The organism is Streptococcus sp. Marseille-Q5855 (assembly GCF_946901985.1).
Classification (GTDB): Bacteria; Bacillota; Bacilli; order Lactobacillales; family Streptococcaceae; genus Streptococcus.
The window spans coordinates 57,672-266,610 of the sequence record NZ_CAMPPR010000004.1; the positions used below are offsets into that span (position 1 = coordinate 57,672).

205 protein-coding genes, 3 tRNA genes, 1 other RNA gene, 4 pseudogenes and 3 riboswitches are annotated in these 208,939 nt (G+C 39.7%); of the genes and pseudogenes, 32 read left to right on the forward strand and 181 right to left on the reverse strand.

Annotated features, from left to right (window positions below):
• Positions 1-268: 268 nt before the first annotated feature.
• Both ssrA and cozE read right to left on the reverse strand, forming a co-directional pair.
• Positions 269-616: a transfer-messenger RNA gene (gene ssrA / locus OC529_RS05450) on the reverse strand.
• Positions 617-1,157: 541 nt separating this feature from the next.
• Positions 1,158-2,267, reverse strand: a complete 1,110-nt coding sequence (gene cozE, locus OC529_RS05455) for a cell elongation protein CozE (protein WP_175880055.1) — start codon at positions 2,265-2,267, stop codon at positions 1,158-1,160.
• A 102-nt stretch (positions 2,268-2,369) separates the two neighbouring features.
• Here cozE and pbp3 point away from each other — a divergent pair, with 102 nt between their 5' ends.
• Positions 2,370-3,611 carry a D-alanyl-D-alanine carboxypeptidase PBP3 gene (gene pbp3, locus OC529_RS05460; protein WP_262081677.1) on the forward strand — a complete coding sequence of 414 codons (1,242 nt, stop codon included), beginning with the start codon at positions 2,370-2,372 and terminating at the stop codon, positions 3,609-3,611.
• Positions 3,612-3,799: 188 nt separating this feature from the next.
• Here the strand turns inward: pbp3 and sufB are convergent, their stop codons facing one another.
• The 21 genes from sufB to parE form a co-directional block, all read right to left on the reverse strand.
• Positions 3,800-5,212: a Fe-S cluster assembly protein SufB gene (sufB, locus tag OC529_RS05465; protein ID WP_000797047.1), complete on the reverse strand. Its 1,413-nt coding sequence runs from the start codon at positions 5,210-5,212 to the stop codon at positions 3,800-3,802.
• Between the two features lie 57 nt (positions 5,213-5,269).
• Positions 5,270-5,710 carry a Fe-S cluster assembly sulfur transfer protein SufU gene (gene sufU / locus OC529_RS05470; protein ID WP_023936697.1) on the reverse strand — a complete coding sequence of 147 codons (441 nt, stop codon included), beginning with the start codon at positions 5,708-5,710 and terminating at the stop codon, positions 5,270-5,272.
• Complete coding sequence (locus OC529_RS05475) at positions 5,697-6,923, reverse strand: cysteine desulfurase (protein WP_262081678.1); 1,227 nt, start codon at positions 6,921-6,923, stop codon at positions 5,697-5,699. Before OC529_RS05475 ends, sufU begins: the two co-directional genes overlap by 14 nt.
• A 10-nt stretch (positions 6,924-6,933) precedes the next feature.
• Positions 6,934-8,196 (reverse strand): Fe-S cluster assembly protein SufD, encoded by a 1,263-nt coding sequence (gene sufD / locus OC529_RS05480; protein WP_262081679.1) that lies wholly within the window; start codon positions 8,194-8,196, stop codon positions 6,934-6,936.
• Positions 8,197-8,223: 27 nt separating this feature from the next.
• Positions 8,224-8,994: a Fe-S cluster assembly ATPase SufC gene (gene sufC / locus OC529_RS05485; protein WP_000114489.1), complete on the reverse strand. Its 771-nt coding sequence runs from the start codon at positions 8,992-8,994 to the stop codon at positions 8,224-8,226.
• A gap of 264 nt (positions 8,995-9,258) precedes the next feature.
• Entirely contained in the window at positions 9,259-9,453 is a 195-nt protein-coding gene (locus OC529_RS05490; protein WP_119943155.1) for a DUF3272 domain-containing protein, read from the reverse strand.
• Between the two features lie 27 nt (positions 9,454-9,480).
• Positions 9,481-11,136, reverse strand: coding sequence for a DNA polymerase III subunit gamma/tau (gene dnaX, locus OC529_RS05495; RefSeq protein WP_262081680.1), 1,656 nt, complete (start codon positions 11,134-11,136; stop codon positions 9,481-9,483).
• The gene (locus tag OC529_RS05500) at positions 11,136-11,633 is read right to left on the reverse strand and encodes a GAF domain-containing protein (RefSeq protein ID WP_138705529.1); all 498 of its coding nucleotides are present in this window, start codon (positions 11,631-11,633) and stop codon (positions 11,136-11,138) included. The genes dnaX and OC529_RS05500 overlap by 1 nt, the downstream gene beginning before the upstream one ends.
• Before the next feature lie 86 nt (positions 11,634-11,719).
• Positions 11,720-12,922, reverse strand: a complete 1,203-nt coding sequence (gene rpsA / locus OC529_RS05505; RefSeq protein WP_262081681.1) for a 30S ribosomal protein S1 — start codon at positions 12,920-12,922, stop codon at positions 11,720-11,722.
• 162 nt (positions 12,923-13,084) lie between these two features.
• Positions 13,085-13,156: transfer RNA gene (locus tag OC529_RS05510), tRNA-Gln, on the reverse strand.
• Positions 13,157-13,165: 9 nt separating this feature from the next.
• A tRNA-Tyr gene (locus OC529_RS05515) sits at positions 13,166-13,246 on the reverse strand.
• Between the two features lie 49 nt (positions 13,247-13,295).
• Entirely contained in the window at positions 13,296-13,526 is a 231-nt protein-coding gene (locus OC529_RS05520) for a DUF2969 domain-containing protein (RefSeq protein ID WP_000037111.1), read from the reverse strand.
• 167 nt (positions 13,527-13,693) lie between these two features.
• Positions 13,694-14,338, reverse strand: a complete 645-nt coding sequence (pcp, locus tag OC529_RS05525; RefSeq protein WP_119948104.1) for a pyroglutamyl-peptidase I — start codon at positions 14,336-14,338, stop codon at positions 13,694-13,696.
• A 14-nt stretch (positions 14,339-14,352) separates the two neighbouring features.
• Positions 14,353-15,276, reverse strand: coding sequence for a DUF979 domain-containing protein (locus OC529_RS05530; RefSeq protein ID WP_000137263.1), 924 nt, complete (start codon positions 15,274-15,276; stop codon positions 14,353-14,355).
• Positions 15,273-15,962: a DUF969 domain-containing protein gene (locus OC529_RS05535; RefSeq protein ID WP_000454773.1), complete on the reverse strand. Its 690-nt coding sequence runs from the start codon at positions 15,960-15,962 to the stop codon at positions 15,273-15,275. Before OC529_RS05535 ends, OC529_RS05530 begins: the two co-directional genes overlap by 4 nt.
• A 64-nt stretch (positions 15,963-16,026) precedes the next feature.
• The gene (locus OC529_RS05540) at positions 16,027-17,994 is read right to left on the reverse strand and encodes a peptide ABC transporter substrate-binding protein (RefSeq protein ID WP_262081682.1); all 1,968 of its coding nucleotides are present in this window, start codon (positions 17,992-17,994) and stop codon (positions 16,027-16,029) included.
• Positions 17,995-18,016: 22 nt separating this feature from the next.
• Positions 18,017-19,039 (reverse strand): branched-chain amino acid aminotransferase, encoded by a 1,023-nt coding sequence (locus OC529_RS05545; RefSeq protein WP_262081683.1) that lies wholly within the window; start codon positions 19,037-19,039, stop codon positions 18,017-18,019.
• Between the two features lie 134 nt (positions 19,040-19,173).
• Positions 19,174-21,645, reverse strand: coding sequence for a DNA topoisomerase IV subunit A (gene parC / locus OC529_RS05550; protein ID WP_262081684.1), 2,472 nt, complete (start codon positions 21,643-21,645; stop codon positions 19,174-19,176).
• 376 nt (positions 21,646-22,021) lie between these two features.
• Complete coding sequence (locus OC529_RS05555) at positions 22,022-22,582, reverse strand: GTP pyrophosphokinase (protein WP_125420451.1); 561 nt, start codon at positions 22,580-22,582, stop codon at positions 22,022-22,024.
• Positions 22,579-23,439 (reverse strand): aminoglycoside 6-adenylyltransferase, encoded by an 861-nt coding sequence (locus OC529_RS05560; RefSeq protein WP_262081685.1) that lies wholly within the window; start codon positions 23,437-23,439, stop codon positions 22,579-22,581. The genes OC529_RS05555 and OC529_RS05560 overlap by 4 nt, the downstream gene beginning before the upstream one ends.
• A gap of 27 nt (positions 23,440-23,466) precedes the next feature.
• Entirely contained in the window at positions 23,467-25,410 is a 1,944-nt protein-coding gene (gene parE, locus OC529_RS05565) for a DNA topoisomerase IV subunit B (protein WP_262081686.1), read from the reverse strand.
• A 135-nt stretch (positions 25,411-25,545) separates the two neighbouring features.
• On the opposite strand from parE, the gene plsY reads away from it, so the two are divergent.
• Positions 25,546-26,187 (forward strand): glycerol-3-phosphate 1-O-acyltransferase PlsY, encoded by a 642-nt coding sequence (gene plsY, locus OC529_RS05570; protein ID WP_173306677.1) that lies wholly within the window; start codon positions 25,546-25,548, stop codon positions 26,185-26,187.
• A gap of 37 nt (positions 26,188-26,224) precedes the next feature.
• On the opposite strand, the gene OC529_RS05575 is transcribed toward plsY, so the two are convergent.
• From OC529_RS05575 to OC529_RS05615, 9 genes are all read right to left on the reverse strand, one after another.
• Positions 26,225-27,181, reverse strand: a complete 957-nt coding sequence (locus tag OC529_RS05575) for an ABC transporter permease (RefSeq protein WP_120007870.1) — start codon at positions 27,179-27,181, stop codon at positions 26,225-26,227.
• A gap of 2 nt (positions 27,182-27,183) precedes the next feature.
• Positions 27,184-28,242, reverse strand: coding sequence for an ABC transporter permease (locus OC529_RS05580; RefSeq protein WP_000038669.1), 1,059 nt, complete (start codon positions 28,240-28,242; stop codon positions 27,184-27,186).
• The gene (locus OC529_RS05585) at positions 28,235-29,770 is read right to left on the reverse strand and encodes an ABC transporter ATP-binding protein (protein ID WP_000929812.1); all 1,536 of its coding nucleotides are present in this window, start codon (positions 29,768-29,770) and stop codon (positions 28,235-28,237) included. The genes OC529_RS05580 and OC529_RS05585 overlap by 8 nt, the downstream gene beginning before the upstream one ends.
• Positions 29,771-29,912: 142 nt before the next feature.
• Complete coding sequence (locus OC529_RS05590) at positions 29,913-30,965, reverse strand: BMP family protein (RefSeq protein ID WP_049543026.1); 1,053 nt, start codon at positions 30,963-30,965, stop codon at positions 29,913-29,915.
• An 89-nt stretch (positions 30,966-31,054) separates the two neighbouring features.
• A complete protein-coding gene (locus OC529_RS05595) occupies positions 31,055-31,444 on the reverse strand; it encodes a cytidine deaminase (RefSeq protein WP_000246089.1) in 390 nt (129 codons plus the stop codon).
• Complete coding sequence (gene deoC, locus OC529_RS05600; protein ID WP_262081687.1) at positions 31,431-32,093, reverse strand: deoxyribose-phosphate aldolase; 663 nt, start codon at positions 32,091-32,093, stop codon at positions 31,431-31,433. The genes OC529_RS05595 and deoC overlap by 14 nt, the downstream gene beginning before the upstream one ends.
• Positions 32,094-32,112: 19 nt before the next feature.
• Entirely contained in the window at positions 32,113-33,390 is a 1,278-nt protein-coding gene (locus tag OC529_RS05605; protein ID WP_262081688.1) for a pyrimidine-nucleoside phosphorylase, read from the reverse strand.
• Positions 33,387-33,977, reverse strand: coding sequence for a class I SAM-dependent methyltransferase (locus OC529_RS05610; protein ID WP_301352481.1), 591 nt, complete (start codon positions 33,975-33,977; stop codon positions 33,387-33,389). Before OC529_RS05610 ends, OC529_RS05605 begins: the two co-directional genes overlap by 4 nt.
• A gap of 204 nt (positions 33,978-34,181) precedes the next feature.
• Complete coding sequence (locus tag OC529_RS05615) at positions 34,182-34,586, reverse strand: hypothetical protein (RefSeq protein ID WP_262081689.1); 405 nt, start codon at positions 34,584-34,586, stop codon at positions 34,182-34,184.
• Positions 34,587-34,786: 200 nt separating this feature from the next.
• Here OC529_RS05615 and coaA point away from each other — a divergent pair, with 200 nt between their 5' ends.
• The 3 genes from coaA (at position 34,787) to OC529_RS05630 (ending at position 36,575) form a co-directional block, all read left to right on the forward strand.
• On the forward strand, positions 34,787-35,707 hold the full coding sequence (gene coaA / locus OC529_RS05620; protein WP_262081690.1) for a type I pantothenate kinase: 921 nt from the start codon (positions 34,787-34,789) through the stop codon (positions 35,705-35,707).
• A gap of 67 nt (positions 35,708-35,774) precedes the next feature.
• The gene (gene rpsT / locus OC529_RS05625; protein ID WP_001274000.1) at positions 35,775-36,011 is read left to right on the forward strand and encodes a 30S ribosomal protein S20; all 237 of its coding nucleotides are present in this window, start codon (positions 35,775-35,777) and stop codon (positions 36,009-36,011) included.
• A 51-nt stretch (positions 36,012-36,062) separates the two neighbouring features.
• Positions 36,063-36,575: a DNA topology modulation protein gene (locus tag OC529_RS05630; RefSeq protein WP_173213664.1), complete on the forward strand. Its 513-nt coding sequence runs from the start codon at positions 36,063-36,065 to the stop codon at positions 36,573-36,575.
• A 230-nt stretch (positions 36,576-36,805) separates the two neighbouring features.
• Here OC529_RS05630 and OC529_RS05635 read toward each other — a convergent pair whose 3' ends face one another.
• The 15 genes and pseudogenes from OC529_RS05635 to OC529_RS05715 all read right to left on the reverse strand — a co-directional run bounded on the left by OC529_RS05635 (position 36,806) and on the right by OC529_RS05715 (position 51,716).
• Positions 36,806-37,537: an NAD-dependent protein deacylase gene (locus OC529_RS05635; RefSeq protein WP_173213666.1), complete on the reverse strand. Its 732-nt coding sequence runs from the start codon at positions 37,535-37,537 to the stop codon at positions 36,806-36,808.
• Between the two features lie 228 nt (positions 37,538-37,765).
• Positions 37,766-38,476 (reverse strand): purine-nucleoside phosphorylase, encoded by a 711-nt coding sequence (gene deoD, locus OC529_RS05640; RefSeq protein WP_173213898.1) that lies wholly within the window; start codon positions 38,474-38,476, stop codon positions 37,766-37,768.
• A gap of 348 nt (positions 38,477-38,824) precedes the next feature.
• A complete protein-coding gene (locus OC529_RS05645) occupies positions 38,825-40,108 on the reverse strand; it encodes a chloride channel protein (protein ID WP_173213668.1) in 1,284 nt (427 codons plus the stop codon).
• Positions 40,102-40,346: pseudogene (locus OC529_RS05650) on the reverse strand (purine-nucleoside phosphorylase); the annotation flags it as partial. The pseudogene OC529_RS05650 and the gene OC529_RS05645, both read right to left, overlap by 7 nt.
• Before the next feature lie 328 nt (positions 40,347-40,674).
• Positions 40,675-43,422, reverse strand: coding sequence for a thiol-activated cytolysin C-terminal domain-containing protein (locus OC529_RS11750; protein WP_173213670.1), 2,748 nt, complete (start codon positions 43,420-43,422; stop codon positions 40,675-40,677).
• Between the two features lie 43 nt (positions 43,423-43,465).
• Positions 43,466-43,675: a hypothetical protein gene (locus OC529_RS05670; protein WP_240148104.1), complete on the reverse strand. Its 210-nt coding sequence runs from the start codon at positions 43,673-43,675 to the stop codon at positions 43,466-43,468.
• Positions 43,676-43,876: 201 nt separating this feature from the next.
• Positions 43,877-44,686 carry a purine-nucleoside phosphorylase gene (locus tag OC529_RS05675; protein WP_138702284.1) on the reverse strand — a complete coding sequence of 270 codons (810 nt, stop codon included), beginning with the start codon at positions 44,684-44,686 and terminating at the stop codon, positions 43,877-43,879.
• A complete protein-coding gene (locus OC529_RS05680; RefSeq protein WP_173213672.1) occupies positions 44,683-45,243 on the reverse strand; it encodes a DUF1697 domain-containing protein in 561 nt (186 codons plus the stop codon). Before OC529_RS05680 ends, OC529_RS05675 begins: the two co-directional genes overlap by 4 nt.
• A gap of 1 nt (position 45,244) precedes the next feature.
• Positions 45,245-46,456 (reverse strand): phosphopentomutase, encoded by a 1,212-nt coding sequence (locus OC529_RS05685; RefSeq protein WP_173228683.1) that lies wholly within the window; start codon positions 46,454-46,456, stop codon positions 45,245-45,247.
• A gap of 13 nt (positions 46,457-46,469) precedes the next feature.
• Positions 46,470-47,153 carry a ribose-5-phosphate isomerase RpiA gene (gene rpiA, locus OC529_RS05690; protein ID WP_173213674.1) on the reverse strand — a complete coding sequence of 228 codons (684 nt, stop codon included), beginning with the start codon at positions 47,151-47,153 and terminating at the stop codon, positions 46,470-46,472.
• 297 nt (positions 47,154-47,450) lie between these two features.
• Positions 47,451-48,290 carry an NAD(P)H-hydrate dehydratase gene (locus OC529_RS05695; RefSeq protein ID WP_173213676.1) on the reverse strand — a complete coding sequence of 280 codons (840 nt, stop codon included), beginning with the start codon at positions 48,288-48,290 and terminating at the stop codon, positions 47,451-47,453.
• 14 nt (positions 48,291-48,304) lie between these two features.
• The gene (locus OC529_RS05700; RefSeq protein ID WP_173213679.1) at positions 48,305-49,126 is read right to left on the reverse strand and encodes a phosphate ABC transporter ATPase; all 822 of its coding nucleotides are present in this window, start codon (positions 49,124-49,126) and stop codon (positions 48,305-48,307) included.
• A 136-nt stretch (positions 49,127-49,262) separates the two neighbouring features.
• Positions 49,263-50,120: a bifunctional methylenetetrahydrofolate dehydrogenase/methenyltetrahydrofolate cyclohydrolase gene (locus OC529_RS05705; protein ID WP_050142755.1), complete on the reverse strand. Its 858-nt coding sequence runs from the start codon at positions 50,118-50,120 to the stop codon at positions 49,263-49,265.
• A gap of 178 nt (positions 50,121-50,298) precedes the next feature.
• On the reverse strand, positions 50,299-51,033 hold the full coding sequence (locus OC529_RS05710; RefSeq protein WP_000140955.1) for an amino acid ABC transporter ATP-binding protein: 735 nt from the start codon (positions 51,031-51,033) through the stop codon (positions 50,299-50,301).
• Entirely contained in the window at positions 51,033-51,716 is a 684-nt protein-coding gene (locus tag OC529_RS05715; protein ID WP_001011642.1) for an amino acid ABC transporter permease, read from the reverse strand. The genes OC529_RS05710 and OC529_RS05715 overlap by 1 nt, the downstream gene beginning before the upstream one ends.
• Positions 51,717-51,905: 189 nt before the next feature.
• Between OC529_RS05715 and OC529_RS05720 the strand changes: the two genes are divergently transcribed.
• From OC529_RS05720 to OC529_RS05735, 4 genes are all read left to right on the forward strand, one after another.
• A complete protein-coding gene (locus OC529_RS05720) occupies positions 51,906-52,136 on the forward strand; it encodes a DUF1797 family protein (protein ID WP_000443574.1) in 231 nt (76 codons plus the stop codon).
• Positions 52,137-52,366: 230 nt separating this feature from the next.
• Positions 52,367-54,625: an ATP-dependent Clp protease ATP-binding subunit gene (locus tag OC529_RS05725; protein WP_262081691.1), complete on the forward strand. Its 2,259-nt coding sequence runs from the start codon at positions 52,367-52,369 to the stop codon at positions 54,623-54,625.
• A 130-nt stretch (positions 54,626-54,755) separates the two neighbouring features.
• Complete coding sequence (locus tag OC529_RS05730; protein WP_000013084.1) at positions 54,756-55,208, forward strand: NUDIX hydrolase; 453 nt, start codon at positions 54,756-54,758, stop codon at positions 55,206-55,208.
• 211 nt (positions 55,209-55,419) lie between these two features.
• Complete coding sequence (locus OC529_RS05735; protein ID WP_000767194.1) at positions 55,420-55,719, forward strand: DUF1827 family protein; 300 nt, start codon at positions 55,420-55,422, stop codon at positions 55,717-55,719.
• Positions 55,720-55,904: 185 nt separating this feature from the next.
• Here the strand turns inward: OC529_RS05735 and ezrA are convergent, their stop codons facing one another.
• From ezrA to OC529_RS05770, 7 genes are all read right to left on the reverse strand, one after another.
• Entirely contained in the window at positions 55,905-57,632 is a 1,728-nt protein-coding gene (ezrA, locus tag OC529_RS05740; RefSeq protein ID WP_173213685.1) for a septation ring formation regulator EzrA, read from the reverse strand.
• An 81-nt stretch (positions 57,633-57,713) separates the two neighbouring features.
• Positions 57,714-59,660 (reverse strand): DNA topoisomerase (ATP-hydrolyzing) subunit B, encoded by a 1,947-nt coding sequence (gene gyrB, locus OC529_RS05745; RefSeq protein WP_173213687.1) that lies wholly within the window; start codon positions 59,658-59,660, stop codon positions 57,714-57,716.
• A gap of 14 nt (positions 59,661-59,674) precedes the next feature.
• Positions 59,675-60,238, reverse strand: a complete 564-nt coding sequence (locus OC529_RS05750; RefSeq protein WP_173213689.1) for an HAD family hydrolase — start codon at positions 60,236-60,238, stop codon at positions 59,675-59,677.
• Positions 60,239-60,322: 84 nt separating this feature from the next.
• Positions 60,323-60,877, reverse strand: a complete 555-nt coding sequence (locus tag OC529_RS05755) for a DJ-1 family glyoxalase III (RefSeq protein ID WP_173213691.1) — start codon at positions 60,875-60,877, stop codon at positions 60,323-60,325.
• Positions 60,878-60,887: 10 nt separating this feature from the next.
• Positions 60,888-62,111, reverse strand: coding sequence for an FtsW/RodA/SpoVE family cell cycle protein (locus OC529_RS05760; RefSeq protein WP_173213694.1), 1,224 nt, complete (start codon positions 62,109-62,111; stop codon positions 60,888-60,890).
• Positions 62,112-62,147: 36 nt separating this feature from the next.
• A complete protein-coding gene (locus OC529_RS05765; RefSeq protein ID WP_173213696.1) occupies positions 62,148-64,598 on the reverse strand; it encodes a bifunctional DnaQ family exonuclease/ATP-dependent helicase in 2,451 nt (816 codons plus the stop codon).
• A 199-nt stretch (positions 64,599-64,797) separates the two neighbouring features.
• The gene (locus OC529_RS05770; protein ID WP_101785251.1) at positions 64,798-65,727 is read right to left on the reverse strand and encodes a peptidase U32 family protein; all 930 of its coding nucleotides are present in this window, start codon (positions 65,725-65,727) and stop codon (positions 64,798-64,800) included.
• A 139-nt stretch (positions 65,728-65,866) separates the two neighbouring features.
• Here OC529_RS05770 and OC529_RS05775 point away from each other — a divergent pair, with 139 nt between their 5' ends.
• Positions 65,867-66,154 carry a DUF3270 domain-containing protein gene (locus OC529_RS05775; protein ID WP_050390168.1) on the forward strand — a complete coding sequence of 96 codons (288 nt, stop codon included), beginning with the start codon at positions 65,867-65,869 and terminating at the stop codon, positions 66,152-66,154.
• A gap of 28 nt (positions 66,155-66,182) precedes the next feature.
• Here OC529_RS05775 and ciaH read toward each other — a convergent pair whose 3' ends face one another.
• The 17 genes from ciaH to OC529_RS05860 form a co-directional block, all read right to left on the reverse strand.
• Positions 66,183-67,517 carry a two-component system sensor histidine kinase CiaH gene (ciaH, locus tag OC529_RS05780; protein ID WP_173213699.1) on the reverse strand — a complete coding sequence of 445 codons (1,335 nt, stop codon included), beginning with the start codon at positions 67,515-67,517 and terminating at the stop codon, positions 66,183-66,185.
• Positions 67,507-68,181, reverse strand: coding sequence for a two-component system response regulator CiaR (gene ciaR, locus OC529_RS05785; RefSeq protein WP_000590639.1), 675 nt, complete (start codon positions 68,179-68,181; stop codon positions 67,507-67,509). Before ciaR ends, ciaH begins: the two co-directional genes overlap by 11 nt.
• A 108-nt stretch (positions 68,182-68,289) precedes the next feature.
• Positions 68,290-70,836, reverse strand: coding sequence for a M1 family metallopeptidase (locus tag OC529_RS05790; RefSeq protein ID WP_173213701.1), 2,547 nt, complete (start codon positions 70,834-70,836; stop codon positions 68,290-68,292).
• Between the two features lie 122 nt (positions 70,837-70,958).
• Complete coding sequence (locus OC529_RS05795; RefSeq protein ID WP_173213704.1) at positions 70,959-71,399, reverse strand: ASCH domain-containing protein; 441 nt, start codon at positions 71,397-71,399, stop codon at positions 70,959-70,961.
• A complete protein-coding gene (locus OC529_RS05800; RefSeq protein WP_262081692.1) occupies positions 71,396-72,244 on the reverse strand; it encodes a putative PEP-binding protein in 849 nt (282 codons plus the stop codon). Before OC529_RS05800 ends, OC529_RS05795 begins: the two co-directional genes overlap by 4 nt.
• A 41-nt stretch (positions 72,245-72,285) precedes the next feature.
• The gene (locus OC529_RS05805; RefSeq protein ID WP_262081693.1) at positions 72,286-73,014 is read right to left on the reverse strand and encodes a GNAT family N-acetyltransferase; all 729 of its coding nucleotides are present in this window, start codon (positions 73,012-73,014) and stop codon (positions 72,286-72,288) included.
• A 55-nt stretch (positions 73,015-73,069) separates the two neighbouring features.
• A complete protein-coding gene (locus tag OC529_RS05810) occupies positions 73,070-73,501 on the reverse strand; it encodes an NUDIX hydrolase (RefSeq protein ID WP_262081694.1) in 432 nt (143 codons plus the stop codon).
• A 9-nt stretch (positions 73,502-73,510) separates the two neighbouring features.
• A complete protein-coding gene (locus OC529_RS05815; RefSeq protein WP_262081695.1) occupies positions 73,511-74,209 on the reverse strand; it encodes a 3-oxoacyl-ACP reductase in 699 nt (232 codons plus the stop codon).
• Positions 74,202-74,438 (reverse strand): DUF2829 domain-containing protein, encoded by a 237-nt coding sequence (locus tag OC529_RS05820; RefSeq protein WP_000141913.1) that lies wholly within the window; start codon positions 74,436-74,438, stop codon positions 74,202-74,204. The genes OC529_RS05815 and OC529_RS05820 overlap by 8 nt, the downstream gene beginning before the upstream one ends.
• 99 nt (positions 74,439-74,537) lie before the next feature.
• Positions 74,538-75,464: an aldo/keto reductase family oxidoreductase gene (locus tag OC529_RS05825; protein WP_262081696.1), complete on the reverse strand. Its 927-nt coding sequence runs from the start codon at positions 75,462-75,464 to the stop codon at positions 74,538-74,540.
• Between the two features lie 74 nt (positions 75,465-75,538).
• Positions 75,539-76,354, reverse strand: coding sequence for a hypothetical protein (locus OC529_RS05830; protein WP_049511751.1), 816 nt, complete (start codon positions 76,352-76,354; stop codon positions 75,539-75,541).
• A gap of 3 nt (positions 76,355-76,357) precedes the next feature.
• Complete coding sequence (locus tag OC529_RS05835; RefSeq protein ID WP_049511752.1) at positions 76,358-76,678, reverse strand: PadR family transcriptional regulator; 321 nt, start codon at positions 76,676-76,678, stop codon at positions 76,358-76,360.
• A 235-nt stretch (positions 76,679-76,913) separates the two neighbouring features.
• Positions 76,914-77,378, reverse strand: coding sequence for an IS200/IS605 family transposase (gene tnpA / locus OC529_RS05840; RefSeq protein ID WP_262081697.1), 465 nt, complete (start codon positions 77,376-77,378; stop codon positions 76,914-76,916).
• Between the two features lie 188 nt (positions 77,379-77,566).
• The gene (gene metG, locus OC529_RS05845) at positions 77,567-79,564 is read right to left on the reverse strand and encodes a methionine--tRNA ligase (RefSeq protein ID WP_262081698.1); all 1,998 of its coding nucleotides are present in this window, start codon (positions 79,562-79,564) and stop codon (positions 77,567-77,569) included.
• Between the two features lie 123 nt (positions 79,565-79,687).
• Positions 79,688-80,947 (reverse strand): ABC transporter permease, encoded by a 1,260-nt coding sequence (locus tag OC529_RS05850; RefSeq protein WP_001180418.1) that lies wholly within the window; start codon positions 80,945-80,947, stop codon positions 79,688-79,690.
• A 1-nt stretch (position 80,948) separates the two neighbouring features.
• A complete protein-coding gene (locus OC529_RS05855; RefSeq protein ID WP_000811474.1) occupies positions 80,949-81,650 on the reverse strand; it encodes an ABC transporter ATP-binding protein in 702 nt (233 codons plus the stop codon).
• Entirely contained in the window at positions 81,634-82,839 is a 1,206-nt protein-coding gene (locus OC529_RS05860; protein WP_050142765.1) for an efflux RND transporter periplasmic adaptor subunit, read from the reverse strand. The genes OC529_RS05855 and OC529_RS05860 overlap by 17 nt, the downstream gene beginning before the upstream one ends.
• Before the next feature lie 284 nt (positions 82,840-83,123).
• On the opposite strand from OC529_RS05860, the gene gor reads away from it, so the two are divergent.
• Entirely contained in the window at positions 83,124-84,470 is a 1,347-nt protein-coding gene (gene gor, locus OC529_RS05865; RefSeq protein ID WP_262081699.1) for a glutathione-disulfide reductase, read from the forward strand.
• 165 nt (positions 84,471-84,635) lie between these two features.
• Here gor and OC529_RS05870 read toward each other — a convergent pair whose 3' ends face one another.
• The 4 genes from OC529_RS05870 to OC529_RS05885 form a co-directional block, all read right to left on the reverse strand.
• Entirely contained in the window at positions 84,636-85,136 is a 501-nt protein-coding gene (locus OC529_RS05870) for a hypothetical protein (RefSeq protein WP_224218295.1), read from the reverse strand.
• On the reverse strand, positions 85,133-85,756 hold the full coding sequence (locus tag OC529_RS05875; RefSeq protein WP_262081700.1) for an ATP-binding cassette domain-containing protein: 624 nt from the start codon (positions 85,754-85,756) through the stop codon (positions 85,133-85,135). Before OC529_RS05875 ends, OC529_RS05870 begins: the two co-directional genes overlap by 4 nt.
• Positions 85,753-87,735, reverse strand: coding sequence for an ABC transporter permease (locus tag OC529_RS05880; protein ID WP_262081701.1), 1,983 nt, complete (start codon positions 87,733-87,735; stop codon positions 85,753-85,755). Before OC529_RS05880 ends, OC529_RS05875 begins: the two co-directional genes overlap by 4 nt.
• A 65-nt stretch (positions 87,736-87,800) precedes the next feature.
• Complete coding sequence (locus OC529_RS05885) at positions 87,801-88,139, reverse strand: hypothetical protein (RefSeq protein WP_000746107.1); 339 nt, start codon at positions 88,137-88,139, stop codon at positions 87,801-87,803.
• A gap of 426 nt (positions 88,140-88,565) precedes the next feature.
• Between OC529_RS05885 and OC529_RS05890 the strand changes: the two genes are divergently transcribed.
• Positions 88,566-89,102 carry a biotin transporter BioY gene (locus tag OC529_RS05890; protein ID WP_262081702.1) on the forward strand — a complete coding sequence of 179 codons (537 nt, stop codon included), beginning with the start codon at positions 88,566-88,568 and terminating at the stop codon, positions 89,100-89,102.
• Positions 89,103-89,155: 53 nt separating this feature from the next.
• Here the strand turns inward: OC529_RS05890 and OC529_RS05895 are convergent, their stop codons facing one another.
• Positions 89,156-89,371, reverse strand: coding sequence for a YdbC family protein (locus OC529_RS05895; protein WP_262081703.1), 216 nt, complete (start codon positions 89,369-89,371; stop codon positions 89,156-89,158).
• A 98-nt stretch (positions 89,372-89,469) separates the two neighbouring features.
• On the opposite strand from OC529_RS05895, the gene OC529_RS05900 reads away from it, so the two are divergent.
• Positions 89,470-89,790, forward strand: coding sequence for a hypothetical protein (locus tag OC529_RS05900; RefSeq protein WP_262081704.1), 321 nt, complete (start codon positions 89,470-89,472; stop codon positions 89,788-89,790).
• A gap of 30 nt (positions 89,791-89,820) precedes the next feature.
• Here the strand turns inward: OC529_RS05900 and OC529_RS05905 are convergent, their stop codons facing one another.
• The 7 genes from OC529_RS05905 to rpsP all read right to left on the reverse strand — a co-directional run bounded on the left by OC529_RS05905 (position 89,821) and on the right by rpsP (position 93,223).
• On the reverse strand, positions 89,821-90,159 hold the full coding sequence (locus tag OC529_RS05905) for an ATP cone domain-containing protein (protein WP_001196048.1): 339 nt from the start codon (positions 90,157-90,159) through the stop codon (positions 89,821-89,823).
• Positions 90,160-90,170: 11 nt separating this feature from the next.
• Positions 90,171-90,890, reverse strand: coding sequence for a tRNA (guanosine(37)-N1)-methyltransferase TrmD (gene trmD, locus OC529_RS05910; RefSeq protein ID WP_262081705.1), 720 nt, complete (start codon positions 90,888-90,890; stop codon positions 90,171-90,173).
• Positions 90,880-91,398, reverse strand: coding sequence for a ribosome maturation factor RimM (gene rimM / locus OC529_RS05915; protein ID WP_262081706.1), 519 nt, complete (start codon positions 91,396-91,398; stop codon positions 90,880-90,882). Before rimM ends, trmD begins: the two co-directional genes overlap by 11 nt.
• A 30-nt stretch (positions 91,399-91,428) precedes the next feature.
• Positions 91,429-92,217: an alpha/beta fold hydrolase gene (locus OC529_RS05920; protein WP_262081762.1), complete on the reverse strand. Its 789-nt coding sequence runs from the start codon at positions 92,215-92,217 to the stop codon at positions 91,429-91,431.
• A 97-nt stretch (positions 92,218-92,314) separates the two neighbouring features.
• Positions 92,315-92,647, reverse strand: coding sequence for a MazG nucleotide pyrophosphohydrolase domain-containing protein (locus OC529_RS05925; protein ID WP_173229585.1), 333 nt, complete (start codon positions 92,645-92,647; stop codon positions 92,315-92,317).
• 44 nt (positions 92,648-92,691) lie between these two features.
• Entirely contained in the window at positions 92,692-92,931 is a 240-nt protein-coding gene (kphA, locus tag OC529_RS05930) for an RNA-binding protein KphA (RefSeq protein WP_000379620.1), read from the reverse strand.
• A gap of 19 nt (positions 92,932-92,950) precedes the next feature.
• On the reverse strand, positions 92,951-93,223 hold the full coding sequence (gene rpsP / locus OC529_RS05935) for a 30S ribosomal protein S16 (protein ID WP_000268760.1): 273 nt from the start codon (positions 93,221-93,223) through the stop codon (positions 92,951-92,953).
• A gap of 177 nt (positions 93,224-93,400) precedes the next feature.
• Between rpsP and OC529_RS05940 the strand changes: the two genes are divergently transcribed.
• From OC529_RS05940 to OC529_RS05960, 5 genes are all read left to right on the forward strand, one after another.
• On the forward strand, positions 93,401-93,544 hold the full coding sequence (locus tag OC529_RS05940) for a hypothetical protein (RefSeq protein WP_262081707.1): 144 nt from the start codon (positions 93,401-93,403) through the stop codon (positions 93,542-93,544).
• A gap of 380 nt (positions 93,545-93,924) precedes the next feature.
• Entirely contained in the window at positions 93,925-94,521 is a 597-nt protein-coding gene (locus OC529_RS05945; RefSeq protein ID WP_262081708.1) for a DUF3796 domain-containing protein, read from the forward strand.
• A gap of 2 nt (positions 94,522-94,523) precedes the next feature.
• On the forward strand, positions 94,524-94,748 hold the full coding sequence (locus OC529_RS05950) for a helix-turn-helix transcriptional regulator (protein ID WP_054392993.1): 225 nt from the start codon (positions 94,524-94,526) through the stop codon (positions 94,746-94,748).
• Between the two features lie 277 nt (positions 94,749-95,025).
• Complete coding sequence (locus OC529_RS05955) at positions 95,026-95,151, forward strand: hypothetical protein (protein ID WP_262081709.1); 126 nt, start codon at positions 95,026-95,028, stop codon at positions 95,149-95,151.
• Positions 95,152-95,329: 178 nt separating this feature from the next.
• A complete protein-coding gene (locus tag OC529_RS05960) occupies positions 95,330-96,133 on the forward strand; it encodes a peptidylprolyl isomerase (protein WP_262081710.1) in 804 nt (267 codons plus the stop codon).
• Between the two features lie 159 nt (positions 96,134-96,292).
• Here the strand turns inward: OC529_RS05960 and OC529_RS05965 are convergent, their stop codons facing one another.
• The 26 genes from OC529_RS05965 to OC529_RS06090 all read right to left on the reverse strand — a co-directional run bounded on the left by OC529_RS05965 (position 96,293) and on the right by OC529_RS06090 (position 121,666).
• The gene (locus OC529_RS05965) at positions 96,293-97,834 is read right to left on the reverse strand and encodes an ABC-F family ATP-binding cassette domain-containing protein (RefSeq protein ID WP_262081711.1); all 1,542 of its coding nucleotides are present in this window, start codon (positions 97,832-97,834) and stop codon (positions 96,293-96,295) included.
• A gap of 1 nt (position 97,835) precedes the next feature.
• Entirely contained in the window at positions 97,836-98,318 is a 483-nt protein-coding gene (locus OC529_RS05970; RefSeq protein ID WP_262081712.1) for a VanZ family protein, read from the reverse strand.
• Complete coding sequence (gene rlmN, locus OC529_RS05975; RefSeq protein ID WP_000804760.1) at positions 98,318-99,403, reverse strand: 23S rRNA (adenine(2503)-C(2))-methyltransferase RlmN; 1,086 nt, start codon at positions 99,401-99,403, stop codon at positions 98,318-98,320. The genes OC529_RS05970 and rlmN overlap by 1 nt, the downstream gene beginning before the upstream one ends.
• Positions 99,404-99,423: 20 nt before the next feature.
• A complete protein-coding gene (locus tag OC529_RS05980; RefSeq protein WP_173253319.1) occupies positions 99,424-99,954 on the reverse strand; it encodes a YutD family protein in 531 nt (176 codons plus the stop codon).
• A 156-nt stretch (positions 99,955-100,110) separates the two neighbouring features.
• Positions 100,111-100,716 carry a superoxide dismutase SodA gene (gene sodA / locus OC529_RS05985; protein WP_000974733.1) on the reverse strand — a complete coding sequence of 202 codons (606 nt, stop codon included), beginning with the start codon at positions 100,714-100,716 and terminating at the stop codon, positions 100,111-100,113.
• 213 nt (positions 100,717-100,929) lie between these two features.
• Positions 100,930-101,235: a hypothetical protein gene (locus tag OC529_RS05990; protein ID WP_262081713.1), complete on the reverse strand. Its 306-nt coding sequence runs from the start codon at positions 101,233-101,235 to the stop codon at positions 100,930-100,932.
• 76 nt (positions 101,236-101,311) lie between these two features.
• Positions 101,312-102,349 carry a DNA polymerase III subunit delta gene (holA, locus tag OC529_RS05995; RefSeq protein WP_262081714.1) on the reverse strand — a complete coding sequence of 346 codons (1,038 nt, stop codon included), beginning with the start codon at positions 102,347-102,349 and terminating at the stop codon, positions 101,312-101,314.
• 33 nt (positions 102,350-102,382) lie between these two features.
• Positions 102,383-103,318, reverse strand: coding sequence for a dihydroorotate oxidase (locus OC529_RS06000; protein WP_164226917.1), 936 nt, complete (start codon positions 103,316-103,318; stop codon positions 102,383-102,385).
• Positions 103,319-103,768: 450 nt separating this feature from the next.
• Entirely contained in the window at positions 103,769-104,959 is a 1,191-nt protein-coding gene (gene metK / locus OC529_RS06005) for a methionine adenosyltransferase (protein WP_023940470.1), read from the reverse strand.
• Between the two features lie 376 nt (positions 104,960-105,335).
• Entirely contained in the window at positions 105,336-106,679 is a 1,344-nt protein-coding gene (locus tag OC529_RS06010) for a DEAD/DEAH box helicase (RefSeq protein WP_262081715.1), read from the reverse strand.
• A gap of 140 nt (positions 106,680-106,819) precedes the next feature.
• Complete coding sequence (locus OC529_RS06015) at positions 106,820-107,635, reverse strand: endonuclease/exonuclease/phosphatase family protein (protein ID WP_218764496.1); 816 nt, start codon at positions 107,633-107,635, stop codon at positions 106,820-106,822.
• Positions 107,636-107,686: 51 nt separating this feature from the next.
• On the reverse strand, positions 107,687-109,867 hold the full coding sequence (locus OC529_RS06020; RefSeq protein WP_262081716.1) for a PTS transporter subunit IIBC: 2,181 nt from the start codon (positions 109,865-109,867) through the stop codon (positions 107,687-107,689).
• A gap of 418 nt (positions 109,868-110,285) precedes the next feature.
• Positions 110,286-111,212 carry a permease-like cell division protein FtsX gene (gene ftsX, locus OC529_RS06025; protein WP_000625541.1) on the reverse strand — a complete coding sequence of 309 codons (927 nt, stop codon included), beginning with the start codon at positions 111,210-111,212 and terminating at the stop codon, positions 110,286-110,288.
• Complete coding sequence (gene ftsE / locus OC529_RS06030; RefSeq protein ID WP_000022265.1) at positions 111,205-111,897, reverse strand: cell division ATP-binding protein FtsE; 693 nt, start codon at positions 111,895-111,897, stop codon at positions 111,205-111,207. The genes ftsX and ftsE overlap by 8 nt, the downstream gene beginning before the upstream one ends.
• A 17-nt stretch (positions 111,898-111,914) precedes the next feature.
• Positions 111,915-113,010 (reverse strand): peptide chain release factor 2 gene (gene prfB, locus OC529_RS06035; protein WP_100127798.1). Its coding sequence is split into 2 segments (ribosomal slippage): positions 111,915-112,937 and positions 112,939-113,010, totalling 1,095 coding nucleotides; the frame shifts between segments, so codons are not numbered across the junction.
• A 106-nt stretch (positions 113,011-113,116) separates the two neighbouring features.
• A complete protein-coding gene (locus OC529_RS06040; RefSeq protein ID WP_000268665.1) occupies positions 113,117-113,773 on the reverse strand; it encodes a CBS domain-containing protein in 657 nt (218 codons plus the stop codon).
• 359 nt (positions 113,774-114,132) lie between these two features.
• Positions 114,133-114,843, reverse strand: coding sequence for an ABC transporter ATP-binding protein (locus OC529_RS06045; RefSeq protein WP_000062200.1), 711 nt, complete (start codon positions 114,841-114,843; stop codon positions 114,133-114,135).
• Positions 114,843-115,607, reverse strand: a complete 765-nt coding sequence (locus OC529_RS06050) for an ABC transporter ATP-binding protein (protein WP_001185995.1) — start codon at positions 115,605-115,607, stop codon at positions 114,843-114,845. Before OC529_RS06050 ends, OC529_RS06045 begins: the two co-directional genes overlap by 1 nt.
• Positions 115,607-116,563, reverse strand: a complete 957-nt coding sequence (locus OC529_RS06055; protein ID WP_262081717.1) for a branched-chain amino acid ABC transporter permease — start codon at positions 116,561-116,563, stop codon at positions 115,607-115,609. Before OC529_RS06055 ends, OC529_RS06050 begins: the two co-directional genes overlap by 1 nt.
• A 3-nt stretch (positions 116,564-116,566) precedes the next feature.
• Positions 116,567-117,436, reverse strand: coding sequence for a branched-chain amino acid ABC transporter permease (locus tag OC529_RS06060; protein WP_000941427.1), 870 nt, complete (start codon positions 117,434-117,436; stop codon positions 116,567-116,569).
• A 115-nt stretch (positions 117,437-117,551) separates the two neighbouring features.
• Positions 117,552-118,712 (reverse strand): ABC transporter substrate-binding protein, encoded by a 1,161-nt coding sequence (locus OC529_RS06065; RefSeq protein WP_138700164.1) that lies wholly within the window; start codon positions 118,710-118,712, stop codon positions 117,552-117,554.
• Between the two features lie 84 nt (positions 118,713-118,796).
• Positions 118,797-119,063 carry a YlbG family protein gene (locus tag OC529_RS06070; protein ID WP_050223575.1) on the reverse strand — a complete coding sequence of 89 codons (267 nt, stop codon included), beginning with the start codon at positions 119,061-119,063 and terminating at the stop codon, positions 118,797-118,799.
• Positions 119,064-119,141: 78 nt separating this feature from the next.
• Complete coding sequence (gene clpP, locus OC529_RS06075; RefSeq protein ID WP_000613475.1) at positions 119,142-119,732, reverse strand: ATP-dependent Clp protease proteolytic subunit ClpP; 591 nt, start codon at positions 119,730-119,732, stop codon at positions 119,142-119,144.
• Between the two features lie 172 nt (positions 119,733-119,904).
• A complete protein-coding gene (gene upp / locus OC529_RS06080; RefSeq protein ID WP_000515974.1) occupies positions 119,905-120,534 on the reverse strand; it encodes a uracil phosphoribosyltransferase in 630 nt (209 codons plus the stop codon).
• An 88-nt stretch (positions 120,535-120,622) separates the two neighbouring features.
• Positions 120,623-121,090 carry a deoxycytidylate deaminase gene (locus OC529_RS06085; protein WP_000136976.1) on the reverse strand — a complete coding sequence of 156 codons (468 nt, stop codon included), beginning with the start codon at positions 121,088-121,090 and terminating at the stop codon, positions 120,623-120,625.
• Positions 121,091-121,108: 18 nt separating this feature from the next.
• Complete coding sequence (locus tag OC529_RS06090; RefSeq protein WP_173249954.1) at positions 121,109-121,666, reverse strand: TetR/AcrR family transcriptional regulator; 558 nt, start codon at positions 121,664-121,666, stop codon at positions 121,109-121,111.
• A gap of 124 nt (positions 121,667-121,790) precedes the next feature.
• On the opposite strand from OC529_RS06090, the gene OC529_RS06095 reads away from it, so the two are divergent.
• From OC529_RS06095 to OC529_RS06105, 3 genes are read left to right on the forward strand one after another with little or no spacing between them, the layout of a single operon-like run.
• Positions 121,791-122,636, forward strand: coding sequence for a DegV family protein (locus OC529_RS06095; protein ID WP_262081718.1), 846 nt, complete (start codon positions 121,791-121,793; stop codon positions 122,634-122,636).
• 57 nt (positions 122,637-122,693) lie between these two features.
• Positions 122,694-123,866, forward strand: a complete 1,173-nt coding sequence (locus tag OC529_RS06100; protein ID WP_262081719.1) for an NAD(P)/FAD-dependent oxidoreductase — start codon at positions 122,694-122,696, stop codon at positions 123,864-123,866.
• A 48-nt stretch (positions 123,867-123,914) separates the two neighbouring features.
• Entirely contained in the window at positions 123,915-124,436 is a 522-nt protein-coding gene (locus OC529_RS06105; protein WP_173306776.1) for a DUF1697 domain-containing protein, read from the forward strand.
• 41 nt (positions 124,437-124,477) lie between these two features.
• On the opposite strand, the pseudogene OC529_RS06110 reads toward OC529_RS06105, so the two are convergent.
• A pseudogene (locus OC529_RS06110) lies at positions 124,478-125,218 on the reverse strand (MerR family transcriptional regulator).
• Positions 125,219-125,452: 234 nt separating this feature from the next.
• Between OC529_RS06110 and OC529_RS06115 the strand changes: the two are divergent.
• Complete coding sequence (locus OC529_RS06115) at positions 125,453-126,793, forward strand: sodium-dependent transporter (RefSeq protein ID WP_173306780.1); 1,341 nt, start codon at positions 125,453-125,455, stop codon at positions 126,791-126,793.
• Positions 126,794-126,834: 41 nt separating this feature from the next.
• Here the strand turns inward: OC529_RS06115 and manA are convergent, their stop codons facing one another.
• The 11 genes from manA to OC529_RS06170 form a co-directional block, all read right to left on the reverse strand.
• Positions 126,835-127,779 carry a mannose-6-phosphate isomerase, class I gene (gene manA, locus OC529_RS06120; RefSeq protein WP_262081720.1) on the reverse strand — a complete coding sequence of 315 codons (945 nt, stop codon included), beginning with the start codon at positions 127,777-127,779 and terminating at the stop codon, positions 126,835-126,837.
• A 258-nt stretch (positions 127,780-128,037) separates the two neighbouring features.
• The gene (locus tag OC529_RS06125; RefSeq protein ID WP_262081721.1) at positions 128,038-128,298 is read right to left on the reverse strand and encodes an SWEET family sugar transporter; all 261 of its coding nucleotides are present in this window, start codon (positions 128,296-128,298) and stop codon (positions 128,038-128,040) included.
• Between the two features lie 140 nt (positions 128,299-128,438).
• The gene (locus OC529_RS06130; RefSeq protein WP_000850052.1) at positions 128,439-128,630 is read right to left on the reverse strand and encodes a hypothetical protein; all 192 of its coding nucleotides are present in this window, start codon (positions 128,628-128,630) and stop codon (positions 128,439-128,441) included.
• Positions 128,627-129,262 (reverse strand): putative bacteriocin export ABC transporter, encoded by a 636-nt coding sequence (locus tag OC529_RS06135; protein WP_262081722.1) that lies wholly within the window; start codon positions 129,260-129,262, stop codon positions 128,627-128,629. The genes OC529_RS06130 and OC529_RS06135 overlap by 4 nt, the downstream gene beginning before the upstream one ends.
• A gap of 1 nt (position 129,263) precedes the next feature.
• Entirely contained in the window at positions 129,264-129,692 is a 429-nt protein-coding gene (locus OC529_RS06140) for a DUF1430 domain-containing protein (RefSeq protein ID WP_262081723.1), read from the reverse strand.
• A complete protein-coding gene (locus tag OC529_RS06145) occupies positions 129,692-131,260 on the reverse strand; it encodes a hypothetical protein (protein ID WP_262081724.1) in 1,569 nt (522 codons plus the stop codon). Before OC529_RS06145 ends, OC529_RS06140 begins: the two co-directional genes overlap by 1 nt.
• A gap of 307 nt (positions 131,261-131,567) precedes the next feature.
• Positions 131,568-131,915, reverse strand: coding sequence for a VOC family protein (locus OC529_RS06150; RefSeq protein ID WP_262081725.1), 348 nt, complete (start codon positions 131,913-131,915; stop codon positions 131,568-131,570).
• Positions 131,916-132,169: 254 nt separating this feature from the next.
• Positions 132,170-133,945 carry a pyruvate oxidase gene (gene spxB / locus OC529_RS06155; protein ID WP_112443465.1) on the reverse strand — a complete coding sequence of 592 codons (1,776 nt, stop codon included), beginning with the start codon at positions 133,943-133,945 and terminating at the stop codon, positions 132,170-132,172.
• Between the two features lie 206 nt (positions 133,946-134,151).
• Positions 134,152-136,395, reverse strand: a complete 2,244-nt coding sequence (locus OC529_RS06160) for a heavy metal translocating P-type ATPase (RefSeq protein WP_262081726.1) — start codon at positions 136,393-136,395, stop codon at positions 134,152-134,154.
• 9 nt (positions 136,396-136,404) lie between these two features.
• On the reverse strand, positions 136,405-136,776 hold the full coding sequence (locus OC529_RS06165) for a cupredoxin domain-containing protein (protein ID WP_000935055.1): 372 nt from the start codon (positions 136,774-136,776) through the stop codon (positions 136,405-136,407).
• Between the two features lie 10 nt (positions 136,777-136,786).
• Positions 136,787-137,182, reverse strand: coding sequence for a CopY/TcrY family copper transport repressor (locus tag OC529_RS06170; protein WP_262081727.1), 396 nt, complete (start codon positions 137,180-137,182; stop codon positions 136,787-136,789).
• A 183-nt stretch (positions 137,183-137,365) separates the two neighbouring features.
• Positions 137,366-137,463, forward strand: a riboswitch (TPP riboswitch).
• An 83-nt stretch (positions 137,464-137,546) separates the two neighbouring features.
• On the opposite strand from OC529_RS06170, the gene thiD reads away from it, so the two are divergent.
• Complete coding sequence (gene thiD / locus OC529_RS06175; RefSeq protein WP_173213774.1) at positions 137,547-138,338, forward strand: bifunctional hydroxymethylpyrimidine kinase/phosphomethylpyrimidine kinase; 792 nt, start codon at positions 137,547-137,549, stop codon at positions 138,336-138,338.
• Positions 138,339-138,413: 75 nt separating this feature from the next.
• Here thiD and OC529_RS06180 read toward each other — a convergent pair whose 3' ends face one another.
• The 24 genes from OC529_RS06180 to typA all read right to left on the reverse strand — a co-directional run bounded on the left by OC529_RS06180 (position 138,414) and on the right by typA (position 161,572).
• A complete protein-coding gene (locus OC529_RS06180) occupies positions 138,414-138,536 on the reverse strand; it encodes a hypothetical protein (RefSeq protein WP_262081728.1) in 123 nt (40 codons plus the stop codon).
• Positions 138,537-138,546: 10 nt separating this feature from the next.
• Positions 138,547-139,179 carry a thiamine phosphate synthase gene (gene thiE, locus OC529_RS06185; protein WP_173213776.1) on the reverse strand — a complete coding sequence of 211 codons (633 nt, stop codon included), beginning with the start codon at positions 139,177-139,179 and terminating at the stop codon, positions 138,547-138,549.
• The gene (locus OC529_RS06190) at positions 139,172-139,975 is read right to left on the reverse strand and encodes a hydroxyethylthiazole kinase (protein ID WP_173213778.1); all 804 of its coding nucleotides are present in this window, start codon (positions 139,973-139,975) and stop codon (positions 139,172-139,174) included. The genes thiE (OC529_RS06185) and OC529_RS06190 overlap by 8 nt, the downstream gene beginning before the upstream one ends.
• Positions 139,975-140,499 carry an energy coupling factor transporter S component ThiW gene (thiW, locus tag OC529_RS06195; RefSeq protein WP_125409352.1) on the reverse strand — a complete coding sequence of 175 codons (525 nt, stop codon included), beginning with the start codon at positions 140,497-140,499 and terminating at the stop codon, positions 139,975-139,977. Before thiW ends, OC529_RS06190 begins: the two co-directional genes overlap by 1 nt.
• Positions 140,500-140,503: 4 nt before the next feature.
• On the reverse strand, positions 140,504-141,196 hold the full coding sequence (gene tenA, locus OC529_RS06200; RefSeq protein ID WP_173213780.1) for a thiaminase II: 693 nt from the start codon (positions 141,194-141,196) through the stop codon (positions 140,504-140,506).
• A 10-nt stretch (positions 141,197-141,206) separates the two neighbouring features.
• Positions 141,207-141,857: an energy-coupling factor transporter transmembrane component T gene (locus OC529_RS06205; protein WP_173213782.1), complete on the reverse strand. Its 651-nt coding sequence runs from the start codon at positions 141,855-141,857 to the stop codon at positions 141,207-141,209.
• Position 141,858: 1 nt separating this feature from the next.
• Positions 141,859-143,244, reverse strand: coding sequence for an ATP-binding cassette domain-containing protein (locus OC529_RS06210; protein WP_262081729.1), 1,386 nt, complete (start codon positions 143,242-143,244; stop codon positions 141,859-141,861).
• On the reverse strand, positions 143,245-143,805 hold the full coding sequence (locus tag OC529_RS06215; protein ID WP_125450744.1) for an ECF transporter S component: 561 nt from the start codon (positions 143,803-143,805) through the stop codon (positions 143,245-143,247).
• Positions 143,806-143,960: 155 nt separating this feature from the next.
• Positions 143,961-144,049, reverse strand: a riboswitch (TPP riboswitch).
• Between the two features lie 209 nt (positions 144,050-144,258).
• Complete coding sequence (thiE, locus tag OC529_RS06220) at positions 144,259-144,888, reverse strand: thiamine phosphate synthase (RefSeq protein WP_173213786.1); 630 nt, start codon at positions 144,886-144,888, stop codon at positions 144,259-144,261.
• A 1-nt stretch (position 144,889) separates the two neighbouring features.
• The gene (gene thiM, locus OC529_RS06225) at positions 144,890-145,672 is read right to left on the reverse strand and encodes a hydroxyethylthiazole kinase (protein ID WP_050262178.1); all 783 of its coding nucleotides are present in this window, start codon (positions 145,670-145,672) and stop codon (positions 144,890-144,892) included.
• 129 nt (positions 145,673-145,801) lie between these two features.
• Complete coding sequence (locus OC529_RS06230) at positions 145,802-146,470, reverse strand: TenA family protein (protein ID WP_173213788.1); 669 nt, start codon at positions 146,468-146,470, stop codon at positions 145,802-145,804.
• Between the two features lie 206 nt (positions 146,471-146,676).
• A riboswitch (TPP riboswitch) is annotated at positions 146,677-146,765 on the reverse strand.
• A gap of 148 nt (positions 146,766-146,913) precedes the next feature.
• Positions 146,914-148,050, reverse strand: coding sequence for an L-lactate oxidase (gene lctO, locus OC529_RS06235; protein ID WP_088791092.1), 1,137 nt, complete (start codon positions 148,048-148,050; stop codon positions 146,914-146,916).
• Between the two features lie 620 nt (positions 148,051-148,670).
• Entirely contained in the window at positions 148,671-150,161 is a 1,491-nt protein-coding gene (gene lysS / locus OC529_RS06240) for a lysine--tRNA ligase (protein WP_173213792.1), read from the reverse strand.
• A 373-nt stretch (positions 150,162-150,534) separates the two neighbouring features.
• The gene (gene pyrE, locus OC529_RS06245; protein WP_262081730.1) at positions 150,535-151,167 is read right to left on the reverse strand and encodes an orotate phosphoribosyltransferase; all 633 of its coding nucleotides are present in this window, start codon (positions 151,165-151,167) and stop codon (positions 150,535-150,537) included.
• A 32-nt stretch (positions 151,168-151,199) separates the two neighbouring features.
• Positions 151,200-151,901 carry an orotidine-5'-phosphate decarboxylase gene (pyrF, locus tag OC529_RS06250; RefSeq protein WP_173217695.1) on the reverse strand — a complete coding sequence of 234 codons (702 nt, stop codon included), beginning with the start codon at positions 151,899-151,901 and terminating at the stop codon, positions 151,200-151,202.
• A 232-nt stretch (positions 151,902-152,133) separates the two neighbouring features.
• A complete protein-coding gene (locus OC529_RS06255; RefSeq protein WP_173217697.1) occupies positions 152,134-153,354 on the reverse strand; it encodes a cell division protein FtsQ/DivIB in 1,221 nt (406 codons plus the stop codon).
• A 9-nt stretch (positions 153,355-153,363) separates the two neighbouring features.
• Complete coding sequence (locus OC529_RS06260) at positions 153,364-154,422, reverse strand: UDP-N-acetylglucosamine--N-acetylmuramyl-(pentapeptide) pyrophosphoryl-undecaprenol N-acetylglucosamine transferase (protein ID WP_262081731.1); 1,059 nt, start codon at positions 154,420-154,422, stop codon at positions 153,364-153,366.
• Position 154,423: 1 nt separating this feature from the next.
• Positions 154,424-155,776: a UDP-N-acetylmuramoyl-L-alanine--D-glutamate ligase gene (murD, locus tag OC529_RS06265; protein WP_262081732.1), complete on the reverse strand. Its 1,353-nt coding sequence runs from the start codon at positions 155,774-155,776 to the stop codon at positions 154,424-154,426.
• 25 nt (positions 155,777-155,801) lie between these two features.
• Complete coding sequence (locus OC529_RS06270) at positions 155,802-156,011, reverse strand: hypothetical protein (RefSeq protein ID WP_240146927.1); 210 nt, start codon at positions 156,009-156,011, stop codon at positions 155,802-155,804.
• A gap of 20 nt (positions 156,012-156,031) precedes the next feature.
• The gene (locus tag OC529_RS06275) at positions 156,032-156,673 is read right to left on the reverse strand and encodes an ABC transporter ATP-binding protein (RefSeq protein WP_000571283.1); all 642 of its coding nucleotides are present in this window, start codon (positions 156,671-156,673) and stop codon (positions 156,032-156,034) included.
• A gap of 1 nt (position 156,674) precedes the next feature.
• Complete coding sequence (locus tag OC529_RS06280) at positions 156,675-158,696, reverse strand: bacteriocin-associated integral membrane family protein (RefSeq protein ID WP_262081733.1); 2,022 nt, start codon at positions 158,694-158,696, stop codon at positions 156,675-156,677.
• 70 nt (positions 158,697-158,766) lie between these two features.
• A complete protein-coding gene (locus OC529_RS06285; protein WP_262081734.1) occupies positions 158,767-159,066 on the reverse strand; it encodes a lactococcin 972 family bacteriocin in 300 nt (99 codons plus the stop codon).
• Between the two features lie 390 nt (positions 159,067-159,456).
• Positions 159,457-159,711, reverse strand: a complete 255-nt coding sequence (locus OC529_RS06290; RefSeq protein WP_050253188.1) for a DUF3165 family protein — start codon at positions 159,709-159,711, stop codon at positions 159,457-159,459.
• Between the two features lie 19 nt (positions 159,712-159,730).
• Positions 159,731-161,572: a translational GTPase TypA gene (gene typA / locus OC529_RS06295; RefSeq protein WP_000164111.1), complete on the reverse strand. Its 1,842-nt coding sequence runs from the start codon at positions 161,570-161,572 to the stop codon at positions 159,731-159,733.
• Between the two features lie 161 nt (positions 161,573-161,733).
• On the opposite strand from typA, the gene OC529_RS06300 reads away from it, so the two are divergent.
• Entirely contained in the window at positions 161,734-162,459 is a 726-nt protein-coding gene (locus OC529_RS06300; protein ID WP_173217703.1) for a pseudouridine synthase, read from the forward strand.
• Positions 162,460-162,498: 39 nt separating this feature from the next.
• On the opposite strand, the gene OC529_RS06305 is transcribed toward OC529_RS06300, so the two are convergent.
• The 3 genes from OC529_RS06305 to OC529_RS06315 all read right to left on the reverse strand — a co-directional run bounded on the left by OC529_RS06305 (position 162,499) and on the right by OC529_RS06315 (position 163,447).
• Positions 162,499-162,726, reverse strand: a complete 228-nt coding sequence (locus OC529_RS06305; protein WP_262081735.1) for a hypothetical protein — start codon at positions 162,724-162,726, stop codon at positions 162,499-162,501.
• A gap of 71 nt (positions 162,727-162,797) precedes the next feature.
• A complete protein-coding gene (locus tag OC529_RS06310; RefSeq protein WP_000259256.1) occupies positions 162,798-163,178 on the reverse strand; it encodes a rhodanese-like domain-containing protein in 381 nt (126 codons plus the stop codon).
• A complete protein-coding gene (locus tag OC529_RS06315) occupies positions 163,178-163,447 on the reverse strand; it encodes a YqgQ family protein (protein WP_000051787.1) in 270 nt (89 codons plus the stop codon). Before OC529_RS06315 ends, OC529_RS06310 begins: the two co-directional genes overlap by 1 nt.
• A 63-nt stretch (positions 163,448-163,510) precedes the next feature.
• On the opposite strand from OC529_RS06315, the gene OC529_RS06320 reads away from it, so the two are divergent.
• Positions 163,511-164,419, forward strand: a complete 909-nt coding sequence (locus tag OC529_RS06320) for a LysR family transcriptional regulator (protein WP_001222592.1) — start codon at positions 163,511-163,513, stop codon at positions 164,417-164,419.
• Between the two features lie 53 nt (positions 164,420-164,472).
• Here OC529_RS06320 and OC529_RS06325 read toward each other — a convergent pair whose 3' ends face one another.
• The 5 genes from OC529_RS06325 to miaA are packed head-to-tail and all read right to left on the reverse strand — an operon-like array spanning position 164,473 to position 168,924.
• On the reverse strand, positions 164,473-165,228 hold the full coding sequence (locus OC529_RS06325; protein WP_262081736.1) for an SDR family NAD(P)-dependent oxidoreductase: 756 nt from the start codon (positions 165,226-165,228) through the stop codon (positions 164,473-164,475).
• A 20-nt stretch (positions 165,229-165,248) separates the two neighbouring features.
• Positions 165,249-166,178 carry a ribonuclease Z gene (rnz, locus tag OC529_RS06330; RefSeq protein WP_262081737.1) on the reverse strand — a complete coding sequence of 310 codons (930 nt, stop codon included), beginning with the start codon at positions 166,176-166,178 and terminating at the stop codon, positions 165,249-165,251.
• Between the two features lie 14 nt (positions 166,179-166,192).
• Entirely contained in the window at positions 166,193-166,816 is a 624-nt protein-coding gene (locus OC529_RS06335) for a cystathionine beta-lyase (protein WP_262081738.1), read from the reverse strand.
• On the reverse strand, positions 166,809-168,047 hold the full coding sequence (gene hflX / locus OC529_RS06340) for a GTPase HflX (protein ID WP_262081739.1): 1,239 nt from the start codon (positions 168,045-168,047) through the stop codon (positions 166,809-166,811). The genes OC529_RS06335 and hflX overlap by 8 nt, the downstream gene beginning before the upstream one ends.
• Entirely contained in the window at positions 168,040-168,924 is an 885-nt protein-coding gene (miaA, locus tag OC529_RS06345) for a tRNA (adenosine(37)-N6)-dimethylallyltransferase MiaA (protein WP_262081740.1), read from the reverse strand. Before miaA ends, hflX begins: the two co-directional genes overlap by 8 nt.
• A gap of 120 nt (positions 168,925-169,044) precedes the next feature.
• On the opposite strand from miaA, the gene OC529_RS06350 reads away from it, so the two are divergent.
• Both OC529_RS06350 and OC529_RS06355 read left to right on the forward strand, forming a co-directional pair.
• The gene (locus OC529_RS06350) at positions 169,045-169,215 is read left to right on the forward strand and encodes a DUF3042 family protein (RefSeq protein WP_001051780.1); all 171 of its coding nucleotides are present in this window, start codon (positions 169,045-169,047) and stop codon (positions 169,213-169,215) included.
• 23 nt (positions 169,216-169,238) lie between these two features.
• Positions 169,239-169,409, forward strand: coding sequence for a hypothetical protein (locus tag OC529_RS06355; RefSeq protein WP_262081741.1), 171 nt, complete (start codon positions 169,239-169,241; stop codon positions 169,407-169,409).
• Between the two features lie 5 nt (positions 169,410-169,414).
• On the opposite strand, the gene OC529_RS06360 is transcribed toward OC529_RS06355, so the two are convergent.
• From OC529_RS06360 to OC529_RS06440, 17 genes and pseudogenes are all read right to left on the reverse strand, one after another.
• On the reverse strand, positions 169,415-170,254 hold the full coding sequence (locus tag OC529_RS06360) for a thymidylate synthase (protein WP_262081742.1): 840 nt from the start codon (positions 170,252-170,254) through the stop codon (positions 169,415-169,417).
• Between the two features lie 96 nt (positions 170,255-170,350).
• Positions 170,351-171,310 carry an ROK family glucokinase gene (locus OC529_RS06365; RefSeq protein ID WP_262081743.1) on the reverse strand — a complete coding sequence of 320 codons (960 nt, stop codon included), beginning with the start codon at positions 171,308-171,310 and terminating at the stop codon, positions 170,351-170,353.
• A gap of 117 nt (positions 171,311-171,427) precedes the next feature.
• A pseudogene (locus OC529_RS06370) lies at positions 171,428-172,114 on the reverse strand (excalibur calcium-binding domain-containing protein); the annotation flags it as partial.
• Positions 172,115-172,172: 58 nt separating this feature from the next.
• Positions 172,173-172,271: pseudogene (locus OC529_RS06375) on the reverse strand (alpha/beta hydrolase); the annotation flags it as partial.
• Complete coding sequence (pabB, locus tag OC529_RS06380) at positions 172,272-173,993, reverse strand: aminodeoxychorismate synthase component I (protein ID WP_262081745.1); 1,722 nt, start codon at positions 173,991-173,993, stop codon at positions 172,272-172,274.
• 69 nt (positions 173,994-174,062) lie between these two features.
• On the reverse strand, positions 174,063-180,740 hold the full coding sequence (locus tag OC529_RS06385; RefSeq protein WP_262081746.1) for a ZmpA/ZmpB/ZmpC family metallo-endopeptidase: 6,678 nt from the start codon (positions 180,738-180,740) through the stop codon (positions 174,063-174,065).
• A gap of 21 nt (positions 180,741-180,761) precedes the next feature.
• Positions 180,762-181,325, reverse strand: a complete 564-nt coding sequence (locus OC529_RS06390; RefSeq protein ID WP_173253336.1) for a TIGR01440 family protein — start codon at positions 181,323-181,325, stop codon at positions 180,762-180,764.
• A gap of 114 nt (positions 181,326-181,439) precedes the next feature.
• Entirely contained in the window at positions 181,440-183,131 is a 1,692-nt protein-coding gene (locus OC529_RS06395) for a sensor histidine kinase (protein ID WP_173262276.1), read from the reverse strand.
• Complete coding sequence (locus OC529_RS06400; protein ID WP_262081747.1) at positions 183,128-183,865, reverse strand: response regulator transcription factor; 738 nt, start codon at positions 183,863-183,865, stop codon at positions 183,128-183,130. Before OC529_RS06400 ends, OC529_RS06395 begins: the two co-directional genes overlap by 4 nt.
• A 70-nt stretch (positions 183,866-183,935) precedes the next feature.
• Positions 183,936-185,048: a peptide-methionine (R)-S-oxide reductase MsrB gene (msrB, locus tag OC529_RS06405; protein ID WP_262081748.1), complete on the reverse strand. Its 1,113-nt coding sequence runs from the start codon at positions 185,046-185,048 to the stop codon at positions 183,936-183,938.
• A 10-nt stretch (positions 185,049-185,058) separates the two neighbouring features.
• On the reverse strand, positions 185,059-185,625 hold the full coding sequence (locus OC529_RS06410; RefSeq protein ID WP_262081749.1) for a TlpA family protein disulfide reductase: 567 nt from the start codon (positions 185,623-185,625) through the stop codon (positions 185,059-185,061).
• Between the two features lie 20 nt (positions 185,626-185,645).
• A complete protein-coding gene (ccdA2, locus tag OC529_RS06415) occupies positions 185,646-186,356 on the reverse strand; it encodes a thiol-disulfide oxidoreductase-associated membrane protein CcdA2 (RefSeq protein WP_262081750.1) in 711 nt (236 codons plus the stop codon).
• 210 nt (positions 186,357-186,566) lie between these two features.
• Positions 186,567-187,427 (reverse strand): YihY/virulence factor BrkB family protein, encoded by an 861-nt coding sequence (locus OC529_RS06420; RefSeq protein WP_262081751.1) that lies wholly within the window; start codon positions 187,425-187,427, stop codon positions 186,567-186,569.
• Between the two features lie 224 nt (positions 187,428-187,651).
• Positions 187,652-189,706 carry a cation:proton antiporter gene (locus OC529_RS06425; RefSeq protein WP_173233643.1) on the reverse strand — a complete coding sequence of 685 codons (2,055 nt, stop codon included), beginning with the start codon at positions 189,704-189,706 and terminating at the stop codon, positions 187,652-187,654.
• An 11-nt stretch (positions 189,707-189,717) separates the two neighbouring features.
• A complete protein-coding gene (locus OC529_RS06430) occupies positions 189,718-189,972 on the reverse strand; it encodes a hypothetical protein (protein ID WP_000361085.1) in 255 nt (84 codons plus the stop codon).
• Entirely contained in the window at positions 189,965-190,522 is a 558-nt protein-coding gene (locus OC529_RS06435; RefSeq protein ID WP_262081752.1) for a tRNA (mnm(5)s(2)U34)-methyltransferase, read from the reverse strand. The genes OC529_RS06430 and OC529_RS06435 overlap by 8 nt, the downstream gene beginning before the upstream one ends.
• Positions 190,506-191,462, reverse strand: coding sequence for a TIGR01212 family radical SAM protein (locus OC529_RS06440; RefSeq protein WP_262081763.1), 957 nt, complete (start codon positions 191,460-191,462; stop codon positions 190,506-190,508). The genes OC529_RS06435 and OC529_RS06440 overlap by 17 nt, the downstream gene beginning before the upstream one ends.
• A 91-nt stretch (positions 191,463-191,553) precedes the next feature.
• On the opposite strand from OC529_RS06440, the gene OC529_RS06445 reads away from it, so the two are divergent.
• Complete coding sequence (locus OC529_RS06445) at positions 191,554-191,913, forward strand: DUF3397 family protein (RefSeq protein ID WP_033676723.1); 360 nt, start codon at positions 191,554-191,556, stop codon at positions 191,911-191,913.
• A gap of 81 nt (positions 191,914-191,994) precedes the next feature.
• Here OC529_RS06445 and OC529_RS06450 read toward each other — a convergent pair whose 3' ends face one another.
• Together OC529_RS06450 and OC529_RS06455 are read right to left on the reverse strand one after the other, a co-directional pair.
• A complete protein-coding gene (locus OC529_RS06450) occupies positions 191,995-192,255 on the reverse strand; it encodes a hypothetical protein (protein WP_262081753.1) in 261 nt (86 codons plus the stop codon).
• A gap of 525 nt (positions 192,256-192,780) precedes the next feature.
• Positions 192,781-199,446 (reverse strand): S8 family serine peptidase, encoded by a 6,666-nt coding sequence (locus OC529_RS06455; RefSeq protein ID WP_262081754.1) that lies wholly within the window; start codon positions 199,444-199,446, stop codon positions 192,781-192,783.
• 481 nt (positions 199,447-199,927) lie between these two features.
• Between OC529_RS06455 and OC529_RS06460 the strand changes: the two genes are divergently transcribed.
• Complete coding sequence (locus OC529_RS06460) at positions 199,928-200,068, forward strand: hypothetical protein (protein WP_240149437.1); 141 nt, start codon at positions 199,928-199,930, stop codon at positions 200,066-200,068.
• A gap of 189 nt (positions 200,069-200,257) precedes the next feature.
• Here OC529_RS06460 and OC529_RS06465 read toward each other — a convergent pair.
• From OC529_RS06465 to OC529_RS06480, 4 genes are all read right to left on the reverse strand, one after another.
• Positions 200,258-200,330: transfer RNA gene (locus OC529_RS06465), tRNA-Thr, on the reverse strand.
• Between the two features lie 100 nt (positions 200,331-200,430).
• On the reverse strand, positions 200,431-201,216 hold the full coding sequence (locus OC529_RS06470; RefSeq protein WP_173213854.1) for an ABC transporter permease: 786 nt from the start codon (positions 201,214-201,216) through the stop codon (positions 200,431-200,433).
• 1 nt (position 201,217) lies between these two features.
• Positions 201,218-202,036: an ABC transporter permease gene (locus tag OC529_RS06475; RefSeq protein WP_049542823.1), complete on the reverse strand. Its 819-nt coding sequence runs from the start codon at positions 202,034-202,036 to the stop codon at positions 201,218-201,220.
• Position 202,037: 1 nt separating this feature from the next.
• Positions 202,038-203,030 carry an ATP-binding cassette domain-containing protein gene (locus OC529_RS06480; RefSeq protein WP_001240792.1) on the reverse strand — a complete coding sequence of 331 codons (993 nt, stop codon included), beginning with the start codon at positions 203,028-203,030 and terminating at the stop codon, positions 202,038-202,040.
• A 326-nt stretch (positions 203,031-203,356) separates the two neighbouring features.
• On the opposite strand from OC529_RS06480, the gene OC529_RS06485 reads away from it, so the two are divergent.
• The 3 genes from OC529_RS06485 (at position 203,357) to OC529_RS06495 (ending at position 205,377) form a co-directional block, all read left to right on the forward strand.
• Complete coding sequence (locus OC529_RS06485; RefSeq protein ID WP_262081755.1) at positions 203,357-203,644, forward strand: type II toxin-antitoxin system RelB/DinJ family antitoxin; 288 nt, start codon at positions 203,357-203,359, stop codon at positions 203,642-203,644.
• Entirely contained in the window at positions 203,634-204,008 is a 375-nt protein-coding gene (locus OC529_RS06490) for a type II toxin-antitoxin system RelE/ParE family toxin (protein WP_262081756.1), read from the forward strand. Before OC529_RS06485 ends, OC529_RS06490 begins: the two co-directional genes overlap by 11 nt.
• Positions 204,009-204,105: 97 nt before the next feature.
• Positions 204,106-205,377: an ISL3 family transposase gene (locus OC529_RS06495; RefSeq protein ID WP_262081757.1), complete on the forward strand. Its 1,272-nt coding sequence runs from the start codon at positions 204,106-204,108 to the stop codon at positions 205,375-205,377.
• Between the two features lie 34 nt (positions 205,378-205,411).
• Here the strand turns inward: OC529_RS06495 and tnpC are convergent, their stop codons facing one another.
• The 5 genes from tnpC to OC529_RS06520 all read right to left on the reverse strand — a co-directional run.
• The gene (gene tnpC / locus OC529_RS06500; protein ID WP_262081758.1) at positions 205,412-206,737 is read right to left on the reverse strand and encodes an IS66 family transposase; all 1,326 of its coding nucleotides are present in this window, start codon (positions 206,735-206,737) and stop codon (positions 205,412-205,414) included.
• On the reverse strand, positions 206,712-206,918 hold the full coding sequence (locus OC529_RS06505) for a transposase (RefSeq protein ID WP_050208322.1): 207 nt from the start codon (positions 206,916-206,918) through the stop codon (positions 206,712-206,714). The genes tnpC and OC529_RS06505 overlap by 26 nt, the downstream gene beginning before the upstream one ends.
• Positions 206,919-206,971: 53 nt before the next feature.
• Positions 206,972-207,322, reverse strand: a complete 351-nt coding sequence (gene tnpB / locus OC529_RS06510) for an IS66 family insertion sequence element accessory protein TnpB (RefSeq protein ID WP_023941878.1) — start codon at positions 207,320-207,322, stop codon at positions 206,972-206,974.
• Positions 207,303-207,488 (reverse strand): hypothetical protein, encoded by a 186-nt coding sequence (locus OC529_RS06515; protein WP_001136123.1) that lies wholly within the window; start codon positions 207,486-207,488, stop codon positions 207,303-207,305. The genes tnpB and OC529_RS06515 overlap by 20 nt, the downstream gene beginning before the upstream one ends.
• A 376-nt stretch (positions 207,489-207,864) precedes the next feature.
• The coding region (locus tag OC529_RS06520) for a DUF1542 domain-containing protein (RefSeq protein ID WP_262081759.1) at positions 207,865-208,939 on the reverse strand (1,075 nt) is incomplete at its 5' end.

Sequence of the window (208,939 nt, forward strand, 5' to 3'; positions counted from 1 at the left end):
TTTTCTATTAGAGAAAAATAAGATTGACTTTAAACTATTAAAACAATGAAAACTATATGAAAAACATTTAGTTTTTTCATTATTTTTCTTAAGGCACCTTAATTATAACAGAAAATATGATAAAAACTTAAGAAAATTCAGGACTTGATTTAATATTTAGGATACAACAAAATGTTGTATTCTTTTTTGCAAAAGAATACCAAAGACAAAAACAAAAAACGTTGATTTAACAACGTTTTACCAAGGAATGCAAAAGAATGCAAAGGAATAATGGAGCCGGTGGGAGTCGAACCCACGTCCAAACACCTGCCAACATATTTGTCTACAACCATAGGTTATGTATTAGTTTAACAGTCCCTCGACACATAACTCAAGCCTAGAAACTGCGAGTCTATCAATCTCTTATCAAGCCGCTAGACAAGACTCAATCGTATCTCGCTAATAATAAGACCTGTCATTGAACACGAGCAATCCAAATCGGGTCACGCCTGCTGGTTTTTAGGCAGCTAGAGCGTAAGAAGTGTTATTTTTTGCAGTTATATTTAACTGAGCGTTTACGTCGCCACACGAGTCGCAAAATATGCCTCATAATGCCTGTCGAATCCGTAACGACCCCAAAAGACAGTAAAACCATTATACCTTATCTAACACAAAAATGCAAAAAGGAAATCAACTAACTACAAAAGATACTATTCGAGAAATTTAGCAAACTGGGAGACTAACTACAACTTTCTCAGTGCATAACTTTACAATTGTGAATAGAGCTTACGAAATCCAATCAACACATACTTAAGATAAAGCTATCTGTTTTGAAGAAATTCACGAAGAAAATTATTCTAAAATACTTTCAGATGAGAATTTTCCTACTCTCTTTGTTTCAATTCATTTGAGTTTAAAAACTATAAAATAAATCCTTATATTATCCGGACTACTTTTTACTTGTTTCACTAAAATAAATAGGTTTCATTCAAACTTTAATAGACTATGAAAACCAGTGGAACTTACCCTGACACGGAATTCCACTGGTTTTTTCGATTTTTATCAGATTAACTTCTACTATTTTTAGCTGTGAAAATTAGTTTAGGACTTTAACTTATTTTCAATCTTCTAATCTAAAGGCCACTTCCAGTAAAGAAAAATCAGGGTTCTCCTGACTTTTACTTAGCTAATTCTCTTTCTCGTTCTTTCATTATTTTATGATTTTCATACAAACGGGATAAGAACTTAGAAATTTCTTTTAAGATAGAATAGGTTGGCACTGCGACAATCATTCCAATGACACCATAGATATTGCTTGACAACAAAAGTAAAACCAAAATCGTGATTGGATGAACCTTCATAACACTTCCTACGATTCGAGGATATAAGATATTGCCATCTACCTGCTGAACAACAAGCATATAAATCACTGCAATCAGCAGTCTATGGGGATCAGTGAATATATTTGCGATGATCATAGGAATCAAACCAATACTTGGCCCCACATAAGGAATTAAATTGGCTACACCAGAAAAAATAGCAAAAACTAAAGCATATTTTAAACCAATAATACTATAGCCAATATAAGCCAAACAACCTATAATGATTGCGTCAATCGAAACTCCACTAATATAGCGAGCAATCGTCGCATTTAAATTCTTTAAGAGACCTGCAATATGCAAGCGATCCCTCTTTAGAATCGTTCTTTCAAGCATGGGCAAGAATTTATGTCCATCTAATAAGAAATAAACCAAAAAAACTGGAGTCATAATCAAAATCAAAACAGTACTGATAAGAGCTGACAAGACGCTCCCCACACTATTTGATACGCTATTTAGGATATTTTGAAGAATATCAACATAGGATAAGTTTAGTTGCTGAATTGTAGCTTCTACATCCAAATTCTGGAGCGCAGGGTAATTAGATAAATCTATGATTAAGTCTTGTACTCGACTATAAATAGTTTGACTAGATATAATCAAACTAGATAACTGATTAATCAAAATAGGTAAGAGATAGACAACACCTATGACCATTCCCCAGACCAAAGCACACAAGGTAATTAAAATACCAAGTAAACGATTGAGTTTACAGACTTTATTTAAGAAAGTAACAATAGGGTTTGTCAAATAATAAAGAAAGCCACCTAATAAAAATGGAATCATAATTGTATTAAGCACGCTAACAAAAGGGTTAATCAAAGACCCCATCTGTCTCCATAGGTAAAAGATGATGGTTAAGAGTAAAATTTCTGTGGTCCAAAAAAATAATTTATTTCTACGAAACATGAGTTACCTCCCTCACTCTATTTTACCATATTTTCAAAAAGCTTAACGGATGAATTATTAAAGCAAGAATATTTTTTTTCTTTATGATAGAATAAGACTACTATGAAAAAAATATTTTTAACTTTATTAACTGTCTCCCTTTTAGGAGGCGCTTCTACTGTTGCTGCTCAAGATTTTAATATTGCTGCAAAACATGCCATTGCTGTTGAGGCAAATACTGGTAAAATTCTCTATGAGAAGGATGCAACGCAACCTGTCGAAATTGCTTCCATAACAAAATTGATTACTGTTTATCTGGTCTATGAAGCTCTGGAAAAGGGAAGTATTACCCTCTCCACTCCTGTAGATATTTCTGATTATCCTTATCAATTGACGACAAATTCTGAAGCCAGTAATGTTCCTATGGAGGCTCGTAATTATACTGTCGAAGAGTTACTTGAAGCAACTCTAGTATCTAGTGCCAACAGCGCCGCTATTGCCCTAGCTGAGAAAATTGCTGGCTCTGAAAAAAACTTTGTTGATATGATGCGGGACAAACTCCTGGAATGGGGAATCAAAGATGCCACGGTTGTCAATACAACTGGTCTGAACAACGAGACTCTAGGAGATAATATTTACCCAGGATCTAATAAAGATGATGAAAATAAGCTCAGTGCTTATGATGTTGCCATCGTTGCCCGCAACCTCATCAAAAAATACCCACAAGTCTTAGAAATCACCAAAAAACCTTCTTCTACTTTTGCTGGGATGACAATCACTTCAACCAACTACATGTTAGAAGGTATGCCTGCTTACCGTGGTGGTTTTGATGGGCTAAAAACAGGAACAACAGACAAAGCTGGAGAATCTTTTGTTGGTACTACTGTCGAAAAAGGGATGAGGGTTATCACAGTTGTTTTAAATGCAGACCATCAAGACAATAATCCCTACGCTCGGTTTACAACTACATCGTCCCTAATGGATTATATTTCTTCTACATTTACACTTCGCAAAATCGTTCAGCAAGGCGATGCCTATCAAGATAGCAAAGCACCTGTACAAGATGGAAAAGAAGATACGGTCACTGCAGTGGCTCCAGAGGATATCTATCTAATTGAACGTGTTGGGAATCAATCTTCCCAATCTGTTCAATTCACACCTGATTCCAAAGCAATCCCAGCACCACTTGAAGCTGGAACAGTGGTTGGCCATTTGACTTATGAAGACAAGGACTTGATTGGTCAAGGTTACATCACCACAGAGCGCCCTAGTTTCGAAATGGTTGCAGACAAGAAAATTGAAAAAGCCTTCTTCTTAAAAGTTTGGTGGAATCAGTTTATCCGATTTGTTAATGAGAAATTATAAAAAAATCGCGGTTTAAAATCGCGATTTTTTCTTACAAGTTCATCTTCAAAGTCCTTGATTTTGGGTAAATCTAATACTCAATGAAAATCAAAAAGCAAACTAGGAAGCTAGCCGCAGACAGTACTTGAGTACGGCAAGGCGAAGCTGACGTGGTTTGAAGAGATTTTCGAAGAGTATAAAATCAAATTTTACCCAACTGATCCTTCCATCTCATAGCTAATCAAACGGTTCAGCTCAACGGCGTATTCCATTGGAAGTTCTTTTGTAAAGGGTTCTACAAATCCCATGACAATCATCTCAGTTGCCTCAGATTCTGACAATCCACGGCTCATGAGATAATAGAGTTGTTCTTCAGAAATCTTAGATACCTTAGCTTCGTGTTCCAAAGCTACTTGCGAGTTGTGAATTTCATTAAACGGAATGGTATCTGATGCTGACAAGTCATCCATGATAATGGTATCACACTCGATGTGAGAAACAGACTTCTTAGAGTTTTTGTTAAAGGTTACCTGTCCACGGTAGTCAACCTTTCCTCCGCCTTTAGCGATGGATTTAGACACAATAGACGAGCTAGTATGTGGAGCATTGTGGATCATCTTAGCACCCGTATCTTGGTGTTGCCCAGCATTGGCAAAGGCAATCGAAAGCATGGTACCACGCGCCCCTTCTCCATCAAGGTAAACAGATGGATATTTCATGGTTGTTTTAGCACCCAAGTTACCATCAATCCACTCAACAGTAGCATCCTTTTGAGCTTTAGCACGTTTGGTTACCAAGTTATAGACGTTATCAGACCAGTTTTGGATGGTTGTATAACGCATATAAGCACCATCCAAGGCAAAAATTTCTACGATGGCAGCATGCAAGCTGTTGCTTGAATAAGTTGGCGCTGTACAGCCCTCTACGTAGTGGACACTTGCTCCCTCATCAACGATAATCAGAGTACGTTCAAACTGACCAGTATTTTCATTGTTGATACGGAAGTAGGTTTGAAGTGGAATATCTACCTTGACACCTTTTGGTACGTAGATAAAGGTTCCACCTGACCATACTGCTGAGTTAAGGGCAGCCAACTTGTTATCTGTCGGCGGTACCAACTTAGCGAAGTATTGTTTAAACAAGTCTGGGTATTCCTTGAGGGCAGAATCCGTATCTGTAAAGATGATACCTAACTTCTCAAATTCTTCCTTCATGTTGTGGTAAACCACTTCTGACTCGTACTGGGCAGAGGCACCAGCTAGATAAGCACGCTCAGCTTCTGGAATCCCAATACGTTCAAAGGTTTCTTTAATTTTTTCAGGCACATCATCCCAAGAACGAGCTGGTTTATCAGATGGTTTTTGGTAATAAATCAAGTCATCAAAATCAATCTCTGATAAGTCTGCTCCCCAAGTTTGCATGGGCATTTTTTTGAAGGTTTCATAAGACTTCAAACGGAATTCTAACATCCACTCAGGTTCTCCCTTGGCAGCTGATAGTTCACGAATGACATCTTCGTTCAATCCTTTTCCTGTCGATAGGACAGGCTCTACATCATCATGGAAACCAAATTTATATTCACCAAGATCAATTGGTTTTGGTTCTACTCTTTCTTCAGCCATAATATCCTTTCTTTCATTCTTCATTTCTACTAATTCATAAGACAAAAGAAACTTGTCTTATTGATTTTCTTGATTTTCAATTGTTTTCTTGAGGGCGTTCCAAGCTAAGGTTGCACACTTGATTCGTTGAGGGAATTTGGCAACACCTGACAAGAAAGCAGCATCACCAAGACTATCTTGTCTGTCATCTTTTTGCCCTTGAACCATTTCAGAAAAAATAGTCGCCAGTTCTAAGATTTCTTGTTTGGTTTTTCCTAAAACTGCATCTGTCATCATGCTTGCAGAGGCAGTTGAAATCGTACATCCTGAGTTTAGAAAAGCAATATCTTCCAAACGATCATCTGCATCAAACTTGACAGAGAGGTTGATAACATCCCCACAGGTCGGATTGTTGAGACTGATTTGCTCAGCATCTTCCAACTTCCCTTGGTGATGTGGATTTTTCGAATGGTCCGCTACCACTGCCATATAGAGGCTATCTAGTTTAGAAAGTGCCATTGAAAAACTCCTTTGTCTTTTGTAAGGCATCCACTAATTTGTCGCAGTCAGCCTTGGTATTGTAGATATAAAAACTTACACGAGCTGTTGCTGGGACTTCCAAATACTGGAGCAAGGGTTGCGCACAATGGTGACCAGCACGAACAGCCACTCCTTCATAATCCAGAGCCGTCGCAAGGTCGTGCGGATGAAGGTCACCTAGGTTAAAGGCAATGACACCTGAACGTTGAGCCAAGTCCTGTGAACCATAAATGGTCAGTCCTTCAATCGCCTGCAGTTTTGGATAGACGTATGCGATCAATTCCTGTTCATGGGCTTCAATGGCATCCATACCAATCTTTTCCAGATAATCAACTGCAGCAGCAAGTCCGATTGCACCAGCCATATTTGGAGTTCCTGCCTCGAATTTCCAAGGCAACTCCTTCCAGCTAGCAGATTGCTCATAGACGAAATCAATCATCTCACCACCAAATTCAACTGGTGACATTTGTTCCAGATACTTTTCTTTGCCGTAAAGAACACCGATACCAGTCGGACCAGCCATCTTGTGACCTGAAAAGGCAAAGAAGTCCACATCCAAGTCCTGGACATCAATCTTCATATGAGGAGTAGACTGAGCACCATCCACCACCATGATGGCTCCAACTTGGTGGGCCAATTGAGTGATTTCTTTGATTGGATTGACCACACCAAGAACATTTGAGGCGTGAGCAAGGGAGACAAACTTGACTCTATCAGTCAATTTAGCTCGCAAATCATCCATATCCAGAGCTCCATCCTTGAGATAGACATAAACAAGCTCTGCTCCAGTCTTGCGACAGGCTTCTTGCCAAGGAATGATGTTGGAATGGTGTTCCATGACGGAAATCAAAACTTGATCTCCCTCAGTCAGAATTTCCTCAGCAAAGCGTGCTACCCAGTTAAGACTGGTTGTCGTTCCTCTGGTAAAGAGAACTTCCTTTGTAGAGCCTGCATTGATAAACTTACGAATGGATTCACGAGCGGCTTCATAGGAAGCTGTCGCACGCTCTGCCAAGGTATGAACACCACGGTGAACATTGGCATTGTCGTTCTCATAGTAGCGGTTAATCGTTTCAAGAACTGCTAGTGGTTTTTGTGTCGTCGCAGCATTGTCCAAATAAACCAACGGTTCATCGTTGACAATCTGGTCTAAAATTGGAAAATCCTTGCGAATCGCTTCTACATCTAACATAGGCTACCCCTTAGCGTTTTGACAATTTCTCTTCGATCGTTGCAATCATTTCATCACGAACTTCCTTGACTGGAATCTCAACGATAACGGAGCCAAGAAAACCACGGACAACCAAGCGTTCTGCAGTTGCCTTGTCCAAACCACGACTCATGAGGTAATACATATCTTCTGGATCTACCTGACCGATAGAAGCCGCGTGTCCTGCAGTTACGTCATTTTCATCAATCAAAAGAATTGGGTTAGCATCTGAACGAGCCTGGTCTGAAAGCATGAGAACACGACTTTCTTGTTGCGCATCTGCTCCCTTGGCCCCCTTGATAATGTGGCCAATACCATTGAAGGTCAAGGTTGCTTTTTCAAGAATAACCCCATGTTGTAGAATGTTTCCGATTGAGTTGCAACCATAGTTAGTTACTCGAGTATCAATCCCTTGTACCTGACGACCGCTTGAAAGAGCTACAACTTTCAGGTCAGCATGGCTACCGTTACCAATCAAATCGCTATCAAAGTCAGCAACAACATTTCCTTCGTTCATAACACCAATCGCCCAGTCAATACTTGCATCGTTGCCTAATTTACCACGACGGCTAATGTAAGCAGTGACGTTTTCACCTAGACGATCAATCGCAGCAAACTTCACTTGAGCACCAGAATGTGCAATTACTTCTACTGTGATATTGGCAGTTGCTTTTACACTACCTCCACCTCGTGACTCTAAACGTTCTAGATAACTAATCTTAGAGTTTTTACCAGCGATAATCATAATATGCTTGTTAAACGGCACATCACTATCGCTGTCTTGGTAGAAAACACCTTCGATTGGCTCAGCAATCTCAACATTATCGGGAATGTAGAGAACAGCACCACTGTTAAAGTAAGCTGTATGGTAGGCTGCCAACTTATCATCATCATATTTAACTGATGACATGAAGAATTCCTCAATAAGCTCTGGAATTTCTTCTAAAGCTGAGTGAAAGTCTGTAAAGACAACACCCTGTTCAGCTAATTCAACTGGAGTTTGCTCAAAAACAGTTTGAGTTCCTACTTGCACCAACTTCAAGTGATTATCTAGTGCAGTGAAATCTGGAACATTTGCTGATGGCTCACTTTCTGTAATCGTTCCATCACCCAGATTCCAACGGTGAAATTTGACACGCTCAATAACTGGTAATTCCAAACTCTCAATCTTATCAAAAGCTTTTTGACGGAGGTCAGCCAACCAGCTTGGTTCAGCGTGCATTTCTGAAAAAAGTTTAATATTTTCTTTAGTCATTTACTTCTCCTAAAAGATACGAGGGAATTACAATTCTTCCTTATAGTCGTAGCCAAGTTCTTCAGCTAGTTTTGCGTATCCTTCACGTTCCAAACGCGCAGCCAATTCTGGACCACCAGAAAGGACAACACGACCTTCCATCATGACGTGTACCACATCAGGTGTGATGTAGTTCAAAAGACGTTGGTAGTGAGTAATAATCATAGCACCAAAGCCTTCACCACGCATGGCATTGACACCTTTAGAAACAACTTTAAGAGCGTCAATATCAAGACCAGAGTCAATCTCATCCAAAAGGGCAAAAGTTGGTTCCAACATCAAGAGTTGAAGAATTTCATTACGTTTTTTCTCACCACCAGAGAAACCTTCGTTGAGGTAACGCTCTGCCATTTCTTCTTTCATGTTGAGCAATTCCATTTTTTCATCTAGCTTAGTGATGAACTCGCGAACTGAAATTTTTTCATCATCTTCTTTACCAGCATTCATAGCTGCACGAAGAAACTCAGCATTGGTAATTCCAGGAATTTCTGATGGGTATTGCATAGCAAGGAAAAGTCCCATACGCGCACGCTCGTCCACTTCCAACTCAAGAATGTTTACGCCATCAAACAAGACTTCACCTTTGGTAACTTCATAGTTTGGATTTCCCATGATAGCAGCAGAAAGAGTCGATTTACCAGTACCATTTGGTCCCATGATAGCGGCGATTTCTCCTGTTTTCAGGGTCAGGTTAACCCCTTTTAAAATTTCTTTTCCTTCAATCTCAACGTGAAGATCTTTGATCTCTAATACTGACATGATAGTTCCTTTCTTTTTCAAGACCTTTACAGTGCTTACTAGAAACATACTAGTTGTCTCTAGAAAATACGGTAATACTCAATGAAAATCAAAGAGCAAACTAGGAAGCTAGCCGCAGGTTGCTCAAAGTACCGCTTTGAGGTTGCAGATAAAGCTGACGTGGTTTGAAGAGATTTTCGAAGAGTATAAAAGGTCAATAAATATACTTTTATAGTATAACAAAAAAAAGCCTAAAAGGCTTTGATTTTGTCTGGAAGCTGAGGGCTAGTCTTTCCTATTAAAATGCTGATCGATGACATCAACGATTTTGCCCATCACATAACTGACTCGGAAATTTCTAAAGAGTAAAATGGCCCAAAAGGCTGCCATAATATAACGACCAGTCATCCAAGCTTCATTGAAAAAATAGGTCTCAGCAGCTGTAAACAGCGCGATGATAATAAATTGTTGTCTATTCATAAACTTATTGTATCATGAAATCTTTCTTTAGTCTTCCTCTACCTTCACTTTATCAGCCAAAAATTCAAATCCTTCTGGAATCAGACTTTCTTCTGCTTCTTTTTCAGTTTGAGAAGATTTGGCTTTTGCTGAAAAGGCTGCGCGAACTTCTTTCCATTCCTCCATGGAAATAGCTAAAATCTCAGGTGAAAAACCTGCTGCCTGACTGAGGATGTTGCCAAACATAGTGTTGAGATTGTCCCGTTTCATGGTTTGACCAGCATTAAAGTTAGACTCAAAAGCAAGAATTGCATGGTGTTCATTGGCCGCAACCGGTTGAGAACCAACCAGCAAAGCCTTATCCGGCCCACCTAAACTTTCAATTACCTCTCCCCAAGCATTCTGCAAACGAATCAGGTTTTGACGTGCTAAATCAGGATTTTCGACAGCCTCTTGTAAGATAGATTGAACTTTATTGCGATCCACACGATAGACTGTCTTGCCTGTTGCTGGGCGACTAGGAGCTGGATTTGTTGGCTTGGGCACAGTTCCCACATTTGCGAGTTCTTGTTTGAGACGTATCACTTCCTGTCTCAGCGTAGCAATTTCATGTTCAACTGCCCCAGAAAGAGCTGGTTCAGGCTTAATCTCCGCCAAACGGATGGTCATCATCTCAGCATAAATCTTGGGCTGCAAACTAGACTTAATATCTGCTAAACTCACTGTTGCTAAGCGAATCATTTCAAACAGATTTTTTTGAGGAAGTGCCAAATTTTCTACAAAGACTGAACTATGATGAGTATTTTCTCCCCCTGTTTGAACAATTAACAAGTCTCTTAAATAGTGCAAAAGATCGGTCACAAAACGAGTCATGCTCTTACCATTGTCAAAAAGAAGATTCAAATAAGACAAAGCTTTGGGAACATCCTGTTGAGACAAGGCCGCCACATAATCATCCAAGGCTGATAGGCTAATGGTGCCAGTAATTTCTTCAGAGATAGCAGTCGTCAGCTCATTTCCCTGTGTCAAACTCAGGGCTTGATCCAAAATAGACAAGGCGTCCCGCATTCCACCTTCCGCCCGTCTGGCAATGATTTCCACAGCCTCTGGTTCAGAACTGATATTTTCTTTTTCTAAGATATAGTGAATATGTTCCTTAATATCCTGTGTCTTAATTGATTTAAACTCAAAACGTTGCACACGGGATAGAATAGTCGCAGGAATCTTGTGCAATTCAGTAGTGGCCAAAATAAAGACTACATTCTGTGTTGGTTCTTCCAGCGTCTTTAGGAGGGCATTAAAAGCCCCTGTAGACAGCATGTGAACCTCATCTATGATATAAACCTTATAACGAGCAAGGCTAGGCGCATAGGTAGATTTATCACGAATTTCGCGAATTTCATCTACCCCATTATTAGAAGCTGCATCCATTTCGATGACATCTTCTAAACTACCGTCCGTCACTGCCTGACAAATATAGCAGTTATTACAAGGTTCACCACCCACTTGATTTGGGCAGTTCATAGCCTTGGCAAAGATCTTAGCTACACTGGTTTTTCCTGTTCCACGTGGACCAGAAAAAAGATAAGCGTGACTTATTTTCTCTTGTTCTACTGCTTGTTTAAGAGTCTTAGCCACAACTTCTTGACCAACCAACTGGGAGAAGTTTTGACTTCTATATTTTCGATAAAGTGCTTGATACATTAAGATTTTTCCCCAAACATTGTAAAGTCCCATTCCGTCTTTTCAAGCAAAATAGCAACAAATTGTTCCAAATAATCTCGATCCATAGCATCGTAATCCTCAATCTCTGAAGAATCCAGATCCAGAACTCCAAGTAACTGACCATTCTTCATCATCGGCACCACAATTTCACTTTTAGCTAGACTATCACAAGAAATATAGTTGGGATAGGTCCTTACATCACCAACCAGAACTGTTTCCTGAAAGTGAGCCGCCTCACCACAAACACCCTTGCCTAGTGCAATACGGATGCAGGAAACACCTCCTTGGAAGGGACCTAAAACCAATTCCTTTCCATCGAACAGATAAAAGCCTGCAAATACGGTATTAGGAAAACGTGATTTTATGAGAGCACTGGCGTTGGAAAGATTAGCCAAAACATTGGTTTCGCCTTCCAATAGGAAGGACAATTCTTCATTTAACATTTGATAACGTGATTGTTTTTCTGATTTTAACATAGAACTATTATATCAAAAAAGGAGCAGAGACAAAAGAAAAAATCCCTTGTTTAGTAAACAAAGGATTTTGTGAATTTTCAATTTGATTAAAGTTCGATATCACCAAACAAATCAGCCATTGAAAATCCTGTTTGTGTTTCTGGAAGTTCGAAATCACGCTTCTCTTGACGTCTTGGACGACGTGGACGAGTAGCACGTTTTTCTTCTTTTTGTCCTTCTTCTTGAGCTGGACGTTCTTCAAGAGCTTTAATAGAAAGTGATACACGCTCTGCATCTGCGTTAACTTCAAGAACTTTAACTTGAACTTCTTGACCAACTTTAAGAGCTTCTTTTGGATTTTCAATACGTTTGTGTGAAATTTGTGATACGTGAACAAGTCCATCGATACCTGGCAATACTTCAACAAATGCACCGAAGTCAGTCAAACGTTTAACTGTTCCTTCTACTACATCACCTTTAGCCAATTTTTGCTCAACACCATCCCATGGTCCTGGCACTGTTGCTTTAAGTGAAAGTGATACACGTCCTTCTTCTTCGTTAAGATCAAGGATTTTCACTTCAATTTCTTCACCAACAGTTACAACTGATTTTGGTGAAACGTTACGTTCATGTGACAATTCAGTCAAGTGAACCAATCCGTCAACACCACCAAGGTCGATGAAAGCACCGAAACTTGTGATACGAGCAACTTTACCAGTTACAACATCACCAACAGCAAATTTACCAAATACTTCAGCGCGAGCTGCTGCTGTAGCTGCTTCAACAACTTCACGACGTGAAAGGATGAAGCGGTTTTCTTTAGCATCAACTTCTTTGATTTTAGCGTCAAATTCTTGACCTACAAAACGCTCAGTGTTACGTACGAAACGAGTATCCAACATTGAAGCTGGGATAAATCCACGAACACCTTCAAATTCTACTGAAAGTCCACCTTTAACGGCACGAGTTCCTTTAACAGTAACAACTTCTTCTTCGCGACCAACAAGTTTGTCCCATGCTTTGCGAGCTTCAAGGCGTTTTTTAGATACAAGGTATGTAACTGTATCAGTATCTTTACCAACTACTTGACGAAGTACAAGAACATCCAATACTTCTCCTACTTTAACAAAGTCATTGATATCTGCATCGCGATCGTTTGTCAATTCGCGAAGAGTCAAGACACCTTCAACACCAGTTCCAGAGATTGCAACGTTAGCTTGAGTCGCATCAACTGTCAATACTTCAGCACTAACAACATCACCAGTCTCAACTTGGCTAACGCTATTTAGCAAATCTTCAAATTCGTTCATCTAAAAAATCCTCCAACAATCAAGTTTTTTCTTAAACTTGACATACTTATAATTTTTTTCCTAAGCACTCGCAAGGACATGTTCATATCGTTCACGTCTTTCAATTATAAAAATAAAATACCCTAAGATATTTTGCTTTTTATCTTGATTATTACCTAAGAACTGGGGTAGCTGGATTCGAACCAACGCATGAGGGAGTCAAAGTCCCTTGCCTTACCGCTTGGCTATACCCCATTGATGAAATGGAGAGAGAGGGATTCGAACCCCCGAACCCGAAGGAGCGGATTTACAGTCCGCCGCGTTTAGCCTCTTCGCTATCTCTCCTACAATCAACATGGACTATTATATCATGAAAATTTCAAAAAAACAAGACTTATTTTGCTAAATTATAATTTTCAATCAAAATTTCCACAGCTTTTTCCAATTTTTTATAAAAACTATCGACATTCCCATTCTTTATGATGGCAAATTGTCCCTCTAATTCGGCAATTTCTCCGATAACTTTTTTACCAATGATCAAGGTATAGCCTTCAAAACTGTCTTTTCCTACATTAACTTTGGCATCTGCTACTTGAATTTCGATTTTTTTATCTTTCTTACTCATTTCATACCTCTCTTCACTTTTTCTATTGTACAAGAAAATCCTAAAACTAGCAAGAAAAAACTCTATATCAGGCTTGTCTGATATAGAGTTTTATGTAAACAACCTCAATCGATTTAGCATAGCTAATAGTTAGTAAACAAGCATAATTGACTATCCTTTTTAGGTTATCAGTGAGTCTCACCACCTACTAACTGCAAATCCTTATCTTTGTAGTCTACAATAGCTTCAATAGCTACCTCTATGCCTCTTACAATATCGCATAGACTCATTCCTGCAGTATTCGGCTTATTTACTACTTGTTCCATCATATATGGAATATGCATGAAACCTGCTCTCATATTAGGGAATTTTTTATCCACTAAATAAAGAGCTTGGTACATCAAATGATTGCAAACAAAGGTTCCTGCACTATTGGACACAACTGCTGGAAGTCCCTGTTTTTTAATAGCTTGTACCATCGCTTTGATAGGTAAACTACTAAAATAGGCCGATGCTCCATCAATACGAATCGGTGTATCAATTGGTTGATTGCCTTCGTTATCAGGTATGCGAGCATCATCTTGATTAATAGCCACTCGTTCAGGTGTTAAGCCGGTCCTGCCGCCTGCTTGTCCAATACAAAGTACAGCATCTGGTTGATATCGTAATATTTCTGCCTCTAAAACTTCTGACGACTTATAAAAAACCGTTGGAATTTCTACCCAGCGAACTTCGGCCCCATTAATCTCAGTTGGTAATAATTTTACAGCCTCCAAAGCTGGATTAATCTTTTCACCTCCAAAAGGATTAAAACCTGTAACCAATATTTTCATTTTATTTTCCTTTACTAAAATGCGAGAAAGTACATTAAGAATATGTGAATAACAATCATTACTAGAGCAACACCTGCTTGAGCCTTTATAACGCCATTCTGATCTTTCATATCCATCAATGCTGCTGGTAGAGCGTTAAAATTAGCAGCCATTGGGGTCAATAAGGTCCCACAATAACCTGCTGTCATGGCAAGAGCACCAGCCACAATTGGATTAGCTCCCAGAGCAAATACAAATGGAACTCCAACACCTGCTGTAATAACGGTGAATGCTGCAAAAGCATTTCCCATAATCATTGTGAATAGAACCATTCCAAGAACATAGGCCAAAACTCCTATAAAGCGACTATCTGAAGGAACAATACCGCTAATCAGATGAGAGATAACATCACCAACACCTGCTACAGTAAAAATAGCCCCCAAAGCCCCTAATAATTGGGGAACAATCCCACTTGTTGAAACTTGCTGAGTCATTCGATTGTTTTCTGATAACAGACTCTTAGGGTGACTATTGGTAATCACAAGAACAGAAATTGTAGCAAACAAGGCGGCAAGGCTAATCGAAATCTTGCTAAATTCTGGAATCATTTGCGCTAAGACCAACGCAAGTATTGCCATCAGCATAACTGGAATAAAAATTTTATTTTTCAATCTGTTAGATTCAATATTGGCTTTCATTTCATCTAAGGATGGCAAGGTTCCGATACGGACTTGCTTAAACAATGTTAGCAGCGATAATAGGATTACAATAATACCAATACTCATATTTGGCATATAGGAACCACCTATAAACGTAATAGCCAATAGAGTCCAAAATGCAGATGTTCCAAATCGAACTGGGTTTGTTTTATCTTTATAACTACAATAGGCTGTATGGAGAAATTGACAACCAATCACAATATAGGTCAACTCTAATAGTTGCTTTGCCAACTCTGTCATTTTTGTTCTCCTCCCCTAGTCTTTTCTGATGTCAATTTTTTATCAAATAAATAATTATAAATCCCCACTACAATAAGTGTTATAACAGCAACAATAATAGATGCAGAAGCAATCCCTGCATAATTGCTTTCATAGCCTAACTGATCTAATGTTCCCCCTATCAAGAGGACTCCACCAGCGCCTACAAACGTATTTTGAGCAAAGAAATTTCCAAAATTTTCATTCGCAGCCGCACGCGCTTTTATTGTCTCATCTTCAACCTCTGTTAACTTTCTACCTAATTGAGACTCTGCTGCTGCTTCTCCCATAGGTTGAACCAAAGGTCTGACAAACTGAGGGTGTCCTCCTAGACGAATTGAAAAGAAACCAGCTAACTCTCGAATAAAGAAATAAACTGTATAGAAGTTTCCAACTGTCAGACCTTTAATCTTTCGAATCAAATCAATTGATCGTTGCTTGAGTCCAAAGGTTTCTGACAGCCCCACAAGAGGCAAGGTAACCATAAAAATCGTGAGTACTCGCTGATTGCTAAATTCTTTTCCCAAAATCTCCAAAAATTCAACAAGAGAAACACCTGAAACTAAAGCTGTAACCAAACCAGCTAAGACTACTGTTGCAATTGTATCAAACTTTAAAATAAAACCCACAACAATGATTGCTATTCCTATTAGCTTAATCCACTCCATATCAAACTCCTTTATATCCAAAATGACAGTATTTTTAAAATTTTATCAAGAGCAATACCATTCCTTATTTAATGTGTTTTTCTAGTTCTTTTTGGTACTTACCATTTGATTCCAATTTTTCTTTTTGCCATTTTTTCAGTGCTTCTTCATATTCTTTTGTTGTAACGATATCTTTTTGCAATTTCATCCCTTTAAAGATATATGGGTCACCCTTAATACCAACTTGTGAGTATGGTTTTGAGAATGGCACTACATTACTTACAACTGGAGAACCACCAGATGAAGCAGTTGGCATCAATAATGAACTATCTGTCAACCAAGCTTGAGCCTTGGCATATTTTTCATAGCGTTCTTCAAGATTTGTAGTTTCTGAATCTGCATCATCCAATAATTTCTTATATTGGTCCAAACCAAGTTTCGCTACAACATCCTTATCTTTCCCTTTAGTAATACCAAGGTGTTTCATAGCAGAACCTGATTTAGGATCCATGATATTCAAGTAAGATGCTGGATCTTGATAGCTTGGAGCCCATCCTGTACTGTTCAAATCATAGTCTTTTTGAGAAGGAACACGCGCTTGTGATGTAATCGTTTCTTTTTCATTATCTGTCATTTGAAGTACATCGATGACAACATTTTCAGCACCAAGAGTTGATTCAATAGACTGTTTGAAAGAGTTGCTTTGTTGAACGGCGATAGTATCTGTTTGTTCAACCGGGACATCCAAGTGAATTGGGAAGGTTACCCCTTTAGATTCCAAGTCTTTCTTAGCTTTTTCGAAAGCAGCTTTAGCCTTGTCAGGGTTGTAGATAGAATCCTTACCGTCAACTAGCTCAACACCTTTCCATTGGTCACCATAGTTCACCAACTCTGCTTGGGCGATTTGACCAAAGTTCTTACCACCTGCTTGTACGAAGTTATCTGGAACAAGGCTGTTACGAATAATCTTGTCCGCACCATCTTCACCGTTTAGCTGGGCAGCATACGAATGACGGTTGAAGGCAAAGTTGATAGCCTGACGGAAGTCCTTATTGAGCATCGCTTCTTTTGTAGAAGTCTTTTGCTCTTCGCTTGTTTTCGCAGTTTTATTGTATGACTGACGATTTACGTTAAAGGTGAAGTAATAACTGCTTGAGTCCTGTGGGCTATAAGTGATTTTATCTCCGTATTCTTCCAAAGTTGAAGCAAAGTTTGAGCTGCTTGGGAAGAGACGGGCTGTCGTATAAGCACCAGAGGAGAAGCTACGGATCAAAGACTCCTGATCTGAACCATCGTAGTAGGTCAATTTAATCTTCTCAATTTTAACATTTTCTTTATCCCAGTAATTTGGATTTTTTTCATATTCAATCAACGATTTAGAAGTCAATGTTTTTAAGAAATAAGGACCATTGTAGAGAATACCTGCTGGGCTAACCTCTCCGTAATTCTTTCCTGATGCCTTTAAAAACTCTTCATTTACAGGCAACATCGTTGCTGTAGTCACTTTTGAATTCCAGAAACTTTCTGGCGCATTCAATGTATACTCAACTGTATAGTCATCCAAAGCTTTAACACCAACTGTAGAGAAATCATTGGTTTCACCAGTCATATAGGCGTCCAAGCCTTTGATTGAATTTTGGATGAGAGAGACACCGTCTGACTTACCATCAGCGACGTGTTTTAGTCCTGTCACAAAGTCATGGGCTGTTACTTCTGCGTATTCTTCGCCTTCTGATGTGTACCATTTCACTCCTTTACGAAGTTTATAGGTATAAGTCAATCCATCTTTTGAGACAGACCAATCCTCAGCCAAAGAAGGAATAACATTACCATATTTATCATTTTCCATCAAACCATCAACGACATTCCCGATAATATCTGTTGTGGATGTACGCGTTGCTATACTGTAGTCCAAGGATGCTGGATCCACTGCATATACATAAGAAAATGTTGTCGGAGCATCTGCTTCTTTATCAGCTTTTCCACAGGCTGCTAAAAGAGCTGTTGTGCTTAGGATAAGTCCTGTTGTTAAAATCCACTTTTTTGATTTCATAAAAATCTCCTTTAATATATTTTTAATCTACTTTTACAATCCAACCTTCTGGCGCTGGAATATCACCAAACTGAATTCCTGTCAATTCATCATAGAGTTTACGAGTCACAGGTCCTACTTTTGTTTCACTATAAAATACATGGAAATCATCACCGTGCTGAATACCTCCAATTGGAGAAATAACCGCTGCTGTACCACAGGCACCAGCCTCTACAAAACGGTCAAGGTTATCAATTGGGACATCCCCCTCAATAGGAGTCAAGCCCAAGCGGTGTTCTGCTAAATAAAGTAAGGAATACTTGGTAATAGATGGCAAGATAGATGGACTCAATGGTGTTACAAATTCATTATCAGCTGTAATTCCAAAGAAGTTAGCTGAACCGACTTCTTCAATCTTTGTATGAGTTGAAGGGTCTAGGTAGATAACATCTGAGAAATGACGTGATTTAGCCAATTTCCCTGGCAAGAGACTGGCAGCATAGTTTCCACCAACCTTTGCCGCACCTGTACCATTTGGAGCAGCACGGTCGTATTCATCCTGAATCAAGAAGTTGGTAGGGACCAAACCACCCTTAAAGTAATTTCCAACTGGCATAGCAAAGATAGTAAAAATATACTCCTCTGCTGGTTTTACCCCGATAATATCTCCGACACCAATCAAAAGAGGACGAAGATAGAGGGTCCCACCTGTTCCGTATGGTGGTACGTATTCTTCATTCGCACGGACAACTGCTTTACAAGCTTCTACAAACATGTCTGTCGGAACTTGTGGCATCAAGAGACGGTCACATGTACGTTGCAGGCGTTTGGCATTTTCATCAGGACGGAACAGTTGAACACTGCCATCCTTAGTACGATAAGCTTTCAAACCTTCAAATGCTTGTTGTCCATAGTGGAGACTTGGAGAAGACTCTGAAATATGCAAAGTTGCATCCTCTGTAAGCTCTCCTTGATTCCATTGTCCATTTTTAAAATGAGCAATATAGCGATAAGGTAATTTCATATAGGAGAAACCAAGGTTTTCCCAATCAATCGTTACTGTCATATTCCACTCCTTATTCTAAAAACCTATTTCTTATATTCTACACTATTTTTCTAAAATAGCAAGTATATTTTGTAATTTTCAGAAAATTTCTTCAATAAAAAGAACCAGCTCTTAGAACTGATTCTTCATTTCACTTATTTAGCTTCAGTAAATACTTCTTTAAGATAAGCGTCAAAAACTTCTTCATCTGAAATCGTGTCAGAGATGAAGCTACCGTTACTTGTGCGTTCTGACAAATTCAAGTCTTGCAATCGACTTTCATAGGTCGTTCCTTTATTAGATTGGATAAGCAAAGTTTGATCGTTCCCGTCCACTTCCGTACTGAAGAGATCACCAACAAATCCTTGTTCTGCAACTGCTCCTGCCAAGAAGACACGGTGCGGTTTGTTTTTCAACTCACGCAAGACTTGTAGTCCTCGTTTAGCACGGCTGGTTGCTGGAATTTCCTCTGTTGAAACACGTTTCAAACTTCCACGCTGAGTCAAGAGGTAGAAAGATGATGTGTTACAGATAAAGGCGGATTGGAGAACATCATCTTCTTTCAAATTCATAGCCTTGACACCTGCAGCCTTGGCACCGACAACAGGAACCTCTTCGATATTGAAGCGCAGAGCATAACCGTTTTGGCTAATCAAGAGAACATCATCCAGTTTAATCTGAGCTACTGCTACAATCTGGTCTGTCTCGTCTTTGAGCTTAGCATACTTAACAGACTTAGACTTATAGGTCCGCCATGGGGTGAATTCTTTGCGTTCTACACGCTTGATTTGACCGAGACGGGTCGCTGCAAAGTAGGTTGTCGCATCATCAAACTGATCCACAACTTCAACATAAAGTACTTCTTCATTGGTTTCAAAGTTGGTAATGGTCTGGCTCAGATGCTCACCGATGTCCTTCCAACGAATATCTGCCAATTCATGGATTGGTCGATAAATGACATTTCCAAGCGTTGTGAACATCAAGAGGTGCTGGGTGGTCTTGGCAGATTGAACAAAAATCAAACGATCGTCATCACGCTTGCCAATTTCTTCCAAAGTGGAAGCTGCGAAGGAACGTGGGCTGGTACGCTTGATGTAACCTGCCTTGGTCACGCTGACGTAGGTATCTTCCTCGGCGATCAGACTAGCTGTATCAATCTCGATTGCTTTCGCAGTGTCTTCTAAAGTACTCAAACGTGGAGTCGCAAATTTCTTCTTGACCTCACGAAGTTCTTTCTTCATGAGATTGTACATGGTCCGTTCATCACCGATAATCGCCGCAAGCATAGCAATCTTTTCACGAAGTTCTGCTTCTTCTTCCTGCAAGACAACTACGTCTGTATTGGTCAAACGGTACAGTTGCAAGGTTACGATAGCCTCAGCCTGTTCTTCTGTAAAATCATAGCTAACTTTGAGGTTTTCCTTGGCGTCCGCCTTATTCTCAGATGCACGGATAAGGGCAATAACTTCGTCCAAAATCGAAATCACGCGAATCAAACCTTCGACGATATGGAGACGTTTCTCAGCCTTTTCCTTGTCAAAGCGAGAACGTGCCAAAATCACTTCACGACGGTGAGCGATGTAGCTAGACAGGATTGGAACGATCCCAACCTGACGAGGTGTAAAATTATCAATCGCCACCATGTTGAAGTTGTAGTTGATTTGTAGGTCAGTGTACTTAAAAAGATAATTGAGAACAAGCTCCGTATTGGCGTCTTTCTTGAGCTCAATCGCGATACGAAGACCGTCACGGTCAGACTCATCACGAACCTCAGCAATACCAGCCACCTTATTATTGACACGAACATCATCAATCTTCTTGACTAGATTGGCCTTGTTGATTTCATAAGGAATCTCAGTGATAACGATTTGTTCCTTACCACCTTTTAACTTTTCAATCTCAGTCTTGGAACGAACAACCACGCGCCCTTTCCCAGTTTCATAGGCCTTCTTGATTTCATCACGCCCCTGGATAATCCCTCCAGTCGGGAAGTCTGGTCCAGGCAAGAATTCCATGAGTTTATCCACCTTGGCAGTTGGGTGGTCAATCATATAAACCGCCGCATCGATGACCTCAGCCAAATTATGGGGAGGAATGTCTGTGGCATAACCAGCCGAAATACCAGTAGAACCATTAACCAAAAGGTTGGGAAAGGCTGCTGGCAAGACTGTCGGCTCTTTCTCCGTATCGTCAAAGTTCCAAGCAAAAGGAACGGTCTTTTTATCGATATCCTGAAGAAGATAGCCTGCAATCTCAGACAAACGCGCCTCAGTATAACGCATTGCGGCAGGCGGATCACCGTCCATAGAACCGTTATTACCGTGCATTTCGACTAGAATTTCACGATTTTTCCAGTCCTGTGACATACGAACCATGGCATCATAGATAGAACTGTCACCGTGTGGGTGGAAATTCCCCATGATGTTACCGACAGACTTGGCTGACTTACGGTAGCTCTTGTCAAAAGTATTTCCATCCTTATTCATCGAATAAAGAATGCGTCGCTGAACCGGCTTCAAGCCATCCCGAATATCTGGCAAGGCCCGGTCTTGAATAATGTACTTGGAGTAGCGACCAAAGCGCTCTCCCATAATGTCCTCCAGGGACATATTTTGAATGTTAGACATATATGATACAGAGCCCGTAAAATACCAAGTGTAAAGATAAATTCTTGAAGTAAGCTCTCAAGAGAATTTATTTTTTTACACAGTATCTAGAGCATGTTCAACTCCTTTCAAAGAATATAGAGTAGGTTTTATACAGTAAAAGATATTTTACGGGAATTAGTCCCGTGTTCAGTTACTACAAATAACCAAACGATCCTTTCTGTAGTTTAATGTGTTTAAAATTTATTGCTTCAGTGAGTAATAAGGAGTTTTCACACAGTATTTAGGGCGTGTTCAACTCCTTTCGAAGAATGGAGAGTAAATACTATGGAAAAAGAAAAAATAGAGAGTAAGTGAATTTCATCCAATTCCTGTATCTCATTTCCACTTGAAGTGTCTACTTCACAAATCCTCGTTTATACTTGATATGACTGGCGATATTGCTATCTACATCTTTCTTATCCCAAAGTTGGAGTTCCCATGGATAATAAAAATTACTTTTATTTTTAAAATAGATATGAATACCGACATAGCCATCTTTATCACGTAAATACCAGTTTTTTAGTCCGTAATTCTCTTGCCAATCATCTAATTTCTCCATGACTTGAGCTATCTCTTTGGAACTCAAAATCATACGAGCACCAAAAATATCATTAAGAATTGAATTCACAGGATAGCCCTCTTGACGCTCTGAAAAACGTGTAATTTTATCTAAAATAGACTCAGAAGTTTTGACACGATAAACATAGGCAATATCTTGGACATCCGCTTTCATCAGATAATCATTAATTGACTCATGTAAATTCAGACGGTAGGCCAAAATCGCTTTAGTCGGAACTTTTGAAAAGGTATGCTTGAGATTGATTTTTTCCACCTTACCCGTTTCAAAATAATCTTTAGAATATTCTCGATGAATACGATTAATCTCTGTAATGAGGCGTTCCACTTTTTCAATCATGAGTCTTCTCCTCTCGCTTTTTCATTTTTCCAGTTATTCCCAAACTTCTTCACTCTTTCCTTAGCATACTCAATCATCTTCTCAGCCACTTCTTTATCGTAGTCAAATCCCATTTTTTGAGCAAGAAATTGAGCTTCTTGGTGGAAAAGTTGCATCGTAGCCAATAAAGACTGAGTAATTTTATCTATACTTGAAAAATCAAGCAAATCTGAGAATTCCTTTTCTTTATCAGTGGGTAAATAGTTAAAAAGATACTTATAATTCTTGCCGACGTCTACTGTTCTCTTATAACTTGCGACCTGCCAAGCCAAGATTTTCAAGAGTTCTTGTTGGCAAATACCATAGAGATGGTCAGTAGCATAGAATACCTGCTTGCGACAAATCCCTTTGACAACGTAGGCTGACACCCACCAAAATTCATTGCAGGATTTTACAAAATTCGTTTCAGTAGCTGGGCTTGTCCAGTAACGCTCTAGATTTTGAGAATAGGGTTCAAATAAATGTTCTGGATCTTCTAAAACAGTGAATCCTGCCTCACTATCCACCCACTCTTGGATGTGGTTTTTGGGGCAGAGAGTCAAATCAATACGATTACCATCTTCAAAGAGCATGAGATAAAGACGACGATGGTCAAGAACAACCTCTTGCTCTATAATTCGTTCTCCGAAATAGGCCAACCAAGAAAGGTCACTCGTCAGATTATCCAAATCATCCACAATATAGACCACGTCATAGTCTTGAAATTCATCTTTTGAGGCTTTTCTATCAGTCCGTGAACCAGACATGGCGACAGCTTTAACTTTCAAGTTTTTAGCTATCTTAATAATTATATCTAGCATTTCTGCTTCAGCTCTCATGTTGATACCCATTCATTAAAAACTGACTTAAAACACTGTCGCTTCTTCTAGCGTAAACTTGACATTATCTTCAATCCACTTACGTCGTGGTTCGACCTTGTCTCCCATGAGGACATTGACACGACGTTCTGCGCGTGCTAGGTCTTCGATCGTGACACGGATAAGAGTACGCGTTTCTGGGTTCATGGTTGTTTCCCAAAGCTGGTCCGCATTCATCTCACCAAGACCTTTATAGCGTTGGAGGGTAGCACCTTTACCAAATTGTTTGCGGAGTTCTTCTAATTCACCGTCCGTCCAAGCGTAAGCCACTTCTTCTTTCTTGCCTTTGCCTTTGGACATCTTGTAAAGAGGTGGAAGGGCGATATAAACGTGTCCTGCCTCAACTAGGGGACGCATGTAACGATAAAAGAATGTTAAAAGAAGTGTTTGAATGTGGGCACCGTCTGTATCCGCATCGGTCATGATAATGATCTTGTCATAGTTGGCATCTTCAAGAGAGAAGTCTGCTCCCACATCTGCACCAATAGTATAAATCATGGTGTTGATTTCTTCATTTTTGAGAATATCCGCCATCTTGGCCTTGGCTGTATTAATAACCTTACCACGAAGGGACAAGATTGCCTGGAACTTGCGGTCACGGCCTTGCTTGGCAGAGCCACCGGCAGAGTCCCCCTCGACTAGATAGAGTTCATTCTTAGCTGGATTCTTAGACTGGGCTGGGGTCAATTTTCCAGACAACAAGCCCTTATCTTTCTTATTTTTCTTCCCATTTCGGCTCTCATCACGCGCCTTACGTGCTGCTTCACGAGCATCACGGGCCTTAATAGCCTTGCGGATGAGATTAGAAGCCAATTCTCCATTTTCCATAAGGAAGAAGGTCAACTTATCAGCTACAATTCCATCCACAACGGGACGAGCAAGAGGGCTTCCTAGCTTGTCCTTGGTCTGACCTTCAAACTGGAGGTGTTCTTCAGGAACAAGGATAGAAAGAACAGCCGCTAGTCCCTCACGATAGTCGGAACCTTCAAGATTTTTATCTTTTTCCTTGAGAAGCCCCGTCTTACGCGCATAGTCGTTCATAACCTTGGTAATGGCAGACTTAAGTCCAGTCTCATGTGTTCCACCGTCCTTGGTGCGAACGTTATTGACAAAGGACAAGATGTTATCTGAAAATCCGTCATTGTACTGGAGAGCCACTTCAACTTGGAAACCGTTGTCTTCCCCTTCAAAGTAAAGAACCGGCGTCAAGGTCTCCCTGTCTTCGTTCAGATAAGAAACAAAGTCCTGCACCCCATTTTCATAATGAAACTCAATCGCTTCATCTGTACGCTTATCCGTCAAAGACAAGGTCACATTTTTCAAGAGAAAGGCTGACTCATTGAGGCGTTCTGAGATGGTATTGTACTTGAAATCTGTCGTAGAGAAGATGGTCGCATCAGGCATAAACGTAACCTTGGTACCTGTTTTAGACTTGGGCGCTGTACCGATTTTCTTCAAGGTCGTAACAGGTTTCCCACCATTTTCAAAACGTTGCTTATAGATTGCACCATCACGGGTGATTTCAACTTCCAGCCAACTTGAAAGAGCGTTAACAACGGAAGAACCAACCCCGTGGAGACCACCAGATGTCTTGTAGCCCCCCTGACCGAATTTCCCTCCGGCATGAAGAATGGTAAAGATAACCTCAACAGTTGGAATTCCCATAGCGTGCATACCAGTCGGCATCCCACGTCCATGGTCTTGAACCGTTAAACTGCCATCTTTATTGATGGTCACATCAATACGGTCACCAAATCCAGACAAGGCCTCATCGACAGCATTGTCGACGATTTCCCAGACGAGGTGGTGGAGACCTGCCCCATCAGTCGATCCGATATACATCCCTGGACGTTTACGGACCGCATCCAACCCTTCTAGCACCTGAATGGCATCATCATTATAATTGTTAATATTGATTTCCTTTTTTGACACAAGGAACCTCCTATTCGTTCATCTTTACTATTCTACAAGTTTTCCAAGGATTTTGCAAAATTTTTCTTTCTCCGATGTGACAATTTCAGAAGAGATTCTATGCCTTTCTTCTCCATTTCATGATATAATAGGAGTATGATTACAATAGTTTTATTAATCCTAGCCTATCTGCTGGGTTCGATTCCGTCTGGTCTATGGATTGGACAAGTATTCTTTCAAATCAATCTGCGCGAGCATGGTTCTGGTAACACTGGAACGACCAATACTTTCCGCATTTTAGGCAAGAAAGCTGGTATGGCAACCTTTGTGATTGACTTTTTCAAAGGAACTCTAGCAACGCTTCTTCCAATTATTTTTCATTTACAAGGCGTTTCGCCTCTCGTCTTTGGACTTTTAGCTGTCATTGGACATACCTTCCCTATCTTTGCAGGATTTAAGGGTGGTAAGGCTGTCGCAACCAGTGCTGGAGTGATTTTCGGATTTGCGCCTGTCTTCTGTCTCTACCTTGCAGTTGTTTTCTTTGGAACCCTCTATCTTGGTAGTATGATTTCACTATCTAGTGTCACAGCATCTATCGCGGCTGTCATCGGAGTTCTACTCTTTCCACTTTTTGGTTTTATCCTGAGTCACTATGATCCTCTCTTCATCGCTATTATCCTAGCACTTGCTAGCTTGATTATCATTCGGCATAAGGATAATATCACACGTATCAAAAATAAAACTGAAAATCTTGTCCCTTGGGGACTGAACTTAACCCATCAAAATCCTAAAAAATAAAACGCCAGTTTGAACAGAACTGACGTTTTTTGTATGCTTATTTCGATTTGATATAGTTGATACCATCTGCTTTTGGTGCAACTGCTTTTCCAAAGAAGGCTGCCAAGACAAGAATTGTCAAAACATAAGGTGCGATTTGAAGATAAACCGCAGGCACTCCTTGTAGGAATGGCAATTGAGATCCGATAACAGCCAAACTTTGTGAAAGTCCAAAGAAAAGACTAGAAAGCATGGCTCCGATTGGATTCCATTTTCCAAAAATCATCGCAGCAAGGGCGATAAATCCAGGTCCAACAATAGTTGTTACTGAAAAGTTAACTGAGATGGATTGAGCATAAATCGCTCCACCAATTCCACCTAGGAAACCTGAAATAATAACCCCTAAATATCTCATCTTGTAGACATTGATTCCCAAAGTGTCCGCTGCTTGAGGGTGTTCACCGACAGAGCGAAGACGAAGACCAAAGCGAGTCTTGAAGAGGATAAACCAAGCAAGGAACGAGAAGGCAATCGCCAGATAACCAAGAAGGCTAGTTGACTTGAAGAAAATATCACCGATAACTGGAATATTTGCCAAGACTGGGAAATCAAAGCGTCCAAAAGTCTGACTTAGGTTGTCAGTTTGTCCTTTGTTATAAAGAACTTTCACCAAGAAAACAGCCAAGGCTGGCGCCATCAAGTTCAATACCGTACCGCTGACAACATGGTCTGCACGGAAATGAACCGTTGCTGCTGCGTGGATGATAGAGAAGACACCACCAACCAATCCTGCAACTATCAAAGATAGCCATGGAGTTGCTGCTCCAAATTGTTCTGCAAATTCAAGGTTGAAGACAACTCCAGAAAAGGCACCCATAACCATAATTCCTTCAAGCCCGACGTTTACGACACCACCACGTTCAGAGAAAACGCCACCGATACTTGTAAAGATGAGGGGAGCTGAGTAAATCAGCATAGAAGACACCAAGAGGGTGAGCAAGGTTGTAATAGACATCTTTACTTACCTCCTTTAACTTGTTTTTTCGATTTGACAAAGCGTTCGATAAGATAATGAACACTGACAAAGAAGATAATAGAAGCTGTTACAATGCTGACAAGTTCAGACGGTACCTGCGCCGCATTCATACCAGGGGCTCCAACTTGGAGAACACCAAACAGGAAGGCTGCAAAGAGAATACCAATTGGTGAGTTGGCCGCAAGCAGACTAACCGCCATACCATTAAATCCGACAGCTAAAGATGCCCCTTGAACATAGACGTTCTGGAAGGTTCCAAGTCCTTCAACAGCACCACCAAGACCTGCCAAGGCACCTGAAATAATCATTGATAGGATAATTGTTCGTTTGGCAGAAATACCAGCGTATTCCGATGCGTGTGGATTAAGACCAACCGCACGGATTTCAAAACCAAGAGTTGTTTTCTTGAGCATGAACCAAATAACTGCAACGGCAATGAGAGCAAAGAAAATACCAATATTCATCCGTGAGTTACCAGTCAACTCAGCTAACCAAGGTGTCTGGTAGGTTGCATTAGCTCCGACACGAATCGTCGAATCTGTACTTTGCATGAAGTCTTTAGGAAAGGCATGGATAAAAGCATTTCCTACATACAAGACAATGTAGTTCATCATGATGGTTACAATAACCTCTGATGTCCCTAGATAAGCCCTAAGAATACCCGGAATCGCTCCGACAATCCCACCAGCAATCAAGGCAATCACGATAGTCGCTAGAATCATCAAGGGACGTGGCATATCTGGATGCGACAAGGCAAACCAACCACTGAGAATCCAACCAGCCAAAGCCTGACCAGGAAGCCCGACGTTAAAGAAACCAGCTCGACTGGCAACGGCAAAACCAAGACCAATCAAGACCAGAGGCCCCATAGCACGGAAGATTTCTCCAATCCCACGCAGGCTACCAAAGGCTGTGTAGAACAATTCTTCGTAGCCCCAAATAGCATCATAACCGAAGATCCACATGACAATGGCTCCGAGTAAAATTCCTAGAAAGACAGAAATCAAGGGAACCGAAATTTGTTGTAATTTTTTAGACATCACTCTTCTCCTTTCCCAAGTTTCCACCAGCCATCAAGACACCAAGTTCTTGTTTATTGGTTGTTTCTGGTGATACAATACCTTGAATCTTACCATCGTGGATAACGGCAATACGGTCTGAGACGTTTAAAATCTCATCCAATTCAAAGCTGACAACAAGGACAGCCTTCCCATTATCACGCTCTTCAATCAAGCGTTTGTGGATATATTCAATGGCACCGACATCCAAACCACGAGTTGGCTGGCTGACGATAAGGAGATCAGGATCTCGATCAATTTCACGAGCAATAATTGCTTTTTGTTGATTTCCTCCTGAGAGTGCAGCTGCAGGAACAAATTCACTGGCAGCACGAACATCAAACTCTTCCATTAACTTTTTAGCATAAGAAGTAATATTTGAATAGTTCAAAATTCCATTTTTACTATGTGGTTCTTTATAGTAGGTTTGAAGGGCAATATTTTCAGAAATCATCATTTCTAAAATCAAACCATCACGGTGACGGTCTTCTGGAACGTGCCCAACACTCAACTCTGTAATCTGACGTGGGTGCAAGCCTACAATTGAATCTCCTTTTAGCTCAATGCTACCAGATTCAACCTTGCGAAGACCTGTAATGGCTTGAATCAATTCAGACTGACCATTTCCATCAATCCCTGCAATACCAACAATCTCTCCAGCACGAACATCCAAGGATAGATTTTTAACAGCTGGGACACCGCGGTTTTCATTGACCACCAAGTCTTTAATAGACAAGACCACTTCTTTGGGTTGTGAGGCTTGTTTCTCTGTTTTAAAGGAAACAGAACGTCCCACCATCATTTCTGCCAAATCAGCATTGGTAGCTCCTGCAATTTCGACGGTTTCAATTGATTTCCCACGACGGATAACTGTAACGCGGTCAGAAACTGCGCGAATCTCGTCCAACTTGTGGGTAATCAAGATAATTGATTTTCCTTCTTTGACAAGATTTTTCATAATAGCCATCAACTCCTCAATTTCTGATGGAGTCAAAACAGCCGTTGGTTCGTCAAAAATAAGAATATCAGCTCCCCGATAAAGGGTTTTTAAAATTTCTACACGTTGTTGGGCTCCAACTGAGATGTCTGCCACCTTGGCAGAAGGGTCCACAGCTAAGCCATAACGTTCAGAAAGAGCCTTGATTTCTTTGCTAGCTCCAGCGATATCTAGCACACCATTTTTAGTCAATTCACTTCCTAAAATAATGTTTTCAGCCACCGTGAAAGCCTCTACCAACATAAAGTGCTGGTGAACCATTCCGATTCCCAAGCCAGCTGCTTTAGATGGGGAGTCGAGGTTGACAACTTGACCGTTGACCGCGATTTCACCACTAGTTGGTTCAAGAAGGCCTGCTAACATGTTCATGAGCGTGGACTTACCAGCCCCATTTTCTCCTAAAAGTGCATGAATTTCACCTTTTCGTAGGTGCAGGTTGATTTTGTCGTTGGCAACAAATTCACCAAACACCTTGGTAATATCACGCATCTCAATGACATTTTCGTGTGCCATGTGCTCTTCCTTTCAGAGTCTTATTTTATTTCAATAAAACTTGCTAGTTTGTCTAGTAGCAAGCTTTACTGAGACAAAATGACTTTGTCTCAACTCTTAAAAAGCGACCGATGGCCGCTTCCTAAGAAATAACTTCCATCCATTATTTTGCAGGAACTTTTACGCTTCCATCAAGGATTTTAGCTTTAGCATCTTCGACAGCTTTTTTACCTTCTTCTGAAAGGTTAGTTGTTACCAAGTCAACCCCTTTATCTTTCAATGAGTAAACGATCACTTGACCGCCAGGGAATTCACCTTTTTCTGCCTTGTTAGAAATATCTTTTACAGTTGTACCAACTTGTTTCAAAGTAGATGCAAGAACAAAGTTTGATTCTTTGCCATCTTTAGAAGTGTATTTACCTTCTGCTTCTTGGTCACGGTCAACACCGATAACCCAAACTTTTTCATTTTCAGGACGGCTTTCGTTGAGTGATTTTGCTTCTGCAAAGACACCAGCACCTGTACCACCAGCTACTTGGTAAACAATATCTGCACCAGCTGCGTATTGTGCTGCTGCAATTGTTTTACCTTTAGCGGCATCACCAAATGAACCAGCGTAGTCAACTTGGACTTTGATAGATGGGTCTACTGACGCAACACCAGCCTTGAATCCTGCTTCAAAACGAGAGATAACTTCTGACTCCTGCCCACCTACAAAACCAACTTGTTTTGTCTTAGTTGTTTTTGCTGCAGCTACACCTGCAAGGTAACCTGACTCATTATCAGCGAAAGTTACGCTCGCAACATTCTTTTGATCTTTAATCACATCATCAATCAAGACATAGTTCAAATCAGTGTGCTCTGCTGCTGCATCTTTAACTGCATTGTGAAGGGCAAAACCAACACCGAAGATTAGGTTGTAACTTCCAGCCGCTTGTTGCAAGTTGTTAGCGTAGTCAGCTTCACTTGTTGATTGGAAGTAAGTGAAACCGTTATCTTTTGAAAGATTGTGTTCTTTACCCCAAGCCTGCAAACCTTCCCAAGCTGATTGGTTGAATGATTTGTCATCAACACCACCAGTATCAGTGACGATTGCTGCTTTTGTCTTCACATCAGAAGATGAATCTGCCTTACGAGAAGAGCGGTTACCACATGCAGCAAGTCCAACTGCTGCCACTGCAACTAGACCAAGGCCTAGCCATTGTTTCTTGTTCATTACTGAACCTCCTAAATAAGATGTGCAACGATGTTGCAAGTATGGATTGATTGGTCACAAGGACCGTGCCACTCAAAGAGCGACTCAGACTAGTTTAAGTCTGTAAAAGAATATGGAAGTAATTCCCCGACCGTCATCTCGACCGTCGATTTATCTTTTGCGACTAAGGTCACTTTTAGATCTTGTTCAAAAAATTCGACCATTACTTGGCGACAAGCACCACATGGTGAAATCGGTTTTTCAGTTTGACCATAAACAATCAGCTCTGAAAACTCTCTTTGGCCTTCAGAAACTGCTTTAAAAATCGCTGTACGTTCTCCACAGTTGGTCAAAGGATAGCTAGCATTTTCGATATTCACTCCCGTGTAAACACTTCCGTCTTTTGCCACTAAAACTGCTCCGATAGGAAAGTGAGAATAGGGGACGTAGGCATGTTTGCTGGTTTCAATTGCCAGTTCAATCAACTCAGTAGTCGCCATCAGCCAATTCTCCTTTTAAAATGGCTACCCCAGCTGACGTTCCGATACGGGTCGCCCCTGCTTCCACAAATGCAAGAGCATCTGCATAAGAACGAGCTCCACCAGCAGCCTTGACACCCATATCAGGCCCAACTGTTTCACGCATCAATTGAACATCTGCTATCGTAGCGCCACCAGTTGAAAAGCCAGTAGATGTTTTAACAAAATCAGCTCCTGCTTTTTGGGCTAATTGACAAGCCACAACTTTTTCTTGATCTGTCAGAAGGCAAGCTTCAATAATGACTTTCACTAACTTGTCACCACTTGCTTCTACAACAGCACGGATGTCCGATTCAACCAAGGCTAAATTACCTGATTTGAGAGCCCCAACATTGATCACCATATCAATCTCATCTGCACCATTTTGGATAGCTTCTTTTGTCTCAAAAGCTTTCACAGTTGAAGTTGTTGCCCCCAAAGGGAAACCTACTACTGTGCAGACCTTGACATCTGTGCCTTCAAGCCCTTTTTTGGCATGTTCAACCCAGGTCGGATTAACGCAAACACTGGCAAAATCATACTCTCTAGCCTCAGACAACAAACTATCAATTTGATTTTCTGTTGCATCTTGCTTTAAAAGCGTATGATCGATATATTTATTTAATTTCATATTCGGATTCTCCTGCGGTTTATGAGATAATTTCTATAATTTCTCGTAAACTTTGCACCCTATCATTTATTTTAACATATTTTTGAAAATCTGTAACTAGCTGAGGAGAAATTTTTCCATTTGTGTATACTTTTGCAACAATTTCTCCCGTTTGAACGGAATCTCCAACTTTCTTTTCAAAAACAATTCCTGTTTCATAGTCCAAGGCATCAGACTTGACTGCACGGCCTGCCCCCAGTCTCATAGCATAAAGCCCAAATTCCATTGCTGGAAGGGCTGAAATGACACCCGTTTCCTGAGCAGGTATTTCCACCACATGGGCAACATTGACAGGACGGTAGAGGTCTTCCAAGTCCCCACCTTGGGCTTGGACCATCTCCTCAAACTTAGCCAGCGCTTGGCCATTTTCAAGATGTTGTCGAACTTCTTCAACTGTTTTATTTATATTTGCCAGGCCAAGCATAATTTGAGCCAATTCACAGATAAAGTGGGTAATATCCTGACGTCCTTGACCTTGTAAAATTTCCAATGCTTCAAGGATCTCCAGACGATTTCCAATAGCACGCCCTAAAGGCTGGCTCATATCCGTAATCACTGCTACCGTTTTTCTACCAACTGCCTTACCAAGTTCCACCATAGTTTGAGCCAATTCGCGCGCTTCATCAACCGTCTTCATAAAGGCACCCTCTCCGACAGTTACGTCTAGCAAAATAGCATCCGCCCCTGCCGCGATTTTCTTGCTCATCACCGAACTCGCAATCAAAGGAATCGTGTCGACAGTTGCGGTTACATCACGGAGGGCGTAGAGAAGCTTATCTGCTTTGACAAGCTGGTCTGATTGCCCAATGACAGATACTCCAATGTCCTGAACCTGACGAATAAAATCCTCTTGACTGCGCTCGACTTGATAGCCCTTAATGGACTCCAATTTATCAATTGTTCCACCAGTATGGCCGAGACCACGACCACTCATTTTTGCTACAGGCACACCGAAGCTAGCAACAAGAGGAGCTAAAATCAAGGTTACCTTATCGCCGACACCACCAGTAGAATGCTTGTCAACTTTCACACCATCAATGGCAGACAAGTCAAACTCTTGCCCAGTCTTAACCATATTCATGGTCAAATCAGAAATTTCACGAGTCGTCATTCCTTTAAAATAAACAGCCATAGCAAAGGCAGACATCTGATAATCAGGGACAGTTCCTGACACATAGCCTTCTACCAGCCATTCAATTTCACTCGAAGTCAATTCTTGCCCGCCTCGTTTTTTTTGGATTAAATCAACTGCTCTCATTCTTTCACACTTCTAAGGATATAGTATCCCTTGTCTTTTTTAAGGATTTCACAATTGCCAAACACGTCTTCCATCTTAGACTTGGCACTTGGAGCCCCTTGCTTTTTCTGGATGACGATTGTTAAATCTCCACCAGTTTCCAAGAAATCTTTACTTTTCTCGATGATTTCGTGAACCACTTGCTTGCCTGCACGGATAGGAGGATTTGAAATAACATGGTCAAATGTACCTTCAACTTGTTCATAGATGTTGGACTGGAAAATCGTCGCTTTTACATTATTTTTTTCAGCATTTCTCTTAGCCAAATCCAAGGCACGATTATTGATATCGACCATGGTCGCCTGAACGCCGTAAGCCTTGACTAAGGACAAACCTAATGGACCATAACCACAGCCGACATCTAGGACTGTCTCTCCTTGGTTGACCTCAAGACACTTGAGCAAGAGTTGACTTCCGAAGTCAACCATCTTCTTGCTAAAAACACCTGCATCCGTCAGAAAGGTCATTTTTTCTCCCAACAAGTCCACTCTCAACTCATGAATGTCGTGAGCAGCGTCAGGATTCTCTGCATAATACATTTTACTCATGAAACTATTTTACCATAATTTGACTTAAATTGTAAATCGTTTACATATCCAGAATGAGACAAAAAGATTGAAGGAAGTTGCTTTACAATAGCTCCCCTTCAATCTCTTTCAACTTTTATAAGCAACTTGTATTTCATCTAGGACTACAGCTATCATTGCCATGATAAAACAATTTATTGTCTATCATCAGACGCATTGTCAGTGCTATTTCTTTACTTTTAAATATTTCACTATCAATAGGATTCCCAACAAAATGTTTAAATAAAAGCCCAACTGATAAGTTTGTGTCAGGATTTCCAAACTTGTCCAAAGTCGTATCAAATCTTCTAGTGACATGCGGAAGAAATAACCCTCTGTCGCAATCCATAGGACTAAAAAGCAATAACTACCAGCAGCAAGCCATTTCGTCCACCGTTTTTTTAGGAAGACAGCAATCAAGAGCGAACAGATAAAGACAGCTGTTATAATAGCATGTTCCATCAAAAAAGTAAAACCGTAATAGGTTTCCACAAAACGTCTACCATTATCCGCATTAGCTCCTTTTATAAAAGGTAAGGCAAAACTTAAAATAAAACAGAGTTCCAATAGGTAACGTTTCAAGATTTTCATAGTACACCTCCTATAAGTTGTGAACTAAAAATTTCCCTTTATTAGCTTATAAATCAGTAGAGTCTATCTCCTATTTCATCAATAAATTGATAAGTCTTTATCTATCTCTATTATATAATATTGATGTACCAGTGTCAAGAAACCGCTTTATTTTTTTAACTTTTTATGGTATGATAGACAAAATATCTAGGGGAAAACAAATGACCAACGAATTTTTACATTTTGAAAAAATCAGCCGCCAGACTTGGCAATCGTTACATCGAAAGACAACACCTCCTTTGACAGAAGAAGAATTGGAATCTATCAAGAGTTTTAATGACCAAATCAGTCTTCAAGACGTTACAGATATCTATCTCCCCTTGGCTCATCTGATTCAGATTTACAAGCGAACTAAGGAAGATTTAGCCTTTTCAAAAGGAATTTTCCTCCAACGTGAAAGTAAATCTCAGCCTTTTATTATTGGGATTTCTGGGAGTGTTGCCGTTGGAAAATCAACAACCAGCCGACTATTGCAAACCCTGCTTTCCAGAACTGTAACTGATGCTAGTGTTGAGTTGGTTACAACTGATGGCTTTCTCTATCCCAACCAGACCTTGATTGAGCAGGGGATTTTAAATCGCAAGGGATTTCCCGAAAGCTATGATATGGAAGCTCTTCTCAACTTCTTGGACCGCATCAAAAATGGACAAGATGTGGATATTCCTGTCTATTCTCATGAAGTCTACGACATCGTACCTGAGGAAAAGCAAAGTGTCAAAGCTGCTGATTTTGTAATTGTTGAAGGAATCAATGTCTTTCAAAATCCACAAAACGATCGTCTCTATATCACTGACTTCTTTGACTTTTCCATCTATGTAGATGCTGGAGTGGATGATATTGAGAGTTGGTATCTGGACCGTTTCTTGAAGATGCTGAGCCTAGCCCAAAACGACCCTGATAGCTACTATTATCGTTTTACTCAAATGCCGATTGGGGAAGTGGAGTCCTTTGCCCATCAGGTCTGGACCAGTATCAATCTCACAAATCTACAAAATTATATTGAACCAACTAGAAATCGTGCGGAAGTGATTCTACATAAAAGTAAGAACCATGAAATCGATGAAATTTACTTAAAAAAGTAATTTTCCCTTGTCAAAACGTAAGTTTTCAGATATAATGGTATAGTTAGTAAATATGGAGGTAAGAACATTGGCAAACATTAAATCAGCTATCAAACGCGCTGAATTGAACGTTAAACAAAACGAAAAGAACTCAGCTCAAAAATCAGCTATGCGTACTGCTATCAAAGCTTTCGAAGCAAACCCATCTGAAGAACTTTTCCGTGCTGCTAGCTCAGCTATCGATAAAGCAGAAACTAAAGGTTTGATTCACAAAAACAAAGCAAGCCGCGATAAAGCTCGTCTTTCAGCTAAACTTGCTAAATAAGAAACAGTCCATAGAGGCTGTTTTTTTGTCCTCAAATAGGAAAGGTAGAAAATGAAAATCGCAATTATCGGATATTCTGGTGCAGGTAAGTCAACTCTAGCTGAAAAGTTGTCTCACTACCACTCCATCCCAAAACTTCACATGGACACACTCCAATTTCAACCTGGTTGGCAAGACAGTGATCGCGAATGGATGTTAACCGAGATGAAAAATTTTCTTACCAAGCATGAAGCTTGGGTCATCGATGGTAATTATTCTTGGTGTTTCTATGAGGAAAGAATGCAGGAAGCTGACCAAATCATCTTTCTCAATTTTTCACCATTTACCTGTCTCTTTCGGGCCTTTAAGCGTTATCTTAAATACCGGGGAAAAGTCAGAGAAAGTATGGCTAAGGGATGCCCTGAACGCTTTGACTGGGAGTTTGTACGATGGATTCTCTGGGAGGGGCGAACAAAAAATGCTAAGGATAGATACCAATACTTAAACAATACTTACCCAGAAAAGATGCATATTCTCCATTCTCAAGCAGAGATTGATTGTTTTTTGCGATCTTTAAAAAAGTAAACAATATAGTAGCATTTCATTAAAATCAGCATGTACTGATTGACTAAAAAAGGAAGTTTTTCATCCAGAAAGTCTTCCTTTTTTCCTTTTATTCAACAATTAAAAATAACTCGAGCAATTTATAAATCAACAATAAAATTCCCCTAGAAATGAAGAGAATCTTGTTCATAGTTTCTGAGTTCGTGATACAAAAAAACTGAAGGAAGTATAATCCTACTTCTTTCAGTTTTTTATTGTCTCAATTTAGAAAAAACTTCTCCAATCTTACCTTCGATAACTAAATCAGCTTGGCTGTCTTGAGGAGTGCTGGACTTGTTGATAACGACAAGATTTGACCCTGAAAAATAATTGATTAGGCTAGCTGCAGGGTAAACAACTAAGGAAGTTCCACCAATGATCAACAAATCTGCTTGCTGAATGGCTCGAGCTGCGCGACTAAATACATCCATATCTAGCGCTTCCTCATAAAGGGTCACGTCAGGTTTGACCACCTTGCCACAATCTAAGCAGTAGGGAACTGGACCTCCAAGTTCCAAAAAGACAGTCAAATCATAAAAGCGATGACAGCCCAAACAATAATTACGATCTGCACTACCATGCAGTTTCAAAATTTTCTGAGATCCTGCCATTTCATGGAGACTATCGATATTTTGCGTCACAATCGCCTTTAATTTACCTGTTTTTTCCAACGACGCTAGATAATCATGTGCTAAATTCGGCTTGGCATCAGGATATACCAGATACTTTTTGTAGAAATCAAAAAAATCCTCTGGATAGCGCTCAAACATAGTGCGTGAAACCAGTTGCTCGGCAGTAAAATGGCGACCTAGTTTCAGACTATATATACCATCTGAACTACGAAAATCTGGAATATTAGACTCTGTAGAAACCCCTGCACCACCGAAAAAGACAATTCTCTGACTTTGATCAATAATACCTTGTAATTGTTCAATCTTATCCATTTTGTACTCCTAGGAATTTTCAAGTTAAAAAGTTGAAAGTCTTGACTTCTTGTCAACTTGGCTTCCAACTTTATTTGATTATGATTTAGATATTAAACTGACTAGTCTCGGTCCTTTGACACAATTAGGCTTTCTTCAATTTCCTTATTCTTACCTATTTCAGAATTGATTCATTGTTAATAGTTATCATTTGAGAACAAGAGAAATCATTCTGAATATAGCCTACTTTTAGTCTGCAATCAAGGTTTCCAAACCAACCTTCATCATATCAGTGAAGGTATTTTGACGTTCTTCTGCAGTCGTGTCTTCATCTGGATTGACCAAACTATCAGAAATAGTCATGATGGCAAGTGCGTCAACATGGTGTTGGGCTGCCAGATAGTAAAGTGCTGCTGCTTCCATTTCCACAGCCTTGACCCCCCATTTACCAAGCTCGATGTTCTTTTCAAAGTAGTTTGAATAAAAGACATCAGATGACAAAACGTTCCCAACGTGGGTTGTCATACCGAGATTTTTGGCAATATGATAAGCCTTATCTAGCAAATCAAAGCTAGCGATTTGTGGGAAATCGTACTGTGGCCAGTCATTGCGGATGATGTTAGAGTTGGTTGCAGCTGCCTGCGCCAAAACCAATTCACGTACGTGGACATCTGCATTCAAAGATCCTGCAGTTCCCACACGAATCAATTTTTTCACTCCGTAGTCAACAATCAACTCACGCGCATAAATCGAAATTGAGGGCATTCCCATCCCAGTTCCCATAACAGATACACGGTGACCCTTGTAAGTACCAGTGTAACCAAACATGTTACGCACTTCGTTAAAACAAACAGCATCTTCAAGGAAATTCTCCGAAATAAATTTAGCACGAAGAGGATCCCCTGGAAGAAGAATTTTATCAGCAATTTCACCCTGCTGAGCAGCAATATGGATAGACATAGTTAAGATATAAAGGGCGACAGAGAACAAAGTAAAAATAGGAAACTGACGTAGCATCAATGATGCTAGGAAGTTTATCTTTTTTACACAGTTCTCCGTCCGTATTCAGTTCAGCAAATACGGTTTACCCATCCTTTCTTTTATTGTTATGAAAAGTTTTCCGCTCGTGTTCAAATCAAAACACACGCTCTACCTTTCTTTTTTTTATTTTATTTTTATAGCTAGGAAAAATCGGATTCAATCATGACTCCGATAAACCTACTACATTTTTTTAAACAGTTATTGATAAATTGACGATAGTTTTTAATCTTTTAAGATAAATCTTTGATTAGAAGAAACGGTCGTTTTCTATCTTATTACTTTATTCTTTGACTTCTGACACAGTCTGTTAGCCCAAGAAAAGCGGTCTAACATTTTTGCAAATTCATAGGCTAAAACAGCTGTTACTAAGAGATACGGAAGAGAATCCAAACCTAGCCCAGTGAAACCTATTACTAATCCAGTTGCAGACCAGGGAGCCCTCAAGGTCACAGACAAAAAGCAAACCGATCCCAAAAGCAAAATGCTTGGCTGGCTATCCCCACCTAGAATCATTCCAAAGAGAGCAGCTCCAGCCATCCCCAAGGCAAAAGATGGCGTAAGTGTACCACCATAGGCCCCTGCCCACAGAGTAATAAGAACGACCAGTGCTTTTAGGATAAACAAGAGGAATACTGTTTTGCCATTGCTACCATTCAATACTTCCTGAGCCATCATACATCCATTTCCAAGTAGATGTGGAAAATAACTTGCCAACCCAGCAAGAAAAAGAAAAGCTGTGGGCAATGTGAGAAGTATTCGTTTATCTTTTATCCTGTTTGAAGACACTGCTTTACTCAAGCGACCAAAAAGCCAAGCTAGTGGGGTTAAGAAAAGAAGTAATAAGGGAATAATCCACATTTCCTTTAATGACCATGCGATGGCTGGAATCTGGTAGAGAGCCTGATCTGAAATAACCAAGCCTGCTGTATAGGTTGACACATAGGTAGTAAAACCGACTAAGACAACTCGTTTAATAGATAGAGCAATTCCTAGAGTTTCAAAAACAAAGAAGACACTTGTTAATGGAACCTGATAGACAGCTGCTAAACCAGCACCAGCACCACAAGCAAGGAGAAAGATTTGATCCTTCTTAGAGAGAGAACATATTTTTCCAATTGGTCCTGCAAATAGAGTTCCAATCTCTCGTGGCGCAGCTTCTTTACCAATAGGTGCTCCCCCTCCAACTGCAATAATCTGCCAAATTGAATGAAATAGCTGTTTTAAAAAATGAAGTTTGTATTGTGAAGTCTCATCCTTCATCTGTGCTTTAATGGAAAAAATCTGTGATTTGTTTTGCAAGAAATACCAGACCAAGGATGAGCTGACACCCACAATTATTAAACTTAATCCTATCCGCGATGAGGAAACTCCATCTGTCAAGAATACAGTTTGATGCTCTGATTGACCAAAAGCTATCCCCTCTATCATCTTTAAAAGATAATGTATAAAAATACCAGATAAACCTGAAACTATTCCTTGCAAAATGACTGCTAGGAATAATTTAAGATTATAAGGGATTTTCTGAAAAATACTCCTCAATTCTTTTAACATAGTAATAATTCAGCAAAAACGGCTTTAAGTACGCCTTTAAAATCACCTTTAACACACTCAATCACTTCTATAACCTCTTCGTGGTTAATCTCTTCTTTGAAACCAGTAGTATAGTTAGTAATACATAAAATTCCTAGAAATCTCAAACCTGATAGGCTACAACAATAACTTCAGGAGCAGTTGACATTCCGACCACATCTGTTCCAAGCATCTTATAGGTACGAATTTCTACTCGTGTTCAAATCAGAACACGTGCTCTACCTTTCTGTTTATACTCTTCGAAAATCTCTTCAAACCACGTCAACGTCGCCTTGCCGTATGTATGGTTACTGACTTCGTCAGTTATATCCACAACCTCAAAACAGTGTTTTGAGCTGACTTCGTCAGTTATATCTACAACCTCAAAGCAGTGCTTTGAGCAGCCTGCGGCTAGTTTCCTAGTTTACTCTTTGATTTTCATTGAGTATTAATTTTGTTCTTTCACAGAGAGCTACCTGAGTTCTATTCAAGCTCAGGTAGTACTTCTCTTATGAACTAAATCATCTAACTGTCATTGTATCATCAGATTACAAGACATCGTCATCAGAAATCTTAGAATTTAATGTTGTTCCCCAATGGGTAATTTTACGGTGGGGTTGAGCTAAAATTGGTCTGTTTTCATAGATTGTTTGCCATCTATTCCATAGTAGACCTGTCTTTTTCTCAATCTTAATTCGCAGATTTCTCATATTTTCTTTGATTGGGAGGTTGAGGACAAAACCTGCAGTCTGGTTGCGACCGTTTCCTTCCCAAGAACGACTACGAACAACTTGGTTTCCATCTTTATCTACTGTAACTTCTTCCCAAGTTATAGAGTAGCGAGCAATGTAAGCTCCACTATGTTGAATTGTCAATGTTTTGTCTTTTGCAGGAGTTTGACTGATTGGTTGAACTGGCTTAGAAATTTGTGTCGCCGTCTCACCATTCGTAGCTATAAAGCGGAAAACTTCTACTTCTGCAAGACTGAGGGCTTGATTGTTCTTACGTAGTTGCACACGAACACGGCGTCCCAATTTCCCATTTAATTGAACATCCAAGCTCGTTCCGTCAAGTTTAGAAACATACTGTCTAGCAACTTCTTTCCCTTTTTCATCATATAAAATCACATCAAAGTCTGACAGACGTTTAGAAAGTTCTCCATCCCCACGGTTATGAAGGCGAACAAGTCCTACCTGTTCTGTACGACCTAAATCAACTTCCCACCAAGGCTGGTTTTCAAATTTTGTATGGGTAATTGATTGCTGGCTATAACTACTATTGGTATTACCATCCAAGGCACGACTAGCATCTCCTCCAAAATCAGTAGAACTTTGCTTGGCTTGTTTTTTCCAAGCGATATTCTCAGCACGATATACTTGGACTTCTGCAAGACTGAGGGCATTATAGCCTTCTAGCTCAATTCGAACATAGCGCGCTTTTTTATGGTTAATCGCAATTTGTGCTGATACATCTTTAAGAGATGTTATGCGTTTTCTCTCAATTTCTTTACCAAAACTATCTAACAGAATGACATCAAAGTTTGCCAATCTATCCTGGGCAGTGTCTGTTCGGTTGTAAATATTGATTTGGCGAATGGTTTCTTCTTTAGCCAAATCTACTTGCCACCAAGGCTTGGATTGGAAGTTGGTATGAGTGACAGAATTGTGACCATAGTTACCATCAACTTTGCCATCCACAGCTCTTCTAGCATCTCCTCCGAAAGCTGTCGAACTTTGAGTAACCTGTTTTCCTAAGGCAATATTTTCCATTGGTTCAGCGCTTGGTTGACTAGAAGATTGAGGCAGAGCCTGTTTCTTAAAGAATCGCACTTTATCCAATTTCGGATCACGATAACCATGTTTATCCAAGGTAGCTCGTTTACCAATATTAAAGTTAGGAATATCATTCATTCGACTTTCAAAATAGCCACGAGAACGGTGTTTAAAGCGTGAATTACCTGTAAATGTAACAATATCACGATCATTATGAATCAATGGAGTCACAACATTATCATTATCAACTACATAATGCTTAATTTTTCCACTAACAGCTAATTTACGGCTTTCCAAACCAACATCCCAGAAACCATTCTTAGCATTCCAAACAGTTCTGGAAGTAATCACTTTAGGCGCACTGAAAGTCGTCACTTTCCTCAATACATGGTTATAAAAGTCAGTATATTTTTGGTAAGCTTCAACCGCTGCAATCTGAGCTAGGTAGCCTCCAAGAGAATGACCTGTCATATACAACTTGGTAATACTTTTATCCTTGGCTAATTCCCCAACAACCTTGCGGATATCATCTGCTTGAGCTGGTTTATTTCCACCTAATAAAACCAAATCTGCACTTAAGTCCTTGGCGTCATTAACTCGCGTTCCACGAATAGCCAACATGTGCACCGTTCCATCTTTGAGATAAGGAAGGTCGCTCTTGGTCTCAAATAAGAAAGCATCCAAACCACTATCTGTATGGTAGGCTTTTTTCATTTTCCAGAAAGGAGCCAATTCATTGTGCATGAGTTTGTATTCTTGACGGTCAAGATAGAGACTAGGGAAAGGATTCTTATGATCTAAAATTTTCTCAATATAATCATCGTCTCGATAGGCTAACTCCATAAAGAGAAGAGAATCACGATCTGTGACATACCATTCTTTCTTATTGTCATCTTCTCCATCTGCCAAACCATCCCCATCACTGTCTGCTAGCAAGGGATGACTGTTATATCCTAGATAATCCTTACCATCTTTGTTGTAAACATAAAGTTCATCTTTGTTTTTGATGCCATCTTGGTCATCATCCCCTTCCAAATCAAGAACTTTTTCACCATAGAGAGATTCATCAATCAAATCATTTTCTAAATGCAATTCCCCTTTGGAAATCTTCACCAAATCTTCTGCGGTTAGAGAACGAGTATTTGTTGGTTTTTCTGTCACAACTTCTTCTTTAGTTTCTTCTACAGGAGCATGAACAGGTGAGTCTTGAGCTGGCTCTGTCATCTCTACTTTTGACTCTTCCCTTTTGTTTTCAAGAACTTCACTTGCTTCCGGAAGCGGTTGAGGAGCTAGTCTTGGCTCCTCTCTAAGAGGAGTTTCTAGTTTTGGAGCAACATTTTCCGGCTCTCTCAATTCCTCCTTAGAATCTGGCACTCTTGTTGCCACTTCAGATGTTACATCTTGTTTTACTTCATTGGCTGAAATTCCAGCTGGAGCTAGAAATGCGAAGCCGACTGCAACAGATACAACTCCGATACTTAATTTTTTTATGCCAAAGCGCATAATTCGTTGACCAATTTTCATTATTTCTTATCTTTCTTTTCGTTTATTTATAAGCAGACTCAAACTAAATCTCCTTGTCCCCTATATAAGACAAGGTTGAGAAATTCAGAAAGTAATACTCTTCGAAAATCTCTTCAAACCACGTCAGCGTCGCCTTACCGTAGATATGGTCACTGACTTCGTCAGTCTTATCTACAACCTCAAAACTGTGTTTTGAGCAACCTGCGGCTAACTTCCTAGTTTGCTCTTTGATTTTCATTGAGTATAAATTCATTCTTATCTTTCCTTATCATCCTAGTCTGCTTGGTAGGAAGCTAATGCTAGTATCCTAGAATCTTGTCTTTCACAATGCTAACTGTCAGACTCTTTCAGGTACAAGAGTAGGAAGAACCCCATAGTCTACCTATGTTTCTTCTTTATTCCGAATAGTCAACCATGAAAGGAAAGAGGCATTCCCCCTTTTAAATCTTTTTTCTTACAATTCTGCAAGAATAGCTTTAAGCAAGCCTTTGAAATCACCTTTGACACGTTCGGTTACTTCTACAACTTCTTCGTGATTGAGTTCTTCTTGGAAACCAGCCGCAAAGTTAGTAATACATGAAATTCCTAGAACTTTCAAGCCAGAGTGGGCTGCCACGATCACTTCAGGAACAGTAGACATACCAACTGCATCTGCTCCCAGTGTCTTATAGGCACGAATCTCTGCTGGTGTTTCATAAGTTGGACCAGTTACACCGATATAGACACCTTCATCAAGCTTGATACCCAGTTTTTTAGCTACTTCATGGGCAGTAGCACGGTATTCTGGTGTGTAGGCCTTAGACATATCTGGAAAACGAGGACCAAAGTCATCCAAGTTTTCACCTATCAATGGGTTTTGTCCTGTCATATTGATATGGTCTGAGATAGCCATCAAAGTACCAGGACCAAATCCGATACCACCAGCCGCATTGGTTACAATGACACCTTCACATCCGAGGACTTTCATGACACGAACTGGGAAAGTCACGACTTCCAGAGGATTGCCTTCGTAGAAATGGAAGCGACCTTGAAGAGCCAAGACCTTGCGACCTGCAAGTTCCCCATATACCAATTTACCAGCGTGGCCAACTACTGTTGAACGGCCCCAGTTTGGAATATCAGCATAATCTACTACAACTGGATTTTCGATTTCTTCTGCCAATTCTCCAAGTCCTGACCCAAGGATTAGACCGAACTCAGGCGCTTGGATTCCCTTTTCTTTCAGGAAGGCAGCTGTTTCATTGATTTTATCTAAAAATGTCATTGTGTGTCTCCTTTTTTAGTTTTTAGCATTTGACCGATTTTGTCAAAAGTTTTAGCATTGCGAATGGTAATGTGGCGATAGAAAGGCATCTTGAGCAGATCCTTGTGATAGGCAGTTTTAGAGTAGGTTTCTTCAGAAAATTTCCCCCAGAAAATACCAAGTTTTCCAAAATGAAGAACTTCATCTTCCAGTTTTAAACTGTCTACTTTCTCGATGACTTGATCCACATCCAAACCCTCAGTGTAAAATAGGACGTCTTTTCGTTCCAAGTCTTCGCTCCACCAAGCTGGGAGATTTTCCACTTCTGCTTCATAGTCTTCTTGACTCATTAGGGAAAAACTCTGAATAAATGGATAATGGACTGCAAAGAAAGTCTCTAATTTTTCAATCAATTGGGATTTTGAGTCTGCCGAAGTAAAGAAAATATTGCCACTGTTGATGTAGCTTTCAACCTTTTCCAGTTCCAATTCTGTCAGTTCTTGACGAAGCTCCGCCATGACGACCTTATTCTTGCCACCAACATTAATACCCCTCACCAGCAAAGCATAGTGCGTCATTTTATACCAATTTATCTAAGAAACTTTCCCCAATCATGGCTGTTTCAACACCAAAGTTATCTGCAACAGTCGCTGAAATATCTGCAAAATGTCCTACTGGAATCAAACCATTTCCTTTAAAGGCAGGACTGTAAGCCAAAAGTGGAATATATTCACGAGTGTGGTCTGTTCCTGCATAGGTTGGGTCATTTCCATGGTCAGCAGTAATCAAAAGAAGGTCATCCTCTCTCATGGCTGCGATAATTTCAGGCAAGCGTTCATCAAACTCATGCAAGCAATCACGATAACCATGAGCATTACGACGGTGGCCGTAAAGGGCATCAAAGTCAACCAAGTTTGTGAATGAGAATCCTTTTTCAAATTCAGCAAGGCCCATGGTCTTCAATAGTGTATCAATTCCATGGCTGTTTGACTTGTTGTGGCCCATGTCATGGTTAATACCAGCACCGTTAAATATATCATTGATTTTACCAACAGCATAAGTATCGATACCAGCTTCATTCAATTTATCCAAAACAGTCGGTGCAAATGGAGAAACGGCTAAGTCACGACGGTTGGCTGTACGAGTGAAGTTGCCTGGTTCACCTACATAAGGGCGAGCAATGATACGACCTAGAAGGGCAGGGCGCTCAAGGGTAATTGAACGAGCGTATTCACAGATACGGTACAATTCGTCCAAAGGAATAATATCTTCGTGGGCAGCAATTTGCAAAACAGGATCAGCTGAAGTATAGATAATCAACTCTCCAGTTTCCATCTGACGTGGTCCAAAATCATCGATAACGGCTGTTCCTGAGTAAGGTTTGTTGGCTTCACGAATGACCTTACGTCCTGAAAATTCTTCGATTTTTGTCAAGATTTCTTCTGGGAATCCATTCCAGAAAGTATCGAAAGGCTCAGTAATGTTGAGTCCCATGATTTCCCAGTGCCCAGTCATGGTATCCTTACCAAGGGATACTTCTTCCAATTTTGTTGCATATCCAGTTGGATTGCTTTCTGCCGGTACAGTCTTAAGAGGAGTTTCACGAGGAATATTTCCAAGACCTATTTTAGCCATATTTGGGACATTCAAACCAACTGTTTTTGAAATGTGTCCCAGTGTGTCAGAAGCTCCATCTGGAACCCCTGCATTGACAAAGTTATTAGCATCTGGTGCTGCACCGATTCCTACAGAATCCAGTACCACCAAATGAATACGATTAAATTTAGACATCTTATGCCCCCTTCTATTTTTCTTTTCTTGAGGTTAAAATCTGAACCCCATCTCGTCCAGCAACAATGACCTTATCCACCATTTGGTTGAATAAACCGTGCTCTACGACACCAACGACATGGTCCAATTCTTGTCCGAAAGCAATTGGATCTTCAATGACATCCAAGGCAAGATCGATGATAAAATTCTGCATATCCGTCACAAAACGTTGGCCATCTTTTTCACGGAAACTTGGTTTGTAGCCAGCTCGTTCAAAATGACGAAAGACCTGCTCTGCACCATACTGAACCACTTCTACTGGCAATTTAAAAGCACCTAGTTTCTCGACCAGCTTGCTTTCATCAACTACCCAAATGTATTCTTTAGATGGTGTTGCAACCACCTTCTCCATGAGAAGGGCACCACCACCGCCTTTGATTCCGTTAAACTGACTATCCACTTCATCTGCACCATCAACCGTCACATCGACAAAGTCTACTTGGTCAATAGATTTGAGTGGGATATTAAGGCCTTCTGCCTGTTTAGTGGTCACACTAGAAGTCGTTACAGCTATAATCTGCAATCCTTCTTCCTTGATACGACGACCGATTTCTTCGACAAAATAATAGGCAGTCGAGCCTGTTCCAAGTCCAACGACCATGCCATCCTTGACAAACTCAGCAGCCTTGATACCTGCCATTTTCTTCAGATTTTCCACTCAAACACCTCCATTAAAGAGCTACCTCTATTATACCATGTAAAGGCTTTTATTTCATCTAAAAATACCTTTAGAATACTGCTTATTTATCCTTGAAATTGAATTTTTTTAATAAAAGTAGAGTTCTGACAAATCACTTTAAGTACGGATATAAACCAAATAAACTCTAACAAAAATAGATTTATAAGAGTAAGAAAACGAACAAATTTAGTTTCTCAGTGAGAAGAATGCTAAACGTTCGTTTTTTGTAATTTAAGAATAATGATACAAATTATCAACATTTTTTGTCTAACTATTTTAGACATATCTTTTCATTACTTTAGGAAGACAATTACTAATCTCCGTTGGCAAGACCACATAATGTTCTTGAGCTAGTTCTTGGGCAATAGCTGAATGAAGATGGGTCGCTACTGTCACACGTTCGTAGAGACTGGCCTGTCGGAATTGGCCTGCAAATCCTGCAATCATCCCAGCAAGCGTATCTCCCATTCCCCCAGTCGCCTGATAGGGACCGCCAACCTGTAACTGGTAATAATCAGATTGGCCAGCTTGCCAAATACGAGTAGCTGGACCTTTCTCCACCAAAATTGTTCCTTGAGGGAAGGAAGTTAGGGTACTAGTCGTTGCATCTTCGTTTTGCTTTTCAATCGTAATACCAGACAACTTTTCCCATTCTTTTTGGTGGGGAGTTAGGATAAGCTGGTTAGATGGAAACGACAAACTTGTCCTAGCAAGGATGGTTAAGGCCCCTCCGTCTACAATCAAAATCTGATTCTTTTTTAAGCCAGCAAAGACCTGTTTGACTAGTTCTTCTCCAAAAGCATCGTCTCGTAAACCAGGCCCCATCAAGACAACTTCTGCCTTCTCCAATTGCTCTTGTAACAATTGCTGGTCTTGAAGAGAAAAGGCCATAGCCTCAGGTAAATGACTGTGCAAAGCTGGGATATTTTCTCTATCTGTTCCAACAGTCACCAATCCTGCACCGCTTTTTACTGCTGCCAAGGCAGCCATGATGATGGCACCACCATAAGGATAAGTTCCACCCAGCAAGAGCAGACGACCGTAGTCTCCTTTATGACTTGTACGAGAACGTTCAATAATAATTTTTTCTAGTAAGGTTTGATCAATCACTTTCATCCTTTTTTCCTCAACTATCCTTTATCTGATTGTTTTAAAACAACTTGATAGACTTTCTTAGTCCACTCTTCTAAGTCTTCTCCAGCATAGTCAAGATAATGCACCCTATCTTGTATTTTAGTTGGAATAATATTTTCAAATTGGCTCTTATTATGAGTTGGAATAACACAAATATACAACTCACTAAATAAATTCAACATGTCCTTAATTTTTGCAACATGGTAGCCATCAAAAATATAACCAGTAACTTTAATCAAATCTGTATAGATAAAATGAAAACTCACTCCAGGAATAAACTTGTCTTGTAATTCTTTCTCTGAAGGAGCTCGACCTAATAAACGCTCCATCGCTAATCGATAACCAGAACTTGTATTTGACCACCCTAACATGACATAGTCAAAATAATCTATCGGATCCGATGCAGCATTTCTACTATCCAAAACCAACTCCTCAGCATCTCGCCCAAAGGCTTTCACAGCAGATAAGAGCTGACCTGTTTTAAAGATAGAAATAGCTGCATCTATAGTCGTAGTATGACTACAGTAGTCTGAAGTCACTAACCTCTTATGTAGATCATAAGTCGAGGCTACTATTTTATTTGTAGGGGTAAATGGTGGCAGAAAGGGATGCTGACAGATGTAATCTAAAATTTCTTTTTTTAAACAAGAATCAGCACAGTCAATACTTGTTTGACGTTTATGAAGTTTTTCGTAAGCTATAAATTTAGCAATTTTTTCTAATTCCCACTCTTGAATATTTGGATAATCAATTAGTGCTAAGTAGTATATTCCATCCCATTGTAAACTATATTCCCCATTATAAATTTTTAAAATCATCTAATCACCTCACTCCATTATACAACAAAAAGGAGGCGCAGACCTCCTTTTATAAACTTATTTCTAAAATTTAATACTCATTTCTGCCATTTCAGATATAGCTATAGAAAATACACTCTCTTCAGCGATTTTTCTCTTATTTTCTATCCAATGTCCGAAGTGCTGCCTGATAGGTTTGCTCCATCAGCATAGTAATGGTCATAGGACCGACACCTCCAGGAACTGGCGTGATGTGGCTAGCAAGTGGGGCAACCGCCTCATAATCAACATCCCCACAGAGCTTACCATTTTCATCGCGGTTCATCCCAACGTCAATGACTACCGCACCTGGTTTCACAAAATCAGGAGTCACAAACTTAGCACGACCGATTGCTACTACAAGAATATCTGCTTTAGCAGCTACCTTGGCAAGATTATGAGTACGTGAATGGGTCAAAGTCACTGTAGCATTCTTGGCCAAAAGAAGCTGAGCCATGGGTTTTCCAACAATGTTTGAACGACCGATGACAACCGCATTTTTACCTTCTAAATCAATCCCATATTCATGAAACATTTCCATAATTCCTGCAGGTGTCGAAGGAATCATGACTGGATGACCAGACCAGAGACGCCCCATGTTTAAGGGATGGAAACCATCCACATCCTTTTCTGGGTCAATAGCCAATAGAATCGCCTCTTCATCAATGTGTTTTGGTAATGGCAACTGAACCAAAATCCCATGCCAAGCTGGATCCTGATTATATTTAGCAATCAGGTCTAACAATTCCTCTTGAGTAATGGTCTCTGGAACTCGCACTACTTCGCTACGGAAACCAGCTGCAAGAGCTGACCTCTCCTTGTTGCGAACGTAGACTTGGCTGGCTGGATTGTCCCCAACCAAAATCACTACCAAACCAGGCACTAGACCTGTTTCTTCCTTTAATTTTGCAGTCTTTTCAGCCAACTGCCCCTGCAATTTGGCCGCTAAAGCTTTCCCATCAATAATCTGTGTCATATCACTTCTCTTTTCTTTCAAATATCTTCCATTATACCAAAAACCGCTAGTCCCCTCTAACACTTCTTTCCTAGGCTATCCTATAGTTTCAAACTATAAGAAAAAGCTCTGGTCGAGCTTTTCACTAATCTTGTCTTGAAAGTTTAAAATTGGTTACAAATAGCTTAACAAAGCTAACCTATAAAACCTTACTCAAGAAATCCTTAGTCCGTTGTTCTTGGGTTTGTTCAAAAATCTGTTCTGGTGTTCCATCTTCAACAACCACACCGTCTGCCATAAAGATGACACGGTCTGCCACCTCACGGGCAAATCCCATTTCATGTGTTACGATAACCATGGTCATTCCTGATTTGGCAAGGTCTTGCATAACAGCCAATACCTCACCTACCATTTCAGGATCCAAGGCTGAAGTTGGCTCGTCAAAGAGCAAAACATCAGGTTCCATGGCCAACCCACGCGCGATGGCAATCCGCTGTTGCTGCCCACCTGACAAACTCTGTGGATAAGCAGTTGCCTTATCTGGCAAACCAACTTTTTCCAAAAGTTCTTGGGCTCTCTTCTCAGCAACTGCCTTGCTCTCACCTTTGGTCTTGATAGGTGACAAGGTGATATTTTCCATCACAGTCATATTAGGAAAGAGATTAAACTGTTGGAAAACCATCCCCATCTTCTCACGCATAGCAAACAGGTCATTCTTCTTGTCCGTAATATCGACTCCCTCAAAGATAACCTTCCCCTTGGTTGCTTCTTCCAATAAATTCATAGAGCGAAGCAAGGTAGATTTCCCGCTCCCTGAAGGACCGATGATAACGACAACTTCTCCTCTTTTAATCTCGAGGTTGATGCCCTTCAATACTTCATTCTTTCCAAATGATTTATGTAAATTTTCAATTTTTATCAAGGTTTCTGTCATTATTTCTTATCTCCTTGTCCCATACGTTTTTCAAAAGCTTTCAAGGCTACTGTCAAAATAGAAGTCATAATCAAGTAATAAAAGGCTGCAAATAAAAGTGGTGTCAAAGGTAAATAGGTTGTTGTAGAAACTGTTGTAGCCCCGTTCCACAACTCCATGACACCGATAGCTGATAAGAGGGAGCTGTCCTTGATAATGGTGATAAATTCGTTCCCCAAAGCTGGCAAGATATTTTTGATTGCTTGTGGCAAAATCACATAGCGCATCGCATTTTTAGGACGAATCCCTAGCGAATAAGCCGCTTCTAGCTGACCTTTTGGAACCGCATTGATTCCAGCACGAACAGTCTCAGAAACATAAGCACCACTGTTCATAGAGATAATCAAAATCCCTGGAATCAGACGAGAAAGATCAACACCCAAAATCCCAACCTGAATAGTCGGAGCATTGATATGCATTAGAGCAAAGGCAATCATGATCTGAACCATCATCGGCGTCCCGCGGAAAATCCAAACGTACAAGTTGGCCAGCCAAACAAGCGGTTTAAACTTTGAACGTTGCCCAAAAGCCAAGACAACCCCTAAAATAGTTCCCAAAAAGACAACACAGATAGAAATGAGAACCGTCACAACAGCCCCATAGTTAAAATAAGGTAAATACTTAGGTAAAAAAGAAAAATTCATAGTCACACTGCTTTCTAAAATAGAGTACTGTATGATTATAACATGTATTGAATTAAAATTCAAATCTTTTATCCAATTTATTTAAAAATCTTTAAACTAGCAGAATTAGCGAGAAATCTTAGTTTTTTCTAGGCAAGTTGGCCTCCTTTATGGTAAAATAGTAACGATAAGAAATGAAGGAGAATCAAAATGGAATCACATTTGGTTAGAATCATCAACCGCCTTGAAGCAATGGCAAACGATGGCGGAAATTTAAAACGTAATTTTGAACGCGAAGGAGTTGTTGTTGCAGAAGTTGCATACAGCCACGACGAAGAAAACGGATCAATCTTTACCCTTCGTGATGTAGAAGCTCGCGAAACTTATACTTTTGATAGCATTGACTTGATTGCAATGGAGATTTACGAACTCCTTTACTAATACAAAACAAGCTGGGATTACACCCTGCATGTCTAACCAAAATCCTTTTTGTCTCACAAATAGGATTTTTTTATAGTCCAAATCCACGAAGATTTTCATTGTAACAACTTCTCAAAGCTACAATCTTTTTACTTGCTTTACACCCCAATCCTGTTATAATGAGAGTATAGAAATTTGACTATTTTTGACCTTTAAACAGGTCAGGCTAAAGAAAGAAATGAGGTAGATGTATGCTTTGTCAAAACTGTAAAATTAACGACTCAACAATTCATCTTTACACCAATCTCAATGGAAAACAAAAACAAATTGACCTCTGTCAAAACTGCTATAAGATTATCAAAACAGACCCTAATAACAGTCTCTTTAAAGGCATGACAGATTTGAACAATCGTGATTTCGATCCCTTTGGTGATTTCTTCAACGACCTAAACAATTTCAGACCTTCTAACAACACTCCTCCTATTCCCCCAACCCAATCAGGTGGAGGTTACGGTGGAAACGGCGGTTATGGTTCCCAAAATCATGGATCCGCTCAAACTCCACCACCAAGCCAAGAAAAAGGCCTGCTAGAAGAATTTGGTATCAACGTAACTGAGATTGCCCGTCGTGGAGACATTGACCCCGTTATTGGGCGCGACGATGAGATTATCCGTGTCATCGAGATTCTCAATCGTAGAACCAAGAATAATCCTGTCCTTATCGGTGAACCTGGTGTCGGAAAAACGGCCGTTGTCGAAGGCCTAGCTCAGAAAATCGTTGATGGCGATGTTCCACATAAACTCCAAGGTAAACAAGTCATCCGTCTGGATGTGGTTAGCTTGGTTCAAGGAACGGGTATTCGTGGACAATTTGAAGAACGCATGCAAAAACTCATGGAAGAAATTCGCAAACGTGAGGATATTATCCTCTTTATCGATGAAATCCATGAAATTGTCGGTGCAGGTTCTGCGAGTGATGGTAATATGGACGCAGGAAATATCCTCAAGCCAGCCCTTGCTCGTGGGGAACTGCAACTGGTCGGCGCTACTACCCTCAATGAATACCGTATCATTGAAAAGGATGCTGCCTTAGAGCGTCGTATGCAGCCTGTTAAAGTCGATGAACCAACGGTGGAAGAAACAATCACTATCCTCAAAGGAATTCAAAAGAAATACGAAGACTACCACCACGTTCAATATACCGATGCTGCAATTGAAGCAGCTGCAACTCTTTCCAATCGTTACATTCAAGACCGCTTCTTACCTGACAAGGCCATTGACCTCCTAGATGAAGCAGGTTCTAAGATGAACTTGACCTTGAATTTTGTGGATCCTAAAGTCATTGATCAGCGCTTGATTGAGGCTGAAAATCTTAAATCTCAAGCTACACGAGAGGAAGATTTTGAGAAGGCCGCCTACTTCCGTGACCAGATTGCCAAGTATAAGGAAATGCAAAAGAAAAAGGTCACAGACCAGGATACTCCTATCATCAGTGAGAAAACCATTGAACACATTATCGAGCAGAAAACCAATATTCCTGTTGGCGATTTGAAAGAGAAAGAACAATCTCAACTTATCCATCTAGCTGAAGACCTCAAGTCTCATGTTATTGGGCAAGACGATGCAGTCGATAAGATTGCCAAGGCTATTCGCCGGAATCGTGTCGGTCTCGGTACGCCAAACCGTCCAATTGGAAGCTTCCTCTTTGTCGGACCAACTGGTGTCGGTAAGACAGAACTTTCCAAACAACTAGCTATCGAACTCTTTGGTTCTGCTGACAGCATGATTCGCTTTGACATGAGTGAATACATGGAAAAACACAGTGTAGCTAAGTTGGTCGGCGCCCCTCCAGGTTATGTTGGCTACGATGAGGCTGGGCAATTAACTGAAAAAGTTCGCCGCAATCCATATTCTCTTATTCTCTTGGATGAAGTGGAAAAAGCCCATCCAGATGTTATGCACATGTTCCTCCAGGTCTTGGACGATGGTCGTTTGACAGATGGGCAAGGACGTACCGTTAGCTTCAAGGATGCCATCATCATCATGACTTCAAATGCAGGTACAGGTAAGGCAGAAGCCAGCGTTGGATTTGGGGCTGCTAGAGAAGGACGTACCAACTCTGTTCTCGGTGAACTCGGTAACTTCTTTAGCCCAGAGCTTATGAACCGTTTTGATGGTATTATCGAATTTAAGGCTCTCAGCAAGGAAAACCTCCTTCAGATTGTCGAGCTTATGCTTGCAGACGTTAACAAGCGCCTTTCTAGCAACAACATTCATTTGGATGTAACTGACAAGGTCAAGGAAAAATTGGTTGACCTCGGTTATGATCCAAAAATGGGGGCGCGCCCACTTCGTCGTACTATTCAAGACTATATTGAGGACGCAATCACTGACTACTACCTTGAAAATCCAAGTGAAAAAGACCTAAAGGCAGTTATGACCAGCAAGGGCAACATTCAAATCAAATCTGCCAAAAAAGCTGAAGTGAAAGCTTCTAAAACAGAAAAATAAATACTATATAAAATAAGTGGAAAATGAAAATTTTCTGCTTCTTTTTTACTAAAATAACTGTAATTTCTTGACAGCTTGCCCTTTGTCCATTATGATAATAATAACGATACTAGATAATGAGGAAAATGCAATGGCAAACCCAACTTTCGGAGAAAAAAAAGCGAATACAGACTATGTTTCACGTTACGGTGTATATGCAGTTATTCCTGACGCTGAACAAAAACAAATAGTTTTAGTTCAAGCTCCTAATGGTGCTTGGTTCTTACCAGGTGGCGAAATTGAAGCAGGGGAAAATCATCAGGAAGCCCTAAAACGTGAATTGATTGAAGAACTTGGATTCACTGCTGAAATTGGTACCTATTATGGACAAGCTGACGAATATTTCTACTCTCGTCACCGTGATACCTACTACTACAATCCTGCCTACCTCTATGAAGCGACTTCTTTCAAGGAAGTTCAAAAGCCACTAGAAGACTTTAATCATATTGCCTGGTTCCCTATTGACGAGGCTATTGAGAACCTCAAACGTGGTAGCCATAAATGGGCCATCCAATCTTGGAAAAAACAGCATAAGATTGACTAATACTCTTCGAAAATCTCTTCAAACCACGTCAGCGTCGCCTTACCGTAGGTATATGATACTGACTCTGTCAGTTCTATCCACAACCTCAAAACACTGTTTTGAGCAACCTGCGGCTAGCTTCCTAGTTTGCTCTTTGATTTTCATTGAGTATAAATCAAGCGACTTTATTCAAAAAGTGCTATAATAGAATTAGAAAATCGGAGGAAATATTATGAAGCTTATCAATACGACAAACTCACACTCGCAACTTGTAAAAAGTCAGCTAGAAAGTACCGATGCAACCCTTGTTGAGGTTTATTCTGCGGGGAATACAGATGTTATTTTTACCCAAGCGCCGCTTCACTATGAAATCCTCATCTCAAACAAACACCGTGCTATTCGTGAACCTGAAATCGAAACCATTCAAGAATTTTTCTTGAAACGTAAAATTGATAAGGACTCTATTGATGAAGCCAATATCAAGACACTCTACTCAGAGAAATTAATTGGAATTTCAATCCCAATCAAGTAAGGAAATTGAGTAAAAACTCGACTTGAGCGAAAGTCCAATAAGTCTTTCCATAATAAAACGCATAGTAGCAAGAGTTTCTACACCTGCTATTATGCGTTTTTATCATTTTGAAATCTTTTGCTAAAGATACTACTATAGAAAAAGATTTGATTCTGTTTCTCACACAATCAAATCTTTTTCTTTTATTAAAAACGAATCGTTTCACGTGTTTTCTCATATGAGGTAACAAAGCGATTGGTTACACCAGGCTCTGCCACTTCTAATGCTTGAGAAATCTTGTCAAATGAAGCGTGATAATCAAATTCTTTTTCAAAAATATCTAAAGCTTCGTTAAATGCTTCTTGAATGCGTTCATCAAATGAGCGATAGCGGTTAGAATATTGCAAGAGTTGCTCTGTTAAGGTTGCATATTGTACAATATTATAAGTTTCCGTTTCTAAAGCTTCCATATCATTCGTTGCAATTTCAAGAACTCGGGTAACAGATTCAATGTTAATCATTTTTTGTTCTAACTCAACCATTAAATCCTCGGTATTATTGCTTGCCGTAAAGAATAACTTCAAGAAAGTTTGTGGAATACCTGGCAGATTGCGTTTTTCCATGTATCGCTTGATAGTATGGAGACGATTGACATAAACATTGGCCTTTTGACGTGCATTGATATCATCTTTCTCAATTTGCGTCAGGCGCTCACTAACTGAAATTTGCTCATCTTCAATATCTTTTAGTTGAGTTTGTAAATCCTCAAGATTTTCTTCAAGAACTGAATAAGCTTGGGTTGGTTCTTCTTGATTTGAAGTTACCTCAACAATAGCTGCCTCAAAACTCTCTAATTCTGTCTGAATACGACGAACATGGCTTGCAGCTGTCTCAGGAAGTAAATAGGTCTTGCTCAAACGTGCAATATCTTCTCCCAATAAAGTATTATTCTCTTTCATATGTTGAAGGTAAGTTGGAAGAGTTGCAAGTAGATTTTCCACTACTTTCTGAGCAGCAATTTCTCGAGTAAAAATATCATACAAGGCATTGATTTCCTCTTGTGCCTGTCCATTCTCATATTCGGCATTATCCAATTCCAACTGACGAATATTCTCTTGGTTTTTCTTGAATGCTTCATAAAGCAAGTGGAAACGCGCTTCAATATCCGTTTCAACAAAATGATAATTAGCATCTAAGAGCTTACGATAACCATCTTCTAAATCTTCCAGTTGATCAGGTAGGTCTTTAGATAATGTCGCTACAATTGCTGGTATACGATCAACAATATGCGTTAAAGCCAAAATATGATTTTCAGCATTATCCAAAATCACAGCTGCTTCTACTGGATCTCCAGACGAATTTAAAGTTACAAACTGAGAAAACTCTGATTGGATATTTTCCAATTGTTTTTCAATTTCAGATAAACCTTGGCCATATTCTTCAGAATGATCTGCAACTCGGTGTTGCAACTCTTCAAACAAGTCCAAGGTATGAAGAACACGTCCACTATTTTTAGATTCTTGCTTCTCTAAGTCTGCCAAAGCATTGCGAATTTCAGCAATATCTTCTTCAATCAAAGTAATTTGACTCTCAATTTGGTCAATTTGATGACTGGCCTTGAGAAAACGAAATGAATGGTTATAGCCTTCTGCTTCAAAGAGATTATTTTCAATATCGGCAAAAGAGTTGAGAGATAAATCGACCCATTTTTGATTCCATTCACGGAAAGCCACTTGACTTTGTCCAATCAAGTGCATATTTTTTACAGCTTCTACTTCATCATTTACTGGAAGATTGTATAGTTCTTCTTTTCTTTCTTCTAGCGCCTCTAATCTTCCCTCGTTTCGCTTACGTAGAAAGATTGCCACTACATAAGCCAGAACTAAAATGACTGCAATTGCAACCATTAAATAAATTAGTTGTCCATTAGACATATCAAACTCCTTTTTTACTTGAAACAATCGTAATGATTATATCATATTTTTTAGACCAAGGGAACTACTTCTCCCTATTTTTTAGACATCAAGTGTACTATAAACGGCATTTTCCTCGATAAACTCACGACGAGGCTCTACTCGATCCCCCATCAACATATCAAAGATTTTATCTGCTTCTGCAGCATCATCTACAGAAACTCTAGCCATCAAGCGATGTTCGGGATCCATGGTTGTTTCCCATAACTGATGGTCGTCCATTTCACCCAGACCTTTATAACGCTGAATGGTTGGTTTGGCACGTCCTTCACTATGGCGGGCTAAAGCTTCTTGGAGTTTGATTTCTTGATCTGCACCTGGCTGGATGTATTCTTTAATCTCGCTTCCAACCTTGACACCATAGATTGGTGGTTGAGCGATATAAACATAACCAGCTTCTAGGATTGGTTTCATATAACGATAAATCAAGGTCAAAAGAAGGGTACGAATGTGGGCTCCATCGACATCGGCATCGGTCATCAAAACGAGTTTTTGGTAACGGGCTTTCGAAACATCAAATTCTGCGCCAAATCCTGTTCCCATGGCTGTGAAAAGACTACGAATTTCTTCGTTAGCAAGAATCTTATCCATGCTAGCTTTTTCAACGTTCAAAATCTTACCGCGAATCGGAAGGATAGCCTGAAACTCACGGTTACGACCAGATTTGGCTGATCCACCAGCTGAGTCTCCTTCGACGATGAAGAGTTCTGTTTCAGCAGGATTGTTTGAAGAACAGTCTGCTAGTTTCCCTGGAAGGTTGGAAATTTCCAAACCAGATTTTTTACGGGTGACTTCACGCGCACGCTTGGCAGCCACACGAGCCTTAGCAGCCAAAATCCCTTTTTCCACGATACGTTTGGCAATCTGTGGATTTTCCATGAGGAAATCGGAGAAGGCATCACTGAAGAGACGATTGGTAATCTTGACCACTTCGCTATTCCCCAGTTTGGTCTTAGTTTGTCCTTCAAACTGTGGATTTGGGTGTTTAACCGAGATAACTGCAGTTAATCCTTCGCGGACATCTTCCCCAGTTAAATTGTCTTCATTGTCTTTTAGTAACTTATTCTTACGAGCATAATCGTTGATAACACGTGTCAAGGCTGTACGGAAACCTTGTTCATGCGTTCCACCTTCATGTGTATGAATATTATTGGCGAAACTCATGACATTTTCATGGTAACCCGTTGTATACTGCATGGCTACCTCAACTGTGATATCATCCATCTCACCGTCTGTATAGATTGGTGTATCAAAGATCACATCCTTGTTCTCGTTGATATATTCAACGTAACTAGCAATCCCACCTTCATAATGGTAATTCTTGGTTTGTTCCAAACCTTGGCGCTTATCTGTGATGGAGATTTGAAGACCGCGATTTAGAAAGGCCAACTCTTGGATGCGTTTGTTTAATTTATCAAAATCAAAGGTTGTTGTTTCCGTAAAGATTTCTGGGTCTGGTGTGAAGTGAACCGTTGTTCCCGTTTTATCCGTATCTCCAACCACCTCAAGGTCTGCAACAACATGACCACGACGGTATTCTTGGTAATGAATCTTACCGTTTTTGTGGACATGAACATCTAACTGAGTGGAAAGAGCATTAACTACTGAAGACCCCACTCCGTGAAGACCACCTGAGACCTTGTAGCCGCCACCGCCAAACTTTCCTCCAGCGTGAAGGACAGTAAAGACAGTCTCAACGGCAGGTCGACCTGTTTTTTCCTGAATATCGACTGGGATCCCACGCCCATCATCGACAACAGTAATCGAATCATCTGGCTCAATAAAAACTTGAATATGGCTGGCAAATCCTGCCAAGGCCTCATCGATTGAGTTATCAACAATTTCCCAGACTAGATGGTGAAGACCTTCTTTTGAGGTTGACCCGATATACATCCCTGGACGCATACGAACAGCCTCTAAGCCCTCTAAAACTTGAATTTGACTGGCATCATAATCCTGTGCCTGCAGATTTTTGATTTCTTCTGTCATCTTATTCCTTTTTCTTATATGTCTAATACTTGTCTTAAATTCACGATACTGGTAAACAAGTGGGTATCCAATCCTGCTGCTTGACCTGCTTCGATATCAATCGGTCGATCACCAATGACAAGACCTGAGCTAATCTGATACTTTTCTCTTAAATAAATCATGGACTCAGGGTTTGGCTTTCTCTTAAAGCCTGAGCTAGAAGTCACTACTTCCGTAAAATAGGTTGTTATAGAAGTTTTTTCTAAAATTTCTAAGACCTGATTATTTCGATGAGAGACCAAAAAATGACGTCCACCTTGTTTTGAAATGTCTTCCAATAGGTCAGAAACTCCTTCAAACAAAATCGGGTGTTCAAGCTCTCTGGCTTCATTTTCCTTGTATTTTTCTAAAAAATTCTCTAAATTGGGAGCGAATATCTCAATCGCAAAAGGAGTAGAAACCTTTAAAGCCTGATAGACACTGTCATGGTCTTGTGTGATACCATACAATGCCAATGTTTCAACAAATGCAGCTGTTGAAGTTTCATAATTATCCAGTAAAGTTCCACCTAAATCCCAGATATAATCGTGATATTTCATACCCTTCATTATAGCATTTTTTTATGAAAAAAGCGATGATTTCCCTGATTTTTCCACATAAAAAACGAGAGAATAACTCCCGTTTTACTGATTTTTACCAAAGACATCTCGATAGAGCATTCCTGTTCGTAAACTCTCTGCGTCCCCTCCTAGTTGCTCCACCAACTCGTAGGCAAAGGCAAGAGCTGTCGAAGGGCCTCGACTGGTTGTCAAATGACCATCTACCACTACTGTTTCCTTTACATATTGACCATCAAGGATTTGCTCTTGAACGCCGTCATAACAAGTGTACTGCTTGTTTTTCAATATCCCTGCTTGATTGAGGGCAATTGGCGCAGCACAAATAGCTGCCAGTTTCTTCCCTTCTCGTTCGAAGCTTTGCAACTCTTGAATCAAGGCCTGATTGTCTCGCAAATGTACAGAACCAGGCATGCCGCCAGGAAGGACAATCATGTCATAGTCTGATAAATCACCATCAAAAACACGATCTGCACTTACTTGGATTGCATGCGACCCCATCACTTGCTTTTCAAAACCAACCATATCACAAGTAATATTGGCACGACGCAAGATATCTACAACTGTCAAAGCTTCAATTTCTTCAAAGCCCTGAGCTAACATAACTGCTACTTTAACCATGATTTTCTCCTTATTTAATTTGTTTTAATACAACCTTTTTCCGTTTGAATGGGACTTTTCCGCTCTTTTCTTCAGCTAGATTAGTCTGGTAACTCATCGATAAAAGCAAGCCAACACCAATCAAATTACTGATAATAGCCGATCCTCCTTGCGAAATGAAAGGCAGTGGAATCCCGGTCAAAGGAAGCAAGCCCGTTACAGCACCGATATTCTCAAAGATGTGGAAGAGCAACATCATAATCAAACCTGTGGAAATATAGGTGTAGAACTGGTTATTTGATTTGAGAGTAATCTTCAACATACGATAAATGAGCATGAGATAAAGGGCGATAACAAGGACAGAGCCAATAAAGCCAAAATCTTCTGCAATGACCGTGAAAATCATATCCGACTCTCGAACTGGGATAAGCAGATTCGAAGCATTAAAACCTTGACCAAATAAACCACCGCTCCCAATGGCAATCTGCCCTTGAGCCTGCTGGTAAGTCGTTGTTTGGGCAAACTCAAAGGGATTGAGCCAAGCCAAAATCCGATTGATTTGGTAGGTCGGCATTCCAATCTGGTGAAGAAAAGCCCTTCCGTCCTTGCTAATAAAGATGGCTAAGAAACCAGCAACTCCTGTTACAGCAGTCACAAATACTGGGATAATAATTTTCCAAGAAACCCCTGATAATAAAACGATTCCTGAGAAAATGGCTACAAAAACCAAAGCTGTCCCCAAGTCACTTTGAAGTGCTAAAAGAACTAGTACTGGAATAGTAAAGAGAATCATCCAGAAAATCAACAAAAAGTCCAGTGGAACTGTGCGTCTCCATTCCTTATGTTTTTTTGTAAATTGGACAATCACACGGGCCAACATGAGAATATAGGATATCTTCATAAATTCTGACGGTTGGAATAGGGTAATTCCATTTATTGATACCCAGTTTTTGGCACCCGTTGATGCAACTAGGCTTGGATTATAAAAGACAATCGGCAAGACCATAAGTCCCAAGCCTAAAATATACAGAAAGGGGGTCACTTTCCAAAGAAATTCTGTATTAAAGAGCATGACGATAAAACCAATCACAAGCCCCAAGGCGATCCAGGCGACCTGCTGCCCTAAAATGGGCAGAATATTATTTGGATAATCATGACTAACGGCTATATAGATAGCCACCACACCGATGACCAGTAGAAAAAATACTGGCAATAGCAAACTATAATCGACTCTAGAGTCGAGAGAACGTTTCATATACACTAACCTTATACTTTCATACAATACTATTTATCAAAGTTCATTTAAAAATTTATCAACAGCTTCATCAACTTCGGATCGAGAGACGGTTTTAACAGTCGCTTCTTTTGCTAGAGAAGTCACTATTTGCTTGCCGTATCGTTTTCCGACAATTCTCCTATCCAAAATAAGAGTTAAAGAACGTTGGTGTTCACGTCTCATACTTCTTCCCAAAGCCTGTTTTAAACGAATAATAGCCATTGGCAATTGATAATCATAAAAGGCATTTTTCCCTTCTTGAATTAGTTCCTGATTGATCTTTTTCGTCAAGGGCTCTTGAGGATTTTGGAAAGGAAGTCTTGGTACAACTTGAATTACAAAAGGATGACTTGAAAAATCAACTCCTTCCCAGAAACTTGCTGCGCCAAGCAGGATTTGTTGTTCACCTTTTTCAAAGCGTTTCTTTAGCTGATGAACATCCCCATTTTTATACTGGGCCAAGTGGCTAACTGGAAGTAAATCCGATACTGCTAGAAGCATGTCTTTAGCGGTAAAGAGAACCAAAATCGGTTGCTGGAAAGCTTGAACTCCCATCAGTAAATCAGCTACCTCTTGGGCATAAACTTCTAAGGAAGTTTCTGTTACTAGAGGAAAATCTTTGACCAAGACCACTTCTTGATCCTGTTTTTTACAAGCTTCAATCTTAACAAATTTAGCTTCGGGATAGCCTAACAGGTCTGCCAAAGAAACTCTTTGACTAATCTCAAGAGTGGCCGACACTCCCAAGACTTGACATGAATCAGGCACTAAGGAAGATAGAAGAATACGGCCTGATTTCGTAGAAGAAATCTGAATTTTCTTTTGACTCGTTTCAGTTGCTTCAAGCCAGTAATCTCGGTCAGCTGTAAAATAGCGAACCAGCTCCTCAAAGCCTTCTACCTCTAATTCTGAAAAATACTGATGGAGATTGACCAGAGAATCTAAGATATTTTTCCTAGATTTTCCAGACTGAAATTGTTCTATCAAGTAGAAGCACTCAAAGCGAATACTTTCTAGTATTCGTTGTTGGACCTTATTTTGCTCCTCCAGTAGAGCCTTATCAAGCAAATTGATAATAGACTGGATATCGTAGGTCTCTTGAAGCAGATTTTCTAGAGCTAACAAAATCTTTTGAACTTCATCAATAATCAATAAACGGTCACTGACAAATTCAGGATTATCTTCCAGTCTAGTTACAAGATAGGCATGATTGGTCACTAAAAGCTTGCAGGTTTGTGCCCTTTCTTGACTACGTTTCCAAAAATCTTCCGTCACAAATAAGCTATGAGATGATAAATTCCCATCATGACAAAGATCTGTCAGAAAATGTTGGTAACGGTAGAGTTGCCCAATTTCATCCAAATCTCCTGTTTCTGTCTCTGTCAACCAGACCAAGAGTTGCATTTTAAAACGTCTAAATAAGCGATTTTCATCATTTTCCTGCAAGGAACGATAAAAGGTATCCAACTTCAGATAATTGTGTGGTCCCTTTAAAGAATGAATATCTGTATGAAATACTTCCTTGAGACGTTTACCTTCTTCTTCCATGATTTGATTTTGAAGAATCTTTGTCGGAACACTAAGGACAATCTGACGATTTTCCACTTGGGACAAAGCGGGTAAGAGATAGCCATAAGTTTTCCCAATCCCAGTCGGCGCTTGAATCAGAGAGACAGGCTCATCTTTCAATAGCAAGCCAACCTCTTTAGCAAAACTTTCTTGTTCCTCCCTCACTTCAAGGTTCAACAAAGAAATATTTTTAGAAAAATCTTGAGATAGTTTTCGTAGCTCCAGGGGAGCTGTAGTTTTCTTGAAATACAGTCCTTGAACTTGGACCAAGTTTGGTGAACTCAGGATAGATTGACTTCGATAAATTTCTTCAATAACCAGATAGGACTCATATAAGAGAGCATCAGCCATTTCCAGCAAGCGTTCCAAGAGACCTTTAGGAAGTTGGGCCATCTTTTCCCGTAGAAATAAGAGTAATTCAGCAGTAGCTTGGGCATCTGAAAGGGCTGTGTGAGCGTGCTTAAGAGGAATTCCTAATTCCTGACACAAAATCGGCAAACTATATTTTTCCAGTTCTGGGAAAAAGACTTGAGCCAATTCGACCGTGTCCACACGAAGATTTCTTAGTTCATAGCCTTCAAAAAATAAATTCTCCGCCAAGAGATTAGCATCAAACTGAACATTATGGGCTACAAAAATCCCATCCTCCACCAAGTCAAAGATTTTTCTAGCAACTTGCGAAAAATCAGGTGCTTGCGCCAGACGTTGGTCTGTCAATCCTGTCAGTTCTTTGATATGAGCATCTAAGGGTTCATGTGGATTGACATCCGTCGTATAGTGATCGACGATTTTTCCGTCCTCAATCACAACAATTCCCACTTGGATAATTTTAGCCTTACTACCTGTGCTAGTTGCCTCTAAATCCACCACAACATAGCGATTACCAATCGTTTTCATTATAAAAAATTATACCAAAAAAAGGGCCATTTGGCACCTGCAAACATAGGATAATTTTCAAACTCAAGAAGGTTACTTGCCTTAAAAATCCCAGCAAACAGAGCATCCTAGCCTACTTATTTTTTTGAAAATATTGGAGAATAAGAAAAATTGAGAGAAGAAATATTTGCATCTTCCTTCTCTCAACGAATCATTTACTTTATTTAACCATGTCAGGATCGTAATCATAAAATCCTGTATCAAGGAAACGGTTTTTAGGATGTAACTTGCGCACTTCTTCATCCAGCAAGAAGGCTTGGTCATGACTAAAGTTGCCCTCTTGGATCAAGCTACGCGCTTGGATAAAGAGTTTTGCAATCTCAACAAAGTTCTGACCAGGTGTATAGAGACCTTCTAATTTCCAGTGAGTAAAGCCATGCTCCACCAATTCTGTTAATTTGGTCATCAAATCAAGGTCATTGTTGGCAAAGATGTGGGTACCATGATTGTCTTCAAAAATAGAATAGTGGCTCTCTGGGTCACTTGGCTCAGCCAAGAAGAGGTCACGCTTGCGAGTCTTTTCATCATCAATATGCGTAAAGTTATAGTAGTTTTGCAAGAGCGGACGTTTAGAATGATGGATGACACTAGCACCGTAAACCAAAACTTCAGCAGGAATTTCCAAAATCTCTGGCATTTTGAAAAGTTCAGCTGATGGAATTTCACGCGCCAAAACAGCCTCAGATGCGCCAGCCTTTTGTCCCCAGAAGTTGATCTGACGACTGCTTGTCACCATAGTTGAAGCATCATAAATGGTCTTAAATGAATAACCATCGCGGTTGACTACGTAAAAGACACCTGCATCCCCAATCGTAATGTAGTCTGTCTTGATTTCTTCCAAAAAGTCTAAGAAAGGTTTGATACGGTCCATCATATCTTGGTGCATGAGGGCATTGACTGCAACAATCAATTCCTTATCAGCATCATGAACCAGCTTAGCGATTTCACGCAATTGGTCATGACTAAAGGTTGTTGGCAGACGAAGGCCAAAATCTTTCTCACCGACATAGATACGGTCTACGCCAGCTTCGAGCAGTTGTTTAACTTGTTCAATACTTTCAGCAGTTGCTGTAATGATAATCTTTTCCATAAGAAAAATTATACCACATTTCTCAAAAATCAGCTATGCTTTGAAAATGAAAAGGGACTTTATTCTTTTTGTAACCTTTCTGTAATAATTCTCTGCTGAAAAAATGATAAAATAGGTATGTACTGTTAAGGAGAGAATCATGCCCGTAAGAAAATTACAATCCTATGAGGTAGACTATCAAGAAGAATTAAACCAGCAACTTCCTCATTATCAAGCTTATACACCTGAAGCACAAACTGATAGCAATCTCAAAGAAATTTTATTTTTTGTCAATATCGCTGTTTTTTGTATCTGCATTGCCATCTTTAGTTTTATCTTTTTATCATTAAAATTAACAACTGTGCTCGCCTTACCTGCAGCAATAGTATCCAGCTTACTTGTTTTAAAAGTCCAACGCTCTGTTATCAAACGAAAACTTAAAAAATAAACATATCGCCCCATCCGGAGCGATATGTTTATTTTTTCTTTTTAGATGGTGTGTGGATGGCAATCTTCACTTCAAAGATTGTTCCCTTGGGTTTATTATCTTTAACAGTAATGGTTCCTTTTAAGGCGTCTACAATTTGCTTGGCCAGAGATAATCCTAAACCAAAACCACCTTTTTGTCGGGTTCTAGCCTTATCAACTCGATAAAAGCGGTCAAAAATTTTCTTCTTATCTTCTGTCGAAATACCGACTCCATTATCAGAAACAAGTAAATACAGATTGCGATCGGTCGCCGAGATAAGAAAATCAATTTCACCATCCTCTTCAGTATACTTGACAGCATTATCAAATAGGATAGTCATCAACTGCTTCAAGAGAAGCTGATCTGTGACAATCGTGCGATGGATCCGATTTTCAAAACGGAAGACACGATCATTTTCCGAAGCAATCATCTCATAGTTTGTGAAAGTCGTATTAAAAAAGCTAGTTGGAACTTCTGCAAGTTCTGGCTTAATCCCATCATCTCTACGAGCTAAGTTCAGCAAGTTTGTCGTCAAAAAACGCATATTTCGGACTTCTTCCAAGCTCGATGCAATGCTTTCACTCACATCCATAATGGTAGCTTCTGGCTTACGAAAAAGGGTCTCTAAGCGATTTTGCAAAACTGCGAGTGGAGTTCGTAACTCATGACTGGCATTTTCCACAAAGGACTGTTGCTTCTGCATGCTCTCAAGCAGGGGCCTAACACTAACCCTAGCTAGATAGAGACTGGCAAGCAAAGACAAAATCCAGAAACTTGCCATCACAATCACAATCAATTTCTCATGCTTTTGACTGGCCTGCTCTAACTGACTGGTATTTATCAAGACAGCAGCATACTTGATATTGGTTGAAACCGAACTAATATTGGTTTCCATCAAAATCATACGATAGATTTCTTCCTGCCCATAGCTATTAAAAACCTGAATCTGATAGATATGGCCTAGTTCTTTCTTTTCTAACTTAATCTTATCCAAGCCCAAAAATCGATTTCCAGAAAGAAGTTGAGTAAAGTTCTTATCAAAGAGAATGACTTCCGTATTGGAACTGACATTGGGTTTTATCTCAGTCTTGCTAGTATCTGTAGCGGCATTTTCTAAATCTTTAATCTCTTCTGTTGCCCTATTTACTGCCAGCTGAATAACTGCTTGAGGATTTTCACTCAGTCCGTGGAGCTTATCATCCACCGAAGTATAAAGACTCGAATGCATGACTTGTAAAATAATCAGAGTCATGGTAGAGAAAATCAGAGTGAAGACACCAAAGTTGCGGATAAAATAACTAAAGTCATCCGCACACCATGTTTTTTTTAGTTTACTGAACATCTTTTAAAATATACCCAACACTGCGCAAGGTTTGCAAATTCTCTGCAAAAGTGGTTCCTTTTAATTTCTTACGGACTTTTGAAACATAAACTTCGACAACCGAAATCGTTGTATCACTATCAAATCCCCATAGACGATCAAAAATCTGAGTCTTAGGCAAAATAACATTTTGATTTTGAAGGAAATAAACTAATAAATCAAACTCTTTCCCCAGCAATTCGACAGGAGTATCTTCGACTTTAACGGTATTGGTTGACAAATTAACCACAATATTTCCATAAGTCAAGGTATTTTCATTAAACTTACCTGAACGTTTGAGAAGGGCTTGAATCCGCATTTTGAGTTCTTCTAGGTAGAAAGGTTTAGTCAGATAATCATCTGCTCCCAGTTCAAATCCATGTCCCTTGTCATCCAAACTTTCCTTGGCAGTCATAATCAGAACTGGAGTCGTAATCCCCTTTTCACGCAATTCTTTCAAGACTTGGAAGCCATTTTTTTCAGGTAACATCAAATCGAGCAAAATCAAATCATAGACGCCACTTTCAGCTTCATAGAGACCTTCTTCTCCATCAAATACCTGCATGACATCCGCAAAATCGTCTAAAAAGTCAAATACTGAATTTGACAGGCCTAGGTCATCCTCAACTAATAAGATTTTTATCATGAGAAACTCCTCCTTATTAAAACCATTATACCAAATTTGCCTTAAAAAAAACTCAACTCTCTGCATTTTACATGAGATAGCTGAGTTTTCTTTTTATTTTAGGCTTGTTTATGCATTTCCGTATTGAAGAACGACTGCTTCCACTGCAGCTTTTTCACGGTTAATCAAGTCAACACGCGCTGCAATTTCCTTGATTCCCATACCGATGTTACGGCTAAGAGCAAGGTCAGAAAGTTGTGGCTCAAAGAATTCCTTGTACTCTGCCAAGCGTTGCTGAGTCTTAAATACGTGTGCAGGAAGGATAACAAAGCTATCAAAGCTCATATCTCCACCAAGGGCTGCCTTAATCCAAGCCCAGTTTTCACGCGCCCAAGACCAAGCTGTTTCCTGAGTTGCTTGATGACCTAAGAATTGGTAATACCAAGCAGACAAGTCCTGCGGTTTGACCACAAATTTGTCCTTCCAAGAAGCAATCAAGGTTTGGATATTGTCCGCATCTTTACTATAGGCAAGAGCTGCTGCCAACTGACGTTTAAAGACAGCATCTGTTGCGTGAGTATAAGTATCAAGATAAAGTGCTAACAAGTCTTTAGTCTCATGATGTTTCATCTCATTGATCAGAACTTGTGAGCGAATTGCTGCTGGGAGTCCTGCAAGATTCTCCTTGTGAGCCGCGAAGATTTGGCTAGCGACTTGGCTAGCTTCTGCATCATTTGAGCGAATCATCATAGAAATGGCTAACTGACGAACCAATTCATCCTCATCTGATTCTCCGTCTTTAGCTTCAAAACCAAGACGGTCATAGTTGTGACGAGCCAATTTAGCAACCAAGGCTTTGAAGGCTATTTCAGCTTCTGTTCCTTCATCGATAAAGCGCTCGAGGGCAGAAATTACTTGAGAAATGGCTGAAACGACAAGGTAAGATTCTTCCTTAGCAAGTTTATCAAGGACTGGGAGCAAGTCAGCATAAGAAATGTGCCCTGCTTCAGCAAGCAAACGACGTTCTTGAACGATTTGAAGTTTACTTGTGTTATCAAGATTAACTAGGTCAGCAAGAACTGCATCCAACAAGTCTCCTTGATAGTCGGTAATGTAGTGGGCTGTATTTTCAGTATTGAAACGAAGAGCTCCGTCATTTTCAGCAAGAAGAGCTGCGTAGCCTGGAATTTCGATGCTTTCAGTTTCAAGTGTATCTGGCAAGCCTTTCCAGTTGCTATTGAGTGGCACAACCCAGAGACGGTTCTTGTCTTCGTTCTCACCGATGAAGAATTGTTTTTGTGAAATCTTCAAGACATCATTTTCAACTTTGACAGTAAGAACTGGGTAACCAGGCTGTTCTAACCAAGAATCCATAAAGGCTGCGACATCACGTCCTGACGCTTGACCAAGGGCATCCCAAAGGTCACGACCAATTGTATTGCTGTACTGATGTTTTTCAAAGTAGGCATGTAAACCTTTGGCAAAATCGGCATCACCTAGCCAACGGCGAAGCATGTGCATGAGGCGACTTCCTTTGGCATAGACGATAGCTCCGTCAAAGAGCGTATTGATTTCATCTGGATGTTTAACTTCGACGTGGACAGACTGAACGCCATCAGTAGCGTCACGTTCAAGAGCAAGAGGTACTCCACCTGTTTGGAAATCTTCAAAGATATTCCAGCTTGGTTCAATAGCATCCACACAGACGTACTCCATCATGTTAGCAAAGCTTTCATTGAGCCAAAGGTCATCCCACCATTTCATAGTTACGAGGTTACCAAACCATTGGTGAGCCAATTCATGGGCAACAACAAGGGCAACTTGTTGACGGCTAGCAAATGTAGAGTTCTCATCCACAACCAAGTAAACTTCACGGTAGGTCACCAGACCCCAGTTTTCCATAGCACCAGCTGAGAAATCAGGAAGGGCGATATGGAGAGATTGAGGAATTGGGTACTTAACTCCATAGTAATCTTCGTAAAACTCGATAGAGCGAACAGCGATATCCAGTGAGAAATCAAGATTTGAAAGTGGATGTGCTTTGGTTGAGTAGACACCTACCAGGGTACCGTTTTTAGTTTTAGCCGTCACACCTTGCAAATCACCCGCAACAAAGGCTAACAAGTAAGAAGACATGCGAGGTGTTGTCTCAAACTTCCAGATACCTGTTTCCTTACGGTTTTCAACATCGATTTCTGGCATGTTAGACAAGGCCAATTCATCTTCTGCTTGGTCAAAACGTAGAGAGAGGTCAAAAGTTGCTTTGGCTTCTGGCTCATCCACACATGGAAAGGCTTCGCGCGCAAAATGGCTCTCGAACTGAGTAGACAAGACTTCCTTCTTGACTCCATCAACTGTGTAATAAGAAGGGTAAATCCCTGTCATGTTGTCTGTGATTTTACCAGAAAAGGTAAGAACCACTTCAACTTGACCAGCCTCAGCCAATTCGATATGAAGGGCTTCATTGTCATGGTCAACTGTAAATGGACGAGCTTGACCTGCAACTTCTACAGAAGCGATTTCCAGGTCTTTTTGGTGGAGGGAAATACGGTCACTCTGTGCTTGACCAGTGATGGTCACCTTCCCTGAAAACGTCTTGGTCTCACGACTCAAGTCTAAAAATAAATCATAGTGTTCAGGAACAAATTGCTTAATAAAATGTTCAACTGCTTGCATAGTTTTCTCCTATTCTAAGTTTAAGAGCTAGAGCTCTTCTTCAAACAAACTTATTATATCATGTTTTGTCTAAGAAAAAAGGATTGGACAGCGATTTCTAAAACTTTCTTCCGTCTAACAGTCTACAGGGGGTAGACCTTGCGAAATTCTTCTAAAACAACCTTGCTGTCAGGTGTAAAAGTCTGTCCTGCCTCCCTCAGCCACTCGGCGAAACAATCCTCATGAACCTGACGCCAATAGGCTAAAGATTTGTCACCTTCCCCTTCTTTAAAGGCATGATCAGCAGAAACTTGATTGAAGGGTTCAACAGAAACCTTTGTAATTTCGACAATACAGACAGCTTGATCTTGGCTATTTAAAATGACATCGAAGGTCCCTTCTTGCGGAAGGGGTTCATCTTCTAGTGCGTAGAGGTCGTAGGCTGAAGCTGTTGCTGTCTTTTCTCCTTTTAAAACCAAATCTGCCAAGAGATCGGCTTCCACTCCAAAAGCCCAAGCATCGATTTCATCTCCGATAGAAGGATTGATTTGTTTGTATTTATTCCACATTTCTTGCGGTGTCATGGGTTTCTCCTTTGTAATTTTTTACTTTCTTCTTTTACACGTTTGAGGTGGTCTGGATGGTCAATTTCTAAATCAAAAATCTCCGGAATAGAGCTGTAATGGAGAATGCATTCGATATCCATCTGATTTATTTTTTGTATGAAAGAAGTATTCAGATAGCCTGCTACAGCAAAATCAATCTTTTTCATCCTTACTTTATCCTGCATATCTCTTAGCATATCTAACATTATTGGACTTTCCATATCATGCCATTGACTGTTTCTCACGGTCGCAAAAACAAAAGAAGTCAAATCATTCATTCCAACTACAATCTTTGAAATGCCCGTTTCCAGTATCCTATCCAAGTCAAAATACGCTGACGGTAATTCAATCATCGTTCCGACTTTCCCAGTAAAACCATGCTGATGTAATACTCTAATAGCTTGCTTTAATTGATCGGCATCATTGACAAAAGGAAAAATAACAGACAGATTGGGATTGGTTTGATAAACTTCTGTAACGACATTTGCCTCAGCCTGAAATTCATCCGAACACGCTAGTAAACGTCTAGTTCCTCTATAACCAAACAAAGGATGACGTTCATCAAAATACTCTTTAGTTCCCTCTAAACAATTGGCTTCTGTATTCGTTAATTCTGAAAAACGATACCAGACCTCTTCATCCGAGTACAAGGAACAAATAGTGTCTAGATAATCTTTTACAAATTGCTGACAACTTGATAACAGGATGTTTTGATTGAGCTCTCTCAATAAATATTCCCCACGAATCATGCCAACATGATGAAATAGTTGTGGGTAAACTTTTTCAAGAATTTTTTCGCCACTAAGGGCAAGTTGATTTTTCATAGCCATTCACCTCGTCTTAAAAGATACAATATCATATATAATTATGTGAAATTTTCCTCTAGTTCAAAAGCTTCATAAGGTTCAGCTAACTCATATCCTAAAAATTCTGCTACTTTTTTGGAAGCCTCGTTATGAGCATCCCAAAGTGGAAACATATCTCTATTTAAACTCTCTAGAATCATTGCAGCACCAAGCTTTTTAGCAAATCCATTTCCTTGTTCGTTTGGTCTAGTTGCAACTTCCACTTCAACTGCTCCACGGTAAACTAACCCTGAGGAAATCCCAGCAATCAGTTCATTATTTTTAAGAATCACAAAGCCAAATCCACCTTTTAAAACAAAATCCTGATAGGACTCAAAATCCCCCTGTAAATCTTGTGACCATTCTTCCTCAGAAAAGCAGTTATAAATATGATTATCAATAGGCACAATATTGTAACCTTCCTCTAAATGAGTAACTAGATTATTTAAAAATTCAACTTGAAAATTTGCCTTATCTTTAAAAGAATAGCGAGTAAAAGAATTTAACCCCACTTTCCGATGCAGAAAATCTTGCCAATTGGTATTTTCTGAAATAATAATCTTATAATCTAAACCATATTTCCTAACAAAATCTTCCCAAAATCTGGAATCCAACTCCCCTGCTAGGTATAGAAAATTCCCAACATCATAAAAGCTTGTTGTCCTATCACTGTTTCGGTAGACAGTTCCGATTTGAGATTTAAGACCATAGAGAACCATATTTTTCTTCCATGTTTTAAATAGTTCCATTATCCCCCTACTTCACCTTCCAATTTCTATAGCTTGTCATATCTAATTCTGGAAATCATAATAATTCTGCTTTGATCTTCAAGACTAACTGCGATGCATTCTCTTCTGTAATCTCTTGAATATCCATCAAAATATATCCAAGTGAATCATTCGCACCATAAGACACAGCTTCCGAAATCGTAACTTGAGGTGCACTCTCATTCATTTTAACATCATACAAGGCCATGACATGGTGAAGCATAAAATTTTTTAACTCTTCCCTGACGAAAACATCGTAGATTCGAGGATTAGAGTAGCTTCTAACAGTAAATCCCGTCTCTTCCATAACTTCTCTAGTCAGCGTTTCCGTCAGTCCTTCACCAAGTTGCTGACTGCCTCCAGGTAGATCATACCGATGTTGATAAGGGCCTCTCGTTTTTTCAATGCAGAGTAATTTCCCATTTTCAAAGCAAACAGCGTAGACTCCAAAGTGTCTTTTAATTTCCATCAGATCCTCCTACTTCAAAGACCAGCCACCGTCTACTGTAAGGATTTGTCCTTGCATGGCGCTTGCTGTTCCACTGGCCAAAAAAAGACTGACTTCTGCCACTTCCTCTGGTTCAATCCAGCGCTTGATTGGTGTTTCACTAGCAACCCAGTCAGCCAATCCACCTGGTTCAAAGTCGGCAGCAGTCATGGCTGTCTTGACTGCTCCTGGAGCGATACCAAATACCTGAATCCCAGCTTCTGCATAGTCTAGAGCCAACTGCTTGGTGAAACCAGCCAAGGCGTGCTTCGAAGAAGTATAGGCGTGACCACCCCCGCCTGCTAGACTTGAGGCAATGGAACACATGTTGATAATAATCCCTTTTTTATTCTCCAACATTTGCGTCAAATAATACCGAGTCAACTCTACTGGAGTAACGTAGTTGATTTCAAAAATTTCTTGAATGTCCTGCGCTGATTGTTCCAATAGGGGTTTATAAGCATCCAACACTCCAGCAGTATTGCACAAAACATCAACCTGAGGGCACCAATCAAAAACAGGCTCCAAGTCCAAGGTCAAATCTCTCTGTAAAAAGTGAAAATCACCCTCTAAGAGTGGATTTTCACCTTGGTCAACTCCATAAACTTGATAGCCCTTCTCTAAAAAGAGTCGAGCCTGAGCCAGACCTATCCCTGAACTCACTCCCGTAATCAATACACGTCTAGTCATGCACTTCTACCCAATCCGTCGCCAAAACATCACAAGGTGTCGGACTCCACATGGAAAAACCTTCTCCTTCTCCAGACACGTTGATTAGGAAATAAGGTGTCACTTCAAGTGCAACCCCGTTTTGTTCAATGGTGTCAAAAAGTTGGACATAGTTTTCAGCACCTCCCCAACCAGTTCGTACATATTTTTTCTTAGCCTTTAATCCAGGTAGAATTTCTTCAAATGTCATGTTTTTCTCCTTTAATATCAATAATTCTCCCCTTCATTATAACAAAAAAACCGCTTTAAAACGGCTTTTTGACTGTGATTTATTTACATCTGCTTCTACTTACGGCAAATTATTCCCTGCTGCAAGATAAATTTCATACCATTCTTTTCTTGTTAAGCTAAAGTTTGCCGCTTGGCTAACTTCTCTCAAGTGCTTAGGATTTGTGGTACCTACAACTGCCTGCATTTTTGCTGGATAACGCAATATCCAAGAAATGGCAATAGTTGAAGGGGTTACTCCATATTTAATAGCTAAACGATCAAGTACTTGATTTAAAGCTTGAAATTTCTCATTTCCAACAAAATTCCCTTTAAAATACCCGAATTGTAAGACAGACCATGATTGAATGACCACATCGTGTAATTTGCAATATTCAAAAATGCTGCCATCTCGCATAGCTGCTTGATTATCTTCCATATTAACACGAAAACCTGATTCGAATCCTGGAGTAAAAGCCGCACTCAATTGTAGCTGATTAACAGCTAACGGCTGCTTGACATCTTTTTTAAGTAACTCCATCATCATAGGATTTTGATTAGAAACTCCAAAATTTCGAACCTTACCTTGTTTATAAAGGAGATCAAAGGCTTCTGCTACTTGGTCAGATTCCATCAAAGCATCTGGTCGATGAAGAAGCAAGCTATCTAGATGATCAATCTTCAATCTTTGCAAAATTCCGTCAACTGATTTTATAATATAGTCCTTAGAAAAATCAAAATAGGTAAATTCTTCAATGCGAATGCCACATTTGGACTGAATCCACATCTTTTCTCTTAAATCTGGACGATTTTTTAGGACAAGACCTAACAGTTCTTCACAACGACCAAGACCATATATATCAGCCAAGTCAAAAGCATTGATTCCAACAGAAAGTGCTGTTTCTACAAGCTCTTCAACTTCTTTTACAGACTTATCTTTTATTCTCATCATTCCGAGAACAATTTCTGATAATTCTTTGTCATCTTGACCAAGAGTTATGTATCTCATCAAATTTTTCTCCTTTAATTTCTAACATTCTTCCCTTCATTATAACAAAAAACCGCTTTAAAACGGCTTTTTGACTATATTTCACTCCATTTTATCTTCTTAAACCCACGGAATAATAGAAAAATGCCAATAAAAAGAACAGCTAAAGGAATAATCTTTGTAAGAAAAACATTTGAAATTCCCATCCACTCATAATAACGGAGTAGAGAACCCACCACAAGATGGGCAATAATCATACTGACAAAGGGACGAAAAATCGGTTCTTTCCAATTCCAAATACTGATGACTAGGGAAATCATAAAGACAGACAAACTATCCCAGGGAGCAGGAAGATAAAATGCTCCTTCTTGTACAAAACTTCCTATTCCTACATATCCCAGAACAACTAGCAGAACAAGAATCCCAACGACAATATAGGTGCCAATTTTCATCTTAGGAGAATCTTGGACTAGCCCCCAACGTAAGATTGTGGCCACAAGTCCAAATCCAATCAGAAAAAGAAGAAGTTGCCCTAAAAATGTGAGCAAATTGACTGTTAAGAGAGGACCTTTAGAAAAATCACTTAGTAGTTGATAATAACGTAATACCGCTAGGACAAGAATTGGCGTCAAAAGGGACTCTTTGATAGAACTGCGTGGTGCTTCCTTGAGAATCTCTTTCATTATTTTTTTAGGATTCTTACCTAAATAATCCTCTGCACTCATGCCATCTCGTTCTGCTTCTGAGAAATCTAACATCATCAAATAAATCTGCTCTCTGAGATAGTCCTCATCATAGAGAAATCCAGCAAGATTAAAACTATCCCACAGTTCCTCAAAATACTGCTGATTCTCCTCAAAAAACTCATGCAACAAATTGTTTGTTTCTTCATAATACTTCATTTTCTTCATGGTTTAGCCCCCATTCTTAATCCCTTCTACTTTTTGACTCAAATCGTCCCATTGTTGCCAAAAGACCGAGACACGCTCTTCTCCTTCTTTCGTTAATGAAAAATACTTCCGATCTGGACCATCTGGCGACGGGCACATGTCGCCTCTTATCCATTGATTTTTTTCTAACTTTTGCAACAAAGGATAAATAGTTCCTGGAACGATAGTATCAAATCCAGCCTCTCGCAAAGTCTGAACCAACTCATAACCATATCGCTCTTTTTGACCAATCATATCCAAGACACAACCTTCAAGAACACCTTTTAATAGCTGAGTTTCTTTCATCCCTTCTCCCTTCTAATCTATTTTGTAATACCTACTAGTGGCATCACCTATAGAATACTACTTCTAAACTAGTTTGTAAAGCATAATAGTTAAATCATGACCACCCGTCTAACGGGTGGTTTGAACCAGGGCTATAAGCCCAAATTACCAGCCAGCGCCTAAAGACGCTGGCTTTCACTTTGTTCAAGCCTCATTGCTCTTGACTCGTCACTTGCCTCTCAAAGAGGCTTTAGTATTACTTACCACTATCCCTAAAGGGATCCTCATATTCTTTTACACTCAATTTATCTAGTGCTATATCATGTTTTTCCTGTTCTTGGATATATTTCTTAATTGTGGCTTCATTAAGCCCTACTGTACTTACATAATAACCTTCCGCCCAGAAATGCCTATTCCCAAACTTGTACTTGAGATTGGAGTGTTTGTCAAACATCATGAGTGCACTTTTTCCTTTTAAATAACCCATGAAACTCGAAACACTTATCCTTGGTGGAATACTTACTAACATATGTACATGGTCTGGCATTAAGTGACCCTCGATAATTTCAACTCCTTTATAACTACACAAACGATGAAATATTTCGCCTAAACTACTTCGATATTGATTATAGATAACTTTTCGTCTATACTTAGGGGTGAACACAAAGTGATACTTACAGTACCACTTTGTGTGCGATAAACTATGAGCCTTTTGTGCCATATTTTTCTCCTTTCGCTTTACAATTGGCTTGAACACCTTTATTGTATCGCGTTCGGAGTTTTTTGGTATAACCTTTGACGCGCACCCGCATAGCGGGTGGTTTTTTGTCTCGCACCTAACGGAGCGAGACGGACTGAAAGTCACATAATAAAAAAAACAGAACTAGCATGAACTAGTTCTGTCTACTTTTACCCAATCACACTTCCGTTTGGTACAGCTGGATCAACTGTGAGAAGGGTTAATTGTCCATCATGTTCAGCTGAGAGGATCATACCTTGGCTAACATATTTCTTCATCATTTTACGAGGTTTGAGGTTGGCAACAATTTGAACTTTCTTGCCGACCAATTCTTGTTCATTTGGATAGTATTTTGCAATCCCTGAGAGGATTTGACGATCTTGACCATCACCAGCATCTAAGCGGAATTGGAGCAACTTATCAGAACCTTCTACTTTAGACACTTCTTTGACTTCTGCGACACGGATTTCGACCTTGTCAAAGTCTTCAAACTTGATTTCATCCTTGTTTAGTTTGAGTTCGACTTCGTCTGGATTCCATTCTTTTTCGACAGCTGGCTTGTTGCCTTCCATTTGTTCCTTGATATAGGCGATTTCTTCTTCCATATCCAGACGTGGGAAGATTGGTGTTCCTTTGGCAACTACAGTCACATCTGCTGGGAAGTCAGCCAAGCTCAAGTTTTCAAGGCTCGCTACTTCTTCCAAGCCAAGTTGATTCAAGACTGCACGACTGGTTTCCATCATAAACGGCTCAATCAAGTGAGCTACAACACGAAGACTAGCTGCCAAGTGGCTCATAACACTTGCCAATTGATCGCGGAGTGCTTCATCCTTGGCCAAGACCCATGGAGCTGTCTCATCGATGTATTTATTAGTACGAGAGATCAGAGCCCAGACTGCTTCTAAAGCACGTGGGTAATCAACTGCTTCCATGTGGGTATGGTAGTCAGCAATTGATTCAGCAGCTACTTGAGCAAGAGCATTGTCAAATTCTGTCACACCCTCTACATAGGCTGGAATTTGTCCATCAAAGTACTTGTTAATCATAGAAACCGTACGATTGAGGAGGTTCCCAAGGTCATTGGCCAATTCATAGTTGATACGGCCGACATAGTCTTCAGGAGTGAAAGTTCCATCTGAACCAACTGGAAGGCTACGCATGAGGTAGTAACGAAGTGGATCTAGTCCATAACGCTCTACCAACATCTCAGGGTAAACGACATTCCCTTTTGACTTAGACATTTTGCCGTCTTTCATGACGAACCAACCGTGAGCAATCAAACGATCTGGCAATTTGATATCTAACATCATAAGAAGGATTGGCCAGTAGATTGAGTGGAATCGAAGGATGTCTTTTCCTACCATGTGGAAGACTGTTCCATTCCAGAACTTGTCAAAGTTACCATGTTCGTCTTGACAGTAGCCAAGAGCTGTCGCATAGTTAAGAAGAGCATCAATCCAAACATAGACAACGTGTTTAGGATTTGATGGTACTGGAACGCCCCATGTAAAGGTTGTACGAGAAACTGCCAAATCCTCTAAACCTGGCTCGATGAAGTTGCGCAGCATTTCATTCAGACGACCATCTGGAGTGATAAATTCAGGATGGGACTTGAAAAATTCGACCAAACGATCTTGGTATTTGCTGAGGCGAAGGAAGTATGATTCTTCGGATACCCATTCAACCTCGTGACCTGATGGAGCAATACCGCCAGTCACATTTCCAGCTTCATCACGAAATACTTCTGCAAGCTGGCTTTCTGTAAAGAATTCTTCATCTGATACTGAATACCAGCCAGAGTATTCACCCAAATAGATGTCATCTTGAGCAAGCAAGCGCTCAAAGACCTGTGCGACAACTTTTTCGTGGTAGTCATCAGTTGTACGGATAAATTTATCGTATGAAATATTTAGTAATTGCCAGAGTTCTTTAACTCCAACTGCCATTCCATCAACATAGGCTTGTGGTGTAATGCCAGCTTCTTCCGCTTTTTGTTGAATCTTTTGACCATGCTCATCAAGACCTGTCAGATAAAAGACATCGTAGCCCATTAGGCGTTTGTAACGGGCTAGGACATCACAGGCGATGGTTGTGTAGGCAGAACCGATATGAAGTTTCCCAGATGGATAGTAAATCGGCGTTGTAATATAAAAATTCTTTTCAGACATAATTTTTCCTTTCCAGGCAAATGAAACCTGTTTTTCTAACACTTCATTATATCACATTTTTAAGGATTTTCGATAGGGAAATCTATACAAAAACAAGATAGACGAGTGTCCATCTTGTTGATCTTATTCATAACGAAGGGCTTCGATTGGGTCAAGTTTCGATGCCTTGTTGGCTGGCAAGACTCCAAAGATCATACCCACGCTAGCCGAAACTGCAAGACTAAATAGGGCAACTGGGATTGATACTCCAACTTCTATACCCGTAATCAAGCCTTGCAGTAACAAACCTGCTAAGGCAGTTAAACCACTTGCAATTGTCAAACCAATTAAGCCACCTAACAAGGTCAAAATCATGGATTCAATCAAAAACTGGATTAAAATATTGGCACGCGTTGCACCCAAAGCCTTACGGAGACCAATCTCACGGGTACGCTCTGTAACAGAAACCAGCATGATGTTCATAACACCAGTTCCTCCAACAAAGAGGGAAATCCCTGCGATGGAACTGATAATCGTCGTCATAAAACTAAACGATTGTTGAATTTCTGCAAATGTAAGCGACTCATCTGCCACCTGATATTCTCCCTGTTGCAAGCCTGCAAGTTCTGTCATTTTTCGTGCCAGTTCTGGACCCAGAGTTGGAGTTAAACTGGTATCATTCACTCGAAAGACAATACTAGCTATTTCATCTACATTAAAATTCGCAGCAAGGGAGATATTGGTAGTAATAGGCAAGCCACCAAACCCATATATTTTTGACCTTTTAGCCTCTGGACTAGTATAAACCCCAATGACTCGATAACTAAAATCATTGACTTCTACAACCTTGTTAATAGCCTCTTGTGGAGAGCCAAATAAACTAATGGACAATTCCTCATCTAGCAAAATGACACTTGCAAACTCTTTGAAATCTTGCTCTCTTAGACTACGACCTGCAATAATTTCATTCTTAACAGCGTCCATGTAAGTTCTGTTTCCACCTGTCAAATTGGCATTTTCAACTTTTTTATCTTTATAAGTCAAGATGGCGTTCGTTGAGTTGGTTACATAGTAATTATCCACTCCCTTGAGTTTGGCTGCCTCCTTGACCCAAGATTCTTGCGGTTTTGGTGGTTCAACAGGAACTTCCTCTTCTTTTCCAGAAACCGTAAAAGCTGATTGTTTCTGAGTAAAAGACCCATCTTTACTTTTTTTAGGAGAGAAGAAGACGCTAATATTTTTCTGAGATTTGGTCATATCTTTATTGACTTGACGAGATAGGGAATCTCCCAAAGCCATAATCACAACAACTGATGAAACACCGATAATAATCCCAATCATGGTAAGCAAAGAACGCATCTTGTGAGCCATAATAGATGAAAAGGCAAATTTCAGATTCTGCATCTTAGTTTTCCTCCTTTTCTAACTGAGCACTATCAGATGAAATAACTCCATCGCGAATGACAATCTGACGTTTGGCATAAGCAGCTATTTCAGGCTCATGCGTTACCATGATAATGGTTTTTCCTTCTTTGTTCAAGTCAACCAATAGTTGCATAATTTGATTTCCTGTTTTGGTATCCAAGGCTCCTGTCGGTTCGTCCGCTAGGATAATAGAAGGATTGTTTACCAAGGCACGAGCAATAGCCACACGTTGCTTTTGACCACCAGATAATTCCGAAGGTAAATGGTGACTACGTTCTGTCAATTCAACCTTGTCTAAATACTCCTCAGCCAACTTGCGCCGTTTTGAAGACGAAACTCCTGCGTAAATCAAGGGCAATTCTACATTTTGCAAAGCATTGAGCTTCGATAGAAGAAAGAACTGCTGAAAGACAAAACCGATTTGTTGGTTACGAACCTTGGCTAATTGTTTTTCACCCAGTCCAGCCACTTCTTGGCCTTCAAGATAATACTCTCCACTGGTTGGTGTATCCAACATGCCAATCGTATTCATCAGAGTGGACTTCCCAGAACCAGATGGTCCCATGATGGCAACAAATTCACCCTCATTCACTTCTAGATTGATGTTTTTGAGAACCTGCAGTTCTTGGTCACCATTGCGATAGCTTCTGCAGATATTTTTTAGACTAATTAGTTGCTTCATCAGCCTTCACCTCTTTTCCTTCCTCTAGAGAAGACGTTGGGTTACTGATGACCTTGACTCCATTTGTCAGACCTGAAGTGATTTCTTGGTTGTCTGCATCAGCATTACCCAAACCAACTTCCACTTTCTTGGCCTTTTTCTGCTCGTCAAGCACCCAGACATAGTTCTTATCATTTTCAGTCACAACACTTGTTAGAGGAACCAAAATGGCTTTACTCTTATTTTTGACCTCAACACTTACTGAGAATCCTTGTTTCAAATCACCGATTTCACTTGTAACATCAATAGTGTATGGATATTTAGAACCAGAATTACCAGAAGCTGCGGCAGCTGGACTAGCTGCTTCACCATTGTTTTTAGGATAGTCAGAAATATAGCTTAATTTCCCAGTCCATTTTTTATCAGGATACACTTTAGAAGTAAAGCTTACTTCTTGACCTACAGATAGGTTGGCGAGGTTATATTCAGACAATTCTCCCTTAACTTGCAAGTTTTCATTACTTACGACATGAACGACTACTTGGCTAGCTCCTGTTGGAGATTTAGAAACATTGTGGTTGACTTCGACCACAGTTCCCTCTAGGGTACTGAGAACCGTCATTGCATCTAACTGACTTTGAGCCTTACTTAATTGCGCCGCAGCGTCTGCACGCGCATCACGGGCATCACCCAACTGAGCGTCAATAGAAGCAACAGAATTTCCAGCCACTGGAGTTGGACTTTGCACCGTTGCATCTTCTCCTTCTGCTGGCGCAGAGGCTTGAGGAGCTGGAGCTGAAATGGCTTCATTTCGTGCTTGATTGAGTTCATTGATATGACGATCTGCCTTAGCGACTGCTCGGCTAGCTGAATCATAGGCCGCCTGGGCTTCTGAACTACTGTACTTGACTAAAGCCTGCCCTTCACTCACTTTATCACCCACAGAAACAAGGATTTCATCTAAATCACCCTTACTAGCATCAAAATAAACGTATTGTTCATTTTTTGCCGTTACTGTTCCTGACAATAAAACCGACGAAGCAACAGTTCCCTCTTTTGCCACTACTAGATGTGGCGTTTCATACTTCACATCAGTTTGCGAGGGTTGTCTAAAGAGCAAGATGCCCCCAGCCCCCAATACAACTACACTCGCAGCACCGATTGCTGCATACAGTTGCCACTTTTTAGCTTTACCATTCTTTTTCTTCATAATGAAACTCCTTTTTTTTTACAATACTTTGCTATTATACCAGATTTCCCTCCAGCAAACAATGCAGTTCAGATGGAAATAATGACAGTTCAGGATTAAACAATCGTTCGGAAATTCTCCTTTTCTATTGTACTAGTTATATAATACATTATTTTGACTTATTTGGCAAGCTTTTTTGCAATTTTTTGAACGTAGCAGATTTTTGCAATCAAATCAAAAAAAAGATAGAATATGACTATCAAAAAAGACACTCGACTATTTAAAAGAGTACAAAGGAGTTTTCAATGAGAGAATATGATATCATTGCTATCGGTGGAGGTAGCGGAGGAATTGCCACCATGAACCGTGCTGGTGAACACGGAGCCAAAGCGGCCGTTATTGAGGAAAAGAAATTAGGTGGAACCTGCGTCAACGTCGGCTGTGTTCCTAAAAAAATCATGTGGTACGGGGCGCAAATCGCTGAGACTTTCCATCAATTTGGAGAAGACTACGGCTTTAAGACTACTGATCTTAACTTTGACTTTGCAACCCTACGTCGCAATCGTGAAGCCTACATTGATCGCGCTCGTTCTTCTTATGATGGCAGTTTTAAACGCAACGGTGTAGACTTGATTGAAGGCCATGCTGAATTTGTAGATTCTCATACTGTTAGCGTAAATGGTGAACTCATTCGTGCTAAACATATCGTGATTGCTACAGGTGCCCATCCAAGTATTCCAAATATTCCTGGTGCTGAGCTAGGTGGCTCTTCTGATGATGTATTTGCCTGGGAAGAACTTCCAGAGTCAGTTGCCATTCTAGGCGCTGGTTATATCGCTGTGGAATTGGCTGGCGTACTCCACACTTTTGGTGTCAAGACAGACCTCTTTGTTCGCCGTGATCGCCCTTTACGTGGTTTTGACTCTTACATCGTTGAAGGTTTGGTCAAGGAAATGGAAAGAACCAACTTACCACTTCATACTCACAAAGTCCCTGCCAAGTTAGAAAAAACTGCTGAAGGCATTACTATTCATTTCGAAGATGGTACCAGTCACACAGCTAGCCAAGTTATCTGGGCTACTGGTCGCCGTCCAAACGTTAAGGGATTGCAACTTGAAAAAGCTGGAGTGACTCTAAACGAACATGGCTTTATCCAAGTGGATGAATACCAAAATACTGTTGTTGAAGGAATCTACGCTCTAGGTGATGTAACAGGTGAAAAAGAACTGACTCCAGTTGCTATCAAGGCTGGGCGTACTTTATCTGAACGTCTCTTTAACGGAAAAACAACTGCAAAAATGGACTACTCAACTATTCCAACTGTTGTCTTTTCACACCCTGCTATCGGAACTGTTGGATTGACAGAAGAGCAAGCTATTAAAGAATACGGCCAAGACCAAATCAAGGTTTACAAATCAAGCTTTACTTCTATGTACTCTGCTTGCACTGGCAACCGTCAAGAAACACGTTTCAAATTGATCACAGCTGGTTCAGAAGAAAAAGTTGTCGGACTTCATGGAATTGGCTACGGTGTTGATGAAATGATTCAAGGATTTGCTGTTGCTATCAAAATGGGAGCAACCAAGGCAGACTTTGATGCAACTGTGGCGATTCACCCAACTGCATCCGAAGAATTTGTAACCATGCGTTAATCGAAACAAAAGAAACAGAGCAAAAAACACTTCTAAATATCAAAAAGCGAGTATTTCCGTAGTTGGAGATACTCGTTTTCTTATGTTTTATTTTATAGTATGTTGAAGTAAGATATGCAAAAATCAATTAACAAACCATAGCAAAATATAAGGATTATAACACAATCATCTATTCTTTTCTTTAAAAGATTCATATATTTTTTTATATAAGTCTTTTATCTCTTTTTTCTTAGAATTCAACTCTTCGTTACCGTAGTCAAAATTTGCTACTACAAATCCCTCGTCAGCATTAGAAAAAGTAAAAAATTCTATTCCAATGAGTTTATTATGCTTAGAGTCCTCTATAGTGTCTCCTAAACCATTATTGAATTTCTTCACTTCTTCTTCACGAACTCCGACCCCCGCAGCAGCTCCATTTGCAATGATGTTTGAAAATACTTCTTCTGAAGATGCTAATTCTTTCACAGTTATGAAGTATATAGCTTCTTCCGTTTCTACTTGTCTCACTTTATTCCATTTTTCTGTATCACTAGAAGAAAGCGTATAGACTATTAACTCCAGTGTTGGTTTATTGGTATTTTCTTTTGTAATCATTTGTTTTCCAAAGAAGAAAATAGCAAGTAGCCCAGCTACAAAGATCAAAGCAATATAAATTATCTTTTTCATACATTATCCCCTATATCTTTCATATCAATGATCACATCAACTTCGTTATAGACAGCTGGATCATGTGTCGCTATAATTACATATTTGTCTTCATCTCTTTCATTCAATAATAAACGAATAATTTCTTTTCCAATCTCACCATCTAAAGCTCCTGTAGGCTCATCTGCTAAGATAATTTTTCGTGGTTTCATTAACATTCTGGCAATAGCTACACGTTGAGCCTGCCCTCCAGACAATTCATATATTTTTTGATGTAAATAGTCATTTGACAGTCCTACTTTTTCAAGTACATCAGTTATTGTTTTTTTGTCTTTAGTGATAAGTTTCAAATTATCATATACTGTTTTGTTATCTATTAAAGAATAATTCTGAAATACATATCCAACAGTATTTTTAAAAAAAGTTCTTTCTTTTATCTTCCAAATATCTTGTTTATCAACTAAAACATTCCCACTGTCAATTTTTTCTAATCTTCCTATAATGTTAAGAAGGGTGCTTTTACCAGAGCCAGAACCTCCAATCAATGCATAACTTTTTCCAGATTCAAATTTTAAATTTAAGTCTGTAAAGATCTTCTTTGAGCCGAAAGTTTTTGAAACGTTCAAAAGGTCAATTGTCATGTTTCATCTCCTTTTAAAATTTTAGTATAGCTTTCAGATAATTTTCTAAAACTCATGATTATTGACAACATCAAAACGAGCAGAGAAGCGAGACCAATATATAGCAACTCTATTTGACCTGTCATAAGAAATGTAAATAGGATAACTATTGTAATAGTCATCATAAAATACTTGAGACTTGAAATTGCTATATATGTTTTTGACAGACCCAAAATAATTTTTTTCACATATTCATTCTGTTTTAGGGCAATATAAAGTTGGACATATTGATAAATGAGTATAAAGACAATACTGTAAATTATCTTCTGCAAAATTTGTGAAAGTAGAATTTGGTGCTCTAAGGACTGGATCTTTAATTTCACAATTTGGTAAACATCTACTGGATTCATTGAAAAATTCAACTGGCTAGCCATTTCATTTATTTTATTTACCGCCTCAGGACTAAAAAGAGACTTATATGTTATATTACTAGCCAAAGAAAACTTGTTGTTTTCAATCATTTTGTCCGTATCTAACACAACAATAATGTTATCTTTACTATCTGCTACACTTGCGATTGGTAAAAACTCTTTCATTTTATGATTATCATCAGCATCTTCATTAAAATAAAAAATTTTTTTCCCATCAGGAATTATTTGTACTGCAATTTCTTCTTTTGTATAGTTTGTTCCAATAAATTGTTCTGCTACAACTGTATTTTCAATAGATTTCTGATTTTCTTTCCATTTCTCAGGAATATAGATGGTTGCTATCTTATTATCTAAAAGATGATAGTTTGTTCCATTCACTTTATTTTGTAGGTTAGCACCTGTTTGATTGATATAAATCAACTCTTTATTTATTTCTGGATTCGTTATTCCGTCATTTTCTAATTGTTTAGAAAAGTCTTCTAAAACATGAGATGTTTTCATGAAATCTGGAACATATGCCTTAGATCGGTCTATATATAAATAATCTAAGTTTTTTAAGGCAGCAGCTATCTGTAGATACTGACCATCCGAATCATTAACTTCTCCATTTTTAGTAGAGTTACTTTCAATTCCAAGGAACTCAATCCTTCTCCAGTCTTTTACTGTGTCCCATGGTACTAAATTCTGTAGCTGGATGTTAATACTGGATTGACTACTCTTTGTTTCTTGTAAAAAAATTCCTGAGACAATGATGATAATCGAAATAATGGCAAGCCATACGACAAAAATAAGTTTATTTTTCGCCTTGTTTTTAATAATTTCAATAGGCTTTTCAACCTGAATCGTCAACCAAAATAAAACAAAAGTAATGAGATCAATGATTTGAAATAGTATAAAATTCGTTAAAAGCAGAGAGAAAAATAACTTAGAACTATAGGTGAAGAAACCATTTCCCAAAAAAGAACTGTAAGAAATCATCAATAAAGCCATCATAATCAGTTCAAAAATAAGAGAAATGCCATACTCTCTTCTTAGATCATATACAGGCAAGCCCAGAGAACGTCGTATCACTCCTTCTTTAATCTGCTTCGTTCTAACAACAAATAACACAACTAATAAAGTTAAGTAAATCGAACTCATTAACAGTATTCTTAAAGTTCCAGTAAATTGTAAGATTCCTCCTATATACCAAGGATAAGCCATATATACTGTTTGCAACCCCGTCATCGTAAGTGGTTTCAAACTATCTATATCCATTTTCCCAAGGGTGTAATACATCCCTATTATTGGTGCGGACTTTAATTGTTCATTATTTACATCATCAAAATTTACATACTTCAACTGACCCGAACTCTGAACGATTGGCTTGTAAATGGTAACCTTTTCCCTTTTTGATACGTCACGAACCATTTCGTATACTTCATTATTAGAAAGATTGCTTTTTCCTTGAATAGAAAAAGCACCATCAATTGGTAAAGGTATGGGCATTTCGGTATCGCTAATAGTGACCCAACCAATTGCAGCAATCAAACAGAAGAAGAATCCAATGGTACATAATTTTAATTTCATAAGCAATTACCATATTACAAGAGACCCTATTTTATAATTGGGTCTCTTGTTTTCATAAATTATTTTTAAAATCTATAATAATCCCAATATGCATTTAATCGAACATCGCTCCAAGATTTTGTAGCACTTGAATATGCCCATCCATAATCTTGTTTATCCTGAGCTTTAACTGTTCCCCAAAAATTCGTTACTGAAGATTTTGAACCAATATTATCTGGAGATTTAACATAGTAATTCGAATAACCAGAGTTATCATTTACACCATATTCCCATATATCAATAATGGGACTTGGAGCAGGGTGTGCTGTAGTTGCACTAACAACACTAGCTACAGTAGCAAAGCTAAAACTTAAAACACTTGCAACTAGAAAAACAGATGCTTTCTTATTAATTCTTTTTTTCATTTTACTTCTCCTTGAATTAAAATATTTTATAAAACTCTGTACTAATCCTCTTTTAGTAACTCCGTATTACTTTAATATGAATTGATAATATTTAGGTTTTTAATCACCTTTATGGTATCTAGAGTCGTTAAAATATCTCATAACTACCCCTCCTTTTAAAATTGAACACATCTAGATGTATCCGTTTATATTTATTAATGTAGCACTTGTTTTTTAGTTTGTCAAGTATTTATAGTATATTTTTTATTTATAAAATGGGATTATCTATAAAACCGATTTACAAATCGATAAAAAACAATTATCAAATTTCTCTTGTCAATCAAATCGGCCGTTACAATTTTTGTTACCTTGTTTTAAAAAATTGGTTGACAATAATTACTCTACGAGTATAATAGTTACTATACATCAGAAAAGAGGTTAACTATTTTGAAAAAAGCTCACGTTTATGCCATCCCTGCTATTGGGGCTGCTCTCATTGCTGTTTTAGCACAAATCAGTCTTCCAATTGGACCTGTCCCCTTCACTCTGCAAAACTTTGCAATCGGCCTGATTGCTACTGTCTTTAGACCGAGAGAGGCTGTACTTTCTGTTGGACTCTATCTTCTTCTAGGTGCTATCGGTCTTCCTGTCTTTGCAGGAGGTGGAGCTGGATTTCATGCTTTGATTGGTCCTACTGCAGGCTATCTTTGGTTTTATCTTGTATACTCTGGACTTACTTCTTCTCTAACCAACAGCAAGAGTGGTGTTGTTAAGATTTTTCTTGCAAACCTCTTGGGTGATACCCTTGTCTTTGTCGGAGGGATTCTCAGCTTGCATTTCCTAGCTGGAATGGCATTTGAAAAAGCTCTTGTTGTGGGGGTATTTCCCTTTATCATCCCAGATCTTGGTAAAATTATTGCTATTAGTATTATTGGCCGTCCACTACTTCAACGCCTTAAAAATCAGGCTTACTTTGCTAACTAAAAAAGGATATCGAGTTGTCATGACTCAATATCCTTTTCTTTCATTTTGAAAACTTAGTTGCCTTTAAAGGCATCCACCATTGTTTGAAATTCTTCATTGGAGAGAGTAATTCCTTTGCCCATTTTAGTATGATCTGGACTCCAAGCACGAATATCAAACTTTGCAGGGGCACCATTAAAGCTTATACGGTTGATTTCCTTGGTCCAACCTTTTTCGTTTTCAGAAAGAGTCAACAAGTGCTCTTCGATTTCAAATGTAAATTCTGCCATTTTCTTCTCCTTTTTTAGCTTTCATCTGATTATTCGTAAAATCTTGTAGATTTTAGGAAAATTTTATATAATATTGATATAAAAGAAGGGAGGCCAATATGAGACATAAATTCCAGCAAGTTCTAGGTAAAATACATGACTTTTTAAATGGACATGAAGAACCAGATCAGACTGAAAGCAACTCCCTTACAGCCACTATTGAAGAGGCTATCCAGAAACAAACCGCTGTTCACCTTATCTTGTCTGAGGCAAGTTTTACAGGTGATATCATCAAATACGATCAACAAGGCCAACAACTTATCGTGAAAAATTTTGCCAAAAATGTGACCCGTATTATCCGCATAAGCGATATTCAACGCCTGCGATTTGTACCTTCAACTGTCCAAACAGCTCAAAAAAATAGATTTAAGAAAGAGTGAGATGTAGTTACTTCATCCCACTCTTTTTTCTTAGCGAACTTGTTCAAAATGTAAATGAACCGCGATATGGTCACCATAACCACTTCTCTCCAAGTCACGTTGTAAACGATAAGAAATGTAGTGTTCTGCAATGGTAATGTAACCTGCACCCAATAAACGATGTTCAACCATAGATTGAATCATACTGATAGTCGCACGTTCCACCTTGGCTTCTTCCAAATCCAAAACCACTTTCTTAGTGACTTGTGCAAGGTTTTGACGTAAATCATCTGTCAATACATAGACAGTCTGGGCTGCCTTTAAGATAGCTTGGTAAATCTTATCTGGATTAAATTCAGCAATTTCGCCATTACGTTTGATTACTTGCATAGGTTTCTCCTTTATTCTTTGTTTTCTTTGATTTCTGCCAGCATTTTTTCTTCTTCTGCTGTCAGTTGATAATGTTCAAGCAAATCCGGTCTGCGTTCATAGGTTTTCTTTAAACTCTCATACAGGCGCCACTGACGAATCTTTTCATGGTGGCCACTCATCAATACATCTGGCACGACCATACCTCGATAATCATAGGGACGTGTGTACTGAGGATATTCGAGAAGGCCAGAAGAAAAACTATCATCTTGGTGACTAGACTCCTTACCAATCACTTCTGGAATCAGGCGAACAGTCGCATCAATCATGGTCATAGCTGCCAATTCTCCACCAGTCAGGACATAGTCCCCCAAGGAAATCTCATCTGTCACCAAGGTCTTAATACGCTCATCATATCCCTCATAATGCCCACAGATAAAGATTAGCTCTTCCTCTTGAGCCAAATCCTCAGCATAAGTCTGATCAAACTGCTTTCCAGCTGGATCGAGGAGAATAACGCGCGGATTTTTCTTTTCAATAGCATCAAAGGCATCGAAAATGGGTTGCGCCCGGAGCAACATCCCCTGACCACCTCCATAGGGCTCATCGTCGACATGGCGGGCCTTTTCAGCATTTTCTCGAAAATTATGATACTGGATATTCAAGAGCCCTTTTTCACGAGCCTTTCCAACGATTGAGTGCTCCAGTGGAGAAAACATCTCTGGAAAAAGGGTTAAAATATCAATCTTCATCGTCTAACCCTTCTAATATTTCCACATCGACGCGGTTATTTGGAATATCAACATTGAGAACCACTGGTGGGATATAAGGCAATAACAAATCACGCTTGCCTTTTCGCTTAACCACCCAGACATCGTTGGCACCTGGTTGCAGGATTTCTTTGATGGTTCCAATCAAGTTATCATCCTCATAGACTTCCAAACCGATAATCTCGTGATAGTAGAATTCACCATCATCTAAATCGTTTAAATCTTCCTCAGCAACCTTGAGACTGTATCCCTTGTACTTTTCGATAGCGTTGATATGGTACATATCTTTGAATTTAATAATGTCAAAGTTCTTCTGTTTACGGTGACTAGCGATGGTCACTGTTTGGATAAACTGATCTTTTTCATCAAACAAGGCCAGCTCAGCTCCTTTTTTAAACCGTTCTTCTGCAAAATCCGTCACAGACAAGACTCGCATCTCACCCTGCAACCCCTGCGTATTGACGATTTTCCCAACATTAAAGTAGTTCATCTTGTCTCCCGTAGTCTCCTTCTTTCCATCTTATTCTAACAATTCTCGAATAATAGCCGCAATTTTTTCCGCTTCGGACCATTGTAAATAATGGTGATTCCCTCCTAAAATGAGTTTAGTATTGGAAGTCCAATATTCTGATTCTCTGTACTCTTTTTCTCTATAAGGCTGACAAAAAACAAATACAGGGATACAATCTGGTATTGATACATCCTCAAAATCTTCCTCAATAATCTCTCCAGATATCTGAAATCCTGGATTTTGCTTTTCTAACTCTAAGCCTTTTTCTTGCATTATTTCCCAGATTTCTTTATTGATTTCAGGACTAAATGTTGCTTGAGTTAAATTCTTCAAATAAAGTTCAGGTCCATACTCGTCAATCAACCTCATCTGCTCTTCCATTTCTGGATAAGGAGTTTCTGAAAAATCAGCAAACACGACGTTTTTAGTTGTCGGTTCAATTGCTACTAAAGCCTGACACTTAATTGATTTGTTGAGCAATTTACAAGCTAAAACTCCACTCAAACTATGTACACAAAGTATATATTCAGAAATCTCCAATTCTTTAAGCACTTCATAAACTGCATCTACAAGATTATCCAGATTTTTGTCAGCTTGGTCATGAATCGGACTCCTTCCTGTGTTTGGAAAATCAATTGTCAAATAACCAATTGTAGGAGGAAGTTTTTCAAGTATAAGTGAAAAATTTTCATAACTTGGTAGCAAACCTGCTCCATTTAAACAAACTAGCACTTTCTTTTGCTTTCGATAAGTAACAGAGAGACTACCAATTTTCGTATATACTTCAATCCTCTTCATAAAGAAATCCACTCGTTCTATATAATGAATTATTAAAAATCCTTATCCTTTATTTTATCACGTTCCAAGGATTTTCTCAAGTTGGAGGAAGAGGACATCAATTCTCCTTCACCTTCAAAAATTCTTCCAAATCACGTTCATGTTGGTACTTAATGGCTGCAGTCTTGTCTTTCTCAAAGATAGTCTTGGTAAGGTCAATATGGTTGATGGCGGCGATTGCGACAGTGTAGTGAATAATATCAGCCAGTTCTTTTGCTAGTTCCTCGTTAGAATCCTGAACGCCCTCTTTTCTACCAGAACGACCATTCAAAACCTCAGCTACTTCTCCGACTTCCTCCACTAGCTTGATAAAAAGACCTTCCTCAGTCCGAGACTGCTGGTAATGTTCCAGTAGATAGTCTTGTAATTGTCTAAACGTTAAATCCTTCATATCCTGCTCCTTACAAAAAAAGCGAGACATTCGTCCCGCCCTTCTTATTTTTCGTCAATAACGATTCTTACTTTTTTGTCTTCAGTTGGGACAGAGTAGACAATCGTTCTTATCGCAGAAATAGTGCGACCCTTACGACCGATTACACGACCCACATCGCTTTGATCAAGATTCAAATGATATTCCAAAAATTCTGGTGTATCTTCAATCTTGATAGTTAAGGCATCTGGTTGTGAAATCAAGGGTTTCACAATCGCAATAATGAGATTTTCAATCGTATCCATCTGTCAACCTACTTTAAACTTATTTTGAGAATTTAGAATCGTGGAATTTTTTCAATACGCCTTCTTTTGAAAGGATGTTACGTACTGTATCTGAAGGTTGAGCTCCATCAGCCAACCATGCAAGAACGCGGTCTTCTTTCAAAGTTACTTGGTTTTCAGCAACAAGTGGGTTGTAAGTTCCAACTGTTTCGATGAAACGTCCGTCACGTGGTGAACGTGAATCTGCTACGTTGATACGGTAGAAAGGTTTTTTCTTAGAACCCATACGAGTCAAACGGATTTTAACTGCCATTTTTAAAGTCTCTTTTCTTATTTTTTATTTCGGTGAAATAGCTGAGCTATTTAGCACATGTTCTATTATAGCAGATTCCTGACAGGTGTCAAGAAAAAAACTTGACAGACTATAAAATTTTTAAACCATTTAGAAATTTGTTAGAAGTAGGAAATAAATGTTTGAAAGAGGCTATCCGTGAATACTATTTTAGAAACATTTTATAAAGACCACCAAGTTAAGCACTTCATCTCTCCTGAACGAGATTTGGATGCTTGGCTCCTAAATCCCAAGCACGTTCCCAAGCGAAATATCAAGGATTTTAAGAAAGATATCTACTAATTTTAGTTTATAAAATATGAATCAATAGATTCTAAATATGGGAATAATTTAGTTCTGTAAAAATTAACTTCTACACCTACAACGCCTATTCTGACAGACTTTATAACAGTCTAAGAAAAAAAGTAGATATTCATACAGTATCTAGATTTTTCAAAAATTCTTTATCATCAAATATTATTAACGAAACTATCCAAACCAAATCCGATGCATTGCTTCAAAGAATTCTTTAGTTGTTTGACTATCAAGGCCTTTTATTAAAAAATTTTTTCAAAAAATTGCCACCTTGGTACATAAATTCTTGCTTTCCAAATTCAAATGTGATATATTTATAACATAAAATTTAAGTGTTATATATTTATAACATAAAAAAGGAGTCTATCATGAAAAAAAGTCAAAAAATGCGTGACCTCATTGCAATGATTGCCGTAGCTCTCGTTATTGATTTTATTGTCTTATTTGGTTCTAATCTTAGTTGGGGACCCAAGTTAGTTATTACTGGTATTTCAGTGTTAGGTCAAATTGTAGCTATTTGGGGCTGGCTACATATGAAACCATGGCCTCATAAAAGTCAGAAAGGTAAGGGAAAGATTATTTTTGACTTGTCTGCTAAGCTTTACGCGATACTTGTGTTTGCAGCAAGCATTTTTTATACAGTAGGGATTTGGGTTGCGACCCCAAGCGTAAGCTCTGGTATTAAAGAATGGATTTTGGGAATTGGTCTCGTTATTGAAGTGATTGTATTTGTTTTTTTCTCTTTAAAAAATGTCAAGGAAACTCCGGACGAACGCTTTTATGCTAATTTAGCAAAGGCAGCTAGCTTGATGTTTGTTTTTATACTAGGCGCACTGATGATCCTATCAGTTATCATTGGGTATATGGGGGCTCTCACTCTTTACATGGGCCAGATATTTATTAGCATAGCTGCCTTGATTTGCATCTTTGCGCTTGTCTATTTTATCTTGGAACGTAGAGGATAAGCATGGCCAAAGAAAGCAAGATTATTACTAATCTCAAATCTGTTCGTGAGTCCACAGGCATGACCCAGCAGGAGTTAGCCGACCGCATCGGCATTCGACGCGAGACAATTCTGCACTTGGAAAATAATCGTTACAACCCTTCACTGGAAATGGCTCTTAAAATTGCTCAAGTTTTTAATCTGAAAGTAGAAGACCTCTTTGAACTCAGACAGAAAGAGGAAACATAATTCTTTTCGAGACCTAGTATTCAGTTCATTGATTCATTAGAAATTGAAGCCAAAAGAAAAAATCCATTGAAAATGTTCTCTTTTAAAATATAGTAATTCTTTCGAATTAACCTTTACTAATTGTAATGCTTTACGAGCTTTCTTAAGATCTGGTTTCCTAAATACTTTGAGTATACTTATGGTATTGATGCCCCTAAGCATCTAAAAACTCTGGTGGAAAAAGATTATGCTGTCATTGAAACTGCTTTTTACTCACTTGACCATCTAATACGCTACCATGAAAAAGAATATCCTAAAGAAGAAGGGAATTACAGGACTTTCTAAAATGAAAGCTACCAACCTGAATCAAGCCCTTCATGAGCATTTTTCAGAAGAAGAATTAGCAATCGTGGCTACAAATTGACTCCAAAGGGAGAGGAAATACTGGAACAGTACCAGGACATTGTCGACCGTCATCCAAAGAAAAATCTCTAAACAAGCGATTTTTTGATTGTTGACTGTAAAACTGCCTTGTTACTAACATTTGAAATCCACTTCCTTTTAGGGTACAATGGTATAAATGAATTTTTGAGAGGATCAGAATGAAAAAACTAGCAACCCTTCTTTTACTGTCCACTGTAGCCCTAGCTGGGTGTAGCAGCATCCAACGCAGTCTGCGTGGTGATGACTATGTAGATTCTAGCTTGGCCGCTGAGGAAAGCTCCAAAGCAGCAGCCCAATCTGCCAAGGACTTAAACGATGCTTTAACAAATGAGAATGCCAACTTCCCTCAACTTTCTAAGGAAGTTGCTGAAGATGAAGCCGAAGTGATTCTCCACACAAGCCAAGGTGATATTCGCATTAAACTCTTCCCTAAACTCGCTCCTCTAGCGGTTGAAAACTTCCTCACTCATGCCAAAGAAGGCTACTATAACGGCATTACCTTCCACCGTGTCATCGATGGCTTCATGGTTCAAACTGGAGATCCAAAAGGGGACGGTACAGGTGGTCAGTCTATCTGGCATGACAAGGATAAGACAAAAGACAAGGGAACTGGTTTCAAAAACGAGATTACTCCTTATCTCTATAACATCCGTGGTGCTCTTTCTATGGCTAATACTGGTCAACCAAACACCAATGGCAGCCAGTTCTTCATCAACCAAAACTCCACAGATACCTCTGCTAAACTCCCTACAAGCAAGTATCCAAAGAAAATCATCGAAGCCTACAAAGAAGGGGGAAACCCTAGTCTAGATGGCAAACACCCTGTCTTTGGTCAAGTGATTGACGGTATGGATGTTGTAGATAAAATTGCCAAAGCCGAAAAAGATGAGAAAGATAAACCAACTACTGCTATCACAATCGACAGCATCGAAATAGTGAAAGACTACGATTTTAAATCTTAATACTCTTCGAAAATCAAATTCAAACCACGTCAGCGTCGCCTTACCGTACTCAAGTACAGCTTGCGGCTAGCTTCCTAGTTTGCTCTTTGATTTTCATTGAGTATAAAAACAAAAAATACAGTATCCATATTCGGTACTGTATTTCTTTTATCCTTATTTTTAAGTTAAATTATTAAAATCCCAGATTTGGTCCATCCAGCCTTCATAAAAGTCTGGCTCGTGACAGACCATAAGGATAGACCCCTTGTATTCTTTGAGAGCGCGTTTGAGTTCATCCTTGGCATCCACATCCAAATGGTTGGTCGGCTCGTCCAGCACTAAAACGTTGTTTTCACGATTCATCAAGAGACAGAAACGAACCTTGGCTTGTTCCCCACCTGACAAGACCTGAATTTGACTTTCAATATGCTTGGTTGTCAAACCACAACGGGCAAGGGCTGCACGAACTTCTGCTTGGTTGAGAGCTGGAAAGGCATTCCAAACAGCCTCTAGTGGTGTTTGACGATTACCACCTTCTACTTCTTGTTCAAAGTAACCGAGTTCTAGGTAGTCACCGCGTTCAACTTCCCCAGCGATTGGCGGAATAATTCCCAAGAGAGACTTCAAGAGAGTTGTTTTCCCGATACCATTTGCCCCGATAATAGCAACCTTTTGATTACGTTCAAAGGTAAGATTTAAAGGCTTTGTCAGAGGACGGTCGTAACCAATTTGCAAATCCTTGGCTTGGAAGATAAAGCGCCCTGGTGTACGAGCCGGTTTGAAATCAAAGGATGGTTTTGGTTTCTCACTTTGCAGTTCGATAATATCCATCTTATCCAATTTCTTCTGACGAGACATGGCCATGTTTCGTGTTGCAACACGCGCTTTGTTTCGAGCCACGAAGTCTTTGAGGTCGGCAATCTCTTTTTGCTGGCGTTCGTAGGCTGCCTCTAGCTGAGATTTCTTCATAGCATAGACTTCTTGGAACTGGTAGTAGTCACCAGAGTAACGTGTCAGCTGTTGATTTTCCACATGGTAGACAATATTAATCACATCGTTCAGGAAGGGAATATCGTGTGAAATAAGAACAAAGGCATTTTCATAGTTTTGGAGATAACGTTTGAGCCAGTCAATATGCTCAGCATCCAAGTAGTTGGTCGGCTCGTCCAACAGCAAGATATCAGGCTTTTCAAGGAGGAGTTTTGCCAAAAGCACCTTGGTTCTTTGCCCACCTGACAAAGAGGTTACATCTGTATCCATGCCAAAGTCCATGACACCAAGGGCACGCGCTACTTCGTCAATCTTAGCATCCAAGGTATAGAAATCACGACTCTCCAGACGGTCTTGAAGTTCGCCAACTTCTTCCATGAGAGCATCAACATCCGCACCGTCTTCAGCCATTTCCATATAAAGGTCATTGATACGAGCTTCTGCTTTAAAAAGCTCATCAAAGGCTGTACGGAGAACATCGCGCACCGAATGCCCTTCAGCAAGGACGGAGTGCTGATCCAAGTAACCAGCGGTCACATATTTGGACCACTCAACCTTCCCTTCATCTGGCAGCATTTTACCAGTAACGATGCTCATAAAGGTTGATTTCCCTTCACCATTGGCACCGACCAGACCGATATGTTCTCCCTTGAGGAGACGGAAGGACACATCTTCAAAAATTGCACGGTCACCAAAACCGTGACTCAGATTTTTAACTTCTAAAATACTCATTTTAATTCCTTATCTTGTTTTTATGTAATCGTTTATAAAGTAGCCAAGCCAGATAACCACCCAAGGTATTGGTCCACAAATCATCAATCTCAAAGACGCGATTAAAATCAAAGAAAAAGTCCAAGACTAACTGCGTACATTCAATTCCAAGACTTAAGAGAAAACTGAAAACAATGACTTTTTTTGTCTGTCTTAAGGAAGGAAACAGATAGATGAGTTGAAAGACCAGAGGGAAGAGCAAAAAGACATTTAAAATGTTCTGCAAAAAGATCCAAATGACTTGCCCCAAACTAGTCACTTCTCCCAGTTTCCAGAGAGAATTGAAAGGAGTCAAAAGAAAAACCAGGCGTCCAAGATGCTGAATACCTGGAGTTTCCACCCCCACGGGAGAATGTTCTTGAGGAGTAAAGCAAAAATAGACGATACAAATGCTATAGAAAATGACTCCCCAGACCAAAATATGATTATAAGTCTTCTTCATCATTAAGGATTGACTGCTGCGACTGCTTTCTGGCGGTCACGTTTCATTGTATTGGAACGCAATTGTCCACAAGCTGCATCAATATCTGTTCCGTGCTCTTGACGAACCACACAGTTAACCCCTTTTTTCTTAAGCGTATCATAGAAAGCCAACACGCGCTCTTTAGGACTACGGCTATATTGGTCATGCTCACTAACTGGGTTATAAGGAATCAAGTTTACATAAGACAATTTCTTGATGTTCTTGAGCAATTCAGCCAATTCCAAGGCTTGTTCTACACCATCATTAACTTCATTGAGCATGATATATTCAAAGGTCACACGACGGTTGGTTGTCTCAATATAGTACTCAATAGCAGCAAAGAGTTTTTCAATCGGAAAGGCACGATTAATCTTCATGATGCTTGAACGCAACTCATTGTTAGGTGCGTGAAGGGAAACTGCAAGATTGACCTGAACTCCTTCATTAGCAAAATCACGAATTTTATGGGCCAAACCTGAGGTTGAAACTGTGATGTGACGAGCACCGATTGCCATTCCCTTGTCATCATTGATAGTACGAACAAAATTTAAGACATTGTTGTAGTTATCAAAGGGTTCACCAATTCCCATGACAACGATATGGCTGACGCGTTCATCCTGACCACGCTCATCAAAGTATTTCTGAACCAGCATGATTTGCGCTACAATTTCCCCATTATTGAGGTCACGTTGCTTCTTGATTAAACCAGAGGCACAGAAGGTACAACCGATATTACAGCCGACCTGAGTGGTCACACAGACTGACAAACCATAGTGCTGACGCATAAGTACAGTCTCAATCAACATACCATCTGGCAATTCAAAAAGATATTTAACTGTCCCATCAGCAGACTCTTGCACGATACGCTGTTTCAAGGGATTGACCACAAACTGATCATTAAGCTTAGCAATCAAATCCTTGGAAAGGTTGGTCATCTCTTCAAATGACTGGACACGTTTACGGTAAAGCCATTCCCAAATTTGATCTGCACGGAATTTCTTTTCTCCCTGCTCCAAAACCCATTCCTGCATGGTTTGACGTGTTAAACTATAAATTGACGGTTTCATTTCTACTCCTTATTCTCTACTCACTTCTGACGAATGACAAAATGACGTTGCCCCTTGTCCTCTTTCTGAGAGTGCTGGTCTTTCTGACGACGTCTATTTTTCTTATCTGCATTCGGTTTTCGTTTTGTTTGAGCCGGTTTCTTTCCTTTTCTAGAAGGTGTTTCTTCTTCCTTCTTACGCATTTTCTTGTCAAATGATGCTCGCTTAGGGGCTTCATTTTCTAAGACAAAATAGGCACAACCATAACTACAATACTCTAAAAGATAGTCTTGTAAACGACTGATTTTTTCAAGTTTTTCATCTGTTCGGTCATCCTTGTAAAAACCTCGTAGGCGAAGCTGTTCGTTGCTCCAGTCTCCCACGATATAATCAAACTTGGTTAAGACTTCTGAAAAACGCTGATTAAAAGCCGTCACATCAAAGGCATCCTTGATATTTTCCACCAAGGAAAAAGCTATCCCTTCCGTTTCAATCTTGTCCCCATGTAAATGGAACTCAGGACCAGGAAACTTGTTATAGTTGTATAATTCAGGTGCAATTTCTTTTCGCATAGATATCCTTTTTTCACGATTACTTAATACTTTATTCTACCATAATTTCTAGCAGTTAGCACGTTTCTCATAAAAATGAAAAAAGTCTGACGATTTTGTCAGACCAAAATAATATAACCTTAAAAAGAGAAGAACAATTCTTCCCTCCAACTATCATTATTTAGCAGCTGCGTACAATTCATCTACTTTGTTCCAGTTGATCACTGAGAAGAAAGCTTTGATGTAGTCAGGACGCACGTTGCGGTATTTCACGTAGTAAGCATGTTCCCAAACGTCCAAGCCCAAGATTGGTTTTTTACCTTCTGAGATTGGTGTGTCTTGGTTTGCTGTTGAAGTCACTTCAAGCTTCCCTTCTTTGTTGACAACCAACCATGCCCATCCTGAACCGAAACGAGTTGTTGCTGCTGCAGTGAAGGCTGCTTGGAATTCTTCAAATGAACCAAATGTTGCATCAATTGCTGCTGCCAGCTCTGCTGAAGGAGCTGTCTTCTCAGGAGTCATCAATTCCCAGAAAAGAGCGTGGTTCAAGTGTCCGCCACCGTTGTTGATAAGTGCTTGACGGATATCAGCTGGAATAGATTCTACATCAGCAAGCAAGGCTTCAAGATCTTCACCGATTTCAGGGTGTTTTTCAAGAGCTGCATTAGCATTGTTGACATAAGTTTGATGGTGTTTGTCATGATGCAAGTGCATTGTTTCCGCATCGATGTATGGTTCCAAAGCATCGTATGCATATGGAAGATCTGGTAAGATAATAGCCATCTGTAATACCTCTTTTTCTTTCTATATGAAAATGATAACGCAAACATTCACTTTTTTCAAGTTTTTTGCTTATAGATGAAAAAATCACTGAAATACTTTCTAATAATACTCTTCGAAAATCTCTTCAAACTGCGTCAACGTCGCCTTGCCGTAGGTATGGTTACTGACTTCGTCAGTTTCATCCGCAACCTCAAAACAGTGTTTTGAGCTAACTTAGTCAGTTCTATCTACAACCTCAAAACAGTGTTTTGAGCTGACTTCGTCAGTTCTATCTACAACCTCAAAGCAGTGCTTTGAGCTGACTTCGTCAGTTCTATCCACAACCTCAAAACAGTGTTTTGAGCTGACTTCGTCAGTTCTATCCACAACCTCAAAACAGTGTTTTGAGCTGACTTCGTCAGTTTCATCCGCAACCTCAAAAACATGTTTTGAGCTGACTTCGTCAGTCTTATCTACAACCTCAAAGCAGTGCTTTGAGCAACCTGCGGCTAGTTTCCTAGTTTGCTCTTTGATTTTCATTGAGTATAAAATAAGCAAATCAGCAAGAAACCCACGACAAGATAATGTTGACGCGGGTTGTAGTTTCAAAAAAATGTCAATTGACCTGACTAGCAATCTGTAGGAGTGCCTTTTCAAAAAGGAAACTCTTTTCATAAAGACCTGTCTTAATCTGATAGTCTGTCTCAATCAAATAAGAAATAGCTTGCTTCAAAAAGCTAAAGGAAAGTCCTCTTGAATCTCTCAGCGCAAACTTGATTTGATAGGGATTTGGATTACGTCCGAGAAAACTGCCTAAACTACTTGCTATCTGCGATTCTGTTTGCCCAGACTCTGACAAAATTTTCACCTGAGTAAAAGTCCGAAATTGTCCCAGCATGACTGCAATCAGTTTGATTTCATCTTCCCCTTGCAAGGTCAAGTCTCTCACCAAATCACGCGCCTGGTCCATCTTTTTAGTCAGAATAAACTGAGTTAAATCAAAAATATTGTCCTGCAAGGTCTTGGGAATTGCGTTAACAATATCCTCTTCCTCGATAACAGAGTCTTCTTTATAGGACTGTAAAAAGAGGAGATTTTTCTGAATTTCACTAAATTGAAAACCCGACTTGATGAGGAGATTTTCAAAAGAATGATTGGTAAACTGCAGACCTTGTTTCTGACTCCACTTTTGGAAATACTGACGCAATTCTTGTTCTTTGGCTTCTACTGCATCAAAGACCTTGGCATCACGCTTCAGTAATTTAACCAACCGTCTTTTGCTATCCAGCTTTCCTTCTGCAAAGATTAACAACTTGGTTGTTGGTGAAGGATTATCAAGGTATTCCTCAAACGACTTGAGTTCATCATCTGTTAAAAAGCGTTTCTTGGCTGTTGTCATATCGACAAAATGGTCTAATATCACGATTTTCTCATCCGCAAAGAAAGGAAGGCTGACCAGCTCCAGTTCAACATCCTTGTAAACCACTTCTTTCATATCAAAGTAGGCAAAGTTGAGGTCGGCAGAATCATAGCCAATCTGTTTCAATACTTGACTCTTCATAATTTCAAACTGACCCTGATCTGTCCCTGTAAAAAGGTTCAGGCTCGGTAAATTTGATAAAGTCAACTTCTGGCTTTCTTCAATAGCTAGCATCTCCTCTCCTTTCTTCTGATTTTTCGATTTAATTTAGTCAATATAGCGCAATTTCCCACGGAAATCTTCTAGGCTCTCGTACCCTTTTTCCGCCATGATTGCTTTTAGTTCATTGGTAATACGTTCGAAAGCACCGACGCCTTCTTTGTGAAGGGTTGTTCCCACCTGCACCATACTCGCTCCACAGAGGATATGTTCAAAGGCATCACGACCAGTCAGAACGCCACCTGTTCCGATGATTTGGATTTGAGGGTTTAAGCGTTGATAAAATGCGTGAACATTAGCAAGAGCAGTCGGTTTGATATACTCTCCACCGATACCACCGAAACCATTTTTAGGACGGATAACGACAGACTCGTCTTCTATATAAAGGCCATTTCCGATAGAGTTGACGCAGTTGACAAACTTGAGCGGATATTTGTTGAAAATAGCTGCCGCTTGGTCAAAGTGAACAATATCAAAATATGGTGGCAATTTAATTCCAAGAGGTTTAGTGAAGTAGGCAAACACCTCTGCCAAAATACGGTCTGTTGTCTCAAAATCATAGGCAATCTGAGGTTTTCCTGGAACATTTGGACAGGAGAGGTTTAGCTCAGTCAGACTACGAAAATCACTCTCTTGGACTTTTTTCAAAATAGTATGGGTTTCCTCTGGAGACATGCCAACTAGAGATAAGAAGAAAGTCCGATTTGGCTCTTTTTCCTGCAAGTCCAAAAGATAATCCAAATAATAGTCTAAGCCATTATTTGGCAAGCCCATAGAGTTGATAGAACCAAGTGGAACATCTTGATAACGTGGTTCAGGGTTCCCCTGACGAAAGTCCAAGGTCGCTGTCTTTGTGACAAAGGTTCCTGCAACTGAGTTTTTAACCCCTTCTAGCTCCTCTATCGTCATACAAGCCACACCTGCTGCATTCATCAAACAATTGTCAAACTCAAAACCAGCAATTTGTGTTTTCGTTGATACCATGATTCTAATCCTCCAGATTCCTTCTATTGCTAATATTATACCACAGTTTTAATTCTAGGTTTACTAGATTCTATGGTTCTATCTATTTATTCGGAAAAGAAAGTCTAGTGCAGAAGTCATGCTATGGAAACAGCTAGTGTATTGGAAGTTTGAACAAGACTTGGATAACAGACTTTTGAATGAAGTCCAAGCAACAAGGAGAAATCTCAACCATGAGTCCATTCCATGACTCTGTTGCTCTAGAAAACCTTGCAATAGTCAAGTGATAACGAATAAAACTTTGGATTGAAATATCCCCATGATTATCTATTACGAGGAGAAATCTCAACCTTTATCATTTTTAAAGAAATACATGTAAATCTCTACTTTCGCAAAATGGATTTTCAGAACAGTATCCCAGTATAGTTAAAAACTATAAAAAAGAGGGAGGCCCCTCTTTCTTCAATTCATTTATTTTACTGCTTCTTTTAAAGCATCTACCTTATCCAAACGTTCCCATGGAAGGTCAATATCTGTACGTCCCATGTGACCGTAAGCCGATGTTTGACGGTAAATTGGACGCTTGAGGTCCAGCATTTGGATAATTCCTGCAGGGCGAAGGTCAAAGATTTGACGGGCTGCTTTTTCAAGCTTGCTTTCAGCTACTGTTCCTGTACCGAAAGTATCGATACGAACAGAAACAGGTTGGGCAACACCGATAGCGTAGGCCAATTGCACTTCTGCCTTCTTAGCAAGGCCTGCTGCAACAATATTCTTTGCAATATAGCGAGCCGCATAAGAGGCTGAACGGTCTACCTTAGTCGCATCTTTACCAGAGAAGGCACCACCACCGTGACGAGAGTAGCCACCATAAGTATCTACGATAATCTTACGACCAGTCAAACCTGAGTCCCCTTGAGGTCCACCGATTACAAAACGACCAGTAGGATTGATGAAGAATTTTGTTTGCTCATCCAAGTAGGAAGCTGGAATAACCTCTTTGATAACCTTGTTAATGACATCATTGTGAATTTGTTCGTTGCTGACTTCTGGATCGTGCTGAGTTGAAATAACAACTGTGTCCACACGTACTGGACGGTCATTTTCATCATACTCAACCGTAACTTGTGATTTAGCATCTGGGCGAAGATAGCTAATTTCCCCAGACTTACGAAGTTCTGCCAGACGACGAACCAATTTATGACTGAGTGAAATTGGTAAAGGCATGAGCTCTTCTGTTTCATCCACTGCAAAGCCAAACATGAGACCTTGGTCTCCAGCACCAATTAAGTCCAGCGGATCTTGGTCTGCATTTCCACGAACCTCCAAGGCTTCGTTAACACCTTGGGCAATGTCAGGAGATTGTTCCACCAAAGATGGATGTACTCCTACAGTCTCAGCAGAAAAACCATATTCTGTATTAGTGTAGCCAATCTCTGCAATGGTATCACGAACCACACGGTTAATATCCACATAAGCATTTGTAGATATTTCACCAAAAACGTGAACAGAACCAGTATATACAGCTGTCTCAGCAGCAACGTGCGCTTCTGGATCCTTAGCTAAAATAGCATCCAAAATCGCATCTGAAATTTGGTCTGCAATCTTATCTGGATGCCCCTCAGATACAGACTCAGACGTGAATAATTTACGTTCTGACATAAAAATGTCCCCCCTTAAAAATAGTGTTATAGAGTTACAAAGTACTGATAGGTATTTTCATTTTCTAAGAGTTACAACGCGTAAGAAATAAAAACGATACTTTTTTATTTCTGAAGCTAGTAAGGCGCATAGGGTGACCTCATTATAGCGGCAACCGTAGAATGACGAACGACTTTTGAGCCGTCATTCTTTGCGAATTACAAAGTACTGATAGGAAAACTCTTAGTGATAAATACCTACCATCTTATCGGGACTATATAACTTTACTATTATACCATTTTTAGGCGCAATTTGCAGTCTTTAATGCAGTGTTTCAATGTAGATATTTTGTTCTCATAAATCAAAAAGTTGGAGCTCAGCACTCCAACAATTGCTATTAAAATGTTTGACGTTTAGCTTTACGCTCTGCACGACCTCGAGCACGATTTTCGGCGCGCTTGGTTTTGCGGCGCTTTTCATCAACCGCCCATTGAATTTTCTTCTTATAACCCGGTTTGACTTTTTTCTTTTTCTTTTTGACCAGACCAATCATTTCAATATCAAGCTTATCTTGCTTCTTCTCACGATTAGCACGACGATCACGGTCATAAGTATCTTGAAATTCCCCGTCTTTGACCATCTTAGGAGTAAACTTGATTCCCAATTTCTCCAACTCACGGATATCCGAGTCATCGCTTGGTTGGTAAAGGGTAATGGCTGTACCTGGTAGGCCATTACGCCCAGTTCGACCAACACGGTGCACAAAGAAGGATAAGTCTTGCGGAATGGCATCATTGATGACATGGCTGACACCTTCAATATCAATTCCACGCGCTGCCAAATCTGTTGCGACAATGTACTCAAAATCCAGATTTTTCACCTGATTCATGATACGCTTGCGTTCACGAGGGGCAATATCCCCATGGATTTTTGCCACCTTCAAGCCTTGAGCAGTCAGATATGAATGCAATTCATCAGCACGTGTCTTAGTATTGACAAAAATCATTGCCAAATAAGGCTGCATCAACTGAGTCAACTGGTAAATTTGAGCATTCTTATCTCGGCCCTTGGTCGAAATCAACCAATTATCAATGGTATCAGAAATGACCGTTTTGGTCTTGATTTTCTCCATGATAGGATTTGACAAGTATTTTTTCAAGAATGGTTGCAACTTTTGTGGAATAGTCGCTGAGAAGACCATGAATTGCAGGTCTTTTGGAAGGCTTCCAGCAATCTTATCAACAGTTTCCAAGAATCCCATATCCAAGGTCATATCTGCCTCATCGACCACAAAGGTCTTGGCCTTGTGAATAGCCAGATCACCGGATTTAACCAAGTCGTAAATACGGCCTGGTGTTCCAATAACAATATGAGGCTGATTGCTTGCCAATTTGTCAATCTGGCGAGCCTTATCTGTCCCTCCCACATAATTAACCACACGAACTTCGACATCTGAGTGAGTTGAAATCTGACGGGCTGCTTGGTAAATTTGAGTAGCCAACTCACGACTCGGTGCAGTAATCACGGCTTGTACACTATCGCTAGCTTCATCTAGTTGCTGGAAAATCGGTAACAAGAAAGTGTGAGTCTTACCTGAACCTGTTTTTGATTCTCCAACCAAATCTCGGCCTGCCAAGACAATGGGAATCAACTTATCTTGTACCTCTGTTGGAGTTGTAAATTTCAACTCCTGCAAGGCTTCTCTAATATAGTTTTTAAATTGAAATTTCGTAAATGACATACTATCCTCGATTCTATCTATCCTATCAATTATACCACATTTTATTCCATTTCAGTAGCCTCACTTATAGAGCTTACTTTCAGTAGCTTATCTAATCAAAAAAAGGCTGGAACTTCGTGATTCCAACCTCTTTTCAGTCGTTATTTCCAGTTTATAAGAGCATTCAAACCATAGTGATCACTCACTTGTGGACTCTTGTTACCATCAAATACGACATGTAAATTTTCCACCGCTAACTCTTTGGTAGTAAAGACATAATCGATTCGAAGGGGTTCAGTGTTCCCTTTCCAACCATCAATTTCTGGTGGAACGGTATAGCTACCGCTTTTCTCTTGAGCAACTTCAAAAGCGTCTTGTAAGCCTAATGGACTAGCTAAAAGAGCTTGGTAACCTTCCTGACCAGCCGGGTTGTTGAAATCTCCAGCTAGCAAAAGCGGCTTGTTCAATTCTTTCAAGACAGCCTCAAATCGTGCCCATTCTTCTTGGAAACCTTTATTCCACCAAGAAAGGTGGACACTTGCAACTGCAAGCTCCTTACCATCAACTACAGTTTCAGCCAAGGCAACACGGCGAGTATGATAGTCTGTTGGATCATCCACATCTGAAACCAAAATTTCTCTGGCTTCAATCGGTGTTTTAGATAAGATTGCCACACCTTCGTGGTAGCGATCATAACCGATATGGTTATAGGCCCAAGTCCAGTAGTAATTTTTCCCTTGCTCAGACAACTTTTCAACCAAGAATCTAACATAGTGATCTTGGTGAATAAGCTCAGCTGCTGGCAAAGCTTGATAAAGGTCATTAACCTCCACCTCTGGCGAAGTGATCTCCTGATTGATTTCTTGGAAACAAATCAAATCATAGTCCTTTTCAAGAATATCCTCAAGCAAAATCTGGAATTTTTCCTCTGCTTCTTTCTCCATCCAACTGTGAGTATTGAGTGTTAAAAATTTCATTCTTTTCTCCCAAAATAAGAGGTTGGAATACAGCTTCCAACCTCAAGTATATTACAATTCTACTTTAGCAACTGCTGTTTTAGCTGCAAGAGAACCTGTTTTTTCTAATTTAACTGATTTAATTGCATCACCATTTGTGAAGACAACTACTGTTGAAGTTTCACGTCCTGCTGCACGGATAGCATCCAAGTCAGCTGTGACAAGGAGATCACCTGCTACAACTTTTTGTCCTTCAGCAACATGAACTGTAAATGGTTTACCTTCAAGACTTACTGTGTCCAAACCAATGTGAACCAATACTTCAAGACCTGCTTCAGTCACAATACCAAGAGCATGTTTTGTTGGGAAGATGCTTGATACAGTACCTGAAACTGGAGATACGATATTTCCATTTGCAGGTTCTACTGCAAATCCATCACCCATCATTTTTTGAGCAAATACTGGATCTTTTACTTGTTCCAAAGCAACAACTTGACCGTCTGCTACTGAGTAAACTTCCTCAGTAAGACCTTTGAAGTGAACAGTGTTTTGTTGCGCTTCTGTCATTTGGCTTGGAAGAGTTTCAGGAATGATTTCACCTGAATCAAGGATATCTTGGATATCAGATTTCAATACGTCAGCTTTTGGTCCGTAGATAGCTTGAACCCCTTGTCCTTTCATGACAAGACCCATAGCTCCTTCTGCTTTCCATTGCTCTGCATTTCCTACTTTATCTGCATCTTTAACAGTTACACGAAGACGAGTCATACATGCATCAACATCAACGATGTTTGCACGTCCACCAAGAAGGTTAATAATGTTTACAGCTTGAGAGCCTGCTGCAACTTTCACTTCGCTGCTAGATTCTTCTGAACCTTCAGCAGTTTCGTAGTTTCCGTTACGCCCTGGAGTTGCGTAGTTGAATTTTTGAATCATGAAGTTTGCGATAAAGTACATGATTACGGCAAAGAGAACAGTTACCCAAACGAAGTTAATGATATCCATACCGATACCAGCATTAATTGCTAGTGGTGTACGAGTCAAGAACTCGATTGAACCGAATGAGTGGACACGTAGGTTTACTACGTCAGCCATAGCGAAGGCAGCACCTTGAACAAGTGAGTAAACAAGATACATAGGTGTTGCTACAAACATGAACATGTATTCGATTGGTTCAGTAACCCCTGTCAAGAATGTTGCAAGAGCTGTCGCAATCATCATACCTTTGTATTTGTGTTTCTTGTCAGCATCAACATTACGGTAGATAGCCACGATCACACCCATCAAGATACCGAATGAACCGATCATTTGTCCAACTTTGAAACGAGCTGGGTGAACAGTATCTAACAATTGTTGGTAGTGACTTGCATCTGTACCTTTAAGGTTAACAAGGTCTGTCACCCATGCAAGCCAAAGTGGATCTTGACCAAATACTTGGCTACCTTTTGCTGCACCAGTTAAGACTTCATAAGTACCACCAAGAGCTGTGTAGTTCATTGGGATAGTCAACATGTGGTGAAGACCAAATGGCAAGAGCAAACGTTCCAATGTACCATACAAGAATGGTGCAAGGATTGGAGCAGTTTCTTGTGAGTTGGCAATCCAGATACCAAAGCTATTGATACCAGTTTGCACAAGTGGCCAGAAAGCAGCAAGTACAATTGCAGCAATTATTGAACGAAGAATAACTACAAATGGTACAAAACGTTTTCCGTTAAAGAATGAAAGTGCATCAGGAAGCTTACGGAAGTTATAGTATTTATTGTAAGCAGTTGCTCCAATAAAACCAGAAATAATCCCTACGAAGACACCCATGTTAAGTGCTGGGGCTTCCATTACACTAATGAAGTAATCAGCAACTTTGATTGATCCACCAAAGAGAGTTGTTACCATAGCTTCTGGATTTTTCAACATATCGCCTGATACACCAAAGATTGTACCAGTGATACGGTTAATCAAGATGAAGGCAAGACCAGCGGCGAAAGCACCACCAGCACGTTCTTTAGCCCAGCTTCCTCCAATAGCGAGGGCGAACAAGATATGAAGGTTAACGATAACCCCCCAACCGATTTGCTCTAGTACACCACCAGTAATAACGAGTGGTGCAAAGGTTGGGTTAATCATCACGATAGACTTACCGATTGAAATCATCAAACCAGCAGCCGGCATAACCGCGATAACCACCATCAAAGCCTTACCGAATTTTTGCCAAAATTCGAAAGACAAGACATTTTTGAATGTATCTTTCATCATTCAAATCTCCTTTATTTTTATTTAGGCAAACGTTTTACGAAAACGTTTGCACCTTTTATGATTTAATTATACCACTTTAATTTTTTTTGTAAAGGCTTTTATTCAAAAAAATACTCTTTTTTCAAAAAAATTTCTAGTGCCAAATTTCAAGTTCAAGTTAGCCATCAAAAAGTCTTCTCCGGGCGACTTCTTGATACTCTTCGAAAATCTCTTCAAACCACGTCAGCGTCGCCTTACCGTATATATGGGACTGACTTCGTCAGTCTTATCTACAACCTCAAAACAGTATTTTGAGCATCCTGTGGCGAGCTACCTAGTTTGCTCTTTGATTTCCATTGAGTATTAGAAGTCCCTTTTCAAAAACTCTTGTAGCAAAAAAGGAGATTTTACAACCTCCTCATAAAAATAATTATTTTACCTAAATCTTCAAGAATCGGCGCATGGAAATTCCTGATCCCAGTGAACCAATGAAAATTCCAATCACAAATAGTAGGGCAATCATCAAAGGACTAAATAAATCTGGACTAATCATGGATAGATTTTGTCCTACCAACGATTTATTGACAGATTGGTAAACCATTTGATAAACAATAAAGACTAAAACAGATGGTGCGATAGCTCCCAATAAACCGATAAAGGCTCCTTCTAACAAGAACGGTCCACGAATATAACTGTTTTTAGCTCCGACCAAGCGCATGATTTGAATCTCGCGACTGCGGGAAATAATGGTAATACGAATGGTATTTGAAATCAAGAAAACTGCGACAAAAATTAACAAAGCAGCAATCCCTAGTCCCCAAACACGGATAAATGAAGCTAACTTGAAGAGTCTTTCTGTATTGGCACCGCCATCTTGAACCTCAGAGACACCTTCAATTTTTTTAGCATCTTCGGCTATAGTTTTTACATCATTTGGAGTGTTTGCCTCTACAATATAGGCATCATAGAGAGGATTGGCATCTCCTTCAAAGATTTTCCAGTTATCTCCCATTGTCTCGGTTAACTTTTCATATTGTTCTTCTTTACTTGAAAAGGTAACACTCTTAACCGTAGACATGTTCTTCAAAGAATCATATACCTTGTGGTAGTCATTATTTGTAACAGTTTGACCTTCTTTTTCAATTGTCTGACTGTTATCTTCCACATCCTTTCGGATATAAACTACTACACGGACATTATTTTCAATATCTGTAGCTAGTTTCGCTGTATTGAAAATAACAGAAGCAAATATTGCCACCAAGGTCAAAGTAATCATGACTGAACTGACAGCAGCTACTGTCATCCAACCATTTCGTTTCAAACTTTTTAAGGCTTCAAATAAATGGCGAAAAAATCTACTAATCATCGTATCCATACTCTCCTTTTGATTCGTCACGAACGACACGGCCATTTTCAATGGCAATGACACGGTGGCGCAAGGTATTTACAATCTGGCTATTATGAGTCGCCATCAAAATAGTTGTCCCTTGTAGGTTAATCCGTTCCAAAAGATTCATAATTTCCCATGAATTATCCGGATCTAGGTTTCCTGTTGGTTCATCGGCTATCAGTACTTTGGGATTATTTACAATAGCACGCGCAATCGCAATCCGCTGTTGCTCCCCACCTGAGAGCTCATTTGGGAAAGAACGAACCTTGTGCTTCAAGCCAACCAAGTCCAAAACTTCCATCACTCGTTTTTTGATATTACGGCGATTTTCCCCGATTACTTCCATAGCGTAAGCAATATTCTCATAAACCGTTTTCTTTGGCAACAGTTTATAATCCTGGAAGACAACCCCAACACTACGACGTAGAAGCGGGACATCTTTCTTTTTAATCTTAACCAGATTAAAACCAGCAACTGATAGGCTTCCTTTATCGATTTTTACTTCACGATACAGAGAACGAATAAAAGTTGACTTCCCTGCTCCTGAAGGTCCTACGATGTAAGCAAATTCCCCCGGTTGAACGCTGACCGAAACACCGCGTAGGGCAGTCGTTCCGTTGTCGTATTTTTTGACGACATCTCTCATTTCAATGATTGACATGTGACTTCCTTTCTATCTTAGCTAATGCGCCACTTGAGATAGGCATCGATAAAACCATCTAGGTCCCCATCCATAACCTTATCTACCTGAGCAACTTCAAAGCTAGTTCGGTGATCTTTTACCATAGTATAAGGCGTGAAGACATAAGAACGGATTTGGCTTCCCCATGTGATTTCTTTTTTCTCACCCTTGAGGGAATCTACCTCCGCAGCCTTCTTCTCTTGCTCCATTTGATAGAGCTTAGCCTGCAACATTTTCATGGCACGATCTCTATTTCCATACTGGGTCCGATCCACTGTTGATTGAACAACAATTCCAGTTGGAATGTGGGTCAGACGCACACCTGTTGAAACCTTGTTGACGTTTTGTCCACCGGCACCACCTGAACGGAAGGTATCCATCTTGATATCATCTTCACGGATTTCCACTTCAATAGTATCATCCAATTCTGGCATCACTTCTACAGATGTGAAAGAGGTATGGCGACGTTTAGCAGAGTCAAACGGCGAAATTCGCACCAAACGGTGAACTCCCATTTCTGACTTGAGAAGACCATAGGCATTAGGCCCTTCAAATGATAAGGTCACCGACTTAATACCAGCCTCATCACCTGCTTGATAATCCAATACTTCTACTTTAAAACCTTTAGCATTGCCATAGCGAGTATACATACGCAGCAACATATCACCCCAGTCCTGAGCCTCTGTACCACCAGAACCTGGATGGATTTCCAAGATGGCATTGTTGTGGTCATAAGGTTCCGACAAGAGAAGCGTCATCTCATAGCTGGTCATCATCTTATCAAGTTCGGCTAACTGCTCTACCAGTTCTTCTTGAACCGACTCGTCTTCTGCTAAAAAGTCCAATAAAATTTCAACTTCATCCTGCAACTCTTCCATCTTATGGAAGGTATTATAGGTGTTTTTTAATTCATTTAATTCTTGCGACGTTTTTTGGGCCGCGATATTATCGTTCCAAAAATCAGGTTCTGTCATCTTGTTTTCCAAGATGGCAATCTCTTCCTCTAGACCTTCTAGGTCAAAGAGACCCCCTGAAAGAAGCTAATTTTTCACGATTTGCGTCAATTTTTTGACGGATTACTGAAATGTCCATAAATACTCCTTTTTTACATCATTTCATTATAGCATATTTTATCATTTCTTTCCATCTTTTGCTCTAGTCCCTTTTTATGAAAAAAGAAGCCTTTCGGCTTCCCTTCCTACAAGACTTTTGCTGAAGTGCGAGTGATTTCTTCCACTTGAATGCCATTTGCTTCAAATTTTTCTTTCAAGGCTGGTAAATCAATTGATCCATCGATTTGAACTTCGATAATCACCTTACCATCCTTACGCGGAATATTGACTGTATGCGAAATATTCAAATTTTCTTCAACGATTAGAGAAACAATCTTACCAAGGACACCAACTTCATCTTCTGTAACAAAGCGCACACGAATTCCTTCTTCTCCATAACCAGCAATTTCGAGAAAGGCTTGGAAAACGTCACGGTCCGTAATAACCCCATAGACTTGATGGTTATCTACGACAGGAAGAATACCAATCTTGTTTTTCAACATCAGATAAGTTGCATCTTCTAGACTCGCATAGCCTGAGACAGTGACAACATCGCGAATCATGACATCTTTTACTTTTGTCTTATTTAGAAGATAATTCATCTCATAGATAGAAAGACTGGTTGCTTTTGATGGACTTGCTTGTGCAATAGTTCCCTCAGTTACCAAACCAACTAATTGATCATTTTCGATAACAGGCAAGCGGTGCAACCCTTGCTCTCTCATCAAATCTGCTGCATGAGATACTGTTGTATCTGGACTAATATACACTACCTTGCGGGTCATAAAATCTTTAACTGCCATGAGACTTCTCCTTTTCTATTCTTATCCCTATTATACAATCTTTTTGTAAATCTATCAAACGCTTACATTTCTTTTTCAAAATTCAGAAAAGTATGAATAAGCTAACAAAAAGAGCTCTGAAATCGAGCTCTGTGAATGAAGGCAAGATACGTTTCATTCGATTTTATTTCAATTATTAGAAATTCATCTTTCAGTGTAGATCTAGATTTGTTTGCAATCTAAATATGCCAACTAAAATAATCCACTGGATAAGATAATTGCTTCGCAATCTTTATCTACAACCTAAACTAGTCTCCCAGACTATGCGATGATTGCTTCGCAATCTCTATCCACCGATTAAAAAGGTCCCCCGGACCTTTTTAACCACCCAGATATGCTTTTCTGACTTCTTCTGATGAGGCGAGTTCTTTTCCTGTTCCGGATAGGACGATTTTCCCTGTTTCCAATACATATCCTCGGTCAGAGATTGCGAGTGCTTTATTGGCATTTTGTTCAATCAAGAGGACAGTTGTCCCTTGCTTCTGAATATCTTGAATGATATCAAAAATCTCTTGAATAAATATTGGAGCAAGTCCCATTGATGGTTCATCTAAGAGAAGAAGTTTTGGTGTTGACATAAGAGCGCGTCCCATGGCAAGCATTTGTTGTTCCCCTCCTGAAAGAGTGGCTGCGTCCTGGTTCTTCCGCTCTTCAAGACGTGGGAAGCGTGAGAAAACTTTCTTCAAGTTAGCTTGATTTTCTTCACGATTTTTCTTTAAGAAAGCTCCCATTTCAAGATTTTCCATAACAGTCAAGCCAGGAAAGACGTGGCGTCCTTCTGGAACTTGTGAAAGCCCACCTGCTACGATTTTCTGCGCTGGCATCTTTTGGATTTCTTGACCTAAAAATTCAATCTTTCCTGAGCTTGGTCTAACTAAACCAGACAAGGTACGGAGAATAGTTGTCTTACCAGCACCATTGGCACCGATAAGGGAAACAACTTCTCCTTCATTAACTTCAAAGCTTACATCACGGACTGCTTGGATCATACCGTAATGCACAGAAAGATTATCAACTTTTAACATAGACATTAGGCTTCACCTCCTAGATAAGCTTCGATAACGCGTTTATTAGTCTTAATTTCATCTGGAGTTCCTTGAGCAATTAAACGACCATATTCAAGTACGTAGATACGTTCTGTTACTTCCATGACCAGATTCATATCGTGTTCAATCAGCATGATCGTAATCTTAAATTCATCTTTGATACGACGAATTAACTCAGTCAATTCAGCTGTTTCCTGTGGGTTCATACCCGCTGCTGGTTCATCTAAGAAGAGAATTTTAGGTTCCGTAGCGAGGGCACGAACAATTTCCAAACGACGTTGTTGTCCGTAGGCAAGATTTTTAGCAAGAGTTTCTGCATCACCATCCAAATCAAAGATTTTCAGCAATTCCAAAGCTTTAGCCTTTAATTCTTTTTCACTCTTGTAAAAAGCTGGTAAGCGTAAGAAACTAGCAAAAACATGTTGTTTATGATGGTTGCCAAAAGCAATTAAAACATTGTCCAAAACGGTTAAATCTTTAAAGAGACGAATATTTTGGAAAGTACGTCCAAGTCCCAAAGAGGCAATCTTATAAGGTGCCTTTCCATTCAAAAGGTGACCATCTAGGGTTACTGTTCCCTCGCTTGGTTCATAAACACCCGTCAAGAGGTTGAAAAGAGTGGTTTTCCCAGCTCCGTTTGGACCGATTAGTCCAACCAGTTCCCCTTCGTTCAATTCAAGAGTCACATCTCCAACAGCTGTTAGACCGCCAAAATGTTTGGTTAACTGTTTTACTTCAAGTAATGCCATTAGTTTTGTTCCTCCTTCTTAGATTTTTTAAAGAAACGTGATAGGCTCAATTCCCATGTTCCAAGGAGTCCACCTGGTCTGAAAATCATTACCAATACCAAGGCCAAAGCGTAGATAATCATACGCACGCTAGCAACATCTTGGAGAAGCATATTCAAAATCCCCAGAACAATAGCTGAAACAATGGAACCTGTAATGGAACCAAGTCCACCAAATACAACAATAATCAAAACGTTGATTGAGTTGATGAAAGTGTAATCTTTCGGTACAACAGACCCGATAAATCCTGCCTGAAGTGACCCTGCAATACTTGCAGTAATGGCACCAAAGACAAAAGCGATGATTTTAATTTTAGTCGTATTAACCCCAACTGACTCAGCAGCGATTTCATCCTCACGAACAGAGAGGGTTGAACGACCAATTGGACTACGCAAGAAATTCAAGGTTGCAATGGTTGTAATCACGACAAAGAAGTATACCATTTGCCAAGTTGTAAAGTTTGGAATTCCCAAGATACCTGCCGCACCATTTGTAAGGCTTCCACCATTGATGATAAAGATACGGATAATTTCAGAAACACCAAGAGTTGCTACCGCAAGATAGTCCCCCTTCAAGCGCAAGGTTGGAATTCCGACAAGCAAGGCAACTGCTCCTGAAAGCAAAGCTCCTACCAGCATGGCTCCAAAGAAGGCACCGTAGGTTGGTGATTTAGAACCAATAATAGCTGCTGCATAGGCACCAATCGCCATGAAACCAGCATGACCAAGTGAAAATTGTCCTGAAAAACCAACGATTAAGTTGAGACCAACAGCCAGAATAATATTGATTCCGATTTGTTGTAAAATCTGTACATAGAATAGGTTGAGTACTCCGACTGAAACCAGTACACTAATCAAGCCATAGCCAGCTAACAAAAGGAGTAACCATAGAATATTAACTTTTAAATTTTCCTTCATCGTTTACACCTTCTCTTTCACATTTTTACCAAGGATACCAGCTGGGCGGACAATCAAGATCAACAACAAGATTCCATAAACAATGGCATCACGGAAGTCTGACATTCCAAAGGCTGTCGCAAAGGTTTCCAATAGACCAATCACAAAGCCACCAAGAGCCGCACCAGGAATGATTCCGATACCGCCAAGTACTGCGGCAACGAAAGACTTAAGACCTGGAGTAACCCCCATCAAAGGCTCAAGAGAGTTATAGTAGAGGGCAATCAGAACACCAGCCGCACCCGCAAGAGCTGAACCTAAAGCAAAGGTAAAGCTGATAGTACGATTTACATTGATCCCCATCAATTGCGCTGCATCGCTATCTACAGATACAGCACGCATGGCTTTCCCCATCTTAGTCTTTTGGACAATGACTTGTAACAAAATCATCAAAATCAAGGAAATGGCCAAAATCATTAACTGCACGTTTGTTAGGCTAACTGGTCCCAAATCATAGCGAACTGTTTGAATCGCTTGAGGGAAGGCGCGAGTATTGGCACCAACCAGATAGACCATGCCATACTCCAGTAGGAAAGAAACCCCAATAGCCGTAATCAAAACAGCAATACGCGTAGAGTGGCGCAAAGGTCGGTAAGCAAGGAACTCAATCACGACACCAAGAATGGCTGTCGCTAGCATCGCTACAATAAGCGCTACAAAGAAATTCATTTGGAAAGAATTGATCAAGAAATAACCGATAAAGGCTCCCATCATATAAATATCACCGTGGGCGAAGTTGATGAGCTTGATAATTCCGTAAACCATGGTATATCCTAGGGCTAACAGCGCGTATACACTACCTAGAATCAAACCATTTACTAGTTGTTGGAGCATAGGATTCACTCTTTCTATTTATAATTCCGAGGGTTGCCCCTCACTTTTGATAGGTTCTTAAACATCGAAACAGGGAGTGAGTCCGAGGCTCATTCCCTATTTCAACATTTTTCTATTATGGTTTTACAACTTCTGCTGCTTCAACCTTACCATTGTTCATGGTCATCATGTAAGCAGTTTTGACTGTGTTGTGGTCTGCATCGAAGCTTGTTTGACCAGTTACACCTTCAAAATCTTTTGTTTTAGCAAGGTTATCCTTGATTTCACCAGAGTTTTTAGCACCTTTTGCTGCATTTGCTACAAGGTGAACTGAGTCATAAGCCAAGGCTGCAAATGTTGAAGGCTCTTCATTGTACTTAGCACGGTATGCATCAAGGAAGGCTTTTGCTTTAGCTGAAACTTCTACAGTAGTTGAGAAGCCTGAGATAAAGTAGATGTTTGATGCTTTTTCAGCAGTTGCTTGTTGTACAAACTCTTCACCGTTGAATCCATCACCACCAACGATTGGTTTGTCAATTCCCATACCACGCGCTTGGTTTACAATTTTACCAGCTTCAGTGTAGTAACCAGGGACGATGATAGCATCAAAGTCTTTCCCTTTCATTTTTGTAAGGGCTGCTTGGAAGTCTGTGTCACCTGCTACGAAAGTTTCATCTGCAACGATTTCACCCTTGTAGGATTCTCGGAAAGATTTAGCAATCCCTTTAGCATAGTCACTGGCATTGTCAGTGTAAAGAACCACTTTCTTAGCATTTAATTTTTCAGAAACATAGTTTGAGATAATTTTTCCTTGGAAGCTATCTTGAAAAGTTCCGATAAAGAGGTAATCTTGACCTTTAGTCAACCCATCTTGCGTCGCACTTGGTGAGATCAATGGAACACCTGCTTTTGTAGCATTCGCTACCGCAGCTGCAGTTGCACCAGATGTCGCAGGTCCTACGATTGCTGATACTTTAGATTGAGTTACAAGGTTAGTTGTTACTGAAGCAGCCTCTGCTGTTTCAGACTTGTTATCTTTATCGACTACTTCGATTTGTTTTCCATCGATACCACCTGCGGCATTGATTTCATCAACGGCAAGTTGGGCACCTTTTTGTTCAGATGTTCCGTAGGCAGCTACGGCACCAGTTTCTTCGAAGTTAAATCCGATTTTAATTGTCTTTTCCTCTACTGAGTTACCAGCAGTGTTGACTGCTCCAGACTTCACTTCTCCACAGGCTGCAAGAAGTGCTACACTTGCAAGCGCCACAAACGATAGGGCAAATTTTTTCTTCATCTTTTTTTGTCTCCTTATTTCTTAAATAGTCTGTTAAGAATATACCGAATTATCAGAAAATTGTCAACACTTTTCTTTAAATTTTTATCTGATAACGTTTTCCTCTCGATAAAGATTGCCCACAAAGGGTGTTTCCAGCTCTTGGATATGACAAACTCTGACTTTTTTTATAAACTTTTCCTTGCTCAAGCGCCCGACCAATTGCTCCACTTCTTGAGTTGGAACATAAAGCTGCAAGTAACGATGCTTCTTGGAATGATAGGTAATATCTCCATAATCCTGCAGTTTTTTTGCATCCCGATTATAGTAAAGGTAGATAATCAAGCCAGATCGATTGACTTTTTCAAACATGATAAATCCTCTTTCTAAGAAATCTCTCCCTATTATACCAAAAAAAGCAAACCCAGTCGAGTTTGCCTTCTATCATCATTAGTTTAATGAATTGTTGGCCATAATTTCATCAATAAAGCCATATTCAAGTGTTTCTTGGGCGCTCATCCAGTTATCGCGTTCTGCATCTGCATGGACTTTTTCGATTGACTGACCTGAATTTTCAGCCAAGATTTTTTCCAAGGTGTTACGAGTTTTAAGCAAGTGTTCTGCAGCGATCGCCATATCGGTTTGTTGAGTACCACCACCTGTACCACCCATTGGTTGGTGGATCATGTATTCAGCATTTGGAAGCATGAAACGTTTGCCTTTTGCTCCACTTGATGCGATGACAGTCCCCATAGATGCAGCCATCCCCATCACGATGGTTTGGACATCTGCCTTGATAAAGTTCATGGTATCAACGATTGCCAAACCAGCTGAAACAGAACCACCTGGTGTATTGACATAAAGGTAAATATCTTTTGTACTATCTTGAGCATCCAAGAAAAGCAATTGGGCAATAACAGAGTTGGCCATATTGTCTTCAACTGGACCTGTCAGCATAATGATGCGGTCTTTGAGAAGACGTGAGTAAATATCGTATGAACGTTCTCCACGGCTTGTTTGTTCAATAACTACAGGAATCATTTATTTCTCCTTTTGAGTTTTAATTTTGTTGGTCAAATGACTGAAGATAAGACTATTATAATATCTAGGTCAAAAAAGGTCAAATTTTTGCTCTGTTTTCATTAGACAGAAACAAAAATTCAACCTCCTTTCGTGATTGGAACTTCTTTCCCAAGTCAATCTTCTTTTAATTTTATTTCGTACCGAACAAGCGGTCCCCAGCATCTCCAAGACCTGGAACGATATAACCGTGTTCGTTCAAACGTTCATCCAAGGCTGCTGTAAAGATTTCTACATCTGGATGAGCTTCTTGCAGAGCTTTTACACCTTCTGGAGCAGATACAAGGCAGACAAATTTGATATTTGATGCGCCACGTTTTTTAAGAGAATCAACAGCCAAGATTGCTGAACCACCTGTTGCCAACATTGGGTCTACGACAAAAATTTGACGTTGGTCAATGTCCTCAGGCAATTTCACCAAGTATTCAACTGGTTGAAGTGTTTCTTCATCACGGTACATACCGATATGGCCAACTTTAGCAGCTGGAACCAAGCTCAAGAGCCCATCAACCATCCCGATACCTGCACGCAAGATTGGAACGATGGCCAATTTCTTACCTGCCAATTGTTTTTGAACTGTTTTTGTAATTGGTGTTTCGATTTCCACATCTTCTAGTGGAAGATCACGAAGTACTTCATACCCCATCAACATTGCAATCTCATCTACTAGCTCACGAAAAGCTTTTGTAGAAGTATCTGTACGACGCAAGATTGACAATTTGTGTTGAATCAGCGGGTGATTAATAACTTCAATTTTTCCCATTTTTGGAATTCCTTCTTTCAATTTATTCTTCTTATTATACCAAAAAACGGTTTAAAAATCTTTCTAAACCATTTATTTTTGATAATTTTTACATTAGATCAGCCTCTTTAAGAGCTGTCTGTACTGTCTCAAGTGGTAAATGGGTCAATTCTGTCCCTTTTTCTTGATAAAGGTATTGGGCATAGTCGTCCATTCGGTACTGGTTAATATAAACCACGCGCTTGCAACCGACCTGCAGTAATTGTTTTGTACAGTTCAGACAAGGAAAATGGGTCACATAAGCTGTAAAGCCTTTAGGAACACCACGTTCTGCACCTTGAAGGATAGCATTGACCTCAGCGTGAAGGGTGCGAACACAGTGTCCTTCAATGACCAGACATTCGTGGTCAATACAATGCTCGGTTCCTGACACCGAACCATTGTAACCAGTGGAAATAACCTTATTATCTTTTACCAGAATCGCGCCCACTTTGGCACGTTTACAAGTGGAACGATTGGCAATTAGTAGGGCTTGAGCTGCAAAATACTCATCCCAGGCTAGTCTTTTTTCAGTCATCTCTCTTCTCCTTTTTCTCTATTTTTTAAAAAATGGTAACCGTAAATCCGCAATCTTTTCAGCAGGTACCTTCATGCCATCCTTGATCCATTTTAGAAGGACAGAGACGATGGCCGAACTCCAAAAGGAATGAAGATAAGAGCTGACACCTTTTGATTTTCCATGGTATTTTTCTAGAAATTCCTGCATGGCTTGGACAAAGATTTTTTCCAGATGGTAATCCAAGGCTAGCTGAATCACTCTGGCTTCCTTTCTTGCTTCTCGGAAAAGGTGAACCCAGACCAGATAAAGGTCTGTCTTTAAATCATAATGATGCATCTGTTCCATAATATTGTGGACAGTTCGTTTAAAGACGCTTTCTAAAATCTCCTCTTTGGAATCATAATTACGGTAAAAGGCCGCACGCGAAACGCCTGCCCGTTTGACCAATTCAGAAATACTAATCTTGGTCAAGTCCTTTTTTTCCAAGAGTTGCAAGAGGGCTGTTTCGATGGCTTCTCTGGTTAATAAATTGGATTCTTGGTTTGATTTTCTGAGATTTTCAAGAGATTTTTCAGAGATTCTACGTTCAGACATAACATTTTCTTTCTACTTGTCACAACAGACGGATAAGGCTTTTGTTTCAAGGGTTTTCATGATATAATTGTAAAAAAAGACAGAACCTTTGTCAATGTATAACTGACAAAGATGGAGAATTTCTATGATTTGGAAGATTATTGCTGACTCTGGTTGTGATTATCGTCAACTGGCAACACCAGCTATTGACACAACTTTTGTAAGTGTCCCCTTAACCATTCAAGTAGCTGATCAGGTCTTTGTTGATGATGCCTGTCTTGATATTGACCAAATGATGGAAACCATGTATGCAACCGCAGAAGCTTCAAAATCAGCTTGTCCAAGCCCAGATGATTATTTGCGAGCATTTGAAGGTGCCAAAAACATTTTCCTAGTAACCATCACAGGTACTCTTTCTGGTAGTCACAATAGTGCGCAACTGGCCAAGAATATTTATCTGGAAGAACATCCTGACACTAAAATTCATGTAATTGATAGTTTGTCTGCTGGCGGTGAAGTTGACTTGCTCGTAGAAAAATTAAATGACTTGATTGACCAGGGTCTATCTTTTGAAGAAGTGGTTGAAGCTATCACTGCCTATCAAGAAAAAACCAAGTTGCTCTTTGTTCTAGCAAAGGTCGATAACTTGGTAAAAAACGGCCGTTTGAGCAAGCTTATCGGTACGGTCGTTGGCCTTCTCAACATTCGTATGGTCGGAGAAGCTAGTGAAACTGGAACTCTCGAATTGCTACAAAAAGCAAGGGGATCAAAGAAATCAGTTCAAGCTGCCTATGATGAGTTAGTAAAAGCTGGATATGCTGGTGGCCGTATTGTCATGGCCCAACGCAATAACGAAAAATGTTGTCAACAGCTCTCAGAGCGAATCCGTGAAACCTTCCCACAAGCGGATATTAAAATTCTACCAACCTCTGGTCTCTGCAGTTTCTATGCAGAAGATGGCGGTTTGTTGATGGGATATGAAATCAACTAAGATCATTAGCAACAAGAGATGTCGAGCATCTCTTGTTTTTTGTGGTACAATAGATCTATGAAACATTTTGATACTATTGTCATCGGTGGAGGGCCTGCGGGCATGATGGCTACCATTTCCAGTAGCTTTTATGGTCAGAAAACTCTTCTCATCGAAAAAAATCGGAAACTCGGAAAAAAATTAGCTGGTACTGGTGGTGGTCGTTGCAATGTAACCAACAATGGTAGTTTGGACGACCTGCTAGCTGGAATTCCTGGAAATGGACGCTTTTTATACAGTGTCTTCTCCCAGTTTGATAATCATGACATCATTAACTTTTTTACAGAAAATGGGGTTAAACTTAAGGTCGAAGACCACGGCCGCGTCTTTCCTACTAGTGACAAGTCTCGTACCATTATCGAAGCCTTGGAAAAGAAAATCACTGAGCTCGGTGGTCAAGTTGCTACTCAAACAGAAATTGTTTCGGTTAAAAAAATAGATGACCAGTTTGTCCTTAAATCAGCTGACCAAACCTTCACTTGTGAGAAACTCATTGTCACAACTGGTGGTAAATCTTATCCTTCGACTGGTTCGACTGGTTTTGGTCACGAGATTGCCCGTCATTTTAAGCATACCATTACCGAACTTGAAGCCGCTGAAAGTCCTTTATTAACAGATTTTCCACACAAGGCCTTGCAGGGAATTTCATTGGATGATGTGACCCTAAGCTATGGCAAACATGTCATCACTCATGACCTCCTCTTTACCCACTTTGGTTTGTCAGGTCCTGCTGCCCTACGTATGGCTAGCTTTGTAAAGGGTGGGGAGGTTCTCTCACTGGACGTTTTGCCCCAACTTTCTGAAAAGGACTTGGTTGCATTTCTAGAAGAAAATAGGGAAAAATCTCTAAAAAATGCCTTAAAAACCTTGTTACCAGAACGCTTGGCAGAATTTTTTGTACAAGGCTATCCTGACAAAGTCAAACAACTGACTGAAAAGGAACGTGAAAAACTGCTCCAGTCTATCAAGTCCCTCAAAATCCCTGTGACTGGTAAAATGTCCCTCGCCAAGTCCTTTGTTACCAAGGGTGGCGTCAGTCTTAAGGAAATCAACCCTAAAACTCTGGAAAGTAAGCTGGTACCTGGCCTCCACTTTGCTGGCGAGGTCATGGATATCAACGCCCACACAGGTGGCTTTAACATCACTTCTGCCCTCTGTACTGGCTGGGTTGCGGGATCAAATCTAATCTAAATATACATTACTCAATGGAACAATCTACCCCAAAAGAAAGGAAGCCCTTTGGAACATATTATCTTGTTAAGGGGAGTTACTCCTAATGGAAAAAATGCTATCCCTAAAATGTCTTATCTAGTAGATATCTTGACAGAAGCTGGTTTTCAACAAGTTCGAACCTATATTCAAAGTGGAAATATTATTCTTGAAAGTAACTTAGCTCTCGAAACAATACGAGAACGTGTTCATACTCTAATAAAGGAAAAGATTGGAGCCAATCTCAAAATAATCATTAAGAATAAGGATATTTTTAAAAACATTGTCCAAGAAAATCCGTTTAGAGAACACTATCTTTATGACCGTGTACACGTGATTTTTTATCAAGAAGCTATTCAAAGTCTCCCTTTAGAAAAATTAAAAATTGATTACAGCGAAGAAGAAATTTGTGTCGGTAACCACTGTCTCTATCTCTATCTCCCTAGAACTGCAAAACGAAAAAAGCTCAGTACTAACTATCTTGAAAAGCTTTTCAATGTAGATTTGACCATGCGAAAACTAAATGTAGTAGAAAAATTATTAAGCAAGTAGTGCTTGAATTTAGAAAAAATCGGAAGATCACTCCTCCGATTTTATTTTGTCTGATTTTGGACATAGTGGGCAATCACATCTGATGTGTACTGGGCTGTTCCAGATCCAAATTTGTCAATGTTTTCCTTAAATTCTGGGTTATAGACGTAGCCTTTACCGATATGACCGAATACCTCAATAGAGCAGTCAAATCCATAAGTACGAATGGCTTGCAAGAGTTTAGCAGCTTCTTCTTGGTTTTCTGTTGCTGTTACAGGTAGACCAGCTTGAAGATTTTGTGACAAGGCTTGAAAAACTTGGTTGAAGGCAGCCGTAGCCTCGTCTTCGTGACCTTTCTGGCGCTCCAGCGCTTGGTCCATGACTTCTTGTCCATATTTCTCTACCGCCTCTTGGTGGTATTTTTGATGGTCTTGGTAGTTAAATCCAGCAAATTTCTCTTGAATGCTCATTTCTCTTTCTCCTTTTTGTTCTTGAATAGTTTTCTGCAAGGTGGAAATCAAGGTATCCAGATGTTGCCTTTCTCAAGTCAAATAGTCCAACTGTCTGGTCAAGTGGGGCAATAAATCAGTCCTTTCTTCCTTTAATAGCTCTGCTATTTTTTCTAAAGAAAAACCTAGATACTTGTAATAAAGAATGACCTGAAGGCGTTCCAAATCCTCCTGACTGTAGGTTCGATAGCCGTTTTCCGACTTTAAAGGAACCAAAAGTCCTATCTTATCGTAGTGGTGCAGGGTCTTGACGGAGACGCCCGAAAGCTGCGCAGCTTCTTTTATATGGTACATGATTTCCTCCTTACAATGATAGTATAACCCCTCCCCTTAGGTCAGAGTCAAGCGTTTTTGCGAAATTTTTTACTTTATCATAACATGAAAATGGTTTTCTTGACAGACCTTAGAAAACATGATAGGATAGTCAAGTCTATCAATCAAAAGAAACGCTCACTTTGAGTACTGATGAGGCTATTTGCCAAGGGCAGTAGCTTTTTCTTTTGTAACACTAATTTTAGGAGTTTAACTATGTCTGAAAAATCGCAATGGGGTTCTAAACTGGGCTTCATCCTAGCATCTGCTGGTTCAGCCATCGGACTTGGAGCCGTTTGGAAATTCCCTTACATGACTGCTGCTAACGGTGGAGGTGGCTTTTTACTGGTCTTTCTCATCTCCACTATTCTAATCGGTTTCCCCCTATTGCTGGCTGAATTTGCTCTCGGCCGAAGTGCTGGTGTCTCAGCTATCAAAACCTTTGGAAAACTAGGCAAGAATAGTAAGTACAACTTTATCGGTTGGATTGGTGCCTTTGCCCTCTTTATCCTCTTATCTTTCTACAGTGTTATTGGAGGATGGGTCTTCATTTATTTAGGTATCGCTATCGGTAAAGCTCTCCACCTAGGCATTACCAATGACTATGCTCAGCTCTTTACCGATATTATTTCCAATCCAGCCATTGCCCTAGGAGCTCAAGCTGCTTTTATCTTATTGAATATCTTCATTGTATCACGTGGGGTTCAAAAAGGGATTGAAAGAGCTTCGAAAGTCATGATGCCCCTGCTCTTTATCATCTTTGTCGTCATCATCGGGCGCTCTCTCAGTTTGCCAAATGCCATGGAAGGGGTTCTTTACTTCCTCAAACCAGACTTTTCAAAACTGACCAGTGCTGGTCTCCTCTATGCTCTGGGACAATCTTTCTTTGCCCTCTCACTAGGAGTTACAGCCATGTTGACCTATGCTTCTTACTTGGACAAGAAAACCAATCTGGTTCAGTCAGGGATTTCCATTGTAGCCATGAATATCTCGGTATCCATCATGGCAGGTCTCGCCATTTTCCCAGCCATGTCAGCCTTCAATATCCAGTCTGAAGGGGGACCGAGCTTGCTCTTTATCGTCTTGCCTCAACTCTTTGACAAGATGCCTTTTGGAACCATTTTCTACATCCTCTTCCTCTTGCTCTTCCTCTTTGCGACAGTCACTTCTTCCGTCGTGATGCTGGAAATCAATGTAGGCAATATCACCAATCAGAACAACAGCAAGCGTGCCATGTGGAGTGCCATTTTGGGAATCTTGACCTTTGTCTTTGGAATTCCTTCAGCCCTTTCTTACGGTGTTATGGCGGATGTTCACATCTTTGGGAAGACCTTCTTTGACGCTATGGACTTCTTGGTTTCCAATCTCCTCATGCCATTTGGAGCTCTCTGCCTTTCACTCTTTACAGGCTATATCTTTAAAAAGGCTCTTGCAATGGAGGAACTCCATCTCGATGAAACAGCATGGAAACAGGGACTGTTCCAAGTCTGGCTCTTCCTTCTTCGTTTCATCATTCCAATCATCATCATCGTGGTCTTCATCGCCCAATTTATGTAATCAAAAAGGACTTGAGTAGTAAACTCAGGCCCTTTCTTTTTTTATGGATGACTAACAATCAATTCCAAACCTTGCCCTTCCAGAGTCCAAGCTTCAACATCACTTGGTAGGATAAAGTGACTACCTTTTTGGATTGGATAGTTTTTTCCGTCAACAGTCAGTTGACCTTGACCAGCTAAAACACTGAATAAGCTGTAGTCAGCTGTCTTTTCGAAGTCAACTTTTCCAGTAATTTCCCACTTGTAAACTGCGAAGAAATCATTAGAGACAAGTAAAGTTGAGCGTAAATCATCAGCTTTGACAGTCACAGGACGGCTATTGGCAGGCTCGCCAATATTTAAGACATCGATAGATTTTTCAAGGTGAAGTTCACGCAAGTTGCCATTATCATCCTTACGGTCAAAGTCATAGACACGGTAAGTGGTATCGCTAGACTGCTGGGTTTCAAGAATCAAAATGCCTGCACCGATAGCGTGCATGGTGCCACTTGGTACATAGAAGAAATCTCCAGCTTTAACTGGTACTTTTGTCAACAAGTCATCCCAATTCTTGTCCTCGATTTGCTGACGAAGTTCTTCTTTTGACTTGGCATTGTGACCGTAGATAATCTCTGAACCTTCATCCGCAGCGATGATGTACCAGCATTCTGTTTTTCCGAGTTCGCCTTCATGCTCGAGTCCGTAAGCATCGTCTGGGTGAACTTGGACGCTGAGCCAGTCGTTGGCATCGAGGATTTTGGTCAACAGTGGAAATACAGGTTCTGGACGATTGCCAAACAATTCACGGTGCTCTGCATATAAAGTAGCTAGATCTGTTCCTTCAAAGCGACCATTGGCAACTTTAGAGACACCATTTGGGTGGGCTGAGATGGCCCAATATTCTCCGATTTTTTCACTTGGGATGTCGTAGCCAAACTCATCACGTAGCTTGGTTCCACCCCAGATTTTTTCTTGCATAACTGATTGTAAAAATAATGGTTCTGACATCTTCTTCTCCTGTCTGATTTTTCTCCCCTCATTATAGCAAAAAAAGAGTCCGAATTGAACTCTTTTTAACATCTTATAAAGTAGGGAGAAGATTTTATAAAAATAGTAACGATATACTTTTTTCTTTGATAGAGACGAACATAAAAGACTCTCGTAAAGCTAGCTGTAACTGGACTTTTTCCCTCAACTCTCATTCAAAAATTACTTTAATGAAGCATCTATTTTCATAAAATAAAAAGACTGAAAGCAGTCTTCTTTTTAAATCAAAGCTGTGATAGCCGTTACTAAACCAAAAACGATACCTGGTGCATTAGCAGCTGCAAGTGGAACATCTCTTTCCTTCTTGAAAAGACCATAGTAAACCCAGAGACTACAGTTGATAGCTGCGACTAGGGGTTGAATGAAGTTGCCTTTTTGACCGGCAAGATTATTCATGATTTGTGGGAAATATGACACATACATCATAACAGACATAAAGGTCGCTGCCCAACCCAACACTTTCATTTGTTTTTCAGACATTTTCAAAACCTCTTTTATTCTTTTATACTTTCTATTTTATAATTTAATACAAAAACAAGCAAGAATTTAAGACTTTTATTATAAAAATGTAAACTATCACAGTCTTGTAATAAGAAACAGACCGGATTTCTCCGATCTGTTCAGTCTTTTTCTTCACGTACATAATTCCAAATCGCAATAGCTAAAGATAACAAACTTAGTAAGCAAATCATCTGTATAATTAGCTTTGTAGGTTGACGCAGTAAGCCAAACTGAGTCAGTATTACAAAGAGAGAAGAACCAAAAATCATTACTTGGAAAAAAATTGTTGTTAAACTAAATTTTGTTTTCATATCTTTTCCTTTCTAATTTCTACAACCTGATCCATTCGTTCATATACACTACTATCATGAGTTGCAATAATAATCGTACGTTTTTCATTTCGTAATCCAAGAATAAGGTCAATAATTTCACGACTATTCCTACTATCAAGAGAGGCTGTTGGTTCATCTGCTAAGATTATTGGGGAATCTTTCAACATTATTTTAGCAATTGCGACACGCTGCGCTTCACCACCTGAAAGAGTAAAAATCTTACGTTTTAAATCTAATTGTAAATGAACATGCTCTAAGGCTTCTTTCATAAGAGCTTCTTGTTCTTTTTTACTTTCTTTTCTCCCAATAAATGCAAGTTCTAAATTATCTTTAATACTCTTATTCTCAATTAAACCATAATTTTGAAATAAGTAGCTTACATAATCCTTAAAATAGATTTTTTCCTTAATTTGTTTTAAGTCCTTACCATCAACTTCTACTGAGCCACTTTGGACAGTTTCTAATTTACCTATAATATTTAAAAGAGTTGTTTTGCCTGCTCCAGACTCACCTATCAAAGCATAGGTCTGACCTTCATGAAATTGATAATTAAAGTCTTTAAAAATAACATAATCATCAAATTGTTTACAAATATCTTTCAATTCAATCATACTAACCTCCTTTTAGATATAAAATATTAGCCTTTTTATCTTGTCTCAGTTGAAGAAGAAAAATTCCTGTAAATAATAGCAATGAGAGCAAAGGAATAGAAATCACAAACAAATTAAAGCCTAATATTACCGACAATAAAGTACAAAAAATATAGCTACTAGATAAAATTGAAAAATAAACATGATGAATTTCAAAAAGTGACTTACCTGCTAATCTCTCAATGAAATAAGTTTTGCGCTCTTGATAGAGGTAAAGAGTGTTTAGTAACACCATCAATAAAATGGAACTCACAAAACTAATCATCATCGCAAAAAATAATATAAATCTATCTGTCTCTACTTTTTGAATTCTATTTTCAAATGAATACATTCCATTTGAAAAACTACCAATACTAGCTGTTAACTTGTATTTAGAAATCAATTCTTTCACTACCTCGGGTTTATCAAAAATATAATGTGCCAAAGAAAATTGGCGAATTGTTCTATTTCATAAGCAGAGCCAAACACAGTAATAATTGGTTCATGAACAAAAGCATTTTGATTCACTAAGTAATTAGCCGAAGTAAAGATTGGGTAAACAAATAGATTTTCACCGCCTTGATAAGTGGCTATCTCAATTTTCTCATTAGGATCTTTCTTTTTTACAGGAGCATCGTCTGGAGCAAAGCCTTTTTGTTCATATCGCAACCAAGCCTTATGTAATTCTGAAAAGTTTGATTCTTGATTCTTAGGTATTAAAACGAGACGATCAAAATCTCCCATTTGTTCAAAGAATACTTGAGCTTCCATACTCAACTGAATGCCACTTGTTTCAATAAAACGTCGATTCACACGAATTTCATTTGATACCATATCTGGGGTAGGATAATAAGAATTAGCTGAAGAATTCTTTTGAAAAGCAATTCTATCTAAATTTGTATCTATATAAAGGAGATTTGTTTTTTGACTAAGTTCTGAATAAAAAGCTACTTCTGCTTCTCTGTCTTTATTTGACTCTCCAGTATATAATTCATTAGTAGCAAAATAATTAGAATGCTTACTCCATTCATCTCGTCCCACTTGTAATGTTGACAATTGTTGATTTAAGTTAACAACACCATAAACGCTATACATCACGATTAAAAGAGATAGTAACTGCGTCAAAATAACCAAAATGAACACAAGATGCAAAGGTGCCTTACCTTTTATGGATAGATTAAGAGCTTGCTTTTGTAAAATATGGTAAAAAATATTTGATAAAAAGAAATTTAAAAAAAGTAAAAGAAATAACCAAGAAAGCAAAGGATAAAATACTAGACTTAAGGACAAAATGTTTACAGTTCTAGTAGAGAATAAGAATAAAACTGTCGCTAAATAAACTATACTTGCTATCAATATTAAGAAAATGCTATCTTTGCTAATATTTCTCAAAGCAATTTGATATTTCCCTCTACCTGACAATCGTTCTATACTTACAGAACGCAGTTTGGCTATGTAGTCAGCTAGTGTCAGAGTCCCAAAAGCAATTATCAAAACTAATGTAAAAGTAATCGATTGAGGATAAGTCAAAAATACCTTTAACAAAGTCAAACCAGAACTTGATTGTTCAACAATTGCTTGATGTCCTTTTTGGTTTAAAGTTTGTGCTAGTTCCTGTGCACTTAAGTTTCCTCTTACAATCAAATATAAGGTATCATCAGATGCATTTTGGATTAGGTTTTGATCTTGTTGTAATGGTAAATCTACAGGTAGTTCACCTCCAATTGGTATATAGGTATTTTCTGTCTTTCCCCTAACATTATCCTTTACAGAAACAATCCTACGAGCTAAAACACTCTGTTTATCTTTTGCAATCTCTTCTAAATCCTTCTTAATGGTAGTAGTAGATTTCTCTACAGAAATCATCTTACTGTATCCACCCAACATTTCACTTTTATATTGGCTAATAAAGAAAAGGCTAACAAAAGCAATTAAAACAAAGGAAAAAGTTGCAAGGCTTCGTTTTAGTATGTTATACATAGACTACTCCTTTCTACAATATTTAAAAAGGTTGCTCTCTATCTATTCATGGAGATATTTCAATCCCAAGTTCCAGTGAAATAAGAAAATTCACTTACTACAGCTGTTTAATCATACTTCTCCTTTCCATATCAATCTTATTTTCTGCTTTTATATTTTTATTATAAAATTTTAGGAAAACGCTGTCAACTATTTATATGCAATTTCTTTATATTAAAAAGACCGGATTGCTCCGATCTTTCAATAGTTCATATTCTCAATTTCTGTTTTAAGAATGGTTAAGGTTATCTTCAAATGACTAAGCGCCTTATTTCATACGATAAAAATCAATCACTAGACCAGCAGGACCTTTAACTAATAAGGACTCTGTTCCCCAATCCGTTTCACAAATACCGTGTAAAATCCCGACACCAATCTCTTTTAAACGTTGGTAATTCTGATTTAGATCCTCAACCTCGATATGAAGAATGATTCCTGACTGAAAATCTTCCAAAGGAATCAAATGATTTTGGGACAACATCAGACAGTGACTGCCAATCGTAAACTGAGCAAAACTGTCATCAACATAATCGGACTTTTTATCCAAAATACGCTCCAAGTCAGCACAGACTTGGGGAACATCTGAAACGATAATATCTAATTGATTTAAATTCATTTACTATTCTCCATAAAAAGACCGGATTGCTCCGATCTTTTCAAGTTTCTCTCTATGAAAATCAAAGAATAAACAAGGTGAAACCAAGTTTGATGGCAAATATTTGCTCATCAAACTACGAAAAATCCTTTGGGACTTTTTCTAGGCTCCACACTAGATTCCATCATTGAAATTTATGGTTTCAATGATGGAATCGTCGGCAGTAAGCTAATAAAGAAGTCTATAAATTTATCTTTGATTTTCGGCGAGAGAAATTATTTAATTGCGCGTGATTGCAATCCTTCTTCTTCCAAGAAGAGACGGAATGGTACGAGTTCTTCTGCTTCGTATTTTTCCTTGAAGGCTTTGATTGCTTCTTCTGAGTGTTGTTTTGGATCCAACTCAAGTACTTCTACTGGAAGTGGACGGTGTGGAGTGATGCGAGCATCGATCACAACAGTTTTACCTTCTTTGTTCAATTTAACAGCTTCTGCGACAACTGCATCGATGTCTTCGATACGGTCAACTGTAAATCCAACAGCTCCTTGCGCTTCAGCGATTTTCGCATAGTCAGCATTAGAGAAGTCACAACCAAACAAGTGTTTGTTTGTGTCTTCGTATTTGTCCTTGATGAAGGCATATTTACCATTTGAGAAGACAACGTTGATAACTGGAAGGTCGTATTGAACGTTTGTGATAACGTCTGGGTAGCACATGTTGAATGCACCATCACCCATGATGTTCCATACTTGGCGATCTGGATTGTCTTTCTTAGCAGCGATACCACCAGGAAGGGCAATACCCATTGTCGCAAAGAGTGGAGATGTACGCCACATGTTCTTAGGTGTCATGTGAAGGTGACGAGTAGATGTTTGAGTAGTGTCACCTACGTCGATTGAGTAGATAGCATCTTGATCAGCATGTTTGTTGATTGCATTGTAAACTTGGTACAATTGCAATTCACCCTCAGTTTTACCTTCGAGTTTGTTCATGTAATCACGCCAGTTTTGGTTGTTCTTAACGTTTGCACGCCACCATGGAGTAGATTCAACTGGATTCACTTTGTCAAGGATAGCTTTAGCTGCTTGACCTGCGTCACCAAGGATTGAAGCGTCAAGGGCGTGACGTTTACCAAGTTTGTAAGGGTCAATATCAACTTGGATGAATTTTTCAGTGTTCTTGAATGCTTCGTAAACTTCAGCAAATGGGAAGTTTGAACCAAGGAAAAGAACTGTGTCTGCTTCAAAGACCACTTCGTTGGCTGGTTTCCAACCAACACGGTAAGCAGAACCTGTCAAACCTTCATAGTTCCATTCAAAGGCTTCAAAGTTTTTACCAGTTGTGATGATTGGTGCTTTGATTTTACGTGACAATTCAGTAATCACTTCACCAGCTTTAACACCACCGTAACCAGCATAGATAACTGGACGTTCAGCGTTGTTCAAGATTTCAACAGCTTTGTCGATTTCAACTTCGTTCAAGGCAGGAGCAATGAATGAACGCTCGTATGAACCTGATCCATAGTATGAGTTTTCGTCGATTTCTTGGAAACCAAAGTTTACTGGGATTTCAACAACAGCTGGACCTTTTTTAGAAACTGCAGCACGGCAAGCTTCGTCAATAACTTTTGGCAATTGCTCAGCGTAAGCTACACGTTTGTTGTATACAGCGATACCGTTGTACATTGGGTTTTGGTTCAATTCTTGGAAAGCATCCATGTTGAGTTCGTTAACTGGACGTGATCCAAGGATCGCTAGGAATGGAGTGTTATCCATAGCTGCATCGTAAACACCGTTAATCAAGTGAGTCGCACCTGGACCACCTGAACCAACTGCAACCCCGATTGAGCCACCGAATTTAGCTTGCATAACCGCTGCAAGAGCACCTGTTTCTTCGTGGCGAACTTGCAAGAAGCGGATATCTTTTTCTTCAGCCAAAGCGTCCATCAATGAGCTGAGTGTTCCTGATGGGATACCGTAGATTGTGTCTACGCCCCATGTTTTCAATACGTTAAGCATTGCTGCAGATGCAGTAATTTTCCCTTGAGTCATAGTGATAACTCTCCTTCAATTTTTTTAGATTTGGAGAATACGATTACATAGAATTGGAAACGTTCTCCAAACTTTTACTATTCCACTGTATCATATTTATGTTGACTTTTCTAAAAATCTGCTCAAAACTCTCTATTCTCTATTCTAATACAGTTTTGAAAGTGCTGTCACTCCTGTTTTATAACAAAGAAATCCAGTCATTACTTTTAGTCTATTTTAGTAAAGTTTAACAGAAGAGAACTGGTCAAAACAGATACAGAACTAAAGGCCATAGCTAGACCTGCTAGTTCTGGATTGAGGGCCAGTCCAACACCTGAAAAGACTCCTGCTGCTATCGGAATTCCAACGACATTGTAGATAAAGGCCCAGAAAAGATTGAGCAGAATTCTATTAAAGGTTTTCTTACTCATGTCAAAGGCACGAACCACTCCTAAAAGGTTATTGGTTGTCAAAACCAAATCTGCCGACTCTATGGCAATATCTGTTCCAGCTCCCATAGCAATTCCCACATCTGCTACACTGAGCGCAGGAGCATCATTGATACCGTCCCCAACAAAGGCTACTTTGCTAGCCGCTTGTAGTTTATGGATTTCATGGGCTTTTTCTTCTGGCAAAACACCTGCAATGACCTCTTCGATTCCAATCTGATCCGCAATCGCACGCGCCACACCAGCATTGTCTCCTGTCAGCATGACTGTTTTAAGACCACGTTTTTTTAGCTGACTGATGGCAAGCTTAGCATTTTCCTTAGGAATATCTTGCAGAGCAAGTAAGCCTTTGATTTCATTCTCAACAGCCAAGAACACAACTGTATTAGCTTCTTTTTCCAGTTCTTCTAGTTTTTCTTGATAAATGCTAGAAATATCCATGCCATCCAGCATTTTAGCATTTCCAAGCAGAACTTGTTTTCCATTGATTTGCCCTGAGACACCTTTTCCGTGCAAGGCTTGGAAATTTTCAACAGTTTGTAACTCAAGTCCAGCTTCACTCGCTCGTTTCACAATGGCTTCAGCCAGTGGGTGTTGAGAAGCTTCTTCCAAGGAGGCTGCTAATCCAAGCACTTCTACTTCGTCGCCGATGATATCTGTTACCACAGGCTTCCCTTCCGTCAAAGTTCCAGTCTTATCAAAGACAATAGTTTGGACTTTCTGGATTTCCTGTAGAACCATTCCATTTTTGAGGAGAACTCCCATCTTGGCACTGCGTCCTGTCCCCACCATAAGGGCTGTCGGTGTTGCGAGCCCCAAGGCACAAGGACAGGCGATAATCAAAACCGCCACCCCATAGAGAAGAGAAGAGACAAAACTCGCTCCAAGCACGACTACACTATCCCTGAGCAAGACGAACCAAATCCAAAAGGTCACAATCCCTAAAATGACAACTGCTGGGACAAAAATGCCTGAAATCTTATCCGTCAAGTCCTGAATCGGCGCACGACTGGTCTGAGCTTTCTTCACAAAATCGACAATCTGAGCCAAAACTGTCTCTGAACCAACTTTTTCTGCCCTAAAAACAAGCGTTCCACTATTATTGATGGTTGAACCAATCACAATATCTCCAACTGTCTTGTCCACAGGCAGACTCTCACCTGTCACCATAGACTCATCAATACTAGAGATACCTTCTACTACGACACCATCAACAGCAATCTTTTCACCGGGACGCACTCGAATCAGGTCTCCTACCTTGACTTGGTCCAAAGGAACTTGGACATAGCTATCCTCACGCAAGACTTCTGCTGTTTTAGCCTGCAAGTCCAGCAATTTCTCCACAGCTTGGGAAGTATTTTTCCGCATTTTCTCCTCAAAAACGGCTCCCATAAGAACGAAGAAGAAGATAAATGCAGCACTTTCAAAGTAAACGGGGAGACCAGCGAAGAGGGCAACTAAGCTATAGAAATAGGCCACTAGGGTTCCCAGAGCAACCAAGGTATCCATGTTGGCATTGTGCTTTTTAAAACTAGCCCAAGCACTCTGGATATAAGGACCACCTGCTACTAGCATAATCGGTGTTGTGGCTAAAAAGGTTCCCCAACGCATGACTTGGTGACTAATTCCTCCTGTCGACATCCCAATCATGAGAATCACAAGAGGCACAGTAAAGATACTAGTAATCCAAAAACGCTGTAAAAGTGATAGAGATTTTCGAGTCTTCTCAACAACTGTATAACTCCCCTTTTGCATCTTCATACCACAAGAAAATTCATGTTGGCCTAATTCTTGAGGTGTAAAACGAATGACTTTCTCCTCATCTACGCCGATTGGTTCTAAGATGCCTTCTTCTTCAAACAGAATTTCCTTATAACAGTTTGAAGGTGTCACACGGTGAAAGGTGATCTCAGCAGGAACTCCTTTTTGCAGTTGAATGTGGGCTGGATGATAGCCTTTGTCTGCCGTGATACGGATTTTTTGAACACCATTTTCAAGACTTGCTTTTACAATTTCAGTCATATCATTCTCCTATTCTACAATCATCTTACCGTGCATCATATTCATGCCACAAGAGAAACCATACTCTCCAGCCTGCTCAGGCGTGATTTCCACTACATACTCTTCACCCATTGGCAGGTCCGCATGTACACCAAAGTCTGGAAAAACAATTTGGTCCAGACAGGGTGACGGGTCCTTACGGTCAAAGACAATGCGGGCTGGCACTGATTTCTTGAGGATAATCAACTCAGGAGTGTAGCCTCCCATGACTTCCACTCGAATCTCTTGGTAGCCCTTTTTTTGCTGGGCCTTTTGTCCAGATTTTTCAGGCTTTTTGAAAAACCAAAACAAGATAAACGCGATAAGGGCAATACAAATAATGGTTACAATACTATTTAACATGACGTCTCCTTTACATACAATTACATTTTACTTCTGTTACAGCACTTGATTTCTTCTTAGAAATCACAGCTTCCAAGTCTTCTAAGTCAGCCAAAGTAAAATCACATTCAGCAATCAAATCAGCCAACAAGTTCTTAATCCTACGGGAACAAACCTTGTCCTTGATGTCTTGGACAAGTAAATCCCGACTTTGGTCCAAAGTTAAAAGGGCTGAATAAACAAAAGACTTGCCTTCTTTTTTCCGAGTCAAACACTCTTTCTCAACCAAACGAGCCAAAAGAGTTTGAATGGTTGACTTGGACCAGTCGAACCGCTCCGCCAGAACCCTGATTAAATCCGTACTGGTCTGCTCTCCTTGCATCCAAATAATCTTCATGACCTGCCATTCTGCATCTGAAATCTGCATAATCACACCTCCTAAATCTACGTTTGTCGATTACAGTTATTAGTATACTATCAAAATCTACATTCGTCAATCATAAAATCAATCTTTTTGTCGAAAAATAGGATTTTAATCATTTGAAAAGCGATTTGCAGTCAAATATTACTATATAAACAATAAAAATATGCTATACTAAAGAAAAAAGAAAACAACCACTAGGGGTGCGTAAAGCTGAGATTAACAACTGTTAGACCCTTTGACTCAATCTAGGTAATGCTAGCTGATGGAAGTGGAAATGATAATGGGGACTAGCAGTCTTCTATTGCCTTCCTGAAACAGATTAGCTTGTTCTTAAGAATACAAACTTCAGTTGGTTGGGAGGTTTTAGATGACTTATTTACCCGTTGCTTTGACCATTGCAGGAACTGACCCAAGTGGCGGTGCTGGCATTATGGCTGATTTAAAGTCATTCCAAGCGAGAGATGTCTATGGAATGGCCGTTGTGACCAGTCTTGTCGCTCAAAATACCAGAGGCGTTCAATTAATCGAGCACGTTTCTCCTCAAATGTTGAAAGCCCAATTGGACAGTGTCTTTTCGGATATTCCACCTCAGGCTGTAAAAACTGGAATGTTGGCAACTACCGAAATTATGGAAATCATCCAGCCCTATCTTAAAAAGCTGGATTGTCCCTATGTTTTAGATCCAGTTATGGTAGCGACTAGTGGAGATGCCTTGATCGACTCAAGTGCTAGAGACTATCTCAAAACAAACTTACTACCTCTAGCAACGATTATTACGCCAAATCTTCCTGAGGCAGAAGAGATTGTTGGTTTTTCAATCCATGACCCCGAAGACATGCAGCGTGCCGGTCACCTGATTTTAAAAGAGTTTGGTCCTCAGTCTGTTGTTATCAAAGGCGGCCATCTCGAAGGTGGTGCCAAGGATTTCCTCTTTACCAAGGATGAGCAATTTGTCTGGGAAAGTCCACGAATTCAAACCTGTCACACCCATGGTACTGGATGTACCTTTGCTGCAGTCATTACGGCTGAACTAGCCAAGGGAAAAAGCCTTTATCAGGCAGTTGATAAGGCCAAGGCCTTTATCACAAAAGCTATTCAAGACGCTCCTCAACTTGGTCATGGTTCTGGCCCAGTCAACCATACAACTTTTAAAGATTAAGAAAAAAACTCTCTAGTTCCCACTTTAAGGGAATTAGAGAGTTTTTATACTCTTCGAAAATCTCTTCAAACTACGTCAGTTTCCATCTGCAACCTCAAAACACTGTTTTGAACGGACTTCGTCAGTCTTATCTAAAACCTCAAGGCAGGGCTTTGAGCAACCTGCGACTAGCTTCCTAGTTTGCTCTTTGATTTTCATTGAGTATTAGTTAGGAAATAATGTCATGCAACTTTGTTAAAAAGACTTGCGTTTTTGCCTCTATATCTTCTGCCTGCATCAAATCACGCACTACAGCTACTCCAGCTATGCCCGTGCCCATAAGTTGGTCAATGTTCTCTGAAGTCAAGCCTCCGATAGCAACTACTGGAATGTCAACCGTTTGGCAAATTGTTTTCAAGGTCGATATCAGAGTAATGGGCGCATTTTCCTTGGTGGTGGTTGGGAAAATGGCTCCTGTCCCCAAGTAATCTGCACCTGATGTTTCTGCTTCCAGAGCTCTTTTTATTGTTTTAGCAGTTACACCGAGGATTTTTTCAGGTCCCAAGACTTGTCGGGCAACCGAAACTGGTAGTTCATCGTCTCCGATATGCAGACCAGCAGCATCAACCGCAAGACAAACATCCAACCGATCATCGATGATCAAGGGTACCTGATAATCATCTGTTATTTCCTTGACTTGTTTTGCCAGTTGATAATATTGATTGGTTGTGAGATTTTTTTCTCGTAATTGGACTATGGTAACCCCTGAACGGCAGGCCGTCTCAACCTTTTCAATAAAGCTTTCCACGGAATCTTGATAGCGATTGGTTACCAGATATAGTCTAAGTGCTTCTCTATTCATAAACATCTCCTTTGATGGCATCTAACCAGTTTTTATCTCTTCTTAGAAGCGAAAGCTGATTGAGTACTCGGTAACGAAATTCTTCCAATCCCATTCCTTGAACAACTATTCTCTCAGCAGCGATATTGAGATAAGAGACTGCTAAGCAAGAAGCTTCAAAGGCAGTCTTTTCTTGGCTGAGAAAAACAGCTGTTAAAGCTCCAACCAAGTCTCCTGTCCCTGTTATCCAGTCTAATTCTGCACAGCCATTTCCCAGTACAGCGACCTGATTCTTCGAAACGATGAGGTCCTTGGGGCCAGTAACTAAGAAAGACATACCAGGATAGGTCTGACACCAGTCTTTCAAGACTTGAAGTAAATCCTCAGTTTCTTGGTCTTTAGCACTCGCATCGACACCAACGCCGTGGTGCTTTAAGCCAACAAGACTTCGAATTTCTGACATGTTTCCTTTAAGGACCGTGGGTCTATAGTCTAAAAGGTCTTTAACTAAGCTCTTACGAATGGATGAAGCCGTTACGCCAACCGCATCTACTACCATTGGGAGAGAAACTTGAGTTGCATAAGAAGCTGCCATACGGATTGCTTTTTCCTTCTCAGCTGACAAATGCCCCAAATTGATGAAGAATGCCTGGCTTTGCTTAGTAAAATCAAGAACCTCACGGGGGTCATCTGCCATGACAGGTTTGCATCCCAGAGCCAAAATCCCATTTGCTAGCATCTCACAAGAAATCTCATTGGTAATACAGTGAATGAGGGAACTAGAGCCTATAGGAAAAGGATTTGTCAATTCCTGCATCAGTCTATCCTTTCATCAAAAAAATATCCCTGCACTTTTTTAAAGAATTCCTGCTTGATTAAAAATCGAAAGGCAATAAAGGAAATCGCTGTACCAATCAAGGTTGCTCCGAAAAATCGAGGAGTGTAGATAAACCAGCTAAGCTTAGCAGCTGATCCTGTAAAGAGTACCATAACAGGATAGGAAACAATAGAACCAATAATACCTGTTCCCAAAATTTCTCCCAAGGCAGAAAAATAAAATTTTCGACCATACTTATAAAAGAGACCTGCTAGAAGGGCTCCAAAAGTCGCTCCTGTGAGAGCTAAAGGCGGAATCCCTTGAGTCGTCATACGGATAAAGGCTGTCACTGTAGCCATAACCAAAGCATAAACAGGTCCCATCATGATTCCCGCTAGAATATTGACTACACTGGACATCGGTGCCATTCCCTCAATCCGAAAGATAGGCGTAAGGACTACATCAAGGGCAATCATCATAGATAAAATGGTTAATTTGTGAACTTGTAATTGGTGCTTTCTCATGCTTCTATTCTTCTCCTTTTTCTAAAGACTGTAAATCGCTCTTCCATGTCTGGTGTTGGTAGGCCATTTCCCAAAACTTGGCTTCCATATGAACACTGATGTGGAAGGCATCTAGCATTTTTTTCTTGTCTGTCTCGTCACTTTCTCGATAGAGTTGATTGACCAAAGCTTCTTCCTCTCTGATCTGTTGCTCTAACTCATCCGTAGTATACGTTTCAATCCATTGTTGGTAGAGAGGATTTGGTGATGGTTTAAGATTAAGTGATTTGCCTATATCATGGTATAACCAAGGACAAGGTAGCAAACTTGCAAAGGCAATGCCCAAGTTTGGCTCTGCAAATTGCCGATAAATGTGAGAAATGTAATGATAACAGGTTGGAGCGATTGGATGTTGCTCCATTTCCTGATCGCTGATTTCCAATTCCTTGAAAAATTGTTGGCGGATAAATAACTCACCCTCCACTAGACTCTGAGCATTTTGTTTCAAGAGTCTTTTCATCTCTTGGTTTGAAGTCTTATCAGCCAAAAGGTGATAGATTTCTGAGAAGGCCTTCAGATAGTAGGCATCCTGAATCAGGTAATATCGGAAAATGGCAGGTTCTAAATTTCCCTCTTGTAATTGTAAAATAAAGGGATGATGAAAGGAAGCCTGCCAAGCTTCCTTAGATAATTCCATCGCAATATCTGTAAATTCCATAATAACTCCTTTATAAAAATAGACTGGTTTGAAGCAATAAAAAGAACAGCAGGTAGATGAATATTGTCCTTTGAGGAATATAAAAAGTCCGGTAGCTATTCTTCACCTGTGCATGTTCGTCATATCCATGCGCCGATAGAGCTCTCAGGTAAAGATGGCGCCATCTAAAGACCGTCATCAAAACCTTACTGTAAATCAAGGGCGACCAAAAATGTAGTTCTTGACCGCGTAATAAGCAAGCTTCCTTTAGGGACTTGATTTCTTTCTGGATAAGGGGAAAGGAATTGAATACCACAATCAAGGCATAGGCCCATGACCGTGATAACCCCTTTTGAGCCAAGTATAAAAGAAGCTCTTTTAGGGAAATAGAGGAAACAAAGACAAGGCCGATACAAACGGTCACAAAAGCTCTGGTACCAAGTATAACTGCTTGGGAAACATCACCATGCAAATGAACTGCCCAGTAGTTGGCAAAGGATGGCAAAATGGCAAGCAGAATCATCCAAGCCAATACTTTAAATCGACGGTAATAGAGCATAAAGAGAATACAAAATGCGACTACCGAAAGATTAAGAGCAATCGAAGGAATAAAAGATGTTTCCAAGGATAAAATCAGCAAAAAGAGACTGATAATCGGTGTCTGGGTTGCTACTTTGACCATACTATCTCACCTCCCCTTGAGTATCATTGTTCAGAGATGGGAGAGGTTTGGTAATGGTCACTTCTTTCACATGACTGAGCCCCTGACTAGTCATCTCAATCCAATAATCAACCACAGAGATCAAGGGATCCAAACGATGGCTAATGATCAGAAAACTTCTTCCTTGATTGCTCTCCTCCACAATCCACTGACAAAAATAATGGCAGGCTCTATCATCCAAACCAGCAAAAGGTTCATCTAGCAAAATCACAGAAGCCTTGCTGATCAAGATGGTCAAGAGCTGAAAAATCTTTTGCTGGCCACCACTTAATTGATAGGGACTCTTATCAAGAGCCTGCTCCAGATCAAAATATTGTAAAGCTTGGAAAATTCGCTGATTTCTTTCAGAATCAGGTCCATCTAATTGAAGTTCCTCTCGCAGACTGACTCGGATAAACTGTTTCTCAGCTTCCTGAACAACACCCGTCAGGTCACGGTACAAACTCTTTTTCTTTTTCAGGACTGTCCCCTTCCAAGTAATGCGCCCCTTATACTTTTGAAATTGAAGAATGGAGCGAAAGAGAGTTGATTTCCCAACACCATTATCACCCAAAATACAGGAAATTCCTTGGTAAAATGTAAAATTCACAATCGAAAAGAGGGGGCGATTACCAAGCTCACAAGTCGTTCGATCCATATGGAATAGTTCCGGGCTAGAAGCAACTTCCTTTGAAGTAACCTGTGTCATCTCAGAGGAAGGGATTTGAAACACTTCCCTTAGTTGTCCGTCTCTTAGCTCTACCATATGGTCTATATAGGCTTCATAGTCCGTTAAATCATGGTCGCACAAAATAACTGTCTTCCCCTTAGAGACCAACTCTTTTAGAATCTCCAATATCTCTATCCTACTCTTGCGGTCAATGGAAGCAAAAGGTTCATCCAATAGATAGACCCTAGGATTCATAGCAAAGAGAACAGCCAAGGCCGTCTTTTGCTTTTCTCCACCTGATAAGTGATGGATGGGACGGTGCAAGATGTCCTTGCAGCGACATTGCTGGACTACCTCTGCTATTTTTGAATCAATTTCCTGAACGGGATGCCCAATATTTTCCAAGGTAAAAACCAGCTCCTCAAACAAGTTCTCCATGGTAAATTGATGATTGGGATTTTGAAATAGAATCCCAACCGTCTGGATACGTTCGATGATAGAAAGCTGACTGACCTCGCTCCCATTTATCAGGACTTGACCGCTATAGGGAAGAGAACTGACTTGGGCAATCATTTGAAAGAGACTCGATTTTCCTGAACCACTGCTCCCAACTAACAAGGTAAATGCTTGTACATGAAAAGTAAAATCAATCGGTTCCGAAAAAATTGGGGACTGAATCTCCCGTAATTCCAGACCCATCTATGCTTTTCCTCCAGCTGCAAACTGATGATAAAGTTTGACAATGGCACGAACCAAGATGGTACAGAAGAAAAAGACGGAAATAAAACGTACTACAAGCAAGGAAAGGACAAAAGGAAGTGAAAAGGCGTAGTAACCTAACTTAATGTACTCATAGACAAAGCTAACAAGCGTAATCCCAATACTATTAGCAGTTAGAGAGAGCCAACTTTCATAGCGATTCTTGGTTACGATAAAACCAAGTTCACTCCCCAAACCTTGAACCAAGCCGGACAAAAGAGCGCCTAGACCGAATTGGCTACCATAAAGGACTTCAGCAAGCGCAGCTAGCACTTCACCAATCGTGGCGCTTCCCACTCTTGGAACAAAGATGGCAGCAATGGGCGCAGCCATACACCAGAGACCAAAGAGGATTTCATTGGCAAAGGCCTGTAAACCAATAGGTGCTAAAATCAGAGTGAGGATATCAAACAGATAGCCAGATCCCACAAAAACGCCACCAAAAAAGATAGACAAGAAAGCAAGTAAGATAACATCTTTTAACTGCCATTTTTTCAACATAAAAAACTCCTTTTTAAAGAAAAGTGGGGCATTCAAGGAGACCTACCTAAATGCTTTGTATCACCCTCATCCAGTTTCGTAAAAGAAAAAACTCTAATTACAGATAGGAATTAGAGTTTAGCTTACAAGATTAGACCGTTCTTTTCGACATACGAAAAAAACTTTTCACATTTCCCTTCGCCAGTCTTAACTGTATCAGGTTCAATGGGTATCATCTCAGCCTAAAGCACCCCAAATGTCTTTATTATTTAATTGTATGATTATTATAACACACATTTTATACTAGTTCAAGAAATTGAACTGGAAATACAGCCTTGCACTCACAAAGACAGCAGATCTTTCTTTTGCAAAAACCAAATGTCTTGTTTGATAGATTAGCTATTTAAACTGAATCTGGACATATCTTTTTAGAAAAGGAAAACTTCCACTTACTTAGAATCCAAGGATAGATACCTATTGTTCACTCATTTCTCGAACAGTTTTTTCTATATTTTTTGCATACGATATTGCTGAAATGATTGAAACACCGTCAACATTGGTCTTCATAATGTCTTTAATATGTTGCGTCTGTATCCCACCAATTGCAACTAAGGGCATTTGTGGCAATAGTTTTCTCATCAATTTAAGACCTTCATAACCTATAGCGCCACCAGCATCATCTTTTGACTGGGTATCAAATACAGGACCAACACCAACATAATCTACATATTCAACTTTTGACTGTTGAAATTCTTTCTCGTTTTTTATAGAAAGACCAATTATTTTATCTGGCATCAATTTTCTAATTTCATCAACTCCAAGGTCATCTTGTCCTACATGTACGCCATCAGCGTCAATTTCCATCGCCAAATCAATATCATCATTAACAATAAACGGAACATTGTATTTTTTACAAAGATCCTGTAGTTTAATTGCTAATTTAACTTTTTCTTTACCTTCCAGGGCTCCCTCACCTTTTTCACGAAATTGAAATAAGGTTATACCACCTTTTAAGGCTTCCTCAACGACTCTATATAGATCTTTTCCTTGGCAAGTAGTCGTTCCACAAATAAAATATAGTTTTAGTAATTCTTTATGAAACATTTTACTTCACTCTTTTGAATTCCTTTACATCTTCATCTGAAATCTCGTATAAGGCATTCATAAATTCAACTTTAAATGTTCCAGGAAGATGTCCATTTGGACGTTTTTCTGCCATTTCTCCAGCGATATTGTAAACCAACATTGCTGTTTCTAATGATTTCAATTCTTGACCTTTTTCTAGTCCGATAAAGCTTGCTACCACTGCCCCTAATAAACATCCTGTCCCAATGACTTTTGGCATCATGGCACTACCATTATGAATCGTTACCACTTCTCCATTAACAGCAATCGCATCAACTTCTCCAGTCACTACTATTGGAATATGAAACTTAGCGTTGGCTGCTAGAGCAATCTCATCAATATTATCCACACCAGCACTATCTACTCCTTTAGATGCCACATTTATCCCTACTAAAGAAGCAATCTCTCCAGCATTCCCCCTAATCGCAGCTAGTTTGTAATTGTTGATTAAATCATCTGCTACTTTTTTTCTATATTCTCCTGCTCCACAGGCTACAGGATCTAAAACTGCTGGGACATTATATTTCTCTGCAATTTTCAGAGCAGCTTGGTATAATTTCCAATTATCATCCGTTAAAGTCCCAATGTTAATCAATAATCCTCCAGCATATTTTAATAGATCTTCTAAGTCTGCTGGGTACTCGCTCATAGCTGGTGAGGCACCCAGTGCTACTAATCCATTTGCTGTGAAATTTTTTACTACATCATTGGTTATGCAAATGACCAAAGGTGCTTTTTCTTTTAATAATTTTAAACTTGTCATATTGAAATCCTTCCTTTTCACTTTATACGATATACTGATTTCGATTTATCTCTATCTTTTGTTAAGAAATTTTTTTCATTTACATTGAATGATTTACCTCATCAAATTTGTAAATATCCTAAACTTTCTCTAGGCGTCATAACCAATATCAAAAAAGGCTAATTCTAAAGCGACCGCTTGATTCCAGCGTTGCTGAAGTTCTGTCAAATCTTCTCGACCTTTCCCGACACGATTGAGTTCGTCAACCAGAAATTGAACCCACTCTGCAAAGAAAGGACCTCTGTGGAGATTGATCCATTCCGAATGAATATAGGCTTCAGGTAGAGCCAAATCTTTAGAACCCCAGTCTAAATAGAGACCTTCTGCAATGACCAGCATGACCAAAAGATGAGCATAGTCTGATGAAGCCACTGCCGAATACATCAGATCCTGAAAGGCTTTTGTTACAGGGTGCAAGCTCACTTCCAGATAGTCATTCTCAGATACTTTTAACTCTTTGAAAGCCTTTTGGAAATAACCGTCTTCATCTGCTTCAAGAAAGCCTAGTTGCTTGGCAAAACGAAGCTTGGATTCAATCTGGTCTGCGTGGGCTACGCAGGCACCCAGCATGGATAAGAAGGCATCAAAGAAGTGATAATCTTGAATTAGGTAGTCTTTTAAGACCTTATTCTTAATTGTCCCTGCAAAAAGTTCCTTGACAAAACGATGATTGATTGCAGCCTGCCAATCCTTCTGACTATTTTTTAATAATTCTCCAACAGTCAAACCTGGCTCAAATGCATAAACCTGTGTTTCCATATTTATTTTTCCTCTCTTTACTCCTTAGTAATCAATAAAATACCAAGCAAAATCCTAGTTTCACTTGACCCTTTTAAAGAAAATCTAGGGCATTTGCAGAGAGCTACCTAAACAAACCTATCCAGTTTTATATAAACAAAAAAACTCCAATTACAATCAAGAATTAGAGTTGACTTACAAGATTTGATCGTTCATTTCGCCATACGAAAAAACGTTTCACATTTCCCTTCGCCAGTCTTAACTGTAGCAGGTTCAATGGGTATCATCTCAGCCTAAAGCACCCCAAATGTCTTTATTATTTAATTACTGCACCAGTATAGCAAAAAATGAAAGCTCTAGCAAGATATTTGACCGAAAAATATCTTTATATAGTTTTTGATAGCGATTTATTCTTCCAATACACGAAGAAAAACCTCCACATTCAGTGGAGGCAATCTCTTTTATCAATACAATTTTAAGTCACGTGGGTCAACTGGGAAGGTTGGGTTGTATGGATTGTGACGGAGCTTGAAGTGTTTGACATCTTCAATAGTCTGAGTTCCAGACAACTGCATGACTGTCTTCAATTCCGCATTCAAGTGTTCAAAGACTTGACGCACACCAACACTACCACCGAGAGCTAAACCATAGATAACAGGGCGACCAATAGCTACCAAGTCTGCTCCTGAAGCCAAGGCTTTAAAGACATGTTGACCACGACGAACACCAGAGTCAAAGACGATCGGCACACGTTTGTCAACTGCTTCTGCTACTTCTTGAAGTGAGTCGAAGGCAGCTGGTCCACCGTCGATTTGACGACCACCGTGGTTGGTTACCCAGATACCAGAAGCTCCTGCAGCAAGCGAACGTTCAACGTCCTCACGGCATTGTGGTCCCTTGACATACACAGGAAGTCCTGAGTATTCAGCGATAAATTCTACATCGCGTGGAGACAAGCGTTGTTTAGCTGATTTGTAAACAAAGTCCATTGATTTACCAGCACCTTCTGGCAGGTATTCTTCAACAATCGGCATGCCAACTGGGAAGACAAAACCATTACGCTTATCCACTTCACGATTACCCCCTACAGTAGCATCTGCCGTCAAGACAATCGCCTTATAACCTTCAGCCTTCACACGGTCCATGATGTGGCGGTTAATCCCGTCATCTTTACTAAAGTAAAATTGGAACCAATGAGGTGTCCCTTGGAGGGCTTCAGAAATCTCTGGAAGGTCAACAGTAGAGTAAGAACTGGTTGTGTAAAGAGAACCGAACTCATGCACACCACGCGCAGTTGCCACTTCACCTTGTTCGTTTGCCAATTTATGAGCCGCAACAGGCGCCATAATGATTGGTGAAGACAATTTTTCACCTGCAAATTCAATTTCTGTACTTGGATTTTCTACATTGCAAAGCGTATGCGGAACGATGAGTTTGTGGTTAAAAGCACGGATGTTCTCCCGTAAAGTAAAAGTATCCTCTGCTCCACTGGCGATATAACCAAAGGCTGCTTTAGGGATCACTTTTTGCGCCATGGGCTCCAAATCATAGGTATTGATGAAATCTACATGCCCTTCTGCATTGCTTGTTTTGTATGACATAAACTGTCCTCCTTGATTAAGTAAGCGTTTGCTTTTTACTATACAACTATAATAACTCTTTTTTCAATCATTTTCAAGAGTTTTGCTTAAAAACCATCTTATTTTTTCATACAATATACTATCCCTACTTTCCTTAAACTCTAAACTTTAGTCTATATTAAGTGAATCGTTGAGATTTTTTGCTGCCAGGCATTTGAACTACTTTTTTATTTGCTGATTCTATCTACTAATGCTATAAAAAACAAGTGAATAAGACACCAGAACATCCTCTAATAGGGCCTAGGGACTTATATCAATCCCATATATACTGTTTAAGCAAGATACTATCCTAGTGACGCTAACTTCCTATCCCACTTATTAATTTTTATTTATAGTGAATCTGAACAAATCAATTGGGGGATCCAAGTCAATTTCTAGTACTTTTTGAAAAGTTTCAGCGTACTATCGTAAAATGAAATAAAACATGCGCAAATTGATTAGGGAATTTAAACCAATTTCTAACAATGTCTTAGAAATCAAAGTGTACTATTTCAACTTCAACACACTATACTTCATTTTCTCCTTAAATTCAGTCTCTTTTTGCATCAAAAAACCTCTGGCAAGAGCCAGAGGATAAGTGCTTATTTCATTGTTGGAAAGAGCAATACGTCACGGATAGTAGTTGTATCAGTGAGGAGCATGCAGAGACGGTCGATACCGATTCCCAAACCACCTGTTGGTGGCATACCATATTCAAGGGCTTCGATGTAGTCGTAGTCGATACCTGTTGCTTCATCATCACCAAGTTCTTTGGCTTTGGCTTGGGCTTCAAAACGACTAAGTTGGTCGATTGGGTCGTTTAGCTCAGTAAAGGCATTACCGTACTCCTTAGTCATGATGAAGAGCTCGAAACGGTCAGTAAAGCGTTGGTCTTCAGGATTCTTCTTAGCCAGTGGAGATACAGCTACTGGATGTCCATAGACAAAGGTTGGTTGGATCAAGGTTTCTTCAACAAACTCTTCAAAGAAGGCATTGATAATGTGACCAACTTCAGTATAGTGTTTCTCAACTGGAACTTTCTTCTCAGCAGCGATAGCTTTAGCTTCTTCCAAAGTCATGTCTTGCCAGAAATCTACACCAGTAATGTCTTTGATAGCATCCACCATGTGAACACGTTTAAATGGTTCATTGATTTTGATTTCAGTACCTTGGTAGTTGACTGGACCATCGCCCTTAACTGATTTAGCAGCGTGTTGGATAATACCTTCAGTCAAGTCCATGATGTCTTGGAAGTCAGCATAAGCTTGGTAGACTTCGATAGAAGTAAATTCAGGGTTATGAGTAGCGTCCATTCCTTCATTACGGAAGATACGGCCGATTTCATAGACACGCTCCATACCGCCAACGATAAGGCGTTTCAAGTGAAGCTCAGTCGCGATACGAAGCACCATGTCAATGTTTTGGGCATTGTGGTGGGTGATAAATGGACGGGCAGAAGCACCACCAGCTTCGTTGTGAAGAACAGGTGTTTCCACTTCAAGGAAACCTTTTTGATCAAGGTAACGACGAATTTCAGAAATGATTTTTGAACGAGTGACAAAGCGCTCAAAGCTTTCACGATTCGAAATCAAGTCAAGGTAACGTTTACGGTAAATTGTTTCAACGTCTGTCAAACCATGGAATTTCTCAGGAAGAGGACGAAGAGCCTTAGACAAGTGTGTGATGTGAGTAGCCTTGATAGAGAGTTCTCCCATATCCGTACGCATCACTTCACCTTCGACACCAAGGAAGTCACCAAGGTCTGCTTTTTTGAAGATTTCGTAGTTTTCTTCACCGACAGCATCCTTACGAACGTAGATCTGGATTTGACCTTCGCGGTCTTGAAGGTGGGCAAAACCTACTTTACCTTTACCACGTTTGGTTACCAAGCGTCCTGCGATAGTTGCTGTTTCATTTTTATCATGTAATTGTTCTTTATCGAGGTCGGCATATTTATCTTTTAATTCTTGTGAATTTGCAGTACGTTCAAAACGTTTTCCGAAAGGATCGATTCCTTGTTCACGGAGCGCAGCCATTTTTTCACGGCGAACGATCTGCTGGTCATTTAGTTCTTCCATATGTTCTGTAGACATGGGATCCTCCTAGTTTTACTCAAAATTGAATACGATGAGTCATTTTTTGCGATACTCCCATTTTATCATAAATAAGCAAGAAATTCACGGATAATCTTTCAAAACTAAAAAGAACTTGACGCTAAAATCACTGAAAAGACTGGGATAAGCAAGAAATTTCAACATCTCAGAAAAGGAAATCTGACCATGTTTATGGATTATACTTTAACCCTTGTAACTTTCATGACGTGTGCTACTTTTTATATAAGAGCAAGCCAAGCAAATCTAAAACTTAAACAATTGACGTAAAAAACATTAACAACTTGAATCTTGCCATTCATACACCTGATATGACAGAATAGTATAATTTTTAACCTTTTAGTCTTTTGATTTTTTACACCTCTTGCCAATTTTCTTGGTCTTCTTTAAATCGTTTTAGAAGGTCGAGTCCTTCTGGTGTGATATAACCTTCTTCTTGGGCTAGGTGGATGAGTTCACTGTAGTTAGAAAGCGTCACAAGTTTGACACCTGCATCTGAGAAGTTCTGATCTGCTTTTGGCAATTGGTAACTAAAAATCGCTACAACTCCAAGTACATCTGCTCCTTCTCGCTTGGCTGCTGCTACTGCTTCAAGAACAGAACCACCTGTTGAAATAAGGTCTTCAACTACTACCATTTTTTGACCTTGAGCTATGCGACCTTCGATTTGATTACCAGCACCGTGGTCTTTTGGTTTGCTACGGATGTAGGCAAATGGCAGATTCATCTTGTCAGCAATAATAGCTCCGTGTGGAATCCCTGCTGTTGCAGTTCCTGCAATGACTTCTACCTCTGGAAAGGCTTCTTTGATAGCTTCCACAAAGCCATTTTCAATTAGGGTACGAGTTTCTGGATAGGCAAGACTTACACGGTTATCTGTGTAAATCGGCGACTTGATACCAGATGCCCAAGTGAAAGGCTCCTCTGGTTTGAGGTAAACGGCTTGAATTTTCAAGAGGTGGCTAGCGATATCTTTAGCAAGTGTCATGGTATTCTCCTTTTATTTTTATAATCTATTCTTTAATTCCAGTCCTGTGTCCATTCATCCTTGATGGCATGATAAGCTGCAACAGGATCCTCAGCTTGGGTAATGGGACGTCCCACTACGATATAGTCACTACCGATTTGATAGGCATTAGCAGGTGTCATGACTCGTTTTTGATCTCCAACTGCAACACCAGCTGGACGAATCCCTGGTGTCAGACAGATAAAATCTGGATTGGTAGCCTGCTTGATGACTTCCACTTCCTGAGCCGAGCAAACGACACCATCTAATCCCGCTTCAGCTGTCTTCTTAGCATAATGAATGACAGACTCTTGCAGACTGGTTTGGATATTTTGAAACTCCTGCATCTGGGCTTCTGACGTTGATGTGAGCTGCGTTACAGCTATCAATTTTGCTTGACTTCCAAGACCTTCACGCGCAGCCTTCATCATCTCTACACCGCCAGCAGCATGAACATTGGTCATATCCACACCAAGCTGAGACAAGACCTTCATAGCTGACTTGACTGTATTGGGAATGTCATGAAGCTTGAGATCCAAAAAGACACTATGACCCAGACCTTTCAAGTAAGATACAATCTCAGGACCCGTTGCGTAATAAAGCTCCATCCCTACCTTGAGATAAAGGCTTTCTTCTGCTGGGAAAAGAGCTAAAAATTCCTTGACCGCCTCAAAACTAGGAAAATCAAGAGCAATGACTGGACGATGTTCTCGCATAGGTTTCTCCTTTTACCTTTGCTAGTGAGAGAGTCTGGCCACAAGAAGCCACGAAAAAAGGAACCTGCCAACAGCAAGGTTCCACGAAAAATGGGTAGTCTCCACCCTTTCACCGTCTAACCTTAGCTGCCTCTCTGGACTGCTTTAAAGGTTTTTTACTATTCTATTATTTCTACTAGCACTTGTCAAGTAAAAACATGGCAACTAAAGAGCTATGAAAGAAAAGGTAAACCTAGCGACGCGATGAGCGCTGGGTCGTTTGGTTTCGATTGCTCTCTTCCTCTTGTTTTTTCTGTTCTTCTTCTAAACGTTTACGTTCTTCTTCCTGTTTTTTCTCGGCTTCCTTAGCCTCTTGTTTGGCCTTTTCCTCAGCTTCCATAATTAATTTATCCGCTACAGTGTAGCTGTAAATTCCAGCTTCCATGTCAATCACACTCGGTTCTGACAATTGTGGCTTAATCTTGCTGTAATAAGGCAATTTCTTGCTCATTTCAGACAAGGGAACCAAGACTTCGTCCGAATCATTCATGGTCAATCGAATTAAATCGGAAGTCACCTTGCTGGGAGCTAGTTCCACCTTTTGGATAGCTGCCTTGAGTTCTGGGCTAATTTGAGCAAGTTCTGAGACAAAAGCCTTGATTTGTTCGCTATCATTAAAGAGAACTGATATATAAGTTTCTGGCAAACTGACCAAGCTCACAGAACTAGTCTCAAGCTGACCGCTGGAAAGAATAGGATAATGATTTTCACCAGAAACATAGTAGGCCACAATATCGTATTCTTTAACCTTGATAGTAAACTTGGTTGGAAATTGATAGACAAGTTGAGCTGATTCAACCCAATAATTAGACTTGATCCGCTCTTCATATTTTGCCTTGTCTAGCAGAAGGTTAATCGTATAATCCGAATCCTGAATGCCTGAAGCCTGTCGGATATCATCAGCCGTAGTGTGCATCGTTCCCTCAACACGGATATCCTTCATGGTCGCATAAGGACTTAGTAGGTAGGCAGAGACAATCAATAAAAGCAGACTTGGAAATAAAATCGTTAGAGCTCGCAAGATATGGAGGCCAGGAATCTTTGCTTTGGCTGCTTTTTCCTTTGGAGCCTTTTTAGCAAGATTTTTATCCTGTTCCTCCTTCTCTTTAGACCCTGATTCTTCTATCTCTTCTTCCTTTTTGTCACCCTCTGGGGCTTCTACTTTTTCTTCAGACTTTTCCTTAGCTGATTCTTCATCTTCTGGGTCCGCTTCACTCTCCGAGCCCTCCTTGTCCTCTGACTTCTCGGATTTTTCTCCCATTCGAGCTTGTCTTTCCTTTTCTTTCTCCTCAGCTAGAGCCGCCTCTTCTTCAGCCTTCTTTTTTAGATATTCTTGGTTTCGTTTCTGCCATTCTGATAACTCTTTAAATTCTTCGAGGATTTCTTTGCCCTCATTTTTCTTATCTTTTGACATTTACTTTCCTTATGATAAATCTTTTTTCAACAATTGATAAAAATCTGCTAGAGATTTCAATTCCTTAGAAGCTTTCATCTTAGCTTGGTAGTCTTCCTTGTGACTTAGTAAGTGAGAAAGCTTCTCTTCTAAACTGTCCAAGGTCAAATCGCTTTCTTGAAGCTCTTCTGCATAGCCTTTTTTTACAAAGTAAGCTGCATTTTCAATCTGGTCTCCACGACTAGCTTCACGACCAAGTGGCACAATAACATGTAATTTTGCCATGGCCAAGAGCTCAAAAATCGTATTGGCACCACCTCGTGTCACAACAATGTCAGCCAATTCCATTAAGGGTTGATAAAGATTGGTCACGTAATCAACACGAAAGAGATTTTGGCTCAATTCATTCAGGCTAGAATCTCCAGTTAGATTGATAATATTGTAGCGCTCTGTCAGTTCTTTCTTATGGTCTGTCACCAATTGGTTAAAGACACGAGCTCCTGCAGAACCACCGACAAACAATACAGTTGGCAATTTAGGATTAAAGTGGGTTTGAATATCCACCAATTCATCTGGTTCTGGAGTTTTTTGGTCTGAAACCTTGGTCACTGCTCCCACATGCTCAACCTTAGACAAACTTGAAGCTTGCTCAAAGGTTGAATACATCTTCGTAGCAAATTTATAGGCGATTTTATTGGCCAAGCCCATAGACAGGTCAGATTCGTGAATAAAGACAGGCACTCCTGACACACGCGCAGCGATAACGGGCGGTACAGAGACAAAGCCTCCCTTTGAAAAAAGGGCCTGTGGACGAACTCGTAACATGATAAAGAGCGATTGGACAATTCCCCAACCAACTTTGAAGACGTCCAGCATATTTTGCCAAGAGAAATAGCGACGCAATTTCCCAGTTGCAATGGAATGGAAGGTGACGTCAAAACCTGACTTGAGGATTTCTTGGTGTTCAATACCACTCTTGTCCCCGATATAGTGGACTTCCCAGCCATCTTCGATGAACTTGGGCATTAACAAAAGATTGAGGGTAACGTGTCCAACCGTCCCCCCACCTGTAAAGACAATTTTTTTCATATTATTCCTTTAACTCCGCTACTGTGTCGATAAAGAGGTCGCCACGTACTTCAAAGTTAGCATACATATCCCAGCTGGCATTGGCTGGACTGAGAAGGACTACATCTCCTTGAGTCGCAAGTTCATAGGCCTTGCGGGTCGCATCTGCAATATCAGTCGCATCCACATAAGCCACACCAGCCTTGTCTGCTGCCCGTTTGACACGTTCGGCAGACTGACCAAGAATGACCATCTTCTTGAGTCCAGTAATATCTGGAACCAAATCGTCAAACTCATTGCCACGGTCTAAACCACCTGCAATCAAAATGACCTTGCTGTTGTCAAATCCTGACAAGGCTTTTTGAGTAGCCAAGATATTGGTTGACTTGCTATCATTATAGAATTTGACACCCTTGATTTCATCCACAAATTGGAGACGGTGTTTGACACCACCGAAGGCTGAAAGAGTTTCCTTGATGGTTTGATTGTCCACATCACGAAGCTTGGCTACAGCAATCGTCGCAAGGGCGTTTTCTACATTGTGGCTACCTGGAACCCCGATTTCACTCGCTGCCATGACTACTTCACCACGGAAGTAGAGTTGACCATCTTCCAGATAAGCTCCATCAACCTTTTCCTGTGTTGAGAATGGAACAACAGTAGCCTGTGTTTTGGTAGCCAACTCTTTTGCCAAGTCTTGGTTAAAGTTCAAGACAAGGAAATCAGCTGCTGTCATCTTGTTTTGGATATTCCACTTAGCTGCTACATATTCCTCAAATGATCCATGATAATCGATATGAGTTGGCATGAGGTTTGTAATAACCGCAATCTCAGGATGGAATTCTTGAACGCCCATGAGTTGGAAAGAAGAAAGTTCCATAACAAGCGTGTCCTTGTCTGACGCAGTTTGGGCCACTTGACTAGCTGGATAGCCGATATTTCCTGATAAAAGACTATGTTGCCCAGCAGCAGTCAAAACTTCCCCAATCATGGTCGTTGTGGTTGTTTTTCCATTTGAACCTGTGATACCGATAATGGGCGCTTCTGAAATCAAGTAAGCCAATTCCACCTCAGTCAAGACTGGAATTCCCTTTGCCAAAGCCTTTTCAATCATGGGATTACTGTATGGGATGCCTGGATTTTTCACCATGAGGGCAAACTCTTCATCCAAAAGTTCCAAAGGATGACCACCTGTGATAACCTTGATCCCTTCTTCCAGCAAACTTTGGGCAGCTGGATTGTCCTCGAAAGGCTTCCCATCATTTACCGTTACAATAGCACCTAGCTTGTCCAACAAACGAGCTGCAGATTCACCAGACTTGGCTAAACCTAAAACAAGGACTTTCTTATTTTTAAATTGATCTATTACTTTCATGTCTCAAACTCCATTTCTACTCCTACTATTTTACCATTTTTATGGAAATAAAAAAGCCACAAAGTGTGTTTGTGGCTCTTTCTTCTAACTGATACTCTTCGAAAATCTCTTCAAACCACGTCAGCTTCGCCTTGCCGTATATATGGTTACTGACTTCGTCAGTTTCATCTACAACCTCAAAGCAGTGCTTTGAGCAGCCTGCGGCTAGCTTCCTAGTTTGCTTTTTGATTTTCATTGAGTATGAATCTTACCATATCATCTATGTGATAAATCGGTAACTCGAATGACTTGGTCCACTTGCTCCCAAATCAGAGGATTGTGGGTCGCAATAATAATAGTTCGATTCGGATTTTTTAAAGATTCTAGGATAGAGAGTAATTCCTCAGAGTTTTTGGGGTCTAGTGAAGCGGTTGGTTCATCTGCGAGAATCAAAGGTGGATCCTTTAAAATTATCTTCGCTAGTGCAACACGTTGTGCTTCTCCTCCTGATAATTCAAATATAGGTTGCTTTAAATCTAAATAAGAGAGGTTAACACGGTTTAGAGCTTGTTTCATCAAAGAAATTTTCTCTTTTTCTTTCAACTTTTTACCAACTAAACCCAGATTGAGGTTCTCTTTGACGGTTTGGCTTTCGATTAAGCCAAAATCTTGAAATAGGTATCCTAAGTAATCTCTAAAGAAAACAGAAGGCTTGATGTCCTTAAGAGAAGTACCATCATAGATGATTTGTCCTTTGTCATATGGCTCTAATCGTCCAATCATATTCAAGAGTGTTGTCTTACCACAGCCACTTGTACCGATTAAGGCATAAATTTTCCCACCTTCAAAATGAAGATTGGTATCTGAAAATAGCTGACGGCTTCCAAATTTTTTAGATATATTCTTTAGTTCAATCATCCTATTTTCCTTTCATAATTGTCATAGAAACACGAGATTCTTTATGAGCTTGACGGTAAAGCGTCAAAACTGCACTAGCTAGAAAGACGAATAAAGTGAGCAAGCCAATCACCAAGTCTCGACTGCTTAAAATAAAGAAACTAGCACCAAATACAAAACTGGCAAATTGACTAACCATATACTGAGCATGTGTTTCAAAAAATCGTAAACCTGAAATTCGTTTAATCAAGATATCTCGGCGGAATTGCTCGAAATATAGAAGATTGACAGAATAAAAGAGTAATAAGGAACTGGCTATCCCAACAATAGCTCCTAAGATTAAAGTTGCTGTTTCAGTTTGAACTTCATTATAACGAGTTAGATAAACACTTCTTCCTTCTTTAAGATAGGATACTTGCTCATAAATTCCAGCTTTCTTTAAGAGTTCTAGCCCACTCTCATATCCTTTGATAAAGAGTTGTTTTCCAGCATTGATAGACCAACTAAATTTGGAAATGATACTATCACCTGTAGATGTTGGAGTAAATACAACTAAAATTGGATCGGTTAAGTACTGGATAGATACTGGACTTTCACCGTTATTATAAATAAATCGCTTTTCTCCAGTTGGAAGATAGCTAACAATCGCTCTCATTTCATACTCTAAAGGAGCACTTGCCTCCTCACCAGATTTTCCATAATAACTCAAACTCTCTTCAAAAGCTTTCTTAAGTTCTGCTTCCTGTGAACGAAGAGATTCTGGTAGTAAGAGTCCAAATTCACCTTTTTGAAGATGGGCTAGTTTCTGTCTAGTCTCATCATTTACAGTCACATTTTCCTTGTCCAAATAACTTGGGCTGACATAAAGAACATTAGCATCTGGACTATAGGTATCCAGTGTCTCTCCGTTTTTATTTTTTCTTTGAGGATTTGCAAAATGAATGAGATTATCTTTTACAAATAGAGCCTGTTCTTTTTCAACTGCTTCTTTGGAAAATTCATACCACTTATTCAGATTTTCTGTATCTTTTCCTCTATCACCTAAACCAAAAGAAATTTGATAATAATCTGCTCTGTCCTGCCATGCTTGTTTTGAAATTTCAAGTTCTTTCAATCGTTGGTAAGACGTCAAGCCTGTCTTAACAGCGTAGCCTACTGTAAAAACAGCTACTAACTGACACAATAGGGTTAAAGCCATCAAGCGTTTAAGGGGTAATCTCCCCTTAATAACAGGAACTAATGCTTTATAACTCAAACTCATTAGATAAAGGAGCATTAGTAAAATTGAAATACCCAATAAAAACAACAGATAGAAACTAATCCCAAAACCATAGGTGGCTAACAAGATAGGATAAAACAAACCTTGACTAAAAAGAACGACTCCCCCACCTAGGAAGGAAAGGAGGGCTGATAGAAGGAGCCATTTGATATCAGTAGATAATGAATGCCCCATAATGGATAAGAGAGTCTGACCAGAAAAGAGTTTTATACCTGCTGCTCTCATTTCCTTAATCCGAGTGATAATCACTAAAGCAAAGAAAGATAAGCCAAATATTGCTAAACTAATTAAAATAAGGGGATTTAGTAACATTCGAAAAGCAAGAGAATAGGGAGGTGTCTTTCGGTCAGCAATTGCTTTATAACCCAAATCTCCTAATTTATCGGCAAGCTTTTCTTTTGTCAAGGAGCCTGATAAAAGGAGATAACTATTTAGTGGATCACTACGTTCACGACTTTCTTGACTAGCTTCTTGGAATTCTTTTGGTAAAGTTCCCTGACCATAAGTTGCATAAGTAAAGTGAGTTGTCCCATCCTTACTCGGCTCTACAATTCTCCTAGCTATTAAACTCTGTTCTGAGTTTGCAAAATTCTCCAATTCCTGTTCAAATACCTCACGCGTCGGCTCCTGAGTATCCTTTTTGACACGAAGTAAGGTGACGGAATCATAGCTTGCATACAAATATTGTGGAGCACGTAAGACAATAATCCAAACAAGGAAGAAGCTGAGAAAAAAAGTTGATAATAATATGAATAGTTTCTTCATAGTAGACTCCTTGTAAACAAAATTCCCCCTGTAATTTCTTACAAGGGGAATTATCTAAGAAAACTAAATATTAGTCATAGTCATAGTAAAATGATACTTGTTCCCCAAATTTAGTCCAAATCCAAGCCTCTGAAGTTTTCCCTGCAGGTGCTTCTCCTTTATCTGAATGACTATCCCATTTACTTACAAGAGAAGAATAATGATATTTTTTACCATGATAGTAATTTGAAAAAGCCCAACCACCTCCTGAACCTTCTCCATATGTCCATACTCCTCCATCTGGATATTGTACAGCAGCTGATGCAGCTCCCAATAATGTAAAGCTTGAAATAAGAGCTAGAGCAAGTAATCTATGTTTTTTTGTTTTCATTTTATTTTTCCTTTCAAAAAAAGCACACCCTGAGCAACAATGCAACAAAATAAATCCTCCTCTCTCTTTTTTGAAACCGATTTCTTATATAATAAGAATAGCATTTTTATTATTTGTTGTCAAGGAAAAAATTGAATTTTTTAGATATTTTACTATATCACCTATATGAATAATATTTTTATGTTACCTATATGAATAATATTATATAGTAGTTTTATTTCAAAATAATATGCAACCAGTACTAACCAAATATAAAATAGATGTCATTAACGAATTTTATTCCAGTTTTTCCCATTCATATTATCCAAGCAAAAGAGATGATGTTATAGTAAAAAACAATTCAAACTATTGTAAAATTCCTACCAAAAAAAGAGAGCCGAAACTCTCTTTTTATCTTCTTTTACTTTTTTTGACTGGCATGAGTGTGATGTCTCTCACACTAAAGTAAGCTAGGATTAACATGGCTATTGCTAGGAACATTTCTGTTGGTAATTGAAAAATTTTCAGAAAAGATAGAGCCAACAAAATTAAGAGTGCCACTAAAATACATACCATAGCGACAATATTGACTGTCCCTTTAATGCTTTCTGGTGTCGCAAATACATAGAGTAGGAGCAGTAAAATCCCTAGGACTAAATAGACCATCTTTCTCTCTTTCTAGCTCTTATTCAGCTGATTTTTTCTTCTTGTTAGCTTTCTCACGCTCTGCTTTGTTAAGGATTTGTTTACGCAAACGGATAGACTCAGGCGTTACTTCCATGTACTCATCGTCGTTCAAGAACTCAAGAGACTCTTCAAGTGTCAAGATACGAGGTGTCTTGATAACAGCTGTTTGGTCCTTAGTAGCTGAACGAACGTTAGTCATTTGTTTTGCCTTAGTGATGTTAACTGTCAAGTCATTTTCACGAGAGTTTTCACCGATGATCATTCCTTCGTAAACCTCAGTACCTGGGTTGACAAAGATCGTACCACGTTCTTCGATAGACATGATGGAGTATGTTGTAGCCTTACCAGCATCGATAGAAACAAGGGCACCACGGTGACGACCACCAATTTCACCTGGAATCAATGGCAAGTATTGGTCAAAGGTATGGTTCATGATACCGTAACCACGAGTCATTGACAAGAACTCAGTTGAGTATCCAATCAAACCACGCGCTGGAACAAGGAAGACCAAACGAGTTTGACCATTACCAGTTGAAATCATATCCAACATTTCACCCTTACGTTCAGAAAGGCTTTGGATAACAGACCCTTGGTATTCTTCTGGAGTGTCGATTTGAACACGTTCAAATGGTTCGCATTTAACACCATCGATTTCTTTTACGATAACTTCTGGACGAGATACTTGAAGTTCATATCCCTCACGACGCATTGTTTCGATAAGGATTGACAAGTGCAATTCTCCACGTCCTGAAACAGTCCATTTATCTGGTGAATCAGTTGGGTCAACACGAAGGGAAACGTCTGTTTGCAATTCTGCCTGCAAGCGTTCTTCCACCTTACGAGAAGTCACCCATTTACCTTCTTTACCAGCAAATGGTGAGTTGTTGACCAAGAAAGTCATTTGAAGAGTTGGCTCATCGATGTGTAGGATTGGAAGAGCTTCGACTGCATCTGTCGGAGTAATGGTTTCACCGACAAAGATATCTTCCATACCTGAAACGGCAATCAAGTCACCTGCTTTTGCTTCTTGGATTTCACGACGTTCCAAACCAAAGAAACCGAAAAGTTTTGTAACACGGAAGTTTTTAGTTGTGCCGTCAAGTTTAGAAAGGGTAACTTGGTCCCCAACCTTAACAGTACCACGGAAGACACGACCGATACCGATACGCCCAACAAAGTCGTTGTAGTCCAAAAGTGACACTTGGAACTGCAAAGGCTCATCTGAGTTATCTACTGGAGCTGGGATGTGGTCGATAATTGTGTCAAAGATTGGCGCCATAGTCGCTTCTTGGTCAGCTGGATCATCTGACAATGAAGAAGTTCCGTTGATCGCTGAAGCATAGACCACTGGGAAGTCAAGCTGGTCGTCATCAGCCCCAAGCTCGATGAATAGTTCCAAGACTTCGTCCACTACTTCAGCTGGACGAGCTGATGGTTTATCTATTTTATTGACAACCACGATTGGGACAAGGTCTTGTTCCAAAGCTTTTTTCAATACGAAACGAGTTTGTGGCATTGTTCCTTCGTAGGCATCTACGACCAAGACAACACCGTCAACCATTTTCATGATACGCTCAACTTCTCCACCGAAGTCCGCGTGTCCTGGTGTGTCCATGATGTTGATACGAGTTCCGTTGTAGGCAACGGCTGTATTTTTAGCAAGGATGGTAATTCCACGCTCTTTTTCGATATCGTTTGAGTCCATAGCACGCTCAGCCAATTCAGTACGTGCATCAAGCGTTTCTGATTGTTTCAATAATTCATCAACGAGGGTTGTTTTACCGTGGTCAACGTGGGCGATAATCGCAATGTTACGGATATCTTCTCTTAATTTTGTCATGATTTCCTCTATAATATTCAAAATTTATTTTCTAACTGAACGATTATACCATATTTTCAAGTAAATAACATAATTCAAGCAAGTGTAAATGTTTTCACTCCGCTTTTCTTTTCACGTCAAGCCTTTTCAAAGCAAGCGACTTATGATAAGATAGGCACAGTATGCGTTTAGATAATTTATTAGCTCAAGAAAAAGTTAGCCGAAAGGCCATGAAACAAGCCTTACTCAAAGAGGAAATTCTAGTCGATGGTCGCCCAGCCCGCTCCCTAGCTCAAAATATTGATACAGGACTACAAGAACTCCTTTTTCAGGACCAAATCATTCGAGGTTATGAGCACACCTATCTTATGCTTCATAAGCCTGCTGGTGTCGTTACAGCCAACAAAGACAGGGAACTTCCGACCGTCATGGACCTCCTTCCGCCTGACATCCAATCTGACAAGCTCTATGCCGTCGGCCGACTGGACCGAGATACGACAGGACTCCTCCTCTTGACTGACAACGGTCCCTTGGGCTTTCAGCTCCTCCATCCCCAGTATCATGTCGATAAGACTTATCGAGTTGAGGTTAATGGACTTCTGACGCCTGACCATATCCAAGCCTTTCAAAAGGGAATTGTCTTTTTAGATGGCACTATCTGTAAACCTGCAAGATTAGAGATTCTATCAGCAAGTCCTTCCCACAGCCAAGCCTCCATCACCATTTCAGAGGGGAAATTTCATCAGGTCAAGAAAATGTTCCTCTCGGGTGGTGTTAAGGTGACCTCCCTCAAACGAGTTCAATTCGGTGATTTTACATTAGACACAGAACTAACAGAAGGCCATTACCGTCCTTTGAATCCAGAGGAATTGGAAATCATTAAAAATCACTTAGAGAAAAGTGGATAAAAGAAAAAAGCTTTATGTTTAAAGCTTTTTGTTTATTGCTTATCTAAAAAATACTGCGACGGCTACAATCCAGTTAAGTACAGAAACCACAAGTCCTACGATGTTGAGAATTTTTTCTATTTTATAGTCTAGTCCAGATTCTTTTTGGTATGAAAAAGCCAAGACCAATCCTATGATCCCCAAAATCAGACCTACAATTGGAAATAGCAAACCGAGCACAATAGATAGGATACCTAAAACAAGAGAGTGTTTTTTCTTTTCTTGCATTTTTTAAAAACTCCTTAAAATGATTATTAATTTAGTATATTAGACCGACTATATCAACTTTTTACAGAATATTAACTAGTCTTCACTTTCCCTTTCCAAGAATCCAAGCCATAAGAAAGGATATAAATCTCAGAAAAACCTTGTTTTTTCAAGTAAAGAGCTGCATTTGTAACTCGTTGCGCACGTTGGTTTTCGTAGAGAAGGACAGGTTTATCTTTACGAAGGGCTGCAAGACTAGTCTTCAACTGACTTGAAGGAATATTGCGAGCCCCAAGAATATGTTTTCTGTGGAATTCTGCTGGGTCGCGCAAATCAATCAATTGACCCGTACGAATCAAGGCTTCAAACTCCTCATTGTCCACAATTTTAGCCGCACGGCGAATACGAAGATAGTTAAAGCCCATCCACGCCAACATTGCTAGTATAAGTGCCCACAAAATCCAAGTAACCATTAGTTCTTTTCTCCATTTTTCTCAATATAATCCAATTCTACCTTGTGCTCTCTGCGAAGAACCGCTTCTGCTTCTAGATAGTCTAATTTGTCCATCAACCCTGCATCGTAAATCCGAGAGAGTTCCAACTTCATCAGTTCAATATCATATAAGCGTTTTCCCATGTAAACAATAATACCAAATCGTTTGAGGAATTGCTGCACATCATAGAATGTTTTCATAAGACTCATTCTAGCAAAATTTTGTGTTTTTTTCAAGAAGAGACTCACACAATCCCCCTGATTTTCCTATCTTCTTTGGCGATTCTAAGGCAAGTGTGGTACAATAAAAACATGAGAATTCAACAATTACACTATATTATCAAAATCGTCGAAACTGGCTCCATGAATGAGGCAGCCAAGCAACTCTTTATCACTCAGCCGAGTCTTTCCAATGCTGTGAGAGATTTGGAAAATGAAATGGGCATTGAAATCTTTATTCGTAATCCTAAGGGTATCACCTTGACCCGTGATGGGATGGAGTTCCTCTCTTATGCCCGTCAGGTTGTCGAGCAGACCCAGCTTTTGGAGGAACGTTATAAAAATCCTGTTGCCCACCGCGAACTCTTTAGCGTTTCGTCTCAACACTATGCCTTTGTTGTCAATGCCTTTGTCTCTCTACTCAAGAAAAGTGATATGGAGAAATACGAGCTTTTCCTTCGTGAAACTCGTACTTGGGAAATTATCGACGACGTCAAGAACTTCCGTAGTGAGGTCGGTGTCCTCTTCTTAAACAGCTACAACCGTGATGTTTTAACGAAAATGCTGGATGATAACCACCTGCTGGCTCACCATCTCTTCACAGCGCAACCGCATATCTTTGTCAGCAAGACCAATCCTCTGGCAAAGAAAGACAAGGTGAAACTGTCTGATTTGGAAAACTTCCCTTATCTCAGCTATGACCAAGGAACTCACAACTCCTTCTACTTTTCAGAAGAAATTCTTTCTCAAGAACACCACAAGAAATCCATCGTAGTCAGCGACCGTGCTACCCTCTTTAATCTCTTGATTGGTTTGGATGGTTATACCATTGCGACAGGGATTTTGAACAGCAACCTCAACGGAGACAATATCGTTTCTATCCCACTGGACATTGATGACCCAATTGAGCTGGTCTATATCCAGCATGAAAAAACTAGCCTGTCTAAGATGGGCGAACGCTTTATCGACTATCTACTAGAAGAAGTCCAGTTTGATAGTTGAGAAATGATAAGAACCAATATGTAGGCTAGCAATAACCTACACATTGGTTCTTTTTACTTATAATTAAAGATTTCCCCTGCCAGCTTATCAGCTAGTTTGGGAAAGAGAGTATAAAACTTATGGGCTAGGTTCAACAAAACTGGGAGATTGAGTTCCCGTTTGTTTTTTCCTATAATCTTGACAATCTTTTTAGCCACTGCATCTGGCTCTAGCAGGAAGCGGTCAACAGATTTGAGATAGGTGCCATCTGGGTCGGCTTGGTCAAAAAATCCTGTACGGATTGGTCCTGGATTGACTGTTGTCACATAGACTCCATAGGACATAAGTTCTAGGCGTAACGCATTTGAAAAACCAATGGCCGCAAACTTGGTCGCTGAGTAGAGACTGGACTTGCCAGTAGCAATCAAACCTGCCATGCTGACGATATTGATAATATGGCCTTTTCGACTTTCCTTCATTCGAGCCGCAAGGCGTCGAGATAGATTCATCAGGGCAAATGTATTGACCTCGAACATCTGATGAATATCTTGGTCAGAAATCTGGTCAAATTCCTCAAAGATCCCGTAACCAGCGTTGTTTATCAAGACATCAATCTTGCCATAACGGAGATAGAGGTCTACTAGCAGAGTTTCTAAGGCTGAATCATCGGTAATATCGATTTCAATCAATTCTGCATGGGGATGGTTTCCGTAGAGTTGGGCTAATTTTTCCTTATTTCTACCAAGCAAGATGAGTTGGTCATTTGGCAAGAGTTTGACCATTTCTTGGGCTAGATCACCGCTAGCTCCGGTAATGAGCATAGTAGGCATACTTATCCTTTCTGTGACTGCTAGATTTCCACTTCTTCCAAGTCTTTGACCACATAGACATTTTCAAAGACACTAGCAGCGTCTTTCTTGAGTTTGCTGATATCTTTTGAGAGAAAGCGAGCACTGATGTGGTTGAGCAAGAGGCGTTTGGCTCCTGCTTCTAGCGCTACTTGTGCGGCTTGCATGTTAGTAGAGTGACCATGATTACGAGCAATTATTTCATCGCCCTTGCCATAAGTCGATTCATGGACCAGGACATCAGCATTGACAGCCAGACGCACACTGGCATCCGTTTTTCGAGTGTCACCAAGAATAGTGATAATCTTACCTGGACGTGGAGCTGAGATATAGTCAGCTGCCTTGATTTCAGTACCGTCTTCAAGAACTACGTCTTGACCGTTTTTGATTTTACCAAAAAGCGGGCCAAATGGGACACCAGCAGCCTTGAGTTTTTCAGCATCCAGCGTTCCTTCCAAGTCCTTTTGAATGACACGATAGCCAACACAGAAAATAGTATGATCCAGCTCCTCTGCATACACCGTAAATTTATCGGTCTCAAGGATTTTTCCTAAAGAATCTTGGTCAAACTCATGAAAATGAATGCGGTAGGGCAAACGAGAACCCGACACACGAAGACTGGTTAAAACAAATGACTTGATACCTTGCGGTCCATAGATTTCCAAATCTGTCTGCTCTTCATTGGCCTGAAAAGCACGACTAGAAAGGAATCCTGGCAAGCCAAAAATGTGGTCTCCATGCAGGTGGGTAATAAAGATTTTACTGACCTTACGTGGTCGAATTGTGGTTTCAAGAATACGATTCTGCGTACCTTCTCCACAGTCAAAGAGCCAAACTTCGTTAATCTCGTCCAAGAGTTTCAGGGCGAGACTTGAAACGTTGCGGGCTTTAGAGGGCTGACCAGCCCCCGTTCCTAAAAATTGAATATCCATTCGATACTTTCTAATTAATCAATATATAACATGGCTGTGCGGTTTTCCGATCGGAAATAGCGCTTGCCAGAAAAAGCAACAGCTTCTTGCAATAAATCCTCTTGGCTATAGCCTTTAAAACGCTTGCGACCATCTGCTAAGATTTCCAAATCAGTCAAAGCTGTAAGATTTTCCACGCTCACAACTTCCTCGTCCCCGACAGCCTTCATATAAATCTTGCCAGACTCCTCAAAGACTAGCTGATGGGGAAAAATTTGCGCAATTTCAAAGAGCAAGTCATCTGAGATTACATCTTTATTTTCAGAGAAAATCCGACCAAGCCCCTCACTCTCATAACAAAAACCAAAGGATTTACCAGACAGATTAAGCCGAATAAAGGGCTTATTTTCTAAGGTGAAACTAGGTTCTGCATTGTAGAGATTCAGTTCCTGACTGAGTTCTGCAAAATAATCCGTCGCAGCCTCAGGACTCTTTTTCTGATAGAGTTCTGCAAAGTAAGCATTGACTACGCTGGGCGGAGGTGTAATAATGGCCAACTGCTCTTGATCTGTCTTTCCAGCTAGAAGTTGATCCAGATAGACCTTATCCAGACTTGTATAACCTCCATACTTTAAAGCCAAAGTTTTAATATCAGTCATAAAATTCCTCGAACCTCCATTTATTTTTCTCGGAAATGTAGCCTGTAATCACTTCGCCGTCTTCCTGATAATCACGTTCTTCCAGAATTGCAACACTTTCTAAATCATGAATCTTGTAGGACTTTGAAAAAGGCACTCGCAGTGTAAAAGATTCAAAAATATCCTTGATTTTCTCTAAAAACAAAGCCTGCAAATTCTCACGACTATCCTCAGACTTGGCAGAAATGAGAGCATAGGGCGTTTGAGTCGGCATAAAATCCTCCACCAAATCCGCTTTATTATAAAGGGTCAGGCGAGGAATATCCTCCATGTCCAAGTCTTTCATGATGGAAAGAACTGTTTTTTCATGTTCCTCGTGGTAAGGATTGCTGGCATCAATAACATGAACCAGAAGATCCACATGCTTGCTTTCTTCCAAGGTCGACTTGAAACTGGATACCAACTCTGTCGGCAAATCTTGGATAAAGCCCACGGTATCTGTCAAAGTTACTTGGAGATTTCCCCTCAGATGGATACTCTTAGTCGTCGCATCTAGAGTCGCAAAGAGCTCGTCTGCTTCATACTGAGTCTTGCTGGTCAAGGTGTTCATAATAGTTGACTTCCCAGCATTGGTGTAACCAATCAAACCAATCTTAAAGGTGCTGGACTCCAAACGTTTTTCTCTGACAGTCGCCCGATTTTTCTCAACCACTTTGAGCTGGCGCTCGATATCCGTGATTTGATTGCGAACGCTACGACGATTCAGCTCCAGCTGGCTTTCACCAGGTCCACGGGAACCAATTCCCCCTGCCTGACGGCTGAGCATAATTCCCTGACCAACCAAGCGAGGCAAGAGATATTTGAGCTGGGCTAGGTGGACTTGGAGTTTCCCTTCATGGCTTCGAGCCCGCATGGCAAAGATATCCAAAATCAACTGCATACGGTCAATGACCTTAACACCCAGAACTTCTTCTAGATTGACATTTTGCCGTGGGGTCAGACGGTTGTTGACGATGACAGTGGTGATTTCTTCTGCATCCACCATAAGCGCAATTTCTTCCAACTTACCAGAGCCGACGAAGGTCTTGGAATCATATTTTTCACGTTTTTGTCTGTAGCTATCTACAACGACTGCCCCAGCCGTTTTCGCTAAACTGGCCAATTCTTCCATGGAGAGGTCAAAATTGTCCATGCCCTGCAATTCCACACCTATGAGCAGGACTCGCTCCTCTTTTTTTTCCGTATCAATCATCTAAAAACTCCTCTATCTGGCTTAAAATGCGGTCTTGCACACCAGCTTCTCCAATCTGATAAAAGGTGACCTGCATGCGATTACGGAACCAGGTCAACTGACGCTTGGCAAAACGACGAGTAGCCTGTTTGAGACTCTCACTAGCTTCCTCCAAGGTCTGCTCTCCACGGAAGTAAGGAAAAAGTTCCTTGTAGCCAATTCCTTTAGCGGCCTGCACATCAGGGTAATGGTCAAAGAGCCACTTAGCCTCATCCAAAAGCCCAGCCTCAAACATCAAATCCACGCGGCGATTGATACGTTCATATAATTGACTGCGCTCATCATCCAAGCAGATAATCAATGGTTCATACAAAGTCTCTTGATTTTCCAATTCCTGACCAAAATGGGCAATTTCCAAGGCACGCATCGCACGACGACGATTAAACTGAGGAATTTTAAGGTCTGCTTGCTCCACCAGATGAGCTAATTCCTCATCTGTATAAGGCTCCAAGCTAGCCCGATAGGCCAAAATCTCCTCATGGGGAGTCTCCCCACCTAGGTGGTAACCTTCTAGCAAGCTCTGGATATAAAGTCCAGTCCCACCAGCGATAATGGCCAGCTTGCTACGGCTGTGAATATCCTCAATAGCCATCTTAGCTTCTGAAACAAAATCAAAAGCCGAGTAAGACTCGGTTACCTCTCTAACATCAATCAAATGATGAGGAACAGCTGCCTGCTCTTCTGGACTAGCCTTAGCCGTTCCAATATCAAGTCCTCGATAGACTTGCTGGCTATCTCCACTAACCACTTCGCCATTAAAACACTTTGCAACTTCAATAGCAAGGTCTGTTTTTCCAACAGCAGTCGGCCCAACAATCACAATTATTTTTGTTTTCATCTTTTTTCCTTGAAAAATTCCCATTTTTTCGTTACTATTATTATAACACAAAAAGGTCAGTCAGAAAAATGTGACCTCTTGAGGAGACTGGCTGATTAAGAAGATAAAGGAGGAAGACTCATGGCTAAAGGATTCGCTAAAGGTCTTGTAACAGGTGTCGCAGGAACTGTCGCTGCCGTTGCAGGTGCAGTATACGCATTTAAAAAGAAAGTAATCGAACCAGAAGAGCAAAAAGCAGCTTTCATCGAAGAAAACCGTAAAAAAGCAGCTCGCCGCCGCGTATCACGTTAAGAAACAAAAGAAGTTGGGATTTATTGTCTCAACTTCTTTTTCTATTCTTCTATACTGAGCAAACTAAGAAGCTAGCCGCAGATTGCTCAAAGTACTGCTTTGAGGTTGTAGATAAGACTGACGAAATCAGCTCAAAACATGGTTTTGAGGTTGTTGATGAAGCGACGCTGACGTGGTTTGAAGAGATTTTCTAAGAGTATTAAATAGCTAGGTCAAACTTCAACTGTGGCTTGACAGGGGCATAATCCACCAACTCAAAATCTTCTGCTTTGATATCAAAGAAATTGGTCCCATCTGGAACATTCAAGACCAAACGTGGTTGACAGTTTGACGGCTCACGACGAAGCAATTCCTGAGCTTGTTCAAATTGATTGTCATAGATATGGAGGTTGTTGATGAAGTAGAAGAACTTACCAACCTTCCAGCCAAAATGCTTGGCAATCATCATTTGAAGAGCCACATACTGCATAGCATTGATGTGGTGGGCCACTAGCATATCATTGGAGCGCTGGGTCAAGGTCGCATCCAGATAGATTTCTCCATCTACACGGCGGACATCAAACATAGTCTGAAAGGCACATGGGAGCAACCCATCTGTTTCTTCGAAAGCTTGGTAATCCCAAAGGGAGATAATGTTTCGACGGTTCCAAGGGTTGGCTTCTAACTGCTTGAGAATCTTATTGATGATGTCGTGTTTCTTAACAACAGCACCATAGCGCTCACCAATGGTTCCTGTATCTCCCACTTCCCAGTCATTCCAATAGTGAACATTGTACTTATCATTAAGCACTTCTAGGCTATTAGACTGGTCTTGGTAAATCCAAAGTACTTCCTTGATGGCGGATTTAATTGCAATGGGACGCAAGGTTGTGATGGGAAATTCGCCCTTAGCCAAGTCATACTCGGCAAATGCACCCGTTACATACTTGGAGTTGGCAACAGTCCCATCCTTGTACTTAGGACGAGCCTGCTCTGAGAAAACACCTTCCTTTAGAATGCGTTCAATATTCTCTTTAAAAATCGTATCTGCTTTTGTCATTTACTCTCACCTCATTTATTTCCTAACTAGTATAGCATAAAAAAGAAAAGAGGAACATTACTAACTCTAGGTTAGCATTTTTCCTCTCTCATTATCTTATTGCAATACAAGTGATGCTGCTCCGATAACTCCAGCGTCATTTCCTAGAGTTGCAAGAGCCAATTTTGTTGATGTGCGTACTTGTGGGAAGCTATTTTCGTCGTAGACTTTTTGAACACCTTGTAGAAGGAATTCTCCCGCAGCTGACACACCACCACCAATTACGATTGTTGATGGGTTGAGGATTGAACCGATGTTGGCACAAGCGATTCCCAAGTAACGTGAGAAGTTACGGTAAACGATCAAGGCGAGGTCGTCTCCTTCTTTTGCGAGGTCAAAGACAGTCTTAGCAGTTACTTCTTCTCCGTTATCAATCAAGCGTTTCAATGCTGCATCACCTTCGTATTCATCGGCATAGCGACGAGTTAAGTTGACAATCCCTGTTGCTGAAGCGACTGTCTCAAGGCAGCCTTTCTTACCGCAGGTACATGCGATTGGTTGGTCAAAGTCAACAGTGATGTGGCCAAGCTCACCTGCTGCACCAGCAACACCGTGAAGCAATTTGCCTTCTGCGACGATACCACCACCAACACCAGTACCAAGTGTCATAAAGACAACATCTGGTTGGTTATCACCAGCCCCCATCCAGCGCTCACCAAGAGCTGCCACGTTGGCATCATTATCAATGAAGAATGGAATACCCAAGGCTTTTTCAATTTTTTCTTTAATTGGTTGAAGGGTTTTCCAGTTCAAGTTGTAGGCACCAATAACAGTTCCTTTTTCGCGGTCAACCACACCTGGTGATCCCATCCCAATTCCTTGGAAGTCCGCTGCTGCCAATCCAAGCAAGTTCAAACGATGCTGAATAGATTCAATCATATCATCAACGATATGACTTCCCTCATCCAAAATATTAGTCTTGATAGACCATTTTTCTTGGATTTCTCCTGCTGTTGTTAAGATTGCAAATTTGATAGAAGTTCCACCAAGGTCAATCCCAATAATCTTTTGACTCATCATATTCTCCTTTTTTATTATGAATTAATTGAAAATGCTTACAGATATAGTATAACAAAATTCACTCATTTATGCAAAGGTTTGCATTAACTTTCTAGATTTTATCCTTACTTATGGTTTCCATAGACCTGAAGCATCTACGTAGTAGCGGCCTCCATCAACTCGCTCATTTTTAGCCATTTTACCATCTGATTTCAAATAGTAATTGCCTTGCCATGCATTGCGAGCATAAGAACCATCAGATTTCAAATAATACCAAGCTTGATAAGAAGAGTCATAAACCCACTCACCTTGTGCCATTTTACCGTTTGATTTAAGGTAATAAGCCCCTTGCCATGCATTTTTTGCATAAGAACCATCTGATTTCAAGTAATACCAAGCCTGATAAGAATCATCATAAATCCATTCGCTCTGTGCCATTTGACCATCTTCTTTCAGGTAATAGCTTCCCTGCCATGCATTTTTCACTGGATTGCCATTTCCATCAAAGTAATACCAAGTACCATCCTGCTTAACCCAGCCACTTGTTGTTGCTGAACTTGTATTGTTTTGAGCCGCAGTTGATTGTTTTGCTTTAAAGGCACCCTTAGGAGCATTTTTCAATTCGCAAGCCACACCATCATGATCGCGGTCTAACTTGGCAGAATAACCGGGCTCTCCCTCATGAATATCTGCGTATCCATTCGCCCAAGCTTCCTTACAACTCGAAAAATGGATGTTTTCTTCTGCTAACACAGGTTGTGAAAACAAGGCTAAAACTGGCAAGGTAGCCAGACTCATTTTTAAAAATAGACGTTTATTCATTTGTTTCTCCTCTAACGATGTTATCGATTTCAATATTATTTTATCAAACTTATTTCAGCAATTCAAGAGTCTCTGTGGGCTTATCCTTCAATTGATTCCGAACTTCTTTCCAAGACTCTGCTGACTGCCCCAACCCATGCAAAAATATCAGTTTCATCTAGTTCTCCTCTAGGCTTAATTCATACAAGCCTCTCACTGCATTACAGCCGTAAATAGCTTCTGCTTGGGCTAAGTCTTTTAAGGTCAAGACTTTCTCTTCTACCTGTCCTCTTTCCAGCAAGTGCTGACGGTAAATTCCTGGCAAGATTCCAAGTCGGATAGGAGGTGTGTAGATTTTACCAGCGATTTTCAAAACCAAATTTCCCATAGAGGTTTCAAGCAGTTCTCCTCTTGCATTATGGTAAATGATCTCTTGCTCCCCTAGGTTCAAATGCGGTCGGTGAGTCGTTTTGAAGTAGGTAAAGGCTTGTTGCAAATTAGCTTCCTGCAGACAAAGTTTGGCCTGACAAAAGCTTGGACTAAGAGGTGTTAATACTTGACGATTGACTTCTATCTTTCCAGATTTGCTGAGAGAAATTCGCAAGCGGTAATCTTGATTAGCATCACAAGCCTGACACTCTTCCTCTATCTTTTGTCTTAAGTCTTCTGCATCAAAAGGAAAGGCAAAATATCGACTAGCTTTGCTCAATCTTTCAAGATGTTGTTCTTCAAACAGAAAGTTCTTCTGGCTGATCTTTCCAGTAGTAATCAGTTTGAAACGAGCTTGTTTACGATAGAGAACAGCCGCCTTTTGATGAACTTCACGGTATTCAGATTGCCATGTGCTATCCCATGTAATGCCTCCGCCAACTCCATAGATGGCTTTCCCTTGATGCAGTTGAATGGTCCGAATGGCAACATTAAAAATCCGTCGTCCATTTGGAAGCAAGAGACCAATCGTTCCACAGTAGACTCCTCGTGGTTGTGGCTCCAAGTTCTTGATAATCTCCATTGTCGCAATTTTCGGAGCTCCCGTTATGGATCCGCAAGGAAAGAGAGAACGAAAAATAGCAACTAAATCAACATCTGCTCGCAACCGACTCTTGATGGTCGAAGTCATCTGCCAAACAGTTGAATACTGTTCCACTTGGCAAAGACGCTCCACATGCTCACTCCCCACTTCAGAAATACGATTCATATCATTGCGCAGGAGGTCCACAATCATCATATTTTCAGAGCGATTTTTGGGGTCCTGTTCCAACCAACTGGCCTGCTCCAAGTCTTCTTGGTCAGTCATGCCACGCTGAGTCGTTCCCTTCATTGGTCGCGTCGTCAATTCACGGTCATTTTGCTCAAAAAAGAGTTCTGGGCTCATGGAAATCACTGCCATCTCATCATGTTCAACATAGGCATTATAGCCTGCCTCCTGCTCTACCACCATGCGATTGTAGATGGCAAAAGGATTAGCACTTAAGTCTTGCTTGAGTTGGACGGTGTAGTTGACCTGATAGGTGTCTCCCTGCCGCAAATGATAATGTATCTGTGCAATCGCCTTTTCATAGTCCTCTGCAGACGTCACTTCCTGCCAATCAGAAGGCAAATCAACCTCATCATAAGTCAGAGGAATAGGGGAAGTTTCTACCCTATCATGAACGGTAAAATATAGCAGGTACTCTCCCATCAGGGGAGCCTTGTGAACTGCTAATTTCTCCTCAAAAGCAGGTGCAGCCTCATAGCTGACATAGCCCACCACATAATAGCCCTGCTCTTGGTATCTTTCCACTTGTGCTAACAAGGCTGTTACTTCTGTTAAATCTCTGGTTTTCAACTCTTTGATAGGCTGGGTAAAGGTGTATCTCTCCCCTAAAGCCCTAAAATCAATCACTGTTTTTCTATGCATACCTTAAGTATAGCATAAAAAGGCAGATCAAGAAAAACTTAATCTACCTTTTTACGATTTTATTCATCCCTATGCTTGTGGTGTAGTAAATAGATCACCAGAGAAACCGTCTGTGTTTTTAAGGAGAGCTTTAAAGACTTTCGATTTAAGCTCTACAGTTTTAGCTGTTCCTCCACCTGCTAGATCAGCCTCAACCGCCTTATCAAATAAGTCTTTTAATTTATCATATGAATCAATAGTATTACCATCAATTTCAATAGATTTAAAGCCTTTTTGCGCTTTTTCTTTTACTTGTTTAAACCATTCTATTTTCCACTCTTCAAGAGTAGTAAATTTATCTCCAGAAACCTTCTTGATAATATATTTATCGCTTAGAGTTTGTCCTGATTTATTTGCTTCACTTTTAAGTTTATTAGAAACATATCCGATGAATCCATTTTCGTATCCGAAGTATCCCCACATACGAAATGCATTATGTTTAAATGATGCAGCCCCAGGAGCACCATCACTGGTATTACCACCATAGATACCAGTCATCATATTTATATTCACATAAGCAGTTCTAAAATCAGATGGATCGTATGTGTTATTTCCAGGAGCACCATGTTTGGTAATGAAATTATTATCAATTAAATCATTAATGTTATTTAATTGAAGTGCTTTCTCAGTGTCATTTAAATCGCGAATTTTGTCAAACTGGTGAGGTTGTCCGTCCTTACGCATTTGTTTATCCATTTTCTTGAACCATCTATCATTATTACCTTTTAATTTAGGTAAAACAGATTCTGCTTCCAGATAATCTAACATCATAAGTGCTTCATTGTAATTTTTCATATAATGATTAATTTCATCACGAGATTTTAATTTATTAGGATCATAGTTATACCATCTATTTCCATCATTTTGTCTTTCGTATGCCATATTTAATCCTAATGCACCATACTCACCTTGATCTTTAGTTGTAGATGGAGATTGCAACATCCCTTGAGCAAATGCCTCTAAGAATGTTCCTTCACGATGAGTGTGTCCTCCATAGTAGACAATACGATCATTTATGTGAGTAGTTTCATGCGTAAAGGCAGAGACTCCGTATTCACTAATCATATCGGACATAACAAAGACGACTTTAGCACGAGTATCATATTTATTATCGTAGTAAGTTGCATAAGCTCCAGCAACCGCTCCGTTGGAACCATAATGCTCCCCAACAGGACCATAAAGTTCACGAGTAGGGGCATAAATACCTTTACCATCTTCAAACGTACCATATTTATCCATCCATTTACCCCAATCATGTCCCCAAACTTGATAACCTTCCCAGACAGGGGTTACGATATCTTTGGCAAGTTTACCTTTAACTTCATCGGTAGCCAAGCGGTACCAGAAGTCTAAATAGTTAAGCTGTCTGCTTGCTGCTAAGTCAATCTCATTTTTGAATTTTTCAAGTGTAGTATTGTACTTATTAGCAGTCCCGAATGATATTGTATTGTATGTTGAAATCAAGAAAGCCTCTGTATTTGTTAAGTTTAAAAGAGGAAGAATCATCTTCTGGTGGTACCCTTTAGATAGGTTGTCAAATGCTCTATATTTAGCGTTTTTAAGACCTTCTTCACGTGATTGTTTTTCAACAACATAAACTTTACCATTTGTAGAATGGATAAACCAATCGTTTATATCTCTATCTGAAGTAAGTAGTTCCATGTTATATTTAAGGAAGTCAATCAGGTTTCCAGAACGAGTATTTTTTGCAAGAACCTCTCTAAATGAATCTTGAGTACGATGACCACGTAAGTTATTTTCTTTAGAACCAATTTCGATAAGTCTATCGATTAAGCTAACATTATTACCATAGAAATCAGGCTTAAACATCATAAGCTGTTTAATGTTGAAATCACCGAATTTAACACCATAGTAACGATTTAAGAATGCTAGACCTAGCATAAGTTTAGCTTTATTGCCTTCGATTTTCTTAATTAACGCACGTTCAGTATCTTCATCGGTATTTAATTGGTGATCTTCATTTTCGATAAGTTGTTTAACAATAGCAGATATATTATTTTTAACTTCTGTAACACTTTCTTCTAAATATAAATCGCGAATGTAGTTATTTTGTCGAGCTTCACTATTGGCGTTTTTATCTTTACTCGCGTCTCGTTTATCTAGGATTTGGCGTACTTCAGGAGATTGTAATTCAAAAGAAGATAGTTTCTCAGTGATGCTAGTAGCTAGATTATCACGATTTTTTTCGACTATATTTGGTGTATAAACAATATCATCTAATCCTTCGATACTATATTCACGAACTTGTTGTACTTGAGATTCTTTCTGTGCAATAGCTTTAATTTCATTTGTTTTATCTGCATAGTGAATCATAATGTGATCAGCATCTGAAAGATCAGTAACAAAGTTGTTGCCTTTCATACCTGTAACAGATAATACTTCTTTAGTTAGTAAGTTTGAGCCGGCTGGAATCTTGTTACCTTGGTCTACAATCCACTCTTTATTGTAGAATGGTTGAAGTTTTTCGATATTACGGTAAGCAAGTTCGCGGTCTGCTTTGTAATCTTGAGTATCTTTATAAGTATCAGCTTTTAGTTTGATGTTATTAAGCTTTTCTTCAATAAGAGGTTTAATTTCAAATTTATCAGCAGTAATTCCCATGGCTTTAATTTTTTCATTAGCTTCATCAAGAGTGATTTCTTTGATCTTAGATGAAGTTCTATGAGTTTTTGCACCTTTACTTACGCCGATAACAGTAGAATTAGATGGATAGATCCAGTTACTTACAAATTCGTTATCCATGTCATTAGAACCGAAGAAAATGTCACCTTTTTTCACATCTACCATACTTATATTTTTATCTAGTGTTCCCCATGGATAATCTTTGCTAATAAGACCCCCGTTTTCAGTGCCGTTAGGGACATCAATAGTTCCTTTTGCAACAGAGTTTTTAATGTAAGACCATGAGGTAACATCAGCAGGGTTTAGATTGTGGCTTAAAAAGCCAACAAGTCCCCCGGTACGCGCTCTATTACCTATAATTGTAGCATTAACATAGGTTTGATTTATACGACCACGATGAACTTCTCCAGCTAGCCCAGCTAAGTTATGATTACTACTTGAACCTATAGCTTCAATTTTACCGATAAAGGCAATATTTGTTAGGATACCAGCGTTATCAACTTTGTTAACGACACCAGCTACACCATCTTTTCCAAGAATACTACCTGTAACTTTAACATCTTGAACAGTAGCGTTTTTAACTACTCGAGCAAGTGGAGAGATGTCATTAATCCAAGGCATGTTTATATCAACATTAGCTAAGTTAATATTCTTAACTGAACCGCCTTCTATAGAACTAAATAATTGACGCGCTATGTTGTGAATTGAATATTGCTCCCCTTCAACACTACTTAAATGACCTCTAAACACTTTAGGAACATATTCTTTATATGGAGTTGGTACATTTGTAGCATTAAGATCAGCACCAAGTTTGAATGTACCATTAGGATTATCATTTATGGCATTAACTAGTTCATTGAAGTCATAGTAAACATTATCTTTGTGTGTTTTTTTCTTAGCGATGTAGTGAGTATAAGTTTTACTTAATTTATTAGCTGAATCACGTTGAATTAAGTCAGGAGCTGTAGCAGTAACTTTAAATAAAGTTTTACCACCTTCTTCTACTTCTTCAATCTTATCAACAGCAAGTCTTGTCACTTTGCTGTCGTGAGTTGTGATTTTTAAATAGTATGATGTAATATCTGTTGGTTTTTCTTCTAATAAACTTTTATCTGATTCATTACCCTCAGCATCAACGCTTATTAAGCTTGTTTCTTTAATATTTTTAATTTCAACTTTTTTAAGGTCTAGTTGGATTGGTTGATTAGCTAATGTTTCAGTTACGTCACCGTTACCTCTATCGTAAACCATAGTTGTAGATAGAGTGTATTCTTTGTAGTACTCTAGGTTCTTAAATGCAGCGCTTATAGTTTCTGTTGTTAATTTGTCATCTGTAAGCACTACAGTATTAATAACTTCTTCTCCTTTTTTTAGAGTAGCTGTGATTGATTTAATTTTTGTTTTATTTTGGTTTTCTAGAGAATACTTAGCAACTGCTTCACGTTCTAATACTTTCTTATCAGTCCCAACAAATGTTAATACCGGTTTTGCAGTTAATGAAGCTAAGTTATTGATAGCTTCTTGTAATCTTCTAGTAGCATCATCTACTTTGCTTTGAGTAGTAGCTTCATCTGTATTTACAGGAGTTACCGCTACAAGGACATCTTCTAAAGCTTTCAATGTTTCAGTAGTGTACTCTTCTTTACGTTTGCTGTTAGCTGTGTTAATAGCATTTTGCAATGCAGTCTTATCGACGGCAAGAGCGTTGATAGCGTCTTGAAGAGCTTTAGTAGCCGCATCTATTTCACTTTGTTTAGGAAGTGGTGTAGTTTGGTTGTTGATTTCTTTAGCTTGAAGTTCAGCATTTTTGAATTCGCTCCAAGTGTTAGGGCTATAGTCCATTTCTTGCTTTTGTTCAGCAACTATTAATTGTTCTTGTAATTTCGTTTTATCAACATTAAGAGAAACGATAGCAACTTTAAGTTTAGCAATTGAATCCTTGATTTGAACTTGAGTAGCTTTGTCGTTGTCTTTTACAGTTTGAGCAGCATTTTTTGCTTCTTCTAATTTAGACCAAGTTTCAGAGCTATAGTCAGCTTGAGTTTTTTCGTTTGCAAGGTGAAGTTGTTTTTCAAGTTCAGTCTTATCTGTGGTTAAACCAGCGACAGCAGCTTTAAATTTTTCATAAACATGATCAACTTCGCTTTGCTTAGCAGCTGGGTTGTTTGTAACTTTTTCAGCTTCAGCTAATACAGCTTGAAGGTTTGCCCAAGATGCATCACTGTAGTGCTCTTTAGTTTTTGATTTTGCGTCAGCGATAGTTTTGTTTAACTCAGTTTTATCGACACTTAGAGCATCGATAGCCGTTTTAAGTTTATCTGTCTCGCTATTTACCTCAGGCTGTTTTACAGACTCTGAAGCATAGACACCTTTTGCAGTTTCTAAAACAGGAGTCAATGCACCATAACTTGCTGTAGAATAATCAGTAGGAGAAACTGAACTAGCTTTATCAATTTGATTCTTTAACTCACTTTTATCAACTGATTCTTTAGTACCAATACCTTTTATTTCATCTACTGGCTTGGTTGTTATTGTTTCCTCTAATACTTTACTAGACTGTTTTCCACCAATAGTAGTGACTTCAGTTAAAATAGTGCGTTCACCTGCCACACCTTCTCGAATAACTTTTGTTTCTCCCTTAGTGAGATTCTCATCGTCTTGCTCAATTGTCTTAAAAGGCACAGACTCTTTAGTTACTATAACTTCAGGTTTAACCTCTATTACATTTAACACACCTTCTTCAGGAGTTGTTTTATGTTCTACTTTTGGTGCTTCGTCCTTATGTTCTACGGTTTCTTCAACCTTGGCATCTGGAGTTGACTCTTCTTGTTTCGGGGTTTCTTCTACAGCTTTCTCTTCTTCAGGAGCTTCTGGTTGCTTTTCTGGCTCGACTGGTGCCATTGATGCCTTTTCGCCTTCACTTGGTGCGACTGGTTCACCTGCTTGTTCAACTTTTGGTTCCTCTGTTGATTCCGTTTGTTTTTCTACAGCAGGCGTTTCAACTTTTGGTTCTTCAACAGGTTGATTAGCAGCCTCATCTTTTGTTTTTACTACTTCTGGCTGTGCATCTTCTTGTTTCGGTGTCTCTTCCGATACCTTATCCTCTTTAGGATCTTCTGGTTGTGATGATTCTTTTGGTATCCTTGGTTGCTCAGGTTGTGTAGGTTGCACGGGTTGTTCTGGGACTTTTGGTTGTTCTACTGGTGGTTCAACGTTTGATTCCTCAGCTGGTTTGTCTGATGGTTGACTTTCTGGCTTGACTGGTGCTTGACTTTCTGGCTTGACTGGTGCTTGTTCATCTGTTTTTGAATCAACTACTCCACTTACTTCTTCAACTGGAGCTGATTCTACTGAATCTTCTTTCCCCTCTTCTACTTTAGGAAGGGTGTCGTCAGTAGGTTTTACTTCCGATTTTGGTTCTTCCTTTGGATCTTCTTCTATTTTAGGAGCTTCTTCTACTGAAACTTCCTCTACTCCTGCTTGGGTTTCTACCCTAGGTTGTGCTTGACTACTTGTTACTTGGGGATTCTCAACTTCGACTACAGTCACCTCTCCAGGTTTAGCTGAGGCTTCTTCTAAAACAGTATCCAAGCCAAGCGTTTTGAGGATGTCACCTGATAGATAACCAACATAGCGATAACCCTCCATTTCAACAACACCCTCTCGACTAGCCGGTGCTAGGGTCGCAACTGGGTCTACAGCTCCTGCACTAGGAAGAACTACCAATCCCATAGCTCCAACTAGAAAGACGCTGGCAATTTTCTTTCTCTTGTAGATTAAAAGCAAGCTCCCAACAGTCAGCAAACCAAAAGCTGTCAAAACAGATGCTTCTGTCCCTGTTTGTGGCAGCTGGTCTTTTTGATATACCAAACCATAGACAACTTCATTTCCATCAGGCTTTCCTGTCTGGATTAAATCTTTAGCTTCTTGTGAAATAACCTCTTTATCTACATAGTGATAGGTGGCTGCGTCCACTACAGAAGGAGCCATCAAAAGGCTTCCAAGAAATACAGAACCTACAACTCCCTTAATCTTACGAATTGAAAAACGGTCTTTTTTAAACACTTTCATCTCCTTTATTCATTCTCACGACTTTCTAATAGAATCTCGCGGATAGTGCGCACGCGCACCTCCGACTAATTTTGGACGACTAGCCAGCGCCGTTACGTGGGCATGACCAATCTCTCTCAAAAGAGGACGAATCGGAACCTGAACATGCTTAACATGCATGCCAATTGCAGTGTCTCCGATATCCAATCCAGCATGAGCCTTGATAAATTCAACCTCAACTGGATCTTGCATAAACTTGAAGGCTGCCAACTGACCTGAACCTCCTGCATGAAGGGTAGGAAGGACATTGACAATTTCCAGACCAAACTGCTCTGCCACCTGACGTTCAACAACGAGGGCACGATTGACATGCTCACAGCCTTGAACTGCTAAATGGATACCTCTACTACCTAGAATACCCAAGATAGTCTCCACTATCAGCTCACCAATCTCTTGACTGGATTGTTTCCCAATCTGACCACCTATCACCTCACTAGAAGATAGACCTAAAACAAAAAGGGCACCCTGCTTCAAATTGGCCTTTTCTAAAACATCTTCTAATACCTGACGTGTTTCTCTTTGAATCTGTGTCTCGTTCATCTCTGCCACCTCTTTTGTCACTATCTATCATACCGTTTTTTCTTGTTTTTAGCAAGATAGACAACCTAGAAAGCTTGCCCAATTACGCATAAAACTCCCAGAATTGACTGGGAGTTAGCTAGTTTCTATTCTATTTATGTATATTTCCACTTTCGTCCCTTTTTGGGGCCTAGAATCAATCTTCATCTGGTAATATTCTCCAAAATGAAGTTTGAGCCGTTGGTCGACATTTTGCAGACCAACTCCTCCACGTTTGAGGTTACTTTGACTACTATCGCCAGCAGCTTGGAAGCCAACGCCATCATCCTCAATGCGGATGACCAAGCCCGAATCCTGTTTCTGGACAGAAAGTTTAATATGTCCCTGACCTTCCTTCTCCTTAATGCCATGGTAAAGAGCATTTTCCACCAGAGGTTGTAACACCAACTTGGGCAAGACTAGATGATCAAAGGTAGGATTTTCCTCAATCTCGTATTCCAGCTTATCTCCATACCGTTGTTTCTGGATAAAGAGATACTGGCGAACATGATTGATTTCATCAGACAGGCAAATCAAATCCTTGCCTTGATTGAGTGCCAAGCGGAAATAGGTTGCCAAGGACTTGGTCACCTGAACCACACGCTGACTATCCTGAAATTCAGCCATCCAGATGATGGTGTCCAAGGTGTTATAGAGGAAATGAGGGTTAATCTGACTTGATAGGGCTTGAAGTTGGTACTGACGGGTCGTTTCTTCCTGGCTACGAATATCTGCCATCAGCTGATCAATCCGATCCAACATGGCATTAAATTGGCGAGTCACTTCTCTCAGTTCATAGGCACCAGTTTCCTTGGCACGAAGATTCTGACCACCAGAAGCAATTTCCAGCATGGTTTCTCTTAAGTCACTTAAAGGAGCAATCCAGCGTTTGAGACTGAACCACACCAAGCAGAGACAGACAAGAAGAGATGTGATACTAGCCCCAAGCAAGGTCCACAAGAGTTGATTCCTAACCTGATCTAACTTCTCCAGCGAAGATACGCCAAGTACCGTCCAATCAGTTCCTGCAATCTTTTCTTGACTGACGTAGGATTTGTGACCAGAAGTATAGCCCTGACCCGTCTCAATGTAGGATTTCATGGCCTCCATTTCGCTAGACGAACTATAAACTGTGTGTTGAGGATGATAAACAAATTCATGTTTTTCATTGATAATGAAAGCAAATCCCTGCTGACCCAACTGAAGCTGGTTGAGATAGGCTTCCAGAGTTTCGTAGGAAATATCCAAACGAAGCACGCCCAGATTGGCTCCCTTTGCATCAACAAGTTCTTGAGTGACAGAAATGACCCACTGACTGTCCGATTTACGAGCTGGGTTCAAAACTGGCATGGCTCCCCGATGAATAGCCTTTTGATACCAATCTTCAGCCATCATATCAGAGGATGTTTTCATCTGCACACTGTCATCTGTAGAAATGACCTGACCTGATTTGGTGACCAGTACAACAGCTTTCAAATCTTGGTCTGCCTTCAAGATAGTCAAAAATAGATTTCGGATTCCCTTGACCTTGTCTTGACTGGGATTCTCAGCATAGGTCAGGACATCTGCCTGCTGGGTCAAACTAGTCGAGGTGGTTTCTAATTTTTTGATATAAGACTGGATAAAGTGGCTAGTCTGGCTGATAGTCGTCTGGCTATTGCCCTCAATGCTAGCCTCAATGGCTGAAGAACTAGATTGATAGTAGAAAGTCCCAACCAGAGCTAGGAGAATGAGAAAGACCAGAAAGATGGAAATAACCATTCTGACTAGGAGAGAAGAACGCTTCATCGGCCTTCTCCCTTCTTAAACTGACGAGGTGTCACACCCGCAATCTGCTTAAAGCGTTGGGTAAAATAGTTCATATCTTCAAAACCAACCTTCTCTGCGATCTCATAAATCTTTAAATCCGTGGTCAAAAGCAAAAGCTTGGCTTGTTTGACACGTTCTCTCACCAGATAATCCTGAAAAGGCAGACCCAACTCTTTCTTAATCAAAGAACTCAGATAAGTCGGACTAAATCCCAAGTCATTGGCCAAAGACTTTAAACTAAACTGGCTATCAGCCAGATGGGACTGGATTTTCTGGGCCATGTTTCCTTCAAACTTATCGGTCAGTAAATCTTGTAACTGCTCTTCTTTCTCTTCCTTGTCCAACTTTTGCTTGATTTTCCTCAACATTTCCTCAATATCCTGACGAGAAAAGGGCTTAAGCAGGTAGTCATCCACACCGAGTTTGACAGCAGACAAGGCATAATCAAAATCATCGTAGCCTGTCAAAAAAACTAGATGAACCTGAGGATAGGTTTCTCGTACCAGACTGGCCAACTGGATGCCATTTAGCTGAGGCATATTGATATCGGTTAAAATAATATCTGGTATCTGCTTTTGAATTAGCTCCCAAGCCTGCCTTCCATTTTCAGCCTGACCGATGATTTCCATATCGTAGGCTGCTACATTGACCAACTTGGTCAAGCCTTGTCTTACCAGATATTCATCTTCTACGATTAAGATTGTGTAGGTCATGCTTCTCTCCTTTGTCATTTACTAGTATTAGTATAGCAAAATTCTCCTCTAACTGCTTAGGAAAGACTTCTTAATCGACATAATCTAGTAAATAAGCATAGCCTTTTTCTTCCATTTGGTCTTTGGGAATAAAGCGGATAGAGAGGCTATTGATACAGTAGCGCAAGCCACCTTTGTCCTGTGGACCGTCCGTAAAGACATGCCCAAGGTGAGAATCTCCTACTCGACTCCGCACCTCCATACGCGTCATATTGTAGGACTTATCTTCCTTGTAGGTGGCAACATCTGGACTGATTGGTTGGGTAAAACTAGGCCAGCCACAACCAGACTCAAACTTGTCCTTTGATGAAAAGAGGGGTTCACCAGTTGCTACATCCACATAGATACCAGATTCAAATTTATCCCAGTAGCGGTTTGAGAAAGCTCGTTCTGTTTGATTTTTCTGGGTAACTGCATACTCCTCAGGTGACAGGGTCTTTTTCAATTCATCATCACTTGGTTTTGGGTATTTGCTGGCATCGATGACGGGGTAGGCTGCCTGATTAACATTGATATGGCAGTAGCCATTTGGATTTTTCTTGAGGTAGTCTTGGTGATAATCCTCAGCCACTACGAAATTCTGCAAACTCTCCTTTTCAACTGCTAGAGGTTGGTCGTATTTCTTAGCAACTTCATCAAAGACCTGGTTGATTACCTCCAAATCCTTGTCATCTGTGTAATATACACCGGTACGGTACTGGGTTCCCACATCATTTCCTTGTTTATTTTTGCTGGTTGGATTGATAATGCGGAAATAGTGAAGCAGGATTTCCTTGAGAGAAATTTGATTAGCATCATAGGTAACATGGACAGTCTCCGCGTGACCTGTTTGGTTAATCAATTCGTACTTGGTTGTTTCCCCTCTACCATTTGCATAACCTGAAACGGCATCTGTCACTCCGGGAACGCGGGAGAAGTATTCCTCCACTCCCCAGAAACAACCTCCAGCTAGATAAATTTCGTGCAAGTCTGCGTCTTTACTAATTTCTGTTTTTTTCACTGTTTTTCCTCCTTGGCTGACTGCCGCTTTCTCAATTTGCGTGGCATCTGTCTGCCCTGCATTTCGCATCAATAGAAAATAGAAACCGGTTATGGCTAGGAAAAATACTCCTAGCAACAAGATGATTTTTAGCTTATCATTCATAGGACACCTCCTAGGCTAATTCCTTCAAAGTTTGCAAAATCGCATCTTTTTCCATAAAACCTGGTTGGGTTTTGACCAATTTTCCTTCACCATCTATAAAGGCTTGAGTTGGGTAAGAGCGAACGCCATAAGTTTCCAAAAGTTTGCCTGATGGGTCAACTAGGACTGGGAAATTTTTATAATCCAATCCCTTATACCAATTCTTAAAGTCCGCTTCAGACTGCTCTCCCTTGTGTCCTGGTGACACTACTGTTAATACCACATAATCGTCACCAGCTTCTTTAGCAATTTCATCCGTGTCTGGAAGACTAGCCAGACAGATGGAACACCAAGAAGCCCAGAATTTGAGATAGACTTTCTTGCCCTTGTAATCAGATAAACGGTAGGTCTTGCCATCTACTCCAGTTAGCTCAAAATCAGCCACCTCTTTCCCTTTAGCTGCGCTTGTTTTACTAGCTGTCTGCTCCATCTTCATCTCATCTTTCATTTGGTGTTCACTGGTCATGGACTTGCCTGAACAAGCCGTTAAACAAAGGAGCGAACCTGCTCTAAGAACACATGTTTGCCATTTTTTCATACTGATATTCCTTTCCATTTTTATTCAAATAATTGACTTAAAATTGAAGCATTTCCAAATAGAACCAAGAGTCCCATCACAATAATGAGAAAACCACCCACTTTTTTGAGAATCCCGAGATAGGGATGAAGTTTTCGGAAATGTTTCAAAACATAACTAGAGGCCAGAGCTAGAACCAAAAATGGTAGCGCCAAACCCAGCGTGTACACCAACATGAGACCCGCTCCCTGCCAAGCACCTGAGCCACCTGAAGCCGCCAAGGCTAAAACAGACCCCAGAACCGGACCCACACAAGGCGTCCAAGCAAAACTAAAAGTCAACCCCAGTAAAAATGCCTGACTATAGCCGTTACCATGTTGCCCCTGTCCTTGCAGTTGTAACCTCTTTTCCTTATAAAGCCCCTTAAAGTGTAGAATCTCCATCTGGTGCAAGCCTAAGAGAATGATAACCGCACCCGTCACATATTGGAACCAAGAAGCATAAAGCAAATCGCCTAAAAAACCAGCTCCATAACCTAGTAAGATAAAAATAAAGGAAATCCCCGCTATAAAGGCCAGAGTTCGCAATAAACTAGTAACTGAGATTGAAAATTTGCCACTAGAAGTCTGAGCACCATCCTTATCATCCAACAAGACCCCTGCATAGACCGGTAACAAGGGTAAGATACAAGGAGAAAAGAAGGAAAGAATTCCAGCAAGAAAAACACTTAGAAAAAAGAAAATATGACCCATAAAGTTCCTCCTATCATTTTATTGATAGATTTATTATACTCTTTCCATTTTCGAAAAAACAGGGACAATGATAGGGAAAAATAGGAATTTAATCAGATGATTTAGAAATCTTGGACAAAAACTATACAAAAAACTGTCAAGGTACAAAAGTGCATAGTATCAAGGTTCTATAAAGCCTTGATACTATGCGCTTTTGTAATGGATAAATAGTTAGTCTTTTTTAAAGGCCGGATCTTTCAAACTCTGAACACTGGCATTGATCACCGCGCCTAGGATAACAATTTTAGCAATCAAGATAAACCAAAACATCATAACAACAAGAAGAACAGAACCTAAAATTCGGACATCCACCAAATGATGGACATAGTAATTGAGATAACTAGAAAACAGAGTTAGTAAACCTAAAATCACTAAGAGAACAAAGGCACTGCCTGGTAGGGTATAGCTAATTTTCCTGTTAGATAGATTGGGAAGAAAATAATAAAGCATGACCAAGATAGCAAAGAGGAGGGCGTAAGTCAGAGGACCTGCCAAACCTTGTAAAGCCTGATAAATAATGCCATCTTTTGTCCAATAATGAGCAAGTAAATCCAAAATCATCTGCCCAAATAAGCTCAAAAACAAGGAAAAAGCAAAGAGGAGCTGTAAACCAAAACTGACTAGGAGACTTACCATCTGATGGGAAATAAGTCCACGACTCTTTTCGACGCCATAAGCCTTGTTAAAAGCTTTTTGCAAGAAATTCATAGATTTTGAAAAACTCCATAACGCCGATAAAACAGAAAAACTCAATAAACCTGTTGAAGGTTGCGTCAAGACTTCTCTGGCTATTTTTTCCACACCTTCATAGAGGCTTGGAGGCAGGACATCTTTCATAAAGCCCAGAAATTCTCCCACAGGAATCTGAAAATAAGGGAGGATATTGACCACCACCAAAAGCAGAGGAAAAATCGAAATCAACCAATAGTAGGCTACCGCGACACTTGTCAACTCACTATCTGATGCTTGATAATAATGCAAAAAAGCTTTTAATAGAGGCTTGTCTATCAGCTCGTTCCACCACTTCTTCATATCACACTCCTTCACTTATAATCTTATACTCAATGAAAATCAAATAGCAAACTAGGAAGCTAGCCGCAGGTTGCTCAAAGCCCTACTTTGAGGTTGTAGATGAAACTGACGAAGTCAGCTCAAAACACTGTTTTGAGGTTGTGGATAGAACTGACGAAGTCAGTAACCATACCTACGGTAAGGCGACGCTGACGTAGTTTGAAGAGATTTTCGAAGAGTATTAACTAATTTCTTCTTACCAATTCCACCATATCATAAGGCAGGGTATTGGCAGCTTCCTTCAGAGAATAGTTCTCTAAGTTATTGACATTTTGTCGTAATTTCTTGGCATACTTGGTCGTAATCAATCGTTTCTCTTCATATTCAAAAATCAACTTGCGCTCCAAATAATAGCCCCTCAGCATCTCATCAATATTATTAGGTTTGATACGTGTAATAACCCGTTCGACAAAGGCACCACTGCTGATAATAGCTGTTTCACGAAGACGAGACTCCTGCATAAAACTAATCAAAGAGCGTCTATATACTCCCTTCAGGTTTTCCAAACTTTCAATAATCATCTCTGTATTGGCAAGATAGAGCTCTGCAATTTGGTCATAATCAAGAGCACGGAGACGGCTTTTCTCCTTGTCCTTCCAGCTACGGAAGGTCTTTCCGAGAGTAAAAACTTCATGAAGGAGAAAACGTAAAATCCGCAAAGAAACAAGGAAATAATAGGTCAATCGTGATGCAAATTTACGATTGATGCCTCGTTCTATATTTTTCAGATAACGTTGGTAAACTCGGTAAGCACGATTGCTAATGTTTCCCTCTTCATAGGCCTGTTCCAATCCATCACTTTCAATACTAAGAATCAAGAGTTTCAAAGCAGCCCAGTCTTCTTGAGCTCCCTTATTTTCTTGACTCAGGATGAGATTTTCAATACGTCCATGGTAATTGTCAATGGCTGCATAGAGAGGAAGCTTATTTCTGGTATCTTCCAACTCTTTTTCCAACTCTAGCGTTACTTCATTCAAAATGGCGATATGCATGAGATAATCCTTGCTTTCCTCCTGTTCATCAGAAAGATGAGGCAAGACCACGAGGCCTGTTAAAAAGCTGACAAGCGTCACACCTGCAACAAGGAAAAGCAAGAGAGGATACTCCTGCTCTAAATTACTTGGTATCAGAAGAATCGTAGCAATCGACACCGTTCCCTTGACACCTGAGAAGGTCAAGAGAAGCATGTCCTTCATATACTTATTTAGCTTTTTCTTGAGACGTCTAGTCCTATAGGCATAATAGCCATAGATCATGACAAAACGAATAGCAAAGAGGACAAAGGTCAGGGCGACAAGAGATCCCAATAAAAGTAAGGGATTATAGATTGGATTGGTTAAGATAGGCTCTGCTATCATTTCCAGCTCCATCCCTAAAATCATAAAGACAGAACCGTTGAGCATAAAGTTGACTGTGTGCCAGACCGTCTCGGTCACCGTATCCACTTGGGCTTCGAGGAGCGTAATTTTCTTAAAACGGCTTGCCTTTAAAATCCCAGCAACTACGACGGCAATAATCCCTGAAACATGGACTTCTTCTGCCAGGAAGAAGGTCACCAGAGGCAAACTCAATTCTAATAAAAGCTCACTAGCAATATCCGTTGCGCGCACACTTAGCAAGAAGCTATGGAGGAAACGGTTGGTCATGGCTGTTAAAAATCCAATTAAAAAACCACCTAGGATTGAAAAGATGAGCGAACTACTAGCTTGCCCAAGAGAAAAAGCTCCAGTTGTCCAAGCTGTCAAAGCTACCTGAAAAGCCACCAAACCAGAAGCATCATTCAAGAGTCCTTCACCTTTAAGAATATTGGACACGCGCTTAGGAAAGCTAAAGCGCTCAGAAAGAGAGGCAAAGGCAACCAAGTCCGTAGGGCCAAGGGCCGCCCCAACAGCCAAACAAGCTGCCAAAGGAAGGCTGAACCAAAGAAGGTGGGCCAAGCCACCCAAACTCAGAGTCGAGATAAAAATCACTGGAAATATGAGATAGATAATAATTCGCCAGTGTTTTAAAATAGCTGTAATATCCGCTTCTTCGGACTCTCGGAAAAGCAAGGGCCCGATAACCAGTGCCAAAAACAACTCCGTATTGAGGTGAAAGTCGGTATTGGGTAAAAAGAGACCAATCACAATTCCCAAAAGAATTTGCACCAAAGGGAGAGGCAAAAAGGGCAGGAGCTTATTGGTTGTACTTGAAACAATCAAGACCAGTAAAAACAGGATGAGGTAAATCAGTAATTCCACGCACGTCCTCCTTAATCTTTTTTACAACAGGATTCAAAAATCTCCTTCTGCTCTTTGATTTTTTGGTCAATCTTGGAACAATCCTTGTGCTCAATTTTTCTCTGGCACCGTTCCATTTCAAGAGCAACTAATTTTTTCTTGATTTTAAGCATTTTTTTGCTCATATGCGCTTGGTCTAGCACTCCCACTGCTCGTTCGTGGTGGGTTGATTCAACAAAATTCTGGCGCATGGCATCCAGCTTTTCACGTAGGTATTGTTTATCCATGTCTATATCTCTCTAATTTTTCAATCATTACTAAAAATGGTGGGTTGTTGACTTGGTTTAAAGTTCGGTAAATGGCAGCTGTGTACTCTTGTTGGTTCAACTGGCTAACAAAATCCAAGACAGCATCCCTCTCTAGGTCGCCTCCTTCATGACCGTAGTAGATCATGATAGCAATTCGTCCACCTTTGACAAGCAAATGACACAGCTTTTCTAAGGCTTCAATAGTCGTCTGAGGTTTGGTAATGACTGACTTATCAGCTGATGGCAAATAGCCTAGATTAAAAATCCCTGCCTTGGCTTCTGTCACAAACTGGTCCAGTATCTCATGGCCTTGCAAGATTAACTGGGCATTTGTCATTCCAGCCTGGTCCAAACGCTCTTGCGTCTTTTCCAAGGCTTGTTCCTGAATATCAAAAGCATAGACTTTCTTGGCTAGCTTGGCTAGAAAAAGCGTGTCGTGACCATTTCCCATGGTCGCGTCCACTACGATATCGTCCTGAGTCACTACCTCAGCCAAAAAATCATGTGCCATTTCAAGTGGTCTTTTCATTTTCAAACTCCTGTTTTACAGCCTTGCATCCTTGAACGCTTCCACGACGTCGCATTTCAGTTTCAATAGCATTTAGCACTTCCCATTTATTGAGGCTCCACATAGGCCCAATCAGCATATCTCTAGGTGCATCTCCTGTGATTCGATGGATGACGATATGCTTGGGAATGATTTCCAGTTGGTCACAGATGACCTTGACATATTCGTCCTGACTCATCAACTGCAAGCGTCCTTCGTGGTAATCTCGTTGCATACGTGTATTGGTCATCAGGTGAAGCAAATGCAGTTTAATCCCTTGAATATCGTTATCCGTGACACAGCGACGAACATTTTCAATCATCATTTCATGTGTTTCGCCAGGAAGTCCATTGATCAAATGGGAAACAATCTCAATCTTGGGATACTTTCTCAAACGCTTGACCGTTTCTACGTACAATTCATAGGAATGAGCACGGTTAATCAGGTCAGAGGTTGTTTCATAAGTGGTCTGTAAGCCCAATTCAACCGTCACATGCATGCGCTCCGATAACTCAGCCAAATATTCGATGGTTTCGTCTGGTAAACAGTCTGGGCGCGTTCCGATATTGATTCCTACTACACCTGGCTCATTGATAGCCTGCTCATAGCGCTCTCGGATGACTTCCACCTTTTCATGGGTATTGGTAAAATTTTGAAAATAAACCAGATACTTCTGCACATCCGCCCACTTACGGTGCATAAAGTCAATTTCCTTATAAAATTGCTCACGGATAGGCGCGTCCGGTGCTACAATAGCATCTCCAGAACCTGAAACCGTACAAAAAGTACAGCCTCCATGAGCCACAGTCCCATCACGATTGGGACAGTCAAACCCCGCATCAATAGGGACTTTAAAGGTCTTTTCTCCAAATAGTTTTCGATAATAATCATTCAAGGTATTATAAGATTTCATAACCTTCATTATAACAAAAAACATCTACAATCTCAAAAGCCTGACTTTCCTATAAATTCCTCTGTTTCTCGTTTCCATTAGCGATTTTTTATGATACAATATGGGTATGATTTTAATGAAATTAGCGTCTATTTTATTATTGATACTGACCTTGGTCGTCTGCATTATCATAACCAAACTTTTTAGATTAAAAAAACTAGGACGAAACTTTGCGGATTTGGCTTTTCCAGTTTTAATATTTGAGTATTACTTGATTACAGCTAAAACCTTTACCCATAATTTCCTCCCTAGACTGGGCCTAGCCCTCTCACTCCTAGCCATTATTCTCGTTTTTTTCTTCCTTCTGAAAAAACGTAGCTTTTACTATCCTAAATTCATCAAATTCTTCTGGCGTGCAGGATTCTTATTAACCCTTGTCATGTATATCGAGATGATTGTTGAATTGATGGCCCAGAAATAAAAAACTAAATCGAAAACACCTCAATCAAACAGAAATACAGTGATTGAAGTGTTTTTTCTTTATCTATTTTTTCATCAATTCCTATTTTCTTTCTTTATCAGGAAATAGATAACCAATACCTACACAAGCCAGCACACCCGCTCCAATCACCAAGCCATTTGAAATTGGCAACAGGTCCAAAATTGCATTTGCGATGATAAAGGCAATAATGAAGCACATCAGACTAGCCTTGTAATCCTTTTTCAAAAGATTTTCTAGGGAAAAATAGAGGAACAGGCCTACCGGAATCAGTGACCAGAGGTTGACATCTAAACTTGGCCAGCCAACAAAACCAAAATACAATACTGTCGCTGCTGCTAGTAAAAATACAATCCCTAATAATTTTTCATTTCTTTATCTCCGATTTCTTTTTTATGAACTTGAGTTCTCTGATAGTGAGGCCTCACGTCTCTTACAAAAATCATTATAGCAGAGGTCAGTTTCAAGAACAAGGTCTTTTGCCTATCTGGTCTCTATACCGGTCTAAGTGGTTCAATAATAGCGATAAAATAAGGAATCAGATGAAAAACTTCCTTCCAAATAAAAAGGAATTAAGCAACCAAACGCTACTTAATTCCTTGAAATTGTCTCATCACCTCTATTAGCCTTTAAATTTTGATAGACTCTATTTTCTAATCAATATTGACAACACTAACTCTTTCAATCAATTCATTAATTATCGAAACTAAGTCCATTAATAACTCCAAATAGTATCAATAGTAAAGTAAACTAAATAATTGAGTTATAAATGGCTATTTTCACAAAGCTGTTTCACCACACTATCTCAGTACATAAACCATTTTTTCATCTATAGCTTTTGTCTTCATCTTAATCTTTTTTCTTTAATCCAAGAAATGTGCCTACGGTAAACAGTATTCCAGCAACGAATAATGTAAAGACTCCGCTAACTGTTCCGGTTTTTGGTGACTTATTAAGATTGTTAGTAGTTAATTTGCTATCGATATTGGTGTCTTTATTGGCTATGTTCTCTGGTTCATTAGGATAAACTTCAGTCTTATTTTCAAAGTTTTTATCATTTCTACCAGGAACTGTAGCTTTGACATCCTTAGTTAAATCAGATCTTTGACTTTCATCTAATTGACTATAATTTACTTGTACAGGAACTGTAGCTGTGACACCCTCAGTTGAATCAGATTTGTGTGAATGATTTTCTCTTTGGAAATCCTCTTTTCTGTGACTTTCATCTAATTGATTATGATTTACTTGTACAGGAACTGTAGCTGTGACACCTTCAGTTGAATCAGATTTATGGGAATGATTTTCCCTTTGTAAATCCTCTTTTCTGTGACTTTCATCTAATTGACTATGATTTGCTTGCACCTTATCTTTCTTTTTGGATACATCAAAAGTAGGTTTATTTTCCTCCTCCTTTTTCTCCTCTATTTTCTTGAATACAGGTTTTATAAGGGTATCTTTTGATACATTAATAACATAGCCAGCATCTTTTTTCCCTTCGAAACCAGCAATTTCCCAACCATCAAATTGATAGCCTTTTTCTAATTTACCCTTATAGACAGGTAAAATGAAATCTTCTTCCGACACTATCTTAGAACTCATTTCTTTTCCATTTTGCATGGTCACAGTTACCGTATGAGGTTTTAGTTCTCTTACCTCTCCCGTATCTTTGTTTAAAATGAATTCTTTTACAGTTGTATTTCTTGCAAAATCTTTTACAAGAATCTTAATGTTTAGTGTCTTATCTGTTAGTTGTTTAATATCATCAAATGATGTGTATTCTTTTCCATTTACATAAATATGTTTGTCTTGAATCTCACCATTGAATCCATTATCTCTTTTATCATTGATATTAAAGACTACAGATTTTCCGTTAGCATATTCGATACTTGTATTTCCCTTGGGATCAATGTTTACTTCTGGTTTAACATTATCATATAAAAATTGATAGTGTACTCCAACCGCTTTCGCATTCAAATTGCTATAGCCAGTTTGAAGATAAACATTTCCATCCATATCTGTTACCTTATCTGGAAATCCGTTTGCTTTATAATCTTTCATCCCCCAGTCCATGATGTCACCGTCTTTAACATTAAGCTTAACGTTAAAATCTCTAGTGTTATCAATGTGTAAATCTCCGTAGATTAAATAATTATCTACAACCGATTCATTAACTCTCAATTCCCAGTTAAAACCACCCTTATCAGAAATCTTACCTCTTAAATAAAATTCTGGATTTCGTACATAAATTTTATTAGATTTAGATGGATTAAAGTAGTTCTTATCCATTGAAAGGTTTACTGGTTTGGTATCAATAAATAACATGGAGCCATCTTCTTTTATAGCTTCTACATTAGAATATTCCTCCCCATGATACTCTTTATTATCTTTACCAAATAATACAAGTTTAGAGGAATCTGTCACAAGATTTCCATCTTTATCGATTGCCTCCCCTTTATCATTCATGTTAAAGGTAAACACTTGATATCTTACAATGTTAAAGCCATCCAAAGCCGACATTAATACTGATTGAGTGCTTCTTCCATCTTTAACATTTCTACTATCAGCATAAATTATTTTTTCTGAAAGGACTCTTAGATTAGGATTGGCCTTTTGTATTTTTGCTATATCTTCATTGCTATAGACTCCATTTCCTTCTAACATATCCGTTTTTCCAGGATTATAGGTAGTCACTTTTAGTGCATAGCCTTTTCTCAGAATGATATTATCCTTTAATAGATATTGTTGTTTTTCTGAATCAGAATAGATTTTACCAGATTCCATTTCAGTTAAATTGTTTGGTTTGTTTTTTGAAAGATCACCTTCTCCTAATTCTATTACATTCCCATAACTTGATGCATAGGGATATTCTGTTTTAGTTTCCCTATTTTTTTCAGGCATTCTAATTTTAGTTTTAGCTTTTGTTTTACCCTTATCTTTTACAAGGATATTCATATCACCCGTAAAGGATAGACCATCGACTACATCATTTGTATTTGCAAATAAGTCAAAGGTTAGAGTTTTAGTTTGTGGGTCGTATTTACTTGCCTTAATTTCTATTAATTTGAAGCCATTGCCATAGTAAGCCTTAGCATTTTTGGATACATTACTTACTTTTCCAAGAATTTCAAAATGTCCATCCTTTGATGGGCTTAATACTCCACCAAGTTTTGATTTAACATCATCAAGTTTCTCAGTTTCATATTCTAGAGCACTCTTATCTTCATAGGCAGTTATATTTCCTTCATCGTCATATTGATAATCAAGCTCTACTGTTCTTTTTCCACCAGTTACAAAGTCATATTCTTCCTTATATTTCTTTTTAATTAGTTTCTTTAGGTCTTTATTTTCAAAGTTTCTTACAGTAGAGATTTCTTTGTCTAACTCTAGAGTTGAAGGTCCCTCTATAGGTTTTTCTTCAACAGTCTCTTTCTTTTCTTCTACGTTATTTGAGGCTTCTGGACTTTGGGCATTTTTAAGTTTATCTTCAGAAATTTCCCCTAGTTTTTTGTAAGAAGAAGCATCTTTGTCAGGATCTACTAGGTAATAAGAAATCATTCCATTTTTGTCAGCATGATCAGCAAATTTAATTCTATGAATCTTTGTGAAATTACTAGAGCCATCTAATGCAATGACTTCAATGATTTTTCCTCTTAAATCTCCTGCACCATTAATTTCATAAATAGTATTTCCGTGTTTGTCAAGTTTTCTATTTCTTCCTTCACCCTCTCCGGCGTAAGTTACATCAAGATTTTTCTCAACATCTCCATACTTATCGACAAGAGCTGCACCTGCATACCATACTTCGTTGGCTACTTCTTCAAATTTCTCAGGATGTTCTTTTTGGTCTCTAGCAAACAAGGTTTCGTGTTTGTACTCATCCTTTACCTTGTGGTAGGTATCTTTTGCAATCAATTTAATTTTATCTGGATTAGAAAAATCAATTGAAATAATTCTTGGAGCTGTATTATCAATTTTTACTGGTATATAAGAAACCTGCCATGGATAATCCTTGGTTAATCTATATTTGAATTTATAGAAATATTGACCTTCCGCAATCGGTTCAAATTGACCTCTTATCCTAGTAGCAGGATCTTGATTATCCTTACTTTCTGGTGCATTTTCTTCTCTACCTCTAGGATTATAGATGAGCCCATCCCACTTCAAGTCACCCCAAACTTTTAGTTTAGATGATTTGATTCCCTTTGCATCATTGCTTTTAGAATTTAAAATTCCTCTAATAAAGTGTTCTCTCGAAATGACTTTTAAGTCTCTTTGATTTTCTCCCTCTTTATTTATATTTACTATTGAAATCAATCCTTCTTCTGCACTTCTTAATACAAGTGGAGAAGGTGTTAATCCTCTTTCTAGTGAAACACTTTGTGGTTCTCCCTTTGAGTCAAGTGGATATACCCTAGCAACATTAGATCCACTAGTGGATTCTGCATGAATACCTTGGTTGTTAAAGGCAAATAAGTCTGGGTCTTGGTCTAGTGATGTAATATTTTTATCTTTTCTGTTTTGAATAATAGCTGCTGGATTAAATTTATCTATACCATGTTCTCCACCAATACCCTTGTTCAAGGTTCCAGGAATTTTCGGTTTACCATCATCATCATAACCTTCCATTGTTTTTGATTTTGATCCTTCTTCCCAAGCCCATTTATCAAGGATTGGTTCGTGGTTCCAATTCCCAGCAAATCCCATTAGAGGCATCGACAAAGAAGGTTGGAAGTTTATTTTCTTCCCGTTAGAGTTTAGAGCTTCCATTTCTTCCACTGACTCAAAATGAATAAATGATTCTACAAATTTATTTTTGTCTTTAGCCTCTCCAACATTTATAACCGCATTCAAATCAAAGCTAGAATTTGCGCCTATAGTGAAAGTATCATGCTCAAATGTGATATTTGCTCCTTTGATTTTTTCTGGATGGATTTCTGGAACAATTTGCTTCCCATCTGGAGATTTTTCATCTTTATATGTTTCATCCAGTTTTAATCTGTCAGTTAGAGAATCTGTAGTTATCGCTGATGCTGAAACTTTAAAGGTTAAAGGTCTGTCTGATGTATTGTGAAGCTTAACTGTAAAATATTTTTCTTCTCCTTTTATTTCTTTAAGAGAAATAGAACCATAAGAGTTTACCAAACCTTTAGAATCCTTGTTTTTGAAAGTCGCTACAACTTCATTTCTCAAAGCATTGGCAACATTAATTAGCCCCGCTCCCTGTTGTCTAGGTGATGCAAAGTATTGGCTTTTTTCTTTCCAAGACGTTGCGTCCATCATAGGTCGCGCAGTATTTTGTAAAGCAATTTTTGTAAGACTTGTAAGGTCTATTTTGTCATCTCCCTCAAGATTTTTCAATACAGGTCTTTCAAGCATTTCCTTTAACTTCGGTCTAATCAAAACAGTAGAAGCTGCTACGATTGGAGTTGCCATACTAGTTCCTGACATATAGCCATAAGTTGATTTCCCATTAATGACATTGAGAGTAGATTTAATGTTTTTACCAGGTGCTGAAACATCGGGTTTTAAAAGTAAATCTACTCTTGGCCCCCAAGATGTGGATCCTGCTGGAACGATGATATCTTCTTTATAGAGTTCTTTGTCTGTGTCAGGTGCAAACTTAAAGTCAATCTCTTTTTCGTCACCTACATTCGGTTTGTTGGAATTAAAACTTTCCATATCAATTGGATAGTATTGCTCCAACTTATCTTTAAAATCTTCTTTATTATTTCTTTTGACTTCAGTTTTTTTATCAGGATTAATCATGTTCCATAGCTTTACACCATCATCTCCTGAAATTGAAAACACTTGACTTTTAGTAGCTTCATCCGCTTCATATCCCATAGCTGGAAGCTCTGTCCAATTATCTCTATTGTAGTAATTGACAGTATTTACAACCATAATGGCGCGTGCACCCTTATTCGTTGCTCTTTTAAAAGCATCTTTTAAATCCTTTGTATAAATTCTATCCATTACTGCAATTTTGCCCTTAAGATTCAAACCTATCAACTCTTGGTCTTGGCCCTTGCCTATATATACAAATTTCAATTTATCAGGAGCTTTTGAACCATCTTCATTTGTTGTGATTTTATTCTTATCGAAAAAGGCTCCTATATTTCTGTATTTAAAACTTTTTCCTCCAATCTTAACTTTATCAAATTCAACTGTTTGATTTTTAGCAGATGCAACCGCTATCGCATCTTCATGTGCTGCTGTTCGCGTTACATTTCCAGTGTCGGTCATTTTCAGATGATTATTTGCCACTAAATCCCAAGAAGAACTTGAAGCAGAAGTCGCATAGTTACCCGTAGCGACAACCATTGGAATGCCTGCTTTTCTTAATGCTCTAATAGCTTGCCAATATTTCTCACCTACAAGACCTGTTCCTGTAAAACCAGATGATACAGAAACAACATCAACGTTGTGTTTGATGGAATCTTCAATAGCATGAAACATTGTTTCATCCCCTGCGAACCCAGATCCTGCGTCAGAGTACATTTTATAAGAGAAGATCTGTGCATTAGGAGCAATTCCATCTATTCCATTAAAGTTCTTGATGTCTTTTTCAGTATCATTTCCCGCAAGAATCCCTGCAATATGCATTCCATGTGGATCAAAATAATCACTTCCATCATCAGCTTTTTCTACAGTTATTTTACCACCATTATAATAATTGAAAGCATGAGGAATCTTATCACTCAACCAGAAATTTTTATCAGTACCTTTTAAGTCTTCTTTTTTAAATCTCATTGAGTCTTTGGCATCATCATCAATCCTCATGGCCTTATGCCTATAATCTGTCCCGGTATCGATATTTGAAATGACCATACCTCTACCATCAAAGTTTTTCCCAAATTGAGCATTAATGGCCTTTAGGTAATCGATAGCCTCCTCAACTCCAATTTCCTTTCGGGCATGATTCATCATGGGTTGGAGTTTTTGTGACCGTTCAACCGATGAAATACCTTCTATTAGTTTAATTTTATCCAGATTATCTGGAGTTGTTTCTATTGAAACACCATTAAAAATCGTATTATAGGTATATAAAACGTTTGTATCCTTAAGATTGGATAATTCCTTGATTGCTTTTTCTCCAGATTCTTTATCTTTAAATTCAGCAATATAGACAAGTTTATCCTCTTTTTTGGGACTTTCTGGGTCTTTACTTGCAGACGAGTCCGCTTTATCTTCTTTGGATTGATTGGAATCTTCTTTGATTTTTTCTTCTTCATTGCTAGTTTTGTTATCTATCACAGATTCTTTACTAACAACTTCTTTTTCCTCAATAATTGTTGTTTTCTTTTCTTCAGTATCCTTTGAAGTTTCTATAGCATTATGAATATCTTCATGTTTCTCTTTATTTTCTGTTTCCTTATCTACTACTACTTCTTCTTTATCAGATATATTTAAAGCATCTTCAGAGCTAGATGTGTCTGCTAAAACTACCTCATTAGGGACATATGCTGCTAAAATAACTGCAGCTGTGGTTAATGACAATACTGTACTTTTTTTCATTTTAATTCCTTACATATTTATTTAACTTCCAATAGATAGAAAACTTTAACTTTGCTAGCCTTTGTTATAAAAAGTTTTACTAAGTATTATCTAGGAAATAGAGTAGTACATTTATATATAATTGTTAGCTCTCCATAAAAATAGTATATCATTTAAAAAATTTAAGTCAAGAAAAATTAACATGCATTAATTTATTTTTTAACTCACATTAAAAATATAGAGTCCAAAACTTTCGTAGTTAGCTGGGGTACATTATCAGAACATTCACACCATCAAAAATAGTAGCAATCAAATTGAACCACTACCAAAATCACAAAGTCAAACATCATTGATGAAATATCAGCGCTATTAAACAATATAAATAACCGCTAAGAATAAGGCTTAACGGTTATTTATACATATCTATTTTTTCAAATCTTCAGTCATATGTTCACCTGTGACCTAGGCTTTACGAGTGCCTTGCTCTAGCAACTAATACTCAATGAAAATCAAAAAGCAAACTAGGAAACTAGCCGTAGGCTGCTCAAAACACTGTTTTGAGGTTGTAGATAAGACTGACGAAGTCAGCTCAAAGCACTGCTTTGAGGTTGTGGATAGAACTGACGAAGTCAGTCACATATAAACGGCAAGGTGAAACTGACTTTGTTTGAAGAGATTTTCGAAGAGTATGAATACTCACGTCCCTTACAAAAATTATTATAGCAGAGGTCAGTTTCAAGAACAAGTTCTTTTGCCTATCTGGTCTCTATATCGCTCTAAGTGGCTAAATAGTTAAGAAAAAAGAAACCCAGTAGAATGAGTTTCTTCATTTTGCCGATTGCAGGGATCGAACCTGTGACCTAGGCTTTACGAGTGCCTTGCTCTACCAACTGAGCTAAATCGGCGATTACACTTACAGTATAGCACTCTGAGAATAGATGTCAAGTAATTTTCATCTCTATTAGAAAAAGTCTGTCCTGAGACAAGGCTTTGAGTTTCTTCATCTTAGGACCCTGCACTTTCATAAGAATCCAAGCCCCTGTCCCATAATTTCAAGGAAATGACAAAGAAGACTAGGGAAATCAAAATCAAACCTCCGATGTTAAAGATTACATCCTTGTCCTGCAAGAAATAGCTAGCAGGATAGTAGGCTGTAAAGGCAAATGGCACGATAAAGCTAATCAACCAACGAAGAAATGAATTATAAATGGAAATCGGATACTTGGCAAAGTCATTAAACATATAAAAAATGTAGATCATGGCGCCTGACTGCTTGGTCCAAAAAGCGATACTAGCTGTCGCGATTTTAAGAGAAGTATAAATCAAGGTCGCAAAAGGAATACAAACTAGGAAAAGCAGGAATTTTGGAAGAGTCCAAGCAATGCTGGTCACTGTTGTTCCCAGTAGGATACCACCGACCAAGAGCTCGCCCAGGGCATCAATCTGAAAGGTCTCAACCAAGATGTGAAAGAGAGGATTGATAGGACGTGTAAGATACTTGTCAAACTCCCCTTTTCGCACCAAACGCTGTCCCAGAGCCCAGAGATTATCAAAAAAGAGATGGTCCAGCCCCTTGGGAATCAAGGAAAATCCATAGATAAAAGCAATCTCTTGAAAAGTCCAACCTTCTAGGGATGGGATGTGTTGAAAGATGACATTGAGAAACAAGAGGTTCAAGCCTTGGGTCAGAAAAACTCCCAGGACACCAACTACAAAATCCACCTTGTATTCCATGATTTGCTTGATATATTGTCTGATAAAAATCAGATGCATACGCTGATATTTTTTCATACTAACCTCCTTGAATGGTGATAAAGGACTGGACTCGTTTCCAAATCAACTGAGACAAGCCCACCATCACTAAGAGCCAGAAAAACTGCAAAAGGAGTGCCTGAAGCATCTGACTGGCATCGTATTTCCCAACAATAATCATGACTGGTGTGTAGATTAAGGATGAAAAAGGCAGGAAGGACAGAATATCTGAAACAACCTTTGGAAAGAAAGCCAAGGGAATCAAACTTCCAGACATAAAGGCCACTATAGAAGTCTTAAGTAGGTTGGAACCCCAAAGATTTTTAAACACAAAGGCAGAAAATCCAAAGCAGATATTAAAGAAAAAGTTAATCAGATAGGCTAGCGTTAGACTAAAGAGATAAAGGACAGTTAAACCCAACACTTCAACAACGCCTTGCCCAGATAAGATTTTCATCAAGACAATGACACTTAAAAATGGAAGGCCAACGCTAATAAAAATCAACCACTTGGAACCAAGCTCAGTGAAAAGATAAGAGGCCGCAAAATGCACTGGTCGCAACAAACGCATGATAATGGAACCATCCTTGACCTCCTCCCCAATCATAAAGGAGCTATCAGACCTGGTCAACAGATTGGTCACAAAACTCATAATGATGTAGAGGGTGATATCTGCCATACTAAAGCCCTGAATCAAAGACTCCTGAGAGGAATCAAAGACAGCCTTCCAAAGATAAAAGGCCACAAAAGCACCCATGACATCGCCGATCCGATAGAGAATAAAGTTGACTCGGTAGGTAATCAATTCCTGAACACCTGCATTGATAAAGGGTTTATAACGTCTCCACAATTTGACCATCTTAGAGCTCCTTTCGATAGAAGCGACGGATAATATCCTCAATATCCGTATCCACCATCTTCAAATCGCGGATTTCAAAATCAGACAGGGTTTGCTTGATAATATCAGCTGACTGGTAGCGAGAACTATCGAATTCAATGTTGAGACTATTTCCTTGTCTATCAATTGTCATATCCGAAAAGCCTTCATAGTGAGAAACGAGATGACTTTGACCTGGTAGCAGTTCAAAGGAGAGTGTCTTCATCTTACCAAAGGTCTCCTTGAGTTGGCTCACCGTTCCATCAAAAATTTCCTGCCCTTTGTCTATCATAAAAATCCGATCACAAAGTTGCTCAATATCACTCAGATCGTGAGTTGTCAAGAGAATGGTAGTCTCTTCCTCTTGATTGATCTGGGTAATGGCGCGACGAATGTTATCCTTGACCGAAACATCCAAACCAATAGTCGGCTCATCTAAAAAGAGAACCTTGGGGTTGTGAAGCAAGGAAGCTGCAATGTCCGCCCGCATGCGCTGTCCCAATGAAAGAGTTCGCACAGGATCCTTGATAAAGTCCTTCAAATCCAAGACTTCATTCAAAAAGTCCATACGCTTATGAAAGAGCGAGTCTGGTACATCATAAATCTCTTTTAAGACCGTGTAGGTCTCTTGCAGTGCCAAATCCCACCATAGCTGGGTGCGTTGTCCAAAGACTACACCAATATCCTTGACATAATCTTGGCGATTATCCTGGGGAATCTTGCCGTTAATCCGACAAAAACCAGATGTCGGTTTCAAAATTCCTGTCAGCATTTTAATGGTTGTCGACTTCCCAGCACCATTGGCCCCGATAAAGCCTAAAATCTGCCCCTTGGGAACCTCAAAGGTCAAATCCTTAACCGCTTCAAAGGTCTGCTTTTCAGGATGAATAAAGGAGCGCAAAGCCCCCTTCAAGCCCGGTTCCTTAACAGTCTTCACAAAATTTTTCTGAAGATGTTCCACTTCTATCATTGCCATATCTATCTCCCTATCGCAAGGAATAGCAACATTGTATTTTCCAATACAAGTATTCTAAATCCTTACTTTCTACACCTTCTACATTTTATTATTACAGAAAGCTTTATACCAACCTATTATAGTCCAATAAAAACTAGAATGCAAGCGTTTGCCTAAAATTTGTGAAATTGAAAATTTTTCGCTTAAAATAATACTTTTAATCAAAAATTCTGTTTGATAGTTTAAATTACCAACCTACCACCCTCCACTACTAAAACAGCCCTTGACTTTCTCGATCTTTTTTTGTAATGTATATGTAATACAATATCATTACAAGGAGAAATGCCATGTCAAGACTTACACGAGACCGAGTTTATAACTTTCGCGTCAATACTCAACTATTTGAAGAAGCAAAAACCATCCTAGAAAGCCAAAACATCAGCCTTTCAGATGCCCTCAACCTCTTTGTAGAACAAATCGTCCTTGAAAAAGGTCTCCCAATTAAAACAGCCGACCAACTCAAAGCAGAAATCTTCCTAGGCGAACTCAAAGCAGAACTAGATAAAGGCTACCAAGACATCATCGAAGGGCGTCTCTACGACGCAGACGAGGTCTTTTCAAAGTATGGACTATAAAGTAGGCTTCACAGAACAAGCCAGACAAGACTTGGACGATATTTTCATCTACTACTCCACAGACTTCAGTGAAAACATAGCCAAGAAAGTCATCACTCGCCTCCAACAAACCAGCAACCTACTCACCTTCTCACCAGAGGGCGGTATTAACTTTGACCATAAAATCGGATACTCCCTCTATCCAGAAAAAACTCTCAGAATGATTGTCTCTAAACAATACCTACTCTTTTACCTCATTCATGAAAAAGAAGTCCATATCCTGAGAATTATCAACTCACGCACCGACTACCTAAACCAACTCGACCACCTCTTTCGTAACCGTCCCATAACGAAGTATAGGCTCTATAATATTTGTAGTGGGTAAATCCCTATAGATATTATGGAGCCTATTTTAGGGTAGAAAAAAAGTCCCATATGACCTGTAATGAAAAGCGACAAAACAACTCATTAGAAAGAATCATATGGAACAATTACATTTTATCACAAAACTACTCGATATTAAAGACCCTAATATCCAGATTATAGACATCATAAATAAGGATACCCACAAAGAAATCATCGCCAAACTGGACTACGATGCTCCATCTTGTCCTTATTGCGGAAGTCAAATGAAAAAATATGACTTTCAAAAACCATCTAAGCTCCCTTACCTCGAAACAACTGGTATGCCTACTAGAATTCTCCTTAGAAAACGCCGTTTTAACTGCTATCAGTGCTCAAAAATGATGGTTGCTGAGACTCCTCTAGTAAAGAAAAATCATCAAATCCCTCGTATCATCAACCAAAAAATTGCTCAGAAGCTGATTGAAAAAACTTCTATGACCGATATTGCTCATCAGCTTGGCATTTCAACTTCAACTGTTATTCGCAAGCTCAATGACTTTCACTTTAAGCATGATTTTTCTCGGCTTCCAAAGACTATGTCTTGGGATGAGTACTCCTTTACCAAGGGAAAGATGAGTTTCATTGCGCAAGATTTTGACAATCTCAATATCATCACTGTTCTTGAGGGAAGAACACAAGCTGTCATCCGAAATCACTTTCTTCGATACGATAGAGCTGTCCGATGTCGAGTGAAAATTATTACTATGGATATGTTTAGTCCCTATTATGACTTGGCTAAACAGCTTTTTCCGTGTGCTAAAATCGTTCTAGATCGCTTTCACATTGTACAACATCTTAGCCATGCCATGAGTCGTGTGCGTGTTCAAATCATGAAGCAGTTTGAGCGAAAATCCCATGAATACAAGGCTATCAAGCGCTACTGGAAACTCATCCAACAAGATAGTCGTAAACTCAGTGATAAGCGACTTTATCGCCCTACTTTTCGTATGCACTTAACCAATAAAGAGATTCTAGATAAGCTTTTGAGCTATTCAGAAGACTTGAAACACCACTACAATCTCTATCAGCTCTTGCTTTTTCACTTTCAGAATAAGGAACCAGAGAAATTTTTCGGACTTATTGAGGACAATCTTAAGCTGGTTCATCCTCTTTTTCAGACTGTTTTTAAAACCTTTATCAAGGACAAAGAGAAAATTGTCAACGCTCTTCAACTACCCTATTCTAACGCAAAATTGGAAGCCACTAATAATCTCATCAAGCTTATCAAGCGCAATGCCTTTGGTTTTCGGAACTTTGAAAACTTCAAAAAACGGATTTTTATCGCTCTGAACATCAAAAAAGAAAGTAACCGCCCAATAACGAGGTATATTGAAAAATCTCCAGACTAGAGAACTCATTGACAGTTCCCAATCTGGAGATTTCTTATTTGCACTTTTCTTGTACAACTTTAGTCCATGGTAAATAAGCTTCTAAAACTTCTTTGTTTACGAGAGTTTCCTCGTTTGGAAGACATTCTAAAAGATAGGATAGATATTTCTCACTATTTAGTTGATGACGTTTAGCTGTTTCCAACAAACTCATAATAATAGCTGTTGCTTTAGCTCCTTCAAAACTTTGAGAAAATAACCAATTTTTACGTCCCATAACCAATGATTTAATGGCGCGTTCAGCTAGATTATTGGAAAGGACCAGATGCCCGTCTTTCAAAATGGTCTTAAAGGTTTCTTCATACTTGAGACTGTATTCAATTGCCCTTCCTAGTTTTGAACCAGGTAAAACTGACTGACGCCGACACCAAGCAAAGAAGTCTTCCATTAGGGGTTGGAGCTCTTCTTGACGTTTCTGTAGTCGTTCATCAGCTGGCAAAACCTCCCAGTCTCTCTCCAAGGCAAATAACTGGTCACAATAAGCTAAACCTTTAGCTCCTAAGGATGACTTATCTGCTTGCTTGGGGGTGGATTCAAAAAACTTCCTTCTCACATGCGCCCAACATCCAACAAGTTCAGCTTCTTCCAGTTGACGATAAGCAGACCACATGTCACAATGCACATATCCAGAATAATCTCCTAGGAATTCTTGTACTACTGAACCACTTCGACGCTGATCATGGTGGTACAGCGTGATTGCTTGCTTCTCATCTTTCCCAGACAAAAAAGTCCAATAGTAGGTCAGATGGCTATCACTCTCTAGCACCCTATAAGAAGTTTCATCCGCATGAAGTAAGGGCTGAGTCAATAGTCTCTCTCGCAAGAGATTATAGAGGGGCTCCAAATAGTATTGACTCGCCTTGATATGCCAATTAGAGATTTCCTTACGTGTGATTGGTAAACCCATCTTAGACCAATCTTCTTCTTGGCGATAATTGGGGACCTTCAGATTAAACTTCTGATGGATGGTGTGAGCGATAATAGAAGCTGAGCCAAGGCTATGCGCCAAAGGGGCTTTAGGAATAGGAGCTTTCACAATTTTATCACTCGGATTTTTCTCACTGCATGCTTGGCATTTGTAAGAGTGTTGGATATGATCTATGCGTTTTAATTGCGCAGGAATAAAGACTAATTCTTGGCCTTGAAGACTCGCTCCAATCTCTTTTAGCTCTCCCTGACAGTCAGGGCAAATGCAATCCTCTAAGCGATGATGGAGTTCTTCTGAATCGAATTGGGCAAGAAGAGCTTGACGTTTCCCTTTAGCTTTCTTACGTTTATAGGTGATTTCTTCTCTTTCAACTGGGAACATCTCCATCTTCATCAGATGAAACTTCCTCCTCAAAAAGGCTGACTTGTCCAGATGGACAAACACTTTTCTCAGAGGATTTTCCATAGAGCTTTTGCGTTAGATAAGCCACTTGTTCACGCAGAAGGGTAAGTTCATTGGTGAGACTATCAATTGTAGCACTCTGTTGTTGAATGATTTTTAATAAGTCTTTCATCATCTTCCCTCTCTGTTTTCTAACTTTATTATACTAAAAAGAAAGTCCTCATTTCAATAGAAATCACGACTTTCTGATGAATTTATTTTTGGAGTGATAGAAAAGCCCTTCATCAGCCAGTCTACTTGTTCAGGTGTGAGAGCTTTGACATCCTTTTCTGTACTTGGCCAAGTCAACTTACCGTTCTCAAAGCGTTTATATAGTAGCCAAAATCCTTGACCATCCCAGTAAAGAGCTTTAAAGCGGTCTTTACGTCCACCACAAAAGAGAAAGACTTGACCTGAGAAAGGATCCAATTCAAAGTGGGTTTTAATGAGATAAGCCAGTGAATCAATGCCTTGTCTCATATCCGTTTTCCCACATACGAGATAGACCTGCCCTAGACTAGATAGATGAATTGTCATAGAGCAACACCTTATCCAAAAGCTGCTCTATCATTTCGAGATTGAGAGATTGAAAAAAACTTACTTCAAGCTTGCCAATACGAATTTTAAGCAGAATATCATTTCTCTTTTTAGAATCAAAACGACGAGATTGTGGAATCTCTACAGGAACAATAGGTTGTGGCATTAAAATATCCTCCAATAGTTTTACTTTACTAATAGTATACAGGAGGTCTTCCATGAATGATAGATACTTTGTTATGACGCGCTTACCTTTGTTATGACGCGCTTACAAAATATCCTCCAATAGTTTTACTTTACTAATAGTATACAGGAGGTCTTCCATGAATGATAGATACTTTGTTATGACGCGCTTACAAAAGAAAGGACGAAATTTGTCCTTTCTCGAGCTTAGCTTTTCTTCAACCCACTACAGTTGACAAAGAGCCAAAATCTCCAGACTAGAGAACTCATTGACGGTTCCTAATCTGGAGATTTCTTATTTCCTCATCATAGCTACAAACCTACTCACTCAGTTCCTGAAAGTAGTGTTTTCTTCAAAACTAGACTTCTTCTTTGAGTTGACTGAGAACAGTCTTGATTTTAGAAATTAGTTCTGCTTCTTTTTGAGAATCTTTTTGATGGCTATCTACAAAGAGTCGTGCTTCATCAGCTAATTTCTTAGCCTTGTTTAGAACTTTTTTATCCTTGTCGCTAGCCTCTAGCTCAACTACAAGCTGATTCAATTCTTTTGAAAGCTTATCTAGTTGAGAGCCTTTTTTACGAGCTACTGCAAAGAGGAGAGCTCCTAGAAGAGAAAGAACTGCAGCTCCTAAGACACCATATAGAGGGACTTCTGTCGCATTTTTAGCTTCCTTGGCACTTTCTGCTTCTTTATTTGAGTTCAACGCAGACTGACTCTTATCAGCTGATGTACCAATTTGTAGAGAATTGAGAGCCTGTCTAACTTTAGCAAGGAGATCTGCCAATTCTTGAGCTGTTAAGTTTTCATTAGCAAGAGCTGCTTGCGCCTCTCCCAAGATACGATGTGCTTCCTCAAGTACTTCAGGAGATAGACCTGCTATATCTTGCAGGCGACGTTCCAGATCCTCTACTAGAGACTGAAGTTCTGACTTGTCCACAGCCGATGGAGTTGTAGCTGTTTGGGAATTTCCTACAAATCCTACACTTCTACGAGCGCGACGTGGAGGAGTTCTTCGATTTCTCGTAGCGGTTGGATTGATGTTGTTGATGGCATCGAGTCCAGCCTGCTTAGCTTGGTTAACTCCTGCCTGGTCTGTCGCCTCTCCTACTTTACGTTTCGCGTCTGCAAGAGCTTCGTCTACCTGGCGTTTCGCTTCCTTAATCTCTTCTGTGGTTAAGTTTGGAGTATTATCAATCGCTGTTTTCTTCTCATTAGCTTTGGTATCCAGTGAGCCAGTTGCATTGTTGTGCGTTGTTGGCGTTGGATTGATACCATCAAGTGCTGTGAGACCGTCTTGTTTCGCTTTGTTAACTCCTGCCTGGTCTGTCGCCTCTCCTACTTTACGTTTCGCGTCTGCAAGAGCTTCGTCTACCTGGCGTTTCGCTTCCTTAATCTCTTCTGTGGTTAAGTTTGGAGTATTATCAATCGCTGTT

Coding starts and splice junctions, on each gene's coding strand:
- OC529_RS05990 (WP_262081713.1), bottom strand. CDS start 101,235: ATGAAAATCAAAGAGCAAACTAGGAAACTAGCCGCAGGTTGCTCAAAG.
- rlmN (WP_000804760.1), bottom strand. CDS start 99,403: ATGAAACCGTCAATTTATAGTTTAACACGTCAAACCATGCAGGAATGG.
- dnaX (WP_262081680.1), bottom strand. CDS start 11,136: ATGTATCAAGCACTTTATCGAAAATATAGAAGTCAAAACTTCTCCCAG.
- OC529_RS05945 (WP_262081708.1), top strand. CDS start 93,925: ATGAAAAAAAGTCAAAAAATGCGTGACCTCATTGCAATGATTGCCGTA.
- OC529_RS06215 (WP_125450744.1), bottom strand. CDS start 143,805: ATGTTGAAAAAATGGCAGTTAAAAGATGTTATCTTACTTGCTTTCTTG.
- parC (WP_262081684.1), bottom strand. CDS start 21,645: ATGTCTAACATTCAAAATATGTCCCTGGAGGACATTATGGGAGAGCGC.
- OC529_RS05835 (WP_049511752.1), bottom strand. CDS start 76,678: ATGAAAGAAACTCAGCTATTAAAAGGTGTTCTTGAAGGTTGTGTCTTG.
- OC529_RS06115 (WP_173306780.1), top strand. CDS start 125,453: ATGTCTGAAAAATCGCAATGGGGTTCTAAACTGGGCTTCATCCTAGCA.
- metK (WP_023940470.1), bottom strand. CDS start 104,959: ATGTCAGAACGTAAATTATTCACGTCTGAGTCTGTATCTGAGGGGCAT.
- miaA (WP_262081740.1), bottom strand. CDS start 168,924: ATGAAAACAAAAATAATTGTGATTGTTGGGCCGACTGCTGTTGGAAAA.
- OC529_RS05710 (WP_000140955.1), bottom strand. CDS start 51,033: ATGACAGAAACCTTGATAAAAATTGAAAATTTACATAAATCATTTGGA.
- holA (WP_262081714.1), bottom strand. CDS start 102,349: ATGCTAGCTATTGAAGAAAGCCAGAAGTTGACTTTATCAAATTTACCG.
- ezrA (WP_173213685.1), bottom strand. CDS start 57,632: ATGTCTAATGGACAACTAATTTATTTAATGGTTGCAATTGCAGTCATT.
- OC529_RS05720 (WP_000443574.1), top strand. CDS start 51,906: ATGGAATCACATTTGGTTAGAATCATCAACCGCCTTGAAGCAATGGCA.
- OC529_RS06515 (WP_001136123.1), bottom strand. CDS start 207,488: ATGCCACAACCTATTGTTCCTGTAGAGATTCCACAATCTCGTCGTTTT.
- OC529_RS06310 (WP_000259256.1), bottom strand. CDS start 163,178: ATGGTTACTTGGATTTTGTGGGCACTTATACTAGCAATGTTGGCGTGG.
- OC529_RS06255 (WP_173217697.1), bottom strand. CDS start 153,354: ATGTCAAAAGATAAGAAAAATGAGGGCAAAGAAATCCTCGAAGAATTT.
- OC529_RS06145 (WP_262081724.1), bottom strand. CDS start 131,260: ATGTATAACATACTAAAACGAAGCCTTGCAACTTTTTCCTTTGTTTTA.
- OC529_RS05580 (WP_000038669.1), bottom strand. CDS start 28,242: ATGTCTAAAAAATTACAACAAATTTCGGTTCCCTTGATTTCTGTCTTT.
- OC529_RS11750 (WP_173213670.1), bottom strand. CDS start 43,422: ATGAAAATTGGTCAACGAATTATGCGCTTTGGCATAAAAAAATTAAGT.
- OC529_RS05970 (WP_262081712.1), bottom strand. CDS start 98,318: ATGATGAAGAAGACTTATAATCATATTTTGGTCTGGGGAGTCATTTTC.
- OC529_RS06010 (WP_262081715.1), bottom strand. CDS start 106,679: ATGTCATTTACGAAATTTCAATTTAAAAACTATATTAGAGAAGCCTTG.
- OC529_RS05805 (WP_262081693.1), bottom strand. CDS start 73,014: ATGGAACTATTTAAAACATGGAAGAAAAATATGGTTCTCTATGGTCTT.
- gor (WP_262081699.1), top strand. CDS start 83,124: ATGAGAGAATATGATATCATTGCTATCGGTGGAGGTAGCGGAGGAATT.
- OC529_RS05925 (WP_173229585.1), bottom strand. CDS start 92,647: ATGAAGGATTTAACGTTTAGACAATTACAAGACTATCTACTGGAACAT.
- OC529_RS05950 (WP_054392993.1), top strand. CDS start 94,524: ATGGCCAAAGAAAGCAAGATTATTACTAATCTCAAATCTGTTCGTGAG.
- OC529_RS06505 (WP_050208322.1), bottom strand. CDS start 206,918: ATGAAAGACTTATTAAAAATCATTCAACAACAGAGTGCTACAATTGAT.
- OC529_RS05530 (WP_000137263.1), bottom strand. CDS start 15,276: ATGACAGAGTTGGCAAAGCAACTATTAGAGTTGACCTATATTGTGATT.
- OC529_RS05575 (WP_120007870.1), bottom strand. CDS start 27,181: ATGTCTATTACAACCTTGCTCACCCTCTTGGTGTCTTCTATGCTGATT.
- OC529_RS05830 (WP_049511751.1), bottom strand. CDS start 76,354: ATGAAGAAAATGAAGTATTATGAAGAAACAAACAATTTGTTGCATGAG.
- OC529_RS05590 (WP_049543026.1), bottom strand. CDS start 30,965: ATGAACAAGAAACAATGGCTAGGCCTTGGTCTAGTTGCAGTGGCAGCA.
- OC529_RS06430 (WP_000361085.1), bottom strand. CDS start 189,972: ATGGATAAACAATACCTACGTGAAAAGCTGGATGCCATGCGCCAGAAT.
- OC529_RS05855 (WP_000811474.1), bottom strand. CDS start 81,650: ATGAAGCAACTAATTAGTCTAAAAAATATCTGCAGAAGCTATCGCAAT.
- OC529_RS05920 (WP_262081762.1), bottom strand. CDS start 92,217: ATGAAGAGGATTGAAGTATATACGAAAATTGGTAGTCTCTCTGTTACT.
- OC529_RS05870 (WP_224218295.1), bottom strand. CDS start 85,136: ATGAAAAAGATAATTTATATTGCTTTGATCTTTGTAGCTGGGCTACTT.
- OC529_RS06085 (WP_000136976.1), bottom strand. CDS start 121,090: ATGACTGAAAAAAGACTAGCCTGGGATGAGTATTTTGCAGCTCAAGCC.
- OC529_RS06150 (WP_262081725.1), bottom strand. CDS start 131,915: ATGAATTTAAATCAATTAGATATTATCGTTTCAGATGTTCCCCAAGTC.
- rimM (WP_262081706.1), bottom strand. CDS start 91,398: ATGAACTACTTTAATGTTGGGAAAATCGTCAATACGCAGGGGTTGCAG.
- OC529_RS05585 (WP_000929812.1), bottom strand. CDS start 29,770: ATGGCACACGAAAATGTCATTGAGATGCGTGATATTACCAAGGTGTTT.
- clpP (WP_000613475.1), bottom strand. CDS start 119,732: ATGATTCCTGTAGTTATTGAACAAACAAGCCGTGGAGAACGTTCATAC.
- pyrE (WP_262081730.1), bottom strand. CDS start 151,167: ATGACACTTGCTAAAGATATCGCTAGCCACCTCTTGAAAATTCAAGCC.
- tnpC (WP_262081758.1), bottom strand. CDS start 206,737: ATGAAGATGGAGATGTTCCCAGTTGAAAGAGAAGAAATCACCTATAAA.
- OC529_RS06045 (WP_000062200.1), bottom strand. CDS start 114,843: ATGTCTATGTTAAAAGTTGATAATCTTTCTGTGCATTACGGTATGATC.
- thiE (WP_173213786.1), bottom strand. CDS start 144,888: ATGTTTCATAAAGAATTACTAAAACTATATTTTATTTGTGGAACGACT.
- sufB (WP_000797047.1), bottom strand. CDS start 5,212: ATGGCTGAAGAAAGAGTAGAACCAAAACCAATTGATCTTGGTGAATAT.
- OC529_RS05790 (WP_173213701.1), bottom strand. CDS start 70,836: ATGCAAGCAGTTGAACATTTTATTAAGCAATTTGTTCCTGAACACTAT.
- OC529_RS06270 (WP_240146927.1), bottom strand. CDS start 156,011: ATGAAAATCAAAAAGCAAACTAGGAAGCTAGCCGCAGGCTGCTCAAAG.
- deoC (WP_262081687.1), bottom strand. CDS start 32,093: ATGAAATTAAATAAATATATCGATCATACGCTTTTAAAGCAAGATGCA.
- OC529_RS05610 (WP_301352481.1), bottom strand. CDS start 33,977: ATGAGTAAAATGTATTATGCAGAGAATCCTGACGCTGCTCACGACATT.
- OC529_RS06475 (WP_049542823.1), bottom strand. CDS start 202,036: ATGGTCAAATTGTGGAGACGTTATAAACCCTTTATCAATGCAGGTGTT.
- OC529_RS05555 (WP_125420451.1), bottom strand. CDS start 22,582: ATGATTGAAAAAGTGGAACGCCTCATTACAGAGATTAATCGTATTCAT.
- OC529_RS06455 (WP_262081754.1), bottom strand. CDS start 199,446: ATGAAAAAAAGTACAGTATTGTCATTAACCACAGCTGCAGTTATTTTA.
- OC529_RS05535 (WP_000454773.1), bottom strand. CDS start 15,962: ATGGAGTGGATTAAGCTAATAGGAATAGCAATCATTGTTGTGGGTTTT.
- kphA (WP_000379620.1), bottom strand. CDS start 92,931: ATGGATACGATTGAAAATCTCATTATTGCGATTGTGAAACCCTTGATT.
- OC529_RS06480 (WP_001240792.1), bottom strand. CDS start 203,030: ATGGCAATGATAGAAGTGGAACATCTTCAGAAAAATTTTGTGAAGACT.
- OC529_RS05880 (WP_262081701.1), bottom strand. CDS start 87,735: ATGAAATTAAAATTATGTACCATTGGATTCTTCTTCTGTTTGATTGCT.
- metG (WP_262081698.1), bottom strand. CDS start 79,564: ATGTCTGAAAAGAATTTTTATATTACAACGCCGATTTACTATCCATCT.
- ftsE (WP_000022265.1), bottom strand. CDS start 111,897: ATGTCAATCATTGAAATGAGAGATGTCGTCAAAAAATACGACAACGGA.
- gyrB (WP_173213687.1), bottom strand. CDS start 59,660: ATGACAGAAGAAATCAAAAATCTGCAGGCACAGGATTATGATGCCAGT.
- OC529_RS05500 (WP_138705529.1), bottom strand. CDS start 11,633: ATGTTAAAATCAGAAAAACAATCACGTTATCAAATGTTAAATGAAGAA.
- OC529_RS05675 (WP_138702284.1), bottom strand. CDS start 44,686: ATGACATTTTTAGATAAAATCAATGAAACAGCTGCCTTCCTGAAAGAA.
- OC529_RS06485 (WP_262081755.1), top strand. CDS start 203,357: ATGTCAAGACTTACACGAGACCGAGTTTATAACTTTCGCGTCAATACT.
- ciaR (WP_000590639.1), bottom strand. CDS start 68,181: ATGATAAAAATCTTATTAGTTGAGGATGACCTAGGCCTGTCAAATTCA.
- cozE (WP_175880055.1), bottom strand. CDS start 2,267: ATGTTTCGTAGAAATAAATTATTTTTTTGGACCACAGAAATTTTACTC.
- thiD (WP_173213774.1), top strand. CDS start 137,547: ATGACTTATTTACCCGTTGCTTTGACCATTGCAGGAACTGACCCAAGT.
- ftsX (WP_000625541.1), bottom strand. CDS start 111,212: ATGATTAGTAGATTTTTTCGCCATTTATTTGAAGCCTTAAAAAGTTTG.
- OC529_RS06445 (WP_033676723.1), top strand. CDS start 191,554: ATGGGTATGATTTTAATGAAATTAGCGTCTATTTTATTATTGATACTG.
- pbp3 (WP_262081677.1), top strand. CDS start 2,370: ATGAAAAAAATATTTTTAACTTTATTAACTGTCTCCCTTTTAGGAGGC.
- OC529_RS05965 (WP_262081711.1), bottom strand. CDS start 97,834: ATGAGTATTTTAGAAGTTAAAAATCTGAGTCACGGTTTTGGTGACCGT.
- sodA (WP_000974733.1), bottom strand. CDS start 100,716: ATGGCTATTATCTTACCAGATCTTCCATATGCATACGATGCTTTGGAA.
- OC529_RS06130 (WP_000850052.1), bottom strand. CDS start 128,630: ATGAAAACAAAATTTAGTTTAACAACAATTTTTTTCCAAGTAATGATT.
- OC529_RS06290 (WP_050253188.1), bottom strand. CDS start 159,711: ATGGTCTATTTAGTCCTAGGGATTTTACTGCTCCTACTCTATGTATTT.
- OC529_RS06065 (WP_138700164.1), bottom strand. CDS start 118,712: ATGAAGAAAAAATTTGCCCTATCGTTTGTGGCGCTTGCAAGTGTAGCA.
- OC529_RS05635 (WP_173213666.1), bottom strand. CDS start 37,537: ATGGATAAGATTGAACAATTACAAGGTATTATTGATCAAAGTCAGAGA.
- sufU (WP_023936697.1), bottom strand. CDS start 5,710: ATGGCACTTTCTAAACTAGATAGCCTCTATATGGCAGTGGTAGCGGAC.
- OC529_RS06350 (WP_001051780.1), top strand. CDS start 169,045: ATGGCTAAAGGATTCGCTAAAGGTCTTGTAACAGGTGTCGCAGGAACT.
- OC529_RS06050 (WP_001185995.1), bottom strand. CDS start 115,607: ATGGCATTACTTGAAGTAAAACAGTTAACCAAACATTTTGGCGGTCTA.
- OC529_RS05520 (WP_000037111.1), bottom strand. CDS start 13,526: ATGAGTAAGAAAGATAAAAAAATCGAAATTCAAGTAGCAGATGCCAAA.
- OC529_RS06470 (WP_173213854.1), bottom strand. CDS start 201,216: ATGAAAAAATATCAGCGTATGCATCTGATTTTTATCAGACAATATATC.
- tnpB (WP_023941878.1), bottom strand. CDS start 207,322: ATGACAATTCATCTATCTAGTCTAGGGCAGGTCTATCTCGTATGTGGG.
- OC529_RS05770 (WP_101785251.1), bottom strand. CDS start 65,727: ATGGAAAAGATTATCATTACAGCAACTGCTGAAAGTATTGAACAAGTT.
- OC529_RS05960 (WP_262081710.1), top strand. CDS start 95,330: ATGAAAAAACTAGCAACCCTTCTTTTACTGTCCACTGTAGCCCTAGCT.
- OC529_RS06095 (WP_262081718.1), top strand. CDS start 121,791: ATGATTTGGAAGATTATTGCTGACTCTGGTTGTGATTATCGTCAACTG.
- OC529_RS06170 (WP_262081727.1), bottom strand. CDS start 137,182: ATGCAGATTTCAGATGCAGAATGGCAGGTCATGAAGATTATTTGGATG.
- rnz (WP_262081737.1), bottom strand. CDS start 166,178: ATGGATATTCAATTTTTAGGAACGGGGGCTGGTCAGCCCTCTAAAGCC.
- plsY (WP_173306677.1), top strand. CDS start 25,546: ATGATTACAATAGTTTTATTAATCCTAGCCTATCTGCTGGGTTCGATT.
- OC529_RS05900 (WP_262081704.1), top strand. CDS start 89,470: ATGAGACATAAATTCCAGCAAGTTCTAGGTAAAATACATGACTTTTTA.
- OC529_RS05735 (WP_000767194.1), top strand. CDS start 55,420: ATGAAGCTTATCAATACGACAAACTCACACTCGCAACTTGTAAAAAGT.
- deoD (WP_173213898.1), bottom strand. CDS start 38,476: ATGTCTATCCATATTGCTGCTCAGCAGGGTGAAATTGCTGATAAAATT.
- OC529_RS06495 (WP_262081757.1), top strand. CDS start 204,106: ATGGAACAATTACATTTTATCACAAAACTACTCGATATTAAAGACCCT.
- OC529_RS06410 (WP_262081749.1), bottom strand. CDS start 185,625: ATGAAAAAATGGCAAACATGTGTTCTTAGAGCAGGTTCGCTCCTTTGT.
- OC529_RS05955 (WP_262081709.1), top strand. CDS start 95,026: ATGAAAAAGAATATCCTAAAGAAGAAGGGAATTACAGGACTTTCTAAA.
- coaA (WP_262081690.1), top strand. CDS start 34,787: ATGACCAACGAATTTTTACATTTTGAAAAAATCAGCCGCCAGACTTGG.
- OC529_RS05725 (WP_262081691.1), top strand. CDS start 52,367: ATGCTTTGTCAAAACTGTAAAATTAACGACTCAACAATTCATCTTTAC.
- OC529_RS06440 (WP_262081763.1), bottom strand. CDS start 191,462: ATGAAGGTTATGAAATCTTATAATACCTTGAATGATTATTATCGAAAA.
- sufD (WP_262081679.1), bottom strand. CDS start 8,196: ATGACTAAAGAAAATATTAAACTTTTTTCAGAAATGCACGCTGAACCA.
- murD (WP_262081732.1), bottom strand. CDS start 155,776: ATGAAAGTAATAGATCAATTTAAAAATAAGAAAGTCCTTGTTTTAGGT.
- pcp (WP_119948104.1), bottom strand. CDS start 14,338: ATGAAAATATTGGTTACAGGTTTTAATCCTTTTGGAGGTGAAAAGATT.
- OC529_RS06260 (WP_262081731.1), bottom strand. CDS start 154,422: ATGAAAAAAATTGTCTTTACAGGTGGGGGGACGGTTGGACACGTTACC.
- rpsA (WP_262081681.1), bottom strand. CDS start 12,922: ATGAACGAATTTGAAGATTTGCTAAATAGCGTTAGCCAAGTTGAGACT.
- OC529_RS05755 (WP_173213691.1), bottom strand. CDS start 60,877: ATGGTTAAAGTAGCAGTTATGTTAGCTCAGGGCTTTGAAGAAATTGAA.
- hflX (WP_262081739.1), bottom strand. CDS start 168,047: ATGATTGATACGGAAAAAAAAGAGGAGCGAGTCCTGCTCATAGGTGTG.
- sufC (WP_000114489.1), bottom strand. CDS start 8,994: ATGTCAGTATTAGAGATCAAAGATCTTCACGTTGAGATTGAAGGAAAA.
- thiE (WP_173213776.1), bottom strand. CDS start 139,179: ATGAATAGAGAAGCACTTAGACTATATCTGGTAACCAATCGCTATCAA.
- OC529_RS05850 (WP_001180418.1), bottom strand. CDS start 80,947: ATGCAGAATCTGAAATTTGCCTTTTCATCTATTATGGCTCACAAGATG.
- OC529_RS05795 (WP_173213704.1), bottom strand. CDS start 71,399: ATGACACCGCAAGAAATGTGGAATAAATACAAACAAATCAATCCTTCT.
- ccdA2 (WP_262081750.1), bottom strand. CDS start 186,356: ATGGGTCATATTTTCTTTTTTCTAAGTGTTTTTCTTGCTGGAATTCTT.
- OC529_RS06395 (WP_173262276.1), bottom strand. CDS start 183,131: ATGAAGCGTTCTTCTCTCCTAGTCAGAATGGTTATTTCCATCTTTCTG.
- OC529_RS05730 (WP_000013084.1), top strand. CDS start 54,756: ATGGCAAACCCAACTTTCGGAGAAAAAAAAGCGAATACAGACTATGTT.
- manA (WP_262081720.1), bottom strand. CDS start 127,779: ATGTCAGAACCATTATTTTTACAATCAGTTATGCAAGAAAAAATCTGG.
- OC529_RS05820 (WP_000141913.1), bottom strand. CDS start 74,438: ATGACATTTGAAGAAATTCTACCTGGATTAAAGGCTAAGAAAAAATAT.
- tenA (WP_173213780.1), bottom strand. CDS start 141,196: ATGGAATTTACAGATATTGCGATGGAATTATCTAAGGAAGCTTGGCAG.
- OC529_RS06390 (WP_173253336.1), bottom strand. CDS start 181,325: ATGAACGAGACACAGATTCAAAGAGAAACACGTCAGGTATTAGAAGAT.
- OC529_RS05775 (WP_050390168.1), top strand. CDS start 65,867: ATGCCCGTAAGAAAATTACAATCCTATGAGGTAGACTATCAAGAAGAA.
- OC529_RS05680 (WP_173213672.1), bottom strand. CDS start 45,243: ATGACGCACTATGCTTTGCTGGTGAGGGGTATTAATGTTGGTGGCAAG.
- lysS (WP_173213792.1), bottom strand. CDS start 150,161: ATGTCTACAGAACATATGGAAGAACTAAATGACCAGCAGATCGTTCGC.
- OC529_RS05670 (WP_240148104.1), bottom strand. CDS start 43,675: ATGAATTTATACTCAATGAAAATCAAAGAGCAAACTAGGAAGTTAGCC.
- tnpA (WP_262081697.1), bottom strand. CDS start 77,378: ATGGCACAAAAGGCTCATAGTTTATCGCACACAAAGTGGTACTGTAAG.
- OC529_RS05800 (WP_262081692.1), bottom strand. CDS start 72,244: ATGAAAAATCAACTTGCCCTTAGTGGCGAAAAAATTCTTGAAAAAGTT.
- OC529_RS05705 (WP_050142755.1), bottom strand. CDS start 50,120: ATGACACAGATTATTGATGGGAAAGCTTTAGCGGCCAAATTGCAGGGG.
- OC529_RS06135 (WP_262081722.1), bottom strand. CDS start 129,262: ATGATTGAATTGAAAGATATTTGTAAACAATTTGATGATTATGTTATT.
- OC529_RS05545 (WP_262081683.1), bottom strand. CDS start 19,039: ATGACAGTAACGATTGATTGGGAAAACCTTGGTTTCTCCTATATGAAA.
- OC529_RS06300 (WP_173217703.1), top strand. CDS start 161,734: ATGCGTTTAGATAATTTATTAGCTCAAGAAAAAGTTAGCCGAAAGGCC.
- OC529_RS06365 (WP_262081743.1), bottom strand. CDS start 171,310: ATGAGTCAAAAGATTATTGGGATTGACCTTGGTGGAACTTCTATCAAA.
- typA (WP_000164111.1), bottom strand. CDS start 161,572: ATGACAAAATTAAGAGAAGATATCCGTAACATTGCGATTATCGCCCAC.
- OC529_RS06460 (WP_240149437.1), top strand. CDS start 199,928: ATGAAAATCAAAAAGCAAACTAGGAAACTAGCCGTAGGCTGCTCAAAA.
- OC529_RS06205 (WP_173213782.1), bottom strand. CDS start 141,857: ATGGTCAAAGTAGCAACCCAGACACCGATTATCAGTCTCTTTTTGCTG.
- OC529_RS06490 (WP_262081756.1), top strand. CDS start 203,634: ATGGACTATAAAGTAGGCTTCACAGAACAAGCCAGACAAGACTTGGAC.
- OC529_RS05905 (WP_001196048.1), bottom strand. CDS start 90,159: ATGCAAGTAATCAAACGTAATGGCGAAATTGCTGAATTTAATCCAGAT.
- OC529_RS05645 (WP_173213668.1), bottom strand. CDS start 40,108: ATGTTAAAAGAATTGAGGAGTATTTTTCAGAAAATCCCTTATAATCTT.
- pyrF (WP_173217695.1), bottom strand. CDS start 151,901: ATGCGAGAACATCGTCCAGTCATTGCTCTTGATTTTCCTAGTTTTGAG.
- OC529_RS06060 (WP_000941427.1), bottom strand. CDS start 117,436: ATGCTCCAACAACTAGTAAATGGTTTGATTCTAGGTAGTGTATACGCG.
- OC529_RS06040 (WP_000268665.1), bottom strand. CDS start 113,773: ATGGCAGTTAAAGATTTTATGACCCGCAAGGTAGTGTATATTAGTCCA.
- OC529_RS05875 (WP_262081700.1), bottom strand. CDS start 85,756: ATGACAATTGACCTTTTGAACGTTTCAAAAACTTTCGGCTCAAAGAAG.
- OC529_RS06335 (WP_262081738.1), bottom strand. CDS start 166,816: ATGACTGATATTAAAACTTTGGCTTTAAAGTATGGAGGTTATACAAGT.
- OC529_RS06280 (WP_262081733.1), bottom strand. CDS start 158,696: ATGAAGAAACTATTCATATTATTATCAACTTTTTTTCTCAGCTTCTTC.
- OC529_RS05595 (WP_000246089.1), bottom strand. CDS start 31,444: ATGGCGACTACTGAGTTGATTGAACTGGCAATTGAAACCAGCAAACAT.
- ciaH (WP_173213699.1), bottom strand. CDS start 67,517: ATGTTCAGTAAACTAAAAAAAACATGGTGTGCGGATGACTTTAGTTAT.
- OC529_RS05540 (WP_262081682.1), bottom strand. CDS start 17,994: ATGAAATCAAAAAAGTGGATTTTAACAACAGGACTTATCCTAAGCACA.
- lctO (WP_088791092.1), bottom strand. CDS start 148,050: ATGTCATACAAAACAAGCAATGCAGAAGGGCATGTAGATTTCATCAAT.
- OC529_RS05860 (WP_050142765.1), bottom strand. CDS start 82,839: ATGAAGAAAAAGAATGGTAAAGCTAAAAAGTGGCAACTGTATGCAGCA.
- OC529_RS05490 (WP_119943155.1), bottom strand. CDS start 9,453: ATGAATAGACAACAATTTATTATCATCGCGCTGTTTACAGCTGCTGAG.
- OC529_RS05760 (WP_173213694.1), bottom strand. CDS start 62,111: ATGAAACGTTCTCTCGACTCTAGAGTCGATTATAGTTTGCTATTGCCA.
- OC529_RS06000 (WP_164226917.1), bottom strand. CDS start 103,318: ATGGTATCAACGAAAACACAAATTGCTGGTTTTGAGTTTGACAATTGT.
- upp (WP_000515974.1), bottom strand. CDS start 120,534: ATGGGAAAAATTGAAGTTATTAATCACCCGCTGATTCAACACAAATTG.
- OC529_RS05885 (WP_000746107.1), bottom strand. CDS start 88,139: ATGAAAAAAAGAATTAATAAGAAAGCATCTGTTTTTCTAGTTGCAAGT.
- OC529_RS05815 (WP_262081695.1), bottom strand. CDS start 74,209: ATGACTAGACGTGTATTGATTACGGGAGTGAGTTCAGGGATAGGTCTG.
- thiW (WP_125409352.1), bottom strand. CDS start 140,499: ATGAGAAAGCACCAATTACAAGTTCACAAATTAACCATTTTATCTATG.
- OC529_RS06165 (WP_000935055.1), bottom strand. CDS start 136,776: ATGTTAAATAGTATTGTAACCATTATTTGTATTGCCCTTATCGCGTTT.
- OC529_RS05605 (WP_262081688.1), bottom strand. CDS start 33,390: ATGAGAGCAGTTGATTTAATCCAAAAAAAACGAGGCGGGCAAGAATTG.
- OC529_RS06125 (WP_262081721.1), bottom strand. CDS start 128,298: ATGTCTGAAAAACAAATGAAAGTGTTGGGTTGGGCAGCGACCTTTATG.
- trmD (WP_262081705.1), bottom strand. CDS start 90,890: ATGAAGATTGATATTTTAACCCTTTTTCCAGAGATGTTTTCTCCACTG.
- spxB (WP_112443465.1), bottom strand. CDS start 133,945: ATGACTCAAGGGAAAATTACTGCATCTGCAGCAATGCTTAACGTATTG.
- OC529_RS06230 (WP_173213788.1), bottom strand. CDS start 146,470: ATGGAAACACAGGTTTATGCATTTGAGCCAGGTTTGACTGTTGGAGAA.
- OC529_RS06015 (WP_218764496.1), bottom strand. CDS start 107,635: ATGAAATTTTTAACACTCAATACTCACAGTTGGATGGAGAAAGAAGCA.
- OC529_RS06100 (WP_262081719.1), top strand. CDS start 122,694: ATGAAACATTTTGATACTATTGTCATCGGTGGAGGGCCTGCGGGCATG.
- OC529_RS05715 (WP_001011642.1), bottom strand. CDS start 51,716: ATGAATTTTTCTTTTTTACCTAAGTATTTACCTTATTTTAACTATGGG.
- OC529_RS06305 (WP_262081735.1), bottom strand. CDS start 162,726: ATGCAAGAAAAGAAAAAACACTCTCTTGTTTTAGGTATCCTATCTATT.
- OC529_RS05765 (WP_173213696.1), bottom strand. CDS start 64,598: ATGAAAACGATTGGTAATCGCTATGTTGTGGTGGATTTAGAGGCAACT.
- OC529_RS06275 (WP_000571283.1), bottom strand. CDS start 156,673: ATGATTGAACTAAAGAATATATCTAAAAAATTTGGAAGCCGTCAGCTA.
- OC529_RS06420 (WP_262081751.1), bottom strand. CDS start 187,427: ATGAAGAAGTGGTGGAACGAGCTGATAGACAAGCCTCTATTAAAAGCT.
- OC529_RS05475 (WP_262081678.1), bottom strand. CDS start 6,923: ATGTTAGATGTAGAAGCGATTCGCAAGGATTTTCCAATTTTAGACCAG.
- OC529_RS06325 (WP_262081736.1), bottom strand. CDS start 165,228: ATGCCTACTATGCTCATTACCGGAGCTAGCGGTGATCTAGCCCAAGAA.
- OC529_RS05615 (WP_262081689.1), bottom strand. CDS start 34,586: ATGAAAATCTTGAAACGTTACCTATTGGAACTCTGTTTTATTTTAAGT.
- OC529_RS05700 (WP_173213679.1), bottom strand. CDS start 49,126: ATGATTTTAAAAATTTATAATGGGGAATATAGTTTACAATGGGATGGA.
- OC529_RS06190 (WP_173213778.1), bottom strand. CDS start 139,975: ATGCAGGAATTGACAAATCCTTTTCCTATAGGCTCTAGTTCCCTCATT.
- OC529_RS06160 (WP_262081726.1), bottom strand. CDS start 136,395: ATGACTGAAATTGTAAAAGCAAGTCTTGAAAATGGTGTTCAAAAAATC.
- OC529_RS06020 (WP_262081716.1), bottom strand. CDS start 109,867: ATGATGAAAGATACATTCAAAAATGTCTTGTCTTTCGAATTTTGGCAA.
- OC529_RS06400 (WP_262081747.1), bottom strand. CDS start 183,865: ATGACCTACACAATCTTAATCGTAGAAGATGAATATCTGGTAAGACAA.
- OC529_RS05750 (WP_173213689.1), bottom strand. CDS start 60,238: ATGAAATATCACGATTATATCTGGGATTTAGGTGGAACTTTACTGGAT.
- msrB (WP_262081748.1), bottom strand. CDS start 185,048: ATGAATGATAAGCTAAAAATCATCTTGTTGCTAGGAGTATTTTTCCTA.
- OC529_RS06090 (WP_173249954.1), bottom strand. CDS start 121,666: ATGTCTGAACGTAGAATCTCTGAAAAATCTCTTGAAAATCTCAGAAAA.
- OC529_RS06055 (WP_262081717.1), bottom strand. CDS start 116,563: ATGAAGGAAAATTTAAAAGTTAATATTCTATGGTTACTCCTTTTGTTA.
- OC529_RS05895 (WP_262081703.1), bottom strand. CDS start 89,371: ATGGCAGAATTTACATTTGAAATCGAAGAGCACTTGTTGACTCTTTCT.
- OC529_RS05695 (WP_173213676.1), bottom strand. CDS start 48,290: ATGAAAGTGATTGATCAAACCTTACTAGAAAAAATTATTATTGAACGT.
- rpsP (WP_000268760.1), bottom strand. CDS start 93,223: ATGGCAGTTAAAATCCGTTTGACTCGTATGGGTTCTAAGAAAAAACCT.
- OC529_RS06285 (WP_262081734.1), bottom strand. CDS start 159,066: ATGAAAACAAAAAAACATAGATTACTTGCTCTAGCTCTTATTTCAAGC.
- OC529_RS06180 (WP_262081728.1), bottom strand. CDS start 138,536: ATGAAAATCAAAGAGCAAACTAGGAAGCTAGTCGCAGGTTGCTCAAAG.
- OC529_RS06070 (WP_050223575.1), bottom strand. CDS start 119,063: ATGTTTGAAAAAGTCAATCGATCTGGCTTGATTATCTACCTTTACTAT.
- OC529_RS05560 (WP_262081685.1), bottom strand. CDS start 23,439: ATGAGAGCTGAAGCAGAAATGCTAGATATAATTATTAAGATAGCTAAA.
- OC529_RS06435 (WP_262081752.1), bottom strand. CDS start 190,522: ATGAAAAGACCACTTGAAATGGCACATGATTTTTTGGCTGAGGTAGTG.
- OC529_RS06320 (WP_001222592.1), top strand. CDS start 163,511: ATGAGAATTCAACAATTACACTATATTATCAAAATCGTCGAAACTGGC.
- OC529_RS05980 (WP_173253319.1), bottom strand. CDS start 99,954: ATGCGAAAAGAAATTGCACCTGAATTATACAACTATAACAAGTTTCCT.
- thiM (WP_050262178.1), bottom strand. CDS start 145,672: ATGACAAGTTTAAAATTATTAAAAGAAAAAGCACCTTTGGTCATTTGC.
- OC529_RS05630 (WP_173213664.1), top strand. CDS start 36,063: ATGAAAATCGCAATTATCGGATATTCTGGTGCAGGTAAGTCAACTCTA.
- OC529_RS05825 (WP_262081696.1), bottom strand. CDS start 75,464: ATGAGATACATAACTCTTGGTCAAGATGACAAAGAATTATCAGAAATT.
- OC529_RS05810 (WP_262081694.1), bottom strand. CDS start 73,501: ATGGAAATTAAAAGACACTTTGGAGTCTACGCTGTTTGCTTTGAAAAT.
- OC529_RS06210 (WP_262081729.1), bottom strand. CDS start 143,244: ATGGGTCTGGAATTACGGGAGATTCAGTCCCCAATTTTTTCGGAACCG.
- OC529_RS06360 (WP_262081742.1), bottom strand. CDS start 170,254: ATGACAAAAGCAGATACGATTTTTAAAGAGAATATTGAACGCATTCTA.
- pabB (WP_262081745.1), bottom strand. CDS start 173,993: ATGCATAGAAAAACAGTGATTGATTTTAGGGCTTTAGGGGAGAGATAC.
- OC529_RS05685 (WP_173228683.1), bottom strand. CDS start 46,456: ATGTCTAAATTTAATCGTATTCATTTGGTGGTACTGGATTCTGTAGGA.